Source organism: uncultured Campylobacter sp., assembly GCF_937973075.1.
Taxonomy (GTDB): Bacteria; Campylobacterota; Campylobacteria; order Campylobacterales; family Campylobacteraceae; genus Campylobacter_B.
This window is the reverse complement of the sequence record NZ_CALBWL010000065.1, coordinates 1-184,745: the sequence shown is the minus strand read 5'-3', so window position 1 is coordinate 184,745 and position 184,745 is coordinate 1. Positions and strand designations below refer to the sequence as shown.

Genomic DNA, 184,745 nt, shown 5'->3' with positions numbered 1-184,745 from the left:
GGCGTGCGACAATCTGGCGCGAATGAAGCGCGAAGGCTGGGCGCCCAAAGAAAGCTGCAGCGAGGAGATAATCGCAAAATTCGGCGACGGCAAGCCGCAGAGATGAAATTTCACCCTATTTTGCGGCGGTAGAGTTTAAAATTTTGCGAGTATAAAATTTGCTGAAATTTTAGTAAAGCTTGACCGAAAATGGTAACAAGGCGGACTAAATTTTAAATTCTAAAACGCGTTTAAATTTGCGTCGTAAGCGGCGTCGATTTTAGACTCAGCAGAAATTAGAATTTGTGCAACAAGGCTCTTTGAATTACAAATCGTGCGTGACGACTAGGCTAAAATTTTAAGAACTAGAATTTAAACAAAATCTGAAATTTAGTCGTGACGATGATATAATTTTTAGAATTTCGCAAGCGTAAAATTTATCAAAATTTTGCGTATCTACGTCGAGCCGCCCTCCCAAAAAAGCGCGAAATTTAAAATTTTAAACTGCCATATTGTGCGAAGAGGCAAGAATTTTAGGCAGAGGGAATTTCAATTAATGCGGATTAAAATCCAAGCGCGGCATGCAAAGGTGGTACTGCAAGCGATGGAATTTCAAATATGAGTTCAAGGCTAGCAAGCCGCGGAATTTAAATGCCACGAGCGATAAATTTTAAAATTACAAGTCGGGAATTTAAATTTAAGTGCGGTGAGCGATTAAATTGCAAAAGGAAGCTTAAATTTAAATATCGCGGCCCACAAATTATGCGATGAAATTTTGCGCCTAAATTCCGCAAGATTGGGTGCGAGATAAGCGTTTAATGATATCGTAGCCAGATCATTAAATAAGCTCACGCTAAAGCCCTATTTACCGAGCGCTTGTGCAAGCGGGTATTGCAAACCGCCGAAGTAAAAAAAGCCCGATCGGAGGCGTTTGACGGCGTATCCCAACCTACCACGCCCCATATTTTGCTCTATAGCCTAGCTCGCGCACCAAATTTTAGATTTTGAAATTTAGCGCAAAAATATTATAATTTCGCCCAAATCACGGCTAGGACGGAAAATGAACTCACGCGTGCAAAACAAATATCTAAAATCAAAAATTATGAGCGCCGAGGAAGCCTGCGAGCTGATCCCAAATGGCGCATCGGTGGGCTTTAGCGGCTTTGTTGGGGCGGGCTGCGCGCTAGCGCTACCACAAGCTCTAGCGCAACGAGCGACAGCACTGCACGAAAAAGGCGAGCCCTATCAAATCGAAATTTTTACAGGTGCATCGACCGATCCGCTTTTAGACGGAGTTTTGGCAAAAGCAGGCGCTGTGAGCTTTCGCGCGCCGTTTTTTACGGATGCCGATATGCGCCGTGCGATAAATAGCGGCGCCGTGCGATACGCGGACGTGCATCTATCAAGCCTTGCTGCTCAGCTTAAGGCAGGCTTTTTTCCACATCTAAACTTTGCTGTGATCGAAGTAGTGGCGATTAAAGAAAGCGGTGAGCTCGTGCCGTCTACATCGCTAGGCAACAACCAAGCCTGGCTCGATATCGCCGATCGCGTGATTTTAGAAGTAAATTACTATCAGCCGCTTGAGCTGGAGGGTATTCACGATGTTACGGATCTGCGCCTGCCGCCGCATGCTGAGGATCTGCCGATCAAGCAGGTAGGCGATCGCGTAAGTAGCCCCTACATGCATGTAGATTCTGCCAAAGTAGTCGCTGTCATAGAGGCTAGGACGCATGATCGCGTCAATAATTTCACTGCCGTGGACGAAATTTCAAGTGCGATCGGGCGCAATGTCGTAAAATTCTTAAAAAACGAGGAGGCTTGCGGCAGACTTCCTGCAAAGAAGCTACTGCCGCTACAATCGGGCATCGGCAACGTCGCTAACGCCGTGCTTAGCTCGCTACAAAATGCTGGCTACCAAGGGCTGCAATGCTACTCCGAGGTGATTCAAGACGGCATGCTAGATCTCATCAAAAGAAGCGTCGTAGGCACTGCAAGTGCCACGGCGCTATCGCTTAGCCCCGCAGGCGTCGAGGAATTTCAAAAAAACATCGATTTCTACCGCAAGCACATCATACTGCGCTCACAAGACGTCTCCAACTCACCAGCGCTTATCAGAAGGCTTGGCGTCGTGTCAATGAATGGCATGCTAGAGGCAGACATCTACGGCAACGTAAACTCCACTAACGTCATGGGTTCGCAGATGAAAAATGGCATCGGCGGTAGCGGTGACTTCGCTCGCAACGGATATTTGTCGCTATTTTTGAGCCCGTCGCTCGCTAAAGGCGGCGCGATTAGCGCTATCGTGCCGTTCGTGAGTCACGTTGATCATACCGAGCACGACACTCAAGTCATCATCACCGAATACGGCATCGCCGATCTGCGCGGTAAATGTCCTCGTGAGCGGGCTCGCGCGATGATAAGCATCGCGCACCCTACTTACCAAGACGCGCTGAGAGATTATTTCGAGCGGGCATGCGCGCAGCCCTGTGCGGGGCATACTCCACACATCCTAAGCGAGGCGCTGTCGTGGCATCAAAGATTTAAGGATACGGGGAGTATGAAGGCTTAGAGCGAATTTGCTTGAGCTAATGCGCTAAAGCCTAAAGCTTAAACCCATTCTTGCTGAAAGCAAGAAAGTTTGCACTTAAAAATTCCGCCTGCATTTGAAAGCTCTATCGCTAATTAGAGCAAAGCTCGTTAAAATTTTTATTTTGTAAAGCTCGCGTGAAATGTTTATAAAACGAATGGATCGAAATTCACGCCATAAAATTTTAAAATTTGCAGGCGGGTTTGGGATTCGGAATTTTAAAATTTAGCCCTAAATTTGCAGCTCGCGCATTTCAAATTTTAAAATTCTACGGCTTGGAATTTTAAAATTTTGAACTTCGCAAAATTTCATCCATAAATCTGCTATCAAATTTTAAATTTAGCTCTCACTTCATTTGCCAAGCCAATCCTAGCTATAAGACGCGCCATAAGTTTGCGATAAAACCGCGCAGTATCTACCAAGATAAATTCCGTATAAATTAAAGCGTCGGCTTGCTAAATCAGAATTTCTCGCCTTACGAAGGCGATCTTTGGGCTATAAATTTAAAGAGGCGGGCTATAAAGTCGCGGCGAGATGAGATTAGAATTTTATCCTCGAGGGCTCCATCGGTTTGCTGTAGAAGTAGCCTTGCATATATTTAATCCCCATCTCTTCTAAGATGATTGAAATTTCGTGGTTTTCTACGTATTCGGCGATGAGCTCGTAGCCCTGCTTGCGCGCGAAGTTAGCGATAGTTTCGACGATAGCGCGCGAGTTTTTGTCGTTTGCGATATTTTTGATGAGCGCTCCGTCGATCTTTATGTAATCCACATCGAGCGTTAAAATTCTATAGTAGTTGGAGTATCCGCTGCCAAAATCGTCTATCGCGACCTTGCAGCCGTAGTTTTTGGCTACGGCGATGAAGCTGCGTAGGCTCTCGTAATCGTCGAATTCCTCGCTTTCTAAAATTTCAATAAATAAATTTGAAGCATTTGGGCTGGATGCGAGCTTGCGCTCTAAAAGCTCCTTGATGCCTTCGTTTGCGATGTCAAAATATGAAAGATTTATGCTAAAGCAAGTCCCTGCGAAGCGGTCTAGCAAGCGAAAGGCTTCGTTTATTACGACCTGAGTTAGCGGGATGTAAAGCGAGGTCTGCTTTGCGATGTCGATAAACTCACCCGGGCAGCGCGTCTTGCCCGAACGATCGATTAGGCGGATTAGAATTTCATATACTAACGGGACATAATCACCGCCCTCGGTGCCGTAGGTGTTACCACTAGGATCGCGGTGGGTGATATCAAATATAGGCTGGACGAGTACAAATACTTGGTTTTTCTTGATCGCGTTTTGAATGGTGTTGATCATAATCTGATTTTGCAGATATTTTTCCTCAATCGCATTTGGGCGCGAGTAAAAGCCCACGTGCTCGTTTTTGCTCTGCGCCTCATACATCGCCATAACCGCCTGAAAGACCCTATTTGCGCCGCCCGCTACGTCGGCGCGCTCGCTTACGCCCATCGTGATATTTAAAGGCGCGGACGCAAAGCCCTCGGTGGTATGGAGATTAAAGACCTTGTCGGTGAAGTATTTATTTATGATCTCCACGTCGCGCGCGACATTTAGTCCCTCGTAAAATAGGCAAAACTCATCCGATTGGATGCGAAAGATACTAGCTTTGATCTCGTGCGATTCGATACACATTGCAAGCGTGCGCGCAAAGGAGCGCAGAATTTCATTCGTCGTTTCTGCCTTGTAAAAAAGCCGTAAATTTGCAAAATTTACGATAGTGATGTAGATCGCTACGCCCGTTTTTTCGGCGTTTATTAGCTCATATAGCGCTGCTTCGTTGCCCTGGCCCGTAAGATGATCGATATAGACTTGATTGTTTAAGCTCTCCTTCGCGCTCGCAAGAGCTAGCTTCATAATCTCGCGCTCGCCGATGTCATGAGCGTAAAGCGCATATAGCGGCGGCTTGGATGCAGCTGCGATATTTGATAGCCTTAGGCTCACATCGGCTAGCTCGCCGTTTTTACGAAGCAGGCGCGTATCTTTGGCGCTTTTATTTACCATCGCAGGAAGTTCGATCCCTTTATCTTTGGGCATCAAAACTCCAAGATCGCTTCCTTCCAGCTCGCTTTGTTCGTAGCCGCTTAAGCTAAGCACGCTTTTATTAGCGTATAAAATTTTAAAGTTTTGATCTGCTAAAACTATCGCTTCGCCTGCTTGTTCGCATAGTGCGTGATAGGGCGCGAGGGCGCGTTTACTACGCAAAGCATCGGAATTTATGATGTAAGTAAGCAGTAAAAACGACAAAAACACCGCCGTGTAAAGCATCGTCATTTGCATAAACGAGCCGTAAAACTCCTCGCTAGCGTAAGAAAATCGCTCGCGCAGGCTTGCGAAGCGCTCGTTGAGCAACGAGAGATTATCGCTTACAATGATATTTTGCCGCTCGAAATTCCTTAAAATTTGCCGTGCGATTCCTATAAACGCAGCTTCGTCGGGGCTTGACGCATCTGCGCTTTCTAGCGCACTTTTTAAAGCAGAGATCTCGGAGCGATTTTTATAATTAAGCCCTAAAATTTGAGAGTAGAGATTTGCTCTTTGCGCATTTGCGCCACTGGATAAAAATTTTTGCTGCAGACTTTGAAAAAGGATTAAATTCTGCGAATTTAAAGCCCCAAGCTCGTCCAAAAGTGAAATTTTATCGCTAAAAGCGCTTCCGATCGCGCGCACATCGCTGCTAAGTCCGATTTTATCGATGATTTTGTCTTTTTGTAAGGCTTGCAGCACCTGATAGATGCCGCGCATATCGGCATTTGCAATCGAAAAGTCCCTTCTTGCGATCTTTGCATCAAATAATATATTTAAGCGGTTATCGGCGTTATCGATCAAAGCTAGCTCGCGCGAAATCGTGCTAAATCTCGCTACATCTCTTAGCGACGAGAAATAATTCCCGGCGATGATTATGCCTAATATCATAATCCCCACCATCAAAGCCCACATTATCTTATCTTTCATCCTGCGCCTCCGTCATATCGCCTTTAAGCGTAGCTAAAAAGCTCATCAAAGCATCAAGCTCCCCATCGCTAAGATCGTATTTTAGCAGATCCTTTGCGATCTGCCGCACCGCAAGACGCAAATCCGTCTGCCCGTTTACGTAAGGCGCGGTTTGCGTGATATTGCGCAAGCTAGGCACGCGGCGCAGCTCAAATCCGTCGGAGGTAAACCTATGCCTAGGTGCATCCTTCTCTTCCGCGCTTGGGCGAATTTTAGTAAAGCTGCCGGTGCCTAGGCTAACGCCGTTATGACATGCCGAACACAGCCGCACAAAAAGCACATATCCGTTATATTCGGCATCATTTAGCTTAACCTCGCCGCGCAAAAATCGGTCAAATTTGGAATTTATCGCCGTTTTGGACTTTAAAAATTCCTTTAGCGCATCAATGAAGTTCGCCATATTCGCCTCACCGTAAGCACTTTCAAAAGCCTGCTTGTAGGTTAAATTCTTCCTGATAAGCTCTAAAATTCTATCTTCGCTCGCGTCCAGTTCATTCTCACTAAAAACCGACGTCGCGATCCGCGCTTCAAAGCCCGCGAAATTATAATCGCCCAAGTAGCGATCAAAGTAATAAGAATTTATTAGCGTAGGCACGCGTCCATCGCGCACCGAAGCGCCCGAGTCATTTAGATAGAAGTTATGGCAGCTCTCGCAGGAGCGGCCTTTGCGGCTAAATCTTACGTCGGTAAAAATCTTTGCGCCCAGCCGAGCCTTTTGTGGGTCATATTTAGGCATCTCAAGCGGCGTAAAAAGATTGCCGCAAAGCCCTAAAAGCGGCGCCAGGCTAAATATAAAACAGCTTAAAGCTCGCTTCGATCTCATCACTTATCATCCCGCCTTTAGCCCGCTTTTTCAAAATCTCCTCGATCTCGCGCTCGCTAGCCTCCGCGCCGTCCATATGTAGGTGCCACGCGGCGTTTTGCACCGCTTCTCGCAGACTGCGTTTTTGCTCGCGCCTCTCGGTTAAAATTTCGCTTTTAAACTTGATGTCGCGCGCCACGAGCAGCGCCTCAAACTTTTCGGCAGCGGTAGCAAGTCTTTTAGCTCCTGTGCCGAAGCGCTCAAACAGCGGCGCCAGCATCGACGAATTGCGCTCGCTCGCCCAGTTTAGATAAATTTTGCGCTCGCCCAAAGCCAAAAACGCCTCAAAATCCTCCGTGCTTTTTAGCGCGGGACTCATCGTAAGAAACGCGATGTCAAAAACTGCGGGAATTTTAAAATTTTCGCTCTCGCGGCTTTTGCTCGCAGCGTCTTTTAAATTTAAAGCCTGCGCTTCCTGAGCTTGCGAGTTTGAAATTTTACTTTGCGATCGCGGATAAATTTTAAAATTTTCGCCCGCCGCGTTTGCAAAACCATCGCGGCTCAGCCGCTCGCAAAACTCCGCGAAGCTTAAATTTAATACGTTTTGCAAAGGGATGCCAAACTCCTCCGCGCTGCGCCTTAGCTCGCGTAGCATCCCCTCCGAGCTATCGATCGCCGTAACCTTAGCGCCCAGCGACGCGAGATATAGCGAGTAAACCCCCGTACCGGCGCCCACGTCGAGTAGGCTTTTGCCCGCAAAGCTCACGCCCCAGCCGCGCAGTATCTCAAACACCCGCTTGCCGAAATCCCCTAGCTCGCCGTTAAATTTAGCGTAACTTTCGGACTTTTTATCCCAGCTATTTTTATGTGATTTTTCGCTGATTTTCTCCACCGCTCGCCTTTAAATTTTTTGTAATAATAGCAAAATTTGGCAATTTTTCCGAATTTGGGCTATAATAAATGCTTTCAAAATCTAGGCGAAAGGGCGTTCATGGCGGACGTGACGATAAGAAATTTAAACTTTGCTTACGAAAAACGCGAAATTTTAAAAGATATAAACTTAAACTACGAGCTGCGCGATTTTTTAGCGATTTTCGGACCCAACGGCGGCGGCAAAAGCACCCTTTTAAAGCTGCTTTTGGGGCTGCTGCGACCAAGCTCGGGCACGATCGAAATTTTAGGCAGATCGCCCGCGCTTGCCAGGGCGCAAATGGGCTACGTGCCGCAGTTCATCGCGATAAACAAAAGCTTTCCCATAAGCGTGCTCGAAGTCGTTTTAATGGGGCTGATAGATAAGAAAATTTTAGGCTTTTATAGTAAATTCGAGCGCGAGCAAGCCATGCAAGCCCTGGGGCGCGTAGGTATGCAAGACCTTGCAGACTGCCGTATCAGCGAACTTAGCGGCGGGCAGAGACAGCGCGTTTACATCGCGCGGGCGCTGTGCGCGAAGGCTAAAATTTTACTTCTTGATGAGCCGCTAGCGAGCATCGACACGATGGGGCAGGTTCAAATTTACGAGCTTTTAAAATCCCTAAACGAGGGCGGCTGCGGCATAATTCTAATCAGCCACGATGTGCAGCTCGCGCTAAATTACGCAAACCGCGCGCTTTACGTCGCAAACGGCTCGGCGCACACTCATGAGATCGATCCGGGAGGCAGAGCGGAATTTTTAGAGCACCTGCGACGCGAGCACGGGCACTTCTGCGCCGTCGATCTCGCGCTTAACGAATGCTGCTGCAAGGAGGGCGAAAATGGCTGAAATTTTATCTTACGATTTCATGCGAAACGCCCTGCTCGGCGGGCTTTTGGTCAGTATAGTCTGCGGCGTCGTAGGCTCTTTAGTCGTGATAAATCGCATGAGCTTCATAGCAGGCGGCATCGCACACGGCGCATACGGCGGCATCGGCATCGCGCTATTTTTAGGCATCTCGCCCGTGTTGGGAGCTAGCGTATTTGCGCTGTTTTTGGGGCTGCTAATCGCCTACATCACGCTGCGAAATACCGAGCGCTTCGACGCCGTAATCGGCGCAATATGGGCGTTTGGAATGGCGCTAGGGATAATCTTCGCCGATCTCACGCCCGGGTACAAATCCGATCTGATGAGCTTTTTATTCGGCTCGATCTTGGCGATAAATCATGAAAATTTAATCTTCATCGGCATTTGCGGCGCGACGTTTGCGGCGCTTACGGCATGCTTTTACAGGCAGTTTTTAGCGATCAGCTTCGATAAGGAATTCGCCCTGCTGCGTGGGGTAAATACGAGCGTCTTTTACTACGCCCTCGTGGTAATGGCGAGCCTCGCGGTGGTCGCGTCGATTCAGATCGTAGGACTAATCTTGGTGATCTCGCTAATGACGATCCCGCCCTTCATCGCCGAAAAAATTTCAAAAAGCCTAGGCTCGATGATGGCGATAAGCTGCGCGCTATCGGCGCTTTTTTGCGCAGCGGGACTTATTTTGAGCTTTAAGCTCAATCTAACCAGCGGCGCTTCGATAATCCTAGTCGCCTCGGTCTGCTTTTTCGCAAGCTCGATCTTTAGCAAACTTCGCGCCTAAAATCCCGCCCAGCTCGCTAAGCAGGATGCCTGCGAGTATCAGCGCCGCGCCTAAAATTTGAAGCGCGCTTAGCTTCTCGCCGAAAGCATACCCCATAATGCCGGCGCTTACGGGCTCCAGCGCGAAAATAAGCACCGTTTTTATCTCGCTTACGCCGCGATTTTGCGCCATCGTTTGGATCACAAACGCCGCGACGGTGGCAAAGATCGAGGTTAAAACCAGCGCGAAAACGAAATCAAAACTCGGCGAAAAGATCAAATTTCCAAGTACCTTTATCTCGCCTTGAAATTCCGCGTGCGGAGCGAAAACTGCCGCGATCAGCGCACAGACGCAGACGCAGATAAACTGCACGATCACAAAGCCGTAGAGATTGCTTTTGCGCGCGCAAACGCCGGTAAAGACGATGTGAAGCGCGTAAGCAAACGCCGAGATTAACGTCAGCCGCTCACCTATGCCAAATCCCACCGCGCCGCTTGCCCCGCTTAAAAAATACAGCCCCAAAAGCGCCACGACCGCGCCGCCAAAGGCGCTCGCACCGACCTTTTTACCGAAAAACGCAAGCATTAAAAAGGGCACGATGACGACATTTAGCCCCAAAATAAACGCCACCGTCGATGATAGCGCATAATCAAGCGCTATGGTCTGGCAGGAAAAATCGCAAAACAGCATCAGCCCGCAAAACACGCCCCGCCCTATCGTGCCGCGGTCAAATTTGACGCCGAAGCGCAGGCAGGCGAGGTAGGTAAAAATGCTTGCCGCCAAAAAGCGCCAAAATAAAAAGCTAAAAACGTCGCCGCTATGCAGCGCGCGCTGAACCGGCACGAAAGTGCATCCCCAAACGATCGCTACAAAAAGTAGCCCCAGATCCCACAACCTGCTAGGCGGAGCGGGGTTTTGCGCATGGCTTTGCGCGGAATTAGAATTTTGCCCGAAACTCTGCGCGGAATTCGAGCTTTGCGTGCAATTTTGCGTAGAGGCAGAATTTTGCGCGGCAGCAGAGCTCTGCGTAGAATCAGAGCTTTGCGCGAAATCGAAATTCTGCGCGGAATTTAAGCTTCGAGCGGAGCTAGAATTCTCTGCCGAATTAGATTTCTTCGCAAAATTCCGCGCCTTAAAATTTTTCAATCCAAAGCTCTGCGGCGTGCTGGCGGAGCATGGATCGTTCGCAATGACCTTGGTAAAATTTTTCTCGGAGCGTCGAGTATTGGCGTCAGCGAGGCTTTTTGCGAGGATCGAATTCAGATCATTCGCAACGCTCGCACGACTTAACGGACTCGCGCTATTTGCGCCGCTATGAGTGAAATTTTCCGCAAAATTTAATATAAAATTTCGTTTGAAATTTCTTGCGGAATTTTCGCAAGGATCTGTTTTGTAAGCTTTTGCGAAATTTAAAGCTTTGCTTTCGGCGCAGTTCGGAATTTGCGCGGACTTTAAATTTAGCGAAAGAGCCGCGGAATTTAAAGTGGATTTTCTTCCTGGATTTTTGACGCGCGGAGCGGAATAGGGCGCTACGAGACTATGCACGGCAAAACTGACTGAGGCACGATTGCGTGCGGCGAAACCGGCCGAAGCGGGATAAAATTTTAAATTTCTTTCGCGGATAAAATTTAACTCGGCGGCCGCGTCTTGAAATTTGAAATTTCTTTTGAGGTAGGGAGCGGGAGCGAAATTTACCTTACTGCCGGGCGCTGTGTTTTTTGCACGCTCGCGCACCGTATCTAAGATAAAATTTAAAGCGGGTTTTGAATTAAAATTTTCCGCAGGCCCCAAGATAGAATTTTTCATAAATTTAAAGTAAAATTTCGCCGAGATTTTAGTGCGGTCGCGCCTATCTGATCGTCTTTATGGCGGTTAAAATCGCGCCCGAGTTTTTGCGAAACTCCCTTTCGTTTTTGCTTAAAAAATCGAAGCTTTCGTTGATGAAGGCACTGCTGAATTCGCTACTAAAATCGTCTCCAGGCTCGCGTCCGACGGCACTTTTAAAGCTTTTAGCAAAGCTCGCGTCAGTTCCTAGTTCACGTGCCAAAGGGCGAATGATTTCGTAAATTTCATCAAAGGCATTTGTGCGCAGATAGTGGCTAAATAGCATCTCGCCGCTCATTACCGCCTTAGTATCGGCTTCGGACATATCTTTTATTTTAGCGAGTACGAGCTTTTTGATCGGCTCTACGGCAAGACTTAGCTTCTTGCTCGCCAGCCTTTGCATATTCTGCACGGCGATACTTTTTTTGCCCGCGCGCTCGGTAATGTAGCTAGGCAGATCGAGCTCGTAATCCTGTACGCCAGTGCGTTCGTATTCATTTGCGGCACGCTCTATTAAAGTGCTTAGTGAGTTTTTAAAATTTTCGCTATCGCCCACGTTTGCGCTGATGACGACGTCCAGCCCCTTTACGGCGACCTCTTCCCAACTCGCGGCCGCTATGAGCGGCAAAAGGCAAAAAATTAGATTTTTAAGCAAGGCTTTTTCCCTAATTAAAGATTGATTATTTTATTTCGAAAATTTTAATGTATAATCAACGCTTTTATAATACCAAAAGGGCTAAATATGGAGCTTTTACTCATCGCTTTCGCGCTTGCGATGGACAGCGTCGCGCTTAGTATCTCAAACGGCGCGAAATATCCGAATTTTAAATTTGCACAGATCGCGCGCGTCGCGTTTTCCTATGCGGCAGCTCAATTTATAATGCCGCTTGCAGGCTATGCTTTGGGGATAAATTTCGTAAAATTTATCGCGCAAATCGATCACTTCGTCGCGTTTGGAATTTTATCGTTTTTAGGCATTAAGATGATCGCAGAATCCCGCCACGAGCAGGATGAGCCCCCTCTGTGCCTAGGCACGAAGGAGCTGATGCTGGGCGCGATCGCTACCAGTATCGATGCGATGGCCGTGGGCGTGACCTTTGCCTTTGGCGAGATAAACATCCTCTACGCCTGTTGCGTAATCGGGCTCATCTGCTTCGCGCTGTGCGTCGCGGCGTGCTACGCAGGCAAGCTAACGGGCAGATTTCTGCAAGCCAAGGCGCTCGTCTTAGGCGGCGCGATTTTGATCTTAATCGGGGTTAAAATTTTACTCTCGCACCTCGGCGTTATCGATATTTAGCGACTTTTAAGCGCCGCTTTGCGATAATTTTTAAAACTAATCCGCAGGGGCGAAAATGAAAAATTTAATAAATTTAAGCGGCGGCGACCGATTAAATTTGCGCGTAGAGGGCAAAATTTTACTCAGCGAGAGCATCAAAAACGGCAAAATGAGGCAGACGCAAAAGGAGTTTGCCGGCGCGGACGAGGCGCAAAAAGCCTGCGTAAAAAAGAAGTGGGAGAGCCTAAAAAAGGGCTACGTCATGCAAAACGCGGATGCGAGGCCTGGCGAAACGAGCCTGCACGTTTACATCGGCGGCGGATACACGGGCGCGCTGGCGTTTGCGAGCTTTGAGGGCGAAAATTTCGTCTATAAATGCGGCGGCTACAAAGAGGGCGGCGCGCTGGATGATTTTCTCATCAGGCTGGACGCGAGCGGCGCCGTAAAGCAGCAGACCCTCTTGCCAAAGCCGGCATGCGCAGCGGGCGGGCGAAATTTTACTTTTGGATTTGGATCATTTTATTTTCAAATTTGATCCAAAAACGGGCGAGTTTGCCGACCTTTCCAAAGAGCTAAATTTTAAAAGAAATAGAGAATTTACGAGCCGCGTTTGTGCTGCGGGCGCAGCGGGCGAGACGACGGCGTTTGCGATGTTCGGTCAAATTTTTATTTTGCGAGACAGCGAAATTTCGCTTCTTACGCAATATAAGGCCGAAATGAAAAGCTCCACGCCGATATTTTGCATCGCGCTTAGTGCGGACGGCTCGCGACTGGCGCTTTGTTGCAAGCAAAACGAGATTCAAATTTTAAGCACGCTTGACGGCTCTTGCGGCAAAATTTTAAGCGAGATAAAAGGGGGCTCCGGCATTTTGGATAAAATTTGCTTTCTACCAGACGGCTCGATATTAGGCAAGAAGCGCTACGCAGGCAAGCTAGTTTGCCTTGACGCTGCAAGCGGCGAGCGGCTTAATCCTGTATGGTTGAGGGACGAATGCACCGAGGCGGACGAGCTTTGCGTTAGCGCGGACGGTTCGCGGCTGGCGTTAATAAACTACGACAAGGCTCGCATCGTCGATCTAAAAAGCGGAAATTTGTGGCTTAGCTTTGAGCTCTCGCACATCGTTAAACGCTGCAAGGCGAAATTTGAGCGTATAAACGACGAGGAATTTTTAGCCGTGCGCACCGACTACGGCTGCTTTAGTTTGTATCGCGTTTAAATTCCGTGAAATTTAAGCCGCAGGTGTAGGCTTCTACAGATTGCGCTTTTAAGGCGAGCGATCTCCTCTCGATCTTTTAATAGCGCGCCCGGTTTTGGGCCATTCGACACCCAAAGCGTAACGGCCTATATAAAATTGAATATCGGCGTTTCGATTGCGGCGGCGGCTTTGATAGAATTTTCGCTTGAATCAACAAAATAAGGCGCTTTTAATGCTAAATAGCGCCTGAAAAAGCTTAGCCGCTACGGCTTTAATATCATATCTTGCCAGTTAAGCTTAAATCGGCTATCATTGCACGAAATCTGAAGGGGGCAAATTTGAAAAAATTCTTTGTTAATTCTCTGCGCCTTATAAAACGCCACTATATAATCTCTGCGATTTTTATCATCTGCATTTTGACGTTTATCCCTTATATGCCTATAAATATGGGCTTAAACTACGCCGGAGTTTGCACCAATCCTCTGCATTTTGGCATCTTATCGGATAATGAATTAAAAGAGATAGCGTTTAAACAGTATTTGCAACAACATCATAAAGAGTATAATTACAAGCATAATATCCCGTTTTTCAGAATCCAACCTTGCAACGGCGACAAGCGCCCCGACGATAAGTGCGAATTTTGGAAAATACCTAAAGAGTTAAATTTAGAAAATTTATTGTCTATCGGCAGACAAATTTGCAAAGACGGAAAACAAATTGCGCCGATAGATAAATCCATACTAAAAGCTATAGATGATGAAAGCGTGGTGTATCCATGGGAGGATAGCAAGCTTTTTAATGATAAAGGGGAACTTAATTATTCTATCTACTTTAATAATGAGGACAACCATTATAGCGAGTATTATCGATATGATTCTTTGTTTATAGCCGAGGATCCTACTATTAAGATTAAATTGCTTGATTTACTTACCGGAAAAAGCAAGAAGATCATATACAAAAACGATAATAGGCTAGCGCTAAGAATGCTATTAGCCCTTAAACGTATTGATAAAAGTGATGATTTTTGCACCTTAAATGATTGGATGGATAAAAATAAACTTGACGTTACTAAAGAAAGCGTTGAAATTATTGGAGATAAAGGAAATAAGATTATATTAGAAAATTATTCTATGTATAGAATAGGTATAGATAATTGCGGAAATTACAAGGGCTTATATATGGGCATATTATGGGAACCATATAAAGCATATATGAATTATGCAGATTTTAAAAACAAATTTAAACAAAATAAGGAGTAATCTATGTCAAAAATAGTAGATATGAGCGGTAAAATCGCACAGGGCGGCTATGCCTATGCCGAGGGCAATCCTTGCTAAATTTGAGGCGCGGATTTTTTGCATAAAATCACAAAATTAAAATTCGGCAGCAGATTCTACCCGCATGCACTTAGCTCACAGAACAAATACGATAAATTTAAGCGGTCTTGATCTCTCGCAGCCTATACCACTATAGGATAAATGCTGCTAGAAGCACAAAATATCCGATGGCGACCGTTAGCGCGCCCACAGCAAGGATAACGCCCTCGGCCGAAATAATTCCTTTCGCGGTTTCTTTTTTGAGATAAATAGCCAATTATATATTAGTCTAGCCTAAAGATCTGGATTCGGCTAAAAGCGGGTGGGATTAAAATTTAATCCGTCTTCAAATTTGCCTAAATCTAAATTTACAAAAAATCTATTTCTTACCCACCAGCAATTTTGAGCTACCGAGCATCAGCCATTTGGCTTCGCGAGGGCCCATAAAAAGCCCCTGCGTCGTATCTATAAGCTCGACCCGCTCATAGCCCTGCTCCTTAAGTCGCGCGATGAAAGCGTCCATATCGCCGTAGTTTCCGCGCGAGAAAAGATCGTGGATCGCGAAGCTGCCGCCCTTTTTAAGCACGCGGAGCGTCTCTAAAAGCAGCGCCTGGCGGTCCTTGCTCGAGACGTTGTGATAGACGTAGTTGCTTGTAACCGCATCGAAGCTGCCATCTTCAAAGGGCAGCTGCGTGGCGTCGGCCTGCTCGAAGCTAGCGTTTTGCACCCCTTCGGCGCGCGCGTTGGATTCGCACAGCTGTTTGTTAAAAGACGCGTACTCAAAGCCCCAGCGATCGACGCCTAGCACCGATGCGTGCGGGTTGCGCTTAGCAACGGCGATAGTTAGAGCGCCGCTGCCGCAGCCTACGTCCAGCCCGCGCCCGCCCTCGGGCAGATCTACGTATTTTGCCGTGCCCTCTACGATCGCGCGAGAGAGCTGGCGCTTGCCGCCGTAATCAAACGCGCGGTACCACACGACGCAGTAGATCGTAAAGCCGATCAAAAACAGCGCCGCGGCGCCGAAAAGCCCAGCTAGCACGCCTCTTAGCGCACCGCTAACACCCAAACCGCAAACGCCGAAAATCAAAAATAAAACTAACGCCACGCCCGCACCCGCGGCAAATGACGCGATCATGCCCTTAGGCACCCAGTTTTTATAGTCCGGTTTCATCTTCGCTCCTTTTATTAAATTTAATCCCGCGGCGGCAAAGCGTGCCGCGGCAAAATTTTAAATTTCGCTCGTAAATTTTAAAGTCCGCAGCTCAAAACCCCGCCTAAATTTAAACGCACTCTAATAGGTGTATTTAAACTCCGCGTAGTAGTTGCGTCCGGGAGCTGGAGTATAGTCGTCTGCGCGTAAATTTTGGTTGTAATTATACTCCTCGTCAAAGACGTTTTTGACTCCGGCGCTTATCAAAAATCCGCTTGAGAAGCGGTACGCAGCGCCCAGATCCACGATCGTGCGCGAATCGATCCTATCGTGGTTGGCGTCGTGCGATGATGAGAAATATTTAAAATCGCTCATCAGCGTTAAATTTCTAATCGGCTCGTAATCGACGCCCAAAACGAACTTCGAGCGCTCCACTAGCGGGACCTGCTTGCCTTTATCTGCGCCGGATTGGATCTTGGCGTCCACGTATGAAAAGGTCTCGCTGAGCTTTAAATTTGAAAGCAGACTTTGCTCCGCATACAGCTCTACGCCCTTGCGGCGCGTCTCGTCGATATTTATAAAATGCCAACCGCTATTAAAGCCGCTACCGAGTAGCTCGTTTACGATCTCGTTTTTCGTATCGGTCCAAAACAGCGTCGCGCTTACGTATTGCCCATAGATTAGATCCTTCATGCCGATCTCGTAGGTTTTAAAGGTTTCGGATTTGAGGTTATTAAGCACGTAAGGGCCGCTAGAACTTAGCTTATCGATGAGCTGATTAGGACCCGGCGAGATATAGCCTCGCTCAAATTTAAAATAGACGTTGCCATCCTTGGAATAATTAAAATTCGGCGTGATCTCAAAAGCATAATTGTTTTTATCATCCGTTACGTGTGTGCTGTCTTGAGTATGAAATATGCGCCCCATCCTACGCATCGTCGTAGAGACTTCGCGATCTACTTTGTATTCAGCACGCTCAAAACGCCCGCCAGCACTAAGTGAAAATAGCTCCGTGAAGTCGTGCTTTTCTAAGGCATAAACCGAGTGCGTCTGTTTTTGCATATCAAAGATCGTAAGCTGCGAACGACTCACCATAGGATTTATTACAGTATTAAAATCGATCCTACGGAAGCCCTTATTTTTAAGATAATCATATCCCGCTATGAGCTCGCCGCTGTCGTAGTCGAGCTTGCCCTTTAAATTTGCCCCCTCTTTGCGATCTTTCATCACAAAGCCTTTTTGTAAAATTCTAATATCTTGGTAATAAGGCTGTAAATTTGCTTCAAATCTATCGCCGAATTTCACCGCATAATCCAAGTCAAAATTTAATCGTGTGCTTTTGGTAAAGGTTCTCTCACCTCCCTGTTGGCGGCGATCCGCTTTAAGTTTGACAAGTCCTAAACTCGGCACATCATGCGTCCTAGCGCGATAAAAGCTCGGATTAAAAGAGAGGCTTTGATCATCTGAAATTTTATAATTTAGTCCAAATGATGTATAGTAGCCTCGCTCTCTTTCGCCTTTGCGGTATCCATGCTGATCAAAGCCCTTTATCGCGGTTTTTAGAAATAGATTTTCGCTCACATTCCCGCCTGCGCCAAAATTTAGATCTTTATAATTATACGACGCGATCTTGGTAGAGACATTGGCGTATGGATATTTTGCGCCCTTTTTCGTGATGATATTTATCACGCCGCCGCTGGTGCCGCTGCCATAAAGCACGCTACCGCCGCCGGGGATAATCTCCACGCGCTCGATATCCTCAATAGGAACGAGATCGATCGGGATGGTCGTGGGCGTCGTGTCGATCATATTGAGAGCGACTCCGTTAAGAAGGACCTTGACGGAGGTATTGGCTTTCGCACCTTGCCCGCGTAGATCAACTGACCTACCATTAAAGCTAACCCCCGGCGCCTTTTCTAAAATTTCGCGCAGATCGCGGTAGCCGCGATTTTCCATATCCTCCGCGGTGATAACGGAGACGTTGCGAACCTCGTTTTTAAGCGTGTCCTCAAAGCCAGTTGCGGTAACTACGATGGTGCCTAGCTTTGTGGCGTTCGCGCCGGAAGCGCTTTTAGGAGCGGCGGAATTTACCGCTTGCGCGCTAGGCGCGATATTTGCGGATGTAGCGTTATTTTCAGCCCCGTTTAGTTGCAAGGCGGCGCACAAACTTAGCGCGACCGCGGCATTTGAAAGATAAAATTTCTTAAACATCACTCTCCCCTATTCAAAATTAGAATTTTGCGAATGATTTGCAAATGCTATATTATAATTTCTCTTGATTAAATAATAATAAATTTCAAAGATTAAAGATAGATTTTTTAAAATTTAAGCGGAATTTGGATGAAATTTTAATTTTGAGCGTTTTACGTAGCGCGGTAAAATTTCGGTTTTAAATTTAGACTCTTTAGCGGTTTTTATTTCTTAAAGCGGCAAATTCGCAAAGCGGATCTAGCTGGAATTTTTAAAATTTAGTCAATTCCTAAAATTATACCCGTCTTAAAATGCACCTAAAAGTATTAAACCTATCCTAGCGCTCATTTTTTATTCCTAAGGCCTTTTGATTTTGTTTGAGTATCAATTAATTTTTATCATGGCTCATCCTCTTTAGCCACTCTTTTTCAAATTTATAATATTTCTCAAGCTTTTTATTCTTTTCCGCTTGATTCCACTTTTCTATCTCGGCATAATCTTGTAGCTCGCCTCCGCATTTAGGGCAAACACTTCTATCTTTAACGTCCGAGAAATTATAAAATTTAAAGCACCCTTTGCAGCGCATAAATTTAGGATAATACTTTACGCTTTTTTCAGGGCGAAATGCGAGATATAAAAAGAAAGCGCACGCCGCAAAGCATAAAATTCCTATGATGATACGCAGATACGCGCTATCAAATTTTACCGATGCCATAAAGCCTGGCTTTATATCGACTTTCCCCAATAAAGCGGCCGCTAGTCCCCATGCGAAAAAAGCAAAAAATCCGATTAATGCAAAAATTCTATTTAGCATTTTTATATATTCCTCGTATAACAAATCAAAATTTCATCGCTTTTTAAATTTACGCTTTTTGATCTTCGGAGTTTTAGCGCCTTGATGAGGAGCGTTTCTTTTACAGTAGTCGCCGTCATTATACTCCGTGAGCTTTTTGCCGCAGTCTGGGCAAATTTGATCCGTATCCTTGACATCCTCGTATCGGTAAAATTTACCGCAGTCTGCACACCACATATACTCTAGGTATCTTTTTATGCTCTTTTCAGAGCGAAAGGCGAAATAAAAGCCGTAAATACCCGCTATTAAAAATACAGTTGCGGGCAATACCCATAAAATACCCGCATCATCAAATTTAATATATTTCTCGCCTATCTTTACATGTTTATGTACTGTAAAATTTATAAGATATAAGAAGCACATTATGCCCGTTAAACAAGAGGCAATTCTATCTAGCATTTTGCCGTTCCTTTTCGTTATGATCTGCTTTATTTATAACGTTTTGCGCCATACGCCCAACCCTTAAATTTGATCTCTATGAGAGATAAAATTTTATTTTTGATCGCTCTAAATTTCTCACATAACAAACCTGGAGTATTGTAAAATCAACGTATAATCTTCGCTATAAAATTTTACCCTATTTTTTCTATTGTAGATACTTATGCTTAGCAGATATTTGGCGAAATTTATGTAATCCTTCGTACTAGGAAAATAAAGCGTAACGCTTTGGTAGTACGTTTTAAAATCCAGCTCAAATTTATACTTATCCATATCGTCCGTTATATAGCACTCCGCTTCGTCTATTTTGATAAATTTCTCTATATCTATGCATAGTTGAGCGCTATTTTTTGCAAATCGCACTCCGTTCACTGTATCATAAGGGAAAAGCTCTAGGTATGAGACCCTTTCATTATACGAGAATGTTAAAATGTTTTTTGCGAAATAATACATAGCCAAATTCGTAGTAAAGCCTAATACCACAAGCTTTTTGTCTTCTAGAATTTTAATATCTAATTTATGATGCTCATGCTCCATAAGTTCCTCATCGATAGTTAGAGGATCGTCTTTAATATAAATTTTATTCGGCAGCACTGATTTATTCTCCTTTTGCGCACTATACCGTTATTCATCGAGCGCCGTCAAATATGATCCAAATCCCTTTGATTGCGGAGTATAATAACTTTTTCCATCTATTTTGATGCTATTTATGTTCATATTTTCTCCAATATAAGTTCCGCCGAGCCCTCCTCAAGCGAATTATACTCATCCAGATGTATATGCGAATGTTTCGGCGCGGAATCTTGCGCTAAAGTAAGCAAATGCCTAGCAAGAGATATAAGCCCGCTTTTATTCGCCCTTATAGCAACTTCGTTTCCTAAAGCATTGACGGAGATCGCGAAGTCCTTTTCCCATTGTAGCTGTAGCCCCTTTTCTGCGCAATAGTCTAATGTTTTTATAACATACTGTCCCATATATCGCTGATACTCCTTTCTAAATTTAATCGGTTGCCGATATAAAATTTACCTCATCGATCGGCTAATCGATCTCATAGAATTTCAGGAAAAATTATATCTAAAATAAAAATGAAAGGAGTCGGAATAACTAAATTTAAGACAGGTGCTGTGCGCGAAAATGAAGCGGTTAAAATTTGAAAACAACTTAAGTGGTGGCCCGATTGCACCCGTTTTTATATTTAAAATATCGCTGTAGAAAGGGTTTTGTAATTTAAGCTAGCATAAAGACCCCTAATTATGCCCCTATTTACTTTTTATAAACCTTATTTTCCGTCAAAGATCATTCATTGCAAATGGCAATAATACACTATTTTCTTAAATAATCTGGTATGGTTTCTTGGATCTTAGTGCTAATTGAGATTTTAGATTTTATTATGCCCACAATCTCAACATATCTTCGAAATGTTTGATAATCCAATTCGAAGCTATATATAGACGATCTAAGCCATACAACATCTTCAGTAAGGCTTTTTTTTAGATACTGAAGGATGTGTCTATTTCTACCATGCTTTAAGATAATCCAATCGCCTAAAAGCGGATCGTCATCAACTACTACTACTAATATATCTCCTTCTTGTGCTATGGAGCAGCCCTCTCTTTTGCCGACTTTTACAAAACAACATTCAGAATCGCTATATTCCGCCAACAATTCTAAAATCTCTACTTTCATAACTTTTTGGTCTATCGGCTTTTTTTTAGCTACGAAATTATCAATGGAGTCATAAAATAAAACCGCGCATGCCGTAAGCGACTTTAATTTTAAATGCATTGGATCTAATTTATATTTTGCACAAGCTTCAAATAAGTCCATATCCGTATCAAAATAATCTGCGCCTATGCCCGTTGCTCGTTCAATTTTACTTTTTACATTATCGTTTATAGGATTACGATCTTGTTCGTAAGCGTTAATGCTGCTTTTGGTAATACCTAATGCGTTTCCAAGTTGTTCTTGCGACAAACGGCAAACCATTCTAAGTCTTTTTAATTTTGCACCCGGGCTTTCATCAGTTTTCATCTTGTGCCACCATAGATTTTTCAGCAATAGTAACACAAAACTACTGAAAAGCATCTAAAGCATCTTAAAAGTAAAGGATTTTTTAAGCCTATTTGCCTTATAATTAATTCAAGTATAAAGCTACAAATTATTTAGGATATACTCAAATTATAGATGATAAATATTCATTCAAAGGAGGATACTATGAAAGTATCGAACTATATAACTAACGGTAGCTGGCTAACAACCTACCAGCTTGAAGACCAATACGGCATTTCTCGGACCCAACAAGCAAAGCTTAGAATGAGGCGTAACTATGAAGGTGGTGCTACAAAATATACCATTCCGTTTGTAAAAATAGGTAAGCATATTTTGTATCTAAAAACAGATATAGAAAAATGGCTATTGTCTCAAAGAAAAGGGGCGATATGCGATGAGTAGGAGATCGAAAAAGAAAAGAGCTCCGTATCCACCTTTTCATAAGAATACGGAGCGAGTAAAAAGCAGTTCAGAATGCTTAAATACGGGTATAAGTATACCCGACTATCCTTTAAATGTCCCTGAAATCATCGTAAGCGAGGGACAGAAAGAAAAGCTTGCAGCTATTTATAAAACCCCGTTTGGCTTTAGCTCGGAAGCTCTGAAAAAGTGGTGCAAGTTCTCATTTGAGCACGTTCCTTCTAACTACCGACAGATTGAGTTAGTTGCCTTGCAGACACTATCGGCTATTCTAGTCTTTCATTGCGATTTAAACATAAATCCTTTTTGGGTTTTAGACATAAGCGATAGCGGAACGGGTAAAGGCACAAATTTGCGCTTTCAAAAGAAATTGTTTAAAAGCGTAATCGATAAGCTGAAAGAAAACGCAAAGTTCAACGAAGAGCATAAAAACGAGATCAAAGATAATAAAGGCTTACTTCGCCCCACTTTATTTTTTGGCGACATTAAGGCTACGCAAGAGGGCTTTTATGCTACTCTTACTGAAGCGAATGTGCTTTATTTTCTATTCGGCGAAATAGCCGATACCCTAAAGAATCCAGCAAGATCGGAGCTACTTAATACTTTAACAGAGCAGCACGGATCTATCTCTAAATTTACCCCCGGTATATATAAAAATGCGCAGAACCTGCCACCTGAAGTAAGCGGCAAAATCTATATCTATGCCGATACCAATATACAACAGCTAGGTGGAGACGATAAGCTCGTTAAGGCTTTTGCAGGTGGTTTTATCAATCGCTTTATACTTATTTATACTAAGAACATACTTAAGTATGAAGACAGCAGATATAAAGAGGTTAATGACTCGGAGTTAGAGCCTTATTTAAAGTGGGTAGATGATATGGTGGATTTTTTTATGACGGTGCGTCCTAGCCCCGATATAGATATAAATTCCGTTTACGACGATCCGAGTTTTGATAAATTCGCTAGGCAGATTCATTCTAGCTTGCAAGATAGCAAATTAGAATTCAAAGAGTTCTATAATCGCCAAATCTACAATTTACAGGCTATCATTCAAATTTTGCATTGTATCACAGAATACGATCGTTATCAAGGCTCTACGCAAGAAATTTGGGAGTTTGAATTTAACAATATCCCTTCTAGCGATACCATTAATGAGGCGATAAGATTTTGTAGCTTTTATTTTGATGTCAAACCCTTTCTACAAGAGTTAGACAGTGCAGCGGAAGGTATTTTTAACCTTAGAAATGAACTTTTAGAGAGAATAAAAGCCAATCCAAGCCTAACGCCTAGAGATATTTTAATGAGTAGAAAATATAGGAAATATGGGCTAACTAATAGTTCTTTATCAAATATACTTGATGGCTTTGTAAAACCTTGGAGAGGACAACAAGAATGCTTTACTTTAATCTAATATTAAAGTTTTTGTGGCAAGTGGCAGCTTTGTGGCAACTTTTTGCCACACGACTTCGCCACGATTATAAGGGAGCTAGAAGCACCTTTGTGGCAATGTGGCAGCTTTTTTATAAAAGTAGAAAAAAGAATGAATTTAGGCGAAATTTTAAATATATTAATTTAATATGCGAGAGGACAAATTTATGACAAATAATCTTAATTTTAGTGCTCCATGCGATGGTAGCAGCTCGAAGTTTTATTTGGGTTGCTTGAATTATGATGAAAAGAACAAGCGTTGTATGTGTGCGGCAACCGATATAGGGCGTTTAAAAATATGCAAAGATTATCGCAAAGCCGTTTATGGCGTTTTGGCTAATTTTGAGGAAAGCGAGATTTCTCAAGGAAATAGTCTTGATTTAGGTGAGCGTTGCTCTTGTGAAAAGTTGAAATTATGAAAAAGCTTTGACCGGTAGGAGCGAGCGTCGCTGCGCTCCGCTCGGGGGAATGAAAGATCGATTAAATTCTTTTCTTTCCCGGATTGTGATATTCCCCCAGCGCAAGCGAAGCGCGCGCTACCCCCTAACGGTAGATAAGCTTTCTCATCATAACCGATTAAATCGGAGAAAGGATTTCTTATATGAGATTATACATTGCTCTAAAAAAGCTTTACGATTCGAAAAAGCCCATAAGCGAAAAGAATGATCCAAATATTGCAAAAGATAAGATGAAAAGCATGGCAACGTATTTTACGAACTATCGCTTAAATATTTCATCTATTAGCCGTTTAGAAGGTTTACTTGGTAGCTCTGCTGCCTTTGCTATGAATAAGTGCTATCGAACAGAGAAGAATAAACATCTTTTTGTCCGTCACGGCAAGAACGGAGTCATATACTTCTACGGCGAAAATAGTAAAGAACACGCTCGTAGCCAAGAGCCTAAGGATAGAGCTTATCGCAGCAAGGAAACTACCGAGTTGTTCCCGATCGTAGTTTTAGTATTGGACGTAGATTATCACGAAGGAGAGACAAAGCCTCTTAGCGATCAGCAAATGCATGACAAGCTAAAGGCTATGAATATAAACCACATCATCTGTCGCACGTCTGATCCAAATAACCAATATGCTTATCGTATCTTTATCGAAACTCTGCCGATAGAACAAACCGCCGAAAATTTAAAAGCGATCTATGCAGTAGCTAATGAAAAGTTAGGAATAAACTCTGACTTAGCCGTAACCGATAAGGCAAGAATGTTTTTCTGCTATGCAAGCTCTCGATCTTCTTTAAAATCTTTTTATGATGGAAAGGCTTTCGAAATTACGAGCGATGAAATTTCAAAAAAGCAAAGCGAGCTTAAAACTTTGTCCGTTAAAATTTTATCCACTCAAAACGATGAGCCTAGAAAAAATTTTGTCGCAAAAGATTTTTCATCTCTAGACGATATTAAAATTTATCGTGAGCCGGAGGTGATAAGAAAAAATGATTGGGTAGATTTTTCAGCTCTTAAAAAATCAAAAACTCTCAACGACGAAAACAACATCAAAAAATTTTTGATCGAAAAGATGGACGCAATTTTTTCAGAGTCTCATGCTTTTAGTATCAGGGCTAACGATAAAAATCCAAGCGGACATTTTAAAAAAGTGAACGACCATTTTATTTTTACAGACTTCGGCGAAACTCAAAACGGTAATGACCTTTTAGAATTTTATAGTGCGCATAAAGGATTAAGTTTGCTCCAAGCTTCTAAAGAAATCTGTGATTATTTTTGGAAACGAAAATGGATCGGCGGAGAATATGACGATAATATAGAGGGATTAGAATGAAAGAAATTTATATAGTGCACAGAACGGTGAAAGATAGCATTGGTCAGACCAACGCTATTTTTCACCTAGGTCCTGCCGACGGCCTGTAGTGCTATCGTAGGTATAAAATCAAGTGCTATCGCACGATAAAATTTATAAAGAAAGGAATAAAAGATGCAAGATCCAATTCAAAAACCAAAACGAATTCGTGATATTTCGTATGTTGAAATACCCAAAGACAAAATGAATGCTTTCAAAAACGAACTATACCCGAATGAGAAATTAAGTAACAAAGATTTTATGCTTCGTCTGATCCAAAATGAGCTAATGAATAGATCGCCCGAAGAATTTCCGCCGATGAATTTTGCCGAAAATAAACGACACGGTATAATGATTTTACTCTACGATTGTGAGCTTAAAGCGATTATTGATAGAGGTTTTATACCTAGAGAATTCATCTCGAACGCATTTCGCAGTGTGCTTTATGGCAGCAATTATGTAACGTCAAAGTATTATATCGACATAGCTAAAATCTCTCAAAAATTTAAAAAACTTTATGTGCAGCTACGAGATTTAATACAGCTCTTTTTAACTTCTAGCGATTTAAATCAAACCGAAAAGGAAAATCTGATCGAATATACATACAAAGTAGAAGAGCAAATTCTTAGTTATGTCAATAGTCCAAAACTAAAAGATTTTTTTGAGCCCTTGCATGTAACTAGGAAATTTACAAGTCAAGATCATTCAAAGCGCAAACCAAAGAATAAAAAATGAAACCGCAGCCAAAAAAAGTTTGGGATAATAAATCACGATCGTATGTAGATGCCGAAGATCCGTTTGCGCCTTTAATCAATATTCCAACCGGGATAAAGCATCATCCAAAACCAGCTATGCCTAACGAAGCGAAATATCAGCCAAAGCGCAAATTTAAATTAGCTCCGGTGCCAAAATCTACCAAAGCGCCGAAACCTTCCAAAGCATCTAAGCTTTATGACGATAAGAAAAAAGGGCATTATAGCAGCGGTGGATCTAAACCGTCAAATCAGTTAATAATGAAAAAGTGCAGCATACATCATTCGCAAGCTCAAATCATTAGATCCGCACAATACATCGCAGGGCTATCGAACGATAAAAATGACGATGTTATATTAACGCATTATGCTCCGGGCTTTTCCGATATTGAACATTCAGATCCTGATGGAAAGCGCGTTATGATTAATGATTTTATATCAGGTTTTGAAAAAAACTCAAAGCGCGCTCAAACTATGCATCTGATTTTTCATATTAAAGCTGAATGCAAAGATCCGCGTAAAGCTACCGAAGCGCTTGTAGAATCATGGAAGCAAACGGTAGAGAAGTGTAGGCATTCATGGATGATCGATGATGAATGCCTAATCGCTCAACACCCCGAACAAAGAAAAGGACCCAATGGCGAACGCAACTTCCCACATATACACGTGCTTTGTCGTTATCAGGATCTTAACCGCACTAAAATGTATGAATTGCGTGAAGAGATGACGCTATTAATGAGAATGCGCGGTTATGAGCTAGATGATCCGAAGCGCTTTGATAAAACTTTATATCCGGAGCACGAAAAGCCTGACCGCCTTATGACGATCGAAGAGATCATCAGACGCGAAAGCGATGGCAAAGTGGATCAAATCAAACTACGCTCGTCCAATGGTAAACCAAGCAGAGTAAGGGGTATTGATCTCGATCGTATATGTAATGATAATAATCTCTGTATAGGCGATAAAATTTTGCTGAAAACCGAGAAGGAAAACCTACCCAATGGAAAACATAAAAACCATTTCTTGCTGTCTCAACTTGAACGTGCTAAAAAGATTGTAGAGGAAAAGGTTGAAGAATTAAAAGTCGTAGAAGAAAAAGTCGATAAAGAAAAGGTCGTTATCAAAAAGAAAAAGCCTGAAAAACCAAGCGGTAGAGAAGGATACGTCCGCGATCTTTGGGAAGATTTTAAAAATGGATTCCGATCGCTATTCTCTCAAAAGCAACCTACTCAAACAAAAGCCGAGCAAGAAGCATCGCAATCGACGCAAAAACCTACACCACAGCCTATTGCGCCTAAACCAGCTGCACCGAAGAAATCTACATCCAAGCAATCTCGTATAGAGAAGGAGCGCGAAGGACGGTGGAATCGTAATTTTAAAAAACCCTATATGATCTTTGTAAAATATAGTGAGAAATTAAATAGAACTAACGAAAAGCTCGAATTCGAAACATACGAAGAAGCTCGTGAGTGGCTTCTTATGAAATGTAAGAGACCGCTCAATAAGTTATTAGATAAAGAAGAATATAGCGATAAATTCGATACGTATATACAAGAGCTCCCCAATACAGGTGGTATGTTAGAATTTTCGGCTATGCTTTTTAATAAAGAAGAATACATTAAAACGGGCCGGGCGATGAAGCAAAAGAAAGGCGAAAATTTTGAAATGGATAAGCAAAAAATGATAGATAAGGCATATGAAAGGGTTCAAAAGAAGATCGCAGAAATATCTCCATCGCTACAGAAAAATCTACCTTCTCAAAACAAATCAAAAAATTTAGGCTCTCAAGATATATGAAATCGCGGTATATAGATCTTCGGCAGAATACGCTCGATATCTATCAGTGTAACTGATCATACCGGTAGGAGCGAGCGTCGCTGCGCTCCGCTCGGGGGAACGAAAGATCGATTAAATTCTTTTCTTTCTCGGATTGTGATATTCCCCCAGCGCAAGCGATAGCGCAGCACTGCCCCTAACGGTAAATGAGCTTTCGTAAATTCGAACGTTATTTCAACTATGACTAATTAAGCTAAAAAGTCTTTTACATGAAGCAGTTCTTCTCCGTTGTGAACGCATGTAAAATTGTCTTTTCTAGCGCTTCTTATTAGGTCTTGGGTGTAGGAATCTAATTGGTAGAAGCCGTAGTTATAGTCATTTGCGTCGGAAGCTTCTTTTTTATTTGAGCTGTTTGATGTTTTATTCATAATTAGATCTATTGGAGCTTTAATTATACCAAATATTGCTCCAATTAAAAAGCCTATTGTAATTCCTATTGTAAATAGTATAGCATATATAGTCTTTTTTATTATCCATAAGATTGCTTTTCCTGCTAGTTTAAATAAAGGCGCTGTTAGTCCACAAAATATTGCGAACACTGCTTCTATTAAGCACCATATGCACACTATCATTGTTATTATAAAAAACATTATTTATCCTTTCTATGAAATAATACAAAATCACTTTCAGATATGATTTTTAATACGCCGGCACTTTTAAAGCCGCCGAAATCATATACACAGTTATCTATTAGCTTAGGCGAATCAGTAATAACTGCATAATTTGGATAGATTTGCTCTATGCAACTAGTATCGTTGCTTTGTAGATATAGCGATAGATCCTTTGCTATGCTAAAGGCGAAGGGAGTCTTGCCTACTCCGCCTTTTTTATTTAGAATTGAGATAATCATGAGCGTGTCCTTTTGTTGTTTTAGTTTTTTACTTTTTTAATGATACTGATTGTTATTAATAATAACTAATACGACAACTATATCCATTAGCTGTCATTTTTTCAATAAGAACTGGTTTTTTCAATTTTATAATTTGATTTGGGTTTCTTGGATCATATTCGGGTCCAAAATATGGGTTTTCATATCGATAGTGGTTTTGTGGTTCTAAAATTATTTTCATGCTTGAATTCATGACATTTAATTCTGCATCTTCTATTCCAGCTAGGAAACCCCATTTTAATGGTGGAAGAGATGTTGCTTTATATTGAACACCTACAAGTGCCGTATTGCAAAAATGTTCTAAGTCTTTTGCGGTTTTAAAATTTTTTACTTCTGTTTTTGAATTTGTTGATTTATTAGCTGTTCCGCTCGGTGCAGTAATAGAATCAATAGTTCCTGTTACGCTATTTAACGCATCGTCTAAAGCACAACCCGTAAAAGTTAAAGCTAAAATTGTAGTTAAAGCCATAGTTGATAGTTTCATTTTATATCCTTTGTTTTTGAAATTAATTTATTTGAAAAAAATGTTTGAAAACCTTTGATTTTTAGATTTAGTTTTTAATATCTTTCATATTTTTTTCTAAATTTATCTAATGGTTCTTCCGGACGATTTTTTTCTAACAAATACACTTTATCTTTTATTCTCTCTATATCTACATTATAAACGGAATAATGATCGTATCGTCCAGGTATGTATTCCTTTTTTATTCTATCTGATACCTGGAAAAGAGATTGTGAAATCGCGATAGCTATAGCGATTGCGAAAAGGCTAAGTAGTGTTGATTTATTAGCCAAAGAGCTTTTTTTCTTTTTTTCACTTGTAATTATTCCTTTTTTTACTGCAAATTCTGCGCAAAGATAGCAAAGAATAAATACAGCCGCTGCCGCTATTAAAGAAAAATAAAAAATGTGATCGTCTGTTGCCATTACCACAATCCTCGTCCATATAAAAAATGCGATAGCGCATATTACAAAGTTAAGAGCCGCAACGGCTAAAACATAGTATTTCCTTAGTTTTTCCATGATTTTCCCTTTCTTGATTAGATTGACAAGTAGTCGTTTTTTTCAAAATTCTCGTGGATAAAAAGACTAATCCATAAGTATTTTAATAGGCATATATCGCCGACTTTTTTCGTCATTTTGACGATTTTCCCACCATTTTTAAAGATTACTATCTGCATAACTCATATGCACTCCTTTGAAAAATTTCTTGGAATATTAATCACGTATGACTTAACTTAAAACAAAGAAACAATTCCTTTGTAAAAGTTAAAAGTCGGGAATTATTCCTTTGTTGAATAGATAGTAAATTTTCTTGAAAATTCCCATTTAAAAGGTAAAAAATGAGACATAACTTATCACAAAGAGATATAGCGGGAATTTTAAAAATCGATACAAAAACGCTTTATAATTGGCGTAAGAATAAACCCGAGCTTTATCGTATCGTAATGCTCGGGTTTAAATTTGACGAGCTGTTAAAGCAGGCGCAAAAGAATTTAGACGAGCTTCAAGACCTTGCGGAAGGGAATGCCGATTTACGCTTAAAATGATTTTGTTTATTTCAGGCGCAGCCCGCATATTTGAATGATTCGGGATGGAATAGAGTGGGGTCTTTATTCCAACGCGGAGATTGATATCAAAATAGCGGCGTTATAGAATTTAAATAATCCCCATACCATTGCATAAGCGTTGCAATCTGTTCTATGGTAGCCTTTTTACGCTCGTATGATCTTTTTACTTCGTTTGGCTCTACGTGTGCTAAAGCGCTTTCTATGGCTTCTTCTGTTACGCCCAAGCCGTATAGCTCCGCCTTATGCGTAGAGCAAATGGTGCGGAAGGTGGCTCTAAAGCCGTGAGAAGTAGCTCTATCCTTATACTTACCCTTACCGCCTAAATTTCTTATAGCCTTGCTTAGGCTGTCTCTATGCAAATGACCTGCCGCATTGGTGGATGGAAAGACGAATTTATTATTTCTGCTAAATAGCTGCTGTTCTTTTAAAATCTCTTTGGCATATGAGCTTAGAGGTATTTGATGAGGGGTCCTAGACTTCATTTCAACCGCCCTTATAGTCCAAATCCCTTTTTCTAAGTCTATATCATCCCACTTAGCGCTTGCGGTATTGCCAGGACGATTGACGCAAAGGATTTGCAGATATATGGCTCGCTTAGTAGCCAGCTCTAACTTATCATCCATTTTTAGATCGTCAAGAAATTCCTTTATATCCATTTCTTCTGTTAAGGCGGGGTATTCGGTATTGATCTCATGGTTTTTATTATGTTTATGGGAGGTAGGAAATTCTTTGTGTAACATAGCGCAAGGATTGCGTCCGATATATTCATCATCTATGGCTATATCGAAAACCGCACCACAATAATATATTAAGCGATGAATGGTCTCTAATCTACTTTCTTTGTTGTTTGGATTAAAAATCGCATTAAGAACTTCTAAAAGCTCACTTCTTTTTATAGTTTTAACGTCTCTATCACCGAATTCGGGTAGGATATAAGTAGAAACCATACTAATGATTTTGGCGATATAGCCTTCACTATCTCCGCTTCTAAGTTTCTGTTCTATAAGCTTATTAAATAGGCTTTTAAATTTATACTTATCTGACTTGCCTAAGATTACGTCTAGCTCCTTGCCTTGTGCTAGTTGAGCTAAAAGAGCGTTGGCATCCCTGCGTGCTTCTGCTACGGAGTAGATACCCGGGCGAAATTCCTTTAGACTGACTATCTTATCGCCTGCTAAACGCAAGAAAAAGGTTTTTGTGCCGCTAGGATGAACGAAAAGATAAAGCTCTTTTGGCGATCCGACGGCTACTTTGTATCTTTTATCCTTTGCCTTAAGGTTTCTAATATCCTTATCGGAAAGATGCACCTTAGATATATTTGCCATAATACTCTCCTAAAATGGGAAAGTCCCTTAATGGGGAAAGAGCCCCTGAATTAGTCCCTCATTTTTTCAGAAGTAATTATACTACAAACAAAAACAAAAGGAGAGAAAAATAATCGAAATATAAGATAAGCACCTATATACGGGAATTGAATAGAAGTAAAAAGAAGTGATTGAAACTTAAAGATAGCTTAAATGGTGGTCCCGATTGGACTCGAACCAACGACTTCCACCATGTCAAGGTGACACTCTACCAACTGAGTTACGGGGCCAAAAAAGAAACGGCAGTATATCAAAAAAATCTCTCAATAGCAAGCAAATTTTAATTTTTCGTAAAATTCCGCCAAAATTTTATCATCTTATCCTTGCCGAAATTCTATACAAGATTTCGCCGTGACGCAAAATCCCGTCGAAATTCTACGTAAAATTTCACGACCTTTCCAAAATCCGCGTAAAATTTAGTGGGCGAACTTGCGGCGCAGCGTAAATTTACGCCAGATATGGCGCGATTTTGGTGCGTTCCGCTTGGATGTCGCTAAATTTTGCAGCTCCTTGCGCGAACCGTGCATCTCGTTTATTCGCCCCATCCCGCTTCGTTTCGCCCGCTTGCCTCGCTCCGCCTCATCTCGTTTCATCTACTCGCCTTGCCTCGCTTCGCCTTGCGCACGCTAAGACGTCCAAATTTTCTCATTCAGCTTTAGAATTTTGACGATTTGCAGCATCGCGTCCAGATCCGCTTTGATATCATTTGCGATGCGGGCATTGAGTATCGGCTGATCCAGGCTCGGCTCGAAACTATCGGCACCTCGAGCTATCGCGATGTAAATTTTATTTTGCTTAAAGCTCAGCGAGATATTCGATTTTACGAGCTGTTTAAGAGATAAAATTTTCTCCATCAGCGCGGGCGTCAGAACATACATAACCGTCATTGCGTCGTTTGCATAAATCGTAAAATTTTGATTGAAGTCCGCGTTATCTATTGGGATTTCGCGACCACCCAGTAGCTTGTACCGCAACTCAGACGGCGGCAGTGTCGTATTCGAGAAGACAAAAACGTCGGAGCAGATTTTTTTATTAAAATTTGCCACGAAAAAGGGTCCTTCGAAAAATGTGGCGTAATTATTTTTAAAAATAAATGGAATTCCCGTACCGATATCCTTTTCCAGCCTTATGTCGCAAAACATAAAATCCACTCCGTCCGCGCTTGCGTAAACCAGCTCGTCCGCGCGAAATCTATCAAATCCGTCAAATATCTCGCTCTGCCTCACCTCTTTTTCCTGAAAAAGTGCGCCCATTTTATACGAAAAGCCCAGGCTCTCGATATAGGGCTTGAGATAAAGCTCTTTGTATCGCATCAAAAACCGCTCGGTTTTACGCTCAAAAATCCACTCGTAAAATTTGTCCCGCATGCCGATTATTGCTAAAATAGACGTGACCAAAAGAAATAAACTCTCTACGCCGAGATCGAGTTTTGGAAAATTAAGAAAGATGATTATCAATGCGAGTGCAAGCATCGGACCGAAAACCGCAAACGCTACGAGGTAACTTAAAATTTTCCAAAGCTTGCGACTTTTCTTAAGTCGCTTGCGCTGCTTTTCTAACTCTATGACGGTTTTAATATCCACACCCAACCTCTATTTATTAAATTTAATGGCGCAACCTTACAGCGCGGCATAAATCTGCGCCCGATACGGCGCAATAGGCACACGCTGTTTTAGAGCCGCTAAATTTTAGGTTGCTTGCGCGAGCCGTGCGCAGTGAAATTTGCCGCCAAGCTCAAGCGCAACATATAAAAATCTCGCGATCGGAAAGCTTATTATTTCAGCAGTTCGTTTGCATACGCTCGCACGCTCGCATCCACCGCTACAAGCGCGTCCGCGTCCGTCACGCTAGGCGAGTTAAATTTCTCCGCGCACTTTAGCACGACGCGCGCAATGTCGGTGAAGCGGCACCGCTGCTGCAAAAACGCATTTACGCCCGCTTCGTTTGCGGCGTTGATGACGACGCCGAGATCGGGGTTCGCTAACAGCGCGTCTTTGAGGGTAAAAATTTGAAATTTCATCTCGTCGATCGGTTTAAGCTCTATCGGTCGCAGCGAGCACAGATCCACGGGCGCGGTGATCTGCTCCCGTACGTCGCCGCTAAACATCGCGTGCGCGATGGCTAGGCGCATATCGGCCCTACTAATATGCGCCGTCGTAGAGCCGTCTGCGAATTCGACTAGCGCGTGGATCTGCGAGGTGCGCTCGATAAGCGCATCAATCTCGCGCGTGCCGTAGAGCCAAAACGCCTCGATCACCTCAAAGAGCTTATTCGCCATCGTGGCGCTGTCGATCGTGATCTTTGCGCCCATCTTCCAGTTGGGGTGCTTGAGGGCGTTTTGTGGCGTGAGCGAGCCCAGCTGCGTTAGCGGCACGTCGTAAAACGCGCCGCCGCTAGCCGTGATGATTAGGCGCGAAACGGGGATTTTGGCATTGCTAAGCAAAAATTTCAGCCCGAAATGCTCGCTGTCGATCGGGTAAATTTTATCCGTTTGCAGAAATTTCCCACCGACGACGAGGCTTTCCTTGTTGGCGAGGCATAACCTCTTTCCGAGCTCTTGGGTTTTTAGGCTCGGCATCATGCCCGCAAAGCCTACGAGAGCGTTTACCACAGTCGTGCTTTTGCACTCCGCAAGCATCTGCAAAATTCCATCCGCGCCGCAAAACACTCGCTCGTGATCTACCTCGCTTTTTTGCTGCGCGTCCGCGATACAGACGAGCTTTGGGTGAAATTTTGCGATCTGTTCGTTTAAAAGCTTGATATTGCGCCCGCAGCTAAGCGCTTCGATCATACTGCCGCTGCGCGCGGCTACGTCTAGGGTGTTTGTACCGATAGAGCCCGTGGAGCCTAAAACTACCATGAATAGACTATCGCCATCGCGATTGCGCCGAACATATAGCCGTCGATGCGGTCTAAGATCCCGCCGTGTCCGGGAAAGAGCGCGCCGCTATCTTTAAGACCCGCCGCGCGTTTTAGGTAGCTCTCAAACAAATCGCCGAATACACCAAAAATTGCTATGATGATGGTCTTTCCTAAAATTTCAAGCGGCGGCATATTGGTAAAGATGCGCGCATAAATGAGGCTAACTATAAGCGCGAGCGCAAGACCGCCTAGCACGCCTTCTACGGTTTTATTCGGCGAACTAGCGCTTAGCGGAGTTTTGCCAAAGGCTCTACCGATAAAATATGCGCCGCTATCGCTAGCTACGATAATAAAGATCAGCCAAACGAAGTGAAAAACTTCCCCGAAATCATCGTAAGCCGCCCACATAAAAAATATCGGCGCAACGGGATAGATGAAAGGAAGCGTGATCTTTAGGCTAGGGCCTTTGGTAAAGGCTACGACAGAGGCGACGCATAGGATCATCAGGATGCTAACTTTTAGCGCTGAGACGAAGGGTTCGTCGGTCTGCGTAAATGGTAGCAGCGCAAAAAACGCGATCGCCAGCGCGAGCCACTTTTTGCTAGTTTCTTCCAGACCCCATAACTTGAGGCTTTCAAAAAATGCAAGCACGAGTATCAGCGCAAATACGGCGAAATTTAGCCACCTGGCGTTTATTAGAATTAGAGCCAAAAATACGGCTAGTAAAATGCTTGCCGTGATTATTCTTTGCTTCATAGAATTTCCTTAGAATTTATTTTGAGCAATTATACTGCAAGCTCGCTTATTACGGCTTTAAAACGCTGATTGTTTTAAAATTTACGTAGTTTACGAAAGCGCCTTCGTTGATTTTGACATTTTGACGTTTGGTGTAATCGACGAGATATTTTCCGCTGCCACTTGCGCTGAAGCTCACGCAAATTTTAGCGGCGAATTCGATCACCTCTTCGCTTAGACTTTGTTTATGTGTCTTTACGATGACGTGTGCGCTTGGAATGTCCTTAAGATGAAACCAATAGTCGGATTTGGAGCTATTTTTTAGTAAGAACTCATTGCCTTTTTCGTTTTTACCGACGCTGATTTTAAAATCCCCGAGATAAAAGTTCGCTACATATTCGCTATTTTTTTCCTTGCTTTTTTGCCTAATTTGCGTGCGCTTAGGCATTAGAATTTCGATCTCGTGTGCGTCCTGTGCGGCAAGGACGAGCGATTTTAAATTCTCATAAAACGCGAGTTTCTCCTTTAAATTTTGCTCTTCGATATGGATATTAGCAGCCTTTTGGCGCATACGCTTTGCCTCAGAGTAAAGCTCGCCCAAAGTGGCGCTTGCAGGTTTTTGCAGCTTAAATTCTACCGCTTCGGTGTCTCCTTCTTGCAGCGTAAATTCTCGCGCGCTGGTTGGAATTTTATAGATATTTTCTTTTAGCAAGGCAGCTTTCGCGCCTAAAAGCTCGGCGCTTCGCAGTAGTTCGGCGCTGCTTTGCAAAGAGCCTAAAGCCTCACGCACCGAGTCTAGCTTTTTATTTAGCGCCGTGATTTTTGCGGATTTGAGCGAGTTTAAGCGATCCGCATTTAGCGCGTTAAATTCCGCGCGAAAAAATGCTCTAAAGTCCGAAATTTCTGGCACGGGGGCTTCTTTAATATTTGCAGGCGGCAGATGGCGGAGTTTTCTTCCTACCTTAATCTGTCTAAATTCCGTCTCGAAGTGCCGCAGCGCCTCTAAAATCACATCGTTTTCATCGGTGATTATTACGTTGGTAAATCGCCCGGTAAATTCGAAGTAGATATTTGAGCTTTGGGTTTTGTAGCTTGCGTTTTGGCTCACGCTAAGGCATAAAATTCTATTATTTTCTGGCACGCTAACGGAGGTGATGCGCGATTTTACAAAGCGCTTGGCAAGTAGCACGTCAAAGGGCGCCGCGTAAACCTTGCCTTCGGTAAAAGCGTCATTTTCATGGATATTGCAGCCCGATTTATTCATATCAAAAAACAGCGTCTCGTTGCCGTCAAAGCAGACTTTAAAAAGGTTATCTCCTACGCGTTTAATGTGCGAAAGGAAGCGTTTGGCGCGTAGATACTCGCAAATTTGAATTAAGTTTTGATACTTCATACGCGTTAAAATTTCTCTTTGTGGATTTTGCTTAAATTTAGCTTCTGCAGATCGTGCGGGCTCGGGCTGCGCTGCGGCACGCCGAGAGCCAGTATCGCTTCTGCTTTGAAATTTGGCGGAAAGTCCAGCGTCTCGCGTAAAAACTCCTCGCAGCTGCGTCCATCCGCAGCGGTGCGCAGCCTTACCTGCACCCAGCAGCTGCCGAGATTTAGCGCGCTTGCGGCAAGGTGCATGTAGCCTAGCGCTACCGAGCAGTCCTCGATCCAGACATCCTGCTTCCGCTCATCTGCGATCACGACGATAGCGGCCGCGGCCTGTTTTAGCATATCCGCTCCGCTGCTGCGACATCCGCTTAGCCGCTCAAGCATCCGTTTGTCGCGCACGAGGATGAACTCCCACGGGCGGAGCGCACGCCCCGACGGCGCAAGCATGCCCGCTTTTAAAATTTTATCCAGCGCCTCGTCCTCAAGCGGCTTAGGCGCGTATTTTCTTACGCTTCTGCGGTTTGCAAAAATATCTAAAATTTCCATCGTCTCGCTCCTTGCGGCTCAATTATACATAAAATTGCAAAAATTTATGATTTTTTAGCTAAAATCGCGCAAATTTAACCGATATGAAGGAGATTTTATGAAGCAGACGATCACGGAGAAAATTTTTAGCGAGCACGTGGGCGAGGCGGTTTTTGCGGGACAGATCATCGAAAGCGCCATTGATATGGTTATCGGCAACGACATCACGACGCCGATTTCGATCAAGCAGTTTGAGCTTAGCGGCGCAAAAAAGCTCGCCAATCCGGACGGCTTTGCGATCGTAATGGATCACTACATCCCTACGAAGGATATTTTAAGCGCAAACCAAGCTAAAATTTCACGCGAGTTTGCTTACAAGCACGATTTGAAAAACTATTTCGACGAAAAAGATATGGGTATCGAGCACGCGCTGATACCTGAAAAGGGGCTCGTAGTGCCCGGCGACGTCATCATCGGCGCGGACAGCCATACCTGTACCCACGGCGCGCTTGGGGCCTTTGCGACAGGTATGGGCAGCACCGATCTAGCTTTTGCGATGATAACGGGCAAGAATTGGTTTAAAGTACCGCCTACGATCAAAGTGATCTTTCGCGGCAAGCCCGCACCGCACATCTACGGCAAGGATCTGATCCTAGAAGTGATCCGCCTCATCGGCGTGGACGGCGCGCGCTACAAGGCTTTGGAGTTCTGCGGCGACGCGCTGGAGCATCTGGATATGGATAGCAGGTTTTCGCTTTGCAATATGGCGATCGAAGCGGGCGGCAAGAGCGGTATCGTCGCGGTCGATGAGATCACGAAGGAATTTTTGGCGGATAAAAGCTTGCGCGCCGAGCCGAAATTTCACTACTCCGACGAAGGCGCGAACTATGAGCAAATTTTACAGATCGACGTTAGCAAGCTTGATCCGGTGATTGCGTATCCGTTTCTGCCTAGCAACGGCAAGAGCGTGCGCGAGGCAGTGCGAGACGATATCGCCGTCGATCAGGTCTTTATCGGCAGCTGCACCAACGGCAGGCTCTCCGATCTGCGGATCGCCGCGCAAATTTTAAAAGGTCGCAAGGTCGCGCGCAAAACCCGCCTCATCATCACGCCTGCGACGCAAAAAATCGCTCTGGCCGCGCAAAAAGAGGGGCTGTGGGATATTTTCGTAGAAGCGGGCGCGGTCGTGAGCAACCCGACCTGCGGCGCGTGCTTGGGCGGCTATATGGGGATTTTGGGCGTGGGCGAGCGCTGCGTAAGCACGACTAATCGAAATTTCGTCGGTCGCATGGGCGATAGAACGAGCGAAGTATATCTCGCAAACTCTGCCGTCGCCGCAGCTAGCGCCGTCGCAGGCAAGATCGCCGATCCGAGGGATTTGTAAAGTAATGATTACTGTTTTACGATTATTTAATATAAAATTTGATAAATTTTATTAAGAAAGGTTTAATAATATGGAAAAAGAAATAGCTCCGAAGCTTAAATTTATAAAAGATTATTTAAAAATTAAAGAGGATAAGCGATTCGTAATACCGGAATACCAACGCGGATATTCATGGGACATTTTTCAATGCGATAGATTATGGCAAGATATCGAAACTTTTATAAACAACGAAAGTAAAGATCCATATTTTTTCGGCACTATAATCCTTGATTGTTCTAATTCCGATAAATTTGGTGAATATTCCTTGATCGATGGACAGCAGCGCACCACGACATTTTTACTGCTATTAAAAGCTATGCAATTACGATTGGGCGACATACTAAAAAATAATAAGAGTCGCGATGAGGATTCGGAGAAGTTAAGAAATTCTATAAAGCGGTATCATGATGATATTGTGCAAATCATGTTTAAAGCTGATGAAGATAAAAAATTTGACATATTAAAAGATTGGAGTATTACGGATAAGATTGTGCTTTTAGAAAATAGATCTATAAATGAACCATATAAAGACGAATTGATGTTAATACTAAAAGCTCAAAATTTTGAGGAGGCTGAAAATGTTTGCCATAAAATTCCAAAAAAACAAAAGAATAATAAATATACTAATTTTTTTCGGAATTTTAAGTATTTTTATGAAGAGAAGCTAGATAATTATGGGGATATGAAATTAAATAATTTCGTAAAGAAATTTTTATATGAATGCCAGGTAATTGAAATTAGTAGCTGGCAAGTAGAACAAGCTATTATGATGTTTAATTCACTAAATTCTACCGGTATGCCACTTTCCGATGCCGATATTATATCGGCTCAGTTGTATTCAAATTCGGGTAATGATAAAAATAAATTTAATGAACTCTGGAAAGATATTATTTCATTCGCACTAAAGTTAGAGTTATATAAGATTGTAAACATAGACGATATTTTGCGGCAATTTATGTATATAAATCGTGCAAAGAATCAAGAATATACAAAAAACGGATATGTAGATGTCACTACTCCCGGCCTAAGAGCATACTATACGACTATAAGAAGTGAACTTCTAAATAAACCTTTAGAACTTTGCAATAATTTTTATAAAATAATACAGATATGGGAAAAAGTAAAAGACTATCCTGCTGTAAAATTATTGCTAAAATTTAATGAAAATTCCAAATTATTTTTTATTTCCTATTTATACAGATATAATTTAGACAATATATCGGAAGATAGTATAGTAGATATCGTAGAGTGTTTATTACGACTATTTGCTCTACTGGAGCTAGTGGATGCAGGATACTCAAGTACAAATTTTAAAACTTTTTTGTTTGGCGAAAATATTAAGTTAGTAGATGCTAATTGCTCTTGTGAAGAAATTGTAACAGACTTTAATGAACATATTAATGCAAAATGGGATGAAGACGATATTAAGCAAATTTTATTAGAATATAACAGAAATACTTTAGTATTTTTAAATGAATATTTGTATTCTAAAGAACGAGATAAAAAATTTGATTTTTTCGAAAGCACAAATATAGAGCATATAATGCCTGCAAGTGGTCGCAATATAAATACTATAAGAGAAAATGCGCATATAGAAAATATTGATGAATTCTACGATGTCGTTAATAGGCTTGGAAATAAAATTCTTCTAGAAGAAGATATAAATAAATCAATTGGGAACGATTGGTTTCAAACAAAGAAGCAAAAATCAATAAAGAATAAATCAGGTTATAAAGATAGTAATTATGCTATAGCGAATGATTTGATTAATTATCCAAAAAACTCATGGGTAAAAGAAGATATTCTAAGGGCTACGGAAAAAGCTGCAGATAGAATAATAAAATTTATTTTTCATAAGTAGTACCATATTTTAGGCCTTGAGAGAAATTTCAAAGCCTAAGACTTTCATTGATGTTGATTTTTCACGCCTCCAAAATCGCTCCGTTACTAGCGTTCGTTACCAGCTTGCGATACATTCGTAGCCAGCGGTACGGTAGCGGTTTTTCAATCGGCTTAAATTTAGCTCTGCGTTCAGCGATCTGCTCTTCGCTTAGGCGCACGTTGATCGCGTATGTATCCACGTCGATGTCGATGATATCGCCGTCCTCTAGCAGTCCGATCATACCGCCCTCGGCAGCTTCGGGGCTCACGTGTCCGATACTTAGCCCTCTCGTCGCGCCGCTAAATCTGCCGTCCGTGATGAGAGCCACGTCCGCGCCCAGCCCTCGCCCCATGATTAGGCTCGTAGGGCTTAGCATCTCTTGCATGCCCGGGCCTCCGCGCGGCCCTTCGTAGCGGATGACGACTACGTCGCCTTTGCCGACTTTGCCCTTTGAGATGCCCTCTATCGCCTCGTCTTGGCTGTTAAAGCACACGGCCTTGCCGCTAAATTTACGCTCGCCGATGATGCCCGCTGTCTTGATGACGCAGCCCTGTTCGGCTAAATTTCCAAACAAAATCGCCAGTCCGCCCACGTCCGAATAGGCGTTTTCGACCTTATGGATGACCGATTCGTCTTTTATGACGCTAGCTCCGACGCGCTCGCCTAGGCTCTCGCCCGTGACGGTCGGCGCGCCCAGATCCAGCAGACCGTTGTCGCGGCGCGAAATTTCATTTATCACGGCGCTTAAACCGCCCGCGCGGTCGATATCCTCCATATGCACGTTTGGCAGGCTTGGGCTGATTTTGGCGATATGCGCGATCTTGCGGCTGATCTCGTTGAGCCCCGCGATCTGTAAATTTACCCCCGCTTCGCGCGCGATAGCTAGGATATGCAGCACGGTGTTGCTGCTGCCGCCCATTGCCATGTCGACGACTAGGGCGTTTTGGATCGATTTTTCGTTCACAATGTTGCGGATTTTGTATTTTTCATCAAGCGCAATCTCGCAGATACGACGTCCAGCCTTGCGGATAAGCTCCTCGCGCTCTGGCGTAAGTGCTGGCACGGTGCCGTTGCCTTTTAGCGCGATACCCATCGCTTCGCATAGCGTATTCATCGAGTTTGCCGTAAACATCCCCGAGCAGCTGCCTCCGCTCGGACAGGCGGCGCACTCGATCTCTTTTAGCTCCTCGGCGCTGATCTCTTTGGTTTCAAATTTACCCACCGCCTCAAACGCCGTAGATAGGTCGATCGGCTCGCCTTTTTTAGTGTAGCCCTTTTTCATCGGCCCGCCGCTAACAAAAACCGTCGGTACGTTCACGCGAAGCGCGCCCATCACCATGCCGGGCACGATTTTATCGCAGTTTGGCATGCAAACCAGAGCGTCCAGGGCGTGCGCATTCATCACCGTTTCGATCGAGTTTGCTATGAGCTCGCGGCTAGGTAGGCTATAAAGCATCCCGCTATGCCCCATCGCGATGCCGTCGTCCACGCCGATACAGTTAAACTCAAAGGGCACGCAGCCGTTTTTGCGGATCTCGTCTTTTAAAATTTCGGAGTATTTGTTGAGGAAAAAGTGCCCCGGGATGATCTCGATGAAGCTATTTGCCACGCCGATAAATGGCTTTTCAAAGTCCTCGTCCTTTAGCCCTGTCGCTCTTAGCAAGCTTCTGTGCGGCGCGCGCGTATAACCTTTTTTGATGATGTCGCTTCTCATTTTGTGTCCTTGAATTGAAATTTTCTCCATTTTAGCATAAAATTTTATCGCTGCGGGCGTTTTAAATTTTAGCGCGTTAAAATTTAAAGCAGTATTATTGAGCTTAGTCAAACCGAATCACTCCTAATTTTGATATAATTGCACATCGATTATCAAAATCTTGCCGTTTGGCAGAAATGGAAAGAGGAAAAGATGCAAAGAAGAAATTTCTTAAAACTAACGTCCGCGTTGGCGGCTAGCGGGCTTGCTAGCCCTCTTTTTGCAAAGGAGACTTTTACTATCTACGGCGCGCCCGCGATGCCTAGCCTCATCATCGGCGTTGCGTGCATGCAGGGGCAGATCGGCAAAAAATACGACGCCAGGCTTGAGCTTTGGCGCGATCCCGATCAGCTTCGTGCAGGCGTGGCAAACGGCGAGTACAAGGTCATGATGAGCCCTAGCAACGTGGGGGTGAACCTCGCAAATCAGGGGCGTAAGATCGGCATGGTAAACATCCTTACCGAGGGGCTAAATTTCGTGATGAGCAAGGGCGAGAAGATAACGGAATTTGCGCAGCTGAAGGGCAAAAAGATCGTAATGCCTTTTAAAAACGACATGCTAGACATCATCGTGCGAGCCATAGCGAAAAAGCAGGGCATTAGCGGGCTAAACATCGACTACACCGCTAGCCCCGCAGAGAGCGCGCAGCTGTTTTTAGCTAAGGACTACGACGTCGCGATCACGGTCGAGCCGTTAGCAAGCGCCATGATCTTAAAGGGCAAAGTATCGGGCATCGCCGTTCAGCGAGGGGCAAATTTAAGCGATATGTGGGCGCAGGCGTTTTCGGTAAAGCCCATCATCCCGCAAGCAGGCATCATCGCCGATACCGATTTTTACGCCGCGAAAAAGGCGGATTTTGAAATTTTAAACACCGATTTAGCGGACGCGCTTGCGTGGATCAAAGCGAACAAACAAAGCGCCGCGGCGATCGGGACGAATTTCTTCCCTGCGCCGCCGCCTGCGATATTTATGAGCATCGATACGTCGAATTTATGCGTCAAAAAACCTAGCGAGATCAAGGACGAGCTTTTGAAATTTTATGAAATTTTGATGGAATTTAACCCTAAGCTCCTCGGCGGCGCGATGCCTAAGGACGAATTTTTTCTATGCTAAAAATCGATAAAATTCGCAAAGCTCAAAACCCCGCGTTTTACGTCATAGACTATCTGTGGGGCGGCTTTGCGAGCCTAGGAGCGGTGTGCTTTTTCATAGCCGTCTGGCAGGTAGCGAGCGAGGCTTACGGGCCGCTCATTCTGCCAGAACCCGCGGCTGTTTTTTCTAAGGCGTGCGAAATTTTAAAAAATTTCGCTGCAAACGATCTAGCCTTGTCGCTTAAGCGCGCGCTTGCAGGCACTTTCCTCGCGCTTTTTGCGGGGATTTGCAGCGGGCTTGCGGCGGGGTATTTCAAAAGCCTGAGAGCCTTTTTAAACCCGCTAATTACCGTGCTTCTCTCGACGCCGCCCATCGTTTGGATCGTGCTTGCGATATTTTGGTTTCATTTCGGCGATATAAGCGTGCTTTTTACCGTCGTTATCGTCGTCGCGCCGATGACTTTTGCGTCCGCAGCGCAGGCGATGGCTAGCGTGAGCGCCGAATACACCGAGCTTTTCGACAGCTACAAAAGCCCAATTTTAAAAAAGCTGCGCTACCTCTACGCGCCGCACCTAATCGAGCGGTTGCTCCCTGCGATCTACGTCGCGGTCAGCAACGGCGCGAAAGTGCTTGTAATGGCAGAGCTTTTGGGTGCGAACGACGGCATCGGCGCAAAGATCGCCGAAGCGCGCGTAAATATCGATACGGTCGAGGTCATGGCGTACGTGTGCCTGGTCATAGCCTTTACGGCGCTTTTCGATTATCTCGTGACCAAGCCGCTTGAAATTTTACTGATGCCGTGGAGTAGATGATGCTAAAAATTTCAAATCTGCGCTACGAAATTCTGCGCGACGTTATAATTTCCGATTTTTCGCTGCGGCTGCGTGCGGGCGAAGTAAAGACGCTTTTTGGCCCCAGCGGCTGCGGCAAGACTTCGCTTTTGCGGCTGGTCTGCGGGCTAGAGGATAAAAAAAGCGGGCAGATCGAAAACGGCTTTAAGAAAATCAGCTTTTTGTTTCAAGAAAACCGCCTGCTGCCGAACCTCACGGCGCTTAAAAATATCGAAATTTTTAGCCCCGCGGGCGTGAACGAAATTTACGCCCTCGCCGCAAAGATCGGGCTAAGCCCGAGCGATCTGAACAAATTCCCGCGCGAGCTAAGCGGCGGAATGCAAAAGCGTACGGCATTTTTGCGCACGATCCTTAGCGGCTGCGATCTGGCGCTGCTTGATGAGCCGTTTGTAGGTCTGGATCGCGATCTGCGCGGCGTGCTGATCGAAATTTTAGTTTCAAAGATCGAGCGCGAGGGGCTTGCCTGCCTTTTGGTGACCCACGACCGCTTCGAAGCCGCGCGCCTAAGCCACGAGATCATCGAGCTTGAGCCCAAAGGGATGGGGCTTAGACGCGTCGTGAGCCTAGATGAGCCGCTAAGTGCGCGCGACGAGCGGTACGAAGAGCGCGTGGTAAGCGAACAATTCGGGGGAGTGAGCTATTATGAGTAGAAATTTTATCTTTAATGCGCGCAAACAGGGAGGTTCCGCACGAAATTTAAACTTACGTTGCGGTCTAGGCGCGGACGAGCGAGGCTTTGAAGTGCATCGCGATCCGGGCGCGCGCAATTACGGGCATTTGCCGGGCGCTAGATACGACGATCTCAGCGCTTGCATATATGGGCTTTTTCGGGGCACCTGGCGCTACGATCTGGATACACGCGGGCACGAGCTTTTGCGGAGTTCTGGATGTATCAATGTCGGCGCGGGCAGACACAGCCTCTCACAGGATACAGGGCGCTGCGGTTTTATCACACCGAAATACGAACTGCGCAGCCGTGCGAACTGCGATTATAGCGTGAGCGTGCTCCTGAACGGCGCAGTGTGCTGCGATTTTGCAGCGCAAAATTCGACGAAATTTAGCAGCGATACATACTGCGGCTCTAGCGCGAGTGCTTACTTGCGGTGTAGCTCTAGCGTGAGTGCTTGCTTACAGCGCGTTGACGCGAACCGAGATGTCCACTCACGCCGCGATCCCAGCGAGAGCGGTCGTTTGCAATCTAGTATGAGCGTCCGCTCACAGCGCAATTTCAATGCAGGCATTTGCTTACGGCGCGTTGGCACGAAGCGGGACCTCCATTTATACTGCAAATTTGGCGCGAACCAAGACGCCTTTTCGCGTTGCGGTTTTGATGCATGCGGATTGAGCGCGCAGTTCAGCGCTCAAAAAGCCGTTTTGAGCACCTACCGCTCGCTGTTTTGCGATGCAAGCGGGCTAGGTGGCGAGCAAAATCCCACTCTAGGCACCTTTTGTGCGGTGCGGAATTTTAAATTTACACGACGCGCGCGATTTTAAGAACTTCGGCTCCGTAAATTTGAGGAAATTTAACTTCGCCGCGATGCAATCTGCAAATTTAAAAAAGCAAATCCGCGCCGATAAAAATTCCTATAAGAGCGCCGAGCCGCGCAATTTGACGAGTTTCGGGCGCGAGACCCGTATGCTGCGCAGACTATGCTCTGAAAGTAAAATTCTCGCGCCGCGTAGCTCTTGCTTTGAGAGCGAGGTCGGTGCGCCGTGCGGACCCGGCCTCGGATACAGAAATTACGAATTTGCGCAAAATTCTAAAGTTTGTGCCTCGGATTTTACACAAAATTTTAAAAATTTTGACCGGGGCTTGGAAGCCGAGCCTGCGCAAAATTTCAAAATTTCCGCTTTAAATTTTATACAAAATTTTTGGAATTCCGCTCGCGATAGAGAAGCCGAGCCTGTGCAAAGCTTCAAAAATCAAAACCTCGCGCAGGACTTCTCACAAAACGGTAAAAGCTACGATCAAAATTCCACTCATGGTTTTTCGCAAAGCGGTAGAAGCGCCGAGCTAAATTCCAAACCGAGTTTCTCGCAGAACATTAAAAATTCCGAACGGAATTTCCCGCTAAGTTTCTTACAAAGCATCAAGAATTCCGATCAAAGTCAAAATTTTAAATCTAGTTCCGCGCAAAGCCGCGCCGAGCCAAATTCTGTTCAAAACTTCTTGCAAAGCGCTAAAAATTCCGATCGGAATTCCAAAGCTAATTCCACGCAAAACCAAACCGAGCCTGTTTCGCCGCAGGAGCTCAAAAATCCGGAGCCGTGCGGGGTGCAGCAGCAAGAGCTAGGCTTTTACGCGCCTAAATTTAAAGATGAGCGCGCGAGAAATTTTTTCTCCCATCCGATGCGCGCCTTCGTTCTTTGCGCCTGCTTTTTTGCGGCGCTGGGCGCGCTTAGCTTTTTAGCGCCCGATGCGCTAGCGATCGATTATGTCGCCGCTCATAAGTTTTACTTTCTGTTTTTAGCGCCTTCGTGCATCTACGCGGCGTTTTTGCTTACCGCGCTGCCCGATTGGACGAACTTCGAGGGCTCGCTAAAGCCCGTCTCGCTTGCCTTTGCCGCCTGCCTGATCGCAGCTTTTATCGCGAGCTTTTTAAATTTACGGCTCGCGGCGGCGATTGTGGCGCTGTTTTGGGCGATATTTTTCATCTTTGCGGCATGGCTTTTGTGGCTGGATAAAAACTCGAATAATTTTAGCATACTGGCGGTCTTAGCGGCGTTTTGCGCCTGCTCTGCCGCCTACGGCGCGAGCGGGGATGAGAAGTTTTTGCTTAGCTTCGTGCATATCAACGTCGCGGCAATCGCCGTCGTAAGCTACCGCATAAGCGTCGTCATCGGCAACGAAGCGCTAAGAGAGGCGGGGCTAAGCGACGCCGTTTTTATTCCAAATTTTATCTACAAAAATTTAGCCACTTTCCTCGCCTTCGCTTTGGCGCTCGCGACGCCATTTTTAAGCGAGGCGACGTGCGGATTTATCGCGCTTGGCATCGGGTTTTTGTTTTTGGCGAAACTTCGCGAGCTGCACTACGCCGAAATTCTAAGCCGCCACTATATGACGTTTTACTACGCGTTGCAGGCTGCGTGCGCGGCGGGATACCTGTGGCTGGGCGCGGCGCTGATCCGCGGGGGGTACGCTGCCGCACCGCTGCACGTCATCGCGATCTGCTATATCTACGGAGCGATACTTTTCGTGGGAATGATCGCAGGCCAGCGCCACAGCGGAATTTCGCCGCTAAACTTCCCGCGCCTAAGCCGCGCGGCGCTCGTTTTGGCTCTACTCGCGGGGGCTTTAAGAGCCGTTTTTGCGGGCGAGAGCTTTGTTTTGTACGTGATGATCCCCTCGGCGTTTTTCATCGCCGCGGTCGCGCTATATCTGATAAGCTTCGTTCCGATCTTTCTGAAAAATCCTTTCAGCGCGGATCCGGATTGATGCTCATCAAAGCGGGCTTGCTAAATTTTAGCTAAAATCGATCAAATTTCATTTCAAGGAGAGCTTATGCAACACATCAAAAATATCGACGCCGCTAAGGCCGTAGAGCTTGCTTCGCTAGTCGAAGTGGCCCCTCATAAGGTGATTTCGCGCACCCTCGCGCAAAATCCTGCGCTGAATATGACGCTTTTTGCCTTCGACGGCGGCGAGGAGATCAGCTCGCACAAATCAGACGGCGACGCGTTCGTTTACGTGCTTGAGGGGGAGGGCGATTTCACGATCGACGGGCAGAAACACCGCGTAAAAGCGGGACAAAGCATCGTAATGCCTGCGGGCTTGCCGCACGCGATCTTCGCGCCGGTGCCGTTTAAGTGGTTTTTAGTGGTGGTTTTTTAGCCTCTAAGTTTAAGGGCGGGTCAAATTTTAAATTTGGCCCGCCCGCCGCTTCATAAAATTTTATCCGAAATTCCATTTGCAGGGTCTTTCTGTCTGTTTCAGGCCGCTCCCGCTCGCCTTTGCAAAATTTTAAAATTTAGAAACGTTTAAATTTTACTTTTACCGCGTCCAAAAATTTCTCCGAGTTTGCAAACCGTGCGGAAGCTGAAAATAACGCATCGCGTTTGCGCGCCGTGCCGAGCCCCGAAATCGCACGCTTGAGCTCGCATCGCAAGTAAAATCCATAGCTCGCGCGTTAAATTTCAAAATCGCGCCGAGCACTTAATATATGCATAGAGCATGCAAATGTGCCCTAAGCTAGTCGAGCAGATAGGCGCTGTAGTAGGGTAACGCGCCAGGCGTGCAATACATATCGGGCGATTAGAGCAGATGGACGCTGTAGTAGGGCAAACCCGCCGAGTGCGCAATGCGTGTAGCTCATAGATCGAGCGTTAAATTTAAAGGCTGCGCCCTGCGCGAAATGCACGGCAAGGCGGTCTAAAATTTTAAAATTTAGCTTTCGCTCGGGGTTAGCTCCTTGATAATGAGCTCGGGCGTGATCGTGCCGCGGAAGTTGTTTTTGCTAATCGTAAAGATCACGTCGACCCGCTCGCCCGCGCGCGGCAAAAAGTCGTAGTTGAAAAACAGCGCCTCGACGCTGCTGCCGTTTTTATCAAGCGCCATTTTGATATGCTTGCCCTCCTTGCCGATCTCCCTAATATTGCGCGCGCGCGCGCCTTTGATACAAAAGAGCGGGCGCGGATTTTTCTGCCCGTACGGCTCGTAAAATTCTAAAATTTCAAGCAGCTCGAAGTCTATCTGCGACGCGTCCAGCTCGCCCAACAGATCGTCTTGCGCGCTAAAATCGCTCAGATCCTTAGGCGTAATGCGCTCATTTACGCGGCGCTTAAACTCCTGAAGTAGCGCAGGATCGATCCCCACGCCCGCAGCGCCCTTGTGTCCGCCGAAGGTCGTTAAAATTTCGCTTTGCGAAGAGATCAGCTCTAAAATGTCAAATTTACCGATGCTGCGTGCACTTCCTTTGGCTCGCGAGTCGCTCACGCTAAAGACGATCGCGGGCTTTTTGTAGGTCTTGCTTAGGCGGCTTGCGACGATGCCGATGATGCCTTCGTGCCACTGCGGACCCCACACGACGATGACGTTGTCGCTTGGATCGACGCTTTTTACGATCTCGTCGTAGAGGCTTTTCTCCTCCTCTTTGCGCGAGTTGTTGATGGAATTTATCGTCTCTAGGTAGTGGTTTGCCTCTCTGATATTTTTGGCGCATAAAAAGTTATACGACATCGTCGCATCGTCCATCCGCCCCGTGCAATTGATTAGCGGCGCGATCGTATAGCTGATATCGTCGAATTCGAAGTGCTTTTTAAAATAGTGCTCCTTAATCGCCTTGAAGCAGGCGCGGTTTGAGCTATTTAGCCGCTTGATACCGAAGCGCAGCAGCGCGCGGTTCATGTCGCGCAGCTCCATCATATCGGCGATTATGGCGATGATGAGGATATCCATAGAGCTTGCCATATCGTAGTTCACGCCGAGGGTTTCTTTTAGCGCGCCTACGAGATACCACGCTACCTGTGCGCCGCAAATTTCGATATTTGGGAAGGTGCAGTCAGGCTGCTTCGGATTGATTATCGCATAAGCGCGCGGCAGCACGGGCGGGGGCATGTGGTGATCGGTGATGATGAGATCGATCCCCTTTTGAGCGCAAATTTCGGCAGCTTCCGTCGCGGAGGTGCCGTTATCTACCGTGATGATGAGATCTACGTCCTCAAGCTCTTCTATAATCTCGCTGTTTAGCCCGTATCCGTCGGTGAAGCGGTTTGGGATCTTAATGACGTACTCCGCGCCTATTTGATTGAAAAAATCGCTCATTATGACGGTGCTTACGATACCGTCGACGTCGTAATCGCCGACTACGGCTATGCGCTGGTTTTCTTCGATGGCAGTTTTTATGCGCAAAGCCGCCTTATAGGTATCTTTCAGATCGCAGGGTAAGGGAATTTCAGAAATTTTAGTATGCCGATCGTTCGCAAATCTCGATTTTAGAATTTCCCTTATCTCATTTTTACCTAGCATTTTTTATAGATGCTTCGATAAAGCCCAAAATAGCGGGATTTGGGCGTACTAGACGGCTGGTAAATTCCGGGTGAAACTGCACGCCCAGAAAAAACGGATGGTTTTTTAGCTCGACCGCTTCGATAAGCCCGTCGCTCTCGCCGCAGACGATAAGCCCGTGCTTTTCAAAATCGGCGCGGTACTTCGGATTGGCTTCGTAGCGGTGGCGGTGGCGCTCGCGGATAGTTTTTTGCTCGCCGTAAATTTTACCCAAAAGCGAGCCTTTTTTGACGTCGCAGTCATAGCCGCCCAGCCGCATAGTGCCGCCCATAGGGGATTTGTGCGTGCGGATCTGCTTTTTGCCGCTTGCGTCGATGAAGCTATCGATCAGATAGATCACCGGATCTTCGGTCTGCGGGTCAAATTCCGAGGAGTTAGCGTTTTTCAGTTTTAAGACATTGCGCGCAAACTCCACCATCGCAAGCTGCATCCCTAGGCAGATGCCCAAAAACGGCACCTTACGCACCCGCGCGTAGTTTATGGCTAAAATTTTACCCTCCACTCCGCGTGAGCCGAAGCCGCCCGCGACTAAAATTCCGTTTACGTCTCGGAAAATTTCATCTACATTGCTCGCTTCAATTTTTTCACTATCTACCCACTTTAAGCTTATCCGCGTATCAAGCGTCGCGCCCGCGTGGATGATCCCCTCGGTGAGGGATTTGTAGCTTTCTTTCAGATCGATATATTTGCCGACGAAGGCGATCGTGGTTTCGTTCGTAGGCACGATGACGCGCTTAACTAGGCTGTCCCAGTTGCTCATATCGACTTCGAGCTTGTTTAGGCTTAGGGTCTCTGCGATCGGCGTTAAAATATCCTGCTTCAAAAACGCAAGTGGGATCTGATAGATGCTCGCGCTATCGGGGCTTTCAATGACGCAGTTTTTATCAACGCCGCAGCTTAGCGCGATCTTATCTTTAAGCGCGCGATTTAGCGGCATTTCGGAGCGGCAGATTATCATATCGGGGCTGATACCGATGCGGCGCAGCTCGCCTACGCTGTGCTGCGTGGGCTTGGTTTTGAGCTCGCCCGCTACCTTGATGAAAGGCACGAGCGTTAGGTGGATATTCATCGTATTTACTCTACCAAGCTCCACCCTCATCGCGCGGATCGCCTCTAAAAACGGTAGCCCCTCGATATCGCCCACGGTGCCGCCGATCTCGACGATCAGCACATCGTTGCCCTCGCCCGCCTTTTTTATACGGCGTACGATTTCGCCTACGATGTGAGGGATCACCTGGATCGTTTTGCCCAGATAATCACCCCTGCGCTCCTTTTCGATGACGGAACTATAAACTTTGCCCGTGGTGAAATTGTTGTCTTGGCTTAAATTTTCATCCAAGAACCGCTCATAATGCCCAAGATCCAGATCGGTCTCCGCGCCGTCGTCGGTGACGAAAACCTCTCCGTGCTCCAGCGGGCTCATGGTGCCGGGATCGACGTTGATATATGGATCCGCCTTTAATATGCGCACTTTAAGCCCCGCATGTTTTAAAAGCGTCGCGATCGACGCCGCCGCAATGCCCTTACCCAGCGAGCTCAGCACTCCGCCAGTGACGAAAATATATTTCGTTTGCTTTGCCATAAGTTTTCCTAAATTTTGATATTAATGCCGCGATTATAACTTCTTTTAGGTTAAAGCACACTAAGCTAGAATTTGAAAATTTTAGAAATTTACGGCAAAATACGCACCCAAATAAATTTTAAATTTAAAGGAGAGATGATGAAAAAGATCATCGCGGCTTTAGTGGTCATCGTAGCGCTTATAGTGGGCGTTTTTGTAGCGACAAAGGACGCTAAAACGGGCGTAGCTAAAAGTGTAAACGATAGCATAACCAAAACGGTTGACGGTGCGGTCGGCAAGAGTGCCAGCGCCGCGATTGAGCAGCAGATTGCGGAATTTATCACTAGAAACGAAATTTTCGAGACCAAGAGCGCTAAATTTTATCCGGGAGATAGCAACTCAAGCGGCTTTATCGAGGGCGTAGTAAAAAAAGAGAAACTACAAAAAAGCCTTGCTGAAGGCTTTAGCAAGCTAAAGGAAAAAGCAGGCGCGCAAGATAGCAACGATACGGACGAGCCGGATCCTGCTAAAATTTTCCCGGAAGATTTTGCTTTTCGCTACGACTACACTATCAAGCATAGCGTAAAAAACGCTGCGGATGGATTTGAGAGCGACGGAATTTTAACGATTAAGACGCCATATTACGCAGAACCTTGCAAGAAGCTGTTTAAGACTGACGCGCCGCTTAGCACGCATCTAAACTACGGGCCTACCGAGGTTAAATTTAGCGCAAAGCTAGCCGATATAAATGTGCTAGAAGATGGCGGAATAGGACGTCTTGCAGGCCTTAGCCTAAACGGCACGAGCGATATGAGCGGTAAAACGATAAAAGCCTTGGGCTTTAAAATCGGTGAAATTTTTATAGACGACGGCAAGGATTCGGGTCTTGATGTGAAGGATCTTATCTATGAGGCAAACTTTAAAAACGGTATCCAAGATCTAGACGATAATATAACTAAGCTCTTTTTGAATGACATAGATTTTGCAGGCAGCACAAAAGAGCTCGTCGTAACTGTAGATAAGCAGCGCTTCGTCGTAGTTACGGATATGAGCACGGAAGGTAGCTACCGCGTAAAAGATGGAATTTTAAATTTCAACGAAAGCGATAAAGCCCAAAGCCTAAAAATCGCCGATGTGCTAGTGCGAAACATCCATTTAGGCGTCGATACCAGCTTTAGCGCCGCACTTTTCGAAAAATATTTGTCTATTATCTCAAATCCGCAAGAAGGCGAAAAATTAGCGGAAAACAAAGAGCTTTTTATGAAGCTGCTAAAAGATGATATGAAAATCAACGTGAATGATTTTTCGTTTGAAAATAGCCTCGGCAAGAAATTTGCTTTTAACGCAAGCGCGCTATTAGGCGGCTACATCGACGAGACGCAGCTTTTTAAGCGCATGAGCTTGGACGGCAAAGCTACGATAAATACGACCATCACGGACTTCCTATCGCCTTATGACAGCCTGCGCGATTTTGCGCCGATGGCGGAAGTTTACGGCTCGCAGTTTCTTAAGCCTGACGGAGATGGAGTTAAGATGGAGTTTAGCTTCGATAAGGCAAGCAACTCTATGATCTTAAACGGCAAATCTATCCCACTACCGCACAATTAAATTTTTAAGCTTTGCGGGCAAATTTTAAACCTGCCCGCAAAGCTCTTTTTGTTTTCCTACTTTTTCGGCGCAGAATTTCGCAAGGCTCCGCGTAAATTTTTACCTGCAGAATTTCGCGGTGGCGCCATAAAATTCCGCTCGAATTTTACCGCATTGTTTCCGCCCACTTCGCTAAATTTTAAAATTTACAAGCCAAAATAATGACAGATAGACTTAAGCAATTTTGGCTATAATGCGCGATTTTGCAGCGCAGCTAGCGTAAATTTAAAAGACGGCGGAGAAAGCGGCATTTATTACGCCGCCTCTTTTGACGACGTATTTTATATTGGGAAACTAACGCTAAATTTGCATTTTTAAATTTCAAGGAACGATATGAAAGTAATCAAACGCAACGGCAGAACCGAGGAACTTGACGTAAGCAAGATCAAAAAATACACGAGCGAGGCAGTGGAGGGGCTGGAAAACGTAAGCCTTAGCGAGCTTGAGGTGGACGCAAAGATCCAGTTTCGCGATATGATCACCACTGAAGAGATCCAGCAAACCCTCATTAAAACCGCAGTCGAGAAGATCGACGTGGATCGCCCGAACTGGACCTTCGTCGCCGCGCGCTTATTTTTATACGATCTGTATCACAAAGTAACGGGCTTTAGCGGCTACAACAGCCTGCAAGATTACTTCGCTCGCGGCGAGGCGGCGGGTCGCATAATGCTCGGCTTAAAGGAAAAATACGACTTAGATGATCTAAATTCTTACTTGCAACCGCAGCGCGATTTGCAGTTTAACTACCTCGGCATCAAAACGCTTTACGATCGCTACCTCATCAAAGATCGCAGCGGCGCGCCGATCGAGCTGCCGCAGCAGATGTTTATGGCGATCGCGATGTTCCTCGCACAAAACGAGCTTGATTGCCAGAGCTGGGCGAAGAAATTTTACGATCTTATATCTAAATTTGAAGTCATGCTCGCGACCCCTACGCTCTCAAACGCCCGCACGACGCGCCATCAGCTAAGCAGCTGCTACGTGGGTTCTACGCCCGATAATATCGAGGGGATTTTCGATAGTTACAAAGAGATGGCGCTTCTGAGCAAATTCGGCGGCGGTATCGGCTGGGACTGGTGCAAGGTGCGCGCGATGGGCGGCAGCATCGACGGGCATAAAAACGCCGCGGGCGGCATCATTCCGTTTTTAAAGATCACGAACGACATCGCCGTTGCCGTCGATCAGCTGGGCACGCGCAAGGGCGCTATCGCCGTGTATATCGAGCCGTGGCACATGGACGTGAGCGACTTTTTAGATCTGCGCAAAAACTCGGGCGAGGAGAGGCGCCGCGCGCATGAAATTTTCCCCGCGCTGTGGATAAACGATCTATTTATGAAAAGGCTTCAAAGCGGCGGCAAGTGGACGCTCTTCGATCCTGCAGAGGTAAGCGATCTGAGCGATCTATACGGCGCGGAATTTGAGGCGCGCTACGAGCAGTACGAGGCCGACGATAAAATTTCAAAATCCACTATCCTGGCAAAGGAGCTTTGGAAGAAAATTTTAACGAGCTATTTTGAGACGGGCATGCCATTTTTGTGCTTCAAAGATAACGCCAACCGCATCAACCCAAACGCGCATCAAGGCTTAATCAGGAGCTCAAATTTATGTACCGAAATTTTTCAAAACACGGCGCCGAACCACTACAAAATCAAAGTCGTTTTCGCTGACGGCAGCGAGAGGCTGTTTGAGGAAAACGAAGAGGTAGCGACCGACGCGGGCATCGTAAAAAAGGCGAAAAAAATTACGGCGCTAGACATGCTGGGCGGCAAAGAAATTTTTATCGTAGAAAAGGGCTGCAACGAGGGCGCAACGGCGGTTTGCAACCTCGCAAGCGTAAATTTAAGCAAAATCAACAGCCGCGAGGAGATAGCTCGCGTGATGCCGATCGCCGTGCGAATGCTCGACAACGTCATCGATCTAAATTTTTACCCGCACGCCAAGGTCAAACACACCAATCTAAAAACCCGCGCGATAGGGCTCGGCGTAATGGGCGAGGCGCAGATGCTGGCCGAGCGCGGCGTGAAGTGGGGCAGTTACGAGCACTTCGAACTGATCGATAGGATAATGGAAAACGTGAGCTTTAACGCGATCAAGGCAAGCTCAAATTTAGCCGTGGAAAAGGGTAGGTACCCTGATTTTGCGGGCTCGAAGTGGAGCGAAGGAATTTTCCCGATCGATTTAGCGAACGAAAACGCCAAGGCGCTAGTTAAGCGCGGCGGGCTTTTTGAGCAGAGCAGCTGCGACTGGGACGGATTGCGCGAGAAAGTAAAGCGCGATGGCATGCGAAACGGCTATCTGATGGCGATCGCGCCGACATCGAGTATCAGCATACTCGTAGGCACCACGCAGACGATTGAGCCGGTGTATAAGCGCAAATGGTTCGAGCACAATCTAAGCGGCATGATCCCGGTCGTCGTGCCGAATTTAAGTCCGAGAACGTGGCAGGCGTACGTGCCTGCGTACGAGCTCGATCAGCGCCTGCTTGTAAAGGCGGGCGCCATCCGCCAAAAATGGATCGATCAGGGCCAGAGCCTAAATATCTTCATGAGCCTAGACAAAGCTAGCGGCGGCTATCTGAGCGAAATTTACACGCTCGCGTGGCAGCTGGGGCTAAAATCGACTTACTACCTGCGCTCTGAAAGCCCTGATAGCGAGAAGCTAAACAACGTCGCAGATCGCTCAATCGAGTGCGAAGGGTGTCAGTAAAATACGGCGGCGCTATGGTTGAATATAAAATTTGAAAAATTTTGAAATTTTTAAGAACCGCTATAAAATTTTTGTAAAATTTAAGTGGCTCAGGTCGATAGCAAAGCGAAATTGCTTATTAAAGAATTCCTTGCCTTTCGAAGTAGTTTGATTTAATAACGGAGAGCAAAAAAGCGCAGCCTTGGCAAGAATTAAATTGTTTCAACGGCGCTCGCTCAAATTTAAAGCGTAGATTATTCCACCTGTCCGAGCTTTTTGAGATAGGCAAAAATTTTAGCGATCTCGATCATTTTATTTAGGCTTTCGAGCAGTTTTGCGCTTTGCGAGCTCGGCGCAGATTTGAAAATTTCGCTATTTTCAACGCCGATTACGAGGCTATTTTCGCCCAGATAGAGCTCTGTTTTACCGAACAAATTTAGGGTGATCGTCTGCATATTTTCTAAAATTTTTTTGTTTTGCAAAAATGCGGCGGCGGCGGGATTGTTGAGATAAACGTCAAACGACGCGCTTAGGTGCGGGCTGTCTTTGAGCAGTTTCAGATCCGACGCGCCGAAGATGAACTCTCCGCGCGGCACGACTAGAATTTGGCTATCGAAGGTTTCGCTAAAATCAAATTTTGCAAAAAGCCCGTCGAAAATCGCCGTATCATCCTTTTTTTTGAGATGCAGAATTTTATCCAGCTCAAATACCCGATTTTCTCTGTTTTTATCGAAATCGCGACTTAGGCAGATGTCGCCGATTTTTATGCCAAATTCGGGCGTCTTGCCCACTATAGCGTGCTTGCAAGTGCATAGATTTGCCTCTTTACGGAGCGGATTTTTGTAAATTTCATCGAGCAAAAACGCGCCGAAAGGCTGAAAGGTAAGACGCAGCTCCTTTGCGATCCAAAGCAGAAATTCATTCTTAAAGGCCTCTTCACTGAGCGCTTCAAATTTACGCGAAATACGCACGGCTAGGTATTTGTAAGCAGGATAAGCAAGAGCTAGCAGCACTAATAAAAACAGGAAGGAGAAATCTCCGAAATCCTTGCGCATAGCAATAAATAGCGCCAGTACTACCACTGCTACACCGCCGCGTGCCTTCCAAAGTGCCACATTGCGCGCTCCATCTAGTTTTTGCTTTTTTAATTCGTAAGAAACAAGGCTCATCGCTATCCCCGTGAGTGAAATTTGACGCTCATTATAGCGAAAAATGGGATTAAATCAAGCCATATGATAAGCGCGTTGCTATTTATAAGGCGGGTTTTTATAATAGCTCAAAAGCATAGAAATCGCCGTCTTTTTCTCTGCATTTTACAATATCGCCCTGTTTGAATTCTAAAATTTCATCTAGCTCAGATTCAAAATTCGTCGTATCGGTAATTTTAAAAATATATTGCGCGATTTGAGCAGCCTTTACCGGGCGCCATACATCGATATCTTCGTTTAAAATTTTTATAAAAATTTCTTTATCGGAGGCGCTTACCATATTAAACCTTTCCGCCCGGTTATCTAAAATTCTTTCTGCCTAGCCACAATTTAAGATATTTTAATACGGGTCTTAAATAATCATTAGTAGCATTGGCTTTAAAGGTGCTTGCGTCTGATTCGATCAAATACCAGCTATATCCGTCATCCTTTAAAATATTCATTTTGCGATGTTTGGCCTTAGCGTTTGCGTCCGATATCTCTATATCAAATACTTTATTTGCAATATTCATCTGCACCGACAGGTTGGAGCTTAGATCATATATGAAACGATTAAAATCTTTGATGATATGCGTATTATATACGTCATCGATCATCTCGGCTCTTCTCTTCCTAAAAATTTCCTCTTCTATTGGGTCTCCGTCAATAAGCTTACCATAATGATCTTCATCGGCTACGAGCTCTTCGTAAGATGCGGTAAAACATTCAAAAAATCCCCTATGCATCCCAAATTTCCAATTTGTAGGTATCGTTTCATCTATTACTTGAAAATATTTGCTATTAAATCGATTGTAATCTATATCGTCTTCAAACGGTAATATGCAATAATAAATCCGTCCCTCTTCATATTGGATGCCATGAACAAAATAGGTTCTATTTAATCTCAGATGCTCATGCCTATCTTCTTTTATGCATTTTACAATCATTTTTAATCATCCTTAAATTTGAAATTATCTACGGCCTCTATGATAGGCGGTTCGTTTTTATCGTCTATTATATTATTTTTAACAAGTTCTGTAAAAAATTCTTTGTTTTTGGATTTGTTGATTACCTCTTTTATAGTATTAAAGGATAATTTTAAATTCTTTAAACTACCGTCTATAATGCAAAAACCGCTTTTCTCACACAATGATATTATACCTCTTAATACGGCTTCGTACTCGGATCTAAAATCGATACGAAACGTAACGGACTCTATTATATTATTAGCATCAAAAAATACCTCTAAGCGATTGCCGTTTTCGCTTCCGTATAGATCTATTTCGTTAGACCAAGATTTTTCGGGCTTTAATAGGCGCGAAATTTCAGAAAATATCTCTTTTTTGATCTTTGCTTTTTTCCAATACTTATCGTCTTCAAAGAGCTTTATATTGCCATATTGCCGGTCGTATTGCAGATCGTATGTATCGCTTTTAGGTAGAATAAAAAGCTCACATTGCCAAATTGCCATATCCTCTTTCCTTAAATATTTGCATTATAAAATTTTAAAAGTAATGCGCATAGCAGCCTCGGTCATCGTATATATCAAATAAAATCGAAAATTTCTCTTTATTGTTTACGGATAACTGAACTCTAATGTTCAAAGAGGGCTCTTTTGCCAGCTCAAAATTAAAATGGCGCAGCAGCATGGATCTCAAAAAATTTGGCTCAAGTGCCTTTTCTTTTATAAAAATAACGCCCGCTCTGGCGCCGTTTTTATAAGGCTTGGCTTTTGTGTATTGCCCCTTCATATTTTTAAGAAGATATTCTTCTATTTTCTCATCTCTTTCCCAAAAAAGAATTTTATAAACTATGCTATCTAGGGGGTTTGCTTTTGAAATTAAAAACATAACTAGCCTTATTTTAGCCTCTACATCGATATTTTCAAAATCTATTCTTGATCTTGCTATGCCTCTTTTATTTCTACTTATTTTTCTAAATTCTATATCAAAATTAGTTGGATCTATAATGCTTTTTATCATTGCCGCCACCCTTCAAAGCCCTTTTGCTGCGTGATATTATGCAAATTCTTCTTAAAATTTCTTGTCATTACTCGCCAAATTTCATCCAAGCGGCGGCATATTCTTGTGTCTCATTTCTAAAATATTTGCTAATTATATTATATTCGTCCCCTTTCGCAATATTTACAATTGTTTCAACAAAGCCGGTGCAAAACGCCGTGCCGATATATTCGTCTTCATTTGCCGCTCCCTTTTCCACAAAATCAAAAATTTCATTTCTTGTCTTTTCGTCTAAATCATCAAAAATTTTAATCGTAGTTTCTGCAAAAGATGCAAGCAACCACAATAAGCTAGGTATGTACTCCATATCGAAAGGAAATATCTGCTCTTGATAGGCGTTAAAATATGCCCTGTTTTTCTCTATAAAGAAATAGATATATTCCTCATATTTGCCTAAATCGGTCTCTATTAAACACATTTGCCAATCCTTATAAATTTTTACCCTTATAATACTTCCCCCAAAATTTTATAGCGTTTTTTATCTCTTTTTCAAAATGTTTGAATGGTATATAAATTTCATCTTGCTCATAGAGTTTTAAATTTTTATATTTCTTGGAATGCGTAATTCTTGTAATATTTTCATAGTGTTTTTGTAAAAAATCTATGATTATTTTTACCTCATCTCTGCTAAATTGTTTTGCTAGCGCCCGTCGCATAGGCGGTGCAAATGCTTGAATGAACATATCCTCTATAATCGCCTCATCGCCGAAGCGCTCGTAAAAATCAATAAAATCCAGGATATAATACCTGAAAGCATAGTCATTGAAAACCTGTAAATCTCCCGATAGGAGTTTGATCGTGCCATGGTCTAAATCGCACAGATCTTTACCGCACAGATCTTGTTCGACAAGCTCATCCTTTTGTACAGGATTTGTTATAATTTCCGGCTTTTGCAGTTTAAGCCGCGTCTTTAGCACTTTTATTCTATTCGATAAGTTCATTTTGTCCTCCTTTTTAGAAAGCATAAAATTTGAGCTTGGCTTATAATACTCTTTTACTCTTATCAGATATATCAAATACAGGATCAATCCTATGATAAGTAGTAGTTGCATAATGACGGATTGGGTTGTGGCTACGACATAGACTTTCCCTCCGCGATAACCGCCCTCCGTTAATAGTTTATGAAAATTTAAAGACGATAGGATAATAAAAAATATCGTCATTACAATTCTTACCGGTTTCATGGTTTTAAATTATCCTTATATGAAATTCAAAGGATAATTTATTGTCTTTTATCCAATCAAAGTCGAAGAATTTCATCGATAAATACGCCCCGCTCATGATTCAGATAGTATTAAAACTACTTCGTTGTCTTTCAAAACCGCTCCTAAAGTCTTTTATATCCCATCTACGCACATATTGGCATTCAGTTCGGCACACATTTTTATATTTATCAGAATATGAGCAAAAATCAACTATTCTGTATTGTAAGCCAAAATTTTCATTTGGACACCCGCCCGGGGCAAATGACTGGGCAATATGCAAAGTCATCTCCGTTTCTAGCGCGATAATTAGTGATATATTGGATCGCCACCTCAAATGCATTGTCATCTTCCGCTTTAGTGCTCCAGTAGTCGTATGTGATGATGGGCTCATTGCCGCTTAAGCGATATACGTCTCCTCCTACGATAATCATACCTTTATCTCTTGTGATTTTTAGCACCTCCATTACATCGTCGAATCTCCAAGCGATATCATAAAATCCGAGCTCCTCTCTTAGACGAATACCGCGCTGTAGCAGATCCTGCGGCACGATATTTACGTAATCTTCATCTATAAATGACATAATACTTTTTTCAACTAACATAATTTCTCCTTTTCTATGTTGAAAGCCAAAATTTTCATTTGGACACCTGTCCGGGGCTAATGACCGGGCAGTATGCAAAATCATCTCCGTTTCTGGCGCGATAATTAGTGATATATTCGATCGCTACTTCAAATGCATCGTCATCTTCCGATTTAATACTCCAACTATCGTATGTGATTATGGGCTTATTGCCGCTTAGGCGATATACATCCCCTCCGACGATAAGCATATCTCTATCTCTTGCGATTTTTAGCACCTCCATTACATCATCAAATCTCCAAGCGATTCCATAAATTCCGTACTCCTCCCTTAAGCGTATACCGCGCTCCAGCAGATCCTGCGGCACGATATTTACGTAATCTTCATCTATAAACGCCGCGCCATCTTCTTCAACTGACATAATCTCTCCTTCCATTAAAATTTAATTTATTGCAAAGACTTTTCTATATCGTTTATTAGGCGATGAAGCGTTTCGAGACGACTAGAACTCGGATTATTTTGGTTCAAAATTCTAAAATATCACTATACTTTATCGTATTTGCATCGCGCTCGTCAAAAGATGGAGGTATATATTTTTCGTTCATCTTAATGATTTTTGCGATATAGCTCTCGCTTATGCCGTTTTTGGTTTTATGCAATATATACGTAAAAGGGCTTTTAGACGATATCATTGCTCTTTCTGTAAAACTGACCTAATAGGTTTAACTAACTTAGTAACTAACTGAATTATTTTAAAATAATTATAACATAAAAAGAAACAAAAATAATCAAAAATTACTAAAAAGCCCTAAATATTGGTATTTAAAGGAAGTAAAAGAGATCTAAAAGAAGTGATTTAAAATTAAAAGTAGCTTAAATGGTGGAGTTAAGCGGGATCGAACCGCCGACCTCTTGAATGCCATTCAAGCGCTCTCCCAGCTGAGCTATAACCCCAAAAGATTTTATAATTTTACATTATTTTACTTACAAAATTTTTAAATTCAGGCGCTACGCCAAAATTTTCTCCGCAAAAGCCGCTATAAAATGAAATTTTAAGCTTGCATTGGGTAATATTTCATTTCTTTGCGCGGGAATAGCTCAGTGGTAGAGCGCAACCTTGCCATGGTTGATGTCGCGAGTTCGACTCTCGTTTCCCGCTCCATTTTACATTCTGTTTTTGTATTAAATGTGCCCGGATGGCGGAATCGGTAGACGCAAGGGACTTAAAATCCCTCGGAATTTTTTCCGTGCCGGTTCAAGTCCGGCTCCGGGCACCACCTAATAAGCCGGCGCGGCGACATAGCCAAGTGGTAAGGCATGAGCCTGCAAAGCTTTGATCCCCGGTTCGAATCCGGGTGTCGCCTCCAGATCCTAAAAAGGAGTTATTATGAGATACATACTAGCGGCTCTTTTGGCATTGATGGTTTTTAGCGGGTGCTCTAATACTTGGCACGGCGTAAAAGAGGATTCGCACAACGCGGCTCAATGGACCAAAGAAAAGGTTCACAACGGCGCCGAGTGGGTCGGAGAAAAAACCGAATAAATTCCACGTGTAGATCTTGATCTGCGCGAACTTTCGGCGGGGTCTACCCGCCCTTAATCGGGAGATGGCTGAGCGGTCGAAAGCGGCGGTCTTGAAAACCGTTGAGGTGAAAGCCTCCTGGGGTTCGAATCCCTATCTCCCGGCCATTTTAATCTAATCCAAAACTCTATTTTAACTTCAGAATTTCACATTTTATTTATACTAATTTTCATTTAATGCTCTTTACGTTTAAACTCTACTTCACGATATACGGCGCAAATAGGCAGCTAGAATAGCATATTCGCAAATGAATGCTAGAAAGATACGTAGCGAAAAAGCTAGAATTTCGATATTGACCTGGTTGATCAGTCCGAATCAAAGTAATATACAATGGTGAAATAATATAATGGCATTAAGCTTTGAGCGTTCGTCTGGTATAAAAGTGAATGAAAAATCTAGCAACGAAATTTACTCATGAGTTTTTAAGACGTAGCATTCATTGTGTCGGGCGTAAAATTTTGGAAGCTCCGCAAAATTTAAAATTCCATGCCGCGCGCCGTAAAATTTCAACGTGCATACAAAATTTTAAATTCGCGCCCAAATTTAAGCTATAATCGCTTCAAATTTTAAGGAGCCGCAAATGCTAAAATCATATCCTCTTGCGATGCAGGGCGTGGAGTTTCGCGGGCATGGCGTGACAGGCATTTACGAGATGGGCGAGCGGATTGCCTTCGTCCATTTTGCTTTCGCAGCTCCTAGCGAACAAAACATCGCTGCGAAGTTAACGCCTAGCTACGTGCTGCTAGATACGTTTTCACGCGATTTTAGCGAACATAAAAGATCGGTACTTGCCTACGAGCAGCGCGAAATTTTCTCTGCCGCCTCCGCACTTTGTTACCCGCAGGACGGTCATTTCGTGCTAAATACGAGATATTACGAGGGCTTCGTCGATTCGCCCGCAAAGCTCATTAAAATACAAGACGGCGAAATGACCGAGCTTGGCGACGCTCCTGCGCCCGTGAAGCAGGTCTACAGCGATGCGCGAATCTACGAATTTGACGGCTTTGCCGTGCGGATGAGTTCGCCCTTTATGATGGAATGCAGAGCCTCGCAAGGCGGGTCAAATTTAAACGGCGCGGCGGCTGATTTAGGCGGCACGCTAAATTCTAGCGGCTCGACGGGCGAGAATTTAAACAATTCCTCCGAGAATAGCGGCGCGGCGGCTGTTTGCAAAGAAAGCAAAAGCGATCCGCGCGATGAAACAAGCGAGGCAAAAGATAAAATTTCAAACGGCAGCAAACAAACCCGCAAAAAAGCAGCCACAAAAGGTAAAACGCTTTGGCGGCTGAAGCTAGGCGCGTATCTATATACGCCAGTTTGCCTGCGCGGCGGAGCGACGTCGCATTTTGATGCGCAAGACAAGCTGCAGGGTCGCGAAACGCTGTATTTCGGCACCGCGGGCAAGGGCGGGCACCTATACGCCGTGGACGCGGTAAGCGGCGAAGTGATCTTTAAGTTTGACACCGGCGGAACCGAGCGTTTCGCGTGGTGCGAGAATAAAATTTTACTCGCAGATCGCCGCGGCAAGCCGGTTTTGATCAGTGCCGAGGACGGCTCGGTCGCAAGGGAGATAAAATTCGGCAAGTTTCAATTCGGCTCGGATCAGATCATGCTCGCTAGCGGCGGGCGCCTCTACGCCGTGGCAAACGATGGAGCCGCGATGCACGCAGTCTGCGCGGATATTTAAATTGGACAGATTGAAATTCGGCTTGTAATTGTGGATTAAATTAAACGCAAGCCTTGAGCCGCCGAACGCTTTGGATATGGAATTTACCTAGTTCGGCGGGGCGCGGTCATGACCCAAAAGCGTCCGATTTTAAATCGCCACAGACCCGCTCGCTAAATGAAATTTATTCGCTCGGCGCGTCGTTTCGAACTGAAATTCAAACCCCGCGCCTTAAAATTTAAAGCGGTCGCGGTAAATTTCAAGGCGCGAAGTGGTGTGAGCTGCCGTGAAATTCCATCGAACTTTGCGGCGCGCGCGGGTAAAACTCGGCGATGATATTGATCGAAACGCCCGTTTCATTGAAATATCACAAACTGCTTTTGAAATTTTGACGGGCTAATCCGCCGCTCTTTTAGCATGTAGCAGCAAACCCTTTCAAAATCCGCCCCGCTCATCATAAAACTGATAAATCCGCCCTTGCCGTCATAGATGATCAAAGTATCGATCGCGCGGAAGTTAAATTTCCCCTCCGTGATCTTTGAAAAAATCAGCTTAGAAGCGAAAAACGGCAAAATCAATGCCGTCAGGCTCATAATAAAAATTATAAATCCTCTAAGGCTTTGTAAAAATCCGGCAAACGCGACGGCTATTACGATGAACGAAAACACAATGCCTGCGGAATTTCTAGCCGGCACGATATGTCCGAATAGCGGCGTAGCGGTGAGCTTTATGAGCGATATCTCATCAAATTTTATAGATTTCGTGATTTTGCCCTTGTTAACGTAGTTAATGCCCCTGTCCGTCAAATGAACAAAGCGCGTATGGGCGCTGTTGAGATAGGACACGACGGCGAATACTACAGGAACAAACGGGGTATAGTATGGGAAAATATCCCCTATATACAGAAACACCGGTACCGCCAAGGGAGCGAAGAATAGGTTATAAATAAAGAATACTATTATGTTGTAGTCTTTGACGATGAGGGATTTATTGTCAAATTGCGGCGGATTTCGGCGCTCGGCGTCTTGCCTAGACTGCGACTGCTGCGGCTTTTGTGACTTTTGCAGCTTATCTTTTAAATTTAGCATTAAATTTGCTCCCGTTTTTAAAATTTATCGCTAGCGGCTCGGGCGTAATGCATTCCCGTTTTAAATTTCGCTCCTGCCAGCTCGGACGCTTTGCGGCGTCTGCCCGTAAGTTCTCGGCTCGGATCAAATCTTGCTTGTAAGCGACGACCGCCTCTATACCGTGGCAAACGACAGGGTCAAGATGCGCGCGGTTTGTGCGTATGATCATACATTGTGCACTGCATAGAGGGTAAGCCTGTTTGGATATTATGCTTTCCGCGATAGATTTTAGTATATTTGTTTGATACTTTCGAATACATATTTCAAGCATTTTTCTACTTGGCGCCCGTTCAAGCATTTACCACAAGATTTCTGCCTGTGCTATACTTTGATAATCCTGATCTCATTTAAAGAGCAGCCCAAGCTGATATAGAATTCCTGCGGCAATGATATTCCCAGTAATTCCTTCAAGAATGTTTCTAATAGTATGAAGAGATTGAACCAAGAGTTCCTTTGAGGGTTTGTGTTTAGTTATTTCATTATTGACCGCATTTAGTTCTTTTTCAAAATCTTTATCTTTTGAATTATCTAGCGACCCTAAAATATCTTTTTTATGGGTATTTATTAGCTCTAATACTTTGGCTATTTTATCAATATCTAAGTCGTTGTTAATTATCTGCGAAGAACGATTATTATTTTGTTGAATTTGGCTACTTGAAACATCGCCATAAAAATTATTTACTGTATAATTTTTCTCACCTGCTATTTTTATTTCCTCTTCTGTAAATTTCATATTCACCCCTACAATACCGTCTTCTTCTAATTTTAATATCCATTCCGTAACAATACTTTTTACGGTTTCAATAACACCAACTATACTAGAGGGGCTTATCTCTCTAATATATTTAGTGGGAATATCATTGTCCTCTATAAGTTCATTAAACGAATCTGGCAAATTTTCTATTATGTTACCTCCGCTTTTTACTGTATTTATCAAGTGCTCCAACATAGGTATGCTTTGTCGAGCACTTATTTTAGTAAAATGATTATATGTATTGGCATCCTCTATAATAAGTGATAACCAGCCACGATGTGAATCTAAATATTTTATATTCCCACAAACGGTTCTATATTCAGGGACATCAGTATTTTCATTGTACCCTTTTAGCTCGTTATTAATCCAAATCTCGAAATCTCTAATTTGTAATTTTTTAGCGATAATATATGCTTGTCTAAGAATATCTGTTGTGCTTTTATTTAATAAATGCTTTTGTGCATCGATAACTATGGAATCCATAAAACTTCTCCTTATTTAAATGGCTTTTACACTTTTGAATATTTTCAATTAATTAAAATTTCCTGAAAACTTTTTGTATAATTTTACCACTTTTTACACTGAATTCGCTTCTTAATAATAACTTTTGGACTTGAGGTAATGGCTATCAAAAAGTTTAAATTTTACCGTTAACCGAATATACGTAAATGTACTATTTTTATTCCGCCAAAAACCCGAAGCGCTCGATCATATCCAAAAGCATATCGGCTCTGCAAATTTCATCGTCTAGCAGATCGTCTCGTATTGATCTCGCAGTCGCTCGGCGTCTTGCGCCACGGGTCCTAGATATTCCTTAGCCTGCGCGGGCTCGCCCTTCATCACGTAGTATTCGCCTAAGATCACGCGAGCTTGCGTCTTGCTAGCCTCGTCGCCGTCGCCCTCAAGTGCTGCTTTTAGGCTCTGCACGCCGCCTTCCTCAAGCCCTCGCGAGAGTTGCGTTACCTTCTGTAAAGCTTCGCATCCATTTTCACTCCTTTGCAAAATTTTATTTAAAATAATAGAACAAATTTCCGCCGCACTCAAGATTCACGAACTCCTTGCTGTAAAAAAACAGCTTAAATTCCATGTGGCTCAGATATTTGGCGTCCTGCGCTTTCTCTATAAAATTTCTTATCAGCCGCTCTATCTTTCCGCCCCCTTCGCGGCGCGCCGCATCCTGCCTCGTGAAATAAAAAACTACGGGCGTGTCGGACACCGCTGCGATATACCAAATTTTAAGCGGCGCTAAAAGCTCGCTTCGGTTTCGCAGCAGCTCCTCTACGGCGCCTTGGATCAGATCGGTGCGGATCTGCGACTCGAAGGACTCGACCGAGATATAAAAGCTCTTAAGTCCGTTTAGTTTCTCGAAAAGCGGCGTTCGGGCAAGGTAGTGCTCGATGCACTTTTTATCGGTGATTTTTGCGGCATCTTTTTAGGAGCGAAGCACGATCTTAGGCCACTCCCTGCCCGCGCCGTAAAACACGCTGATCGCTCGAACTTTAAATTTAGCGTCTATGAATTCTATCAGACCCCTGACGTTTTCACTATTTTCGACTTTGCCCTCTATGATCTCTTTGCAGCGCCTGCTCTGATACGGGCTTAGATCGCAAAACATTGCGCGCCTTTAATTTAAAGCTAAATTTACTCTGCGCTATAAGCCTGCAGCATATCGAAGGTCGGAGCGAAAAAGAGCGCGCCCGTCTTTGCGGTGCTGAAATCCAGTAGGCGGTCGTAGTTGCCTCGCGGGCGGCCGATAAACATACTCTCAAGCATCAGCTCCAGCGTGCTAAAGGTGCTTGCGTAGGCGATGAAGTAGGTTCCCGTCTCGCCGCCCTGCATAAACGGCATATTGCCGCGCACGACCTTTTTGTCGTCGCCGACGTTGGCTGCGGCGGAGTGCGAGTTGCTAGGCTTTATCTCCTCGCTCATTTCGATATCGTTTTGTTTGCTGCGCCCGATGACGCGCTCCTGCTCGGCGACGCCCGCGGCGTTCCACGCGCTCATATCGTGGATATATTTTTGCGTAAAAAGATAGCTACCGCCCTTGTACGCCGCATCTTCGTTGCCTACCTTGGCGAAAAAGTCGCGATCTGCGTCCTGGGGATTTTCGGTACCATCCACAAAGCCGATGATAGCGCGCCCGTCGTAGTATTTAAAGCCGCAGATCTCCTCCTCGCACGTCGCGACGTCCTTTAGCGCGGCTCTGATCTCGCTTGCCATATCGTAGCAAACGGCTTGATTCGCCGCTCTGATGTGGATATGGATATCGCCTCCAGTAGCGGGCGCAGCGTGTTTATCGCCCCTAATCTCTTCGAAATTTTTTAGCTCCTTCGGCAAAGGCTTCGGCAAGCCGAGCATTTTCCACGCCTCAAAGCCCACGCCCAGCACGCAGCTTGTTTCGCTAGCCGCACCGAATCTCGTAACGGCGGTTTTGTTTAAATTTATCACCAGAGCGCAAAGACCCTCGAAAGCCTTTTTGCAGGCGGTTTTGTCTGCGTTAAAGCGCCAGATCATAAACACGGTGTTGTTGCCGGGCGCGTCGGTTACGTTTTGGGATTTGGCATGCGCACAGGCGCAACTTTTTTCTTCACTCATTTTCTCTCCTTTAAAGTAAAATTTAAAAGGAATTTTAGCGCAATATCGGTAAACGGCGGGCGTAGAGATAGAATTTAGGTGGCTTTGGGGCTTGATTTTCGGAGGAGGAAATTTTGTCTTTGATCGTTAAATTTACGGCAAGGGTGGAATTTTGGCTTTAAATTTATAAAATTTACGCCGAGTAGGAAAGCGAAATTTCAGAGTTTTGCGGGGATGAAATTTTAAGATAGTGGCAGATGGGAAGGGATTCGAACCCTCGAAAGCTTGCACTTTACACGCGTTCCAGGCGTGCTCCTTCAACCGCTCGGACACCCATCTAAATTCAAAGTCGCGATTATAGCGAAAATCTAAAATTTTGCCAAATTCCGTTTCGGCGCGCAACCGCTCGCTTTTAAATTTAAAACGCAGCGCTTGGAATTTCGCCGCAGCGTTTGGAATTCTATCGCGCTGCTTGTAATTTCGCCGTGCCGCTTAAAATTCTACCACGCGCCTAAAATTCTACCGCGCCACTAAGCCAAGCCGCTTTGCACTTCCTAGCCGAGCGACGACTTTACCTTGCTGCGGATATTTTAAAATTTAGATTATCTTTGAAATTTGGACTTGCCGCCCGCCGCGGGGCTAAATTTAAAAAGCGCAAGTAGATTTTTTCTTTCATACATCCGCTTGCGCCGTAAAAGCCGGGCTGCGCTTAAAATTTACGGGTATTTTAAAATTTCGCGCCGCCCGTAAATTTAAAGCTAATTAAAAATTCTATCCTTCGGGAAGGCGGACATATCGGGCTGCACGTCCTGCTCGGCGCCGATAAGCGCCTTTATTTCGCTATCTTCTATGCTAAAGCCGCCGCCGAGCGCCTTGTAGGCGTTTACCGTCGCGCTTAGCACGTCAAGATCTGCCTGCACTTTATTTAGCTGCGCGCTAAGCAGGTTTCGCTGTGAATCCAAAAACTCCAGATGGTCGCTGTAGCCCGCCTGATACCTGCTTGAGGCGTTTGAATAAATTTTGCTCTGCGAAGCGACGAGATCGGCGAGGCTTGCCTGCCTTAGTTTGGCGTTTTGCACGCCGACAAGCGCATCGCGAACGTCGCCGAAAGCGGTTTTAAGCGCCTTGTCGTATGCGATGAAGCTCGCGTTTTGCTCTAAATTCGCAAGCTCTACGCGCCTTTTTTGGCGGCCGAAGTCAAGTAGCGGTCCTACGAGCGAGCCGCCTATATTCCACGTGCTTGCGCTTGCTGTAAACAGCCTATCAAACTCGCCGCTTGCATATCCCGCCGAGCCCGTAAGCGAGAAGGTAGGGAAGTAGCCTGCCTTGGCGACGCCCACTAAGAAGTTGCTTGAGCGCAGATTTTCGAGCGAGCTTGCGACGTCCGGGCGATGTAGGATCACGTCGCTTGGGATTCCGCTTGGAATCTGCGGAGCGCTAGGCATTTTCGCAGCGGTCTGCGGCGCGCCGCGTAAAATTTCATCGTAGCTCTTACCCGTTAGGATATTTAGCGAGGTCTGCGCCGCGGAGAGCTGATTTTGCACGCTTATGAGGTTTGCCTCGGCGCTTTGCACCGCGGCTTTGGCCTGATAAAATACGATCTCGCTAACCGCGCCCGCATCGAGCTGTTTTTTGCGGTAGTTTTGCGTATCTTGATAGCTTTTTAGGCTGTCTTTTAAAATTTTCTCCTGTTGCTTTAGTGCTAGTAGCGTAAAATAGGTCGTCGCAACCGTGCTAGTAATCGTATTTTTAGCGGTTTCGTAGTCGTATTTCGTCGCATTAAATCGCGATCGCGCCGAATCTACGCTGTTGCGCACGCGCCCCCAAAGATCGATCTCGTAGCTTAGCACGGCGCCGATCTGATACGCGCCGTGGGAGTTGCGATCGGGCTGGTTGCCGAAATTATTTTGGCGCACCGCGCTGCCGCTTAAATTTACGTTCGGCAAATATTCTAGCTTATTCAGTCCCAAATTTACGCGCGCGTACTCGACGTTATTCAGCGCGGTTTGCAGGTCGGAATTTTGTTCCAGCGCGCTTTGGATAAGGGCATTTAGCTGCGGATCGTTAAAGCTTTTCCACCACTGCGTGCTAACGTTCGTGCTTGCGTAATCCGCCTTAAAGCCGGTCTGTTTCTGCGGCGTGACGGGCTTGAAGTTGCAGCCGCAGAGTAAAATTCCAAGCGTCAAGGCGCTTAAAAGAGCGTTATTTATTTTCATCGTTCACCTCGTTAGTTTGGACTTTTTTGCCGCGTCTATCAAGCCAAGCGTTGAAGCTTTCGAGCAGGTAGAAAAACAGCGGCACGAAAAAGATCGCGATCGTAGATGCCGCGAGCATTCCACCTACGACGCCGGTTCCTAGCGCATGGCGGCTAGCAGCGCCTGCGCCGGTAGCGATAACCATCGGAAGCACGCCGAGGCCGAACGCAAGGCTCGTCATCACGATAGGGCGGAACCTCATCTTGGCGGCCTCTACGGCAGCTTCTGCGATCGGTCGGTGGTTGTTTAGGTGCTCGTTCATCGCAAATTCCACGATCAAAATCGCGTTTTTCGCCGCCAGACCGATTAGAAGCAGCAAGCCGATCTGAAAATATATGTCGTTATTCAGCCCGCGGAAATATGTAAACACGAGCGCGCCGAATACCGAAAACGGCACGGCGGTAAGTACGGCAAGCGGCATGAGCCACCTTTCGTATTGAGCCGCCAGGATCAAAAACACGAAGATCATTCCAAATACAAACGCCTGCGAGCCTTTGCCGGTCTCGCTGACCTCCTGATACGCGGAGCCCGCCCAGCCGATAGAATATCCGCTAGGAAGCTCCTCTTTTATAACCTCTTGGATCGCTGCAATCGCTTGACCCGAGGTATAACCCGTATTTGGTTCGCCCATAATCTGCGCTGCTGGGAAGGCGTTAAATCTATTAACGGAATCAGGACCCAGCGAGCGCTCAAGTCTCACTAAGGAATTTAACGGTATCAGATCGCCACTAGCGCTGCGGACGTAGAGCGATTTTAGATCGTTAGGATCGTCTCTGTAGTTTTGCGTAGCACGGATATAGACCTTGAACGTGCGCCCCATAAGGTTAAAGTCGTTGATGTAATACTGCCCGATGGTGGAATTTAGCACGGTGAAAATGTCGGCTATCTTAACGCCTAGCATCTTTACCTTCTCTTTATCGACGTAGAGCTTATACTGCGGGAAATCGGTATCCAGCGTCGTTCGCACGAGTTTTAAAGCGGGATGTTGGTTAGCTTTGGCGGTTACGCGATCCATATCGGCGCGAATTTCATCGTAGCTCTTGCCCGTCGTACTTTGCGCGTAGAGCTCAAATCCGCCCGTAAGCGAAAGACCCATAATAGGCGGCGGCGTGACGACGTAGGTCATCGAGTTGCGATCGGCGCCGTAGAGCTGCCCGTTTAGCGCGGCAGCTATGGCGAAGTTGGAATTTTCATCGCCGGGGCGCTCCTTCCAGTCTTTTAGCTTCATAAAAAAAGCTCCCGCATTTTCTCTAAGCGCTCCGGCTAGCATATCGTATCCCGTGATTTGGGTTATATCTTTTACGTTTGGATACTTTTTAGCGATGCTTGCGATGAAATCCTGATCGGCTTCCGTCCTGGGCAGCGTAGATGCAGACGGAAGCGTAGTCATCGCCATAATCGAGCCTTTGTCCTCGTTAGGCACCAGGCCGCTAGGAGTGAGCACAAGAAGCTTCACCATCGCATAGATGATGATGCCTACAAAAACGAGGCTGATTAGTACGTGGCGAAGAACCATGCCGACGCCTGCGGCGTAAATTTTAGTTGAGATGCTAAAAAGATTATTAAACCATCTTACGAAGAAAAATGGCTCGGACTCCTTTTTTTGCAAGATTAGAGCGCAAAGTGCGGGTGTTAGTGTAAGGGCTACGAAGCCTGAAAAACATACCGAAGCCACGAGCGTTAAAGCAAATTGCCTCTGCATAACCCCCGTAAAGCCCTCCATAAACGCAACCGGCACGAAAACCGCCGAAAGTACGAGCACGATCGAGATTACGGGCGCTACGATCTCGCCCATCGCTTTCGTGGTAGCTTCTTTGACGCTTAACTGCGGCTCTTCGTGCAGAATTCTCTCTACGTTTTCGATTACGATGATCGCATCATCCACGACGATACCGATAGCAAGGATGAGCGCAAAGAGAGTGATTAAATTTATAGAAAATCCAAAGGCGTAAATTCCGATAAACGCGCCGCAGATCGACACTGGAGCGGCAAGAGTCGGGATGATCGTAGAGCGGATATTGCCCAGAAACATATACATAACCAAAATAACCAAAATCAGCGCTTCAATGAAGGTATGTATAACCTCCTCGATAGAGACCTTTACGAAGCTCGTCGTATCGTAGGCGACGCCGTAGGTCAGCTCGCCCGGGAAATTCGGCTTAAGCTCGTCTATGCGCTTATTTACCGCTTCAACTACGGCTAGAGCGTTGGCACCGCTTTGCATAAAGATAAGCACAGGCACCATCTCTTTACCGTTAAATTTCGCCGAGATATTGTAGCTTGCGCCGCCAAGTTTGACATCGGCGACATCTTTTACGCGCAAGAAATTCCCATCTTTTTGCGCGCGTATGATGATATTTTCAAATTCTTCGACGGTTTTTAAACGACCCTCGGGCTTGATCGCATATACGTAGGGATTGCCTAAGTTCATCGGCTGCTCGCCCATCTTGCCCGCGGCGTATTGGCTGTTTTGCTCGCTTATTGCGGCGATTATCTCGGCGGTCGTAACGTTAAATTTCTTAAGTAGCTCGGGCTTTACCCAGATCCTCATAGCATAATCTTTTGTGCCCAGCGCTTGAGCTTCGCCGACGCCAGGCACGCGTTTTAGCTCATCTACGACGTTGATAGCTACGTAGTTTTGCATCTCTACGACATCCATCTGCTCGCTAGGATCGTAAAACGCAAGCACCTCCAGCATCGTGCTGCTGCGCTCGGTGACGGTTACGCCATAGCGGCGCACTTCGTCGGGAAGTAGCGTAAGAGCTGGCGTGACGCGGTTATTTACATTGACTTTTGCATCTGCTGGATTTGTGCCGATTTGAAAGTATACGTTGATGCTAACAGAGCCCGAGGAGCTTGCTGAGCTTTCCATATAGATCATATTTTCAACGCCGTTAATTGCGTTTTCAAGAGGGGCTGCGACGACGTCGGCGATCGTCTGCGCATCCGCGCCGCTATACGTAGCGCTTACGACGATTTGCGGCGGTGTGAGTTGCGGATACTCCTCGACGGAGGAATTTTTAAGAGCCAAAACGCCCGCGATTACGATGATGATCGAAACGACGCAGGCAAAGACGGGGCGGTTGATGAAAAATTTAGAAAACATTATTTCCCGCTTTCCGCATTGCTCTGAGATAGTTGTTCGTTAGGCTGTCCCGCTACGTAAGGATCAGTGCTCGCGGGTACGGGAGTTACCTTGGAACCCACATTGATCTTTTTAAAATTATCCAAAATGATCTGATCGCCGTCTTGCAATCCGCTTGAAATCGTCGCCGTGCGGGTATCTTGCGCTGCGATTTTGACCACCTTTTTAGCGACCTTGCCGTCTTGCACGACGTAGACTATGGTGTTGCTAAGATCTTGCTTGAGCGCAACTTGCGGAATTTTAAAGCCGTTTTTCTGATAAAAGCCATCGACGCTTATTTTGGTAAAAACGCCCGGGCGAATTTCCAAGCTTGGATTTGGAATTTGAGCTTTAGCGCTGACTGACGCTGTGTTTGTATTGATGACGCTATCGATGAAGCTTAGCGTGCCGTTGTAGTCCTTGCCGCCGAGATTTATGCTTACCTGACGGCCCAGCTGCTCCCACTGCCCGTTTCTTAAATTTGCATCAAGCTCTAGTCTATCGACATCTGCGATGCCGAATTCCACGTCGATCGGATCAAATTTAGAAAGCCTAACCAGATCCTCGCCCACGTTTACGTATGCGCCCACGTCCTTTTGCGTATCGCCCGCCATGCCGTCAAAAGGCGCGGTCACGAGCGAGTGGTCAAAATCGATCTTGGCGCTTTTAAAATTTGCTTCGGCTACCATAAATGCGGCTTTTGCGGTGTCAAAGTCCTTTTGAGAGATCGTGTTGCTAGCTTTTAGCGCTTTAGCTCTTTTGTAGTCCGCCGAGGCGTTTTGCAGATTAGCGTTTGCGCTGTCAAACGCCGCTTGATAGCGCGAGCGGTCGATCTCGTAGAGCACGTCGCCCTTTTTGACGCTGTGCCCCGGCTCGAAAAGCTGCTTTTCGATAGTGCCCGAAACCTGCGGCTTTAGCATTATCTCAAGCTCGCTTACGGTCTGTCCGTTAAATTTTAAAATTATCGGCACATCGGCGGATTTGGCGATAAATACTCCTACCGGCAGCGCGGGAGCCCCACCGCCTTGCTTCGCGCCTTTATCTTCCTTTTTTTCAAAATAGGAGCAGCCCGAAACCAAAAATGCTGCGAAAATCAAACTGGCGACTTTTTTCATGTAATTTCCTCTATTTGGGTTAAAATTTTGTATTTGTAATAGTTATTACGAATAAATTATAAATTATAATAAAAACTATATAAATAAAACTTAAATTTAGCCCGTAAAATAATATATCGGACGGAATTATAGCGGAATTTCGATATAATCGCGCTAAAATTTTAAAGGCTTTTTATGAAAAGAATTCTTACTATCGCGGGTTCGGATAGCGGCGGCGGTGCCGGCATCCAAGCCGATATCAAGACGATTAGCGCGCATAAGATGTTTGCTATGAGCGCTATTACGGCGCTTACGGCGCAAAATTCGCGCGGCGTATTCGGCGTGTTGGACGTTTCGCCGCATTTTGTGGAGGCGCAGCTCGATGCGATTTTTAGCGACATCTTTCCGGACGCCGTTAAAATCGGAATGATCTCCAATGAGGGGGTTGCCGAAGCCATCGCAAAGAGCCTGGGCAAGCACGGCGCGAAAAACGTCGTTTTAGATCCCGTGATGGTCGCTACTAGCGGCGGAGTTTTGATGAAACAAAGCGCGCTGCATGCGCTAAAATATAAGCTCGCCCCCGCCGCGGAGATTATCACGCCCAACGTGCGCGAAGCAGAGGTTTTGGCGGAGATGAAAATTTTAAGCTTAGCCGATATGCGCGCTGCTGCAGTTAAAATTTCGCAGTTTTTCGGTGGCGCGATTTTGATTAAAGGCGGCGATCTGACGGGCGCGAGCGCGACTTGCATTGCGGCGGAAGCGGGCGCGGCGGATACGGCGCAAAATTTTAAAGTCTTATTGCGCGAGATGGGCGAAAATGGCGCACGCGAAAATTCTGCGAGCTCGACGAAGAGCGCGGATTTCGCGGAGGAAAATTTTACTAGCGAATGTGAAATTTTAACGGCGAGCACGGAGCCTTCTTTTGAACAAAATTTATCCGCAGCCTCCCTAGGCGCTGGTTTTAAACCGAGCGGCGAGGGAGGGGATTTGACAAATTTAGCGATCGATATTTTGTACGAAAACGGCAAATTTCATGAGTTTTCCGCATCCAAAGTAGCTACGAAAAACACCCACGGTACGGGCTGCACGCTCTCAAGCGCGATCGCGTGCGCGCTGGCGGCGGGGCTTAGCCTGCCCGCAGCCGTCGTCCATGCCAAGGGCTTCGTGCGCAGGGCGCTGGGCTGGGGTGAGCAGATCGGGCACGGATGCGGCGCAATAGATCATTATTTTACGGTCCAAGATCCCTTCGGCGCGGACTTTGACGGATCTTGCGCGAACGAAATCAAAATCGTCTCTCGAGACTAAAATTTCAAGCGCTCGTTGAAATCCCCGCATTCGTAAAATTCCAAAATTCCGCTGCTATTAAATTTAACCTAGCGGCACAAAATTATATACAAATGGTTCATTGCGGCTTGTTATAAATGATGAGATTACGTGGCTAAAAAGCGTGTTGCGGGAGTAGTGCGCTTAAAATTTTAGTTGATTTTCAGGCATCATAATCCGCGTAGAATTTTAAAGAATTTTTGAATTTTATTGTAGGGTTGCGTTGCAAGTTAGGGCTTTCCTTATTTGCCTTATGCTATAGCTTTGCTTCGTGGCATTGCTAAATTTGCGTTATTTCTCATAAGGCTTTATACGCGAAAAAAGAGTTAGAAATATAAAACTAGTCATGCACTCACTGCTCACGTTACCGCCTACCTTCACCCCTATAAGGTAGACGCATCATTGTATGCCGACCATAGCGCTATACTTGCCGCAGCATTGCGCCCCCGCTGCGAACTTAGCGATCTATGCCCGCCGTCTTATATTCGCAGGGCTTGCTAAAATTCCAAATTTTCTAGCAAAAGAGTTATAATGGCTAAAATTACGTAAATTTAGGAATTTAAAATGCGCTGCAAAAAAGGACTACTACTCTTAATCATCGCCTCAGGGATAATCTCTGCCGCAGATAACTGGATCGCATCGCTACTGCTGCCTAGCATCGCAGATACGTTTGGGATGCAGGTAAGCGCCGCCTCCACAGTTTTGACGGCATATCTGATCCCATACGGCTTACTTCAGCCGGTATACGGACATCTTAGCGATCGCTACGGCAGAGGTAAAATTTTAATTCTGCTAATGCTCTTTTTGGCGATATTTACGCTTCTTTGCTCCACCGCAAAAAGTCTAGCATGGCTTGTTTTATTTCGTTTTTGCACGGGATGCGCGGCGGCGGGTATAATCGCCGTCTGCCTCGGCGTTATAGGCGATGCATATGACGATAAGGATAGACAAAAAATCGTAGCGATATTTCTAGGCTCGGTATTTTTAGGGCAGGGACTGAGTGCGGCTTTAGGCGGGTGGGCGGTGGCTAGATTTTCTTGGAGGGAGATATTTTTAGCCTTTTCTGCGCTGTCTGCGGTATCTTTCGTATCACTATTTACGCTAAATTTCAAAGACGCTCCGAAAAGCAAAGGCGAGAGCTTCGTAAAATCCCTAGCTAGCTTGCGCGGCGATGCTGCGCTTTTGAGAAGCTATTTTTTGGCTTTATGTAACGGCGTAATCGTGCTTGGGGCGTACTCATTCATAGGCGCTTATCTACTTAAAAAGCTGGGCTTGAGCTCAAATTTTGCCGGAGCCTGCCTTATGCTTTACGGCGTCGCTTGCTTTTTGGCAGGAAACGCTGCCAGATATTTAAAAGAGAAGTTGCCGCCAAAAGAAATTCTATCCCTCGGCTTTTTGGCGTCCGCTTCGGCGCTGTGCCTTTTGGCGAGTTGCTTCGCTGCTACCGCATATGTAGGGACGTTTTTGCTGGGATTCGGCTATGTTTGCGCGCAGTCGGTCCTAGCAAGCGCAGCGCTTCGTTGCGGCTCCGCCAAAGGTCTATCCTCTGGGATCATAGGCACGGCAATATTTTTCGGAGGTGGTATCGGTACTGCCGTAGGTGGCAAGGCGCTTGAATATTTAAGCTACCAAGGGCTATTTTGCGGCTTTGCCGCGTTAGCCGCCGCGCTGCTGATTTTTTACCGTGCAAACTTTAAGGGCACGCGTGAAATTTAATGCTCCGCAACAATAGCAGAATTTAAAATTAAGTATACTTCGCTCTTCGCTGCCGAGATATTTCATAAAATTACGCTATTTCAGGGCGCCGCATTGGCATCGTCGTAAATATCGCGGTGCATTGCATCACGCTGCCGCTTTTTCAGCTTCCGTGGTATGAGTTTGTTTCGGAATTTTTCGGGCACGCGGTTTGGTTTTGGGCGATCGAAGTATTTCGTCGCGATCTACGAAATCGCGTAACGGGTGAGCCCGATCCCGCGGACCGCTCGAGTGCTTCGCTCTTCTAGCTAAATTTGGAATTCCGCCCCGTTTAGTGCGGAATTCCATCATTTTTTATAAACGCAGTAAAATCACGATAAATTTTTATGTTAGAATTACCATTAATAAAATTTCAAAAGGAGCGGCAATGAAATATAAAATTTTAGTTGCAACCTTTACAGCTGCTTTGGGCTTGCAGGGGGCGCTTGCGAGCGATTTTGACGAGCGGGCTTGCGCGGCGCTAAAAGGTGCAAAGATTTACGATACAAAGATCGGTGAAGCGATCTGGAATCAAAGCGGCGAAATCGGCGCCGATAAGATGTCTGCGCTAACCGGCGGAGCCAAAAAGACGCTAAAAGCCGCGCCGCACTGTATAATTCACGGCGAGATAGCCTCGCGCACGGGCTCGGACGGCAAGCATTACGGCATAAAATTTGAGCTGCGCTTGCCGGGCGACTGGAACGGCAAGCTGCTATTTCAGGGTGGAGGCGGCTTGGACGGCTTCGTCGCGCCGGCTCTTGGCGCCGTGCCTATCCGCACTAGCACCGCAACGCCCGCGCTTATGAGGGGCTATGCGGTAGTTGCGACCGATTCGGGACACCCTACGCCTACGCCCGAGTTCGGACTTGAGCAACAGGCGCGGTTGGATTATGCGTATCAGGCTATCGGCAAGGTCGCGAGCGTCTCTAAGCAGCTGGTTTTTTCGGCGTATAAAAAAGCGCCCGCGCACAGCTACTTTATGGGCTGCTCAAACGGCGGACGCTCGGCTCTGATGGCGGCGCAGAGGTATCCGCTCGAATTCGACGGCGTAATCGCGGCAAACCCGGGCTTTAGGCTTTCTCGCGCGGCGATAGCGGAGCAGTGGGACAATCAGCAATTAATGAAGATCGCGCCTAAAAATGCCGCGGGAGATAAAATTTTCGCAAACGCCCTTACGCAGGAGGATCTGGATAAGCTAAGCAGGGCGGTTTTAGATAAATGCGACGCGCTCGACGGCCTAAAAGACGGCATCATCGGCGCTTGGGAAAGTTGCGAGTTTGATCCTAGTGGCCTTGATCTGCCCAAAGATAAAATTTCTGCGATAAAGGCGATTTTTGAGGGCGCAAAAAACAGCAAAGGCGAGCAAATTTACAGCGGCTGGTTTTACGACGCGGGGGTAAATCAGCCCGGCTGGCGCATGTGGAAGCTTGGCGACTCGCAAAGCGCCGAGCCAAATGCTAGAAATATCGTGCTCTCAAAGGGCTCAATGAATTATTATTTCTTGACGCCGCCGCAACCGGAGTTTGATCTGATGAGCTTTGATTTTGATAAGGACGTAGAGCGAACGTCCGAGACCGCAGCGATAAACGATGCGATTTCGACTAAGCTTGATAGCTTCCGCGCTAACGGCGGTAAGCTCATCATCGTAACGGGCGTCTCTGATCCCGTGTTTTCGGCGATGGATCAGCGCGATTGGTTTAAAAAGCTAGCGGAAACGAACGCGAACGCGGATGAGTTTGCGCGATTTTTTGCCTTGCCTGGGATGAATCACTGCGGCGGCGGTAACGGCATCGATGACGTCGATCCGCTAAGCGCGCTTGAGGCGTGGCGCGAGCAGGGAACGGCTCCATCTAGCCTGCTAGGTAAAAGCACGAGTCGCGCCGGCAAGCAGATTCCGATTTGCGCGTATCCTAAAGTGGCTACCTACGTAGGCGGCGACGAAAATAACGCGAGTAGCTTTGAGTGCAGATAAAATTTATTTAAAGGAGTAAAGATGAGAGGTAAAATTTTAATCGCGGCCTTTGCGGCGGCGCTTTTGTGCGGCTGCGCGGCGCACGATGCAAAGATAGGCAAGGAGGCGGATAAGAGAAGCGAAAGCGCGGCTGCGGACTGTGGCACGAGCGAGGGCGTCTGCAAGGTGCCCGCCGTGCAGGGACCGATGGTAGGCGGCGGCATGGACGAGCACGGCTGCTTAGTCGCCGCAGGGCAGAGCTTTTCAAAGATCAAGAATGGCTGCGTGCAGGTTTTTGACGTCGCGGACGTGAGGCTGCACGACCCTGATAACGCCACGCTCGCGATCTACGGGATATTTTCCGCGGATAAAAGCAGGGTCGAAATTTTTTGGTCGAGCCTGCCTGAGAGCGTGATCTTGCGCGCAAAGGGAGGCGGTTATGTCTCGAAGGACGGCAAAATTTCGCTGCTAAAAAGCGGCAATAGCTATAAGATCCGCAGAAAATAGCGGGTGAAATTTTAAACCCGCCAAATTTCGCGCGCTGCGGAGAAATTTAATCCAAGCGCGCCAAGGTTTAGCCGATCTAGTAGAGCCTAAGGCTTAAATTTAGGGCAAATTAATACCGAGCCGATTCGGTTATTTGCGGTATCTGCCGCCGATAAAATTTAATCAAAGGAGCAAAAATGGCTATCATCAAAGTCGATCTACAAAAATCATATCCCAAACCCGGGCGCGACCACGCTCGTATCGGCCAAATACGGCGATGACGTCAATGCGATGGCGATAACGTGGGCACAGGCGCTTGATTATGACAAGGTTACCATCGTGCCGCACAACGGCTCGTACACGAGGACGCTCATCGAAAAGAGCGGGTATTTCGCCGTGCAGATCCCCACGGCCGCGCAGGCGGAGCTGGTTAGCGAGCTTGGCGCCGAAAACAACTCGCGCTTTGATAACGCGGACAAGATGAAAAACGTGGAAATTTTTTATCAAGATGACTCCCGCGTACCGCTGATCGCGGGCTGCGCGGCATGGCTCGTTTGTAAGCGTATCCCCGAGCCTCACAATGAGCAGAGCTATGATCTTTTCATCGGCGAGGTCGTCGCGGCGTATGCGGACGAGAGAGTCTTTGACGGCGGACACTGGCTGTTTGAAAAGGTTCCTGACGAGCTGAAAACGCTTCACTACGTCGCCGGCGGTCGGTACTATCTAGACGGCAAAGCGGTGGACACTAAGCGCACGCCCATAAGCGGCGAGTAAGCACCTCGCAAAATGCCGGCAAATTTGTAAATTTAAGACGAGCGCACGCGTGAATACGCGGCGAGCTTCGATAAAATTTCAAACTAAAGAATCTAAAAAGGATAAAAAGTGAAAAAATATATCGTCATCACGGGCGCGAGTTCGGGTATCGGAGCGGCTACGGCAAAGGCGTTTGCGAGGCGCGGAGAAAATTTGATCCTAATCGCGCGCAGAGCGGAGCTTCTGCAAAGCTTAAAGGACGAGATCGCGCAGATCGCGCCCAAATCGGACGTCGTTATTAAAATTTGCGACCTTGCGCGCAGCGAAAACGTCTTAGCGCTTTGGGACGAGCTAAAAAGCTACGAGCTAAAGGCGCTAATTAATAGCGCTGGCTTTGGGGATTTTGGCTTAGTGGGAGAGCAGGATTTACAAAAAACGGTAAGAATGATAGATCTAAACGTAACCGCGCTCGCGATACTTTCGAGCTTATTTGTGCGAGATTACAAACGCAAACAAACTCAGCTGATAAACATCTCCTCCGTGGGTGGCTATTTTCTGGCGCCCGGCGTCGTGCCGTATTGTGCTACAAAATTTTTCGTAAGTGCTTTCACTGAGGGTTTGCGCCACGAGCTGGCGCAGGATAAAGAGGCCAAAATGCAGGCTAAAATTCTAGCGCCCGCCGCGACTAAAAGCGAGTTTTGCGACGTAGCTTCGGGAAAGCGCGGATTTGATTATGATGCGGCGTTTTCGCAATACCACAGCAGCGAACAAACGGCAGAATTTTTGCTCACGCTTTACGATAGCGATGCATGCATCGGAGAGGTGGATTTGGCTAGCTTCGAATTTAAACTTAGCGAACCGAAATTTAATTATATAGCAGCCGCCAAATAGCGGATCGGGCGAGGCGCAAGCTCACTTATAGCTTGCGCTGTTAAGTTGCTTCTTTACGTGCGGGCAGGACTTGATTGGCTTCGTAGCGACAAGCTGCGCAGGCAGGCGCCTTTGAATTTTACGCATTTATAGATCGCACGATGAGCCGCGCCGTGTGGACGATATGCGGTATAAAATTTCGCGTAACGCACGCCTGAGCTAAATTTGACCCCAAAGCGCGTTAAAATTTAAAGAAATTTAAGGAGTGAAAATGGGAAAATCCGCCTTAGTGCTAGGCGCTACGGGCGTCGTATGTAGGGAATCGGTGCGCTAGCTTTGCGAGAGCCCGGGTTACGATGAGGTAGAAGTATGGACGCGCCGCGAGATAGGCTTTTGCCGTCCTAAGCTTCGCGCGCGGATCATTGATTTTGAGAGCATTTCGGATATCGCGCCGCATAAATTTGACGAAATTTTTTGCGCGTTTGGCGCGACGATGAAGCAGGCGGGTTCGCATGAAGCGTTTTTGCGCGTGGATGTGGACTACGTCTATGCAGCGGCAAAGTGGGGCAAAGCAGTGGGCGTGCAGCGCTTCGTGCTCGTATCAGCTCCGGGTGCGAGCGAAGGTTCGCCAAGCTTTTATCTGCGCGCCAAAGGGCAGATCGAGCGGCGCGTGAGCGAGCTCGGCTTTGACAGCCTCCAGATCGCTTCCGCCGCTAATCCTCGGCGAGAGATTCGACACTCGCCCGATAGAGCAGATCGCTGCGGCGTTTTTTAAACTGCTACCTGCTCGTTCGATAAATTTAGACTACTTGATGGCGCAAATAGTGTGCGCTGCGAGCGTGATTTTGGCTCAAAATCCTATAAAAATTCGCTCATTTTTTCTCTTTATTTTGTTTGATCTCCTCAAGACTTAGACCGCTTTTACCGATGCTGTCCATATCGAGTGTTTCGATCATCACGAGTATTGCGGCTGGGTCTTTGCCTAATACGCGTGCTAGCGTGTCCGTAATCTCGGCGATGATTTGCTTTTTTTGCTCTTTTGTAGGCTCCGGAGCGGCTACTTTTATATTTACGAATGGCATTTTCTCTCCTTAAATTTGATAAAGCAGGGCTAATTATATCAAATTTTAAACTGTTACCCGTCTCGCTTGTGTTCTAAAATTTAAGTAGATATATTAGAATTTAACTTTAAATTTGATTTAAAGCTAGTATGATTATTGTGTGACTTGGTAGTAGTAAAATTCAATAAATTTACCCAAAAGGAGCGAATATGCGTAAGAATTTTTTCGGTTCTATCGTTTTGGCTGCGGCCTTGGCAAGCGGCGCGTTTATAGCGGTGCCGCAGACGGCGAGTGCGGGCGTTTTGGCGCATCAGGTAAAAACCCAGGGCGAGCTTGGCTCGGTGTTTATCAACCCATACGACGTGGCGCCTCTGACTGCCGTCATCGATAGGGCGGGCAAGGACATCAAGGATATCCACGTGCGGGTGCTGGGCAAACCTAACGGCGGCATCGATATCGCCTATAACGTCTCCGAGCATGCGCTGCTGACGCACGACGGCGTGCCGATCTGGGGGCTGTATCCGGACTATCTAAACGAGGTCGAAGTAAGCTACGTTTTTAACGGCGAAAAGAAGGTCGAAAAGTATAAAATTTACGCTCAGCCGATCGTGACGTATAGCCGCGATTATAGATTTAGCCACATGCAAAAGATGAAGGTTAAAAAGGTCGATCCCGCGTTTAAAAACAGGCTCTACCTCATCAACAACACCATCACGAGCGTTTATAAGCCGCTTGATTGGAAAAACGGCGGCGCGGCTAGCTGGAATGATTTCACAGAAAATTTCGTCGTCGATACTCAGGGCGAGGTCAGATGGTATCTGGATTATCAGAAATTTTACGACCGCAGCGAGCGAAGAGTGATGGACGGCGGCATGATGATGGGCTTTCATCAGCTGCCAAACGGCGATCTTAGCTGGGGTATGGCGCAGCGATATATGCGCTACGATATGATGGGCAAAGAGGTGTATAACCGCGAGCTGCCGCGCGGCTACATCGACCTTAGCCACGAGGTGATGCCGCTTAAAGGCGATCACTTGCTGCTTCGCGTCGGTAAATATAACTACCATCATCCTGACGGCAGAATTTCGCATACGATCAGAGATCACATCATCGAAGTGGACGGCAGCGGCAAGGTCGTGGACGAGTGGGATCTGAATGAAATTTTCGGCAAAAACGTCTACCGCAGCAACCTCATCAAGGCTCTTGACGCTCGTGCCGTGTGCCTAAATATCGACATGGACGCCAAAGAGATCAAAATCAGCGACGATCTGCCATTCGGCGACGTGACCTCGACCGGCACGGGACGCAACTGGGCGCACGTAAACTCGATCTCGCACGATCCTAGCGACGACGGCATCATCCTCTCGCTTCGCCACCAAGGCATCGTTAAGATCGGCCGCGACAAAAAAGTAAAATGGATCCTCGCATCGCCCGAGGGCTGGAGCGCGGACTTTAAAGAAAAAGTGCTAGTGCCCGTGGATAAAAACGGTAACAAAATCAAATGCGAAAACTCAAAATGCGAGGGCGACTTCGACTGGTCGTGGACGCAGCACACCGCGTGGCTAACTCCGCGCTACGACAACAAGGGTAGCGTAAAGCACATCAGCGTATTTGACAACGGCGACGGCCGCGGCATGGAGCAGCCTGCGCTAAAAGAGGAAAAATACTCTCGCGCGGTCGAGTACAAGATCGACGAGAAAAAGGGCACCGTCGAGCAGACGTGGGAGTTTGGCAAGGAGCGCGGATTTGACTTTTACAGCGCGGTTACTAGCAACGTGGAGTGGCAAAAGGATAAAAGCACGTACTTCATCTCAAGCTCGAACGTCTATCTGCTAAAGCCCGATAAGACGATCAAAATGGTACTCGTAGAGATCGATCCGAAGAGCAACGACGTCAAATTTGAAATGGACGTGGAGTCTGCGTCAAGAGACGACGTAGCCTACCGCGCGCTGGTGATCGATCCGAATATCTTTGATTATTAAAATTTCGCGATAGGTTGAAATTTGGCTTTTAAATTCCAACCTGTCGCTTTGGTGCGGATAGAATTTTGCAAATTAAGTGCGAAATTTTAAATTTTTATATAAGATGAATTTTTTAGCAAAGGAGCTAAAATGGAATTTGTAACCTTAAACGACGGCAATAAGATGCCGATTTTAGGATTTGGCGTATTTCAGGTAGATCCGAAAGAGGCTCAAAGATGCGTCGAGGATGCGATCAGCATGGGTTACCGCAGCATCGATACGGCAAAGGCGTATTTTAATGAAGAAAGCGTAGGCGCAGCAATTAAGACGACTCTTGCAGGCGGGTTAAAGCGCGAGGAGCTGTTTATCACTACTAAGCTTTGGATCAGCGACGCAGGTGAGGAGCGCGCGCTAAAGGCATTCGATGCGTCGATGAAAAAGCTAGGGCTTGACTACCTCGACCTTTATCTCATTCATCAGCCATATGGCGATATTTACGGCGCTTGGCGAGCGATGAGTAGGATTAAAAAAGAGGGCCGCATCCGCTCTATCGGCGTTAGCAATTTCTACGCTGATCGTGTAGTGGATCTTTGCGAAAACAGCGGCGTCATCCCTGCGGTAAATCAGCTTGAGTGCCATCCATTTTATCAGCGTGAAACGTTAAAGCGCACGCTTGATGGCTACGGCATAGTGTTTGAATCGTGGGCTAGCTTCGCCGAGGGTAAAAACGATATATTTAAAAACGCCGTGCTAAGCAGTATCGGTGAAAAATACGGCAAAAGCTCAGCTCAGGTTATTTTGCGCTGGTTAATTCAGCGCGGCATCATCGTCATTCCAAAAAGCGTAAAAATAGAGCGAATGAGGCAAAATTTCGACATTTTTGATTTTACGCTTGCGCCTGATGATATGGCTGCCATTGCTGCGCTGGATACAGGCAAGACGCTATTTTTTGATCATAGAGACGCCGAGCGCGTAAAGTGGATAATACATGCTTTTGGTAAGTAAAATTTATTAAAGTAAAGCGATTGCATGCTGTAGAATTAAGCCGCGAGCGTGCAATCCTTGCTATTAAATTTGAGCTTGAGCGAGATCAGAAATAGAGCTTGTAGCGATAAATTAGCCTGCTCGCTCAAGCGGCGTGATGGCGTAGCCTGCTATTTTATATATTTTCTGTGGGAAGCCGCCTTGCCTTTGTCCGCTTTAATCTCAAATTTACCCTTTATTTTATACAATCTTTGAAATTTACCGCAAAGGAATTTTATGAAAATCACTAAAATTTTTAAAGCTTTAGCCGCCGTTTGCCTGCTCGGCATCGGTGCAAACGCGCTAGAGGAGGGCGTTAATTATCAAGTGCTGCAAAAACCGCTAAACGTGCCTAAAAACAGCGTCGTTAAAATTTTTAACTACGAGTGCCCGCACTGCTATGCGTTCGACAGGACGGTTACGCCGCAGCTAATGAAAAAGCTTGAGGGGACGGAGTTTTTGCCGTGGCATCTAAAGACCAAGGGCGTGTTCGGACAGACGGCGAGCGGTATATTCGCAGCGCTCATCGTGATTGATGAAAAGGACGATGTGAGCCTGCTAAGCGATGAGTCGAAATTTAAAAAGGCGAAATTCGCGATTTATAAAGCGATCCACGACAAAAAGGACGATTTTGGCGGCGGTAGCGATAAGCAAAGGTTTATCAAAACCGCGCTGGATGCCGCCGGCGTGAGCATGAGCGAATACGAAGCGGCGCTTGCTAGCAAAAAGGCGCAGGCTCTGCTTACGCAGTGGGACGCGGGCTACGAGGTCGCGGTGATTTCAGGCGTGCCAGCGTTCGTCGTGAGCGGCAAGTATCTCTTAAACACCTCCTCGTTCGGTTCCGTCGATGAAATGGTCGCCGCGGTAAAAGAGCTGCTGGCGAAATAGGCTTCGCCGCGCCAAAGCAAATTTTGTTTTATGCACCGCGTTAAATTTGGCCGCGGGGCTTCCAGTAAATTTTATCGCTAAGCCGCGCGGCACGATAACGACTAAATTTTACGTTTTCAAGGCACGGGTTTCGGCGAGTAAAATTTGAGCTAAAATTTAAAAATTTGACTTTAAAATTTGAACGTAAAAAGTCAAGGCGAAGTATCGCGAGATGGATTTAAGGGTTGCGACGTAAAAATTTAGCGTGGGCTGGACAAGGTAGTCCGCCGAGCTAAATTTTTACTAGCTCCGTTAAAGACGCTCGCGAGCCAAGCTGCCAAATTTAAACTATTCGCCGCTTAGCATTATGTATCCGCTCTCGCTAATGTTTTTAAATTTAACCCCCAGCTCCCGCTTCAGCCTCAGCACGACGTTTTGTATCGCGCCCTTGCTCGTTTGCTCGCCCTCATAGACGAACTCCTCGATCATCTCGTAGCTCACGAGCTTGTTTAGATTGTACGCAAAGAGCCAAAAGAGCTTGTTTTGCAAAAATGATAGATAGATCTCCTCGCCGTTCTTGTAGATCTTTTCTTTGGCGAGATTTATGCTCGTTTGCGGGCCCAGACGCACGAGTTTTTCGTCCTTTTCGTAGGTCAGAGCCGCGAGTAGGCGACAAAGCGCGGCGATATCGACGGGCTTTTTTAGAAACGACGCCGCGCCGTGCTCGATGCTTTTAATGAGGTTGTCGTCGGTGTCGTAGGAGGTAAAGACGATAAATTTTTGCGCGGGTTTGATGCGCATCATCTCCTTCATCATCTCAAAGCCGTTCATCGCGGGCATGTGGATGTCGGTGATGACGACGGCTGGGGCTAGCTTTTTAAAGCGCTCCAGCCCATCCAGCCCGTCTGCCGCGCCCCATACGCTTAGGCAGTAGGGCTTTAGCCCGCCTATTAGCAGCTCCCTTGCGATCTCGTCGTCCTCGACGATGAGGACGCTCAGGTCTTTAAGCAGTTTTAAATGCTCTTGCATCTCACTCCTTTAAATTTATCTCAAAGCTTAGCTCAAACGTCGTCGGATCGCCCGCGCTTAGCAGCCTGATGTCGCCTGCGAGCTTTTCGTTTGCTAGCTTTTTGCCAAAATACAGCCCGATGCCGCTTCCTTGCTTTTTGGTAGTTTTTGGCTGGGTCAAAATTTTATCCCGAAGCTCCTTGCTCACGCCGCTGCCGTAGTCTGTGACGGATATTTTGCAAGTGCCGTTTTCAAATTTGACGTCCAAAAAAACTTGCCGCTTGGCGATCTCGTCTTTGTATCGCTCCACGACCGCGTCCTTGGCGTTGTGAATGAGGATGAGTAAAATTTGCTGCACGATGCCCATGCGCTGTGTGGCCTCTTCGTCTTTAAACTCGCGCAAGCTTACCGCGACGTTTGCCTTGCTAAGCTCGGTGTGCATGAGCTTTAGTAGGTCTTTTATGCAGCGCTGTACGCTAAATTTTTGCGGGCTGTCGCTGCTTTTATAAAAATTTCTAAAAATCTCGATCGTGTCGCTTAAAAGCACGGTCGCGGCTTGGCCTTTTTGCAGCATATGCTCTAGCGTCGCGGCGTCTAGCTTGCCGTCTTTTTGCAGCATGAGCAGGCTTGAGATCATCAAATTTAGCGAATTTACGGGCTGGATAAACTGATGATTTATGCCGCTGATTAGCTCGCCCGCCTCGCTCATACGGGCTTTATGCTTAAGTAGGGCTTCGTAGTCGTCTTGCAGGTTTTTGATTTTTGAGTACATAAAGTTATGCAAGAAATTTGCCACGAGCGCCAGCGCCGCGAACGCAAAAAGAAGGATGAGGGCGTTTTTTAGCACGGAGCTAAGCAGCGCGGCGAGCTCTTTTTCGTTATCCGTTCCTGCGCCGATGAACCAGTTTAGCGTGGGGATCTCGGCGACGGAGATGAAATTTGAGCCGATATTTAGGTTTGTGATATCCTCGCCCCGCAGGAAAAGCTCTTTAAATTTATCCTCGATCTGCTTTTTTAGCGCCGCATCCTTCATCGGCGTTAAAATTTCGCCGCCGTGCGTGACGATGAAGGCGTAAGAATCTGGCGCTAGCTTAAATTTCTCCATATTTTTTAGTATGTTTTGCAGCTTCACTACGCCGCAAAACACCCCCGCAAACGAGCCGCCGTCCAGCACGGGCACGCATAAATTTAGCGTCGGCTCGCCTAGAGTTTTATGGCGCTGCATAAAATTTACCGTGGGCGCTAGCGTGTTTTTGGTCTCCTCAAACCAAACAAGCCCGGTGCGAAGGCTCTTTGGCATCGCTTCATCATCGCCTAGCTCCTTGCCGTCTACGAAAATTTCTCCGTCCTCGCGCAAAAACTGCAATGCGTCGAATTCCGCGGAGTTTTCTTTAAAAAGCCGTATGAAGCCGCCGAGCTTTTCGTCGTCTCGTATTGCGTCTGCGTTTTGCATAAATTTAGCCGCGCGCACCAGGGAGTGCAGCCGCTCGTCTAGCCAAAACGAGAAATTCCCCACCATATTTTCGCTAGCGGCGATCTTGTTTTTATCCGCGAGCGTCGTGATCTGCGCCTTGGCGTCCTCATAGTTTTTCACGCCCAAAAGCACCACGAAAAGGCTTGCGAAAATGATGATGAAGTAAATTTTAAAATTATGTTCGTGTAAGGCTTTCATGCGCCCAGTATAGCAAAATCGGTCTAAATTTAGACCGATTTAAGCTTTTTTGATAGTTAAAATTTTGCAAATAAACATCGCGGCAAGCACGACGAAGCATACGCTAAAGCCTATCAGCGTGCAGTCCGCCATCGACATAAATTTGCTTGATGGGATCAGATACCAGCCGTCCTCATAAAGATCGACTAAATACTTCTGAAAGCCGTCTAGCGTGACGCCCTCCGGCACTAGCGGATTATCGTAGCCGCAGTCGCCCGTAGGCAAAAACCAATCGGGCGCCCACCGCTCAAGCGGCAGGCCGAACGGATAGTGCGGCTCGGTCGAGCAGCCCTGCACGCCGAACGGATCGTCTCCGTGCACGGCGTCGTGGATCTTGGCGAGCTTGACGCTATACATTATGCCCTGGATCGCGCCCCAAAAGGCTAGCAGATATCCGAGTGCGGCCAGGAGCAAATTTTTAGGATTTATGATCGCGACCAGGCCTCCTAGCGCCATGCACAAAAAGGCAAAGCGGATATAGACGCACTGCTCGCAAGGCGGCATATAGACGTAGTTTTGAAACAGCGAGTGCGCGAGGATAACAAGCCCTACGCTCACTGCTACGAGGATCGCCCACGGCAGACGGCTGTCTGCGAATTTTGCTATTTTTTCCGCAAATTTCATGCCGCGCCCTATTTTTTGAGCAGCTCTTCTACTAGCTGCGCCATGCCGTCGATAGAGCTGATGGACTTCGTCATGATGAGGTATTTGCCGTTTACGACGAATGCCGGCACGCCTTGGATCTTGGCTACGTCGTAGCTCTCGTCCCATTTTTTAAGCAGTTCGGCGACTTTCGGATCTTCCAGCTTTTTTTGATAGTCCGCTTCGCTGATACCCGCCGCGTCAAGCCCCGTCTTTAAAAACGCAGCCTCGTCCTTGCTGTCGCTCCAGCGCTGCTTTTGATCGTGATAGGCTTTGTAGTAGGCAAATTTAGCCTTTTTAAACAGCGAGTTTTCATCTAGCAGGCTTACGCCTTTTTCCTCGTCCATCACGGCTAAGACAGCAAAAATTTTACTCGCTGCCTCGCCGTATTCGCCCTTGGTTTTTAGATGAAACGGCACGTATTTTAGCCCCGCGACCTTTTCTACGACCTTCGGCGTTACGGTTTTGTCGTATTTGTAGCAAAACGGGCATGCGTAGCTAAAGACCTTAATTAGCGTGTTTTGCTCGACTGGTAGCGGCTTTTGCAGCTTTACGTAGTCCTCGCCCTCGGTAAATGCGGACGCGCTAAGGGCGCCAAACATCGCTACGGCTAAAAAGCCTTTGCTAAATTTAGAAAGTAGGTTCATGGAATGCTCCTTAAAATGATTTTGTTTGCGTTAATTTTATATCCTCTCGCCGCCGCAGAACTCACGCTAAGATAAATTTTAGATTAAATTTATAGAATTTCGGCTAAATTTTGGCGCAAAAGCTAAAATTTGAAATTATTTTTTATAATTAAGCAAGTTTTAATAAACGCGTGATTTCTACGTTAGCGAGGTTGATTAAAATTACGGTATCAAATCAATTCAAAGGAGAATAAGATGAAGCGAACTCTTTCTTCATTTGCACTGGCTGCGGCGCTTTTAGGCGGTCTAAGCACGGCTGCGCTGGCTATCGGCGGACCTAGCGGCGCGCACATAGACTACGCCGTCCCGGGCAAGATCGGCGAAGTAGTCGTTAATCCATACGACATTGCGCCTCTAACGGCGGTCATCAAAAACGGCGGCTACACGCTAGCAAACGCGAAAGTCACCATCGTGCCGAAGCCGGACGGCCAGACGATCAGCTATAAGGTCGCCGATAAGCACCTTCGCACGCACGGCGGAATCCCCGTTTTCGGGCTCTATCCCGACTATCAAAACACCGTCGAGGTCGAGTACGATAAAATTTACAAGGGCCAAACCGAGCACGTAAAAGAAACCTATAAAATTTACGCTCCTGCTATTTATCTAGAAAGCTCGGGTATGCCGTCTCAAAAGGGCGCGCTGTTTGATAAAATCGAGGTCGTAAAGGCTCCGAGCGCGAAATTCGCTAACCGCCTCTACTACGTAAATAACTTCGTAAATAAAACCGGCAAGGGCACCAAAGTCGTGTGGAACAACCCCGCAGGCGGCGCGATCGAGTGGAACTACAGCCCAAACAACTTCGTGTTAGACACCAAGGGCGAAGTGCGCTGGTATCTGGAGCCGAGTAAAATTTACGACCTCAAGCAGCCTTTTAGCGCGGGCGTTATGATGGGCTTTAAGCAAAACGACGACGGCGCGATGACATGGGGTTACGGGCAGCGATACGCAAAATACGACATAATGGGACGCGAAATTTTTAACCGCGAGCTACCTGCGGGATACAACGACTTCTCGCACTCTATGGACGTTGCGCAAAACGGGCATTATTTCCTCCGCGCGGCAAACGCCAACTATAAGCGCGCCGACGGCAAAAACGTCCGCACCGTGCGCGACGTCATCGTCGAGGTCGATAGAGACGGCAACGTCGTAGATGATTTTAGGCTGTATGAAATTTTAGATCCGTACCGCGACATCGTGCTAAAAACGCTCGATCAGGGTGCGGTGTGCCTAAATATCGACGCTAGCAAGGCGGGCCACACCGCGAGCACGGACGAGTTAGCCGCGATGGATACGAACGAAAAATGGGGCGACATCGTGGGCTCGGGCCCTGGACGCAACTGGGCGCACGTAAATAGCGTGGATTATGATCCAAGCGACGATAGCATCATCATCTCCAGCCGCCACCAAGACGCCGTCATTAAGATCGGTCGCGACAAAAAAGTCAAGTGGATAATGGGCGCGCACAAAGGCTGGAAAGATCAGTTTAAGGACTACTTGCTCCAGCCGGTAGATAAAGACGGCAAAAAGATCGTCTGCGAGGACGAGTACTCAAAATGCCCGGGATATGAGAGTGAGAAGGGCGGATTTGACTGGCAGTGGACGCAGCATACGGCATTTCGCATCGATAGCAAGTCCAAAAAGGGCGTAGTGTATCTCACCGTCTTTGACAACGGCGACACGCGCGGCATGGAGCAGCCTGCGATGGCGGGTATGAAATACTCCCGCGCGGTCGTCTATAAAATCGACGAAAAAGCTAAAACCGTCGAGCAAGTCTGGGAGTACGGCAAACAGCGCGGCAGCGAGTGGTATAGCTCGGTTACTTCGCTAGCGCAGTATCAAGACGACCTTGATAGCGTGATGGTTTACTCGGCGGTCGCGGGCATGCAGTTTGACATCGCCAAGGGTCGCCCGGTCGGCGTGCCTAGCCCTCACATCGACGAGTTTGAATGGGGCGCAAAAGAGCCGTCAATCGAAATCAAAATGACTAACGCGATGGGCTATCAGGCGTTTCCGTTTAGCCTAGAAAAGGCGTTTGAGAAGTAAAATTTTAAAATTTAGCGGCCGTATTTCGAACGCGGCCGCTTTTGTTTTAGATTATGGTTAAATTCTACACATTTACTCGATAGAATTTCATTCGAATTTGCTAAATTTTATCCCTCGGTACGGCAAAATTTAGCCGAAAACATAGCTCTTTATTCTAGATAAAATTTAATCATCGGATTTGCGATTTCGCGTTCCGCTTTTGTTATAATTTCGCTCTGCTAAAAATTAATAAGCATTATTTCGGTATAGACGAGCTAGCGCACGGTTTGGATGAAATTTGCATGCCGCTTGGGGCAGGGGACGACGGATATGAGGTTAATGCGCCCAAAGGATATCCATGCGGCAAGGCGGCGCAGCAAAGGAGAAATAGTGGAAAAATCCAGAAAAAAGGAACTCAAAAAGCTCACGGCGCAGCGGCAGCGAGATGTGTTTGAAAAGAGCCTGCCGATGAGTAGGGCGGAGTTTGAGGGGCTATTTGAGTTCTTAGACGAGGGCTTGGCGCATCGCGACTGCGACGGCACGCATAGGCTCACGCTGGAGTTTTTGCGAGCCCGCCGCGCATCGAATGAAGCGGCGGTTTTGGACTTTTGCGAGCAAAACGGCGGGTATTGTGATTGCGAAGTTCTAAGCAACGTGCAAGATTGCTTCGAATTGTAAGGTGCTATGTGCAGAAAGACAATGGCTTTGCCCCTGCATCGCATTTCGTAAATTTTTATCTGCGCGGCATTTAAATTTAGCCCAAAATCTCCCCGACGAAAAACAGCGCCGACATCGCAAACGTGCAGAGCGCGACGACCTTTAGCTGTCCGTCGAAATCGCGACACTCCCGCACCCGCGAAACGAAAAATAGGTGCCGAATAAGCGGCGCAAAGCTTACCACGTAGAGTAGTTTTACGCCCGGCTCACCGCGTAAAAGCGAGTAGCAAAGCATCAGACCCGCTCCGCCCGCGATTAGCGCGTAGTGGTAGCGCTTAGCCGCGCGCAGTCCGATACGAACGGGGATCGTGCGCTTGCCTTTGAGCGCGTCGTTTTGGATGTCGCGCATATTGTTTAGATTTAGCACGGCGGTGCTTAGCATACCGCACGCGCATGCAGGTAGCAGCAGTGCCGTATCAAGCGATCGCGCGTATAAAAAGTACGAGCCCAACACGCTCAAAAGGCCAAAAAACAAAAACACGAAAACATCGCCAAGCCCCAGGTATCCGTATGCGCCGGTTCCCACGGTGTATCGGATCGCGGCATATATCGACGCGCCGCCCAGCGCTAAAAATAGAAGCACGAGATAAAACCGCTCGCCAAACGCCAAAACGCTTAGCGCGAGGCTAGAAAGCGCGGAAAGCAGCGCCGTAGCGACGATGACGCATTTCATCTCGGCTGCGCTCATCTGTCCCGTTTGGATCGCGCGACGCGGCCCTAATCTGCCATCGTCGTCGGTGCCTTTTACCGCGTCGCCGTAGTCGTTGGCGTAGTCGCTTAGCACCTGAAACAGTAGCGTCGTAAGTAGCGCCAGCGCGAAAATGTCCGCTCTAAATACGCCTGCGCCGTATGCCGCGCCGCTGCCTAACAACACGCCCGAGACGCTAAGGGGTAGCGATCTGAGGCGAGCGGATGCGTAAAGAGCTTTTGTGGTTATCATTTTTTGCCTTTTTAAATTTATACGCCGAATTTACGGCAAACCCAGCTTAAAATTTAGCGGAAAAACGCCAAAAATATTATAAATTTAGACTATTCGTAGAGTAAATTTTATTTAAATTCGCCTTTTTAATATAAATAGCGGTAAAATAGAGCCAAAAATTTTAGGAATTGTGATGAAAAAAGTTCTTACCGTTCAAGATATATCCTGCGTAGGCAAGGTTTCGCTGACCGTTGCATTGCCGATACTTAGCGCGATGGGGATGAGCACGAGCGTGATCCCTACGGCGGTTTTATCGATGCATACGGGCTTTTCGGGCTACACCTTTTGCGATTTAAGCTCGCAGATACGCGCGATTATGGCGCACTGGAAAGATCGCGGAGTAGTGTTTGACGGCATCTACACGGGCTTTTTGGGCTCGGCGGCGCAGATCGAGATTATGGGTGAGCTATTTGCGAGCTTCGGCGGCGCAGGCAAAACCATTTTGGTCGATCCGTGTATGGGCGATAACGGCGTGTTTTATCCGGGCTTTAACGAGGATTTTGCCCGCATGATGGCGCTTCTGTGCGCCCAGGCCGACGTCATCACGCCTAATATCACCGAGGCCTGCGCGATCACCGGGGTGCCGTACCGAGAGGACGCAGATAGGGATTTTATCATGGATCTGCTTGCGCGCCTTAGAGAGCTGGGCGCTAGACAGGTTATTTTAAAGGGCATCGGCTACATTGCCGATCAGTGCGGGGTTTTCAGCTACGATGCACGCACAGGCAGGACGAATGAGTATTTTCACGAGCTGCTGCCGGTCAAATTTAACGGCACCGGCGATATTTTCGCGGCCGTAGCCTTCGGCGCGATAATGCGCGGCAAGTCGCTGGAAACGGCGGTTCGAGTCGCTGCGGACTTCGTCGTCAGCACGATCAAAGAGACGATGAGCGACGAGGAGCGCAAGGACTACGAAGGGGTCGATTTCGAAGCGATAATTCCCGAGCTGGTGAGGAAAATCTAAGTTCTAGACGGATTTGGAACTCGCCGCGCGGACAGAGGATTTGTGGGAGAGCTTTAAAATTTTACCGCAAAAGGAAATTTCTAAATTTTATCTGCGGCGTGAAATTTTAAAATTTCAAAATTTATGTGTCGTGAGGCATGGAATTTTATAGGCGATGTGGAATTTTAGAATTCATGCATTGCACGGCTTATAATTTTATCTCCTGTATAGAATTTTAAAATTTGCACCGACGTACAGATGCGAAATTTATCACTAGCGCGGAATTTTAAACACAAGGCTACAGCGAATTTATCTGCTTAAGAGCTTGAGCTGCATTTTGAAATTTTGCACAAAATCTGCTTAAAATTTTATTCCCACAAGCCGTGCGCCATGCACTTATAAAATAATCTCAAAATTTATGAGTAAAATTTAGATTAAAATCCATATTTAAATCCAGATTAAAAATCCTGTGAAAATACTATATTTATTTAAAATTTTAACGGCACTAAATTTCAATATCTGATAGCGAAAAACGAGATGATACGGAAAATTTTATGAGATACCAAGCATCAAGACGGCTACACTATAGCGGTTACTATAAGCGGCAGCGATACGGATAAGATAAATACTTACACAGAAAAAGAGGGATTGTAATAGCAAAGACGATTGGAATTTGAATGTGTAAAAAAAGCACTTAATTAAATTTTTCTAAGCATTTGGCGAGATTATATTAAAACAAGAAGGAATGTATACTCGTGAAATTTAAATATGAGCGTCGGGCGCAAAATAGCCGCGGAGTGGATCGGCTAGCTCCGCTAAAAGCGCTATATAAAGGGTAAATTAAAACGGAGCTTTGCCGAATTAAATTTACCCGATTTGCCTCTCTATGAAATTTATTCGCCCAGGAAGTATTTCAGATCCGCCTGCGCGTCGCCGCTGATTAGGCGAAGACCGAAATTTTGCACCAAAAAGCCCAAAATTTCGTCGTTGAAAAACTCAGGCACCGTAGGGCCCACGTTGATATTCTTAACGCCAAGACTAAACAGCGCAAGCAGGATGATGACCGCCTTTTGCTCCATCCACATCAGCACGATCGAGACCGGCAGGTCGTTTACCGCAATGCCCGTAGCCTCGCTGAGCGCCAAGGCGATCTTGACCGCGCCGTTGCTGTCGTTGCACTGACCTAGATCGATATAGCGCGGAAGCTCGGTGCCGGGCACGTTTCCGAAATCCACGTCGTTGAAGCGGAATTTACCGCAGCTGGAGGTCAAAACCACGCAGTCTTTTGGTAGGCTGAGCGCTAGCTCGCGGTAATACTCGCGTCCTTTGCCCGGCGCGTCGCAGCCCGCGATGACGAAAAAGCGGCGGATTTTGCCAGATTTGATCGCGTCTAAAATTTGCGGCGCGAGGCTCAAAATCGTCTTGTAGTGTCCGCCCGTCACCAAGCTCTCGTCGCTGTCCATACTCACGTCGCCGCACGCAAGCGCGCACTCGATGAGCGGCGTAAAATCGTCGTTTTGGATATGTTTGACGCCGTCCGTGCCCGCGATAGAGTAGCCAAACAGCCTGTCTGCGTAGCTACAGGATGAGCGAAGCGGCACGATACAGTTGGTGGTCATCAAAATCGCGCCTTTAAATTCGTTGAAAAGCTTGGTCTGATCGAACCACGCCTTGCCGACGTTGCCCTTTAGGTGCGGATACTTGCGAAGCTGCGGATAGCCGTGCGCGGGAAGCATCTCGGAGTGAGTGTAGATATTGATGCCCTTGCCCTCGGTCGCTTTTAGTAGCGCCTCAAGAGCGTGCAGGTTGTGACCGCTAACCAAAATCGCTTTACCCTCGACCTTGTTTTGGCTAACTTTAACCGGGGTCGGTACGCCGAATTTTGCGGTATGCGCCTCGCTTAAAATATCCATCATCTGCACGCCCGCGCTTCCGACGGCCATCAGCTGCGCGATATGCTCGTCAAAGTTAAAATTTGAGTTCGTCAGCGTGAAATACAGCGTGTCGGCCATAACGGTATCGACCGCGCTAGTATCGGCGCCGAGCTCGTGCGCGTGGTGGCGGTAGGCGCTAAGGCCTTTAAGTCCGAAAACCATAGTGTCTTGAAGCAGGCTTAATGTGGAATTTTTGCCACAGGTACCGCGGTCCTGGCCCTTAGCGCCGCAGCCCTCGGGCGCGCTCATTTGGCACTGATGACAGAACATCTCTAGATTGTCGCTCATAGAAATCCTTTATAAAAAATTTAGTTGGTAATTTTAAGATTTTATTTAGGCAAAAAAATTGATTATAATCAATAAATGGCTAAATTTTATCAAATTTATTTACAAAATGAGAATTTTAAATTTTATAAATTGCTTCAATTTCACTTATAACGGGAATATGGCTACTTAAATTCAGATATAATGCGCGGAATTACAAAAAACGGATAAGTAATGAAAGAGAAGTTAAAATCGTTAGCGAGCAAGGTTTCTAAATTATATAAAAGCGGTAGTCCAAAAACGTTATGAAAATTCTACATACGAGTGATCTGCATTTCGATAAAGCTAAATTTGATCGAATTTTAAGCTTAGAATTTGACATTTGTTGCATAAGCGGCGATCTGATAGACACAAACCAAAAAGATATCATAGGACAAAAAGCGTGGGTGAAGCGGTGGTTAGAAAATTTTAAAAAGCCTATCTTTGTATGTAGCGGAAATCATGACGTGAGTGAGTCTGGCGACGTTTCTTGGATACGAGCGTCTAATATTTATGCGGATGGCGATATTAAGACGCTTGAGGGTATTAAATTTGGCTGCGCCCCTTATCTCTGCGCGGATATTTTGGATTTTGCAGAGTGCGACGTGCTGCTTACGCATATTCCGCCCGCACATATGCAAACATCCATAGAGCGCGGCAGAGATTTTGGCGATAAAGAACTTTTTAGAGCGCTGAAGTACGGGCTTTTAAAAGCAAAAATAATCCTTTGCGGACACGTGCATAATCCGCTTTTAGATGTCGATAAAATCGGCGATTGCACGATTTATAATTCAAGTCTGAAGCTTAATATTTTAGAAATTTGAGTTAAATTTATAAAATTTTAGCAGCTGAATTCTATAAAATATAATTTAGCGCGATAAACTAATTGTATTTCGCGGCTCTACTCGCATATCGGTAGCACGCCTTATATCTGCAGCCAAGCAAGCAAATTTAGCTTTTTGTCATAATTTCTTTCAATAATCTAAAATCACTTTCACTAAATCCGTAAATTTCTACTTCGCATTCTTTTTCTGCGTCTAAATTTTGTTTGAAAAAGCGTTTATATTCGCTAACTACCTCGCGCTTATCTAGTCCACCCGCTCCGCATCCCATCAGAGGCAGAGCTATTTTTATATATTTGCTTTGATCTTGTAAGATTATTTCTTGCAAATTATTTAAAATTTGCGCGATAGTAGCTAAGCTCGGCTTTTTAGGCTTTGATCTATCGGTGTAATTCATAATGGCTGCATGTAATACGAATGGAAAGTTTGCGTGATTTGAGGCGGTTTTGACGACGTCACCTTGCCTTATCTCTCTTATTTTTAGTTGTTCTTGCATGTATTTTTCTAGCGCCTCACCGCAATGCCTCTTAAAAGCCATAGACACACCGCTGCCAAGCAGCATCGCCGTATTTGAAGGATTTATCAGATAATCCGCTTGTGCGTCCAATAAATCGCCAAATTTTATCTTTATTTTATATGAAATTTTCATTTTATCTCTTCTAAATACTTTTCTATCTCATCTTTTATCGTATCGGCTAATTCCTTTGGTTCTAGCACTTTGATAAACGGAATGAAGTAGTAAATAAGCGGCTTTATCTCCATTAAATTAGTAAATTCTATATCGATTACGACCGAGCCATCGGCATCAAGTCCTGTTATGCTCTGCTTAGCGTAGGGTTTTCTCTCGAAATATTTCTTTATCTGCGGAGCTAAAAGTGCTCTGGCGGTATTTGGCTTATCTAGCGTTGCCCAGGCGGAGTTTATATTTTTAATCCTCTCCTCTATCGTGGCGTCTAATTTAAATTTTTCCTCAAGAATTCTAATATTTGCGATACTTTTTAAGTGGAATTTCTTAAAGGTATCGTTTTTATTCGTATCTAAAAATAGCAAATACCAAAATCCGTCAAACATCGCTAGTTTTAGTGGTTTTATCTTAAATTTAAAACCGGCGTATTCGCACTGCACCAAGCTTCTCTCTTTGATAGCGTTTTCAAGCAATTCGAAATTTATAAAGTCATCTTCACTTAATTTTTCGCTGCTTATATTTGTTAAAATCGGATGATTTAGCCGGTTTGTGATCTGTTCTAGCAAAACGTGGGCCTTTGAGTAGAAATTTGCGCCCATGGTTTTTGAGATGTTGTCGAGGATATTTATGACGGTGCGCTCTTCCTGATCTAAGCCATCTTTGATTTTAGTTTTATCTATGCTCCACATCCTGCCGTTTCTTACAGCTCCATTTTTCGCTAGCACCTCGTAAAGATCTCTTTGGATAGTTTTGGTGCAAACTCCGAATTTTTCCGCGAGCTCGGAGATGGAATGGGGTTTTCTGCTAATTAAGGCAGCTATTTCGTTTATGCGTTCGTATTTGTTGCTACCGGATTGCGGGATTATTTTTTGTGGTTTTTGCATCTAGGCTCCTTTTATATTATTTTATCTAAAAATAAAGGGATAATATCAGCCAAGGATTGCTATTAATCCTTCAAGCCCACCTGCCTTTATCGCCATACCTCTATATGCGCTTACGTGAGTATCTAGCGGATTTATGCGGATTAGATGGGCGCGCTTAAATCTTTTTGCCATCCTTTCTCCGTAAATCCTGATCGTAGGCACCGCAAGACCTGCTCCGATCTCGATTATGGCTATTTTGGAGTTCATATTATGGCTAAGCCACGCATCGTACTTTTTACGCTGCGCCCAAGCTCTTTTGTGATTAAATTCGTGATCGTAAAACATAAGGATATTTGGGCGGCTTACGCAGCCGCACTCTGGGCAAACGGGCATCTTCGTAGCGATTAAATCTATCCTCATCCACTTCGACATTATTTTCGTCCATATTCCATATATTTCCGTCATCGCTATGGATACACTGCGCGTGATGGATGGAGCCGTGGATCTCGTAAATTTTATCCTTGTCAAATCCCGCCTTTTCAAAATGCCCGTCGACGTTTGAAGTGTAGATAAAGTAGTTGCCGCATTTTGCTTCGCAAAGGTCTTTTAGTAGCGTAAAGCCCTCGTGAGGCCGGGTTACGTTATATAGCTTTAGCCTGTGTCCGTAAAACGCCCAGGCTAGCTCAGGGCTGCTAAAAAACCACTGCGGATTTGCCATTTCTGTAAAGCTTAAATTTTTATCTTTTAAAGGCGGATAGGCTTTCCAAAAGCCAAGATCGCCTCTAAAATCAGGCAATCCGCTATCTACGCCCATGCCTGCTCCTGCTGTGATGATGACGGCATCGGCGTTTGCAATGATCTCTTTTACGCGGGAGATCATATCTTGCATAACTTGCGCCTAAATTAGCTTTGCAATTTCATCGGCTAGCGGCTCTAGTTCATTTTTCATTTTTATTAGCTCATTGACTAGTTCCGTCTCACTATATTTATTCACGATTATTTCTCTTAAAAACTGATCCTTTTTAAGCCATTTCCACCTTGCAAATGTTGTGCCTATTTTCCACTCGGTAAGAGAAAATTTAGCTTGTATATCTTTTATACGCTCATTGTTGGTTCCATTCTTATTATCATATTTAAGCCCAATATATGGATTTAAAAAATTTCTACTATCAAATTCTAATCTAAGATTCATAACTTCTTTATCGCCCCAACTATACTTATAGAAAATTATGGGCGCAAAATACCTAATTGTATCAGCCGCTCTTATATCAACGTGCCATTCTTGCGATAATCTTTTTTCAAGTTCAGTCTTTACGTTTGACATAAATTCATTAAGTTTATTCGAACTGGCTATATCGAAATACTTATTTTTTATCTCCTCAACTATATCATAGTTTTCGAGTATTATCTTGCTAATCTCATTTGCATCCATCTGCACTCCTTTATATTTTCCGTAAATTTTTTCAATAACGTTTTTATATTGCGATATAACGATTGATAAATTCGTTAAATTCCGCGTTTCATCAAGGCATAGATCAAGCCACGCAGTTATCTCTTTGTCGTATGAAATCGCCTTAAATTTAGCAATTTCAACGCCCTTTTCGTTTGAAATTCTGCCGTCTTTGATTTTTAGTCCATCCAAGCTATAGTCGCTAGGTTTGCGCCCTTGCGGTGATAAAAACAGCACGTAAATTTCAGCTTCATTGCCGTTTTCTTGTTGGATAGTTTTTATATATCTTTTAATCTGAGCCTCTTGATCGCCGGCATAAATTTTATTTTCTAAAATAATATGCTTCGTGCCGTCGGTCATGTATATATCGATATTCTCATATTCTTTATAGACTTTTGCGATTTGCGAATTTAGCCCAAAATCCTCTAGCCCACATGCTTTTATAAAAAGCTCCAAAAATAACTCTTTTTGATAATGCGGCGAGTTCGGATCAAGCAGCGAGCAGATAAAGCGCGAGTGCAACCGCACTTCGTCGCTAGCATCAAAAAGCGCCAAAAATAGATTGTAGTCATTATTGCCGCGCAGCTTTTTCACTTCTAGCTTATCGCTTAAGACTTTGATTTGCTTTAGCATAGATTCAAATTTCTCTATATCCATATCTCCTCCTTTAAAATTTTAAAGCATTGTAGCAGACAAACTAGCATTTTTTGTCTTATCGCACAGCCCCATAAAGTTTTTCTAAAACCTTAACCATCGCTAGCGTATCGAGCTTACAGTATTCTAGCAGAGCTTGCTTATAGGCTTCGCGCTCTGTTTCTTTCATAAAAGTCATAGCGGCGTATGCTTGCATAGCTTCGCCTCCGTGATGGATTAAATTTAAATCCTTATACGCCAATTCTAATTCGGGTACGAGTGCTGGCAAGACGTATTTTATGGAGTAGCTACCTTTCATTTTCGGATGATAGTAGCTTTTGCTTGCAAAGGGTGCCATAAGGTCTTTTATATTGTCGTGGATAGCCATAAGCTCGTTTGAGATTTGCGGATAAGCTTCGGCCAGGCGTCTTATCACTCCTTTTTCAAAGCTCATGTTGTAGGCTAGCACGCAGGCGTCCTGCGGGATAAATTGATTAAATTCAGCGCTAGCTCGTATCTAGGATCGGCGCCAGCCTCGGCTAAAAACTCGAAATACTCTAAATTTCCCTTGCCGTCATCTTTGTGGATTGAAACCGAAAAGGTATCTGCTCGTAAGGCCTAAGCCCTACAAACTGCGGCACTGCCTGCTGAAAGGTCCCGAAGTCAAGGTGGTAGAGCGGATAGCGGAGCGTATCCAAAAACTCTTTTATTGCATCTTTGTCTATGATCTGTTCTTGCGAGATTTCTGATTTTATTTGGATTTGCTGAGAGGCGTTAAATTTACTTAGATCTTTTTATATTGTTAAATTTAATCACGCCACTTCCATAAAGCTCAAATTTCTTATCGCTTCTTAGGCGAGATATGTCAAAGATACTATACTCCGGGATAGCTCGCTGCTTATGCCAGCAGTACTCCCGAGCATCGCAGGGATAAGGGCTTGTGCAATGAGGACCGATATCAATGCTTGGCTCATTATTTTGGCTTAAAATCTCATCAAATTTATTTAAAATTTTAGGAATATCTCGCTGCTTTTGCTTCACTTGCTCGGTTATGTCCTGCACGCAAAATAGCTTTTCAAGCTCTAGCGTTTCGTCTCTTGTGTAGGTGCTATCGATGTGAATTATATTTACGCGGCTCACCTCGTAGCCAAGCGAGCTAAGCACGTAATACTGAATGGCCGCATCGTCGATATATACGTCCTTGAGCGCGGTCGAGCTCTTTACTTCGTTGATGATAATCCCATCCACGCCTATGCGAAGGATATCAACCATCACAAGGACGCCGTCAAAGCAAAAAGTGGCCTCGTAGATCACCCTTGTGCCGCGCTTGATAAGCTCTTTTATTTTTGCTATTTGTGCGTCAAAATCGCCGCTAAATTCTATCCTTTCTCCACTGCTAAATAGCTCACAGGCTAGCTCGCCTACTGATGTTCCGGTATCAAATACCGCCTGCGCATTCTCACCCGGGGCTTGCAAAACTTCAGGCTTTTTCTTTTTAAGCCACAAGCTCTTTTCACACTGAAGACCGCGGATATAGAGGGATTTGGAGAGGGGCATTTTCATATGCCCTGAAAAAGAATTTTCTTCATTTCATCGCCGAGTCTGCCGATCATATCCTTATCGTATCCCTTTTGCGATGCGTAAAATATTAGCATTTTTATACTCGAATTTGGGCTTTCCTTTATCATTTTTAACTTCTCACCAAAATCATAATCGCTTAAACTAGAATTAAAATCCTTTCTTATTAAGGCCAAATTCCCAAAATCATCTAGTGCTTTGTTATTTTCTTGCAAATTTGTTGCCCACATATGCTCTACCGTGTCTTGGGGTTTGATTAGGTATTCATCTCTATTAAATTTAGGAAATACCTTTTTTATATCATCTGAGCAAATATTACAAACGCTTAAATTATTAAAATCTCGCCAAAGTAGGTATTCTAGCCTATAGAACCAATAGTGCGGTACTGCTGTTCCAGTATCTAAAAATTTAGAGTCGATTTTTTCAAGTACCGGCGTTTCCAGACTTTCGCCTTTATAAATTTTTCCTATAACGTCATTTATAGTTTCTACTATTTTACGAGATTCATTGTTTTTTAAAGCGCTCTTTGCTAGTTCATTATCCAATTGTTCGAGAAATTTAATAGCCTTTTGTGTATTTTTATCGTTACACGCATCTAGCGAGTTTTTGTCTAAGAAGGCCAAAAGTGCGGCGATAAATTCAGGCTTATCGTATTCGCTAGTATAGTAAAATAACCTTTGCAAATTTAGCAAAATTTTGTTTTTCATCTCGTCATCCCTATAGACGAATTCATCAAATTTTTTACGCATACTTTCCAAGAAAGCAATAAACTCATAGTGCAAATTTATCTTTTCCCTAAAAACTTTTTCAAATTCTCCCAAAAGTTTATCTTTGTCTATGATAATCTTATTATTAGGGTCCACCTTATTCTCAGAATCCACATTCAAGCCGTTTTTGGCAACAAACACCTTCAAAACTAGAAGTAAAAACACCGGGAATTTTACTAAGCTTTTTGTATCAGAATTTATTTCGGCTTGCTTTTCTTCTTTGCGATTGAAATCTGATTCCAAAAGTTCTCTTATTGTTTTAGGTTCGATGGGTAAATCTGCTTGATTGCTTTCTAAAATTTGGTCTTTATATTTTTCGTCCATATTTGAGATCATATCCCATTTTCTTGCTACGTCTGCATAGTTATCTTTAATATTACTTAAAAATCTAGCCTTTAAAACTTGATGATTTTCAAGCTGAATGCTTTTTGTGTTAACTAGTTCAAAATACTCAGTAGCTTTGACATTTTCTGGGATAATAGTCATCGTAAAAATAGCCGAATTTATATTCTTTTCGAAATTATCTTTGCACAAAATTTCATTGTTGCTAGCAAAAAGGATGGCATCTAAAATTTGTCTATTTACATATTTGCGTTCATTTACGTTAAAGTTTTTTAGTTTTTCGCCATCGCTACTATCTATTTCATAGCTTAGTTCAAACGGTTTTTCTTTTACTCCTAAAGCCATAAAAATAATATAAATAGTAGTAAGTCTTTGCTGTCCATCTATGACGATAAATTTATCATCATTCTTCTTAACTACGATATTGCCGAGATAGTGCCCTTCTTTGCCGTTTATATCGCTTATTAGTTTTTCAATATCCTGCTTTCTCCAAGAATACGCCCTTTGGTAAAAAGGTATTTCAAATTTATAACTCTTTATGCTGTGTATAGTACGATTATTTGCTTTTGCTTCTTCCATCTTCTTCTCCTTCAAAATTTATAATATTAAAAGAATTATCGGCCATGTAGTCCCTGGTGTACTTTGTCTTGTCCTTTATCCTATTATAATGCTTTTCTCGATTTTTGGGCAAAATCTTCGATATTTCTGCATTAGTTTTTAGCTCTTTTTCTATTTTTACTTTCAGCGTTTCCAATGTGCTTGAGGTATCAGTAAGCTGCAAAAGCCGTTGAACTATTATCCGCGGACTATCACCAGAAATTCTATCATATCCGCAGGCGACGCCAAATATATTTAAAAACACTAAATTCGCAACCTCGTCTAATGCCTCGATACTAAACTTGTCGGCAATAAATAGCAAAACTACGTGGCAAGCATGATTTAGATAACTACATCCCGTAAAATATTCATTAAAATATATGAAATTACTTTCAATGTATTTTAAAATATCGCAATACCGAAAAACATATTCAAAAAAGCTCGCCCCTCCAAGAATATCATCCGTGAGCGATATATTGCTTTTGTAAATTTTGATTTTCTCATCAAAGTGGTTTTTAAATTCCTCAAAAATAGAATAATTAAACTTATACCACTCTTCATCTGCACCATAATAACCAAAAGTTCTATATGGATTAAAAGCGTCAGTTTTAGTTCGTCTTATATATAGTGCGCTTCTTAATGTGCGGAATATCAAATTTTCTCTCAAAAACCAAGATGTATTAATGTCGTATAAAGAATACTCATTCCATTTTTTAGCGTAGTGAAGCATTAGTTGCTTTGATTTTGTCTCGTCCATAAACATTAGGTGGTGGTTTTTGAGTAAGTCCGTTTCGCTAAGAGCTCTACCACTGGTATTGTGCGTATCAAAGTATAAAAATGCTTCGTCTAAATTTCCTATCTTTATATATGTAAATTCGACTCTATTCTTTATGTAACTTATAAATTTTTCTTTGTCTTTTATATTGTCGCACTCCGCTTTCAAGAGATCGAAATTTCTTTTCAAAGCCTTATGCGATAAGATATTTAACTTATTATCTAAAAAAGGCACATCATTATCACCCAGGGCTTTTAGAATAATGGCTAGTGTAGTTATACGTTGCTGCCCATCGACTATATTGTTAATTAATTCTTTGTTTTCATGTGCTTCCTTATGCAAAATTATGTGCCCTAGTAAAATTTCATTAGAGCCTCCATTTTTAAACGATCTTTTAATGCTTGAAAGTAGTCCTAAGGCCAAATCCTCACTCCATACATATGGGCGTTGGTAGTATGGGATTTGATAATTTGCGCTACTTAGTATGTCATCTGCACTTAAAATGTAATTATTCTGCTCATTGTCGTCATTTGTCATAGTATTTCTCCTTAAATCTTTTAAAATTTTACCATAAAAAGTCTAAAATTTTTATCCTTTAAATAAAAATGATACCATTTTAATTCCGCTAGTTGTGTTGCTAAAACCCTATCCTTTTTACTTTCTTTTCATTCTTTAGCGCGACCTCCCGTTCCAATCTCTCATAAAAATCATCACTGTTTTTAACCCTTTTAAATTTAGCCTGTCTTCGCACGCTCGCAAAATCTCCTGGCGCCAAAAAGCTTAAATCCGAAATTCTTGCAGCTAGGTTTTCGTCAAATTTTATCCTTAGTGATGCGCACTCCTTTTTGAATAAATTTAATGCTTGATTTGGCAATAAATATCCGAACTCAAGCTTTAAATCAAATCTTCTAAGACTTGCTTTATCGAGATTATCGATCAAATTCGTCGTAGCGATAAAGATGCCGCTAAAGCTCTCCATCTGCACTAGCATTTCATTTACTTGAGTTACCTCCCAGCTTCTAGCAGCTAGGCTTCTATCTTGTAAAAAGCTATCGACTTCATCAAATACGAGCACTGCTTTTTTGCTACCAGCCTCTTTAAAAGCCTCGGCTATATTTTTCTCGGTTCCGCCGACCCACATAGATAAAAGCTCGCTTCCTTTTTTGATGATTATTGGCTTTCTTAGACTTTTGGCGATAAATTTAGCATAGGCGCTCTTTCCGGTCCCTGGTACTCCGTAAAGGCAAATCCTAGCGCTTTTGCTCTCTTTTATGCCCTGCATTAGCTCGTTTAGGTCGCAGCTTGAGTTTACGAAATTTGGATCATAGCTACTAGGCAGATCATCTTTTAATCTCTCTTTTTTCTTGTCCTTTTCTAGCGCGCCGTAGCCTTGTGCTTTTAAAGTGTTGCTTATCACGCGCTCAAAAGCCTTGTTTTTATCTCTTAGACTTAAGCTTGAAACGACTAAGCTTGCGTTGCTAACGATTGCGGGCGCAATAAATTTATTTTTTGCAAGTTTATTGATTAGCTTATTATCTATCAAATTTGCGCTATATTCTTTGATGATCCTCGCTCTTACGTTTTTATTAGGCACTCCAAGCTTTATGGCTAGATTAAAACGTCTAATGACGGCCTCGTCCATGCTATAAATATTATTTGTAATCCAAATAGTGGGTACTTCGTTGGTTTCAAGAGCTCTATTTATAAAGGCTTTGCCGTATTGCCTTTTCTCATCGTTATTTATGTTAAATACATCCTCGGCCTCATCATACATCAGCAAATTTGAACCTGCTTGCAAGATATTTTGCGCGAGGCAATAAGATTTTATTCTTTGGGCTTCATTATCGTATCCGCTTTCGTCTCCATAAGCAACCTCATAAAGCTTTAAATTTAATTCTTTTGCTAAAACCTTGCTAAGCTCGGTCTTGCCTGTACCTGCAGGGCCGTATAAAAGTACGTTTACGCCTTTTTGTCTTTTGCGGATAGCATTTTTTAAAAAAGAGATTAAAATTTGCGTATCATCTTTAATATGAGCATAATTCTTAAGAGTTAAATTTGTATTGCTACAAGGTTTTATGGTGCTTGCGAAAATTTCGTCTATGCTTTCGCATTTAACAAATAAAGCGCCTATGAAGTCGTTATTTATCACGTCAATTTTTGATCTTAAATTGCGTCCGTAGATATCTAATTTTATAAGTGAAGTTTTAGCAAAAATTCCATCTTTTTTAAAAGCTTTTTGCACGTCAATAAAGTTTAAATTTAATATCTGAGATATGGCTTTTGCAGCCTGCCTATCGTTTAAATTTTCTGTCAGCTCGCAAGCGTCCGAAACGATTTCGTAATTAAACATAATCGCGACGAACCTCAAAATAGCCTTTTCGGTATCGTTTAAACCTAAATTTGCTTGAAGCAAATTTAAATTATATTCGAGCTCTTTTAACTCGCATGAAATTTTGCTTTTCTCAAGAACAGCAAGTTTATCTTTTAGGGTTTTAATATCTTGCTGGGTTGGCTCGTTTGAATTAATCTCCAAAAATTCTAAAAGGTTGCCATATTCGGATTTTATAAATTCTCTTTGTCCTCCAGCACAAAATATCGCTCTGAGTATCCAAAGACTGGCAAGGTCATATATCTCGCTATCTACGAATAAATTTCTGTTCTTCATTAGTGCCTCCTTGTTTATTTGGAGGTATTTTACTATGTAAAGAGGACGGATTTATGTCCACATTAATGTAAATATATGTTTTGTATGTGAATTTTATATCATTTTTGCAGCGCAAACGAGTTTTTAATACAGCTTGCGTTTTAGATAATTTATTTTTAGCAGAATGTCATAGATAAAAAGCATTTTACTCTGGGACTTTATATTTTAGTAATTAAGGATTAAGGAATTTAGGTGGCTCCGGATGCTGGATTCGAACCAGCGACCAAGCGGTTAACAGCCGCCTACTCTACCGCTGAGCTAATCCGGAACGCGTAGAATGGATGGTGCGGATGAAAGGACTTGAACCTTCATGCCGTGAGGCGCCAGATCCTAAGTCTGGTGTGTCTGCCAATTTCACCACATCCGCAAAAAAGAAAGCGCATATTAGCCAAAAAGCTCTTAATATGAGCTTAATATGGTACGCCCAAGAGGATTCGAACCTCTGGCCTACGGCTTAGAAGGCCGTTGCTCTATCCAACTGAGCTATGAGCGCAAAATATCAAATCAGTGGTACGCTCGAAAGGAGTCGAACCTTCAACCTACAGATCCGAAGTCTGTTGCTCTATCCAATTGAGCTACGAGCGCATAAAGTGGGGTGAGTTGTGGGAATCGAACCCACGACCCTCAGGACCACAATCTGATGCTCTAACCTACTGAGCTAAACTCACCACAATGGTCGGAGCGAAAGGATTCGAACCTTCGACCCTCTGGTCCCAAACCAGATGCGCTACCAGCCTGCGCTACGCTCCGTAGATTTTCGTGGATTGAATAAAAAGCGTATTATATATATTTTTTCTTAAATTACGCTTTTTACGGCTTTAAATTTAATGAAATTTAGCAAGTCGCATCTGTTTTTCTAAATTTTTCAATAAAATTTGTATCAGCGCCAGCCCCTTCGTACGGTGCGAAATTTTAAATTTCACCTCAGCGGGCAGCTCTCCGATTGTGCGGTCAAACCCACGCGGAATAAACATAAAATCGTATCCGAAGCCGTTGTGACCGCGCTCTTCGCAGATCGCCGTGCCGTGCATGAAGCTGTGCGTGCAAAACTCGCCCAGATCGCATTTTAGCGCGATCGCCGCCGTGTAATGCGCGGGCGAGGAATCTAAATTTAAAGCTTCTAGCTCGCTTGCTAATTTCTCGCGATTGCTTGCATCCGTTGCGCCCGCTCCACTAAAGCGCGCCGAAAATATCCCCGGGGCCCCGCTCAGTGCGTCCACGCAGATACCGCTATCGTCGCTTAATACAAAAAATTCGCTCTGCAAATTTTTACTTTTTAGCGCCTCACGCACTGCGCGAACTTTGATAAGCGCGTTTTGTTTAAAGCTTGTGCCGCATTCGTCGATCTCAAAAGGATCCAGCACCTCGCCGAGCGCACACACGTCGTATCCCGTGAAGAATTCTTTTATCTCTTTTACTTTATTTTTGTTGCTCGTCGCAAGTAAAATTTTCATCCTCGCTCCTTAAATTTAAGCCGCCATTTTACCCAAAATCAAAGAATTCGTTACGATTTTTGGCTATAATCGGCGCAAATTTCATATTATTTGAGGTCTAAGATTATGCTAAAAAGCGTCCTTCCGCTCAGTTTTATCATCGCTACGAGGTTTTTTGGATTATTTATTTTGCTGCCCGTGCTTAGCCTGTATGCATTGAGCTTACACGGCGCAAACGAAAGTCTAGTGGGGCTACTTTTTGGAATTTATGCGATTATGCAAGTGATTTTGCAAACGCCATTTGGAGTGCTAAGCGATAAGATCGGGCGCAAGAAAACCCTTGCTATAGGGCTGGCGCTTTTTATCGTGGGCGCTTGCGTTTGCGCGGCGAGTGAGAGTATTTATACGATGATTTTTGGGCGCTTTTTGCAAGGCTGCGGTGCCGTAGGAGCCGTAGCTACCGCACTAATTAGCGATTTTACGCGAGAGGAAGAGCGCGGTAAGGCGATGGCGGTAATGGGCGCAATGATAGGCGTGAGCTTTGGCGTAGCAATGATTTTAAGTCCGCTTTTAAGCGCCAAATTTGGACTTGCCAGCCTATTTCATCTAAGTTCAGCGCTTACGCTTTTATGTTTGGTACTACTTTTTTTCGTAGTACCTACCGAACCGCATATCCGCTCCCTGCGCCAAAAGGTCCCGCTCGGCTCACTTTTGAGCGATAAAAATTTAATGCTTATGAATTTAACGAATTTTTTTCAAAAAGCTTTCATGACGGCAGCGTTTTTTCTAATTCCAATTTTGCTCGTGCAAAAATTCGGACTTTCCAAAAGTGATTTGACTAAAATTTATGCTCTAGGCGCAATATTCGGCTTTACTGCGATGGGTGCGAGCGGCGCTTTAGGCGAAAAACGCGCACTAGCTAAGCAAATTCTACTTATCGGCATCTGCTTTTTCATCGCTTCGTATTTGATTTTTGCGTTTGCTAGCGGGGCGAGCGCTTTCGTGGTGGGCGTAATGCTCTTTTTCGTGGGATTTAACGCGCATGAGCCCATTATGCAAAGCCTTGCGTCCAAATTTGCCAAAGTCGCTCAAAAAGGCGCCGCGCTTGGGATTTTTAATTCGTTCGGATTTTTTGGCAGTTTTTTGGGTGGGCTATGTGGCGGTGCACTTTTCGGCAAAATCGGCATCGAAGCGCTAGGCATTGGCGTCGCGGTTTTGGGCGTAATCTGGCTTGTGCTACTTTCTAGGCTGATCGATCCGAAACTTTTTAAGAATTTATACTTTTCTAAAGGCGGCGATTTTTCCGCACTACAGGGCGTCAAGGGCATTATTGAAATTTACGAGACCGATGGCGAACTCGTTGTGAAATTTAACTCGAAACTGATAAATGAAGATCAAATTTATAAAATCGTAGGAGGCAAATGATGGAATTTGAAAAATTTGAAAGCGCGATGGAGCGCTTCGCAAACACGGTGCAAAAGTCTTCGCGTATCGAAAAAGTCGCGATCACGCAGGCGCTGGGGCGTATTTTAGCTACCGACGTCGCGGCACCCTTTAGCACTCCGCGCCGCCCGACCGCCGCGATGGACGGCTACGCGCTAAAGGGCGCGAATCTGAGCGAGGGGGCGAAATTTAAGATCGTCGGCACGACGCCTGCAGGCAAGATGCCTGGCGCCGCGGCAAAGGCGGGCGAGTGCGTCAAAACCTTCACCGGCGGGCTCATGTGCGAGGGTAGCGACACGCTTCTGCCGATCGAAAACGTGCAGGTGCAAGGCAGCGAGATCATCGTCACAAAGCCCGTTCCCGCAGGCTTTGCCGTGCGCGCGGCGGGCGAGAGCTACCGCGAGGGCGAGCTTTTGCTTCGTAGCGGCACGAAGCTCGGCTTTTCGCAGATCGCGCTGCTAGCCGAGCTAGGGCTATTTCACATAAGCGTATTCGTCCGCCCAAAAGTAGCGATCCTTGCCACCGGCAGCGAGATAAAGGATCTCGGCGAAAAGCTCGAAAACGACGCTCAAATTTACAGCTCCAACCACATCGCGCTTGCAAATTTAGTAACGCAGCTGGGCTGCGAAGCGATGATAATGCCTCTAGTACGCGATGACGAAAAAGAGCTGGAAGGCGCGATCTTATCGGCTTTACAGAGCGCCGACATACTTCTAACCAGCGGCGGAGTGAGCGTCGGAGACTACGACTTCGTGCAAAGCACGCTACAATCAAAATTTGAGCTCATCGTAAAAGGTGCGGCGATCAAACCGGGCCGCCACGTGCGCGTAGCTAAAACCGGCGAAAAATATATCTTCGCATTCCCGGGCTTCCCGCTCTCGGCGCTCATTACGTGCATTTTGTTTCTGCGCGTATATTTGCAAAAATCCTTCGGCGTGCGCGAAAATACGGAATTTAGCGCGATCCTAGATCACGACTACGTAAAAAAGACGCCGTGGCTAGAGTTTATGCCTGCGCTCTTGCAAAACAGAGAGGGGCGGCTTTTTGTTAGCCTACAAAGCAAAAAGCAGGGTTCCAGCGCGATTTTGAACAATTTAGACGACGATAGCGTCCTGCTCGTCGCGCCGCTAGAGGTCAAAGAGCTCAAAAAAGGCGAGCTCGTGCGCGTGATCTCGGTACCTAAAATTTAGGGCGCAGCGGTTCGGAGACAGTTGCGAGGGCAGACGGAATTTAACTGCCGCGAGGGTTAAAATTTTGCCGCTGCGAGGCGTTAAATTTGGCTGCGAAGTTCGGCTTCGAGGTTTAAAAAGTTGGAATTTAAACCCAAATCGCACGCCACGGTAGGCTCATTAGAATTTTTACCGCGCGCCGCTATACAGCGAGTGCGCCAAATTTTTGCTACCGCGCAATTTCAGCCCCAAGCTGCTTCGCGGGCGAAATTCGGGTATTTGCGAGAGATAAAGTAAAAATGAAAGATAAATTTTATAGCGCTCCGGCGGGCGTTTTTGGCGAATACAAAGCGGATGTAAAATGAGCCAAACTCACCCTTTTAAGCCGATTTTCGATCAAAATTCTAAAATTTTAATCCTCGGTTCCTTTCCCTCCGCCCCCTCTCGCAAGCTGGGCTTTTACTACGCAAATCCGCAAAATCGCTTCTGGCGGGTGCTGGCGCGAATTTTAAACGCGCCGCTGCCTGCAAGCATGGACGAAAAGATAAAATTCCTACTCGCCCGCGGCATCGCCGTCTACGACGCGGCGATCTGCTGCGAGATAAAGGGCTCGAGCGACGCCAAAATGACCGCCGTCGTGCCTGCAAATTTAGAACCGATCTTTAGCGGCGCACGCATCGTGCAGGTATTCGCAAACGGCGGCAAGGCGCACGAAATCTGCGAAAAATATCTAAAAACTCAAATTTTAAACGCAACGGGCAAAGAGCCCGTCAAGCTACCCTCGACTAGCCCGGCAAACGCGAATTTTAGCTTTGAAAGGCTAGCGCGCGAGTGGACGATCGTTGCGAATATATTAAAAATGACTTAAATTTGGCAAATTTATTAAGTTTGTATAGGGCCTAAAAGAAATGTATAATTAAAATGGTGCTAAAATCTTAGGTATAACTAATTATCACAAGGAAAATAAATGTCAAAAATCAGTAATTCTTTAAATAGTTTCGAGCAGTTAAAAGAAGCGGTTAATACATTAGATATTAAATCTATATCAGAAAACGAAACACAGGAATTCGCCAGAAATAAAGAAGCGTTAATTTATATAGAAAGCTATGTAAATTTATTGGATGAAAATCTACTGCCTAATGCTTTTTTCGGAGAATTTCAAAACTGCTTTGTCAATTGGAATAGAAGCATGGGGCATTTGACTACCATTGTAGACAATGCCTTAATAATATTAGCTAAATATTCAACCATATATATTCCAAAAAATCAAGCAGAATCAACCATTATGGAAATGATTGCGGGATACAATGAGGCCATAAAGACATCGCTAGACGATTTAAAATTGGATGAAATAAAAAATAAAATAGCGAATACCGAAAGTACTATACAAAAATTTAGCATTGCTAATGACGAATTTCTACAACAAAAAGATAAAATTTATGGATACTTTAATGAGATAGAAAATTTTAGAACCAATTTGGTAGTTAAACAAGAAAATAAAGATATATCAATACAGCAAGAAATAGAAAATGCAAGAAATAAGATAACCCAGGATCTGGAAGTAACTAAAGAAAAAATTATCGAAAATTCGCAAAAATTAGAAGAAATAGGAAAATTTCATATAAAGATTTTCGGTGAACTAAATGATAATGTTCGCAGTGGAGGCCTGGAGCAAAAACTTGATAGTATGTTTGAAGATTTAGATGAATATGAAAATACCATGAAACAACGCTTCGATGAATACGATAAAATCATTAAAGATTTAAATGAAAAGGCTACAAATGCAAGCTTATCATCTTCATATAAGCAACAAGGAGATGCAATTAGCAAAACTATTAGAAGGTGGGATATTGGGTTTATTTTAAGCATAATTGCGATAGCTGCTGTTGCCATATGGACTTTTATTGGTGTAAATGAAATTTTAAATAAGGATATTAGCGCAGTAATTACAGAACTATCCCAAATACAAGACGGAGTAAATAAAACTTATAATGTATCCATAATACCTGGTGATAAAATTTACATTATGATTTTTGGATTTTTTTCAAAAATAACCATGGCTTTACCTTTTGTCTGGCTTGCCATCTTTTGCTCAAATAGACGTAAAGAAGCCATGAGGTTAGAACAAGAATATGCTCATAAGGTTGCGGTTGCGAGTTCCTATGCTAGCTATAAAGAGCAAATATCTAATCTAAATGAAACTAATCCGGAATTACTAAAAGAATTAATGGCTTCCACAATTAATATTATTTCTAAAAATCCAAGTGATTTTTTAGATAAATCAAAAAGCTCTGATAAATTTATAGACTGTGATGGAATTATAACCAAAATGAAGCAACTACCAGAATGGTTGATTGATTTGATAAAGCAAAAGAATAAAAATTAATTCAAAATAGCTTTAATTGGCAGTAATTTATAAAATATAAGGCTAAAGTTGTGAAATTTTTAAATATAAGCGCATTAAAGCTCCTGCTTCTGCTTCCGCTTTTGGCGCTGGGCGCGCAAGCCCTGGAGCCAAAAATCGTAATGCAACCCGAGCCGGTCCTAAAAAACGGTCTGTATTTCGTAGCGGACAAGCCCTACAGCGGAACGCTCAAGGTGCTGCATTACAGCGCCGAGGATCTCTACGACGTAAATTTTATGGGCGTCGTCTATCCCAGAGCAAAGCCGCTGCCGCCCACGCTAATTCGCGAGATCGACGTAAAGGACGGCACCGCGGTGCTTCAGCGCGATTACTTTGACGGCAGAGATAAACCCTCAAACGAATATCCGCTAAAGGGCGGCCTGTACGACGGCGTCGCGAAGAGCTACTACGCGGACGGCGGCGAGCTGAGATCGCAGAGCGAATACAAGGCCGGCAAGCGCGAAGGTTTTTACAAGCTGTATTATCAAGGAAGCGGCAAACTAAAGCAGCAGGGCGCGTATAAAGCGGATAGGCGCGAGGGCGTTTTCACCGACTACTACGAAAGCGGCGAAGTAAGCGCGCGCCATCCGTATAAGGGCGGGCTGCGAAACGGCAAGGACGTGGATTATTACAAAAGCGGCAAAGTGCGCGGGGAGCGAAGCTATAAAGGGGGCAAGAGGCAAGGCATAGAGAGATGGTATCACGCTAACGGCGCACTAAGGCAGACGGGTACATACAAGGATGACCGCAAACAGGGCGTTTGGAAGTTGTTTTACGAGAACGGCAAGACGCGCGTAGTCGAAAATTTCAAAGACGGCGAGCGCGACGGCGCCGTGCGCGAATACTACGGGGGCGGCGCGCTGCAGGGCGAATACGAGTTTGAGCGCGGTAGGCAAACGGGCGAAGCGCGGCAGTACTACGCAAACGGTGCGCTTGCGGCGAAGGTGATGTTCAGAGACGGGCGCAAACACGGGCTTTATGAAACATATCACGAAAACGGCGCGCTCAAGGCTAGGGTTACATTCAAGGATGGCCTGGAGACGGGGGCGGCGAAGCACTACTACGCAGACGGCAAGCTCGAAGCCGAGGGCGAGTTTGAGCGCGGCAGGCTCGTGCGCGCTAAAAAATACGACGAAGCGGGCAATCTAATCAGCGATAAATCCGATAAAAACGGACTAGCGAGGGAGTAAAGCGGGCTAAATTTTAAAATTTTAAGCGGGTTTGAGGCTTTGAGTGGGCTTAAAATTTGAAATAAGGTTTGAATTTTAAGCAGACGCGGCTTTACGTTTTGCAGGCGCAATATTTTTGAGCGGAACGGTTTCGTGTCTTGAGGGAGGGCGGTTTTTAATTTTATTAGGCGTAGCTCTATACTTTAAATAGACACGATTTCGTGTTTCGATTAATCTCGACTTCGCGTTTCGGACAAATTTTGATTGAGCGTGGCTATACGCTTTAAATAGGCGCAACTTTACGTTTCGAGTGAGTGCGGCTTTGGATTTTATTGAGTATGACTTTGGATTTAAGCGAACGTGGTTTGCACTTTTGGTTTGGCGTGCATGCCGCGCGACTAGTGCCGCCTTAACGGACTAATTTTATGTTTGTGAAGCGATGTGCTGCGTTTAAACGAGTAAAATTCTACACCGAGCAGCTTTATGCGGCGCGCGAATACGGCTCGGCGCTTTAATTAACGAAGTCCCGCACAGCGCAGCTCGCCGCGTAATTTGAGCTGATGCGGTTAAAATCCCACGCTGTATTTTGGCACACATAGCGCGCATGTATCGCCTGACGCGGCATAGCTTGGTTTCGATGCGGCTTGTCTTTTCCGCGTAACGAGTAGCTTTGGCGAGGCGCAAATTTTTAAAATTTAAAGCTGAATTTCAAGCCGAAACGGCACTGAAATTTCAACCGCCGAAAGGGTAAATTCGACGATCGATTTTCGCTAAATTTAACCCGCGATCCGCAAGCCGTGCTATTTAGGCGTAAATTTTAAACCCGCCACGCCCTGCCTTTAATGCAGCAAATTTAATCTAGCTGATATTTTAAAATTTGCTGACCGCCTTACTAAACAAAATTTTACGAATAGGGCATGGGTGAACAAGGCAGGGAGGCAGAGAGCGTCTCCCTATATAATTACGGAAGCAAAGAATGCGCTGCTTATTTCGGTATGAAAATTTCATGGGCTTATTTGTAACTTTAAAATTTTGCAAGATACTCACTCGTAGCGTTAAATTTCAATACGCAGGTACCAAATGGGCTAAAAATCAAAATTTGCGCAAATTTAGCATACGGCGAGATAGCGAGCTAGAAATATTCACAGCAACCCTGGGGCTACGCGACGCAGTATTTGTAGGATAAAATACGGCGCCGAAAGGTGAAAATGCTTATAAATTTAGCACACGACGAGATAGCAAGCCTAGAAATTTCACGGCTTTAAAGGCTGCATGGCGAAAGTCCAAATCTAGCCGCAGCAGCCGCAATCGCAGCGCGAAGATGCGGCGGGGTGAAGCTCGCTGATGTAGAGCTTCACGGAGTCAAGCCCTTGCTTTTTCGCCTGAAAGTAGGCGTCGCTTGCAAAGCCAAAGTCCGCAAAGCGCAAGAAGCTCTCCACGTAGGATTTGCGCGCATTTTGATAGTCTATGTAGTAAGCGTGCTCCCAAAGATCGCAGGCTAAAAGCGGAATTTTGCCGCGTGCGATCGGCGTATCCGCGTTTTGCGTCGTGATGATTTCTAAATTTACGCCGCGCTCATCGCACACGAGCCAGCACCAGCCGCTGCCAAAAAGCCCCATCGCGCGCTTTAAAAACTCGTTTTTAAAATTTTCTATCCCGCCGAAAGCCTGCGTTAAAGCGTCCGCGAGCTCGCCGCTAGGCTCGCTTGGCTGCGCGATACAGTCGAAGTAAAAATCGTGGTTGTAAATTTCAGAGGCATTGTTAAAAATACGGCTAAAACCTAGGCAAATTTGATAAAGCTTTGAAATTTGCGAAAACTCGCACTCCTCTCCGCGAGCCTGCTTAAACGACTGCGTGATGATCGTAAAAAGATCCGCGTTTTGTATCGGCGTATTCGCAATGTCTCGATTTAAGGCGGAGACATAGTCCTCGTAAAGTCCGCCGTGATGAAATTTTAAGCTTTGCAAGCTCGCGATTTTATTCGCGCGCGGATCAAAAGGCAGCGCCCTGGATCTAAACACTAATAATCCTCGCTGTCCAAATCGCTATAATCGTTGAAACCGTCGTCGTCTTCGTAGCTGTAATCATCCTCGTCGTAGTTGTAGTTGTAACTCTCGTCGCCTCCGATTAGATCATCGTCCTCGTATTCGTCCTCATCGAACTCTTCGTCTTCGAAATCATCGAAATCAGCCATTTTGCTCTCCTTTGTCGTTGGAATTTACTTTTGATTTTACGCATTCGCTTGCTATTTCCGGGATATTTTCGATATAAATGCTCTGCGATGGGAAGGCAAACGATAGTCCGTTTTGCTCCACGATCTCCATTATTTTAAATAAAACATCCTCTTTGGTTTGGATAAAATTTGCCCATATTACGGTTTTTGTGAAGCAGTAAACTAAAATATTAATGGACGAATCGCCAAAGCTATCTAGCGCCACGAACATGGTGCTTTTATAGCCCGCTAAATCGTCAATAGAGACCATGTTTTGCCTATAGCGCATACGAAAATCTTTAGAATTTAGCGCTGTATCGGCAGATTGAGCGATGCCCGGGTGAGATTTTAGCATCTCTTTGATGTCGTTTACGCACTTTCGAAGTTGAGCCGTGCTCGCGCCGTATTCGACGCCTACGGTAAGCTTTAAATTCCGTCCTACCTTCCTGCGGCTCCAGTTTTTGATATTTTGCGCCATTATGTTGGAATTCGGCACAAAAACAAGAGCGTTGTCAAAGGTTCTGATTGTTGTCTTTCTAAAGCCTGTTTCTACGACGTTTCCTTCTATGTCGCCTAATACGACCCAATCACCTTGCGAGAACGAGTTATCAAACAATAGCATCACGGATGAGAAGAAATTCGCGATGATGTCCTTGGTCGCAAACGCGATCGCAAGTCCGCCGATTCCAAGAGATGCCATAAGTGCTGAGATGTCAAAGCCTAGGCGCTTTAGCACCAAAAGCGCGGCGATGATGATTACGATGACATATAGAATTTTAACGACTAGATTTATGATGTCTTTTCTGACGCCTTTTTTCGTAATGTTTCCAAGCACGATAATACCGTAACCATCGATGATCTCGATGATGAGCCATGCCCAAAGCACCACGTAAACGATCGAGAATAAATTTGCAAATTTTATCGGCACAGGCGCCGGATAATAAAATATACTAAGACAGATATCGACCGAATAAGCGATCAGCAAAATACCCATCGGACGCTTTATGATGCCTACTACTTGCGTTTTTAGAGTTTCGCTATCTAGCGAAAAGCTTTTATTAAAGAATTTAAATACGAAATAGATGATGTTGGCAAGTAGTCTGCGAAGCGAGTAGAAAAATAGCGTAATCAGCGTGATTAAAATGAGCTTGCCGAAATTTACGTGGCTGAGCTTAAACGGAATTTTATCGTTGATATAATCGATCACCGATTTAAAATTTAAGCTCGTAAAAACCACGCTGCTTGCGAGCAGATCGCTATTTCGCGACAGATACGTAAGCACCTCGTCGTAGGTCTGTTTGTCGTTTTTCAAATCGTTGATTTTAGACTCTAAGGCGTCTATCTGCTCTTGACTGCTTAGATTATTTTTCAAATCATTAAGTTTGCTAAAATCCCTAGTTTGGATATTTAGTAGCGTGCTACTCAGCTCGCTTTCAAGCGCGCTTCTGCTTGCGCCGTTTACAAACATATCCTCAATTTTCATAAGTGAAGTATAAAAGATCTCTGCCATCTCCATTTTTTCCAAATCCGCGCTTGCATTTACGTATTCGGGAGAGCTCTGCTTTTTGGCGTATTTTTTGAGCGTAGTTTGGATGTTCTTTTTATTTTGCGCATATGACATTATGCTTTCGATATCCATATCCTGCTGCGTAATCGCAAAAGGTAGGCGATCAAAGAGCTTAGCTTTATTGCGATCGATGGCGTCCAGCTCGTTTTTGCTCGCGTTGGCATCGCCGCCGTTAAGCAGGGAGCTGCGCTGCAAATTTAGCTTTTTAATCTCTTTGATTACAGAGATAAGCGTCTCGCCGTTAGGAGTTTTTTTCTGCGAAGTCTCCGTTTTGGCGACCTTTTCTGCGATCATATTTATTACTTCGGTTTTATTGCCATCTTCCGCGCCGAGCGATTTGGATAAAATTTTAGCGACTTCCTTTTTGATCTCGGTTTTATTGTTTTCTAAAGTAAGATTTGTCTCTGGAGTAGAAGAATTCGTCTCTACAAAGCTTCCCTCGCCGGTCGTGTTGAGGTCTGCAAACGCTAAGGCGGCGCTAAAAAGACTAATCGTTAAAAAGCTGATTATAGATTTTTTCATAATCCATTCCCTTATTTAATAGCGTAAAATGTGCGCCTTCGTCGTCGTAGTTGAATAGCTCGCCCGTTTCGATGACGTAGTGCCAGCCGTAAATTTTAATCTCGCCGTTTTTGTAGGCGTCTTTGATGCCAGGAAAGCTAAGTAAATTTTGCATAGAATTTATAATATTTAATCTCTCGGTGATCCACTCACGCTTGTCGGTGCCGAGATCTTTGAGCTTTTCGACCTCGTCTTTTACGGGCTGCATTAAATTTAGCCAGCGCCTTACGTTTGGAATTTTTTCGAGCTTTTTTACGTCATAAAACAGCGCCGCGCAGCCACCGCAGTTGCTGTGTCCGCAAACGATGATATTTTTGATATTTAGCGAATATAGCGCGTATTCAATCGCCGAGGTAGTCGCTAAAAATTCCTCGCTAATGCGGTATGGAGGAACGACGTTTGCGATATTTCGCACGACGAAAAGCTCTCCTGGAAGCGTCGAAGTAATTAGGCTTGGCACCACGCGCGAGTCGGAGCAGCCGATAAAAAGCGTGTGGGGCTTTTGATGATTTGCCAGACTTCCGAAAAGCTCGGCATGCTCGGCAAAATTTTCTTCCATAAATTTAATAGCTCCATTTATTAACTGGCTGGGCATACTTTCTCCTTAAAAAAGTCGGGAATTATATATTACTTTCATAAATAGATAGAATTCTGGGAATTTTTAATGATATATTTACCAAATTTTCGCTAAACTCCCCGCTCATAAATCAAAAGAAGGAGAAAAATATGAGTCTATACGACAGACGAAACTATGCGGACGGCTATGAACTATCGGACGCATCACTGGAACAAGGACGAATCTCTCAGACTATCAAACAAACCTACGCGCTTCTAACCGCTTCGATGATAGCTGCGGCGGCAGGAGCTTTTGTGGCGATGAGTTTCGGTGTGAGCTTGGCTCTTCATCCGATTTTATATCTGGTAGTTTTAATGGGACTGATCTTTGGTATGCAAGCAGCTGTAAATCGCGGCGCTAATACGATTGCGCTAGTTTTGCTTTTTGCATTTACCTTTATTACCGGTCTTACTCTAGGTAGATTGATCGGTATGTATATCGCAGCAGGCGCGGGAGACGTAGTAACGCATGCGTTTGTGGCTACGGCAATTACTTTCGGTGCTCTTACCGTTTATGCGATGAATACAAAGACAAATTTCGATTCTTGGGGCAAGCCGCTATTGGTATCGCTTGTGGCTATCATCGTGCTAAGCCTTTTGAACTACTTCTTTTTCAAAAGCACCGTGCTTGATATAGCGATTTCAGCTTTTTCGGCTTTAATCTTTTCGATGTATATCATCTACGATACTAAAAACATCATCAACGGCACCTACACTTCACCGATAATGGCTGCCGTAGATATGTATCTAAACATCTACAATCTCTTCCTTTCGCTGCTAAGAATTTTCGGCGCAAGCAGAGACTAAATTTTACGCACCGCTTCGTGCGGTGCACTCTTAACTTAAAATTTATAAATCTTTTATTATAATCGCAAATTCAATTTTTTCAAAAGGTTTTTATAGTGACTACGTTATTTTTGGTTTTACAAGTCGTCTTCGCCGTGATAATTACGATCTCCGTTCTACTGCAAAAGAGCTCTTCTATCGGGCTTGGCGCATACAGCGGAAGCAACGAAAGCTTATTTGGAGCGAAGGGTCCGGCTGGATTTTTAGCTAAATTTACCGCCGCGATGGGAATTCTATTCGTGATAAATACACTTGTGCTCGCATATTTCTATCAGCAAGATGCTAAATCTTCCGTAGTCGATCGCGTAAAGATTGAAGCAAATGCTACTAAATCCGTGCCAAACGCTGTCCCTGGCGTGCCATACATCCCAGCTTCAAGCGCAAAGCCTAATTTCGCTCCGGCAAGCACCGAAGCAAATCCTGTAAATAGCAGCGAGGTAAATTCAACAGCTCCGAAGATCGAAGCACCCGCAGCTCCTGCTACCGATACCGCCGCAGCTAGCGCGCCTGCTCGGTCGCAAGCATCAAGTGATACCAATGCCAGCGCCGCTTCCGCAGATCAAAACACAACTAAATAAACTCTAAATTTTAAAATTTAAAAGCGCAAAATCCGCGCTTTTAAATGCTATTCTTATTTTTTTAACGCTATAATTTCGCAAATTTTATTTAAAGGATTTGAATGCTAGAAGCTATCTACAAAGAGCAAAGAGCAAACGGCGATCGAGCTATCGAGGCTTTAAAAAAGGACTTTACGACGCTACGCACCGGCAAGGTAAGCGTGGCGATCCTAGATCATATTTTCGTGGATTATTACGGCTCGCAAACTCCGCTAAATCAGGTCGCGACCGTCCTTTCGACCGATGCGGTAACGATTTCGATCACGCCGTGGGAAAAACCGATGCTAAAGACGATCGAAAGCGCGATCGCAGCGGCGAATATCGGCGTAAACCCAACTAATGACGGCGAGAGCGTGAAGCTCTTTTTCCCGCCGATGACGGTCGAGCAACGCCAAGAAAACGCCAAAAAGGCTAAAGCGATGGGCGAGAAGGCCAAAATCGGCATTCGCAACGTCCGCAAAGACGCCAACGACGAGATTAAAAAGCTCGAAAAAGACAAAGCGATCTCCGAAGACGACGCCAAAAAGGGCTATGACGAGGTACAAAAGATCACCGACTCTTACTCCGCCAAGATCGACGACGCAGTCAAGGCCAAAGAAGCCGAGCTTTTGAAGGTTTGAGCTGTGAATATAGAAAAAATCTATCGCGACTACGGCGCATATCTGCGAGGGCATTTTCTGCTTTCAAGCGGCAACCACTCGGAATTCTATCTGCAAAGTGCCAAAGTACTTGAAGATCCGCAGCTAGCAGGACAGCTCGCAGACGAGCTTACCACAATAATCGAAAAAGCGGGCGTGGAGTTTGATAGTGTCTGCTCGCCCGCGCTGGGCGGAATTTTAGCGGGCTACGAGCTAGCTCGCGCGGCGAAAAAGCGCTTCATCTTTACCGAGCGCGTAGATCGCATAATGAGCCTGCGCCGCGGCTTTGAAGTGCATAAGGGCGAGAGATTTATCGTCTGCGAAGACATCGTCACGACGGGCGGCTCAGCTCTTGAGAGCGCCAGGCTCATCGAAAACCTCGGCGGCGAGGTCGTAGGCTTTGCTGCGCTTGCCAATCGCGGATTTTGCAAGGTCGCAAATTTAGCGGGCAGCGTCGCTAGGGCTGGCGCCAAGCTGCCCGCGGATAAGCCGTTTTTTGCGCTAGGCAATTTCGAGTTTGAAATTTACGAGCCCGCAACCTGCCCGCTTTGTGCTACCGGAAGCAAGGCGATCAAGCCCGGCAGTCGCGGAAACTAGGCGTCGATTTGCTGCTAAGAAACCGCAACGAGATTAAATTTTATCCTCTCGGCTTTAGCGCGCCGGAATTTTAAAATTTAATCCAAAACGGAGCAAAATGGCAAAACAAAAAGCTAAAATTTCACCGATCTTTCTGCGCGTAAAGGCCTTCATCGTCGATCTTTTCATCATCGCGATGCCCATATTTTACGGCGTTACATATCTCGTCTTGGGCTCGAAAGAAGCCCTGTGGCGCAACCAAGCCGTGATCGCGCTTATCTGGCTCGCATACGGCGTGATTTGCGCGGCATTTTACGCCCGCAGCGCCCAGACGCCAGGCTACAAGCTGGCGGGGCTTTACCTCATCGATGTTCGCAGCGGGCGCAAAGTAAGCTTCTTTAGGGCGCTGGCTCGCTTTGCGTGCTTCGTTTTTGCAGGCTTTAGCGTCATCGGGCTTTTGATCTGCTTTTTTCGCAAAGATAGGCTGAATTTACACGACCTGCTAAGCGGGGCCGCGCCAGTCGTGCGAAAGGACGCGCAGTGAGCGGGCAAATTTGCGGCATCGACGAGGCGGGGCGCGGCTGCCTTGCAGGACCGCTTTGCGTCGCGGGATGTGTGCTGCAACGCGAGATCGCAGGCCTTGCCGATAGCAAAAAGCTAAGCGAAAAGCGGCGCGAGGAGCTCTACGCCGTAATCACCAAAAACTCGCGCTACAAAATCGTCGAAATTTCAAGCGCACAGGTCGATGAGATCGGACTCAGCGCATGTCTAAGATCGGCGCTTGAGCAGATTCTCGCGTATTTTGGGGATTTTAGCGGACAGATCATCTACGACGGCAACGCAACCTTCGGCGTACGCGGGCTTCAAACGCTCGTAAAGGCCGACGCGCAAATCGCCGAAGTAAGCGCGGCGAGCATCCTCGCCAAAGTCACGCGCGACCGCACGATGTATGAGCTCGCGCAGCGCTACCCGCAATACGGCTTCGCGCAAAACAAAGGCTACGGCTCGCGCACGCACATCGCGGCGATCGAACGCTACGGGCTCACGCCGTTTCACCGCACAAGCTACAAGATCAAATCGCTACAACCCTCGCTGTTTGATTAACAAAATTTCTTTCGCCGCGATTTATTTCGCGCTGTTTAGGACGCGCCCGCTTTAAATTTCACTTCGCACCCTTTGCATACACTCGGCGCTGAATTCCAACCTCGCACGCTCTGTGTATATTTAGCGCCAAAATTTAGCCTGCTCGCATTGCAGCGCCCGTCATCAAAATTTACTTGTCGCGGCACCTATCTTTAAATTTTAAAATTTGCCGCTCCTTTATCCGCCAACCTCGATCGAGGTATGCCGCCTGTGTGGCTTTAGCTGCAACGCGGATTTCAAAACGAATTTTGATAAAGCAAACCCGCGCCGCGCTGCACTAAACAAATTAAAATTCCGATCTATGCTAAATTTAGCCCATATTTGCGCCGTATCAAAACTCAAAATTTTAAAATTCGAGACTTGGAATTTCGTGCGAAATCAAGCAAGAAATTCCACGTGCAGTTTCGCGCGCAAAGGCGGTAAAATTTAGAAATTTTAACCAAACTTTCGCTATCATCACGGCTTAAATTTTCACCCAAAGGAAACCGATGTTTGAATGGATCGCCTCACCCGAGGCATGGATCAGCCTGGCGACGCTCACGGGACTTGAGATCGTGCTTGGCATCGACAATATCATCTTTATCGCGATTTTATGCGGCCGCTTGCCCGAGGCGCAGCGTGGGCGTGCCCGTATAATGGGGCTCGCGCTTGCGATGTTCACGCGCATACTGCTGCTTCTTAGCCTTAGCTGGATCATGGGGCTAACCAAGCCGCTATTTAGCGTGCTTGCGCGCGATTTTAGCGGACGCGACCTCGTGCTGATCGGCGGCGGATTGTTTCTACTCGTCAAATCCACGCTCGAAATCCACTCCAGCGCCACGGGCGAGGCACACGAGCGCAGCGCTAGCAGCGGCAAGGCAAGCTTCGGCGGCACGCTCGTGCAGATCGCCGTTTTGGACATCATCTTTTCGCTCGACAGCGTCATCACCGCCGTGGGCATGGCGCAGCACCTGCCCGTGATGATCCTCGCAGTCATCATCGCCGTGGGCGTGATGATGCTCGCTAGCGGCGCGATCGCGCGCTTTGTGGACACAAACCCGACGATCAAAATTTTAGCGCTTGCGTTTTTGATTTTGGTGGGCGTCTCGCTGATCGCTGACGGACTGGGCTTTCACATACCTAAGGGCTACATCTACTTCTCGATGGCGTTTTCGCTGCTTGTTGAGCTCATCAATATCCAGATCCGCAAAAAATCCGCCGCGAAATAGGCGGAACGGAATTTTGCGAGATCTCAAAGGCGCGCATGGGCTTTGCTAAATTTCTTTCACCGCAGCAGATCAAACTTGCTCGCGGCACGGTCAGGGATTTCAAGCTAGAGCCCGCGGCTGCAGACACGACGAAATTTAGCTTTACGCTGGAGGGCTTGCGCTTTGCGGGAATTTTGGACTTAAGGCGCGACGGACTCTATCTGCCGATATGCGAGGGCGACGAGCTGGCGGTGATATATGAGGCTTCGAGTTTAAATTCCAGCCGCGAGGCTTTGAGGGGCTTAAATTCCCGCCGCAGCGCTTTAAACGGCGCCGATTTAAGCGGTGAAAATTCCGCAGAGCGCCCTAACTGCGAAGTTTCAAGTAGCGGAAATTCCACCGCCGCAAATTCAAACCGCGACGCATATAGCGATACGGCGGCAAGTGCGCGCCAAAATTCTGTGGTATCTGATTTATCGGATAAAGATCGCAGCGGTATAAATTCCGCCGCTTTGAGCCTGATCCGCGAAGGCTTTAACGAGCAGGCGAACGCTAATACGGAACTTTATACTTCGAGTTTGAATTGCAAAGATTTAAGCAGCTCCACCTCTTTAAATTCTACTCGCGAGAGCCGTGGCGGCGTTTCGGCAAACTCCACTGCTTCCGCCCTTCCGCTAGATTTCGTTAATCTAAGCCTAGGCGCGCAGCGCTGGAAGAACGCCGGTAGCACGGTGCTCGCCGCGATATTCGCAGCCTTCGGCGTAGTGCTAGCCGCGATGAGCATCTACTGTATAATCTTTATCTTTGATGCAAGGGCTCCTGCGGGGCTGCTAGCCCTACTCATCCTCGCGCCTTTTGCGTATTGCAGCTTTAGGTTTATGCGAAGAGACTGGCGCGCCGCAAAGTTCGGACGCAAATTCGCAGCGCTTCCGCACTCCAAAGAGCCCAAGCGAAGCGGCGAAGATAGCGGCTATGCTAGCGGCGTGCGCGTGCTGCAAAGCGGCGACGTTTATTATTATGGCTTCGTGCTGGACGGGCTGTATTTATCGGGCGACAGCAAGCGGCGTATCGTCTCTAGTGCGCTACGCGCAGATCAAAATTTAGCGGAGCTTGCGGACGGCGAAAATTGCATGAAATTTAAGAATTTAGACGCAGAAAATTCCGCAAATTCTACGAGTATTAAGAATTTTGCGAAATCAGCGAATTCTACAAGCTCTGTAAATTCTGCCAACGCAGCAAATTCTATAAATTCCGCCAGCTCCGCCGAAGCCGCGGCATCCGCCAAGGCAAAGGACGCTTCGCAGAGCTTTGAGCTGCAAAACGGCGATATTCTCCGCGCCCGCTACAAGGACTACCGCGTAAGCGGGCTGTGGAACCAAAGCCGCGGCACCGAGCTCGGCGATACGCGCAGCGGGCTTCGGCACGCAGCGGATTTTATCGCGAGCGTGGCGCTGCAACTCGGCCTGCGTCTAGGCGGCGCGCTCGTGCTGACGTGGCTTGGCGATCATATCGGTGGCTCCTTCGGCAACGCCCTAAGCTTCATCGGATTTTTGCTGCTGCTTAGCCTTATGCTTTGAAAGGCGAATTTCAAACGGCAGTCTCCCGTAATTTTGCAACTTCAAGCAATTTCAAATTTCGAAATTTCGCAGAATTCTGCAGCGAGCGGATTTGGATTTTAAATTTTTAAGGCTTTGGGATCGTAAATTTAAAGGCGCGGCAAAATTTCAAAATTCAAGTGCGTAAGATTTCGGCTGCGGAATTTTAAAATTTTAAATTTTAAAGCGTAGAATTTCAAGGTGCGAAATTTTGATTTCAGAATTTTAAATTTTGCGGTGCAGAATTCCTCGGCGTGGATTAAAATTTTAAATTTCAAAACGCGTGAAATTCTAAAGCGCGAAATCAAAAAGCGGAATTTTAAAATTTCAAATTTCAAGGCGCGCAGAGCTGTAGCATGTGGAGTCGCAGCACGGCGTGTGAAGTTATAGTGCGCGAGGCTGTGACACGCAAAGCTGCGGCGAGCCGTCCGCTAGCTCCAAATTATTTCGTTTAGTTTTAGGTTTTTTACGATCGCTAAAAAGTGCGAAAGCTCGCGCTTGATTAGCGCGGCAGGGTCGCGGCGCAGCACGCTTTCGCCGATGTCGGGCTCGAAATTGTCGCGCCCCGTATTTACGAAAATGTAAATTTTGCTGTCCAAAAAGCTAAGGCTAACGGGCGCAGCCACGGCGCCTGCGAAGCGCAAGAGCCTCCGCATAAAGGCGGGCGTTAAAATATACATCGCGCCCGCCGCATCTGCGGAATACACGGCAAAGGCGGCGTTAAACTCCGCATCGTCCATATCGATCCTCTTTAGCCCGAGGGTGTTCGGCGCGCCGGCGCAAACGGGAAAGATTAGGGTTTTGGAGCTTATGCGTTTGTTAAATTCCGCGTATAAAAAAGTGCCGAGGATTTCACTTTCCAAAATTTTATTAAACAATTTCACATCGCAAAATGCAAACCTCACGCCGTCATAAACGCCCGAGACCCTGTCGTTGCCGCCTAGATATCTGTCTAGTCGAAAAAAGAGCCCGGAGAGCTTGAGTTTGGCGGGATCGATATCGCCTGAAATTTCATATCGATAGCCGAATGCCTTAAAATAGGGCATTAGATAGTGCTCTTTAAAAGCGCACTGAAATTTTACCGAGTAGTCTTGCTTAAAGTCTCTAAACAATACAAACAAGCTCGAAGCGGCCAAGATTAAAATTATAATTGTGAGTAAGATATATTTGGAAATCGTGGGGCGATTTTGTAAATCAACTAGAAATAGGCAAATTATAAAAAGACCCGCGGCTTGGATTATCGTAGCTTTTATGGAGGCTTGATCGCACAAAACAGCTACTATAAGAACAACTGCGAATAATCCGATAAACGGCAACAAATCCGCCATGCCTCCTCCGTCGCGTAGCTTGTATAACAAAAACACGCCGTAGCCGAGCATGCACGCCGCTGCGAAGACTGTATTTCTTTTCGCCTTATACAAAAGCCCCAGTCTGATCTGCTCCAGCTCGCTCGCGCTCAATCGCCCCTCCTAAAATTTAAATCCGATTATGGCGCTAGCGAGCTTTAAATTCGCTTAGGAACGGCGGCGAAATTTTAAAATTTAGACTTGTGTAAATTTACGGTTAAATTTTAGCGGTGGATCGTCTAAATAAAGCAAAGGCAGAATTTTGGTAGAAATTTAAGCGGCACGAAATTTTAAAATTCCGTGCCGTAAGAGAGATAAAATTTTACGGGCGCGCTTTAAATTCGCTATAAAATTTCACTGCGCCGAGCCGTAAAATTTCGCGAAATAAACGCCGCAGATTATGCTGCGAAATTTATAGGGCACCCGCGCGGACGCCGATAAATTTACGAACGCTCGCACCGCAAAAAGCGCCGCTAGCAAAATTTAAATTTTTCTATAAGGTGCTTGACCTACTTCGTAAAAGTTATTGCCCTCGCTGTCAATCGCTACGATAGCAGGGAAGTCCTCGACGGTAAGTCGCGCAACCGCCTCGGGGCCGAGCTCGGGGTAGGCTAGCACTTCATATTTTTTGATACTTTGGCTAATTAGCGCGCCTGCGCCGCCGATAGCGACCATATAGACGCAGCCTGATTTTTTCATCGCCTCGACGACGGCGTCGGAGCGGTAGCCCTTGCCGATCATGCCGTTTATGCCTACCTCGTTTATCATCGTCGGAGTGTATTTATCCATACGTCCGCTAGTCGTAGGTCCTGCAGCACCGATTGCCTGACCCGGTTTTGCAGGGGTCGGTCCCAGATAATATATAGTCTCGCCGGCTAAGTTTACGGGTAGCTTCTCGCCGCGAGCGAGGGTTTCGGTTAGAGCCTTGTGCGCGGCATCGCGAGCTGCGATGATGGTGCCGCTGATTAGGACGTTATCGCCCGCCTTTAGGCTTTTTACTACGCTTTTATCGAAAGGTGCGGTAATTCTTTTAACTTCTGACATGATTTCCTCCTTATAGTTCAGCATCGGCATGGCGAGCCGCGTGGCAGTTGATATTAACAGCGACCGGAAGCCCCGCTATGTGGGTCGGATACCACTCTACATTTACCTTAACGGCAGTGTTTATGCCGCCCAAACCCTGCGGACCGACGCCCGTAGCGCGCGCCATCTCCAGTAGTTCATCCTCTAGCTTGGCGTAGCGCTCGTCGGGATTTCTGCTGTCGATCGAGCGAACCGCGGCTTGCTTGGCTAAAAGCGCCGCCTTATCCATCGTGCCGCCGATACCGACGCCTACGACCATAGGAGGGCAAGCATTAGGACCAGCGTATTTGACCGCCTCTAAAAATACCTTTTTTACCCCCTCGATACCGTCTGCGGGAACGAGCATTTTTAGCACCGATTTGTTTTCGCTACCAAAACCCTTTGGGGCCACTTTGATCTTAAGCTTGTCGCCGGGGATGATGCGGGTATTGATGACCGCGGGGGTATTGTTTGTGGTGTTTTTGCGCTCAAAAAGCGGCTCTGCGACCACGGATTTGCGCAGATAGCCACCTACGTAGCCGTCCGCGACGCCTGCGTTGATAGCATCCTCCAGATATCCGCCCTCGATATGTACGTCCTGACCGAGTTCGACAAAAACCACCGTCATACCGGTATCTTGGCAGATCGGTGCGACCTCTTTTGCCGCCAAATCGGCATTTTGCAAGAGCTTGCCTAAGATATCTTTGCCGATAGGCGAAGTCTCGTTCTCGCGCGCTTTCTCAAATGCCGCGCGCATATCTGGTGTTACGTGATAACAGGCTTTTTTGCAAAGCTCGCTGACTACTTTTGTAATCTCAGCTGCTTGGATCGTTTTCATGATCTCTCCTTGTATTGAAATTTTAATGGATTATATTCCGTTAAACTAAAAACTTAGTTTAAAATTTTATATTCATTTAATAAATTTTAACAAAAGGCTAGAAAATAAGCGGTTTTTAATCTTTTTATAATAAAATATCGCTTTTCGAATTATCAAATACTAAAAATTTTGCGAAGAAATTTTAAAATCAAGGAAACCTATGAAAAAGAAAACTCTTGTGCTGCTCGTGGGCGCTTGTGTGCTTATAGGAATGATACTTTCTCTTGGGATTGCGGAGATGGTTCACCTTACAGGTACCGATAAATTCTGCGTATCCTGTCATACGATGCAGCCGATGGCAAACGCCTTTCACAACGACGTTCACGGCGGCAATAACCCGCAAGGCTTCAAAGCCGACTGCGTCGCCTGTCATGTCTCTCATGAAAATACCTTTATGTATCTTTGGACCAAGGCTCTAACCTCCGCAAATGATGTCTACAAGACGGTCTTTACCGATGCCGATAAGATCGATTGGCAAGAAAAACGCAAGGAGCGAAATCATTTCGTTTATGAAAGCGGCTGTCTAAGTTGCCATCGAAATTTAAAAGAGCAGAATAATCAAGTAAATAAAGCCTGGCTCGCGCATAGGGATTATTTCGCGGGCACTACCGGCAAAACCTGCGTGCAGTGCCACGAAAACGTCGGCCACAAAAATATGGGTATAGAGATCACCAAATATTGGGATAAATACAACCGAGAAAATAACAAAACCAAATAAAGGAGAAGCAATGCTAAAAAAAGTCGCTATTTTAATAGCCTGTATCGCATCGTTTGCATTCGCAGAAATGCCCGCGCAGCATGCGAATATGTCCGCGTCGGACGCGAACGTAAGCAATTCCGTAAACGTTAGTCTTACGAAGAATTTAAAGGTAAATAGGCAGCTTACGCCGCTAGCTAGACGCTGTGTCGAGTGCCATGCCGAAAAAACTCCGGGCGTAGTTGCGGATTGGAAGATGAGCCGCCACGCTCACGTAGGCGTTAGCTGTACCGACTGCCACTCGCAGCCAGCAGATAGCCCTATGGCAGCTAAAGAGCCGCATCCGAAAGACACAGACAATCATATTTCGGTGCTAGTTAGCCCTAAAACCTGTGCCAAATGCCACAGTAACGAGGTTAAAGAGTTTGAAAACAGCGGTCACGCAAGAGGTGCTATGCAGATGCAAGCCAACAAAGGAATAGTTGATCTAATGTATCACTACGAAGGACGTGATATCCCTGATCTTAAACACGCGCCTGATATTACCGGCTGCTCTCAATGCCACGGTAGCGTCATTAAAATGGATGAGCATAACAAGCCTACCAAAGAGACCTGGCCCGTTTACGGCATCGGTACGGTTTATCCGGACGGTAGCGTAGGCGGATGCAAATCATGCCACTCGAGTCATAAATTTTCGATTGCTGAAGCTCGTAAGCCTGCTGCTTGCGCATCTTGCCACTTAGGACCTGATCATCCGGATATCGAAATTTACAACAACTCAATGCACGGACACGTATTTAACGCTGAAGGCAATGAGTGGAAATTTGACAGCGCTCCTGGTACTTGGGCAGTTCCTGACTACCGCGCCCCTACATGCGCGACCTGCCATATTAGCGGCGGTGTGGGCGATCTAAACTCCACTCACAATGTATCTCAACGCTTGAAGTGGAATTTGTGGCAGCCTAAGAGCAATCTACGCACCGGCGGTAATGAGACCGCGGTAAGCGAGTTTTTAAATACCGGCAAGTTAAACATTGGTAATCCTTTGGCGGGTAACCTAAACGGTCCTGAGGCAGCGCGTGCGGAGATGAAGCAAGTCTGCAAAGAGTGCCACGCAAGCACCCACACGAATAATTTCTTTGAGGTGGGCGATAAGCAGGTACTTCTATATAACGTTTACAACGACGAAGCGACTAAGATGCTAAAAGAGCTTAAGGAAAAGAAACTTCTAAAAGACGATCCTTGGGCGGATGCGTTCCAGCGAATCTACTATGTTTCATGGCACCACGAGGGTCGCAGAATGCGCCAAGGCGCGCTAATGGGCGGACCTGATTATTCGCATTGGCACGGCGTATTCGAGGTCAAAAACGACATTAGAGAGATGCGCGAAATCTACGAGCGCCGCATCAAAACCGGCAAGATCGAGGAATAATCCCTCTTGGTCTGCTAAATTCTGCCAGACCAAACAGATCAAGCTTATAAGCCCCCGCAGTCCGCGGGGGCTTTTTTTATTTGCACAAAATTTTAGAATTTTATTTTGTAATCCGCAAAGCCATCAAAAATCGTCCCTAAAAACCACTGTCTAATTATTTAAGATTATTGAGAATTTATGACGGAAGTAGCTGATAAATTAGAGTAAATTTATCTCTTTGCAATCCAAAATTAGCTACAATCGCGCATATCATTTAAAAGGAATTGTATGGACAAGCAAACGGCATTAGACTTTTTGAGACTTCATCAGCCGATGCCTGCGCAGCTTTCAGATCAGCTTGTGGCAGAGTTTCGCACGGTACGGGAGTTTTTGCGTGATAATCCCTGCGACGAGGCGCTTGAGCCGCTTTTGCGCTCGCTAAACGAGGGCGACGGCGCAGGTGAATATCCGCTCGTGGACGAGGTGCTAGGTGCGGCGGACGATGCTGCTGCGGTAGCTGCGATTAGAGCGGTCTTGGAAGATCCGAGCACGGGCAGCGGAGCGCGATTTTGGGCGACGCTTTTTAGCGTGAGCTTCGTCCGTAAGGAGCTCATCGCAAGCCTGGAGACATCGCTTAAATACGCAAACGATGATTTGATCGAGCTTACAAAGGAACAGATCGAAATGTTCAAGCAGCTCGCGTAAAGTTAGCTGCTTAACTTAGGGTTGTGCCTTACTCGCCAGATTGCGCATTGCAAAGCAAATCCAAATTTATAAAAATTGGCTTAATCACAGGCTGCTTTTAAATTTTAAAATTTTGCGGTCGCTTAAAATTTCCTAGAGGCTGCGATTATGCAAGAGGCGTGCTTTATTTTCTATGCGCTGTGGCAGGCGCCCTGTGCGAGGATTGCTATCGGCAAAGATATAGTGTTGCCGTTAAGTGCGAGCGGCGCAGGCACCGAGAGATATGTGCCTAGGCAAGGGTAGAAATTTCACGGCGTCGTTTGAAGTAAAATTTTAAATCTGCGGGCTTGTGATAGAATTTAAGTCGTAATAATGAAGCAGAATTTAATATGCGGCGAGTTCGCCGCTGAAATTTTAAGATTACGTCGCGCAGTGACGAGATTTCGCTCGGTGCGATCCGTACGAAATTTTAAGCCGTAAAGATAAAGCGGAATTCTAAGGCGTGAGTTAGACTATAAACTAGCACCGTCGGTAGAGGATGCTACGCCTTTTTTGCTCTGAGAACTCCTACCGCACGGCAAAGAATTTCACGCTTTTAGCACTGCAGCTACGGACCTCGGCTATGCAGCGAGTAAGGCTGCGCTGCGCTATGCGACTAAGGATACTGCACTATTTCGCAAGCGATCTTGTAGCGAGATTAGATTATGAGTCTCGGCGTACGGCATAGGAATTTGGGCGGGTGCGATCCGCGTAGGATTACACGGCGCAGATTTCGCGCCCCCATCTGCACTACTAAAAATTCTACTGAGCGGAGTTGCGATCTAGAAATTTTGCAGCGGCACAAAATTGCCTGGCACGGATTTTGAGCTTGCGCGAAATTTCGCACCGCTAGTATTTGAGAGGCATAAAATTTTAAATCGCATGTCGCTTTAAAATTTTAAACTTATGAAATTTGAGCCGCGCTTACTTTTAAATCCTAATTACGCGCCGTGCTTGGCGATGAAATTTTAAAATTTTATTGTGCCAAGAGCAGCTCGATCAATCGGCGGATGCAGCTAAAAACAAGATAGATAAAATGCATCAGCGCGTGAAGCGGGGCTAAATTTAAATTGCTGGCTAAATATTTTAAAGCGTGGCCTAGACCGCTTGCGAGCGTTCGGTTTCGGCTCTAAAATAGTTAAATTTAGTGCTGGTGCTCGCGAGACGCTTCGGCTACCTGATTTTTGCGGTGCCGAAGCAAAGTCCGTTTTTGTTGCACTGCATGTTTTCGATTTGCGGATCCTCGCTTTCGCCGCAAATTTGAATCATTTGATGCGACGCCTCGTCCATTTTGGGCTCGCTGCAATGCGAAACGCCTGGCTTTGGATGCTCAGAATTGGAGCAAGCGCATACAAACAGCGCTGCGCAGGCGAACAAGAGGGCGTTTTTCATTTTAAATCCTTTTTAAAAAATTTCGTAATTTTATCTTTGCAAAACTGAAATTTTACGGAATTTAAAGCGTTTCGGATAAATTTAATGTATCTGCTTTTGCAAATATAAATTTTCTAAATTTCACGTTAGATACGAAGGGACGGCGTGCGAGGCGAGATAAATTTAATATTTGTGAGCGAGCTTTAAGACGCAGTTCAAATCATTTTGCGGAAAGATAAGATTAAAGGCACACTTAATCTTATCTATCGTTTTAAAATTTTTTACCGAAAGCCGCTATAATTGCGCCCTTTAAACTAAAATAAGGAGAAAACATGGCAATGACGAATTACATGGAACTTTTGATGGCAAATCAGCCGTGGAATTTGATTTTATTTATGGCGGTGCCGATGGGCTTAGCAGAAGCTATAGTAGCGAGCGAATTTTTTAGCTTGTACCGCGCGAAGGAGGGCTCTTTGGCACTAAAAATCAATAAATGCCTTAGCATCATTCTCGGCGCTTATTTTACGATATTAATCATTTACGTAGCGGTTAAAATTTTGCCCGTCATTCATTTACGTGGCGCTGCGGACGCCTTAGCTTTGGCGGCATACGCAGCAGCGGCGCTGCCTGCGCTGGTGCTGCTACTTTTGGAGCTAGGAGTTATCGCAAAAGGAGCGGAATTTAGAGCTAGGCTTAAATTTCATTTCTTGGCACTGATTGTATTTTTGGTGTTAGGACACGTCGCGATGATTTTTGGAATGACCGATCCAGGTATGGGCGGCATGGATCATTCTATGATAGATCATGGCTCGATGAGCGGGATGAGCCACGATATGGGTTCGATGGAGGGGATGGATCATTCGCGTATGAATCATGGCTCGATGGAGAACATGGATCACGGCGGTATGGATCACTCAAAGATGGAGCATTCACATTAACTTTAGTATGCCCGGCTTGGGCTAAATTTTAAAATTCTATTCCGCCGAGCTGCGGAGTTGATAGATCTTTATGATTTGATTGCCTTTTGTCTACAAAATGCATATGTAAGCCCCTCTAAATAGAATTTTACCGCCTTTCATCTGTCGCCTGCGAGGCGGTAAAATTTAATATCAAGCTTATCACCGCCTTTTTATGTTCTTGTGATATTTTTATTCGACTTATACAAGACGTAAAGCTCACGTATAGGTAGTTTTCAGTTTAAATTTGCGTGCAAACCGCTTTGGTATATTTTTTAACGTTAGTTTAATGCTAAATTTATATAATCTAAGTCTAGTTATATTTTAAGAGACGATTAAGAGTAAAAAGTGCTAAGCTTGGAGGCGGATAGAGTATGCAAGATTACGAATTATTGGACGTTTTATCCAATAAAAGGGTTCTTTGCCTAGAGGACGAGCCTGGGATTTTAAAAAATATAACCGAATCGCTGCAGCTGTTTTTCGGCGAAGTAGTGGGGGTTAAGGACGGACTGGAGGCGCTTGATGAGGCGATGAGCGGTTCGTACGACGCACTGGTTTTTGATATCGGCGTGCCGCATATGGACGGGCTAGAGGTCGTTAAAAAGATCCGAGCTGCCGGCATCAGCGTGCCGATCGTAATACTTTCGAGCCACACCGAGCAGGAGTATCTGTGGCGGGCAGTGGAGCTTAAGATCACCAGGTATCTGCCTAAGCCGTACGACAAAAACGCCTTTATAAAGGCGCTGCAAGACGTCGCAGCGGAGCTGATAAATCACGCGCCGATATTGAATATAAACGATGAGCTGAAGTATGATTTTGCCAAAAAAATCATCTACGTCAAAGAAAGTGCCTGTCATCTTTCCAAAAGCGAGAGCAAGCTTTTGGAGTACTTCTTAGCGCGCAAAAATCAAACCGTAACCTACGAGCAGCTATTTAGCTATATGTGGGAGTTCGAGCAGCCCAGCAAGGAGGCGATCAAGGCGATCGTCAAAGAGCTACGCCGCAAGATCGGCAAGGACGTGATCAAAAATTTATATGCGGTGGGGTATCTCTTTGAAGTATAAATTTAAATTTATCGTAGCGCTTTTCGTGCTGCTATATATCGTAATTACGGCTTTGGTTTTTAACTTCTACCGCGAGCTTGCGCTAAAGGACACGCGGCGCGAGGCGTTTTATATCCTAGATACGATGAATGCGGTGCGCGATTACGTCTCGACCGTGCAGCGCCCGCTAATAAACGAGCTTAAAGAAAAAAAGCTTCTAAGCGAGGACTTTTTCGATCCGAGGCTGATGTCCTCGACCTACATAACGCGCGAAATTTATAAAATTCAGCTCGCCAAAAATCACATCAACTACGACTACAAGCTCGTCGCTACCGATCCGCTCAATCCCGAACACGCTGGAAGCGAGTTTGAGAATGAAATTTTAGAGGGCTTTAAAGAAAACAAATATAAAGAATACTCCAGAATCGTCTACGATAAAGGTGGCGCCTCGTATCTTTTGAGTCTGCCGATAACAAACTCCCAGCCTTCGTGCACCGAGTGCCACAGCATCAACGCAGCACCTAAAAAGATGCAAGAGCTCTACGGCGATGTGGGAAATTTCAAAGGCGGCCTAGGCGATACGATTGCGATGATAAGTTTTAAAATTCCGATAAAAAGCATTCTGCTCTATCACACCAAAGAGTTTGTCGTTAGCGGACTAAGTTTGCTTGTGGTATTTTTGATCTGTATATTTTGTATCTATAAAATTCACAAAAAAAACGCGACTTTAAAGATGCAAACTCAGCTTTTACTGATAAATCAAAGCCGCCTCGCGCTCATGGGCGAGATGATCGGCAATATCTCGCATCAGTGGCGCCAGCCTCTATCGCAGATCAGCTCCACGCTCATAAATTTAGAGCTTTACAACGAGCGGGGCAAGCTCTCAAAAGAAAGGCTCGAGGGCGGCATCAGGGATGCGGGCGAGCAGGTGAAATTTATGAGCGATACGATCGAGGATTTTAAAAATTTCTTCAATCCGAATATGCCGAAGAGGGAATTTAGCGCCAGCGAGGCGATCGAGCAGGCGCGTAAAATTTTAAACGCCTCGCTTAAAAAGCACGTCATCGACATAAGCGTGCGGATAGAAGAAAATTTTACACTTTACGGCAACGTAAACGAGCTCATCCAGGTGCTCATAAACATCATAAACAACGCAAAGGAGGCGTTTTTGGACGTGCCGCTTAAACGGCGCGAGATTAAAATTCGCTCGTTTTTAAAGCAGGGCGAGCGAGTAATCACGATCGAAAATAACGCAAGCCGCATCGACGAAGCGCGGCTCGGTAAAATTTTTGAGCCGCACTTTACGACAAAACAGCAGGGCAGTGGGCTCGGGCTATATATGAGCAAGATGATAATCGAAAAAAACGGAGGGAGCATAAGCGCTGCGAATTCCGACGACGGCGCGATATTTACGATCTCTTTTCGTTAAATTTAGACTTCATTAAATTTCTCCCTTTTTCGCCCTTTTTTGTTGATATTATTTCGAGCGTAGAACTTTGCTAATTTAAAATTTCGATTTTCAAAGGAGGAGCCATGAAAAAATGGAATAAGATGCTACTAGGCGCGCTAGCCTGTATTAGCATTTTTGCCGCAGGAGCCTGTGCTGATGAAGGCATGGGGCATGAGATGGAAATGTCGCAAAAATCGCGCGACGTCATCGCAAATCCTAAGGGCACGTTGCAAAGCAGAGGCGTCATATCCTTGCAGGACTACGTCGTAGAAGAGCGAGAGATGTATGACTGGCTATTTAAAAATCACCCGATTTTTACCAAATACGGCGGTAAAACGGTCGGTAAGATGGATGTACATGACCGAGGTTTGGAGTGGCTTGCGGAAGGGCATGGATTTGACTTTTCAAAGGCGAGTAAAAGAGACGACGGCAAGGGCTATAGCTCTATGATGTATAGAATCCCTGCTGGCTCTTCTTTGCAATTTCCGAATAAATTCATAGGTCCTGAAAAATGCGGCGAGTGCCACCCTGCGCAGTATGAGACATGGAGCAGATCGCGCCACGCCACTACTATCCGCTTCCCGGGCGAGCACCCGGAGGTTAATAACAACCTAACCGATCCTGTATTTAGCCCCGACACTGCGTCGATCCTTCCAAAAGGTATTACCCCTGACGTAATTTATGCGACCGTGGGACACCTAAGGACAAAATTTGGCTACGTAGATGCATGGCTTCTACGCGGAACCTATCACGTAGAGGGCGGCTTGCTAAGAGATGGTACCGGTCAAATCGTAGCCGGCGGCAACCAATTCCAAAGGACTTGGGCGTTAAATTTAGATGACGAGACGGTCAAAAAGATCAAAAAGATCGCTCCGGAATTCCCGGGCACACTTGAGGAATACGGCGATAACGGCGGTTACGTAAGAGGTCTTGCGTCGTATGCTGCGAAATACAAAAAATCGATGTTTTTCCAAGCAAACAGCTCGTATTGCGAAGTCTGCCACCCATTCAAATTCGATTTTAAAACTAAAAAAGAATTCTATGCCGCTTTGGGTAACGCAAAAGAGCTTCAAAAGCACACTATCTCCAAGGGTATCACCTGTGAAGAGTGTCATGGAGCGGGCGGTCACTTGGATGGTGCTACAAATTTTAGAACCTCAAACTGCGAACGCTGCCACCAAAGATTTAACTATAGCCCTGATTTAGCTCGTGCTAATCCGCTAAACAACGGAAACCCTGATCTATCTCTTAGTTCTAAATTTAAATCCATGGGTCCAGGCTGCGGCTCTGAAGGCTCTCAATCATACTTCACCGCTCACTACGAGAAGGGTATGCGCTGCGTAACCTGCCACGATCCGCACGATAACACCGGACCGGTAGTTGGTGATAAAACCGTCAAGGGCGTAAATTATAACTCCGAGCAGGGCTATCTAAGCGCGTTTTATACAAAGCCTAAGATCACAAAAGAGTGCAAGGATTGCCACCAAGAGCAAGCCTACATCGCTGCAAGAGCCGATACGCATAAAGACAACACCTGCGCATCTTGCCACATGCCGTTTATGATGAGCTGCGAGAACTTCTACGCTATTCAGTTCCAAGACAACGCGGGATTTGATACTCAAAGAAGATCGCACATCTGGAAGATCGACATCGATCCTGCTAGAAAATCTCTAGTCGCAGGCGATGCCGCTAAGGGTCCGAGAGATCCGAAAGATTGGCACTTCCAAAGAAATAAAGAGGGACGAAATTTCGTCGATCTTATGTGGTCGTGTGCACGAACCTCGTGGGCGGATAAAGATATGCAAGATACCAAAGGCTGCCATAGCCCTGTCGTTTCCGAGCTAAAAGAGACGCTTCACTTCAAGAACCAAAAGCAGGTTTACGATGAGGTTATGGGCTGGCAAACTCCGATTAAGAGCGACTTCTCGCAGGTTAAGATCGGTATTCAAGGAATTTACTCTATCCTTGAGACTAAAAAGCTTAACTCCAGCGATAAAACTCGCGTTTACGAGCTAATAGAAAAAGCTCAAGACACCGTCGATCTTATCGAAAAAGACGGCTCATGGGGTATGCATGGCTTTAAATATACTAAGCAAAGGCTAGAAGCCGCTAAAGAGTATATCAAAGAGGCTCAAAGAATTCTAAATAATAATTTATAATTCTTTCGGGGTCGCGTAAGCTCGCGGCCCCGAAATTTAAAAGGCAAATGTATGCAAAAAAGACTGAAAATTTTCTTGCCTATCGTTTTGGCAAGCTGCGCGTTGGGCGCGAATTTAACTACGCAAGAACAAAAAGAATCTTATAGCATCGGAGCTTCTACCGGGAGCTATGTTTCAAACCAGCTGCATTCACAAGCCGCATTAGGCGTCAAGTACGATTTAGATGCGGTGATAGAGGGTTTTTTGGACGCTCTTAAAAAGCAGCAGAAGCTAAAAGATGAGGAAATTATTGCGCTTTTGAATCAAAGAGCCGATAAGCTAAATAAGATCGTAGAAACAAATTCCAAAGCGGAGCTTGATAAAAATTTAAAAGCAGGCAAGGAATTTATGGCGAAAAATGCCAAAAATCCGGACGTTAAAACCACAAAATCCGGTCTTCAATATGAAATTCTAAAGCTAGGTATGGGCGAAAAGCCAAAGCCTGAGAGCGTAGTAGTGATGAACTACAAGGCGTATTTGACGAATGGTAGCGTATTTGACGATACTTTCGCATCTAAAATTCCGGCGCATCTTTCTATGATAGGCTTAATCGACGGATTGCGCGAGGGGCTGCTTTTGATGAATACAGGCTCGAAATATAAATTTACAATCCCTAGTAATTTAGCCTACGGCAACGTGGACGTAGATAGAATTCCTGCGGGTTCTGTGGTAATTTTTGAAGCCGAATTACTAAAGGTTTTAAAGCCCGGTGAGCTTGCCGATGCGGCGAAAAAGCTTAGCGAGAGCGAGGCTAAAAGCTTTCACGACGCTAATAAAACAAAGTAGTTTTGCTTAAATTTAGTCGGAGGAGAATATGCAAAAGCAAAGAAGAAATTTTATAAAATCCGCCGCACTAGGCTCTTTGGGGCTTGGCGCAATCGCCTCAAGCTTACTCGCGCAAAACAGCGCGGATAAAAGCGCGCAAGACGCAAATGCGAGCGTTCAAAAGCAAGAGCCGAAAAAGCCGCACTACGGCATGATATTCGATCAGAACAAATGCGTGGGCTGTACCGACTGCGAGATCGCCTGTAAAAAGGTAAATTTAGTTCCGAAAGGTCAGATGAGGCTTTTTATCCAGGATAAAACCGATCCGCTAAATTTGAAAGAAAAGCGCTACGTCAGGGTTTCTTGCCAGCAGTGCGAGGACGCGCCGTGCGTGAATGTCTGCCCGACGAAAGCCTGTCACAAGGACAAAAAAACCGGCATCACGACGATGAACACCGATGATTGCATCGCCTGTAAATACTGCATCGTCGCCTGTCCTTACGACGTGCGCTTTATAAATCACGAAACCAAAGCCGCAGAGAGCTGCAACTTCTGCTTGGATACGAATTTAAAAGACGGTCACGAGCCTGCCTGCATCGAGGCGTGCAGATACGAGGCGATCGTATTTGGCGATCTAAACGACGAAGGCTCGCACATCAGCAAGCTACTTCGCGTAAAAGACAGCCTGCGCATGCATCCTGAGTGCGGCACGAAGCCGAGCCTGCGCTATATTCCTGCGGTAAAACTGGGGGTGTGATATGAACGGAGCTATAAATTTTACTGCGACATTCTCGCACGGCGTTGAGTGGGGCTGGCCGATCGCGGTTTATCTTTTGCTAGCGGGTATGAGCGGTGGCGCGTTAGTAGTCGCGATCCTCGTCAAATTTTATAAAAAACAAACCGAAAGCACGCCGCTGTTTAAGGCCGCGTCGCTGCTATCTTTCGTAGCGATCCTTCTGGGTATGGTTTGCCTCGTGGCCGATTTGGAGCGACCGCTTCTTTTTTGGAAAATTTTGATTAATTATAACTTCACATCGGTTATGTCCGTGGGCGTAGCGGCGCTTTGCGTCTATATCCCGCTTACCTTCGTAGCTTGCCTTTACGCGTTTGAAGAGTGCCTTAGAGAGTTTTTGACGCACAATCTTAGCTTTTTAAAAGGGCTTTTCGAGCTTGCGATGAAAATTTTAAACGCGCTTCGCCCGCTGCTTCTTGCGCTTACGCTTATTTTTGCGGTCGCGATCTGCGCTTATACGGGCTTTTTGATCTCGGTTTTAGTTAGATTCCCTATCCTTAATACCGCCGTTTTACCTGCGCTTTTCGTGGCGTCGGGCTTATCGGCGGGTATCGCGGGCTCAAGCCTAATAGCCGCGCTTTTCTTTAAAGCAGACCCGCACGGAGGCGATCTTAAAATTTTACACGCAATCGAGTGGCCGGTTTTGGCGATGGAAATTTTACTAATCGGTATGATTTTCGTTTCGCTCGTCACCGGAAGCGACGTGCAAAAAGCCGCCAGCGTCGCCTTTAGCGAAGGCGTTTACGCTCAGCTATTTTGGCTAGGCGTCGTGGGCGTAGGCTTTTGCGTACCGCTCGTTTTAAATTTCGCACTAGGCAAAAAGATCGCTCACACCGCGTTTGCGTTCTACGTTAGCGCGCTTGCCAGCGTGGTCGGAGTATTACTTCTTAGAATGTTTATACTATACGCGGGACAAACTTACGATATAATAATGTAAAACTGCGGAGGGTTAATGAGCGCGCTAAAAATATTAAAATTTTTCATCTCTTACAAGTTCGCGCTCTGCCTCCTTTTCGTTCTAGCCGCAGGTGCCGGCGTCGCGACCTTTTTAGAGAGCATTTACGATACGCAAACTGCTAAAATTTTAGTCTATGAGGCGCGATGGTATGAGTGCGTCATGGGTGCTGCGACGCTGAGCCTGCTCGGCATTATAATTAAAACCAAAATGTGGCGCCGCTTTGGCTCCTTCGTCCTTCACGCGGCATTTATCGTCATCTTTATCGGCGCGGCGCTGACGCGCTATTTCGGCACCGAGGGCGTGCTGCACGTAAGAGCGGGCGAGAGCGAAAGCGAGATGGTAAGCGTCAAACCATACTTGCAAATCCGTACGCAAGACGCGCTGTTTGAGCACCCGCTAAATCTATCTCAGATCGGCGATAACGATTTTAGCTTCACGCAAAGTATAAATTCTAAAAGCTTCACCGTCAAATTTAGCTCCTACAAACCCGCGCCCAAAGGCGAGCAGGGCACGCTTGCGGTAAAAGCGGGCTTTGAGGGCGGAAGCGAGCAAGAAGCGCAGCTGCGCGGCGGTGCGGGCTGGCTGGGCGAGCCTAAAATTTTAAACTTTGACGGCGAGGAGATAATGCTAAGCTGGGGCTCGAAACTCGTAGAGCTTCCATTTGCGGTAAAGCTTTTGAAATTTAAGCTCGAGCGCTACCCGGGCTCGCAAAGCCCGTCGTCCTACGCCAGCGACGTTGAAATTTTAAAAGAGGGCAAGAGCGCGGGGGAGCATGAGATTTATATGAACCACCCGCTAAGCTTTGACGGCTTTAAGCTTTTTCAATCCTCTTATGACATGGACGAGCGGGGCACGGTGCTGGAGCTTAACCGCGATCCCGGTAAAATCCCCACTTATTTCGGCTATTTCTTACTTTGCGTCGGATTTATCGGCAATCTTTTTACCGCGGGCAGCAGGTTTAAAAAGTTAGCTAAATTTATCAAAAATAACGCACCCGCCGCGCTTCTTTTGATTGCGCCGCTTTTTTTCAACATTGAGCTTCGCGCCGCGGATGAAAACTATCTGGCAAACCTTAAGGCCAACTCGCGAGTTCATGCAAACGGCGCGTTCGCGGAGCTTTTGGTGCAAGATTACATGGGCAGGATCAAGCCGCTTAGCACCGAAGCAAGCGAGATCGTAAATAAAATTTCAGGCACGGAGGGGCTTTATGGCTTAAGTGCCGAGCAGATGATCCTAGGAATGAGCCTAAATCCTGCTTTCTGGCGCGATCAAAAGATCATCAAAATCAAAAATGACGAGATCAAAAAGATGCTAGGCTTGGCGCCACAGGAGCGATATGCGAGCTTTAATTCGGTCTTTGATGAAAACGGCAACTACAAGCTCGCCCACGCCCTGGACGAGGCGAATGAAAAAAGCGCCTCGCGCCGCGGCGTGCTCGATAACGAGCTGATTAAATTTGACGAGCGGCTAAACATCGCGTATCTGACCTTTAGAGGGGTGTTTTTTAAATTTATTCCCGTGCCGAACGACCCGCAAAACACCTGGCTTTCGCCGAACGACGCCTTTGCGGATTATAGCATCGCTCCGCAGATCAAAGGCGTGCTAAACGACTATCTAAACGGCTTGCAGGATGGAATTTCGGATAATGATTGGGCTAAAGCGGATGCAGCGTTAGCGGAGCTGAAAAACTACCAAAGAGCTACCTCGGCAGCTATTCTTCCAAGCGAAAACCGCGTCAAAGCCGAGGTGTTTTACAACAAAGCTTCGGTTTTTAAAAAGCTCGTTTATTGCTATATGATCCTAGGCGGCGTAGCTCTAATATTGGCGCTTTTGGGCGCACTTTGCGGCAAGAGCTTCATGCTCGCGCAAAAAATTTTATTCGGAGCCTTTGCCGCAAGCTTTGCGGCGCATACCCTCGCGCTTACGTTGCGCTGGTACGTCGCGGCTCACGCGCCGTGGAGCGATAGCTATGAGTCGATGATCTACATCGGCTGGTCGGCGGCGCTTGCGGGGATTATATTTTTTAGAAAGTCCCTGCTTACGCTAAGCGCGAGCTGCTTGCTAGCCAGCATCGTGATGCTAGTAGCGCATATGAGCTTCGTAAATCCGCAGATCACTAACCTTGTGCCGGTGCTAAAATCGTATTGGCTTAGCATCCACGTATCTGTTATCACGGCTAGCTACGGATTTTTAGGACTTAGCTGTCTGCTCGGTCTTTTGGCTCTTGTTTTGATGGCGCTTAAAAACAGCGCCAATTGCGAGCGGCTTAACGCGCAGATCAGATATATAACGGCGATCAACGAGATCAGCCTCATCGTGGGGCTTTCGATGCTGACGCTCGGAAATTTCTTCGGCGGCGTATGGGCGAATGAGAGCTGGGGGCGATACTGGGGCTGGGATAGCAAAGAGACCTGGTCGTACGTCTCGATCATCGTCTATGCGATCGTGCTGCATCTAAAGCTTATCCCGAAGCTCGGCTCGATCTATGTTTATTGCGTAAGCTCGACGCTCGCGTATAGCTCGATCATAATGACCTATTTCGGCGTAAATTTTTACCTAACCGGCATGCACTCTTATGCCGCGGGCGATGCGCCGCAGATACCCGCGCCGTTTTATTGTATAATAGCGGCGGTATTTTTAATAATCGCTCTTGCTTTCAGGGGCAGGGACGTAAAAACGATATGAAGGAGTAAATTTGAAAAAATTTATAATAGCGCTGGTTTTGGCTGCTGCGGCAAATGCGGGCTTTATCAGCGAGGGCATTCAGGCGCAGCAAAGCGGCGATCATAAAAAACTCGCAGAAATTTACGAGCGAGCGTGCGGTTTGGAAAATAAAGCTTCGGGATGCTATAATCTGGCCGTTTTGTATTTTGAGGGCACCGGCAACGTAGAGAAAAATTTCGAAAAAGCGATCAGCCTCTACGAGAAGGCGTGCGGCGCTAAATTTGCGCTTGCGTGCAATAATCTAGGCTATATCTACGAAAGCGGCAACGGCGCGGATCAAAATTTTACCAAAGCCGCGGCTTATTACGAAAAAGCCTGCAAAGATAACGAAGGCTGCACCTCGCTCGGGCTTTTATACGCAAACGGCGCCGGGCTTGCAAAGGACGTCGTCAAGGCGGCGAGCCTTTATGAAAAAGCCTGCACCTACGGCGATATGATGGGCTGCAACAACCTGGGCTATCTGTATCTAAAGGGCGAAGGCGTGCAGCAAAGCTTCGCAAAGGCTAAAATTTTTTACGAAAAAGCTTGCGGCGGCGACATCGGCATCGGCTGCAACAATCTAGGCTATCTATACGCCTTCGGGCAGGGAGTGGATCAGGATTATAAGCAGGCAAAGCAGCAGTATGAAAAAGCTTGCAATCTCGGCCACTTCGACGGTTGCAATAATTTAGCCATAATGTATGCCGAGGGCAAGGGCGTGAAGTCCGATAACGCCAAAGCAAAAGAGTTTTTCAAAAAAAGCTGCGACGGCGGCATCAAGATGGGATGCGAGAATTTGGAATTTTTAAACTCGATTAGTAAGTAAATTTAAAACATCAAATTTTTAAGGAGACAGTATGATTTTACGTTCGTTTTTAGCTTCGGCTGCACTCGTCGCGTTCGTTTGCGGTGCCTCGATGGACGGGGCCAATAAACCGGCAAAGCCTATGTTTCAAAGCGTGGATCCTAGTAAGGCTACGCTTGTAGGAAGCGGCGAGGACAAAGAATACTGCGCCGTTTGCGGAATGAGCCTGGTAAAATTTTATAAAACCAACCACGTTTGGAACGGCAAGCAAGTAGCTTCTCTGCACTGCTTGTACGAGATTACGGGCGGCAAAATTCCAAGCGATGCACAGGTCGTCGATACGAAAAATCTAAATTTAATCGACGTAAATAAAGCCTTTTACGTCGTGGGTAGCAAGGTCAAAGGCACGATGAGCCGCAATAGCAAATACGCCTTTTCAACCGAAGCCGACGCGAAAGAATTCCAAGCCGAAAACGGCGGCGAGATAGTGAACTTTGCCAAAGCCTACGAGATTGCGGGGCAGGATTTTGAGGGCGATAATAAGATGATCAAAGCCAAGCGAGAGGGCGGCGTTTACGCGCACGGTAAAGAATTTTATGAGACAAACTGCGCTAAAACTGAAGCGAAAAGCTTTAAAGCCATCTCCGAGCTTAAAGCTCATCTCAAAAATGTTTGCGACGCAAAGGGCGCGAGCAAGGAGCCTGAGTACGACAAACACCTGCAAGCCGCGGCGCTGTATCTATGGGATGCACCGGCAAATTTAGGCAGCAGCGGTAAAGATGCAAAAGCGAAAAAACCTGAAAAGATCGTCGTGCCGGAAGGCGCTAAATGCCCGGTCTGCGGTATGCTGGTAGGTAAAAACCCTAACTGGGCGGCGATGATAGAGGTTCAGGGCGGCGAGAGTCTGTATTTTGACGGCGTGAAAGATATGATGAAATACTACTTCCAAAAGGGCAAGAGCTTTGATAAAATTTTCGTAACCGACTACTACAAGCTGCACAAGATCAACGCTAAAAGCGCCTTTTACGTGCTCGGCTCAAACGTCTTAGGGCCGATGGGCGACGAGCTCATTCCGTTTGAGAGCGAGAGCGCGGCTAAGACCTTCGCTAAAGATCACGGAGGCAAGAGCGTGCTTAAATTTGACGAAATTCAAGAGAGCGTAATAGAAGGGCTATGAGGCTCATTTGCGCTTTAACGATTTTTTTTGCCGCCCTTTACGCGCTCATTGCGGTGCATTATGTGAGCTTTGATCGCGCAGAGGGCGAGCAGTGCCTGCAAAAGCTCGCGCGCGAGATAAAGGACGTGCGGCTCTCGAGCAGCTTTAAGAGCAAGGCCTACGCGGAGTTCGTCTATGATAAGTAAAAGCTTCATCGACTACTCCGTAACTCTGCTGCGAAAAGACAGAGCCGACCACTCCTTTAGCTTTGTAATATTTGCATTTATCGTTTTTATTTTAAGCTCGGTGCTTTTTATCTCCGGTTCCATTCAAAACGATCTCGAAAAGGTCATCAAGCTTAGACCCGACATCGTAGTAGAGGCTCTGCGCGCGGGCAAACGCGACCTAATGCACGACGGCTATATCTACGACATCTCTAAGATTGCAGGCGTCAGCGAAGTGCAGGGCGCCGTGGACGGGATGTATTACTTCGCTCAAAAGCGCGTTTGGTTTCATATCGTAGGCGACGAAAGCCTGAGCGAAAACGAAATGATCGTAGGCGAGGGGGTAAAGGCGGCGATGGGCGAGTGGTACTACGAGGATGAGTTTCACTTTTTGACCGAACAGCGCCTAATCGCGATTAAGATTAATAAAATTTCGCCGCATGAAAGCAGCATCGTCTCAAACGACGTGATCTATCTAAACCCCGCTACCGCGCGCGAGGTGCTAAGCCTGAAGGAGGGCGAATACACCAAGCTCTACGTAAGCGTGCCCAACCCCAACGAAGTAAGCGAAGTAGCGCTTAAGATCGTAAATTTATACCCCAACACGCAAGCTCTCAGCGCCGAGGACGCGGTAGCCGAAGTAAGGCATCTGTATTATTACAAGGGCGGGATCTTTATGGTGCTTTACGCCGTGGCGATGATCTCGTTTTTCATCTTGCTGAAAAATCAAATTTCGCTCGCATACGGCGAGAAGAAAAAGGAAATCGCGATCTTGCGCAGTATAGGCTTTTGTATTAAAGACATCATCGCGATGAAATTTATTCAAAATTTCATCGTCTCGCTAAGCGCTTATCTGCTCGGCGTCGCGGGCGCGTATGCTTATGTTTTTATCCTGGATGCACCGCTTCTGCGCGATATATTCTTAGGCGGCGAGCTGCGAAATTTCATCACCTTCACGCCTGCGATAAATTTCAATATGCTCTTTTTGATCTTCGTCTTTAGCGTGATCCCGTTTTTAGCCTTCGTCATCATCCCATCCTGGCGCATCGCTATCGGCGATATGAGCGAGGCGGTCAAATGAGCAAGATAGAGATCAAGCAGCTTTATAAAATTTACAACGAGGGCAGGGCGAATGAATTTCGCGCTTTAAAAAATATAAGCTTAAGCGTCGAAGAGGGGCAGATCGTAATCTTAAAAGGGGTCAGCGGCAGCGGCAAAAGCACGCTTCTATCCATCATAGGCGCGCTTGCTAAGCCTAGCAGCGGCGAGGTTTTGGTGGACGGCGCAAACGTCTCCAAGCTCGCCGATATCGAAAGCTCCGCGTATCGCCACAAAAAAATCGGTTTTATCTTTCAGTCTTTCAACCTGCTTGAGGCGCTTAGCGTCTATAAAAACGTCCTTGCGCCGCTTAGTCTTGAGCGGCTGAGCAGAGATGAGCTTGGCGCGCGCATAGACGAAGCGATGCAGATCGCTAATATCGCGCATAAAAAAGATCAGATCGTCTCCAGCCTTAGCGGCGGCGAGAAGCAGCGTTGCGCTATCGCAAGGGCGCTCGTGATGAGGCCGCAGATCATCTTAGCCGACGAGCCGACGGCAAATTTAGACAAACAAAACTCGCTCGGTTTCATCGAGATGCTCTCAAAGCTCAAAGAGCTAAAAAAGACCGTTTTGATCGCGACGCACGACATACTCTTCGACGAGTTAAGTTTCGTAGATCGATATGTGTTTTTAAAAGACGGAGAAATTTCTGCATGAGCGTATTTTTATCGGGCAGCGTGATCGCGTTTTTGGCCGTGGAGCTGATCGTAATAACGCTGATGACGATCTCGCAGTTTCACATCGTGCGGATCATGCGCTATTGGGACTTTAACGCCACCTCAAATTTACAATACGCCCTGGAGAAGAGAAACTATCTCATCAATACCATTTTGTTCTTCACGATAGCGTGCAAGATCATTTTGTTTATATTTTTCGCGCTCTGCTTAAACGAGCTCTCTTCAATCGTGCCCGGCGCGATGTGTTCCGCAGGCGTCGTGGGCTCGAACCGCTACGGCAATATCCTGCTGCTTTTAAAAATTTTACTGATCTTCGGCTTTGGGCTCTGGCTTATTTTAAACAGCCTCGATCTTAAAGCGGGTAAATTTCCTTATTTAAAGCGCAAATACCTGATCTTTACCATCCTTTTTACGGGCGTTTTGGCGGAGTTTATTTTAGAAATTCTATTTTTTACCAATATCCCGTTGCGCGTGCCGGTGTTTTGCTGCTCGGTCGTATTTCGCGCGCCGAAGCTCCCGTTTGGATACACGCAGGCGCTTTTGGCGACCTTTTTCTACGCGATATTAGGTGCCATTTTGATCTTAAATTTCTTAAAGCAGTCGATGGCGAGCTTTGCTTTAAATTTGCTCTTTTTGTTCGTCGCATACTACGCGATCACCTATTTTTTCGGGCTTTACGTTTACGAGCAGCCTAATCATAAATGCCCGTATTGCATGCTTTTGAAGGATTATTACTTCGTCGGCTATGCGATCTGGGGCTCGCTGTTTTTGGGTATATTTTTCGGCATCGTGCCCTTTTTAACGGAGCTCATCACTAAGCGCGCCTATACCCACCTGCTTAAATACTCCTCGTTCTGGCTTATTCTAAACGCGCTCATCTGCAGCGCCTACGTCGTCAAATACTACTTCGTGCGGGGCGCGCTGCTATGATTAAGAAAATTTTTGCCGCAGTTTTGCTCGCCTGCGTGATGGGGCTGCTCATATCGTCTATGGATATAGCCGAATCCAAAATTTCCGTGCGCCACGGCAACACGGATAAGCAGCCGCTGCAGATTGAATTTGGCAAATACCTATGTCACGAGAGCGGCACGGTGATAAACGATCTATATAACACCGCTCAGGCCGTTATGCCAAACGGCGATACATATTTTTTCAACGACATCGCAAACGTCTTCATGTGGCTGATGCGGCAAAAAAACAAAGATGAGATCGTGGTGTGGGTCTATTCGCAAGATACCGAAAGATACATCATCGCCAAGGACGCCTGGTACTCGCGTGTCGAGATCACGCCGATGGGATATGGCTTTGGCGCGTATGAGTTTCACAACTACGGCAGGAGCGACTACTACTACGACGAGATCGTGCTGTGCGCCGCTCGCGGCGAGACGCTGCTAAATCCGCTCATCAATATCCTACTATCTGAAAATAAAATTTAGCCTCGCGGCGAATTCGAAAAATGAAATTTAGTCCTGCGATGGATCGGAAATAAAATTTAGCCGTGCGGCAGGTAGAAATAAAATTTAACTCCGCAGCAGGCGTGACTTGTCGCAGATACAGCTCGCAGATTAAATTTTACCCGCGTGCAGCTTGAATTTTATTCGCGTCCGCACCTTTTATTAAATTTTTACCCGCCGCTGCTTTCGTTAAATTTAGCTCGCGTCCGAGTTTGCGTTCGCTCGCAATTATTAAATTTACTCGCATTTGCCTGGGTTCGCATCGGTTTGCTCGTTAAATTTTACCTACCCGCGCCGCTTGCTCGCGCCTGCCGCTTCGTCCCGCCGCCGATTAGTTTAAAATTCCAGGCCGCATTCGCCCGTCGCGCGATCAATAAATTTATATCAATACGGGCGCCGAAATTTTAAGCTATAATGGCGCTAAATTCCACATTAAAGGAGCAAAAATGAGCGAAATTTTAGATCAGACGCTGGAGCGCGCGAAAGAAATTTTAGGAGCGGAGGCGCTGGATCTTAAGATCGAGCGCGCGGTCGTGGGGCTGTTTTTTAGCGGCGTGAAGCTGCAAGGAGGCGCGTGCGGGCTTAGCTATACGCCGCTAAAGTCCCTATCGGGCGCCGTTTGCTGCCCCTCGCAGGCAAGCGCGATGCCCGATTCGGGCAATATCGCAGGCAAAAGCGTGCGCTATCTGCTGCGCGATCTGGGCTCCACCGCGCCGCTTAAAAAGACGCTCGCGCTTGCCGCGCTAAATGCGCTTGGAAGGGCGTGTTTCAATAAAATCCGCGCGGATTACGACGTGAAATTCGGCGCCGATCCCTTTGAGCAGCTGCAGATCGAGCGCGGCAGCTTTAGCGTCGTCGTGGGCGCGCTGGTGCCCTACATCAAGACGCTGATGAAAAATGGCGCGGATTTTAAAATTTTAGAGCTTGATAAAAGCACGCTCAAGCAGGCCGAGCTGCCGTTTTATCTGCCCGCAAGCGAGGCCGCAAGCGTCGTGCCGCACGCCGACAACGTGATAATCACGGCTACGACGCTCATCAACGACACGCTGGATGGGCTTTTGCGTCTTAAAAAAAGCGGCGCCAAGCTCGTGCTCGTGGGGCCCACCACGCCGCTACTGCCGCAGGCGCTGTTTGAGCGCGGCGTGGACTTTGCGGGCGGCACGCTCGTGCGGGATGCGGACGCGGTACTCGATATCATCGCGCAGGCAGGCTCGGGGTATCACTTTTTGGGTAAATTTGCCGATAAAATCACGATCTGTAAGGGCTAGCGCGCGGATTGAAATTTTAAAATTTAGCGCGCAAAGGGCTTAAATTTAAAGGAGAAAATATGCAAAAGTGCGTTTATATCGTGCACGGCTACGACGCTTCGCCTAAAAGCCATTGGTTTGCCTGGCTCAAAGGCGAGATCGAAAAATCGGGCGCGAGGGCGAAAATTTTAGCGATGCCTACGCCTGCGCATCCGAAGCTTGATGAGTGGCTGAAAACTCTACGCGAAAGCGTAAAATTTGAAGGCGAAGTTTATCTGGTCGGACACAGCCTCGGCTGCCCTACGATCTTAAATTTTTTGCAAAGTAGCGCCGCAAGCACCGCAGTAGAGGGCGTAGTGCTGGTCTCGGGGCTTGCAAAGCCGCTTAGCGATCCACAATTTAAAATTTTAGACGAGTTTATGGACGGCGGCTTTGATTTTGAGCGCATAAAAGCCGCCGCAAAACAGCGCGCGGTGGTTGCCGCAAAGGATGACTATATCGTGCCGTTTAGTTTCAGCCGCGAGTTAGCGGGGCAGATCGATGCTAAGTTTTACGAGGTGCAAAAAGGCGGGCATTTTTTAGATAGAGACGGCTTTACGAAGCTTGATCTCGTGTATGAAATTTTAGAGAAAATGATGAAATTAAAGGGTTAGGCTTTGGGCAAACATACCCGCGCCCGCTAGCTCGGTTTTTTTGCATTTGAGTTCGCCGCTCGCATTTTTCTCTGCCGAAGTTCGGATTTGCTTTGCGGCTAAGATAAGGGCTTCGTATTTAACCCGCCAAAGGTTTCGCTGCCCGCATAAATAAGCCCGCGGTGCAATCGTCGTTTGCAAAAACGAGTTCCGCGCCGTTTTAAAATTTTGCAAACGCTGCAGCAAGGATAAGTGCGTTTTATATAAATTTCAAAACGCAGCAGTTGACGGGTTTCTGGTTGTGGTAAGATAAAATTTAGCGCCCGCGGCGGAGCTTTTTCGACTACGAAATTTTAAAGCAAGCGGGATGAGCTAAATTTTAAATCTCGCCCAGCTTACGAGGGCTAAATATGCACCTAAGTCCGTATCGCGCGAGAGATAAAATTTAGCGAGCGCGAAAGGCGCATAGGTCTAGCTTTTCTTTTCGTTAAACACATACGAAATCACGAAAACGATCAAACAAACGGGCGCGAACGCAAATGCAAATGCCACGCTCCAGCCGACGGCACGCTCGCCCAAAAAATACCCCGCCGCGAGGCACGTCAAAAACCCGCCGTAAAAAGCGCCAAGCGATAAATTTTCTACCGCAAAAAGCAACAAACTAAGATTTGGATTTTTTATAAATAGCTTACTTGGCTTAAAGTTTTTATACCTTTTGAACAAATACCAAAGCAGCGCACAAGCTAAAATCGCAAATATTGCGATAAAAACGGTAATCCTTAGCGCACCATCCAAAGGCAAAACCTCTAAAATCAATGCCGCTGCCCACCAAGCGAGCAAGAAAACTATCGGCAAAGCGAGCAAATATCTCGCCGTCCTGTGAAATTTATACCTTTGCTCCGCATCCATCGGTCTTAAGTCCCATAAATTTTTTAATAAAATTTATATAAAACTTTTAGCGCATCTCTATATCTCTACCGCCCAAATAATATTCTTCCAGCGGATAATTTATGTTGCCGCAGTTATCAAATTTAAAACCTTTTCCGATACCAACTACGGCATTTTTTCTCTCTTTATAGTATTTCTTCACGATAATAAAATTTCCTCTCTCTCTCGTATCGCACAGATACTCCGAATGGTTAAATTGCATATAATTGCCGTTAAATATAGCAAATTTATCAAGAAACAAAGTGCCTGTGACTTCTTTCTCGCCACCGTCAACCATAACTATCGGTCTGTCAAATCCAACGCTCGTATCTTTCAAATTTATTTTTAGATATTTCTTCGGATCGGTTTTTTTAGCCTTTAACTCTTTCATCAGTATCTGCTCGGTCGTTTTTCCCTCTTGGTAATATTTTTCTAATACTTCAAAACAATTCGATAAGTTTATATTTTCTAGTTCATAGTATGCAACCTCGTATCTACTGGACCAAAGACTACCGAAGGTTTTCAACCTATAAGCATCAATCATCCAATATAGCTTTACATCATAGTCCAAATATGCCCCGGCTACTCTTTTATACAACTCCTCTTTGGGCAAAATTCTGTTTTCTTTGAGGCAGTATCCTTGCTTGTATTTGTCGTAGTCGGAAAGGGAGACTATCACAAAGCCTCGCGAAGTGGAGTAGTCGGGGATTATGCGGATAAATACGGCACAAAGTATTATTATAAGAAGCAACGTGCCAGCTAGCACTTTAAATTTAATAGACCTGTAGAATTTCATATCAGTCCTTTTCTATCCATCCATTCGTTAGAGGCTAATTCTTTCGGACCAGGAGGAGTTTTCTTTCCCCACAAATAATAACTCAATATATCGGCGCCGTAATTACCCTCTAAGTCTAATCTTAGATCAGTTTCTTTTTCGGTTACATTCGTTAAGATAAAATTTTAACTAACTTTATCCGCCGTGAATCCACATATCCAGCTCCTGTTCCGCCGGGACTTTGATATCAAAATCTATATTTCCGCAATTATCGTATGAGAATTTACGTCGCAGATTTTTCATATGGGTATAAGCCAAGACTTCGTTAAGGCTTTCTAAGTTCTCATATCCGTTTTTTATTCGTATTAAATTTTCTTTGCTTTTGATTTTTGTTAAATCTTCTTTATTGTTAAGCTCAATATACCAACTTATATAATCAGGTCTGGCATAATTCACAAAAAATTGATTTTCTTTAATTAAAAATGATTTTTCTAAAAACATTTTTCCGTTATGAAATGGATTTTTCTCTTCCGATAAGATAATAGGCTGTCTAAAGCCCAAAATTTCATCCTTATATACAAAATATTTTGATAGATCGGAGATATCTATTTGCGTCTTGTCTTTTATCTCATAATCAAAACTCTTTCTGTCGGTATTTTCAACTAAAAAATCAAACCAGTTTTCTTCATTGAAATCGCCGATTAGATAGAGCTTGGAGATGTGCGCCGTATAAAAACTATGGCCGAAATTTTTTATATCGTGCTCATCGATAATGGTATTTCGCAGAACCTCATAGTCGTGATATCTTTTAAAATAATTTATAGCGGCATTTCGAAGTAACTCTTCGTTGCTCAGAATTCTATTCTCTTTTAGACAATATCCCTTTTGATATTTGTAATAGCTAAAAATATTAACTATGCAGGAGCCTTGCGAAGTGGAGTAGTCTGGCACAATGCGGATAAATGCGGCGCAGAAAAATAGCGCTGCGGCTAGGATTTTAAATTTAAGTTTGTGAAATTTCATAATGATCCTTTAAATGACGCCAGCTAAGCAAACGCATATCTAGCCGCTCCGTGAAATTTATACCTTTGCTCCGCATTCATCGCCCTGAGCTTTTTAAATTTGAGATAAATTTACGCGATGCTCAAAATTTTCTACCCGTGCCAGAACCCCTTTGCATCGCTAAATTTAAGATCTGCGCTGCCAAATTTTAAATCGCCGCAACATTTAAATTTAAATTCTCGCGGCGCTCAAATTTCTCTCGGCGCGGCGCCAAAAATTTCAGATAAGCTCTAAAGCCGCGCCTTAGTCTTATGCCCGCAAAATTTAATCGCACCGCAAAAAGTCGGTCTGCGCGTAAAATTCAGCGGCGCGGCAAAAGGGGAGCCCGTCTCATAAAACGGCGCCGCATAAAATTTAACCGCGCCGTAAAAGCTACTCCGCTGCGCAAAATTTAACCGCGCGGCGCCAAAGCTTGTTACTTCTTCGGTTTGCTTAGCTCATAGCCGAAGTGGATCTTTTTGCTCTCGCCCGGCTTTAGCTCAAAGTCCCAGCTAAGCAGTCCGTCCTTGCCAAGGCTGCTCTGCTCGGGCGAGTTTTTCAGTGCGACCTTTACGTCCTCATGCGTCGAAACGGGCGCTCGCTCTTGCAAAACCACGTTCCACGCGCGCTTGGAGCCGTTTTTGATCTCGTAGTCCCAAGCCATGGAATTTTTGCTTTCGCCGCCGAAAAATGAGTTTTTTGTGAAGTTGTTTGCCTGCTCTTTTTTGACTTCGATCAGGCTGTTTTTACCCAAGTACGCCGTTGCTTCGGCGTTTGCGACAAAGCCTAGATGCACGAGCCCGATCTGCACGCCGTCGAGCTTTATTAGCGTTTCGCCCTCCTCTATGTTTCTTTCGGGGCTAAATTTAGCTCGCACGTAGGCCGCCTCGCTGCCGTAGCCGTCGATGAGCAGATCAAATTTCGCATCCAGGCTCTGTTTATCGAAGCTAAACTCGCCCGCCTCGCCCGCTTTGAGGCTTACGCCGCTGATTTTCCACACCTTTGAGAGCGAGCTTTCGATATTCGCGCCCGTCCTTGCATACGACGATCTAGCCTCCATCGCAGGCGCGACCCTATCCATAGTCGCCTCCTCTAGCATCACATCCTTTTTATACGCTGCCGCGGGCGCCGGCTTTGCAGGCTCGCCCTCGTACCACGGATAAAACGGCTGCGGCGCGGTCTGCGAGGAGTATTCGTAAGGATACAGCGCGATCGTCAAATTCGCTAGCTCGGCGTTTAGCGGATTTTGCACCGAGAGTTTTTGCGCGACCTCGATTTTGCCGCTTGCAAGATCGGCAGAGAGCTCGTTGTGCGTGTAGGCGCTTACGTCAACGGGGTAGTTGATCTTAACGAAGCTTGGATCGCAGCCAAAGTTCGCGTTTAAGCGGCGTTCGTTCTTGATCGCGTATTTTGAAATTTTCTCTTTGAGCTTTCCGATTTGCTCGTCCGTCTTTGAAATTTCGCCCGCTGCAAGCAAGACTTCGTCGTAAATTTTTTGCGAATCCGCCTTTAGGCTCGCCAAACTTCTATCTTTTAAGCTCGCAAAATCGCTTAAAAAGCGCTGCTGCGCCTTAAGCGCTACCAGGCGGTCGTTTAGCTCGCGCAGGCTCTTTTCGTCCGCCTCTTTTTTGGCGAATTCCGCGTTTTTCACGGGCTCAATCTCCCCCAAAGACAATTCGCGCACTTCGCAAGAGCCCGCGATCTCGATGCTGCGGATATCCAAGTACTCCGGTACGTTCACGCTGAAGTTTGATTTTTGCGCGCCGAAGTTTTGGTACAAGAAGGCGGAGTTCGCGTAGATCTCAAGGCTGTTTTCCTGCGCGCTTAAATTTACGGCAAGCGCCGCAGCTGCGCTTAAAAGCACTATTTTTTTCATTTTCGCTCCTTAAAAATTTTACGTAATTGTAACGATAAATTTTGATTTTTATGCTTAAAATTTAGAGCGAATTTTAAAATTCCGGCCCGGTGCTCGCTTTGAAATTTTAAAATTTCGCCGCCGTAAAATCCCCGCCGCGGACGTTAAAATTTTGCCGCTGCTAGCGCTCATTAAGTCCTCTCGCTCTCGCAGCCGAAGCGATAAAATTTTAAAATTTCGAAGCTTCTATTTCGCGGACGAGCTTGTACCCCTCTGCGAAGTCAAACCGATAAAAATGCAGGCGCTAGCCTGCCGTAACTTTAGGTGGGTCGAGGGAGCGAAGCTCCCCGTCGCAAGGACGAGCTGTGCTCGTCCGCGAAGTTAGGATCAAAACGGATACGTCAAGCAGCAGACGCGACCGACCTTTTCGTTGTAGCTGACGTCGAGCTTTAGATCGTATAGTTTGCTTAAAATTTCACTTTTTATGATCTGCTCGGCCTTGCCGTATGCGACCTCGCCGCCGCCTTTTACGAGCGCGACGTATCCACCTAAAAGCAGCGCGAAGTCGGGATTGTGCGTGGCCAAAACGACGGTGTAGCCGTTTTTTAAAAGCTCCTTCGTGGCGCGGAGGAATTTGTATTGGTTGGCAAAGTCTAACGCCGAGGTGGGCTCGTCGAAGATCACGATCTTAGGCTCGCTGCAAAGGGCGCGCGCGATGGATGCCATCTGCCTCTGGCCGCCGCTTAGGCGCGTGATGATCTTGTCTTTTAGGTGCCAAATTTCAAGCATTTTCATGTAGCGCTGCGCGAGCTTGTAGTCGTTTTCGCTCGGCTGCGAAAAGATCCCGATATGCGCCGTGCGCCCCATCAGGACGTATTCGAAGACGCTGTAGTCGTACTCGCAGACCTCGCTTTGCGAGACGTAGCCGATGATCTCGGCGCGCCCTTTGGCGCCAAGGCTCGCCATATCCTTGCCGTCAATTGAAATTTTACCGCGCAGAGGCTCAAGCGTGCCGCTGATTAAATTTAAAAGCGTCGATTTGCCCGCACCGTTTTGCCCCAAAATCGTCAGCATCGCGCCCGCTTCGAGGTTGAAATTCACGTCGCGCAGCGTCAGAGGAGCGGATTTTACGTAGCCGAAGTCTAAGCTCTCAACCCTAACCATTTAGCTTCCTTTTGTTTTTAAGCAGGATGAATATAAAAAATAGCGTGCCGATAAAGCCCGTAAGCACCCCCAGCGGGATCTCGCTTTCATTTATGCTGCGCGCTACGTCGTCTACGATGAGCACGAAGATCGCGCTTAAAAATATGCTCGCGGGGATCGCTTTGGTGTTGCTCACGCCCACGATAATGCGCGTTAGGTGCGGCATCAAAAGCCCCACCCACGCGACTATACCGCTGATACACACGCTGCTTGCGGTTAGCAGCGTCGCGCAGACGATGATGATGCCCCGCTCCATGACGACGTTTACGCCCAGCTTCGCCGCGGTCGCATCGCCCATGGATAGGACGTTTATGCGGTAGCTCATCAGTACCAAGATAGCGATACAAACCCCCATCACCGGCGCTATCATCGCTAGCACGGAGGGATCGACCTTTGCGAGGCTTCCTAGCTGCCAATACACGATGTCTGCAAGCTTCGTCTCGGGATCCGCCATAAATTTTAAAAATCCGATCAGCGCGCCCATCAGACCGCTTACGATGATGCCGGCAAGCACGAGCATTATGGTGGCGCTCGAACGAAGCGCGCGCGTGATCAGAAGCGTAATGCAAACCGCCGCAAGCCCGAAAACAAAAGCGAAAAGCTGGATCAAAAGGATATTTAGATCAAGCAGGATCGCGATCGCTGCGCCCACGCAAGCTCCCGCGCTAACGCCTAAGAGATCGGGCGAGACGAGCTGGTTTTTAAAGACGCCCTGATACGCCGTGCCGCTGATGCCCAGCGCCGCACCCACGAGCACCGCAGCGATGATGCGTGGCAAGCGCACCTGCATGATGACGTTGTGGACGTTTTGCGCTACCTCGCCGCCGCTAAGCGCTTTTAAAACCTCGTCGATGCTTAGGCCGAAGCGCCCTATACAAAGCGATATCGCGATCGTCGCGATCGTCGCCAGTATCAGCAGCACGAGCATAAATTTAAAATTTTTCATACCTTCCCTTGCTTTAAATTTTTATCTTTTGCCTTAAATTAATCTTTGAAATTTTGCCTCGTTGAAACCTGCTTAAATTCCGCTTTATATTCCACCCTCCGGCTCGTAGGTGAAAGGCTTGCGGTAAAATTCCTTAGTGATAGCTCCAAGATCAATATTTCAGAAAGGATCCGGATGAAAATTTTAGCCGCCTACAAGATTTGCAGTGACGTCCTCGCGCCCGTGCGGTCCCAGCCGAAAATGTTTGCAGGCGCAGCACAGACGCACTTTTGCTGCACCGCCTCAAGCTGCGAAACGCAGGACTTGACAGCAGAGCCTCCGCCTCGTGCGACGTCTTCTGCCGATGATGACGCAGAGACTGCAGCGGCTTTGATTTATGCATCTAAATCCTTAAACAGATGTGGCATTTTAGCACATATCATATTAAATTTTTATGATTTTAGCTTTCATATACGCGGGCGAATTTAATGGCGTACAGCTCCGTGCAATAAGGCTTTTAAGCGAAATTTCGCTTGCGGATTTCAGATGAACGTCTACGAAATTTACGCTGAGATGGAATTTTAAAATTTCATCCGTTCGCGAAAGATAGACTTGAGCCTGATGACGGAATTTGCCCGGCTAAATTCCGCCGATTTAGCGGCAGATGTGGCGCGCGGCGAAATTTTATGCAGGATTTGAAGATTTGATTTAAAATTCTACGAACGGATGCTGCGCGAAAATTTTCTCTTTATATGACCCCGGTTTTGCTAGCTACTTAGTCGTAGAATTTTACTTGCCGTTTGGATGCGGGATTTTATTTGTCCGCAAGAGGGTTAAATTTTACCGTGAAATTTCGCATCGTTTAAAATGCGATGCGAAATGAATCCATCCGTCGCTACTGCCAGCCTAGGGCTTTGCGTTTTAAGCGCATGTCGCTTACCATTTTTAGCGCAAGTGCGACTGGATCGGTATCTACGTGCATCACAGAGCCAAGCGCACGCCTGGTGCCCTCTTTGAAAAAGTGTATGACATTTGCGGAGCCGTGGATTTGATACTCGACGCAGTGATACGAGTCGATGCCCATTAGGCGGAATCCGAGCGAGGCATCGACGCCCTTTTCGTTCGCCCACTCGGGAGAAGTGAAGGCAAGCGGCAGCTCGTAGAGATTTTTGTCTAGCACCCCTGCGATACCTGCGAAAATTCCGCTGGAGCGAGTATTATCGATACACTCACCCACGTGCCAAACCGGCGGAAGCTCATCTTTTTCTAAAAATGCCCGCAGCGACGCGCCTGCTTTTTTATACGCGCTTTTTTGGCAAAAGCCCAGCTTCATTAGCGGAAACGACGCGCAGCCGTTGGTTAGGATTAGGACGTTATTTTCGATTAGGGTTTGTGCGACATCTATGATAGCGCGCTCATAAGGCACTTTAGGATTGGTGCAGCCGACCATATTTACGATGCCTAAAATTTCACCGCTTTTTAGCGCGTGCGCTAACGGCCCCATACCGCCGTAGTGTTTATGGACAAATTCTACCGAAAAGCCAACTTCGGCCTCGACTTCATACGGTGGGATATATACCGGTAGCCCCTTACGCTTTTCGTGAGATTGCAATGCGCGGTCTAGAATTTTACGCGCTAAATTCCTAGTTTCGGCGATATTACTATGGTGGTGATCGTAGCCGATATGTTCGGCTCCGGGAAGCCTAGCTGATGAGCTCGTGGTAACGACCTTGGTCTGGAAGCAGTTAGCTACGTCCATGATCGCAGGATAGACATCTTGGACATCAGCGACCCACAGATCAAGCACTCCTGTGCCTATGACGAGTTCGGCAGTTACGGCGTTTGAGAGCGGCACAACGCCCCAGTTGCGATACATCGCCGATAGCCCAGAACAGCACACGCCGTAAAATGCGATCCCCTGCGCGCCTATTGTGCGAGCCTTGTCTTGGTACTCTTTAGAATTTCCGATCTCCACTATTAGGCTTACCAATGTCGGCAGATGTCCGTGCACGGCGATATTGACCCAGCCTTTTTTAAGCGCGCCCATATTGCTTTTGGAAGTTACGCGATCCCCTACGCCAAATAGTGCATCCGTAGCGATATTCGCAGCTACTACGCCGGTGAATGTAAAAGCAAGCCCGCAGCGCAAAAGATGCTGCATCACGCTGCGCCAGTCTCCGTCCGTGCCTACACCCGTTCGGTGATACGCCTCAAAGACTTCGTTATACGCACTAATCGGCAAGATATCCAGCTTGCGCCATACCTCTTGACGCTCCTTGGGTGCGAGCGCAGTGATGGTTTTATACTCGCCGCTACTTTGTGAAAGATCTGTTAAAAGCGTATCGGCAAGCTCGATCGCTACCTCTTTTAACTCTCTGCCTTCAGTTGGAATTCCAAAGGCTTTGGCGGTATTTATGATTTTGTATTCGCCTATGATTGGCAGATCTAGCTTACCCTGTGCCGCCCATTTTAGCGACAGTAGAAGCTCTCTGGCGTGCGCGCCGTGTTGAGCTACGCCCGCAGCTACTTGGCGCAATAGATTGCGCGACACGATGAGATCGGCGTCCGCACCGCAAGTGCCGCGATCGGCCTTTTTAGTAATTTTGCAAGGTCCCATATTGCAGATCTTACAGCATACTCCGGTAAGTCCATAGCTACACATCGGCATCTGTTTATCGAAGCGATCAAACGCCGTATCTACGCCGATCTGCTCCATCCTAAGCATCATTTCGCGCACGGCAGGATCAGGGGTTTTCTCAAGTACTTCTTGCTTTGTAGGGAAGGTCTTTTTGTATTCAAGCACCGCTTTCATATAATCCGCTGTAAATTCCGCCTCATGAAAATGCTCGAAAAGATTGCCCTGTGCGTCTTTATGTGTGTGCGGACTAGCCTCTGCGGGCACTAAAACTTTTGGGATACCGTGCTCGTCAAATCCAATAATCGCACGATGAGAGTGGGGCTTGTGATCATGGCAATGTTTGTCGTGCTCATGCGAGCTGATGGCGGAATCCTCGTCGTGCTCATGCGAAGACGCTGCAGAATTTGCGCCGTATTCGTGCAAATAAGCTGCGAGGTTTTCTTCTTGATCGTGTGGGTGGGTCGCAAGATCTTCGTTGTGTAGATGCGAGTGGATTGCGGAGCTATCGCTATGCTCGTGCGAGCAAGAGAAGTGGTCTTTGCTGCTTGGGCTCTTCGCAGGATTTGAGATGGAATTTATCAAAGAATCAGCTATGGAATTTATCGTAGAGCCTATCGCGGAATTTTGGGCGTTGCTTGCGCCTTGAGCGCTTGAGTGCGCCGCAAAGTTCGCGGTTGAAGCAGAGCTTGCGCTATCATCGTAGCCAGACGCGGAATTTCTGGCTTCGCAGTCGCACTCGTCGCAGGAATTCTCACCTGCGGCGCGATTTTTAGAAATTTTGTTGCGAGCATGTGAGGCGGAAGTCGTAGAGTTTGCGGCGGAATTTTTAGCAGTGCTTGCACTTTTATCAAAAACGGATGCGGCGGAGCTTTTGAGCGCGTCTGCGACGGAATTTTTTCCCGTATTCGCAGCGGAATTTTCATCCGTCGCAGCTTTCTTGCGTGAGCCTTTTTGTTTTGCGATTTTGTCGTTTGCCATGACGTCTCCTTAAAATTTATTTTAAAAATAAGCGAGAATGTAGCCCTCAATAAATATACTGAAAAACTACACTATCTAATTCTTATAGATAAAATTTAACGTGATTGTATTTTTTAATTGCTTTAAATTCCCTTAATAGCGCACTAAAATAAAAGATAAATTTTTATGAATAAAATATACTAAATAACTTAGTTTAAATTTCGCCAAGCGGCTCGATCATCTTAGATAATCGATTAGCTTGGCGGAGATTTCGCGAAACTGCAAAATTTTATGCCCCTTTTTCTCGCGCATGAAGTCTTGCGCGTCGCGCAATCTCGCAAATGTAATGAGATCGTCGCCTCTGGCGCTTTGCAGTACGCTGCCGAATACATAAAATGCGTCCTGCGCCCGCAAAATTTCGCCGCTTGCGTAATCGGTGACGTAAAGCTCCGCGTCGCCGAAATTCGCGTCCGTAGAATTTGCCTCGCGGGAATTTGCGCTAGCGGAATTTGCCTCGCCTAAATTGCCGCTAGCTGGATTTTTGCTCACAGAATTTGCTTCCGAAGAATTTTCATTCGCAGAATTCGCTCCAGCAGAAGTGCCGCCGAAATTCGCGCCCGAGCTCCCACTTTCAAAAAAATATGCAAACATCGCCTTGGGCGAAGCAAACGCTAGCGCGCTGCCGTCTTTAAGCCTCGCGTAGGCGCGAAATTCGGGATGCGCGCTAGTATCGATGTCGTATTTGGCGCAGGTGGGATTTACGTCTTTAAGCCACGCAAGATCGCGCGCAGGTTTGGAATTTTGCGCCGAATCGGAGCCTGTCTTATCTGATGTGCCTAAATTCTGCGCCGAGCTAGAGCTTTGCGGCGCGGAATTTTGTATCTCCACTGCGCCGCAAAGCGCTATAAATGCCGCCAAAATGAGTGGAAATTTCACGCTAAATCCTTCGATCTAAAGATAAAATAGCCCAAAACGAGGCTTGCCGCGCCCAGCGCAATCGGATAGAGTAGCGAAAAGGCGATGAAAAGCCCGCGCCCGAAGTGATCTAGGATAAAATACGCCGTCGTGCCGATGACCGCAAGATCCGGATCAAACAGGCTGATAGCGGCGATGCGGAAGTCCTCCATCGGGTTTGCTAGGGCAATTGCGAAAATGAGATTTTCGTTCACGCCCGTTTTGGCAAGCAATCCGATCAGCACGAGATCCAAAAACGCAAGGCAGAAAAGCCAGACGAAAAATGCGAGCCCAAGCCCCATCTCTTGGCTTTTTGAAACGGCGCAGATCAAAAACGCGATCCCTAAAAACGCCGCGCACAAGCTAAAAAGCAGCCCCGTATAAAGCAGGCAGATCGCCCACGGAATGCCCGTGCCCTTGATCGCACCCCAAACGATCGCCAAAAGCAGCGACAAAAATATCGGCACGAACACTCCAAACAGCCTTCCTAGCGCCTTGCCGTAGTAATACTGCGCCTGCGAGATCGGGAAGCTTAGCAGGTATTCGAGGATGTTTAGGTCGCGATCGGCTAGGATCGCCTTGCTAGTGGTTACGAGCACGAAGACGGGCAGGATGATGATGCAGATCTGAATAAACAGCAGCAGCAGTCGCGAAAGCCCGCTAAAGCCGAGCACGCGCGAGTCGGTCACCCCCGTGATGAAAAACGCCGCCACGAGCCCGCTAAAGATCAGTAGATAGAGTAAAAACCAGCGCGAGCGGAAGGATTCTTTGATATCCAAAGCGGCGATGGTGAGTAAATTTTTCATTCATATTCCTTTATTGCGCCTAGGCGCGCTTTTAAATTTAGATTTCTTACGCGATTTAAACGCTCTTTTAAGCTCGGCTCTGTTTTGCGGCGCGGATTTCGCGACTTTAAATTTCGCCATCCGAGCATTTAAATAAGCGGAGAAATTTTATCCGCCGCTTGCGAATGCGGATCGCGCATAAATTTTAAATTTACGACTCGCTTGCGGCGCTTGCAAACAGCGCGTCGTTTGCCGCCTTCTATCCGTAATCCGCCGCGCTTTTAAATTTAGCCGTTTGGCGGATCGCTTAAATTTCAGCTTTATAAAATTTCAAAGCCGGGCGTATCCCGCGGCATAAAATTTTAAAATTCTAAAAATCTCAAGGCAGCAAGATTCTACGTCGAATAAATTTTAAATCTACGGCGAAATTTTAAATTAGCGAGCTTGCGTAAATTTTAATTCGGCAGAGCGAATTTTGCGCCGTGCGTTAAATTTAACCGCGTCGCGAGATGAAATTTTGCGGCCGTTTTTTAAGCCTGGTTTTGCCTCGCGCAGAAGTCGCGAAGTAAAATTTTATCTCAGCTATGGCGGCGCAGACGGCACGCTAAAATTTTACGCTTTAAATTTAGCGCAAAACATAGGCCGCTTAAAATTTCGCTTTAGCCAAAGCGTCCTTAATGCGCGTGCCCTGAAGGCATATCGTGCGCAGTGCCGTTACTTTCGTGCATCTGCCCCATATCGTGCGGCGAGCCTTGAGAGTGCGCCGTGCTGCCCGCATCGCCGCCCATGCCATGATCTGAGCCGTGAGTGTGCTCCATACTGCTCATATCGTGCTTCGGCTCGCTTGTGCCGTGCTCTGCGGAGTGAGGGTCTTGCATCCCACTCGTGCCATCATGTCCTGCGCTCATATCATGTCCTGCGCTTGCGCCGTGCGCATCGCGACCCATATCGCCCATCCCCATGCCGTGCGAGCCGCCGCCTGCTTTAAGCGCCGCGACTACCTGATTGAAGCTGAAGTCTTGCTTGCCCTCTTGCTTGTTTTTAAACGCGCCCCAGCCAAACGACATAGGGGTTTTAAAACCGCGATAAAAGTGCGCCGTGCGTGCGTCGATAAACTCGCCGTTGCCGCTAGCGTCATTGATGTAAATTTTGGCATCCTTTAGCCAGTTTAGCTTGTCGTTTGTCACCATAAAATCCACTAAGCAGCCGATATCGTCAAAGTAGTGGTTTTTGCCGTCCACGCGCACATCGACGCTGAAGCGGTTGTCGCTGATCGCCATCTGGCAGTGCTCGCATACGTCTCTGTCGTAATGGACGTTGCCGTAGTCTTTCTCGTCGCCGCAGCCTAAAAACGTAAGCGCAATAAGTGCGCAAAGTAAAGCTTTAAACATTTTTGTCATCTACGATCCTCCCTAGATCCATTGAAATCATTCTTTTTACCAGTCCTCCCACTTCCTCGAGCCTATGCGAGATAAAGATCAAGCTCTTATCTTTTGCGTGGTTGTGCAAAAGCGTCTTAAAACGCTCGCGCGCGCTCGGATCGAGATTGGCGGTCGGTTCGTCAAAAATCATCGCCTTGCTGGCTCTGCCGAATGCTAGCGCAATTAAAAATTTCTGCTTCATACCGCCGGATAGCTTATGAAAAGGTTTGTTTAAATTTGAACTCAGATCAAGCTCCATTTCACTGCAGAATTTTACTATATCCGCTCTGCTTGCGTCTGCCGTACGCTCGGCGAAGTAGATGAGCTCATTCAGGCTCAGCTTAAGCGGCGGCGGAGTTTGCGGCACGAAGCTGATACCGCGTAGAGCGCGGCTGCGCTGCTTAAACGAATCAAATCCGTCGATAGCGACGCTGCCGCTTGTGGGTATGTATTCGCCCAAAATCGTCCGCATCAGTGAGCTTTTGCCCGCGCCGTTTTGCCCGACGAAAAGCACCTGCTCGCCGTCCGCGATATTTAGATCGATATCTTTTAAAACGAATTGATCTGCGAATTTCTTGCTTACGTTTTTAATCTCTATCATAGACTTCCTTAGATCATATCTTTTAGTTTATTGCCGATACCGAGTGCGTCTTGGTGACACACGTCGATACAGCGTCCGCACAGCGTGCAGTCGATCCCTTTTAGCATAAATTTGCTCTTATCGCCTAGGTTTTCGGATGCCTTTTTTTTGGTAATATCCAGCACGTGCGAGACGAAGCAGACGTCTTGGCAAACGCCGCAGTGATCGCACCTACTCTTATCCCAAGTAATCTTGCTAAGGCTTGCTTTCGCCGCAAGCGAATAGGTGCTTCCTAGCGGGCATAGATGAGTGCACCACGCTCGCCTGCTAAAAAATACTTCGAGCAAAAATACAAAAACGATCCAAAGCCCCGCGAGCGAAAAGCCGTAGATGATGAAGCGCGATAAAATTCCAACTACGTTAAAAATTTCAAAAACGAGCAGATCGGTAATCGCGCTTAGCGCTAAAAACGCCGCCCAGATCACATATCGCATACCGCGAGGCAGGGTGCGCTCCTTGATGACGTGCTTGGCAATTAGCGTATTATGCAGCTTCTCGCCGATCTCGCTAAGCGCTCCGTAGGGGCAGATCCACGAGCAAAACGCCTTACCGCCCGCGATGAAATAAAATAGCAAAATGGTGCCCGAGCCGATAAGCAGATTTATCGGCAAATCCTTGTGCGCGGCGATCACCTCAAGAGTCGCGAAAGGATCTGCTAAGTGAAAGCCAAGTATCCGCGAGCCGCTGATGTCGCCCTCTAAAATTTGAATATCCGCGCGGAAGGAAAGCACGAAAAGCAGATGCACCAAAAATACCGTGGCGTAGCGCAGAGCCCGAATGCTTGGGCGCCATTTGCCGCTTTTATTTCTAAGCGCGAAGGTCGAGAAAAAGCTCGTATTTTTGATCGTGCATCGCGAATTATATTTATCCAAGAGCTACTCTTTAAATTTTGAAATTTCATCCGCGAGCTTATCTAGGCTCTCGTCGCTTACGTTGGTTAAAAGCCCGCTCATTAGGCTGTTTTTGATCTTGCCCGCTTTATAATCTTTGAGGCTTGCTAAAATTTGATCCTTGCTTTTGCCACCGATCGGCGGAGCGATCTTGCCGCGTCCGTCATCGCCGTGGCAGGGCGCGCAGCTTACCAGATAGGAGCTACTAACCTTAAAATCGCGCTCTTTGACGCTCTGCTGCAAAATTTTAATATTTTTCACGTCCTTATCGTCGATGAGATCGACGCTTTTGCTCTGCGGCGCGGGCTTTGCTTGCGCTTGCGGCTTGACTTCCTGCTGTGGCGCGCTAGAATCGTCCGAACTAGCCATAAAGATCATCAGCGCGATCAGCGCGACGCCTAAAATCAAAGCTAAAATTTTGCCCGGTTTCATTTCTGCTCCTTAAATTGTTTGTTGAACTCATAAATTTCTTTCGCCATCATCTCTATCTGCTGCTCGCTCATGCCGTTTACGAGCTGCACCATAAGAGGATTAGGCTTTTCTTTAAATTTATATTTTTTAATCATATCTACAATCTGCGCGTCGGTTTTATCTAGAAGCGACGGACCGATGATGCCGTTGGCGTAGTCGTCATGGCACGCCGAGCAACGCAGGATAAAATCGTGCCCAAGGCGCTTTTTCATCAGATCGAAATTTAGCTTTTCGTATTGGTTTTTGATGCTCGAATATGCCACGATATTTTTGGTCGTTTCGTTCACATCGCCGTTGAGGTTAAAATTTACATTTCGCTCGCCGTAAAAATCGTAGCTTACGAACTTATCGTCCTTCTTAGGCGCTTCGCCGCTTTTAACGCTGATGCGAGGCTTGGCGGTGGAATTTTGATCCGCTTTCTGCGATGCGGAATTTAAACTCGCAGAATTTTGTTCTGCGGAGCCTTGCGAAACGGAATTTTGCCCTGCTGAGCTTGTCGCGGCAGAGCCTGAATCGTCGTCATCTCCGCAACCGCATAGCAAAAGTGCCGCAGCTAGCGAGCATAGGCGGAATTTAATAGAGTTTTTCATTGTTTTCCTTCATAGATTGATTTGTAATCCGCCCGCGGGATTATCTCGATGATACGCGCCGGGCAGAGCTCTGCGCACGCGCCACAGCCGACGCAAGCGCTGCGGATCTGCGGAGCGAAATGCGCGCCCGCTTCTATCATAGCTATGGCATCAAGCGGCTGCGGGTAAGGGCACAGCGACGCACATAGATCGCAGGGTTTGCCCTCTTTCGCCGCCAGCGCGGAGTTTAACTCGCGCTCCTGCTCGGTCTTGGCGGGCTTTGGGCGCAGATCGCTAGATTTTAAAGCCTGCCCGCGATACGCCAAACAGGCGTCTAAATTTTCGATCACAGCGATACCCATTTTGACCTTTTTGGGCTCGTTCGTTTCGTGGCTGAGCGCACCGCTTGGACAGGCGAGCACGCAAGGAAGCGCGCCGCAAAGATAGCAGCCTCGCTCTTTGGCGTCGATGACGGGCGTGCCGATGTCAAAAAGATGCGTGATGTCAAGCAGATAGATACTGTGATAGGGGCAGACCTGCACGCATTGACCGCACTTGATACAGCTAGAGCGAAAGCTGCGCTCTGCTAGTGCTCCCGGCGGGCGCAGATATAAAGAGGCGGAATCCCCGCTAGAATTTTCCGCAGAATTTTGTTTTATGGAATTCGGCGCGGAATTTTGCCCCGCAGAATTTACGGAATTCCCCGCTTCGCCGCCTGTAAAATTTGCAGAATTTTCATCCGCAAACAAGCTCGCTTCCCCGAGTGTTCCGAGCGCTCCGCCGAGTAGTTTTATCGCTTCGCGTCTATTCTTTATCATTGCCTCATCCTAGGTTTTGGATCTTTTAGCAGTAGCTCAGGCTCTGAAAACGGAGCTAGCTTGGAGATGAAATTTAAAAGTGCGATCCCGCTGGAGCCGTAAAAAAACCGCACATTCGGTTTATACGCCCAAAGCCTATCCGCGTAGGCGTATGAGCTGTAGCTAACGTCGCCGTAGCCGTCGCCGTCGCGATCAAATCCGTCGTAATCGTCGAAGTAGTTGCCACTCCATTCGTTTTGCAAGAGCTTGGATTGAGGCGTATCGTTTAGCACGATCTCCATATTACCTTTAAATTTATTGTTTTTAAATACGCTTTTTAGCTGCGTGGCGTGGAATTGCACGCCGATGCTGTTGTATTCAATATCATTGTTTTCAAAAACGTTAAGCGAGCCCGGCTGATATGGGGATTGATCCAGATAAAATCCGCGGGCGTTGTAGATGACTTTATTATCCGTAACCCTGAAATTTGAGCTATCCTTCATACCGATACCTACGCCGTAAGCGCCGTCTGCGTTGCGCACGATGTTACGCCTAGCTATATTGTCACTTGAAAACATAAAAAATAATCCCACGCTGTTGCCGTCGTAGTAGTTATCCTCTACGACGTTATGTCCGGAGTTCATAAAGTGCAGAGAATAACGACAGCTATGGCCTTTATTGCCTGCGACGAGATTGCCATTAGAGAAGTAAAAAACGGTGTCGCGGACGTTGTGGACGTCGTTATTTAAAATTTTATTGGCATTGGAATACCAAAGCTTGATGCCGTCGCCTTTGAAACTCGTGCGGTAGGCGTTACTTGAAATTTCGTTGCCCTCGATCGTTACGTCGTTTGCCTTGCTTAGCACGACGCCGTAGAGTACGTCTTTGATGAGATTATTTTTTATGATTACGCTGTTTACGTCGCTTACGTTGATCCCTGCATCCTCGCTAAGATGCTCGAAGCCTCCGTTTTGAATTGTTAAATTCTTGATTGTAACATGCGGAGAGCGGACGCGGATGACCGTTCCGTTGCGATCACCTATGATCACGGCAGAGCGGTCTAGTCCGTCGATAGTAAGGGGTTTATCGATTAAAATATTGCCGTGGTACTCGCCCGTGGCTAGTTCGATAATATCGCCCGCTTTTGCGCTATCGATCGCGTCTTGAAGCTCGCCCGCGCTTAAGCTTAGCGCGAGCGAGAATGCTAGAAGCAAAAGCCTCATCTATGCTCTCGTAGGAATTTTTTCTTAGATAGTAGAGCTAACGCCGATAGCAGCGACAGGGCCAGCATTAGCCAAAAGCCAAGAGCCGGATATGAATGGGTAGTAAAATGCGCTACGCTGCCGTCGCCAAACGCCGTAGGCATAAAAGGCTTTATTTTAAACGCACCCCAGTCTTGCAGGTTGTGCCCGAACCAATACAGCCAGCCCACATAGCAGCCGATGAAGATAAGCGGCGCAATGATCGGCAGGATCATAAGCAGAGTCTGCCCCTTGCCGTCGTAGTACAAAAACGCAAGCATGCCGATCGTCGCGATTATGAGATAATACGGCGATAGCGAGTGCTCGAGCGTGCCGCCGCGCCAGACGGGATACATGCCGATATAGTGATTTAGGGTATTCATCTCGCCGACATCGCCGCTAAAGCCGTCAACGTGGACGTAAAGTGGAATTCCATCGGGGAAAGCCTCTTTTGGATAGTTTGGCGCTTCAAGTGAAATTTTCCACACCGGTATGCTAGGTACGCCCACTTCAAATTTATGCTCCAGCATCGCGCCTAGATCGTTTTTAACATCACTAGGAATTAGGTGATTTTTATACGATGCTTTTGTATAAAAATTCCATATCGGTGCGGAGTATGCGGGCAGCTGCGAGACGCTGCTAACCTGCCCCGATACGATTTTGCCTTGGACTTTGAAAAATCCAAGCGTAGGGATGGTAAAAGCGACCGTCATAATAAGCAGCGCTAAAATCGCGTAAATTTTATATTTTGGCATTTCGTCTCCTTTAAATTCTCCCCCTTGCGGGGGAGAGTGGGGCTAGTTAAGACCCGCGTTCTCATCGACCCATTTTAGGTATTCGATGATATCTTTGATCTCTTCGTCTTTCATATGCTGATTTGGCATGCGAAGGTTGAAGTAATTTATCATAGCCTTGACGTAGTCGTCTTCGTAGAATTTGGCAGGGTCTTTGATAAAATCGGCTACCCATTTCTCGCCGTTTTCGTGGCGAAGTAGGACGCCCGTTAGATCAGGACCGGAGCTTACTTGACCGATTACGTGGCAGCCGTTGCAGCCTCCGCGTAGGTAAGCCTTCTCGCCGTTAGATGCAGCCTCGCTCATAGGAGTGGAGAGCTCGCGGATCAGGTTGTTTTTAGCGCGAAGTCCGACATCTGCGGTTTTTACTAAATACTGCCAAACTTGACCTTCCCAAAGTATCGCGCCGTTCATATCGCCGGCTTTTACCGCGGCGTCTGCCTTGGCTTTGGTTTCAGGAATTTTGCCGTATTGATCCAGCGCGTCATCGACTAAAGCCTTGACCTTAGGATATTTTTCGTAGTTTTTCTCTTTTAAGAATTTAACGACTGATTGAATAACGTCGTCGGTGGCTTTATTCGTAGCTACTACCTTATCGTATTCGGCTTTTAGAGCTTCTGGGCTAAGAGCTTTTAGCATAGAAGCTTTAGCTGAAGTGTATTTTTTATTCGGATCTTTTACATATAGATATCCAAACATCTCAAGGTGCAGCGCAGAGCAGAATTCTGTGCAGTAGAAAGGAAATACGCCCTCTTTATCTGCGATGAAATTTACGCTCGCAGTCTTACCCGGCTCAAGCGACATATGCAGATCGTAATCATCAACCGTAAAGCCGTGAGTTTCGTCCTCGGCACGCTCTAAATTTGTCATATAGATCGTTACGTTATCGTCCTTATTAACCTCGATGTGCTCAGGATTAATATGGCTGCGGATCGCTGTAGCATAGACTTTTACGTTTTTGCCGTCGCGCTCGATGCGCTCCTGACCTGCTAGCGTCATAGCAGGGTGCTGCTTGCCGGTACGAGAGTTTGTTCCCATAGTATAGGTAGGTTTCGTATGAAGCTTACTGGCTGCGATAGAAACTACGTCGTGCGGCTCACCTAGACCGATAGGAAGATCGTAAATCATCTCCATTTTAGGCCCTGTAATGTCGATCAGCTGGTGATTTTGCGGATGAAGCGGTCCGATAGGATTAAATCTATCGATCGAAAGCTTATCCAGCGCGATTACGTATTTGCCGACAGGCTTTGAGGATTTACCCTCCATAGAATCGAGGTGACCGATATTGTAGTGGACGTTGATCCTATCTAAAACCTTTAGCGTCTTGTAGTTCCATTTTACGATCTGGCTATCGACGTAAAGCGACGTATAGATTATGCCGTCTTGCGAATCGAAGGTATTATGAAGAGGTCCAAGACCAAGTTCAGCTTGTCCGTGAAGCGTCTTTTGCATATCTAAGATCGGAATTCCGTATGGATCCTTGCCTGCATATTCTTTCTTATCAATTAGCTCTTTAATCTTTTTGAAATCATAAACGCTAGCGTGAGTATCTAGTTTACCGCCGATGATGATATAGCGGCCATCAGGGCTAACGTCAACGCCGTGAGGGGATTTGGCTTCAGGGATCAAAAATAGCGCTCCCGCTTTTACAGCGGCGTCTATTGTAACGATTCTGTGTCCGTTTACAACCTTGTAGTTTTTGCTATCTTGAGCAAGCTTTTCTAGAATTTGCCAGTTATAAACGTGCAAGTAGTCAGTATCGTTGCGGCTCATACCGGCTTCCATAGGAGGCAGACCCTTTTCGATGCCGCCTGTGTACATTTCGGAGTTGAAGCTGTTGGTAAACGCCCAGCCGAAGCTCTCGCCCTTACCTGCGTCGCTTAGATCTTGCATATATGGAGGAAGCTCTAGAGAAAAGGATTTGTTTACGTCGATTTTACCTTTATCGTAGTCAAATTTCCATAGCGTTACCGCACCGCGATAAACCGCCTGATACTCCTCGATCGGGTGCCAGTCGTTATCAAAAGGGGCTGCGTATTGGCTGGTTTCGATGACGTATTCGGTATTAGGCGTTACGAAAGAGCCGCCGTGATCGCTTTTGATTACGGGATTTACGACTATTTGAGTGGTTTCGAAATCTGATAAATTTATAACCGCAATTCTTGGGTTCGCTTTATCGTTGATAAAGAGATAATCGCCCACATACTCGCCGTTTTTTTCGCTGAAATTTGGATGGTGAGTATCGCCCCAGTTGATCTCTTTGCCGTTAATAGAGCCGGATCTTAAGACCGCCTTGCTCTCCTCGTCAAAGCCGTATCCCTGCCAAGGCTCCGGGGTAAATACGCCGATATATTTGTAGATCCTCATCGACGGCACGCCGTAAACTAGCACCTGTCCGCTTTGACCGCCGGAGGAGAACACCATATAATCGTCCTTCCTACCGGTCGGCTGATAGGTCTTAGCCGCCGCCAAAACGTCTTTTTCGCTTAAATTTCGTTCTTTCATCACGCGCTCTAAGTCGCTATCTGCGGCACACAGGGCGCTTGCGGCGAACAAAACCGAGCCCAAAAGCACGGGTTTGAAACTTTTTAACATACTAATCCTTTCTTAGAATTTTAAAATTTTACCTGATTTGCTGACTACGAGGATCGCTTCCCCGTCTGCGTACATCGCTAAAAATTCGCTTTTTAAATCCACAACCTCCTTTAATCCTGCTTTTTGATTTTCGTAAATTTTATCTTTAGTAGCGATAAACTGCGTGCTGCGGGCGCACACGATGGATTTGATCCAAGAGCCCACGCTTTTGCGCTCGCCGCTTTTTAAATTTATAAAATTCCCCTCTATATCGCCCACAAACAGCGTCCCGTCGCAGTCTGCAAGCGCAGTGGCGATAGAGCCGCTTAAATTTTTATCGCCAGCTTCGGCTGAAATTTCGCTTCGAGTTTTAAGCCCCTCGTCTTGAAATTTTACGCCTTTGAATTCTGAGCTTTGAAATTCCGCGCTCTTTGCGCGGCCAGCTTTTGTTTCGTTCGGCTCGGAGCCTTGCACGCTTTTCGCATTATTAAATTCTGCATCTTTAAATTTCACGCTACCAAGCTCTCCCTGCGCGGCTCGATTGGGCGCTGTATCGCTGCCGCTAGATTTAGTCGCGACGAGATCTGCGCTAAAACAGGCTACGCCGCCCCAACTTGCGACGCAAAGTCCGTTAGCGCCTAGGCTAACGGCATTGATCCTGCCGTAATGAAATGAAATTCCTCGCAGCCCGTCGTGGGCGGAATTTTTATTTAAAGATTGCCCGTTTGCGGTGGAATTCTCACCTGGGGCGTAGCCGCCATCCGCGCTGTTATCAGAGTCCTCGTCTAATCTTATTAGTTGATTCTTATCTACTACCGCGTAAATCACGTCTTTTGCGGCATAGATCGCATCTATTTGGGCTGTGCCGCTACGCCCTGTCTTAAGCGCGCGTAAAAACTTTAATCTGTCGTTTAGTACCGCGATTTCGGCTCCACCCCAAGCTAGATAAATTTTGCCGTTTTTAAAATTTAGAGCCGTAATTTCGTTATCGCTGTATTTTTGCGCGAACTCCACATCCCATTTAGCAGTATCAAACATCCTAAGCTCGCCGCCACTGCCGCATAAAAGCAGTCGGTGCGAGCTTGCGTCGAATGCGCCCAGACGTAGCGTGGAGTTTAGATCAAAGCTACCAGCTGCTGCCATCTGCGATAAACAAATCAAAAAGGCAATACAAAATTTTTTAAAATTCATCTTAATCCGCTCTTTGCGGAATGATACTCCCCCAAGGCTTAAAAATCGGTTTAAAGCTTGAGCTATAATGAAATTCTAAGATTTCTTAAAAGTTACGAAATTCTACGATATAAAAACAGCTCTAAGTGAAATTTTATTTTCGCATTTTTGCTATATAAATTCCGCTTTAAAATTATAATTTCAGTAAATTTTTATTTTGACAGATTTTTAAAATTCGCAACGCTCCTTTAATTTTGTTTAAATAAAAAGTTAGTATAATCGCCAAAGTTTTGTTTTAATTTTTACAAAGGAGAAACTATGGAGTTTCTGACAAGTTTGTCTGAAAGCACTCAATTCTTTTTGCAGCTCATTATAGTCTTGGGCTGTTTATTTTATGGTGCTAAAAAAGGCGGTATGGCGCTGGGAATTCTAGGCGGTATAGGCTTAGTGATCTTAGTGTTTGGATTTAGATTAGAGCCAGGTAAGCCGGCAGTGGACGTTATTTTAACTATCCTCGCAGTTGTCGTAGCAAGTGCAACGCTACAGGCTACGGGAGGGCTTGATGTAATGCTTCAAATAGCGGAGAAATTGCTTCGTAAGCATCCGAAGATGGTTTGTATCATCGCTCCAACTGTTGCGTGGACGCTTACAATCTTATGCGGAACGGGACACACCGTCTATACGCTGCTTCCGATCATCTATGACGTAGCTATTAAAAATGGGATTCGCCCTGAGCGCCCGATGGCTGCTTCTACGATCTCCTCGCAGCTTGCTATCATCGCTAGCCCCGTTTCGGTTGCCGGCGTTTCGATGGTCGCGATCTTACTAGGTCAAGGCGTGCATATCGAGGGCTTTAGTACGTATTTGGATCTACTTAAATTAACAATCCCTTCTACTTTCATCGGTATGCTTGCAATCGGAACGTGGTCGATTTTTAGAGGTAAAGATCTAGATAAAGATCCGGAATTTCAAGAAAAGATCAAAGATCCAGAGCAGAAAAAATATATCTACGGCGAAAGCACGACATTGTTAGGTCAAAAGCTTCCTAGGATTAAGTGGGTTTGCATGTGGATATTCTTAGCCACTATTGCGCTAGTTGCGGTTTTAGGTTACGAGAAAAGCTTGCGTCCTGCGTGGACTAAAAATGTCCCGGGCAAATCCGTAGAGATCATCGTTGATAAAAAAACGGTTAAAAATATCACGATTAAAGATGGTCAGGTTATCTCCATGGTAGACGGTGGCAAGGTCGTCTCAAACGTCAAAGAGTCCAAAGCTAAAGATGCGACGAAATTTAATAGCGTCGAAATTTACGACAAAGATAAAAAGCTTACTCAAAGCATCGTCTCTCAAGACGGAAATGTTGTCATCACGACAGGTGATAAGAGCGAAAGTATCGCAAATGCAAGCATAGTCGTAAAAGATACGATGAAAAAGACCACAAATTTAAATATGGTCTTAACCATTCAAATTTTCATGCTTCTTGCAGCATCCATCATGATGATCGCTTCGGGCATAAAAGCGGGCAATATCGCTAAAAATGAAATTTTTCATAGCGGTATGATCGCGCTCGTAGCCATTTATGGAATTTCATGGATGGCAGAGACTATGTTTACTGCTCATATCGAAATGCTTAAAGCGTCGCTAGGTAAGGTCGTTATGGCGTATCCGTGGACATATGTCATTGTTTCGCTGCTAATTAGTAAATTCCTTAACTCTCAAGCGGCGGCGGTTGCTACTTTCGTACCGCTAGCGGTTAGCATCGGTATTGATCCAGGCCTTATTATTGCGTTTGCACCGGCTTGCTACGGATACTATATCCTACCTACCTATCCGAGTGATCTTGCGGCGATCCAGTTCGACCGCTCTGGCACTACGCACATCGGCAGATTCGTCATCAACCACAGCTTCATTTTCCCTGGGCTAATAGGCGTTCTTACTTCATGCGCGATGGGCTTTATCTTCGCTCATATTTACGGCTATTTATAATAGCTATACGCTCGCGGGCATATGGCTCGCGAGCTTTAAATTTCAAATCCCAGCGGCTTTTTAAAATTTTATAAAATTTTGAAATTTTAAATGCTCTAAATTTTTAAATTCTAAAGCTTTCTAAATTCCGTTCATAACCCGCGCAAAGCTAAATCGTTTTAAATAAAATTTACGTTATAATCCCGCCAAATTCCACACAGGAGGCAGATATGCAAATCCCTATCGCATACGGCAAAGATGATCATCTAAGCTTAGAGATAAACGAGAAAAATTTGCTCGGCGTTTTCGATCCAAACCCCGTGGCTAAATTTGACGAAACGGCGCTCATCGCAAAAGCTCTGGCAAATCCGATAAATCAAAAAAGTTTTGACGAGTTTATAGCAGGCGAGCAAAAGATCGTTATCATCGTAAACGACGGTACGAGACCTACGCCGACGGCAAAAATTTTAAAGCAAATTTACCCAAAAATCCGCGAGAAAAATAAAATTTTCATCATCGCCACCGGCTGCCATAGAGAGGGCACGCTTGATGAGTACGAGATGATCTTCGGCAAAGAAATTTACGCGGAGCTTAACGCTAAAAACGAAGTTCACGATCACGACTCCAAGCACGACGAGATGGTATTTTTAGGCGAGTCCAAAAACGGCACGCAGATGTATCTAAATAAAATCGTGGCAGAGGCAAAAAAAGTAATCGTCATAGGCTCGGTCGAGCCGCACTATTTCGCGGGCTACACGGGCGGCAGAAAGGCCTTTTTGCCTGGTACTGCGTCATACGAGAGTATCACGCAAAATCACAAGCTCGCTCTAAGCTCCGACGCGCAGGCGCTGCGCCTAGAGGGTAACCCGGTGCACGAGGATATGATAGACGCGATGAAAGTTCTTGCGCACATCGACGTTTTTTCGATCCAGACGGTGCTTGATAGCGAGCACGGCGTGTATTACGCGAGCGCGGGCGACTTAAACGATAGCTTTTACGACTGCGTGAAAAAGGCAGACGAGGTCTTTTGCGTAAATATCCCGCGCAAGGCAGATATCGTGATCTCGGTCGCGCCCTATCCGATGGACGTCGATCTTTACCAAGCGCAAAAAGCCCTAGATAACGGCAAACTGGCACTCGCTCAGGACGGAATTTTAATCATGGTCGCAAAGTGCCGCACCGGCATCGGACCAAAGCCATTTTTTGATCTGATGGCATCCGCGGATACGCCTAAAAAGGTGCTAGAAAAGATCAGCGCGGGCTTTAAGCTAGGCTATCACAAGGCCGCTAAGATGGCTGAAATCTCGCTCTGGGCGCAAACCTGGGCGGTGAGTGATCTAAGTGACGATGAGATGCGCGCCGTGCATCTAAAGCCATACCACGACATCCAAAAGGCCGTGGATGACGCGCTCGCGCAAAAGGGCACGGACGCTAAAATCATCATCCTGCCGTTTGGCTCGATGACGGTGCCTAAGGCGTAAGTTTGGCTAAAATTTTATATTACGACGCGAGCTGCGGCATCAGCGGCGATATGAACTTGGCCGCGCTAGTGGAGCTTGGCGTGGATTTTGGTTATCTTTGCGCCGAGCTTGAGAAGTTAAATTTAGCCGGCGAATTTAAGCTCGCGCGCAAAAACGTGCTAAAAAACGGCATCGCCGCGACAAAAATCGACGTAGTGCCGCTAAAATCGCAGCCTCACGCCAGAAGCTACGCGGGTATCAGGCAAATTTTAGAGAGTTCAAATTTAAGCCAGAGCTGCAAGCAAAGAGCGGGCGCGATATTTCGCACCGTCGCGCAGGCGGAGGCCAAAGTCCACGGCACAGACGTAGAGCAGGTGCATTTCCACGAGCTCGGCGCGATAGATAGTATCGCCGACGTCGCTGGCGCGGCGATCTGCTTTGAGTATCTTTTTGAAAAACTCGGCGTCTCGCGCGTGCTAAGCTCCAAAATCGAGCTTGGCGGCGGCGTAGCGATCTGCGATCACGGCGAGCTTAGCGTGCCTGCACCCGCAGTTTGCGAAATTTTAAAAGGCATGCCCGTAAGCCTCGGGCGCGCAAATTTCGAGATGACTACGCCCACGGGCGCGGCGATTTTAAAGGCTTACGCGGACGAGTTTGCGGATAGCGCGAGCTTTAAGATAGAAAAGATCGGCTACGGAGCGGGCGGCAAGGACGCAGTGGGCTTTGCAAACGTGCTTCGCGCGATGATCTGCGAGGCAGATGAGGATCTAAGCGGCGAAGGGGGCGAGCGAAATTTAGGCGCTCAGGCGGGCTATGGCGAGGCTTGCAAGCAGATTTTAATCTCCACGAACATCGACGATATGGACGCCGAGAGCTTCGCGCTTGCGTGCGAAATTTTGCGAGAAAACGGCGCGCTGGATGTGTTTAGCCGCTCGATCTTTATGAAAAAGGGGCGCATGGGCTTTGAGCTAAACGCGCTGTGCCGCAAGCAGGACGCGCAAAATTTAAAGGATCTGATATTTACGCGCACGACAGCGATCGGCGTTCGCGAGATGGAGGTTGCTAAAACCGAGTTAAAGCGCGAGTTTGTGCGGGTGCAGACGAAATTCGGCGAGATAGGGCTCAAAATTTCAGGCACCTGCCAAACGCAAAAAATAAAGCCCGAATTTGAGGACTGCAAGGCCGCGGCGCTCGCGCACGGCACGACGATCGAGCGGGTGCGAAAAGAGGCGCTAGAAATCTATGACGAAACTAGAAAAACTAAAGGCTGATCTGCGCGGGCTGGGCGAGCTAGCAGTCGCATTTAGCGGCGGCGCGGACAGCTCGCTGCTGCTGCGCTCGGCACACGACGCGCTGGGTGAGCGCGCGATCGGCATAACGATCAGATCGCCCTACATATCCTCGCGCGAGATCGCCGAAGCCGTAGAATTTGCCCGCGCTTACGGCATCCGCCACGAAATTTTAGAGCTAGGCGTCGCAGAGGAGATCAAAGACAATCCCGAAAACCGCTGCTATCTGTGCAAAAAGGCGGTATTTTCGCACCTGATCGAGCGCGCAAAGGAGCTTGGCTTTAGCCGCGTCGCGGACGGCACGAACCGAGACGATCTGGGCGAATACCGCCCCGGGCTCAAGGCCAAAGAGGAGCTAGGCGTGCTCTCGCCGCTAATAAATTTAACCAAAGCCGAGATCCGCGAGCTATCGCGCGAGCTGGGCTTGCCTACCGCCGAAAAGCCCGGCTACGCGTGCTTGCTAACGCGTCTGCCGCACGGGCGCGAGATCGACCCGCACGAGCTAAATTTGATCGAAGCCGCGGAAAATCTGCTCATCGCAAGCGGCTACGCAAACGTCCGCGCGCGGTGCGACCGCAAAAATATAAAGCTGCAAATGCCCTTTTCTAGCATGCAAAGCTTCCTAAACGACGCGAAATTTAAAAGCATCGTTAGGCAGCTCGTGACGCTTGGCGCTGCGGAGGTGACGCTCGATCTAAAGGGGCTTAGAGAGGATGTTTTGTATGAGAGAGGATGAAATTTTAGAGCTTTTCGCTGGGATAAAAAGCGGCCGCGTGAGCGAGCAAGAGGCACTAAAATACCTAAAAAACTACCCCTACGAGGACGTGGGCTGCGCTAAAATCGACACTCAGCGCGCCCTGCGAAACGGCACGGGCGAGGTGATCTACGGCGAGGGCAAGACGGATGATGAAATTTTACGTATCGCAGAAGCGATCGGCGCGAGAGGGCAAAATATCCTGATCACGCGCACCAACGAGCGGGTTTTTGGGCTGGTGCGCGAGACGTTTTCGCAGGCTGAGTTTAACGCTCGCGGCCGCGTCATCAGCGTCAAATTTAAAGAGCCCGCGCCCACGCAAAGCTACATCGCGATAGTATCTGCCGGCACCGCCGACGGCGCGGTAGTGGAGGAGGCGTACGAAACGGCGCGATTTCTAGGCAACGACGCGCGCAAATTTAGCGACGCGGGCGTGGCGGGACTACATAGGCTGATCGCAAATCTGGACGAAATACGCGGCGCAAAGGTCGTGATCGCGATTGCGGGCATGGAGGGCGCGCTAGCTAGCGTGCTGGCGGGGCTTGTTAGCGCACCCGTGATCGCGGTGCCCACGAGCGTGGGATACGGAGCGAGTTTTGGCGGACTGGCGGCTCTGCTAGCGATGCTAAACAGCTGCGCAAACGGCGTTAGCGTCGTAAATATCGATAACGGATTCGGTGCCGCATATAACGCGAGCTTGATAAATCATCTCTAAATTTACGCCGCCGCGCGGGTCGAATTTAACGGCTAAATTTAAAAGGAAAGCGTTGCGAGAGGAAAATTTAAACGAGCAAAAGGCTGGGCCGAAGAGCGCGAAAAAGCTCGCGCAAAAGGCGCAAACAAAGCAAAGCGCGCGGACGAGGCTAGCGTTTTTAGCCTCGGCTAGCGTAATCTTGGCAGTTGAAATTTACATCGCGATCTGCGTAAAGGGCGGCTTCGTGCGCCACTACGCGGGCGACGTTTTGGCCGTTATCTTGCTTTACGCGTCGGCTCGGGCTATTTTTAGCGAGCCGCCTTTAAATTTGCCGCTTAAAATTTTCGCGTTCGCGGCAGCTTTGGAGCTTGCGCAGTATTTTGGCGCCGTGCAAATTTTAGGCATAGAAAATAAAATTTTAAAAGTAATGATCGGCGGGACGTTTGATCTTACCGACCTGCTCTGCTACGCTGCAGGCTGCGTAATGGCTGGCGCATATGAAAAATTTGAAAGTAAAAACCGACAAAGGAGAAGCGATGTATAAACAAAAAGCCGTGCAAAAGACGACTGAGGTCATGGCGAAATTCGTCGGCTACACGGGCAAGGTGCTGCCTGACGACGTAACTACGAAGCTGCGGGAGCTTAGCGAGCGCGAGACGCAGCCGTTAGCGAAGGAGATCTATAAAACGATGTTTGAAAACCAGCGCCTAGCTAAGCAGCTAGACCGTCCGTCCTGTCAGGATACGGGCGTGATCCAGTTTTTCGTGCGCTGCGGAGCGAACTTCCCGCTCATCGGCGAGCTTGAGGAGCTGCTGCGAGAGGCCGTACTGCGAGTGACGCGCGAGGCTCCGCTGCGTCACAACAGCGTCGAGACCTTTGACGAGTATAACACCGGCAAAAACGTCGGTAAGGGCACGCCGAGCATATTTTGGGAGATCGTGCCGCAAAGCAGCGAGTGCGAGATACACACCTATATGGCGGGCGGCGGCTGTAGCCTACCCGGCAAGGCAACCGTGTTGATGCCGGGCATGGGCTACGAAGGCGTCGTAAAATTCGTCATGGACATAATGACTAGTTACGGCATAAACGCCTGTCCGCCGCTGCTAGTGGGCGTGGGCATCGGCACCTCGATCGACGTGGCGTCGCTACTATCTAAAAAAGCGCTGATGAGACCGCTAGGCTCGCGCAATCCAAATGACCGAGCCGCACTAACCGAAAAGCTACTCGAAGAGGGCATCAATAAAATCGGCCTAGGCCCGCAAGGCATGAGCGGTGCAAGCTCGGTGATGGGCGTGCATATCGAGAACTGCGCCCGCCACCCAAGCGTCATCGCCGTCGCCGTAAACGTGGGCTGCTGGTCGCACCGCAAAGGCCATATCGTCTGGGACGAGCAGCTAAATTTCGACGTAAAATCGCACAAGGAGTTCGCGCTATGAGTAAGAAAATTTTAACCACGCCGATCAAGGCCGAGGATCTGGCCGACATCAAAATCGGCGACGTCATATACCTCAGCGGACACATCGTCACCTGCCGCGACGTGCCGCACAGACGCGTCGTAGAGGAGGGCCGCGAGCTTCCGCTAGATATCAGGGGCGGCGCAATCCTGCACGCGGGGCCGATCATCAGAAAAACGGGCGATAGCGGCAAAGAGTGCTTTGAGATGGTCTCGGTGGGGCCTACCACGAGCATGCGGATGGAGAAATTTGAGCGCGAGTTTATCGCTAAAACGGGCGTGCGCCTGATAGTGGGCAAAGGCGGCATGGGCGAAGGCACGATGAGCGGCTGCAAGGAGTTTGGCGCGATACACTGCGTATTTCCCGCGGGCTGCGCGGTGGTCGCCGCGACGCAGGTCGAGGAGATCGAGAGCGCGGACTGGACGGAGCTTGGGATGCCCGAGACGCTGTGGAAGTGCCGCGTCAAGGAGTTTGGTCCGCTCATCGTCTCGATAGACGCGCACGGAAATAATCTTTTTGAGCAGAACAAGGTCAAATTTAACGAGAAAAAGGACGCGGCGCTAGCTGAAATTTTACCGCAGGTTGGGTTTATAAAGTAGTTAAAATTTAGAGGCTTGCGTTTTAAATTCTACGCCTTAAATTTTTG

The 184,745-nt window shown here is 46.2% G+C and carries 175 protein-coding genes, 13 tRNA genes and 1 pseudogene; 89 read left to right on the top strand and 100 right to left on the bottom strand.

Features of this window, described 5'->3' with window-relative positions; genetic code table 11:
- Nucleotides 1-1,039 precede the first annotated feature (1,039 nt).
- A complete protein-coding gene (locus Q0274_RS09440) occupies nt 1,040-2,548 on the top strand; it encodes a succinate CoA transferase (protein ID WP_298029206.1) in 1,509 nt (502 codons plus the stop codon).
- Between the two features lie 558 nt (nt 2,549-3,106).
- On the opposite strand, the gene Q0274_RS09435 is transcribed toward Q0274_RS09440, so the two are convergent.
- From Q0274_RS09435 to Q0274_RS09425, 3 genes are read right to left on the bottom strand one after another with little or no spacing between them, the layout of a single operon-like run.
- Nucleotides 3,107-5,527 carry an EAL domain-containing protein gene (locus Q0274_RS09435; protein WP_298029204.1) on the bottom strand — a complete coding sequence of 807 codons (2,421 nt, stop codon included), beginning with the start codon at nt 5,525-5,527 and terminating at the stop codon, nt 3,107-3,109.
- Nucleotides 5,517-6,389 (bottom strand): cytochrome c peroxidase, encoded by an 873-nt coding sequence (locus Q0274_RS09430; RefSeq protein WP_298029202.1) that lies wholly within the window; start codon nt 6,387-6,389, stop codon nt 5,517-5,519. The genes Q0274_RS09435 and Q0274_RS09430 overlap by 11 nt, the downstream gene beginning before the upstream one ends.
- Entirely contained in the window at nt 6,352-7,260 is a 909-nt protein-coding gene (locus tag Q0274_RS09425) for a bifunctional 2-polyprenyl-6-hydroxyphenol methylase/3-demethylubiquinol 3-O-methyltransferase UbiG (RefSeq protein ID WP_298029200.1), read from the bottom strand. The genes Q0274_RS09430 and Q0274_RS09425 overlap by 38 nt, the downstream gene beginning before the upstream one ends.
- Before the next feature lie 99 nt (nt 7,261-7,359).
- On the opposite strand from Q0274_RS09425, the gene Q0274_RS09420 reads away from it, so the two are divergent.
- The gene (locus tag Q0274_RS09420) at nt 7,360-8,127 is read left to right on the top strand and encodes an ABC transporter ATP-binding protein (protein ID WP_298029210.1); all 768 of its coding nucleotides are present in this window, start codon (nt 7,360-7,362) and stop codon (nt 8,125-8,127) included.
- Nucleotides 8,120-8,923, top strand: a complete 804-nt coding sequence (locus Q0274_RS09415) for a metal ABC transporter permease (RefSeq protein ID WP_298029198.1) — start codon at nt 8,120-8,122, stop codon at nt 8,921-8,923. The genes Q0274_RS09420 and Q0274_RS09415 overlap by 8 nt, the downstream gene beginning before the upstream one ends.
- On the opposite strand, the gene Q0274_RS09410 is transcribed toward Q0274_RS09415, so the two are convergent.
- The gene (locus tag Q0274_RS09410; RefSeq protein ID WP_298029196.1) at nt 8,867-10,708 is read right to left on the bottom strand and encodes a DMT family transporter; all 1,842 of its coding nucleotides are present in this window, start codon (nt 10,706-10,708) and stop codon (nt 8,867-8,869) included. The genes Q0274_RS09415 and Q0274_RS09410 overlap by 57 nt on opposite strands.
- Before the next feature lie 43 nt (nt 10,709-10,751).
- Nucleotides 10,752-11,381: a hypothetical protein gene (locus Q0274_RS09405; RefSeq protein WP_298029195.1), complete on the bottom strand. Its 630-nt coding sequence runs from the start codon at nt 11,379-11,381 to the stop codon at nt 10,752-10,754.
- Nucleotides 11,382-11,468: 87 nt separating this feature from the next.
- Between Q0274_RS09405 and Q0274_RS09400 the strand changes: the two genes are divergently transcribed.
- The 4 genes from Q0274_RS09400 to Q0274_RS09385 all read left to right on the top strand — a co-directional run bounded on the left by Q0274_RS09400 (nt 11,469) and on the right by Q0274_RS09385 (nt 14,457).
- Nucleotides 11,469-12,023, top strand: coding sequence for a manganese efflux pump MntP family protein (locus Q0274_RS09400; protein ID WP_298029193.1), 555 nt, complete (start codon nt 11,469-11,471; stop codon nt 12,021-12,023).
- 55 nt (nt 12,024-12,078) lie between these two features.
- A complete protein-coding gene (locus Q0274_RS09395; protein ID WP_298029191.1) occupies nt 12,079-12,537 on the top strand; it encodes a hypothetical protein in 459 nt (152 codons plus the stop codon).
- Entirely contained in the window at nt 12,512-13,219 is a 708-nt protein-coding gene (locus Q0274_RS09390; protein WP_298029189.1) for a WD40 repeat domain-containing protein, read from the top strand. The genes Q0274_RS09395 and Q0274_RS09390 overlap by 26 nt, the downstream gene beginning before the upstream one ends.
- A 317-nt stretch (nt 13,220-13,536) precedes the next feature.
- Nucleotides 13,537-14,457 carry a hypothetical protein gene (locus tag Q0274_RS09385; protein WP_298029187.1) on the top strand — a complete coding sequence of 307 codons (921 nt, stop codon included), beginning with the start codon at nt 13,537-13,539 and terminating at the stop codon, nt 14,455-14,457.
- Between the two features lie 436 nt (nt 14,458-14,893).
- Here Q0274_RS09385 and Q0274_RS09380 read toward each other — a convergent pair whose 3' ends face one another.
- The 7 genes from Q0274_RS09380 to Q0274_RS09350 all read right to left on the bottom strand — a co-directional run bounded on the left by Q0274_RS09380 (nt 14,894) and on the right by Q0274_RS09350 (nt 21,176).
- Nucleotides 14,894-15,685 (bottom strand): class I SAM-dependent methyltransferase, encoded by a 792-nt coding sequence (locus Q0274_RS09380; RefSeq protein ID WP_298029185.1) that lies wholly within the window; start codon nt 15,683-15,685, stop codon nt 14,894-14,896.
- 120 nt (nt 15,686-15,805) lie between these two features.
- Nucleotides 15,806-17,875 carry a TonB-dependent receptor gene (locus Q0274_RS09375; protein ID WP_298029183.1) on the bottom strand — a complete coding sequence of 690 codons (2,070 nt, stop codon included), beginning with the start codon at nt 17,873-17,875 and terminating at the stop codon, nt 15,806-15,808.
- A gap of 367 nt (nt 17,876-18,242) precedes the next feature.
- Nucleotides 18,243-18,569, bottom strand: a complete 327-nt coding sequence (locus Q0274_RS09370) for a hypothetical protein (RefSeq protein WP_298029181.1) — start codon at nt 18,567-18,569, stop codon at nt 18,243-18,245.
- Nucleotides 18,570-18,701: 132 nt separating this feature from the next.
- Nucleotides 18,702-19,106 (bottom strand): hypothetical protein, encoded by a 405-nt coding sequence (locus Q0274_RS09365; protein WP_298029179.1) that lies wholly within the window; start codon nt 19,104-19,106, stop codon nt 18,702-18,704.
- 117 nt (nt 19,107-19,223) lie between these two features.
- Nucleotides 19,224-19,739, bottom strand: a complete 516-nt coding sequence (locus Q0274_RS09360) for a hypothetical protein (protein WP_298029177.1) — start codon at nt 19,737-19,739, stop codon at nt 19,224-19,226.
- Between the two features lie 119 nt (nt 19,740-19,858).
- Nucleotides 19,859-20,119, bottom strand: a complete 261-nt coding sequence (locus Q0274_RS09355) for a hypothetical protein (RefSeq protein ID WP_298029175.1) — start codon at nt 20,117-20,119, stop codon at nt 19,859-19,861.
- 349 nt (nt 20,120-20,468) lie between these two features.
- Nucleotides 20,469-21,176 carry a helix-turn-helix transcriptional regulator gene (locus Q0274_RS09350; protein ID WP_298029173.1) on the bottom strand — a complete coding sequence of 236 codons (708 nt, stop codon included), beginning with the start codon at nt 21,174-21,176 and terminating at the stop codon, nt 20,469-20,471.
- A gap of 183 nt (nt 21,177-21,359) precedes the next feature.
- On the opposite strand from Q0274_RS09350, the gene Q0274_RS09345 reads away from it, so the two are divergent.
- From Q0274_RS09345 to Q0274_RS09320, 6 genes are all read left to right on the top strand, one after another.
- On the top strand, nt 21,360-21,596 hold the full coding sequence (locus tag Q0274_RS09345; RefSeq protein ID WP_298029171.1) for a hypothetical protein: 237 nt from the start codon (nt 21,360-21,362) through the stop codon (nt 21,594-21,596).
- Entirely contained in the window at nt 21,589-23,028 is a 1,440-nt protein-coding gene (locus tag Q0274_RS09340) for a hypothetical protein (RefSeq protein ID WP_298029169.1), read from the top strand. The genes Q0274_RS09345 and Q0274_RS09340 overlap by 8 nt, the downstream gene beginning before the upstream one ends.
- A 184-nt stretch (nt 23,029-23,212) precedes the next feature.
- Nucleotides 23,213-23,464: a hypothetical protein gene (locus Q0274_RS09335; protein WP_298029167.1), complete on the top strand. Its 252-nt coding sequence runs from the start codon at nt 23,213-23,215 to the stop codon at nt 23,462-23,464.
- Between the two features lie 182 nt (nt 23,465-23,646).
- Nucleotides 23,647-24,828, top strand: coding sequence for a hypothetical protein (locus Q0274_RS09330; RefSeq protein ID WP_298029165.1), 1,182 nt, complete (start codon nt 23,647-23,649; stop codon nt 24,826-24,828).
- Between the two features lie 153 nt (nt 24,829-24,981).
- Nucleotides 24,982-25,581: a hypothetical protein gene (locus Q0274_RS09325; RefSeq protein WP_298029164.1), complete on the top strand. Its 600-nt coding sequence runs from the start codon at nt 24,982-24,984 to the stop codon at nt 25,579-25,581.
- A complete protein-coding gene (locus tag Q0274_RS09320) occupies nt 25,578-27,395 on the top strand; it encodes a hypothetical protein (RefSeq protein ID WP_298029163.1) in 1,818 nt (605 codons plus the stop codon). Before Q0274_RS09325 ends, Q0274_RS09320 begins: the two co-directional genes overlap by 4 nt.
- Before the next feature lie 227 nt (nt 27,396-27,622).
- Here the strand turns inward: Q0274_RS09320 and Q0274_RS09315 are convergent, their stop codons facing one another.
- The 4 genes and pseudogenes from Q0274_RS09315 to Q0274_RS09300 all read right to left on the bottom strand — a co-directional run bounded on the left by Q0274_RS09315 (nt 27,623) and on the right by Q0274_RS09300 (nt 29,346).
- A complete protein-coding gene (locus Q0274_RS09315) occupies nt 27,623-28,024 on the bottom strand; it encodes a hypothetical protein (RefSeq protein WP_298029161.1) in 402 nt (133 codons plus the stop codon).
- A 20-nt stretch (nt 28,025-28,044) separates the two neighbouring features.
- Nucleotides 28,045-28,284, bottom strand: a pseudogene (locus tag Q0274_RS09310) (hypothetical protein); the annotation flags it as partial.
- A 55-nt stretch (nt 28,285-28,339) separates the two neighbouring features.
- Nucleotides 28,340-28,807, bottom strand: a complete 468-nt coding sequence (locus tag Q0274_RS09305; protein ID WP_298029159.1) for a hypothetical protein — start codon at nt 28,805-28,807, stop codon at nt 28,340-28,342.
- A 74-nt stretch (nt 28,808-28,881) separates the two neighbouring features.
- A complete protein-coding gene (locus Q0274_RS09300; protein ID WP_298029157.1) occupies nt 28,882-29,346 on the bottom strand; it encodes a hypothetical protein in 465 nt (154 codons plus the stop codon).
- A 320-nt stretch (nt 29,347-29,666) separates the two neighbouring features.
- Between Q0274_RS09300 and Q0274_RS09295 the strand changes: the two genes are divergently transcribed.
- On the top strand, nt 29,667-29,873 hold the full coding sequence (locus Q0274_RS09295) for a transcriptional regulator (RefSeq protein ID WP_297962191.1): 207 nt from the start codon (nt 29,667-29,669) through the stop codon (nt 29,871-29,873).
- Nucleotides 29,874-29,959: 86 nt separating this feature from the next.
- Here Q0274_RS09295 and Q0274_RS09290 read toward each other — a convergent pair whose 3' ends face one another.
- From Q0274_RS09290 to Q0274_RS09255, 8 genes are all read right to left on the bottom strand, one after another.
- Complete coding sequence (locus tag Q0274_RS09290; RefSeq protein ID WP_298029155.1) at nt 29,960-31,219, bottom strand: site-specific integrase; 1,260 nt, start codon at nt 31,217-31,219, stop codon at nt 29,960-29,962.
- A 193-nt stretch (nt 31,220-31,412) separates the two neighbouring features.
- Nucleotides 31,413-31,488: transfer RNA gene (locus Q0274_RS09285), tRNA-Val, on the bottom strand.
- Nucleotides 31,489-31,674: 186 nt separating this feature from the next.
- The gene (locus tag Q0274_RS09280; protein ID WP_298029153.1) at nt 31,675-31,851 is read right to left on the bottom strand and encodes a hypothetical protein; all 177 of its coding nucleotides are present in this window, start codon (nt 31,849-31,851) and stop codon (nt 31,675-31,677) included.
- A gap of 33 nt (nt 31,852-31,884) precedes the next feature.
- Nucleotides 31,885-32,841, bottom strand: a complete 957-nt coding sequence (locus Q0274_RS09275) for a DUF3137 domain-containing protein (protein WP_298029152.1) — start codon at nt 32,839-32,841, stop codon at nt 31,885-31,887.
- Between the two features lie 191 nt (nt 32,842-33,032).
- On the bottom strand, nt 33,033-34,118 hold the full coding sequence (dxr, locus tag Q0274_RS09270) for a 1-deoxy-D-xylulose-5-phosphate reductoisomerase (RefSeq protein WP_298029151.1): 1,086 nt from the start codon (nt 34,116-34,118) through the stop codon (nt 33,033-33,035).
- Nucleotides 34,112-34,876, bottom strand: coding sequence for a phosphatidate cytidylyltransferase (locus Q0274_RS09265; protein ID WP_005872778.1), 765 nt, complete (start codon nt 34,874-34,876; stop codon nt 34,112-34,114). The genes dxr and Q0274_RS09265 overlap by 7 nt, the downstream gene beginning before the upstream one ends.
- 49 nt (nt 34,877-34,925) lie before the next feature.
- Nucleotides 34,926-36,248, bottom strand: coding sequence for an NFACT RNA binding domain-containing protein (locus Q0274_RS09260; RefSeq protein ID WP_298029150.1), 1,323 nt, complete (start codon nt 36,246-36,248; stop codon nt 34,926-34,928).
- A 5-nt stretch (nt 36,249-36,253) separates the two neighbouring features.
- Complete coding sequence (locus Q0274_RS09255) at nt 36,254-36,778, bottom strand: nitroreductase family protein (protein ID WP_298029148.1); 525 nt, start codon at nt 36,776-36,778, stop codon at nt 36,254-36,256.
- Nucleotides 36,779-36,875: 97 nt separating this feature from the next.
- Here Q0274_RS09255 and Q0274_RS09250 point away from each other — a divergent pair, with 97 nt between their 5' ends.
- Together Q0274_RS09250 and Q0274_RS09245 are read left to right on the top strand one after the other, a co-directional pair.
- Nucleotides 36,876-38,141 (top strand): 3-isopropylmalate dehydratase large subunit, encoded by a 1,266-nt coding sequence (locus Q0274_RS09250; RefSeq protein ID WP_298029146.1) that lies wholly within the window; start codon nt 36,876-36,878, stop codon nt 38,139-38,141.
- A gap of 70 nt (nt 38,142-38,211) precedes the next feature.
- Nucleotides 38,212-40,041: a DUF262 domain-containing protein gene (locus Q0274_RS09245; protein ID WP_298029144.1), complete on the top strand. Its 1,830-nt coding sequence runs from the start codon at nt 38,212-38,214 to the stop codon at nt 40,039-40,041.
- Between the two features lie 61 nt (nt 40,042-40,102).
- Here the strand turns inward: Q0274_RS09245 and ilvD are convergent, their stop codons facing one another.
- Nucleotides 40,103-41,776: a dihydroxy-acid dehydratase gene (gene ilvD, locus Q0274_RS09240; protein WP_298029142.1), complete on the bottom strand. Its 1,674-nt coding sequence runs from the start codon at nt 41,774-41,776 to the stop codon at nt 40,103-40,105.
- 192 nt (nt 41,777-41,968) lie between these two features.
- Between ilvD and Q0274_RS09235 the strand changes: the two genes are divergently transcribed.
- From Q0274_RS09235 to Q0274_RS09210, 6 genes are all read left to right on the top strand, one after another.
- Entirely contained in the window at nt 41,969-42,928 is a 960-nt protein-coding gene (locus Q0274_RS09235; RefSeq protein ID WP_298029141.1) for an ABC transporter substrate-binding protein, read from the top strand.
- A complete protein-coding gene (locus Q0274_RS09230; RefSeq protein ID WP_298029139.1) occupies nt 42,922-43,719 on the top strand; it encodes an ABC transporter permease in 798 nt (265 codons plus the stop codon). Before Q0274_RS09235 ends, Q0274_RS09230 begins: the two co-directional genes overlap by 7 nt.
- A complete protein-coding gene (locus Q0274_RS09225; RefSeq protein WP_298029137.1) occupies nt 43,719-44,408 on the top strand; it encodes an ATP-binding cassette domain-containing protein in 690 nt (229 codons plus the stop codon). The genes Q0274_RS09230 and Q0274_RS09225 overlap by 1 nt, the downstream gene beginning before the upstream one ends.
- Nucleotides 44,401-45,252, top strand: coding sequence for a hypothetical protein (locus Q0274_RS09220; protein ID WP_298029136.1), 852 nt, complete (start codon nt 44,401-44,403; stop codon nt 45,250-45,252). Before Q0274_RS09225 ends, Q0274_RS09220 begins: the two co-directional genes overlap by 8 nt.
- Nucleotides 45,209-47,194 carry an NnrS family protein gene (locus Q0274_RS09215; protein ID WP_298029134.1) on the top strand — a complete coding sequence of 662 codons (1,986 nt, stop codon included), beginning with the start codon at nt 45,209-45,211 and terminating at the stop codon, nt 47,192-47,194. Before Q0274_RS09220 ends, Q0274_RS09215 begins: the two co-directional genes overlap by 44 nt.
- A gap of 66 nt (nt 47,195-47,260) precedes the next feature.
- Complete coding sequence (locus tag Q0274_RS09210) at nt 47,261-47,590, top strand: cupin domain-containing protein (protein ID WP_297990394.1); 330 nt, start codon at nt 47,261-47,263, stop codon at nt 47,588-47,590.
- A 552-nt stretch (nt 47,591-48,142) separates the two neighbouring features.
- Here the strand turns inward: Q0274_RS09210 and recJ are convergent.
- Complete coding sequence (recJ, locus tag Q0274_RS09205) at nt 48,143-49,723, bottom strand: single-stranded-DNA-specific exonuclease RecJ (RefSeq protein ID WP_298029132.1); 1,581 nt, start codon at nt 49,721-49,723, stop codon at nt 48,143-48,145.
- The gene (locus tag Q0274_RS09200) at nt 49,713-51,344 is read right to left on the bottom strand and encodes a CTP synthase (protein WP_298029130.1); all 1,632 of its coding nucleotides are present in this window, start codon (nt 51,342-51,344) and stop codon (nt 49,713-49,715) included. The genes recJ and Q0274_RS09200 overlap by 11 nt, the downstream gene beginning before the upstream one ends.
- A 138-nt stretch (nt 51,345-51,482) precedes the next feature.
- Between Q0274_RS09200 and Q0274_RS09195 the strand changes: the two genes are divergently transcribed.
- Together Q0274_RS09195 and Q0274_RS09190 are read left to right on the top strand one after the other, a co-directional pair.
- Nucleotides 51,483-52,931, top strand: coding sequence for a DUF945 family protein (locus Q0274_RS09195; RefSeq protein WP_298029128.1), 1,449 nt, complete (start codon nt 51,483-51,485; stop codon nt 52,929-52,931).
- Nucleotides 52,932-53,303: 372 nt separating this feature from the next.
- Nucleotides 53,304-55,676 (top strand): ribonucleoside-diphosphate reductase subunit alpha, encoded by a 2,373-nt coding sequence (locus Q0274_RS09190; RefSeq protein WP_298029126.1) that lies wholly within the window; start codon nt 53,304-53,306, stop codon nt 55,674-55,676.
- A 233-nt stretch (nt 55,677-55,909) separates the two neighbouring features.
- Here the strand turns inward: Q0274_RS09190 and Q0274_RS09185 are convergent, their stop codons facing one another.
- The 11 genes from Q0274_RS09185 to Q0274_RS09135 form a co-directional block, all read right to left on the bottom strand.
- The gene (locus Q0274_RS09185) at nt 55,910-56,824 is read right to left on the bottom strand and encodes a DUF3137 domain-containing protein (protein WP_298029124.1); all 915 of its coding nucleotides are present in this window, start codon (nt 56,822-56,824) and stop codon (nt 55,910-55,912) included.
- 97 nt (nt 56,825-56,921) lie between these two features.
- Entirely contained in the window at nt 56,922-57,143 is a 222-nt protein-coding gene (locus Q0274_RS09180) for a hypothetical protein (RefSeq protein ID WP_298029122.1), read from the bottom strand.
- Between the two features lie 19 nt (nt 57,144-57,162).
- Nucleotides 57,163-57,588 carry a hypothetical protein gene (locus Q0274_RS09175; RefSeq protein ID WP_298029120.1) on the bottom strand — a complete coding sequence of 142 codons (426 nt, stop codon included), beginning with the start codon at nt 57,586-57,588 and terminating at the stop codon, nt 57,163-57,165.
- A 203-nt stretch (nt 57,589-57,791) separates the two neighbouring features.
- Complete coding sequence (locus tag Q0274_RS09170) at nt 57,792-58,313, bottom strand: hypothetical protein (RefSeq protein WP_298029118.1); 522 nt, start codon at nt 58,311-58,313, stop codon at nt 57,792-57,794.
- A gap of 34 nt (nt 58,314-58,347) precedes the next feature.
- Nucleotides 58,348-58,824, bottom strand: a complete 477-nt coding sequence (locus Q0274_RS09165) for a hypothetical protein (RefSeq protein ID WP_298029116.1) — start codon at nt 58,822-58,824, stop codon at nt 58,348-58,350.
- Nucleotides 58,825-58,891: 67 nt separating this feature from the next.
- A complete protein-coding gene (locus tag Q0274_RS09160; protein WP_298029114.1) occupies nt 58,892-59,281 on the bottom strand; it encodes a hypothetical protein in 390 nt (129 codons plus the stop codon).
- A 10-nt stretch (nt 59,282-59,291) separates the two neighbouring features.
- The gene (locus Q0274_RS09155; RefSeq protein ID WP_298029112.1) at nt 59,292-60,047 is read right to left on the bottom strand and encodes a hypothetical protein; all 756 of its coding nucleotides are present in this window, start codon (nt 60,045-60,047) and stop codon (nt 59,292-59,294) included.
- A 257-nt stretch (nt 60,048-60,304) separates the two neighbouring features.
- A complete protein-coding gene (gene imm40 / locus Q0274_RS09150) occupies nt 60,305-60,670 on the bottom strand; it encodes an Imm40 family immunity protein (protein ID WP_298029110.1) in 366 nt (121 codons plus the stop codon).
- A 34-nt stretch (nt 60,671-60,704) separates the two neighbouring features.
- Complete coding sequence (gene imm40 / locus Q0274_RS09145) at nt 60,705-61,070, bottom strand: Imm40 family immunity protein (protein ID WP_298029108.1); 366 nt, start codon at nt 61,068-61,070, stop codon at nt 60,705-60,707.
- A 103-nt stretch (nt 61,071-61,173) separates the two neighbouring features.
- Nucleotides 61,174-61,341 (bottom strand): hypothetical protein, encoded by a 168-nt coding sequence (locus tag Q0274_RS09140; protein WP_298029106.1) that lies wholly within the window; start codon nt 61,339-61,341, stop codon nt 61,174-61,176.
- A 186-nt stretch (nt 61,342-61,527) separates the two neighbouring features.
- Nucleotides 61,528-61,603 (bottom strand) — tRNA-Ala (locus Q0274_RS09135).
- A 133-nt stretch (nt 61,604-61,736) separates the two neighbouring features.
- On the opposite strand from Q0274_RS09135, the gene Q0274_RS09130 reads away from it, so the two are divergent.
- From Q0274_RS09130 to Q0274_RS09105, 6 genes are all read left to right on the top strand, one after another.
- Nucleotides 61,737-61,811: transfer RNA gene (locus Q0274_RS09130), tRNA-Gly, on the top strand.
- Nucleotides 61,812-61,839: 28 nt separating this feature from the next.
- Nucleotides 61,840-61,926: transfer RNA gene (locus tag Q0274_RS09125), tRNA-Leu, on the top strand.
- Nucleotides 61,927-61,942: 16 nt separating this feature from the next.
- A tRNA-Cys gene (locus Q0274_RS09120) sits at nt 61,943-62,016 on the top strand.
- Between the two features lie 20 nt (nt 62,017-62,036).
- Entirely contained in the window at nt 62,037-62,192 is a 156-nt protein-coding gene (locus Q0274_RS09115; RefSeq protein WP_177387338.1) for a hypothetical protein, read from the top strand.
- 58 nt (nt 62,193-62,250) lie between these two features.
- Nucleotides 62,251-62,338, top strand: a tRNA-Ser gene (locus Q0274_RS09110).
- Nucleotides 62,339-62,811: 473 nt separating this feature from the next.
- On the top strand, nt 62,812-63,918 hold the full coding sequence (locus tag Q0274_RS09105) for a PQQ-binding-like beta-propeller repeat protein (protein WP_298029104.1): 1,107 nt from the start codon (nt 62,812-62,814) through the stop codon (nt 63,916-63,918).
- Nucleotides 63,919-64,253: 335 nt separating this feature from the next.
- Here Q0274_RS09105 and Q0274_RS09100 read toward each other — a convergent pair whose 3' ends face one another.
- The 10 genes from Q0274_RS09100 to Q0274_RS09055 form a co-directional block, all read right to left on the bottom strand.
- Complete coding sequence (locus tag Q0274_RS09100) at nt 64,254-64,985, bottom strand: hypothetical protein (RefSeq protein WP_298029102.1); 732 nt, start codon at nt 64,983-64,985, stop codon at nt 64,254-64,256.
- Nucleotides 64,966-65,295 (bottom strand): hypothetical protein, encoded by a 330-nt coding sequence (locus Q0274_RS09095; RefSeq protein WP_298029100.1) that lies wholly within the window; start codon nt 65,293-65,295, stop codon nt 64,966-64,968. Before Q0274_RS09095 ends, Q0274_RS09100 begins: the two co-directional genes overlap by 20 nt.
- A gap of 72 nt (nt 65,296-65,367) precedes the next feature.
- Complete coding sequence (locus tag Q0274_RS09090) at nt 65,368-66,261, bottom strand: hypothetical protein (protein WP_298029098.1); 894 nt, start codon at nt 66,259-66,261, stop codon at nt 65,368-65,370.
- 264 nt (nt 66,262-66,525) lie between these two features.
- Entirely contained in the window at nt 66,526-66,822 is a 297-nt protein-coding gene (locus Q0274_RS09085; RefSeq protein WP_298029097.1) for a hypothetical protein, read from the bottom strand.
- A gap of 388 nt (nt 66,823-67,210) precedes the next feature.
- Nucleotides 67,211-67,393: a hypothetical protein gene (locus Q0274_RS09080; protein WP_298029095.1), complete on the bottom strand. Its 183-nt coding sequence runs from the start codon at nt 67,391-67,393 to the stop codon at nt 67,211-67,213.
- Between the two features lie 26 nt (nt 67,394-67,419).
- Nucleotides 67,420-68,373, bottom strand: a complete 954-nt coding sequence (locus tag Q0274_RS09075; protein WP_298029093.1) for a Dyp-type peroxidase — start codon at nt 68,371-68,373, stop codon at nt 67,420-67,422.
- 230 nt (nt 68,374-68,603) lie between these two features.
- Nucleotides 68,604-68,691, bottom strand: a tRNA-Ser gene (locus Q0274_RS09070).
- Between the two features lie 419 nt (nt 68,692-69,110).
- Nucleotides 69,111-70,568 (bottom strand): efflux transporter outer membrane subunit, encoded by a 1,458-nt coding sequence (locus tag Q0274_RS09065; protein WP_298029092.1) that lies wholly within the window; start codon nt 70,566-70,568, stop codon nt 69,111-69,113.
- Nucleotides 70,555-73,713, bottom strand: a complete 3,159-nt coding sequence (locus Q0274_RS09060; protein ID WP_298029090.1) for an efflux RND transporter permease subunit — start codon at nt 73,711-73,713, stop codon at nt 70,555-70,557. The genes Q0274_RS09065 and Q0274_RS09060 overlap by 14 nt, the downstream gene beginning before the upstream one ends.
- Nucleotides 73,713-74,846 (bottom strand): efflux RND transporter periplasmic adaptor subunit, encoded by a 1,134-nt coding sequence (locus Q0274_RS09055; protein ID WP_298029088.1) that lies wholly within the window; start codon nt 74,844-74,846, stop codon nt 73,713-73,715. The genes Q0274_RS09060 and Q0274_RS09055 overlap by 1 nt, the downstream gene beginning before the upstream one ends.
- Nucleotides 74,847-75,020: 174 nt before the next feature.
- Here Q0274_RS09055 and thiD point away from each other — a divergent pair, with 174 nt between their 5' ends.
- From thiD to Q0274_RS09015, 8 genes are all read left to right on the top strand, one after another.
- On the top strand, nt 75,021-76,130 hold the full coding sequence (gene thiD, locus Q0274_RS09050; protein ID WP_298029086.1) for a bifunctional hydroxymethylpyrimidine kinase/phosphomethylpyrimidine kinase: 1,110 nt from the start codon (nt 75,021-75,023) through the stop codon (nt 76,128-76,130).
- Between the two features lie 582 nt (nt 76,131-76,712).
- The gene (locus tag Q0274_RS09045; protein ID WP_298029085.1) at nt 76,713-77,864 is read left to right on the top strand and encodes an MFS transporter; all 1,152 of its coding nucleotides are present in this window, start codon (nt 76,713-76,715) and stop codon (nt 77,862-77,864) included.
- A 116-nt stretch (nt 77,865-77,980) separates the two neighbouring features.
- Nucleotides 77,981-78,151 carry a hypothetical protein gene (locus Q0274_RS09040; protein ID WP_298029083.1) on the top strand — a complete coding sequence of 57 codons (171 nt, stop codon included), beginning with the start codon at nt 77,981-77,983 and terminating at the stop codon, nt 78,149-78,151.
- Nucleotides 78,152-78,270: 119 nt separating this feature from the next.
- Entirely contained in the window at nt 78,271-79,854 is a 1,584-nt protein-coding gene (locus tag Q0274_RS09035) for a tannase/feruloyl esterase family alpha/beta hydrolase (protein WP_298029081.1), read from the top strand.
- A 21-nt stretch (nt 79,855-79,875) separates the two neighbouring features.
- Complete coding sequence (locus Q0274_RS09030) at nt 79,876-80,340, top strand: hypothetical protein (RefSeq protein WP_298029079.1); 465 nt, start codon at nt 79,876-79,878, stop codon at nt 80,338-80,340.
- A gap of 270 nt (nt 80,341-80,610) precedes the next feature.
- Entirely contained in the window at nt 80,611-81,093 is a 483-nt protein-coding gene (locus tag Q0274_RS09025) for a flavin reductase family protein (RefSeq protein WP_298029077.1), read from the top strand.
- Between the two features lie 108 nt (nt 81,094-81,201).
- Nucleotides 81,202-81,963 (top strand): SDR family oxidoreductase, encoded by a 762-nt coding sequence (locus Q0274_RS09020; RefSeq protein ID WP_298029075.1) that lies wholly within the window; start codon nt 81,202-81,204, stop codon nt 81,961-81,963.
- A 472-nt stretch (nt 81,964-82,435) separates the two neighbouring features.
- Entirely contained in the window at nt 82,436-82,717 is a 282-nt protein-coding gene (locus Q0274_RS09015; RefSeq protein WP_298029073.1) for a hypothetical protein, read from the top strand.
- Between the two features lie 97 nt (nt 82,718-82,814).
- On the opposite strand, the gene Q0274_RS09010 is transcribed toward Q0274_RS09015, so the two are convergent.
- Entirely contained in the window at nt 82,815-83,024 is a 210-nt protein-coding gene (locus Q0274_RS09010; RefSeq protein ID WP_298029071.1) for a 4-oxalocrotonate tautomerase family protein, read from the bottom strand.
- Between the two features lie 188 nt (nt 83,025-83,212).
- On the opposite strand from Q0274_RS09010, the gene Q0274_RS09005 reads away from it, so the two are divergent.
- The 3 genes from Q0274_RS09005 to Q0274_RS08995 all read left to right on the top strand — a co-directional run bounded on the left by Q0274_RS09005 (nt 83,213) and on the right by Q0274_RS08995 (nt 86,875).
- Complete coding sequence (locus Q0274_RS09005) at nt 83,213-84,985, top strand: aryl-sulfate sulfotransferase (RefSeq protein ID WP_298029070.1); 1,773 nt, start codon at nt 83,213-83,215, stop codon at nt 84,983-84,985.
- Nucleotides 84,986-85,114: 129 nt separating this feature from the next.
- A complete protein-coding gene (locus Q0274_RS09000) occupies nt 85,115-85,969 on the top strand; it encodes an aldo/keto reductase (protein ID WP_298029068.1) in 855 nt (284 codons plus the stop codon).
- 255 nt (nt 85,970-86,224) lie between these two features.
- A complete protein-coding gene (locus tag Q0274_RS08995) occupies nt 86,225-86,875 on the top strand; it encodes a thiol:disulfide interchange protein DsbA/DsbL (protein WP_298029066.1) in 651 nt (216 codons plus the stop codon).
- A 327-nt stretch (nt 86,876-87,202) separates the two neighbouring features.
- On the opposite strand, the gene Q0274_RS08990 is transcribed toward Q0274_RS08995, so the two are convergent.
- Genes Q0274_RS08990 through Q0274_RS08975 form a run of 4 tightly spaced genes read right to left on the bottom strand, consistent with a single transcriptional unit; the run spans nt 87,203 to nt 90,862 of the window.
- Complete coding sequence (locus Q0274_RS08990; protein WP_298029064.1) at nt 87,203-87,883, bottom strand: response regulator; 681 nt, start codon at nt 87,881-87,883, stop codon at nt 87,203-87,205.
- A gap of 1 nt (nt 87,884) precedes the next feature.
- Complete coding sequence (locus Q0274_RS08985; RefSeq protein ID WP_298029062.1) at nt 87,885-89,534, bottom strand: sensor histidine kinase; 1,650 nt, start codon at nt 89,532-89,534, stop codon at nt 87,885-87,887.
- A gap of 39 nt (nt 89,535-89,573) precedes the next feature.
- Nucleotides 89,574-90,197, bottom strand: coding sequence for a protein-disulfide oxidoreductase DsbI (dsbI, locus tag Q0274_RS08980; protein WP_298029060.1), 624 nt, complete (start codon nt 90,195-90,197; stop codon nt 89,574-89,576).
- A gap of 8 nt (nt 90,198-90,205) precedes the next feature.
- Nucleotides 90,206-90,862 carry a thiol:disulfide interchange protein DsbA/DsbL gene (locus tag Q0274_RS08975; protein WP_298029058.1) on the bottom strand — a complete coding sequence of 219 codons (657 nt, stop codon included), beginning with the start codon at nt 90,860-90,862 and terminating at the stop codon, nt 90,206-90,208.
- 234 nt (nt 90,863-91,096) lie between these two features.
- On the opposite strand from Q0274_RS08975, the gene Q0274_RS08970 reads away from it, so the two are divergent.
- Nucleotides 91,097-92,944: an aryl-sulfate sulfotransferase gene (locus Q0274_RS08970; RefSeq protein ID WP_298029056.1), complete on the top strand. Its 1,848-nt coding sequence runs from the start codon at nt 91,097-91,099 to the stop codon at nt 92,942-92,944.
- A 369-nt stretch (nt 92,945-93,313) separates the two neighbouring features.
- Nucleotides 93,314-93,601, top strand: coding sequence for a DUF2695 domain-containing protein (locus Q0274_RS08965; protein WP_298029054.1), 288 nt, complete (start codon nt 93,314-93,316; stop codon nt 93,599-93,601).
- Nucleotides 93,602-93,677: 76 nt separating this feature from the next.
- Here Q0274_RS08965 and menA read toward each other — a convergent pair whose 3' ends face one another.
- Nucleotides 93,678-94,580 carry a 1,4-dihydroxy-2-naphthoate octaprenyltransferase gene (gene menA, locus Q0274_RS08960; RefSeq protein ID WP_298029052.1) on the bottom strand — a complete coding sequence of 301 codons (903 nt, stop codon included), beginning with the start codon at nt 94,578-94,580 and terminating at the stop codon, nt 93,678-93,680.
- Nucleotides 94,581-94,752: 172 nt separating this feature from the next.
- Here menA and Q0274_RS08955 point away from each other — a divergent pair, with 172 nt between their 5' ends.
- Together Q0274_RS08955 and Q0274_RS08950 are read left to right on the top strand one after the other, a co-directional pair.
- Entirely contained in the window at nt 94,753-95,583 is an 831-nt protein-coding gene (locus Q0274_RS08955) for a pyridoxamine kinase (protein WP_298029051.1), read from the top strand.
- 13 nt (nt 95,584-95,596) lie between these two features.
- Entirely contained in the window at nt 95,597-95,734 is a 138-nt protein-coding gene (locus tag Q0274_RS08950; RefSeq protein WP_298029050.1) for a hypothetical protein, read from the top strand.
- A gap of 721 nt (nt 95,735-96,455) precedes the next feature.
- On the opposite strand, the gene hcp is transcribed toward Q0274_RS08950, so the two are convergent.
- A complete protein-coding gene (gene hcp, locus Q0274_RS08945) occupies nt 96,456-97,784 on the bottom strand; it encodes a hydroxylamine reductase (RefSeq protein WP_298029048.1) in 1,329 nt (442 codons plus the stop codon).
- 281 nt (nt 97,785-98,065) lie between these two features.
- On the opposite strand from hcp, the gene Q0274_RS08940 reads away from it, so the two are divergent.
- Nucleotides 98,066-98,623: a metallophosphoesterase gene (locus Q0274_RS08940; RefSeq protein ID WP_298029047.1), complete on the top strand. Its 558-nt coding sequence runs from the start codon at nt 98,066-98,068 to the stop codon at nt 98,621-98,623.
- 127 nt (nt 98,624-98,750) lie between these two features.
- Here the strand turns inward: Q0274_RS08940 and Q0274_RS08935 are convergent, their stop codons facing one another.
- From Q0274_RS08935 to Q0274_RS08860, 18 genes are all read right to left on the bottom strand, one after another.
- Nucleotides 98,751-99,290 carry a macro domain-containing protein gene (locus tag Q0274_RS08935; RefSeq protein ID WP_298029046.1) on the bottom strand — a complete coding sequence of 180 codons (540 nt, stop codon included), beginning with the start codon at nt 99,288-99,290 and terminating at the stop codon, nt 98,751-98,753.
- On the bottom strand, nt 99,287-100,210 hold the full coding sequence (locus tag Q0274_RS08930; protein ID WP_298029044.1) for a WYL domain-containing protein: 924 nt from the start codon (nt 100,208-100,210) through the stop codon (nt 99,287-99,289). Before Q0274_RS08930 ends, Q0274_RS08935 begins: the two co-directional genes overlap by 4 nt.
- Nucleotides 100,211-100,255: 45 nt before the next feature.
- A complete protein-coding gene (locus tag Q0274_RS08925; RefSeq protein ID WP_298029042.1) occupies nt 100,256-100,534 on the bottom strand; it encodes a hypothetical protein in 279 nt (92 codons plus the stop codon).
- Nucleotides 100,512-101,078: a Sir2 family NAD-dependent protein deacetylase gene (locus Q0274_RS08920; protein ID WP_298029040.1), complete on the bottom strand. Its 567-nt coding sequence runs from the start codon at nt 101,076-101,078 to the stop codon at nt 100,512-100,514. Before Q0274_RS08920 ends, Q0274_RS08925 begins: the two co-directional genes overlap by 23 nt.
- A gap of 9 nt (nt 101,079-101,087) precedes the next feature.
- A complete protein-coding gene (locus tag Q0274_RS08915; RefSeq protein ID WP_298029038.1) occupies nt 101,088-102,296 on the bottom strand; it encodes a PD-(D/E)XK nuclease family protein in 1,209 nt (402 codons plus the stop codon).
- A 55-nt stretch (nt 102,297-102,351) separates the two neighbouring features.
- A complete protein-coding gene (locus Q0274_RS11140; protein WP_367271923.1) occupies nt 102,352-102,741 on the bottom strand; it encodes a DUF2779 domain-containing protein in 390 nt (129 codons plus the stop codon).
- A gap of 88 nt (nt 102,742-102,829) precedes the next feature.
- Entirely contained in the window at nt 102,830-102,913 is an 84-nt protein-coding gene (locus tag Q0274_RS11135) for a hypothetical protein (protein ID WP_367271924.1), read from the bottom strand.
- 139 nt (nt 102,914-103,052) lie between these two features.
- Nucleotides 103,053-103,829: a hypothetical protein gene (locus Q0274_RS11130; RefSeq protein WP_367271922.1), complete on the bottom strand. Its 777-nt coding sequence runs from the start codon at nt 103,827-103,829 to the stop codon at nt 103,053-103,055.
- A 2-nt stretch (nt 103,830-103,831) separates the two neighbouring features.
- Nucleotides 103,832-105,538 (bottom strand): DUF262 domain-containing protein, encoded by a 1,707-nt coding sequence (locus Q0274_RS08905; protein ID WP_298029036.1) that lies wholly within the window; start codon nt 105,536-105,538, stop codon nt 103,832-103,834.
- Nucleotides 105,516-106,868: a DUF262 domain-containing protein gene (locus Q0274_RS08900; RefSeq protein WP_298029035.1), complete on the bottom strand. Its 1,353-nt coding sequence runs from the start codon at nt 106,866-106,868 to the stop codon at nt 105,516-105,518. Before Q0274_RS08900 ends, Q0274_RS08905 begins: the two co-directional genes overlap by 23 nt.
- Before the next feature lie 100 nt (nt 106,869-106,968).
- Complete coding sequence (locus Q0274_RS08895) at nt 106,969-108,996, bottom strand: ATP-binding protein (RefSeq protein ID WP_298029034.1); 2,028 nt, start codon at nt 108,994-108,996, stop codon at nt 106,969-106,971.
- 232 nt (nt 108,997-109,228) lie between these two features.
- Nucleotides 109,229-109,303, bottom strand: a tRNA-Asn gene (locus Q0274_RS08890).
- Between the two features lie 14 nt (nt 109,304-109,317).
- Nucleotides 109,318-109,402 (bottom strand) — tRNA-Leu (locus tag Q0274_RS08885).
- 49 nt (nt 109,403-109,451) lie between these two features.
- Nucleotides 109,452-109,528 (bottom strand) — tRNA-Arg (locus Q0274_RS08880).
- Between the two features lie 15 nt (nt 109,529-109,543).
- Nucleotides 109,544-109,620 (bottom strand) — tRNA-Arg (locus tag Q0274_RS08875).
- 6 nt (nt 109,621-109,626) lie between these two features.
- A tRNA-His gene (locus Q0274_RS08870) sits at nt 109,627-109,703 on the bottom strand.
- 5 nt (nt 109,704-109,708) lie between these two features.
- Nucleotides 109,709-109,785 (bottom strand) — tRNA-Pro (locus Q0274_RS08865).
- A gap of 74 nt (nt 109,786-109,859) precedes the next feature.
- Complete coding sequence (locus tag Q0274_RS08860) at nt 109,860-110,489, bottom strand: non-canonical purine NTP pyrophosphatase (RefSeq protein WP_298029032.1); 630 nt, start codon at nt 110,487-110,489, stop codon at nt 109,860-109,862.
- A 105-nt stretch (nt 110,490-110,594) separates the two neighbouring features.
- Between Q0274_RS08860 and Q0274_RS08855 the strand changes: the two genes are divergently transcribed.
- From Q0274_RS08855 to Q0274_RS08835, 5 genes are all read left to right on the top strand, one after another.
- On the top strand, nt 110,595-111,893 hold the full coding sequence (locus Q0274_RS08855) for an MFS transporter (protein ID WP_298029030.1): 1,299 nt from the start codon (nt 110,595-110,597) through the stop codon (nt 111,891-111,893).
- Nucleotides 111,890-113,101, top strand: a complete 1,212-nt coding sequence (locus Q0274_RS08850; protein ID WP_298029029.1) for a molybdopterin molybdotransferase MoeA — start codon at nt 111,890-111,892, stop codon at nt 113,099-113,101. Before Q0274_RS08855 ends, Q0274_RS08850 begins: the two co-directional genes overlap by 4 nt.
- A 340-nt stretch (nt 113,102-113,441) precedes the next feature.
- Complete coding sequence (locus Q0274_RS08845) at nt 113,442-113,948, top strand: DNA-deoxyinosine glycosylase (RefSeq protein ID WP_298029028.1); 507 nt, start codon at nt 113,442-113,444, stop codon at nt 113,946-113,948.
- A 99-nt stretch (nt 113,949-114,047) separates the two neighbouring features.
- Nucleotides 114,048-115,466 (top strand): hypothetical protein, encoded by a 1,419-nt coding sequence (locus tag Q0274_RS08840; protein ID WP_298029027.1) that lies wholly within the window; start codon nt 114,048-114,050, stop codon nt 115,464-115,466.
- A 50-nt stretch (nt 115,467-115,516) separates the two neighbouring features.
- Nucleotides 115,517-116,674 (top strand): toxin-antitoxin system YwqK family antitoxin, encoded by a 1,158-nt coding sequence (locus Q0274_RS08835; protein WP_298029026.1) that lies wholly within the window; start codon nt 115,517-115,519, stop codon nt 116,672-116,674.
- Nucleotides 116,675-117,942: 1,268 nt separating this feature from the next.
- On the opposite strand, the gene Q0274_RS08830 is transcribed toward Q0274_RS08835, so the two are convergent.
- From Q0274_RS08830 to Q0274_RS08815, 4 genes are read right to left on the bottom strand one after another with little or no spacing between them, the layout of a single operon-like run.
- Nucleotides 117,943-118,674, bottom strand: a complete 732-nt coding sequence (locus Q0274_RS08830; RefSeq protein ID WP_298029024.1) for a superoxide dismutase — start codon at nt 118,672-118,674, stop codon at nt 117,943-117,945.
- Nucleotides 118,674-118,847, bottom strand: a complete 174-nt coding sequence (locus Q0274_RS08825) for a hypothetical protein (protein WP_005870938.1) — start codon at nt 118,845-118,847, stop codon at nt 118,674-118,676. The genes Q0274_RS08830 and Q0274_RS08825 overlap by 1 nt, the downstream gene beginning before the upstream one ends.
- A complete protein-coding gene (locus Q0274_RS08820) occupies nt 118,840-120,954 on the bottom strand; it encodes a mechanosensitive ion channel family protein (protein ID WP_298029022.1) in 2,115 nt (704 codons plus the stop codon). Before Q0274_RS08820 ends, Q0274_RS08825 begins: the two co-directional genes overlap by 8 nt.
- The gene (locus Q0274_RS08815; RefSeq protein WP_298029020.1) at nt 120,920-121,588 is read right to left on the bottom strand and encodes a carbonic anhydrase; all 669 of its coding nucleotides are present in this window, start codon (nt 121,586-121,588) and stop codon (nt 120,920-120,922) included. The genes Q0274_RS08820 and Q0274_RS08815 overlap by 35 nt, the downstream gene beginning before the upstream one ends.
- A 131-nt stretch (nt 121,589-121,719) precedes the next feature.
- Here Q0274_RS08815 and Q0274_RS08810 point away from each other — a divergent pair, with 131 nt between their 5' ends.
- From Q0274_RS08810 to Q0274_RS08770, 9 genes are all read left to right on the top strand, one after another.
- Nucleotides 121,720-122,415, top strand: coding sequence for a Bax inhibitor-1/YccA family protein (locus tag Q0274_RS08810; protein WP_298029018.1), 696 nt, complete (start codon nt 121,720-121,722; stop codon nt 122,413-122,415).
- Between the two features lie 95 nt (nt 122,416-122,510).
- A complete protein-coding gene (secG, locus tag Q0274_RS08805; protein ID WP_298029016.1) occupies nt 122,511-123,032 on the top strand; it encodes a preprotein translocase subunit SecG in 522 nt (173 codons plus the stop codon).
- A gap of 101 nt (nt 123,033-123,133) precedes the next feature.
- A complete protein-coding gene (gene frr / locus Q0274_RS08800) occupies nt 123,134-123,691 on the top strand; it encodes a ribosome recycling factor (RefSeq protein WP_298029015.1) in 558 nt (185 codons plus the stop codon).
- Between the two features lie 3 nt (nt 123,692-123,694).
- On the top strand, nt 123,695-124,306 hold the full coding sequence (gene pyrE, locus Q0274_RS08795; RefSeq protein WP_298029014.1) for an orotate phosphoribosyltransferase: 612 nt from the start codon (nt 123,695-123,697) through the stop codon (nt 124,304-124,306).
- 97 nt (nt 124,307-124,403) lie between these two features.
- Nucleotides 124,404-124,829, top strand: coding sequence for an RDD family protein (locus Q0274_RS08790; protein WP_298029013.1), 426 nt, complete (start codon nt 124,404-124,406; stop codon nt 124,827-124,829).
- Nucleotides 124,826-125,389, top strand: coding sequence for a ribonuclease HII (locus Q0274_RS08785; protein ID WP_298029012.1), 564 nt, complete (start codon nt 124,826-124,828; stop codon nt 125,387-125,389). The genes Q0274_RS08790 and Q0274_RS08785 overlap by 4 nt, the downstream gene beginning before the upstream one ends.
- A 527-nt stretch (nt 125,390-125,916) precedes the next feature.
- Nucleotides 125,917-126,636, top strand: coding sequence for a TerC family protein (locus tag Q0274_RS08780; protein ID WP_297883201.1), 720 nt, complete (start codon nt 125,917-125,919; stop codon nt 126,634-126,636).
- A 35-nt stretch (nt 126,637-126,671) separates the two neighbouring features.
- On the top strand, nt 126,672-128,192 hold the full coding sequence (locus tag Q0274_RS08775) for a hypothetical protein (RefSeq protein WP_298029010.1): 1,521 nt from the start codon (nt 126,672-126,674) through the stop codon (nt 128,190-128,192).
- 219 nt (nt 128,193-128,411) lie between these two features.
- Complete coding sequence (locus Q0274_RS08770) at nt 128,412-128,600, top strand: hypothetical protein (protein WP_298029008.1); 189 nt, start codon at nt 128,412-128,414, stop codon at nt 128,598-128,600.
- Between the two features lie 41 nt (nt 128,601-128,641).
- Here the strand turns inward: Q0274_RS08770 and Q0274_RS08765 are convergent, their stop codons facing one another.
- The 3 genes from Q0274_RS08765 to Q0274_RS08755 form a co-directional block, all read right to left on the bottom strand.
- Nucleotides 128,642-129,670, bottom strand: a complete 1,029-nt coding sequence (locus tag Q0274_RS08765; RefSeq protein WP_298029006.1) for a DUF3137 domain-containing protein — start codon at nt 129,668-129,670, stop codon at nt 128,642-128,644.
- A gap of 369 nt (nt 129,671-130,039) precedes the next feature.
- Nucleotides 130,040-130,600: a Fe-S-containing hydro-lyase gene (locus Q0274_RS08760; protein WP_040303892.1), complete on the bottom strand. Its 561-nt coding sequence runs from the start codon at nt 130,598-130,600 to the stop codon at nt 130,040-130,042.
- Nucleotides 130,601-130,610: 10 nt separating this feature from the next.
- The gene (locus Q0274_RS08755; protein ID WP_297895917.1) at nt 130,611-131,456 is read right to left on the bottom strand and encodes a fumarate hydratase; all 846 of its coding nucleotides are present in this window, start codon (nt 131,454-131,456) and stop codon (nt 130,611-130,613) included.
- A 199-nt stretch (nt 131,457-131,655) separates the two neighbouring features.
- On the opposite strand from Q0274_RS08755, the gene Q0274_RS08750 reads away from it, so the two are divergent.
- The 4 genes from Q0274_RS08750 (at nt 131,656) to Q0274_RS08735 (ending at nt 134,590) form a co-directional block, all read left to right on the top strand.
- Nucleotides 131,656-132,213, top strand: coding sequence for a NapC/NirT family cytochrome c (locus Q0274_RS08750; RefSeq protein ID WP_291940163.1), 558 nt, complete (start codon nt 131,656-131,658; stop codon nt 132,211-132,213).
- Between the two features lie 10 nt (nt 132,214-132,223).
- Nucleotides 132,224-133,624, top strand: coding sequence for a multiheme c-type cytochrome (locus Q0274_RS08745; protein ID WP_298029004.1), 1,401 nt, complete (start codon nt 132,224-132,226; stop codon nt 133,622-133,624).
- A gap of 267 nt (nt 133,625-133,891) precedes the next feature.
- A complete protein-coding gene (locus Q0274_RS08740; RefSeq protein WP_298029002.1) occupies nt 133,892-134,308 on the top strand; it encodes a hypothetical protein in 417 nt (138 codons plus the stop codon).
- Between the two features lie 147 nt (nt 134,309-134,455).
- Nucleotides 134,456-134,590, top strand: coding sequence for a hypothetical protein (locus tag Q0274_RS08735; protein WP_298029000.1), 135 nt, complete (start codon nt 134,456-134,458; stop codon nt 134,588-134,590).
- Between the two features lie 909 nt (nt 134,591-135,499).
- On the opposite strand, the gene Q0274_RS08730 is transcribed toward Q0274_RS08735, so the two are convergent.
- Complete coding sequence (locus Q0274_RS08730; protein WP_298028998.1) at nt 135,500-135,718, bottom strand: hypothetical protein; 219 nt, start codon at nt 135,716-135,718, stop codon at nt 135,500-135,502.
- Between the two features lie 311 nt (nt 135,719-136,029).
- Between Q0274_RS08730 and Q0274_RS08725 the strand changes: the two genes are divergently transcribed.
- The 17 genes from Q0274_RS08725 (at nt 136,030) to Q0274_RS08645 (ending at nt 153,877) form a co-directional block, all read left to right on the top strand.
- Nucleotides 136,030-136,635, top strand: coding sequence for a DUF6803 family protein (locus Q0274_RS08725; RefSeq protein WP_298028996.1), 606 nt, complete (start codon nt 136,030-136,032; stop codon nt 136,633-136,635).
- A gap of 392 nt (nt 136,636-137,027) precedes the next feature.
- Nucleotides 137,028-137,717, top strand: coding sequence for a response regulator transcription factor (locus Q0274_RS08720; protein ID WP_298028994.1), 690 nt, complete (start codon nt 137,028-137,030; stop codon nt 137,715-137,717).
- Nucleotides 137,707-139,125: a DUF3365 domain-containing protein gene (locus tag Q0274_RS08715; RefSeq protein WP_298029208.1), complete on the top strand. Its 1,419-nt coding sequence runs from the start codon at nt 137,707-137,709 to the stop codon at nt 139,123-139,125. The genes Q0274_RS08720 and Q0274_RS08715 overlap by 11 nt, the downstream gene beginning before the upstream one ends.
- Nucleotides 139,126-139,229: 104 nt before the next feature.
- Nucleotides 139,230-141,305, top strand: coding sequence for a cytochrome C (locus Q0274_RS08710; protein WP_298028992.1), 2,076 nt, complete (start codon nt 139,230-139,232; stop codon nt 141,303-141,305).
- Between the two features lie 51 nt (nt 141,306-141,356).
- Nucleotides 141,357-142,130: an FKBP-type peptidyl-prolyl cis-trans isomerase N-terminal domain-containing protein gene (locus Q0274_RS08705; RefSeq protein WP_005870892.1), complete on the top strand. Its 774-nt coding sequence runs from the start codon at nt 141,357-141,359 to the stop codon at nt 142,128-142,130.
- Nucleotides 142,131-142,158: 28 nt separating this feature from the next.
- Nucleotides 142,159-142,866 (top strand): 4Fe-4S dicluster domain-containing protein, encoded by a 708-nt coding sequence (locus tag Q0274_RS08700; RefSeq protein ID WP_298028991.1) that lies wholly within the window; start codon nt 142,159-142,161, stop codon nt 142,864-142,866.
- A 1-nt stretch (nt 142,867) separates the two neighbouring features.
- A complete protein-coding gene (nrfD, locus tag Q0274_RS08695) occupies nt 142,868-143,839 on the top strand; it encodes an NrfD/PsrC family molybdoenzyme membrane anchor subunit (RefSeq protein WP_298028990.1) in 972 nt (323 codons plus the stop codon).
- Between the two features lie 15 nt (nt 143,840-143,854).
- Nucleotides 143,855-146,545, top strand: a complete 2,691-nt coding sequence (gene ccsA, locus Q0274_RS08690; RefSeq protein WP_298028989.1) for a cytochrome c biogenesis protein CcsA — start codon at nt 143,855-143,857, stop codon at nt 146,543-146,545.
- 10 nt (nt 146,546-146,555) lie between these two features.
- On the top strand, nt 146,556-147,389 hold the full coding sequence (locus tag Q0274_RS08685; RefSeq protein WP_298028987.1) for a tetratricopeptide repeat protein: 834 nt from the start codon (nt 146,556-146,558) through the stop codon (nt 147,387-147,389).
- A 31-nt stretch (nt 147,390-147,420) separates the two neighbouring features.
- On the top strand, nt 147,421-148,545 hold the full coding sequence (locus Q0274_RS08680) for a nitrous oxide reductase accessory protein NosL (RefSeq protein ID WP_298028985.1): 1,125 nt from the start codon (nt 147,421-147,423) through the stop codon (nt 148,543-148,545).
- Complete coding sequence (locus Q0274_RS08675; protein WP_298028983.1) at nt 148,542-148,730, top strand: hypothetical protein; 189 nt, start codon at nt 148,542-148,544, stop codon at nt 148,728-148,730. Before Q0274_RS08680 ends, Q0274_RS08675 begins: the two co-directional genes overlap by 4 nt.
- Entirely contained in the window at nt 148,720-149,829 is a 1,110-nt protein-coding gene (locus tag Q0274_RS08670) for an FtsX-like permease family protein (RefSeq protein ID WP_298028981.1), read from the top strand. Before Q0274_RS08675 ends, Q0274_RS08670 begins: the two co-directional genes overlap by 11 nt.
- Nucleotides 149,826-150,503, top strand: coding sequence for an ABC transporter ATP-binding protein (locus Q0274_RS08665; RefSeq protein WP_298028979.1), 678 nt, complete (start codon nt 149,826-149,828; stop codon nt 150,501-150,503). Before Q0274_RS08670 ends, Q0274_RS08665 begins: the two co-directional genes overlap by 4 nt.
- Nucleotides 150,500-151,453, top strand: coding sequence for a hypothetical protein (locus Q0274_RS08660; protein ID WP_298028977.1), 954 nt, complete (start codon nt 150,500-150,502; stop codon nt 151,451-151,453). Before Q0274_RS08665 ends, Q0274_RS08660 begins: the two co-directional genes overlap by 4 nt.
- Entirely contained in the window at nt 151,450-151,959 is a 510-nt protein-coding gene (locus Q0274_RS08655; protein WP_297989635.1) for a hypothetical protein, read from the top strand. Before Q0274_RS08660 ends, Q0274_RS08655 begins: the two co-directional genes overlap by 4 nt.
- Nucleotides 151,960-152,423: 464 nt before the next feature.
- Nucleotides 152,424-153,245, top strand: coding sequence for a DUF364 domain-containing protein (locus Q0274_RS08650; RefSeq protein ID WP_298028976.1), 822 nt, complete (start codon nt 152,424-152,426; stop codon nt 153,243-153,245).
- Nucleotides 153,246-153,304: 59 nt separating this feature from the next.
- Nucleotides 153,305-153,877, top strand: coding sequence for an alpha/beta hydrolase (locus tag Q0274_RS08645; RefSeq protein ID WP_298028974.1), 573 nt, complete (start codon nt 153,305-153,307; stop codon nt 153,875-153,877).
- A gap of 450 nt (nt 153,878-154,327) precedes the next feature.
- On the opposite strand, the gene Q0274_RS08640 is transcribed toward Q0274_RS08645, so the two are convergent.
- From Q0274_RS08640 to Q0274_RS08550, 19 genes are all read right to left on the bottom strand, one after another.
- The gene (locus Q0274_RS08640; protein WP_298028972.1) at nt 154,328-154,765 is read right to left on the bottom strand and encodes a hypothetical protein; all 438 of its coding nucleotides are present in this window, start codon (nt 154,763-154,765) and stop codon (nt 154,328-154,330) included.
- A gap of 46 nt (nt 154,766-154,811) precedes the next feature.
- Nucleotides 154,812-155,579: a hypothetical protein gene (locus Q0274_RS08635; RefSeq protein ID WP_298028970.1), complete on the bottom strand. Its 768-nt coding sequence runs from the start codon at nt 155,577-155,579 to the stop codon at nt 154,812-154,814.
- Between the two features lie 174 nt (nt 155,580-155,753).
- A complete protein-coding gene (locus Q0274_RS08630; RefSeq protein WP_298028968.1) occupies nt 155,754-156,581 on the bottom strand; it encodes a hypothetical protein in 828 nt (275 codons plus the stop codon).
- Nucleotides 156,582-157,035: 454 nt separating this feature from the next.
- Nucleotides 157,036-158,475, bottom strand: coding sequence for a DUF4139 domain-containing protein (locus tag Q0274_RS08625; protein ID WP_298028967.1), 1,440 nt, complete (start codon nt 158,473-158,475; stop codon nt 157,036-157,038).
- Nucleotides 158,476-158,841: 366 nt separating this feature from the next.
- Nucleotides 158,842-159,618, bottom strand: coding sequence for an ABC transporter ATP-binding protein (locus tag Q0274_RS08620; protein ID WP_297880193.1), 777 nt, complete (start codon nt 159,616-159,618; stop codon nt 158,842-158,844).
- A complete protein-coding gene (locus Q0274_RS08615) occupies nt 159,611-160,603 on the bottom strand; it encodes an iron ABC transporter permease (protein WP_298028966.1) in 993 nt (330 codons plus the stop codon). Before Q0274_RS08615 ends, Q0274_RS08620 begins: the two co-directional genes overlap by 8 nt.
- Before the next feature lie 874 nt (nt 160,604-161,477).
- Complete coding sequence (locus Q0274_RS08610) at nt 161,478-164,198, bottom strand: carbon monoxide dehydrogenase (protein ID WP_298028965.1); 2,721 nt, start codon at nt 164,196-164,198, stop codon at nt 161,478-161,480.
- 216 nt (nt 164,199-164,414) lie between these two features.
- Entirely contained in the window at nt 164,415-165,113 is a 699-nt protein-coding gene (locus Q0274_RS08605; protein WP_298028964.1) for a nitrous oxide reductase accessory protein NosL, read from the bottom strand.
- Nucleotides 165,110-165,937, bottom strand: coding sequence for an ABC transporter permease subunit (locus Q0274_RS08600; protein ID WP_291940222.1), 828 nt, complete (start codon nt 165,935-165,937; stop codon nt 165,110-165,112). The genes Q0274_RS08605 and Q0274_RS08600 overlap by 4 nt, the downstream gene beginning before the upstream one ends.
- A gap of 653 nt (nt 165,938-166,590) precedes the next feature.
- Nucleotides 166,591-167,316, bottom strand: coding sequence for a hypothetical protein (locus tag Q0274_RS08595; protein WP_298028963.1), 726 nt, complete (start codon nt 167,314-167,316; stop codon nt 166,591-166,593).
- Nucleotides 167,300-167,938, bottom strand: a complete 639-nt coding sequence (locus tag Q0274_RS08590; protein ID WP_298028961.1) for an ABC transporter ATP-binding protein — start codon at nt 167,936-167,938, stop codon at nt 167,300-167,302. The genes Q0274_RS08595 and Q0274_RS08590 overlap by 17 nt, the downstream gene beginning before the upstream one ends.
- 8 nt (nt 167,939-167,946) lie before the next feature.
- Nucleotides 167,947-168,849, bottom strand: coding sequence for a NapH/MauN family ferredoxin-type protein (locus tag Q0274_RS08585; protein WP_298028958.1), 903 nt, complete (start codon nt 168,847-168,849; stop codon nt 167,947-167,949).
- Between the two features lie 3 nt (nt 168,850-168,852).
- Nucleotides 168,853-169,299: a cytochrome C gene (locus Q0274_RS08580; RefSeq protein WP_177389178.1), complete on the bottom strand. Its 447-nt coding sequence runs from the start codon at nt 169,297-169,299 to the stop codon at nt 168,853-168,855.
- A complete protein-coding gene (locus tag Q0274_RS08575; protein WP_298028956.1) occupies nt 169,296-169,928 on the bottom strand; it encodes a hypothetical protein in 633 nt (210 codons plus the stop codon). The genes Q0274_RS08580 and Q0274_RS08575 overlap by 4 nt, the downstream gene beginning before the upstream one ends.
- Nucleotides 169,925-170,725, bottom strand: coding sequence for a 4Fe-4S dicluster domain-containing protein (locus tag Q0274_RS08570; RefSeq protein ID WP_298028954.1), 801 nt, complete (start codon nt 170,723-170,725; stop codon nt 169,925-169,927). The genes Q0274_RS08575 and Q0274_RS08570 overlap by 4 nt, the downstream gene beginning before the upstream one ends.
- Nucleotides 170,722-171,927 carry a nitrous oxide reductase family maturation protein NosD gene (locus tag Q0274_RS08565; RefSeq protein WP_298028952.1) on the bottom strand — a complete coding sequence of 402 codons (1,206 nt, stop codon included), beginning with the start codon at nt 171,925-171,927 and terminating at the stop codon, nt 170,722-170,724. The genes Q0274_RS08570 and Q0274_RS08565 overlap by 4 nt, the downstream gene beginning before the upstream one ends.
- The gene (locus Q0274_RS08560; protein WP_005870834.1) at nt 171,924-172,700 is read right to left on the bottom strand and encodes a hypothetical protein; all 777 of its coding nucleotides are present in this window, start codon (nt 172,698-172,700) and stop codon (nt 171,924-171,926) included. Before Q0274_RS08560 ends, Q0274_RS08565 begins: the two co-directional genes overlap by 4 nt.
- A 42-nt stretch (nt 172,701-172,742) precedes the next feature.
- Entirely contained in the window at nt 172,743-175,334 is a 2,592-nt protein-coding gene (gene nosZ / locus Q0274_RS08555) for a Sec-dependent nitrous-oxide reductase (RefSeq protein WP_298028950.1), read from the bottom strand.
- 12 nt (nt 175,335-175,346) lie between these two features.
- Nucleotides 175,347-176,504 (bottom strand): hypothetical protein, encoded by a 1,158-nt coding sequence (locus tag Q0274_RS08550; protein ID WP_298028949.1) that lies wholly within the window; start codon nt 176,502-176,504, stop codon nt 175,347-175,349.
- Between the two features lie 297 nt (nt 176,505-176,801).
- Here Q0274_RS08550 and Q0274_RS08545 point away from each other — a divergent pair, with 297 nt between their 5' ends.
- From Q0274_RS08545 to ttdB, 8 genes are all read left to right on the top strand, one after another.
- The gene (locus Q0274_RS08545) at nt 176,802-178,469 is read left to right on the top strand and encodes an anaerobic C4-dicarboxylate transporter (protein WP_298028947.1); all 1,668 of its coding nucleotides are present in this window, start codon (nt 176,802-176,804) and stop codon (nt 178,467-178,469) included.
- 209 nt (nt 178,470-178,678) lie between these two features.
- A complete protein-coding gene (gene larA / locus Q0274_RS08540) occupies nt 178,679-179,929 on the top strand; it encodes a nickel-dependent lactate racemase (protein ID WP_298028945.1) in 1,251 nt (416 codons plus the stop codon).
- A gap of 2 nt (nt 179,930-179,931) precedes the next feature.
- Nucleotides 179,932-181,179, top strand: coding sequence for a nickel pincer cofactor biosynthesis protein LarC (larC, locus tag Q0274_RS08535; RefSeq protein ID WP_298028943.1), 1,248 nt, complete (start codon nt 179,932-179,934; stop codon nt 181,177-181,179).
- Nucleotides 181,151-181,933, top strand: coding sequence for an ATP-dependent sacrificial sulfur transferase LarE (gene larE / locus Q0274_RS08530; RefSeq protein ID WP_298028942.1), 783 nt, complete (start codon nt 181,151-181,153; stop codon nt 181,931-181,933). Before larC ends, larE begins: the two co-directional genes overlap by 29 nt.
- Nucleotides 181,920-182,666 carry a nickel pincer cofactor biosynthesis protein LarB gene (gene larB, locus Q0274_RS08525; RefSeq protein ID WP_298028941.1) on the top strand — a complete coding sequence of 249 codons (747 nt, stop codon included), beginning with the start codon at nt 181,920-181,922 and terminating at the stop codon, nt 182,664-182,666. The genes larE and larB overlap by 14 nt, the downstream gene beginning before the upstream one ends.
- Before the next feature lie 52 nt (nt 182,667-182,718).
- Nucleotides 182,719-183,189, top strand: coding sequence for a DUF2809 domain-containing protein (locus Q0274_RS08520; protein WP_298028940.1), 471 nt, complete (start codon nt 182,719-182,721; stop codon nt 183,187-183,189).
- Complete coding sequence (gene ttdA / locus Q0274_RS08515; RefSeq protein ID WP_298028939.1) at nt 183,182-184,081, top strand: L(+)-tartrate dehydratase subunit alpha; 900 nt, start codon at nt 183,182-183,184, stop codon at nt 184,079-184,081. Before Q0274_RS08520 ends, ttdA begins: the two co-directional genes overlap by 8 nt.
- Nucleotides 184,078-184,698 carry a L(+)-tartrate dehydratase subunit beta gene (ttdB, locus tag Q0274_RS08510; protein ID WP_298028937.1) on the top strand — a complete coding sequence of 207 codons (621 nt, stop codon included), beginning with the start codon at nt 184,078-184,080 and terminating at the stop codon, nt 184,696-184,698. The genes ttdA and ttdB overlap by 4 nt, the downstream gene beginning before the upstream one ends.
- The last annotated feature ends 47 nt before the right edge of the window (nt 184,699-184,745 follow it).

Excerpts from the sequence above, each read along its gene's own strand:
- Q0274_RS09440 (WP_298029206.1), top strand. The coding sequence starts at position 1,040 with ATGAACTCACGCGTGCAAAACAAATATCTAAAATCAAAAATTATGAGC.
- Q0274_RS09435 (WP_298029204.1), bottom strand. The coding sequence starts at position 5,527 with ATGAAAGATAAGATAATGTGGGCTTTGATGGTGGGGATTATGATATTA.
- Q0274_RS09430 (WP_298029202.1), bottom strand. The coding sequence starts at position 6,389 with ATGAGATCGAAGCGAGCTTTAAGCTGTTTTATATTTAGCCTGGCGCCG.
- Q0274_RS09420 (WP_298029210.1), top strand. The coding sequence starts at position 7,360 with ATGGCGGACGTGACGATAAGAAATTTAAACTTTGCTTACGAAAAACGC.
- Q0274_RS09415 (WP_298029198.1), top strand. The coding sequence starts at position 8,120 with ATGGCTGAAATTTTATCTTACGATTTCATGCGAAACGCCCTGCTCGGC.
- Q0274_RS09410 (WP_298029196.1), bottom strand. The coding sequence starts at position 10,708 with ATGAAAAATTCTATCTTGGGGCCTGCGGAAAATTTTAATTCAAAACCC.
- Q0274_RS09400 (WP_298029193.1), top strand. The coding sequence starts at position 11,469 with ATGGAGCTTTTACTCATCGCTTTCGCGCTTGCGATGGACAGCGTCGCG.
- Q0274_RS09395 (WP_298029191.1), top strand. The coding sequence starts at position 12,079 with ATGAAAAATTTAATAAATTTAAGCGGCGGCGACCGATTAAATTTGCGC.
- Q0274_RS09380 (WP_298029185.1), bottom strand. The coding sequence starts at position 15,685 with ATGAAACCGGACTATAAAAACTGGGTGCCTAAGGGCATGATCGCGTCA.
- Q0274_RS09375 (WP_298029183.1), bottom strand. The coding sequence starts at position 17,875 with ATGTTTAAGAAATTTTATCTTTCAAATGCCGCGGTCGCGCTAAGTTTG.
- Q0274_RS09370 (WP_298029181.1), bottom strand. The coding sequence starts at position 18,569 with ATGGCATCGGTAAAATTTGATAGCGCGTATCTGCGTATCATCATAGGA.
- Q0274_RS09365 (WP_298029179.1), bottom strand. The coding sequence starts at position 19,106 with ATGCTAGATAGAATTGCCTCTTGTTTAACGGGCATAATGTGCTTCTTA.
- Q0274_RS09355 (WP_298029175.1), bottom strand. The coding sequence starts at position 20,119 with ATGGGACAGTATGTTATAAAAACATTAGACTATTGCGCAGAAAAGGGG.
- Q0274_RS09350 (WP_298029173.1), bottom strand. The coding sequence starts at position 21,176 with ATGAAAACTGATGAAAGCCCGGGTGCAAAATTAAAAAGACTTAGAATG.
- Q0274_RS09345 (WP_298029171.1), top strand. The coding sequence starts at position 21,360 with ATGAAAGTATCGAACTATATAACTAACGGTAGCTGGCTAACAACCTAC.
- Q0274_RS09340 (WP_298029169.1), top strand. The coding sequence starts at position 21,589 with ATGAGTAGGAGATCGAAAAAGAAAAGAGCTCCGTATCCACCTTTTCAT.
- Q0274_RS09335 (WP_298029167.1), top strand. The coding sequence starts at position 23,213 with ATGACAAATAATCTTAATTTTAGTGCTCCATGCGATGGTAGCAGCTCG.
- Q0274_RS09330 (WP_298029165.1), top strand. The coding sequence starts at position 23,647 with ATGAGATTATACATTGCTCTAAAAAAGCTTTACGATTCGAAAAAGCCC.
- Q0274_RS09325 (WP_298029164.1), top strand. The coding sequence starts at position 24,982 with ATGCAAGATCCAATTCAAAAACCAAAACGAATTCGTGATATTTCGTAT.
- Q0274_RS09320 (WP_298029163.1), top strand. The coding sequence starts at position 25,578 with ATGAAACCGCAGCCAAAAAAAGTTTGGGATAATAAATCACGATCGTAT.
- Q0274_RS09315 (WP_298029161.1), bottom strand. The coding sequence starts at position 28,024 with ATGTTTTTTATAATAACAATGATAGTGTGCATATGGTGCTTAATAGAA.
- Q0274_RS09305 (WP_298029159.1), bottom strand. The coding sequence starts at position 28,807 with ATGAAACTATCAACTATGGCTTTAACTACAATTTTAGCTTTAACTTTT.
- Q0274_RS09300 (WP_298029157.1), bottom strand. The coding sequence starts at position 29,346 with ATGGAAAAACTAAGGAAATACTATGTTTTAGCCGTTGCGGCTCTTAAC.
- Q0274_RS09295 (WP_297962191.1), top strand. The coding sequence starts at position 29,667 with ATGAGACATAACTTATCACAAAGAGATATAGCGGGAATTTTAAAAATC.
- Q0274_RS09290 (WP_298029155.1), bottom strand. The coding sequence starts at position 31,219 with ATGGCAAATATATCTAAGGTGCATCTTTCCGATAAGGATATTAGAAAC.
- Q0274_RS09280 (WP_298029153.1), bottom strand. The coding sequence starts at position 31,851 with ATGAAACGAGATGAGGCGGAGCGAGGCAAGCGGGCGAAACGAAGCGGG.
- dxr (WP_298029151.1), bottom strand. The coding sequence starts at position 34,118 with ATGGTAGTTTTAGGCTCCACGGGCTCTATCGGTACAAACACCCTAGAC.
- Q0274_RS09265 (WP_005872778.1), bottom strand. The coding sequence starts at position 34,876 with ATGAAGCAAAGAATAATCACGGCAAGCATTTTACTAGCCGTATTTTTG.
- Q0274_RS09260 (WP_298029150.1), bottom strand. The coding sequence starts at position 36,248 with ATGAAGTATCAAAACTTAATTCAAATTTGCGAGTATCTACGCGCCAAA.
- Q0274_RS09255 (WP_298029148.1), bottom strand. The coding sequence starts at position 36,778 with ATGGAAATTTTAGATATTTTTGCAAACCGCAGAAGCGTAAGAAAATAC.
- Q0274_RS09250 (WP_298029146.1), top strand. The coding sequence starts at position 36,876 with ATGAAGCAGACGATCACGGAGAAAATTTTTAGCGAGCACGTGGGCGAG.
- Q0274_RS09245 (WP_298029144.1), top strand. The coding sequence starts at position 38,212 with ATGGAAAAAGAAATAGCTCCGAAGCTTAAATTTATAAAAGATTATTTA.
- ilvD (WP_298029142.1), bottom strand. The coding sequence starts at position 41,776 with ATGAGAAGCGACATCATCAAAAAAGGTTATACGCGCGCGCCGCACAGA.
- Q0274_RS09235 (WP_298029141.1), top strand. The coding sequence starts at position 41,969 with ATGCAAAGAAGAAATTTCTTAAAACTAACGTCCGCGTTGGCGGCTAGC.
- Q0274_RS09230 (WP_298029139.1), top strand. The coding sequence starts at position 42,922 with ATGCTAAAAATCGATAAAATTCGCAAAGCTCAAAACCCCGCGTTTTAC.
- Q0274_RS09225 (WP_298029137.1), top strand. The coding sequence starts at position 43,719 with ATGCTAAAAATTTCAAATCTGCGCTACGAAATTCTGCGCGACGTTATA.
- Q0274_RS09220 (WP_298029136.1), top strand. The coding sequence starts at position 44,401 with ATGAGTAGAAATTTTATCTTTAATGCGCGCAAACAGGGAGGTTCCGCA.
- Q0274_RS09210 (WP_297990394.1), top strand. The coding sequence starts at position 47,261 with ATGCAACACATCAAAAATATCGACGCCGCTAAGGCCGTAGAGCTTGCT.
- recJ (WP_298029132.1), bottom strand. The coding sequence starts at position 49,723 with ATGCTAGGTAAAAATGAGATAAGGGAAATTCTAAAATCGAGATTTGCG.
- Q0274_RS09200 (WP_298029130.1), bottom strand. The coding sequence starts at position 51,344 with ATGGCAAAGCAAACGAAATATATTTTCGTCACTGGCGGAGTGCTGAGC.
- Q0274_RS09195 (WP_298029128.1), top strand. The coding sequence starts at position 51,483 with ATGAAAAAGATCATCGCGGCTTTAGTGGTCATCGTAGCGCTTATAGTG.
- Q0274_RS09190 (WP_298029126.1), top strand. The coding sequence starts at position 53,304 with ATGAAAGTAATCAAACGCAACGGCAGAACCGAGGAACTTGACGTAAGC.
- Q0274_RS09185 (WP_298029124.1), bottom strand. The coding sequence starts at position 56,824 with ATGAGCCTTGTTTCTTACGAATTAAAAAAGCAAAAACTAGATGGAGCG.
- Q0274_RS09180 (WP_298029122.1), bottom strand. The coding sequence starts at position 57,143 with ATGGTAAGCGCCTCCGATAAAGAAATTTTTATAAAAATTTTAAACGAA.
- Q0274_RS09175 (WP_298029120.1), bottom strand. The coding sequence starts at position 57,588 with ATGCATAGGGGATTTTTTGAATGTTTTACCGCATCTTACGAAGAGCTC.
- Q0274_RS09170 (WP_298029118.1), bottom strand. The coding sequence starts at position 58,313 with ATGGCAATTTGGCAATGTGAGCTTTTTATTCTACCTAAAAGCGATACA.
- Q0274_RS09165 (WP_298029116.1), bottom strand. The coding sequence starts at position 58,824 with ATGATAAAAAGCATTATAGATCCAACTAATTTTGATATAGAATTTAGA.
- Q0274_RS09160 (WP_298029114.1), bottom strand. The coding sequence starts at position 59,281 with ATGTGTTTAATAGAGACCGATTTAGGCAAATATGAGGAATATATCTAT.
- Q0274_RS09155 (WP_298029112.1), bottom strand. The coding sequence starts at position 60,047 with ATGAAACCGGTAAGAATTGTAATGACGATATTTTTTATTATCCTATCG.
- imm40 (WP_298029110.1), bottom strand. The coding sequence starts at position 60,670 with ATGTTAGTTGAAAAAAGTATTATGTCATTTATAGATGAAGATTACGTA.
- imm40 (WP_298029108.1), bottom strand. The coding sequence starts at position 61,070 with ATGTCAGTTGAAGAAGATGGCGCGGCGTTTATAGATGAAGATTACGTA.
- Q0274_RS09140 (WP_298029106.1), bottom strand. The coding sequence starts at position 61,341 with ATGATATCGTCTAAAAGCCCTTTTACGTATATATTGCATAAAACCAAA.
- Q0274_RS09115 (WP_177387338.1), top strand. The coding sequence starts at position 62,037 with ATGAGATACATACTAGCGGCTCTTTTGGCATTGATGGTTTTTAGCGGG.
- Q0274_RS09105 (WP_298029104.1), top strand. The coding sequence starts at position 62,812 with ATGCTAAAATCATATCCTCTTGCGATGCAGGGCGTGGAGTTTCGCGGG.
- Q0274_RS09100 (WP_298029102.1), bottom strand. The coding sequence starts at position 64,985 with ATGCTAAATTTAAAAGATAAGCTGCAAAAGTCACAAAAGCCGCAGCAG.
- Q0274_RS09095 (WP_298029100.1), bottom strand. The coding sequence starts at position 65,295 with ATGCTTGAAATATGTATTCGAAAGTATCAAACAAATATACTAAAATCT.
- Q0274_RS09090 (WP_298029098.1), bottom strand. The coding sequence starts at position 66,261 with ATGGATTCCATAGTTATCGATGCACAAAAGCATTTATTAAATAAAAGC.
- Q0274_RS09080 (WP_298029095.1), bottom strand. The coding sequence starts at position 67,393 with ATGTTTTGCGATCTAAGCCCGTATCAGAGCAGGCGCTGCAAAGAGATC.
- Q0274_RS09075 (WP_298029093.1), bottom strand. The coding sequence starts at position 68,373 with ATGAGTGAAGAAAAAAGTTGCGCCTGTGCGCATGCCAAATCCCAAAAC.
- Q0274_RS09065 (WP_298029092.1), bottom strand. The coding sequence starts at position 70,568 with ATGAAAATAAATAACGCTCTTTTAAGCGCCTTGACGCTTGGAATTTTA.
- Q0274_RS09060 (WP_298029090.1), bottom strand. The coding sequence starts at position 73,713 with ATGTTTTCTAAATTTTTCATCAACCGCCCCGTCTTTGCCTGCGTCGTT.
- Q0274_RS09055 (WP_298029088.1), bottom strand. The coding sequence starts at position 74,846 with ATGAAAAAAGTCGCCAGTTTGATTTTCGCAGCATTTTTGGTTTCGGGC.
- thiD (WP_298029086.1), top strand. The coding sequence starts at position 75,021 with ATGAAAAGAATTCTTACTATCGCGGGTTCGGATAGCGGCGGCGGTGCC.
- Q0274_RS09045 (WP_298029085.1), top strand. The coding sequence starts at position 76,713 with ATGCGCTGCAAAAAAGGACTACTACTCTTAATCATCGCCTCAGGGATA.
- Q0274_RS09035 (WP_298029081.1), top strand. The coding sequence starts at position 78,271 with ATGAAATATAAAATTTTAGTTGCAACCTTTACAGCTGCTTTGGGCTTG.
- Q0274_RS09030 (WP_298029079.1), top strand. The coding sequence starts at position 79,876 with ATGAGAGGTAAAATTTTAATCGCGGCCTTTGCGGCGGCGCTTTTGTGC.
- Q0274_RS09025 (WP_298029077.1), top strand. The coding sequence starts at position 80,611 with ATGGCGATAACGTGGGCACAGGCGCTTGATTATGACAAGGTTACCATC.
- Q0274_RS09015 (WP_298029073.1), top strand. The coding sequence starts at position 82,436 with ATGAAGCAGGCGGGTTCGCATGAAGCGTTTTTGCGCGTGGATGTGGAC.
- Q0274_RS09010 (WP_298029071.1), bottom strand. The coding sequence starts at position 83,024 with ATGCCATTCGTAAATATAAAAGTAGCCGCTCCGGAGCCTACAAAAGAG.
- Q0274_RS09005 (WP_298029070.1), top strand. The coding sequence starts at position 83,213 with ATGCGTAAGAATTTTTTCGGTTCTATCGTTTTGGCTGCGGCCTTGGCA.
- Q0274_RS09000 (WP_298029068.1), top strand. The coding sequence starts at position 85,115 with ATGGAATTTGTAACCTTAAACGACGGCAATAAGATGCCGATTTTAGGA.
- Q0274_RS08995 (WP_298029066.1), top strand. The coding sequence starts at position 86,225 with ATGAAAATCACTAAAATTTTTAAAGCTTTAGCCGCCGTTTGCCTGCTC.
- Q0274_RS08990 (WP_298029064.1), bottom strand. The coding sequence starts at position 87,883 with ATGCAAGAGCATTTAAAACTGCTTAAAGACCTGAGCGTCCTCATCGTC.
- Q0274_RS08985 (WP_298029062.1), bottom strand. The coding sequence starts at position 89,534 with ATGAAAGCCTTACACGAACATAATTTTAAAATTTACTTCATCATCATT.
- dsbI (WP_298029060.1), bottom strand. The coding sequence starts at position 90,197 with ATGAAATTTGCGGAAAAAATAGCAAAATTCGCAGACAGCCGTCTGCCG.
- Q0274_RS08975 (WP_298029058.1), bottom strand. The coding sequence starts at position 90,862 with ATGAACCTACTTTCTAAATTTAGCAAAGGCTTTTTAGCCGTAGCGATG.
- Q0274_RS08970 (WP_298029056.1), top strand. The coding sequence starts at position 91,097 with ATGAAGCGAACTCTTTCTTCATTTGCACTGGCTGCGGCGCTTTTAGGC.
- menA (WP_298029052.1), bottom strand. The coding sequence starts at position 94,580 with ATGATAACCACAAAAGCTCTTTACGCATCCGCTCGCCTCAGATCGCTA.
- Q0274_RS08955 (WP_298029051.1), top strand. The coding sequence starts at position 94,753 with ATGAAAAAAGTTCTTACCGTTCAAGATATATCCTGCGTAGGCAAGGTT.
- hcp (WP_298029048.1), bottom strand. The coding sequence starts at position 97,784 with ATGAGCGACAATCTAGAGATGTTCTGTCATCAGTGCCAAATGAGCGCG.
- Q0274_RS08940 (WP_298029047.1), top strand. The coding sequence starts at position 98,066 with ATGAAAATTCTACATACGAGTGATCTGCATTTCGATAAAGCTAAATTT.
- Q0274_RS08935 (WP_298029046.1), bottom strand. The coding sequence starts at position 99,290 with ATGAAAATTTCATATAAAATAAAGATAAAATTTGGCGATTTATTGGAC.
- Q0274_RS08930 (WP_298029044.1), bottom strand. The coding sequence starts at position 100,210 with ATGCAAAAACCACAAAAAATAATCCCGCAATCCGGTAGCAACAAATAC.
- Q0274_RS08925 (WP_298029042.1), bottom strand. The coding sequence starts at position 100,534 with ATGTTTTACGATCACGAATTTAATCACAAAAGAGCTTGGGCGCAGCGT.
- Q0274_RS08920 (WP_298029040.1), bottom strand. The coding sequence starts at position 101,078 with ATGCAAGATATGATCTCCCGCGTAAAAGAGATCATTGCAAACGCCGAT.
- Q0274_RS08915 (WP_298029038.1), bottom strand. The coding sequence starts at position 102,296 with ATGGATATAGAGAAATTTGAATCTATGCTAAAGCAAATCAAAGTCTTA.
- Q0274_RS11130 (WP_367271922.1), bottom strand. The coding sequence starts at position 103,829 with ATGCCCCTCTCCAAATCCCTCTATATCCGCGGTCTTCAGTGTGAAAAG.
- Q0274_RS08905 (WP_298029036.1), bottom strand. The coding sequence starts at position 105,538 with ATGGAAGAAGCAAAAGCAAATAATCGTACTATACACAGCATAAAGAGT.
- Q0274_RS08900 (WP_298029035.1), bottom strand. The coding sequence starts at position 106,868 with ATGACAAATGACGACAATGAGCAGAATAATTACATTTTAAGTGCAGAT.
- Q0274_RS08895 (WP_298029034.1), bottom strand. The coding sequence starts at position 108,996 with ATGAAGAACAGAAATTTATTCGTAGATAGCGAGATATATGACCTTGCC.
- Q0274_RS08860 (WP_298029032.1), bottom strand. The coding sequence starts at position 110,489 with ATGAAAATTTTACTTGCGACGAGCAACAAAAATAAAGTAAAAGAGATA.
- Q0274_RS08855 (WP_298029030.1), top strand. The coding sequence starts at position 110,595 with ATGCTAAAAAGCGTCCTTCCGCTCAGTTTTATCATCGCTACGAGGTTT.
- Q0274_RS08850 (WP_298029029.1), top strand. The coding sequence starts at position 111,890 with ATGATGGAATTTGAAAAATTTGAAAGCGCGATGGAGCGCTTCGCAAAC.
- Q0274_RS08845 (WP_298029028.1), top strand. The coding sequence starts at position 113,442 with ATGAGCCAAACTCACCCTTTTAAGCCGATTTTCGATCAAAATTCTAAA.
- Q0274_RS08840 (WP_298029027.1), top strand. The coding sequence starts at position 114,048 with ATGTCAAAAATCAGTAATTCTTTAAATAGTTTCGAGCAGTTAAAAGAA.
- Q0274_RS08825 (WP_005870938.1), bottom strand. The coding sequence starts at position 118,847 with ATGGCTGATTTCGATGATTTCGAAGACGAAGAGTTCGATGAGGACGAA.
- Q0274_RS08820 (WP_298029022.1), bottom strand. The coding sequence starts at position 120,954 with ATGAAAAAATCTATAATCAGCTTTTTAACGATTAGTCTTTTTAGCGCC.
- Q0274_RS08815 (WP_298029020.1), bottom strand. The coding sequence starts at position 121,588 with ATGCCCAGCCAGTTAATAAATGGAGCTATTAAATTTATGGAAGAAAAT.
- Q0274_RS08810 (WP_298029018.1), top strand. The coding sequence starts at position 121,720 with ATGAGTCTATACGACAGACGAAACTATGCGGACGGCTATGAACTATCG.
- frr (WP_298029015.1), top strand. The coding sequence starts at position 123,134 with ATGCTAGAAGCTATCTACAAAGAGCAAAGAGCAAACGGCGATCGAGCT.
- Q0274_RS08790 (WP_298029013.1), top strand. The coding sequence starts at position 124,404 with ATGGCAAAACAAAAAGCTAAAATTTCACCGATCTTTCTGCGCGTAAAG.
- Q0274_RS08780 (WP_297883201.1), top strand. The coding sequence starts at position 125,917 with ATGTTTGAATGGATCGCCTCACCCGAGGCATGGATCAGCCTGGCGACG.
- Q0274_RS08775 (WP_298029010.1), top strand. The coding sequence starts at position 126,672 with ATGGGCTTTGCTAAATTTCTTTCACCGCAGCAGATCAAACTTGCTCGC.
- Q0274_RS08760 (WP_040303892.1), bottom strand. The coding sequence starts at position 130,600 with ATGTCAGAAGTTAAAAGAATTACCGCACCTTTCGATAAAAGCGTAGTA.
- Q0274_RS08755 (WP_297895917.1), bottom strand. The coding sequence starts at position 131,456 with ATGAAAACGATCCAAGCAGCTGAGATTACAAAAGTAGTCAGCGAGCTT.
- Q0274_RS08750 (WP_291940163.1), top strand. The coding sequence starts at position 131,656 with ATGAAAAAGAAAACTCTTGTGCTGCTCGTGGGCGCTTGTGTGCTTATA.
- Q0274_RS08745 (WP_298029004.1), top strand. The coding sequence starts at position 132,224 with ATGCTAAAAAAAGTCGCTATTTTAATAGCCTGTATCGCATCGTTTGCA.
- Q0274_RS08740 (WP_298029002.1), top strand. The coding sequence starts at position 133,892 with ATGGACAAGCAAACGGCATTAGACTTTTTGAGACTTCATCAGCCGATG.
- Q0274_RS08735 (WP_298029000.1), top strand. The coding sequence starts at position 134,456 with ATGCAAGAGGCGTGCTTTATTTTCTATGCGCTGTGGCAGGCGCCCTGT.
- Q0274_RS08730 (WP_298028998.1), bottom strand. The coding sequence starts at position 135,718 with ATGAAAAACGCCCTCTTGTTCGCCTGCGCAGCGCTGTTTGTATGCGCT.
- Q0274_RS08725 (WP_298028996.1), top strand. The coding sequence starts at position 136,030 with ATGGCAATGACGAATTACATGGAACTTTTGATGGCAAATCAGCCGTGG.
- Q0274_RS08720 (WP_298028994.1), top strand. The coding sequence starts at position 137,028 with ATGCAAGATTACGAATTATTGGACGTTTTATCCAATAAAAGGGTTCTT.
- Q0274_RS08710 (WP_298028992.1), top strand. The coding sequence starts at position 139,230 with ATGAAAAAATGGAATAAGATGCTACTAGGCGCGCTAGCCTGTATTAGC.
- Q0274_RS08705 (WP_005870892.1), top strand. The coding sequence starts at position 141,357 with ATGCAAAAAAGACTGAAAATTTTCTTGCCTATCGTTTTGGCAAGCTGC.
- Q0274_RS08700 (WP_298028991.1), top strand. The coding sequence starts at position 142,159 with ATGCAAAAGCAAAGAAGAAATTTTATAAAATCCGCCGCACTAGGCTCT.
- nrfD (WP_298028990.1), top strand. The coding sequence starts at position 142,868 with ATGAACGGAGCTATAAATTTTACTGCGACATTCTCGCACGGCGTTGAG.
- ccsA (WP_298028989.1), top strand. The coding sequence starts at position 143,855 with ATGAGCGCGCTAAAAATATTAAAATTTTTCATCTCTTACAAGTTCGCG.
- Q0274_RS08680 (WP_298028985.1), top strand. The coding sequence starts at position 147,421 with ATGATTTTACGTTCGTTTTTAGCTTCGGCTGCACTCGTCGCGTTCGTT.
- Q0274_RS08675 (WP_298028983.1), top strand. The coding sequence starts at position 148,542 with ATGAGGCTCATTTGCGCTTTAACGATTTTTTTTGCCGCCCTTTACGCG.
- Q0274_RS08670 (WP_298028981.1), top strand. The coding sequence starts at position 148,720 with ATGATAAGTAAAAGCTTCATCGACTACTCCGTAACTCTGCTGCGAAAA.
- Q0274_RS08665 (WP_298028979.1), top strand. The coding sequence starts at position 149,826 with ATGAGCAAGATAGAGATCAAGCAGCTTTATAAAATTTACAACGAGGGC.
- Q0274_RS08660 (WP_298028977.1), top strand. The coding sequence starts at position 150,500 with ATGAGCGTATTTTTATCGGGCAGCGTGATCGCGTTTTTGGCCGTGGAG.
- Q0274_RS08655 (WP_297989635.1), top strand. The coding sequence starts at position 151,450 with ATGATTAAGAAAATTTTTGCCGCAGTTTTGCTCGCCTGCGTGATGGGG.
- Q0274_RS08650 (WP_298028976.1), top strand. The coding sequence starts at position 152,424 with ATGAGCGAAATTTTAGATCAGACGCTGGAGCGCGCGAAAGAAATTTTA.
- Q0274_RS08645 (WP_298028974.1), top strand. The coding sequence starts at position 153,305 with ATGCAAAAGTGCGTTTATATCGTGCACGGCTACGACGCTTCGCCTAAA.
- Q0274_RS08640 (WP_298028972.1), bottom strand. The coding sequence starts at position 154,765 with ATGGATGCGGAGCAAAGGTATAAATTTCACAGGACGGCGAGATATTTG.
- Q0274_RS08635 (WP_298028970.1), bottom strand. The coding sequence starts at position 155,579 with ATGAAATTCTACAGGTCTATTAAATTTAAAGTGCTAGCTGGCACGTTG.
- Q0274_RS08630 (WP_298028968.1), bottom strand. The coding sequence starts at position 156,581 with ATGAAATTTCACAAACTTAAATTTAAAATCCTAGCCGCAGCGCTATTT.
- Q0274_RS08625 (WP_298028967.1), bottom strand. The coding sequence starts at position 158,475 with ATGAAAAAAATAGTGCTTTTAAGCGCAGCTGCGGCGCTTGCCGTAAAT.
- Q0274_RS08620 (WP_297880193.1), bottom strand. The coding sequence starts at position 159,618 with ATGGTTAGGGTTGAGAGCTTAGACTTCGGCTACGTAAAATCCGCTCCT.
- Q0274_RS08615 (WP_298028966.1), bottom strand. The coding sequence starts at position 160,603 with ATGAAAAATTTTAAATTTATGCTCGTGCTGCTGATACTGGCGACGATC.
- Q0274_RS08610 (WP_298028965.1), bottom strand. The coding sequence starts at position 164,198 with ATGGCAAACGACAAAATCGCAAAACAAAAAGGCTCACGCAAGAAAGCT.
- Q0274_RS08600 (WP_291940222.1), bottom strand. The coding sequence starts at position 165,937 with ATGAAAAATTTACTCACCATCGCCGCTTTGGATATCAAAGAATCCTTC.
- Q0274_RS08595 (WP_298028963.1), bottom strand. The coding sequence starts at position 167,316 with ATGACAAAAATGTTTAAAGCTTTACTTTGCGCACTTATTGCGCTTACG.
- Q0274_RS08590 (WP_298028961.1), bottom strand. The coding sequence starts at position 167,938 with ATGATAGAGATTAAAAACGTAAGCAAGAAATTCGCAGATCAATTCGTT.
- Q0274_RS08580 (WP_177389178.1), bottom strand. The coding sequence starts at position 169,299 with ATGAAACCGGGCAAAATTTTAGCTTTGATTTTAGGCGTCGCGCTGATC.
- Q0274_RS08575 (WP_298028956.1), bottom strand. The coding sequence starts at position 169,928 with ATGAAAAACTCTATTAAATTCCGCCTATGCTCGCTAGCTGCGGCACTT.
- Q0274_RS08570 (WP_298028954.1), bottom strand. The coding sequence starts at position 170,725 with ATGATAAAGAATAGACGCGAAGCGATAAAACTACTCGGCGGAGCGCTC.
- Q0274_RS08565 (WP_298028952.1), bottom strand. The coding sequence starts at position 171,927 with ATGAGGCTTTTGCTTCTAGCATTCTCGCTCGCGCTAAGCTTAAGCGCG.
- Q0274_RS08560 (WP_005870834.1), bottom strand. The coding sequence starts at position 172,700 with ATGCCAAAATATAAAATTTACGCGATTTTAGCGCTGCTTATTATGACG.
- nosZ (WP_298028950.1), bottom strand. The coding sequence starts at position 175,334 with ATGTTAAAAAGTTTCAAACCCGTGCTTTTGGGCTCGGTTTTGTTCGCC.
- Q0274_RS08550 (WP_298028949.1), bottom strand. The coding sequence starts at position 176,504 with ATGAATTTTAAAAAATTTTGTATTGCCTTTTTGATTTGTTTATCGCAG.
- Q0274_RS08545 (WP_298028947.1), top strand. The coding sequence starts at position 176,802 with ATGGAGTTTCTGACAAGTTTGTCTGAAAGCACTCAATTCTTTTTGCAG.
- larA (WP_298028945.1), top strand. The coding sequence starts at position 178,679 with ATGCAAATCCCTATCGCATACGGCAAAGATGATCATCTAAGCTTAGAG.
- larE (WP_298028942.1), top strand. The coding sequence starts at position 181,151 with ATGACGAAACTAGAAAAACTAAAGGCTGATCTGCGCGGGCTGGGCGAG.
- larB (WP_298028941.1), top strand. The coding sequence starts at position 181,920 with ATGAGAGAGGATGAAATTTTAGAGCTTTTCGCTGGGATAAAAAGCGGC.
- ttdA (WP_298028939.1), top strand. The coding sequence starts at position 183,182 with ATGTATAAACAAAAAGCCGTGCAAAAGACGACTGAGGTCATGGCGAAA.
- ttdB (WP_298028937.1), top strand. The coding sequence starts at position 184,078 with ATGAGTAAGAAAATTTTAACCACGCCGATCAAGGCCGAGGATCTGGCC.